195 protein-coding genes, 9 tRNA genes and 1 pseudogene (1 of these 205 running past the window's edge) are annotated in these 228,397 nt (G+C 66.9%); 90 read left to right on the plus strand and 115 right to left on the minus strand.

Annotated elements, in window-relative coordinates:
- The 4 genes in view from RYM47_RS03120 to RYM47_RS03135 are tightly spaced (at most 8 nt apart) and all read right to left on the minus strand, a layout consistent with a single transcriptional unit that may run on beyond the window.
- A protein-coding gene (locus RYM47_RS03120; RefSeq protein WP_315386016.1) for a glycoside hydrolase family 3 C-terminal domain-containing protein crosses the window boundary here: on the minus strand, positions 1 to 2,106 show its 5' portion. Its footprint begins 555 nt before the window's first position; only the first 2,106 of its 2,661 coding nucleotides appear in the window; the start codon lies at positions 2,104 to 2,106; its stop codon lies beyond the left edge, outside the window.
- An 8-nt stretch (positions 2,107 to 2,114) separates the two neighbouring features.
- The gene (locus RYM47_RS03125) at positions 2,115 to 3,809 is read right to left on the minus strand and encodes a glycoside hydrolase family 43 protein (protein ID WP_315386017.1); all 1,695 of its coding nucleotides are present in this window, start codon (positions 3,807 to 3,809) and stop codon (positions 2,115 to 2,117) included.
- Entirely contained in the window at positions 3,806 to 5,791 is a 1,986-nt protein-coding gene (locus RYM47_RS03130) for a sialate O-acetylesterase (protein WP_315386018.1), read from the minus strand. The genes RYM47_RS03125 and RYM47_RS03130 overlap by 4 nt, the downstream gene beginning before the upstream one ends.
- The gene (locus tag RYM47_RS03135) at positions 5,788 to 7,998 is read right to left on the minus strand and encodes an alpha-glucuronidase family glycosyl hydrolase (RefSeq protein WP_315386019.1); all 2,211 of its coding nucleotides are present in this window, start codon (positions 7,996 to 7,998) and stop codon (positions 5,788 to 5,790) included. Before RYM47_RS03135 ends, RYM47_RS03130 begins: the two co-directional genes overlap by 4 nt.
- Before the next feature lie 137 nt (positions 7,999 to 8,135).
- Here RYM47_RS03135 and RYM47_RS03140 point away from each other — a divergent pair, with 137 nt between their 5' ends.
- Entirely contained in the window at positions 8,136 to 9,194 is a 1,059-nt protein-coding gene (locus RYM47_RS03140) for a LacI family DNA-binding transcriptional regulator (RefSeq protein ID WP_315386020.1), read from the plus strand.
- A 14-nt stretch (positions 9,195 to 9,208) separates the two neighbouring features.
- Here the strand turns inward: RYM47_RS03140 and RYM47_RS03145 are convergent, their stop codons facing one another.
- The 7 genes from RYM47_RS03145 to RYM47_RS03175 form a co-directional block, all read right to left on the minus strand.
- Positions 9,209 to 11,773 carry an exo 1,3/1,4-beta-D-glucan glucohydrolase gene (locus RYM47_RS03145; RefSeq protein WP_315386021.1) on the minus strand — a complete coding sequence of 855 codons (2,565 nt, stop codon included), beginning with the start codon at positions 11,771 to 11,773 and terminating at the stop codon, positions 9,209 to 9,211.
- A 22-nt stretch (positions 11,774 to 11,795) separates the two neighbouring features.
- The gene (xylA, locus tag RYM47_RS03150) at positions 11,796 to 13,130 is read right to left on the minus strand and encodes a xylose isomerase (protein ID WP_315386022.1); all 1,335 of its coding nucleotides are present in this window, start codon (positions 13,128 to 13,130) and stop codon (positions 11,796 to 11,798) included.
- 46 nt (positions 13,131 to 13,176) lie between these two features.
- Positions 13,177 to 14,670, minus strand: a complete 1,494-nt coding sequence (gene xylB, locus RYM47_RS03155) for a xylulokinase (protein WP_315386024.1) — start codon at positions 14,668 to 14,670, stop codon at positions 13,177 to 13,179.
- A 64-nt stretch (positions 14,671 to 14,734) separates the two neighbouring features.
- Positions 14,735 to 16,267 (minus strand): tryptophan halogenase family protein, encoded by a 1,533-nt coding sequence (locus RYM47_RS03160; RefSeq protein WP_315386026.1) that lies wholly within the window; start codon positions 16,265 to 16,267, stop codon positions 14,735 to 14,737.
- Between the two features lie 12 nt (positions 16,268 to 16,279).
- Positions 16,280 to 17,299: a cupin-like domain-containing protein gene (locus RYM47_RS03165; RefSeq protein WP_315386028.1), complete on the minus strand. Its 1,020-nt coding sequence runs from the start codon at positions 17,297 to 17,299 to the stop codon at positions 16,280 to 16,282.
- A gap of 3 nt (positions 17,300 to 17,302) precedes the next feature.
- A complete protein-coding gene (locus RYM47_RS03170; RefSeq protein ID WP_315386029.1) occupies positions 17,303 to 18,043 on the minus strand; it encodes a SapC family protein in 741 nt (246 codons plus the stop codon).
- Positions 18,044 to 18,110: 67 nt separating this feature from the next.
- Positions 18,111 to 21,245: a TonB-dependent receptor gene (locus tag RYM47_RS03175; protein ID WP_315386030.1), complete on the minus strand. Its 3,135-nt coding sequence runs from the start codon at positions 21,243 to 21,245 to the stop codon at positions 18,111 to 18,113.
- A 273-nt stretch (positions 21,246 to 21,518) separates the two neighbouring features.
- Between RYM47_RS03175 and RYM47_RS03180 the strand changes: the two genes are divergently transcribed.
- The 3 genes from RYM47_RS03180 to RYM47_RS03190 all read left to right on the plus strand — a co-directional run bounded on the left by RYM47_RS03180 (position 21,519) and on the right by RYM47_RS03190 (position 24,669).
- Positions 21,519 to 22,574, plus strand: coding sequence for a LacI family DNA-binding transcriptional regulator (locus RYM47_RS03180; protein ID WP_315386031.1), 1,056 nt, complete (start codon positions 21,519 to 21,521; stop codon positions 22,572 to 22,574).
- A 171-nt stretch (positions 22,575 to 22,745) separates the two neighbouring features.
- Positions 22,746 to 23,783, plus strand: a complete 1,038-nt coding sequence (locus tag RYM47_RS03185) for a putative sulfate exporter family transporter (protein ID WP_315386278.1) — start codon at positions 22,746 to 22,748, stop codon at positions 23,781 to 23,783.
- A 13-nt stretch (positions 23,784 to 23,796) separates the two neighbouring features.
- Positions 23,797 to 24,669, plus strand: coding sequence for a LysR family transcriptional regulator (locus RYM47_RS03190; protein WP_315386032.1), 873 nt, complete (start codon positions 23,797 to 23,799; stop codon positions 24,667 to 24,669).
- Positions 24,670 to 24,702: 33 nt separating this feature from the next.
- Here RYM47_RS03190 and RYM47_RS03195 read toward each other — a convergent pair whose 3' ends face one another.
- The 5 genes from RYM47_RS03195 to RYM47_RS03215 form a co-directional block, all read right to left on the minus strand.
- Positions 24,703 to 25,419, minus strand: a complete 717-nt coding sequence (locus tag RYM47_RS03195) for a L,D-transpeptidase (RefSeq protein ID WP_315386279.1) — start codon at positions 25,417 to 25,419, stop codon at positions 24,703 to 24,705.
- A 157-nt stretch (positions 25,420 to 25,576) separates the two neighbouring features.
- Positions 25,577 to 25,855, minus strand: a complete 279-nt coding sequence (locus tag RYM47_RS03200; protein ID WP_070206200.1) for a hypothetical protein — start codon at positions 25,853 to 25,855, stop codon at positions 25,577 to 25,579.
- Positions 25,856 to 26,083: 228 nt separating this feature from the next.
- A complete protein-coding gene (locus RYM47_RS03205; RefSeq protein ID WP_315386035.1) occupies positions 26,084 to 26,392 on the minus strand; it encodes a hypothetical protein in 309 nt (102 codons plus the stop codon).
- Between the two features lie 407 nt (positions 26,393 to 26,799).
- Positions 26,800 to 27,408, minus strand: coding sequence for a hypothetical protein (locus tag RYM47_RS03210; protein WP_315386036.1), 609 nt, complete (start codon positions 27,406 to 27,408; stop codon positions 26,800 to 26,802).
- Positions 27,409 to 27,549: 141 nt separating this feature from the next.
- Positions 27,550 to 27,840: a putative quinol monooxygenase gene (locus tag RYM47_RS03215; RefSeq protein ID WP_315386037.1), complete on the minus strand. Its 291-nt coding sequence runs from the start codon at positions 27,838 to 27,840 to the stop codon at positions 27,550 to 27,552.
- Between the two features lie 123 nt (positions 27,841 to 27,963).
- Between RYM47_RS03215 and RYM47_RS03220 the strand changes: the two genes are divergently transcribed.
- On the plus strand, positions 27,964 to 28,485 hold the full coding sequence (locus RYM47_RS03220) for a hypothetical protein (protein WP_315386039.1): 522 nt from the start codon (positions 27,964 to 27,966) through the stop codon (positions 28,483 to 28,485).
- Between the two features lie 62 nt (positions 28,486 to 28,547).
- Here RYM47_RS03220 and RYM47_RS03225 read toward each other — a convergent pair whose 3' ends face one another.
- The 6 genes from RYM47_RS03225 to RYM47_RS03250 form a co-directional block, all read right to left on the minus strand.
- Complete coding sequence (locus tag RYM47_RS03225; RefSeq protein WP_315386041.1) at positions 28,548 to 28,991, minus strand: autotransporter domain-containing protein; 444 nt, start codon at positions 28,989 to 28,991, stop codon at positions 28,548 to 28,550.
- 15 nt (positions 28,992 to 29,006) lie between these two features.
- On the minus strand, positions 29,007 to 37,043 hold the full coding sequence (locus tag RYM47_RS03230; RefSeq protein WP_315386043.1) for an autotransporter-associated beta strand repeat-containing protein: 8,037 nt from the start codon (positions 37,041 to 37,043) through the stop codon (positions 29,007 to 29,009).
- A 512-nt stretch (positions 37,044 to 37,555) separates the two neighbouring features.
- Positions 37,556 to 37,846 carry a hypothetical protein gene (locus RYM47_RS03235; RefSeq protein ID WP_315386045.1) on the minus strand — a complete coding sequence of 97 codons (291 nt, stop codon included), beginning with the start codon at positions 37,844 to 37,846 and terminating at the stop codon, positions 37,556 to 37,558.
- 223 nt (positions 37,847 to 38,069) lie between these two features.
- Positions 38,070 to 39,146 (minus strand): hypothetical protein, encoded by a 1,077-nt coding sequence (locus RYM47_RS03240; RefSeq protein WP_315386047.1) that lies wholly within the window; start codon positions 39,144 to 39,146, stop codon positions 38,070 to 38,072.
- 102 nt (positions 39,147 to 39,248) lie between these two features.
- Positions 39,249 to 40,562 carry an ATP-binding protein gene (locus RYM47_RS03245; RefSeq protein ID WP_315386048.1) on the minus strand — a complete coding sequence of 438 codons (1,314 nt, stop codon included), beginning with the start codon at positions 40,560 to 40,562 and terminating at the stop codon, positions 39,249 to 39,251.
- A 107-nt stretch (positions 40,563 to 40,669) separates the two neighbouring features.
- Positions 40,670 to 41,599 carry an alpha/beta hydrolase-fold protein gene (locus RYM47_RS03250; protein WP_315386280.1) on the minus strand — a complete coding sequence of 310 codons (930 nt, stop codon included), beginning with the start codon at positions 41,597 to 41,599 and terminating at the stop codon, positions 40,670 to 40,672.
- Positions 41,600 to 41,710: 111 nt separating this feature from the next.
- On the opposite strand from RYM47_RS03250, the gene RYM47_RS03255 reads away from it, so the two are divergent.
- Both RYM47_RS03255 and RYM47_RS03260 read left to right on the plus strand, forming a co-directional pair.
- Positions 41,711 to 43,114: an FAD-containing oxidoreductase gene (locus RYM47_RS03255; RefSeq protein ID WP_315386050.1), complete on the plus strand. Its 1,404-nt coding sequence runs from the start codon at positions 41,711 to 41,713 to the stop codon at positions 43,112 to 43,114.
- Positions 43,115 to 43,125: 11 nt separating this feature from the next.
- A complete protein-coding gene (locus RYM47_RS03260; protein ID WP_315386051.1) occupies positions 43,126 to 44,262 on the plus strand; it encodes a hypothetical protein in 1,137 nt (378 codons plus the stop codon).
- On the opposite strand, the gene RYM47_RS03265 is transcribed toward RYM47_RS03260, so the two are convergent.
- The 4 genes from RYM47_RS03265 to RYM47_RS03280 form a co-directional block, all read right to left on the minus strand.
- Positions 44,168 to 44,464: a hypothetical protein gene (locus tag RYM47_RS03265; RefSeq protein ID WP_315386281.1), complete on the minus strand. Its 297-nt coding sequence runs from the start codon at positions 44,462 to 44,464 to the stop codon at positions 44,168 to 44,170. The genes RYM47_RS03260 and RYM47_RS03265 overlap by 95 nt on opposite strands.
- A 185-nt stretch (positions 44,465 to 44,649) precedes the next feature.
- Entirely contained in the window at positions 44,650 to 45,072 is a 423-nt protein-coding gene (locus tag RYM47_RS03270; RefSeq protein ID WP_315386052.1) for a DUF1622 domain-containing protein, read from the minus strand.
- Positions 45,069 to 45,896, minus strand: coding sequence for a hypothetical protein (locus RYM47_RS03275; RefSeq protein ID WP_315386053.1), 828 nt, complete (start codon positions 45,894 to 45,896; stop codon positions 45,069 to 45,071). The genes RYM47_RS03270 and RYM47_RS03275 overlap by 4 nt, the downstream gene beginning before the upstream one ends.
- Positions 45,897 to 45,906: 10 nt before the next feature.
- Complete coding sequence (locus tag RYM47_RS03280; protein ID WP_315386054.1) at positions 45,907 to 46,569, minus strand: MarC family protein; 663 nt, start codon at positions 46,567 to 46,569, stop codon at positions 45,907 to 45,909.
- Positions 46,570 to 46,780: 211 nt separating this feature from the next.
- On the opposite strand from RYM47_RS03280, the gene RYM47_RS03285 reads away from it, so the two are divergent.
- Together RYM47_RS03285 and RYM47_RS03290 are read left to right on the plus strand one after the other, a co-directional pair.
- On the plus strand, positions 46,781 to 47,110 hold the full coding sequence (locus RYM47_RS03285; RefSeq protein WP_315386055.1) for a YegP family protein: 330 nt from the start codon (positions 46,781 to 46,783) through the stop codon (positions 47,108 to 47,110).
- An 84-nt stretch (positions 47,111 to 47,194) separates the two neighbouring features.
- Entirely contained in the window at positions 47,195 to 48,319 is a 1,125-nt protein-coding gene (locus RYM47_RS03290; RefSeq protein WP_315386056.1) for a DUF3667 domain-containing protein, read from the plus strand.
- 22 nt (positions 48,320 to 48,341) lie between these two features.
- Here the strand turns inward: RYM47_RS03290 and RYM47_RS03295 are convergent, their stop codons facing one another.
- A complete protein-coding gene (locus tag RYM47_RS03295; RefSeq protein WP_315386058.1) occupies positions 48,342 to 48,515 on the minus strand; it encodes a hypothetical protein in 174 nt (57 codons plus the stop codon).
- A gap of 171 nt (positions 48,516 to 48,686) precedes the next feature.
- On the opposite strand from RYM47_RS03295, the gene RYM47_RS03300 reads away from it, so the two are divergent.
- The 5 genes from RYM47_RS03300 (at position 48,687) to RYM47_RS03320 (ending at position 56,525) form a co-directional block, all read left to right on the plus strand.
- Positions 48,687 to 49,415 (plus strand): gluconate 2-dehydrogenase subunit 3 family protein, encoded by a 729-nt coding sequence (locus tag RYM47_RS03300; RefSeq protein WP_315386060.1) that lies wholly within the window; start codon positions 48,687 to 48,689, stop codon positions 49,413 to 49,415.
- A gap of 3 nt (positions 49,416 to 49,418) precedes the next feature.
- Entirely contained in the window at positions 49,419 to 51,194 is a 1,776-nt protein-coding gene (locus RYM47_RS03305) for a GMC family oxidoreductase (RefSeq protein ID WP_315386061.1), read from the plus strand.
- A gap of 10 nt (positions 51,195 to 51,204) precedes the next feature.
- Entirely contained in the window at positions 51,205 to 52,590 is a 1,386-nt protein-coding gene (locus RYM47_RS03310; RefSeq protein WP_315386063.1) for a c-type cytochrome, read from the plus strand.
- 103 nt (positions 52,591 to 52,693) lie between these two features.
- Positions 52,694 to 54,286 carry an SDR family oxidoreductase gene (locus RYM47_RS03315; RefSeq protein WP_315386283.1) on the plus strand — a complete coding sequence of 531 codons (1,593 nt, stop codon included), beginning with the start codon at positions 52,694 to 52,696 and terminating at the stop codon, positions 54,284 to 54,286.
- A gap of 190 nt (positions 54,287 to 54,476) precedes the next feature.
- Positions 54,477 to 56,525, plus strand: a complete 2,049-nt coding sequence (locus tag RYM47_RS03320; protein ID WP_315386065.1) for a TonB-dependent receptor — start codon at positions 54,477 to 54,479, stop codon at positions 56,523 to 56,525.
- Positions 56,526 to 56,569: 44 nt separating this feature from the next.
- Here RYM47_RS03320 and RYM47_RS03325 read toward each other — a convergent pair whose 3' ends face one another.
- The 3 genes from RYM47_RS03325 to RYM47_RS03335 form a co-directional block, all read right to left on the minus strand.
- Positions 56,570 to 58,615 (minus strand): TonB-dependent receptor, encoded by a 2,046-nt coding sequence (locus RYM47_RS03325; protein WP_315386066.1) that lies wholly within the window; start codon positions 58,613 to 58,615, stop codon positions 56,570 to 56,572.
- A gap of 91 nt (positions 58,616 to 58,706) precedes the next feature.
- Positions 58,707 to 59,042: a hypothetical protein gene (locus RYM47_RS03330; RefSeq protein ID WP_315386068.1), complete on the minus strand. Its 336-nt coding sequence runs from the start codon at positions 59,040 to 59,042 to the stop codon at positions 58,707 to 58,709.
- Positions 59,043 to 59,432: 390 nt separating this feature from the next.
- Entirely contained in the window at positions 59,433 to 59,840 is a 408-nt protein-coding gene (locus RYM47_RS03335; RefSeq protein ID WP_315386069.1) for a hypothetical protein, read from the minus strand.
- Positions 59,841 to 60,035: 195 nt separating this feature from the next.
- Between RYM47_RS03335 and RYM47_RS03340 the strand changes: the two genes are divergently transcribed.
- Entirely contained in the window at positions 60,036 to 61,361 is a 1,326-nt protein-coding gene (locus RYM47_RS03340; RefSeq protein ID WP_315386070.1) for a diguanylate cyclase, read from the plus strand.
- A 58-nt stretch (positions 61,362 to 61,419) separates the two neighbouring features.
- Here RYM47_RS03340 and RYM47_RS03345 read toward each other — a convergent pair whose 3' ends face one another.
- From RYM47_RS03345 to RYM47_RS03365, 5 genes are all read right to left on the minus strand, one after another.
- Entirely contained in the window at positions 61,420 to 61,950 is a 531-nt protein-coding gene (locus tag RYM47_RS03345; protein ID WP_315386072.1) for a hypothetical protein, read from the minus strand.
- Entirely contained in the window at positions 61,940 to 62,296 is a 357-nt protein-coding gene (locus tag RYM47_RS03350) for a hypothetical protein (protein WP_315386073.1), read from the minus strand. Before RYM47_RS03350 ends, RYM47_RS03345 begins: the two co-directional genes overlap by 11 nt.
- 494 nt (positions 62,297 to 62,790) lie before the next feature.
- Positions 62,791 to 63,282: a hypothetical protein gene (locus RYM47_RS03355; protein ID WP_315386074.1), complete on the minus strand. Its 492-nt coding sequence runs from the start codon at positions 63,280 to 63,282 to the stop codon at positions 62,791 to 62,793.
- Positions 63,283 to 63,675: 393 nt separating this feature from the next.
- Entirely contained in the window at positions 63,676 to 63,954 is a 279-nt protein-coding gene (locus RYM47_RS03360; protein ID WP_315386075.1) for a hypothetical protein, read from the minus strand.
- A gap of 117 nt (positions 63,955 to 64,071) precedes the next feature.
- Entirely contained in the window at positions 64,072 to 64,395 is a 324-nt protein-coding gene (locus tag RYM47_RS03365; RefSeq protein ID WP_315386076.1) for a hypothetical protein, read from the minus strand.
- A gap of 150 nt (positions 64,396 to 64,545) precedes the next feature.
- On the opposite strand from RYM47_RS03365, the gene RYM47_RS03370 reads away from it, so the two are divergent.
- From RYM47_RS03370 to RYM47_RS03440, 15 genes are all read left to right on the plus strand, one after another.
- Positions 64,546 to 64,821, plus strand: a complete 276-nt coding sequence (locus RYM47_RS03370; RefSeq protein WP_315386078.1) for a hypothetical protein — start codon at positions 64,546 to 64,548, stop codon at positions 64,819 to 64,821.
- 105 nt (positions 64,822 to 64,926) lie between these two features.
- Positions 64,927 to 66,078, plus strand: coding sequence for an SPFH domain-containing protein (locus tag RYM47_RS03375; protein WP_315386079.1), 1,152 nt, complete (start codon positions 64,927 to 64,929; stop codon positions 66,076 to 66,078).
- A gap of 18 nt (positions 66,079 to 66,096) precedes the next feature.
- Entirely contained in the window at positions 66,097 to 67,431 is a 1,335-nt protein-coding gene (locus tag RYM47_RS03380; RefSeq protein ID WP_315386081.1) for a TFIIB-type zinc ribbon-containing protein, read from the plus strand.
- Entirely contained in the window at positions 67,428 to 67,679 is a 252-nt protein-coding gene (locus RYM47_RS03385) for a hypothetical protein (protein WP_315386082.1), read from the plus strand. The genes RYM47_RS03380 and RYM47_RS03385 overlap by 4 nt, the downstream gene beginning before the upstream one ends.
- A gap of 56 nt (positions 67,680 to 67,735) precedes the next feature.
- Complete coding sequence (locus RYM47_RS03390) at positions 67,736 to 68,848, plus strand: type 1 glutamine amidotransferase domain-containing protein (RefSeq protein ID WP_315386083.1); 1,113 nt, start codon at positions 67,736 to 67,738, stop codon at positions 68,846 to 68,848.
- 19 nt (positions 68,849 to 68,867) lie between these two features.
- Positions 68,868 to 69,542, plus strand: coding sequence for a response regulator transcription factor (locus tag RYM47_RS03395; protein WP_315386285.1), 675 nt, complete (start codon positions 68,868 to 68,870; stop codon positions 69,540 to 69,542).
- Positions 69,539 to 70,846 carry a HAMP domain-containing sensor histidine kinase gene (locus tag RYM47_RS03400; RefSeq protein WP_315386085.1) on the plus strand — a complete coding sequence of 436 codons (1,308 nt, stop codon included), beginning with the start codon at positions 69,539 to 69,541 and terminating at the stop codon, positions 70,844 to 70,846. The genes RYM47_RS03395 and RYM47_RS03400 overlap by 4 nt, the downstream gene beginning before the upstream one ends.
- A gap of 51 nt (positions 70,847 to 70,897) precedes the next feature.
- A complete protein-coding gene (locus RYM47_RS03405; RefSeq protein WP_315386086.1) occupies positions 70,898 to 71,479 on the plus strand; it encodes a 2Fe-2S iron-sulfur cluster-binding protein in 582 nt (193 codons plus the stop codon).
- Positions 71,452 to 72,516 carry a xanthine dehydrogenase family protein subunit M gene (locus RYM47_RS03410; RefSeq protein ID WP_315386087.1) on the plus strand — a complete coding sequence of 355 codons (1,065 nt, stop codon included), beginning with the start codon at positions 71,452 to 71,454 and terminating at the stop codon, positions 72,514 to 72,516. Before RYM47_RS03405 ends, RYM47_RS03410 begins: the two co-directional genes overlap by 28 nt.
- Positions 72,513 to 74,783: a xanthine dehydrogenase family protein molybdopterin-binding subunit gene (locus RYM47_RS03415; RefSeq protein ID WP_315386088.1), complete on the plus strand. Its 2,271-nt coding sequence runs from the start codon at positions 72,513 to 72,515 to the stop codon at positions 74,781 to 74,783. The genes RYM47_RS03410 and RYM47_RS03415 overlap by 4 nt, the downstream gene beginning before the upstream one ends.
- 118 nt (positions 74,784 to 74,901) lie before the next feature.
- Positions 74,902 to 75,546, plus strand: coding sequence for an aldehyde dehydrogenase iron-sulfur subunit PaoA (gene paoA / locus RYM47_RS03420; protein ID WP_315386089.1), 645 nt, complete (start codon positions 74,902 to 74,904; stop codon positions 75,544 to 75,546).
- A complete protein-coding gene (locus RYM47_RS03425; protein ID WP_315386090.1) occupies positions 75,543 to 76,493 on the plus strand; it encodes a xanthine dehydrogenase family protein subunit M in 951 nt (316 codons plus the stop codon). Before paoA ends, RYM47_RS03425 begins: the two co-directional genes overlap by 4 nt.
- A gap of 3 nt (positions 76,494 to 76,496) precedes the next feature.
- A complete protein-coding gene (paoC, locus tag RYM47_RS03430) occupies positions 76,497 to 78,695 on the plus strand; it encodes an aldehyde oxidoreductase molybdenum-binding subunit PaoC (RefSeq protein ID WP_315386091.1) in 2,199 nt (732 codons plus the stop codon).
- On the plus strand, positions 78,692 to 79,699 hold the full coding sequence (locus RYM47_RS03435) for an XdhC family protein (protein ID WP_315386093.1): 1,008 nt from the start codon (positions 78,692 to 78,694) through the stop codon (positions 79,697 to 79,699). Before paoC ends, RYM47_RS03435 begins: the two co-directional genes overlap by 4 nt.
- Positions 79,696 to 80,322 carry a nucleotidyltransferase family protein gene (locus RYM47_RS03440; protein WP_315386094.1) on the plus strand — a complete coding sequence of 209 codons (627 nt, stop codon included), beginning with the start codon at positions 79,696 to 79,698 and terminating at the stop codon, positions 80,320 to 80,322. The genes RYM47_RS03435 and RYM47_RS03440 overlap by 4 nt, the downstream gene beginning before the upstream one ends.
- A gap of 40 nt (positions 80,323 to 80,362) precedes the next feature.
- Here the strand turns inward: RYM47_RS03440 and RYM47_RS03445 are convergent, their stop codons facing one another.
- Positions 80,363 to 85,081, minus strand: a complete 4,719-nt coding sequence (locus RYM47_RS03445; RefSeq protein ID WP_315386096.1) for an ATP-dependent helicase — start codon at positions 85,079 to 85,081, stop codon at positions 80,363 to 80,365.
- Positions 85,082 to 85,251: 170 nt separating this feature from the next.
- Here RYM47_RS03445 and RYM47_RS03450 point away from each other — a divergent pair, with 170 nt between their 5' ends.
- Both RYM47_RS03450 and pip read left to right on the plus strand, forming a co-directional pair.
- Positions 85,252 to 85,593, plus strand: a complete 342-nt coding sequence (locus tag RYM47_RS03450) for a hypothetical protein (protein WP_315386098.1) — start codon at positions 85,252 to 85,254, stop codon at positions 85,591 to 85,593.
- Between the two features lie 152 nt (positions 85,594 to 85,745).
- Positions 85,746 to 86,699: a prolyl aminopeptidase gene (gene pip, locus RYM47_RS03455; protein WP_315386100.1), complete on the plus strand. Its 954-nt coding sequence runs from the start codon at positions 85,746 to 85,748 to the stop codon at positions 86,697 to 86,699.
- On the opposite strand, the gene RYM47_RS03460 is transcribed toward pip, so the two are convergent.
- The gene (locus RYM47_RS03460) at positions 86,684 to 87,754 is read right to left on the minus strand and encodes an alkene reductase (RefSeq protein ID WP_315386101.1); all 1,071 of its coding nucleotides are present in this window, start codon (positions 87,752 to 87,754) and stop codon (positions 86,684 to 86,686) included. The genes pip and RYM47_RS03460 overlap by 16 nt on opposite strands.
- Before the next feature lie 188 nt (positions 87,755 to 87,942).
- Between RYM47_RS03460 and RYM47_RS03465 the strand changes: the two genes are divergently transcribed.
- The gene (locus tag RYM47_RS03465; RefSeq protein WP_315386103.1) at positions 87,943 to 88,875 is read left to right on the plus strand and encodes a LysR family transcriptional regulator; all 933 of its coding nucleotides are present in this window, start codon (positions 87,943 to 87,945) and stop codon (positions 88,873 to 88,875) included.
- 237 nt (positions 88,876 to 89,112) lie between these two features.
- Positions 89,113 to 90,336, plus strand: a complete 1,224-nt coding sequence (locus RYM47_RS03470) for a patatin-like phospholipase family protein (RefSeq protein ID WP_315386104.1) — start codon at positions 89,113 to 89,115, stop codon at positions 90,334 to 90,336.
- A 24-nt stretch (positions 90,337 to 90,360) separates the two neighbouring features.
- Here RYM47_RS03470 and glgX read toward each other — a convergent pair whose 3' ends face one another.
- From glgX to xth, 8 genes are all read right to left on the minus strand, one after another.
- Positions 90,361 to 92,481 carry a glycogen debranching protein GlgX gene (gene glgX / locus RYM47_RS03475; RefSeq protein ID WP_315386106.1) on the minus strand — a complete coding sequence of 707 codons (2,121 nt, stop codon included), beginning with the start codon at positions 92,479 to 92,481 and terminating at the stop codon, positions 90,361 to 90,363.
- Complete coding sequence (locus RYM47_RS03480; RefSeq protein WP_070206250.1) at positions 92,478 to 92,642, minus strand: DUF2934 domain-containing protein; 165 nt, start codon at positions 92,640 to 92,642, stop codon at positions 92,478 to 92,480. Before RYM47_RS03480 ends, glgX begins: the two co-directional genes overlap by 4 nt.
- Before the next feature lie 10 nt (positions 92,643 to 92,652).
- Positions 92,653 to 95,154, minus strand: coding sequence for a malto-oligosyltrehalose synthase (gene treY / locus RYM47_RS03485; protein WP_315386108.1), 2,502 nt, complete (start codon positions 95,152 to 95,154; stop codon positions 92,653 to 92,655).
- On the minus strand, positions 95,151 to 97,067 hold the full coding sequence (locus tag RYM47_RS03490) for a 4-alpha-glucanotransferase (RefSeq protein ID WP_315386110.1): 1,917 nt from the start codon (positions 97,065 to 97,067) through the stop codon (positions 95,151 to 95,153). The genes treY and RYM47_RS03490 overlap by 4 nt, the downstream gene beginning before the upstream one ends.
- Complete coding sequence (gene treZ, locus RYM47_RS03495) at positions 97,064 to 98,803, minus strand: malto-oligosyltrehalose trehalohydrolase (protein ID WP_315386112.1); 1,740 nt, start codon at positions 98,801 to 98,803, stop codon at positions 97,064 to 97,066. Before treZ ends, RYM47_RS03490 begins: the two co-directional genes overlap by 4 nt.
- Positions 98,800 to 101,037, minus strand: coding sequence for a 1,4-alpha-glucan branching protein GlgB (glgB, locus tag RYM47_RS03500; RefSeq protein WP_315386113.1), 2,238 nt, complete (start codon positions 101,035 to 101,037; stop codon positions 98,800 to 98,802). Before glgB ends, treZ begins: the two co-directional genes overlap by 4 nt.
- Complete coding sequence (glgA, locus tag RYM47_RS03505) at positions 101,034 to 102,599, minus strand: glycogen synthase GlgA (RefSeq protein WP_315386114.1); 1,566 nt, start codon at positions 102,597 to 102,599, stop codon at positions 101,034 to 101,036. The genes glgB and glgA overlap by 4 nt, the downstream gene beginning before the upstream one ends.
- A 311-nt stretch (positions 102,600 to 102,910) precedes the next feature.
- On the minus strand, positions 102,911 to 103,711 hold the full coding sequence (xth, locus tag RYM47_RS03510; RefSeq protein WP_315386116.1) for an exodeoxyribonuclease III: 801 nt from the start codon (positions 103,709 to 103,711) through the stop codon (positions 102,911 to 102,913).
- Between the two features lie 153 nt (positions 103,712 to 103,864).
- Here xth and RYM47_RS03515 point away from each other — a divergent pair, with 153 nt between their 5' ends.
- Entirely contained in the window at positions 103,865 to 104,536 is a 672-nt protein-coding gene (locus tag RYM47_RS03515; protein ID WP_315386118.1) for a hypothetical protein, read from the plus strand.
- 115 nt (positions 104,537 to 104,651) lie between these two features.
- On the opposite strand, the gene RYM47_RS03520 is transcribed toward RYM47_RS03515, so the two are convergent.
- Positions 104,652 to 106,013, minus strand: coding sequence for a sorbosone dehydrogenase family protein (locus RYM47_RS03520; protein WP_315386120.1), 1,362 nt, complete (start codon positions 106,011 to 106,013; stop codon positions 104,652 to 104,654).
- The gene (locus tag RYM47_RS03525) at positions 106,010 to 106,432 is read right to left on the minus strand and encodes a DUF2231 domain-containing protein (RefSeq protein WP_315386122.1); all 423 of its coding nucleotides are present in this window, start codon (positions 106,430 to 106,432) and stop codon (positions 106,010 to 106,012) included. The genes RYM47_RS03520 and RYM47_RS03525 overlap by 4 nt, the downstream gene beginning before the upstream one ends.
- A 237-nt stretch (positions 106,433 to 106,669) precedes the next feature.
- Here RYM47_RS03525 and RYM47_RS03530 point away from each other — a divergent pair, with 237 nt between their 5' ends.
- Positions 106,670 to 107,902 (plus strand): MFS transporter, encoded by a 1,233-nt coding sequence (locus RYM47_RS03530; RefSeq protein WP_315386124.1) that lies wholly within the window; start codon positions 106,670 to 106,672, stop codon positions 107,900 to 107,902.
- A gap of 10 nt (positions 107,903 to 107,912) precedes the next feature.
- Here RYM47_RS03530 and RYM47_RS03535 read toward each other — a convergent pair whose 3' ends face one another.
- Positions 107,913 to 108,710, minus strand: coding sequence for a helix-turn-helix transcriptional regulator (locus RYM47_RS03535; RefSeq protein WP_315386126.1), 798 nt, complete (start codon positions 108,708 to 108,710; stop codon positions 107,913 to 107,915).
- 94 nt (positions 108,711 to 108,804) lie between these two features.
- Between RYM47_RS03535 and RYM47_RS03540 the strand changes: the two genes are divergently transcribed.
- Complete coding sequence (locus RYM47_RS03540) at positions 108,805 to 109,533, plus strand: SOS response-associated peptidase family protein (protein WP_315386128.1); 729 nt, start codon at positions 108,805 to 108,807, stop codon at positions 109,531 to 109,533.
- A gap of 6 nt (positions 109,534 to 109,539) precedes the next feature.
- Here the strand turns inward: RYM47_RS03540 and RYM47_RS03545 are convergent, their stop codons facing one another.
- The 6 genes from RYM47_RS03545 to RYM47_RS03570 all read right to left on the minus strand — a co-directional run bounded on the left by RYM47_RS03545 (position 109,540) and on the right by RYM47_RS03570 (position 115,509).
- Positions 109,540 to 111,843, minus strand: a complete 2,304-nt coding sequence (locus tag RYM47_RS03545) for a GH92 family glycosyl hydrolase (RefSeq protein ID WP_315386130.1) — start codon at positions 111,841 to 111,843, stop codon at positions 109,540 to 109,542.
- 119 nt (positions 111,844 to 111,962) lie between these two features.
- Positions 111,963 to 113,450, minus strand: coding sequence for a glycine betaine/L-proline transporter ProP (proP, locus tag RYM47_RS03550; protein ID WP_315386131.1), 1,488 nt, complete (start codon positions 113,448 to 113,450; stop codon positions 111,963 to 111,965).
- Between the two features lie 285 nt (positions 113,451 to 113,735).
- Positions 113,736 to 114,362 (minus strand): hypothetical protein, encoded by a 627-nt coding sequence (locus RYM47_RS03555; RefSeq protein ID WP_315386132.1) that lies wholly within the window; start codon positions 114,360 to 114,362, stop codon positions 113,736 to 113,738.
- Between the two features lie 3 nt (positions 114,363 to 114,365).
- On the minus strand, positions 114,366 to 114,707 hold the full coding sequence (locus tag RYM47_RS03560; RefSeq protein ID WP_315386133.1) for a type II toxin-antitoxin system prevent-host-death family antitoxin: 342 nt from the start codon (positions 114,705 to 114,707) through the stop codon (positions 114,366 to 114,368).
- Positions 114,708 to 114,772: 65 nt separating this feature from the next.
- Positions 114,773 to 115,096 (minus strand): thioredoxin family protein, encoded by a 324-nt coding sequence (locus RYM47_RS03565; RefSeq protein ID WP_315386134.1) that lies wholly within the window; start codon positions 115,094 to 115,096, stop codon positions 114,773 to 114,775.
- A gap of 2 nt (positions 115,097 to 115,098) precedes the next feature.
- Positions 115,099 to 115,509 (minus strand): host attachment family protein, encoded by a 411-nt coding sequence (locus RYM47_RS03570; RefSeq protein ID WP_315386136.1) that lies wholly within the window; start codon positions 115,507 to 115,509, stop codon positions 115,099 to 115,101.
- A 172-nt stretch (positions 115,510 to 115,681) separates the two neighbouring features.
- Here RYM47_RS03570 and RYM47_RS03575 point away from each other — a divergent pair, with 172 nt between their 5' ends.
- From RYM47_RS03575 to RYM47_RS03590, 4 genes are read left to right on the plus strand one after another with little or no spacing between them, the layout of a single operon-like run.
- Positions 115,682 to 116,359: a DUF3348 domain-containing protein gene (locus tag RYM47_RS03575; protein WP_315386138.1), complete on the plus strand. Its 678-nt coding sequence runs from the start codon at positions 115,682 to 115,684 to the stop codon at positions 116,357 to 116,359.
- A 10-nt stretch (positions 116,360 to 116,369) separates the two neighbouring features.
- On the plus strand, positions 116,370 to 118,652 hold the full coding sequence (locus RYM47_RS03580) for a DUF802 domain-containing protein (protein WP_315386140.1): 2,283 nt from the start codon (positions 116,370 to 116,372) through the stop codon (positions 118,650 to 118,652).
- Positions 118,649 to 119,296, plus strand: coding sequence for an OmpA family protein (locus tag RYM47_RS03585; RefSeq protein ID WP_315386142.1), 648 nt, complete (start codon positions 118,649 to 118,651; stop codon positions 119,294 to 119,296). The genes RYM47_RS03580 and RYM47_RS03585 overlap by 4 nt, the downstream gene beginning before the upstream one ends.
- On the plus strand, positions 119,286 to 119,879 hold the full coding sequence (locus tag RYM47_RS03590) for a DUF2894 domain-containing protein (protein WP_315386143.1): 594 nt from the start codon (positions 119,286 to 119,288) through the stop codon (positions 119,877 to 119,879). Before RYM47_RS03585 ends, RYM47_RS03590 begins: the two co-directional genes overlap by 11 nt.
- Here the strand turns inward: RYM47_RS03590 and RYM47_RS03595 are convergent.
- Genes RYM47_RS03595 through RYM47_RS03625 form a run of 7 tightly spaced genes read right to left on the minus strand, consistent with a single transcriptional unit; the run spans position 119,876 to position 129,520 of the window.
- Entirely contained in the window at positions 119,876 to 120,637 is a 762-nt protein-coding gene (locus RYM47_RS03595) for a 2,3-dihydro-2,3-dihydroxybenzoate dehydrogenase (protein ID WP_315386144.1), read from the minus strand. The genes RYM47_RS03590 and RYM47_RS03595 overlap by 4 nt on opposite strands.
- A complete protein-coding gene (locus RYM47_RS03600) occupies positions 120,634 to 124,587 on the minus strand; it encodes an amino acid adenylation domain-containing protein (RefSeq protein ID WP_315386145.1) in 3,954 nt (1,317 codons plus the stop codon). The genes RYM47_RS03595 and RYM47_RS03600 overlap by 4 nt, the downstream gene beginning before the upstream one ends.
- Positions 124,584 to 124,853, minus strand: coding sequence for a phosphopantetheine-binding protein (locus RYM47_RS03605; protein WP_315386146.1), 270 nt, complete (start codon positions 124,851 to 124,853; stop codon positions 124,584 to 124,586). Before RYM47_RS03605 ends, RYM47_RS03600 begins: the two co-directional genes overlap by 4 nt.
- Positions 124,850 to 125,485, minus strand: a complete 636-nt coding sequence (locus RYM47_RS03610; RefSeq protein ID WP_315386147.1) for an isochorismatase family protein — start codon at positions 125,483 to 125,485, stop codon at positions 124,850 to 124,852. Before RYM47_RS03610 ends, RYM47_RS03605 begins: the two co-directional genes overlap by 4 nt.
- On the minus strand, positions 125,485 to 127,137 hold the full coding sequence (locus tag RYM47_RS03615; protein WP_315386148.1) for an AMP-binding protein: 1,653 nt from the start codon (positions 127,135 to 127,137) through the stop codon (positions 125,485 to 125,487). The genes RYM47_RS03610 and RYM47_RS03615 overlap by 1 nt, the downstream gene beginning before the upstream one ends.
- Entirely contained in the window at positions 127,137 to 128,327 is a 1,191-nt protein-coding gene (locus RYM47_RS03620; protein WP_315386149.1) for an isochorismate synthase, read from the minus strand. The genes RYM47_RS03615 and RYM47_RS03620 overlap by 1 nt, the downstream gene beginning before the upstream one ends.
- Positions 128,324 to 129,520: an MFS transporter gene (locus tag RYM47_RS03625; RefSeq protein ID WP_315386150.1), complete on the minus strand. Its 1,197-nt coding sequence runs from the start codon at positions 129,518 to 129,520 to the stop codon at positions 128,324 to 128,326. Before RYM47_RS03625 ends, RYM47_RS03620 begins: the two co-directional genes overlap by 4 nt.
- 194 nt (positions 129,521 to 129,714) lie before the next feature.
- Between RYM47_RS03625 and atpC the strand changes: the two genes are divergently transcribed.
- The 5 genes from atpC (at position 129,715) to RYM47_RS03650 (ending at position 134,597) form a co-directional block, all read left to right on the plus strand.
- Positions 129,715 to 130,161 (plus strand): ATP synthase F1 subunit epsilon, encoded by a 447-nt coding sequence (gene atpC / locus RYM47_RS03630; RefSeq protein ID WP_315386151.1) that lies wholly within the window; start codon positions 129,715 to 129,717, stop codon positions 130,159 to 130,161.
- 218 nt (positions 130,162 to 130,379) lie between these two features.
- The gene (locus RYM47_RS03635) at positions 130,380 to 132,701 is read left to right on the plus strand and encodes a ribonucleoside-diphosphate reductase subunit alpha (RefSeq protein WP_315386287.1); all 2,322 of its coding nucleotides are present in this window, start codon (positions 130,380 to 130,382) and stop codon (positions 132,699 to 132,701) included.
- 63 nt (positions 132,702 to 132,764) lie between these two features.
- Complete coding sequence (locus RYM47_RS03640; protein ID WP_315386153.1) at positions 132,765 to 133,805, plus strand: ribonucleotide-diphosphate reductase subunit beta; 1,041 nt, start codon at positions 132,765 to 132,767, stop codon at positions 133,803 to 133,805.
- A gap of 10 nt (positions 133,806 to 133,815) precedes the next feature.
- Positions 133,816 to 134,271: a flavodoxin gene (locus RYM47_RS03645; protein ID WP_315386288.1), complete on the plus strand. Its 456-nt coding sequence runs from the start codon at positions 133,816 to 133,818 to the stop codon at positions 134,269 to 134,271.
- A complete protein-coding gene (locus RYM47_RS03650; protein ID WP_315386154.1) occupies positions 134,271 to 134,597 on the plus strand; it encodes a thioredoxin family protein in 327 nt (108 codons plus the stop codon). The genes RYM47_RS03645 and RYM47_RS03650 overlap by 1 nt, the downstream gene beginning before the upstream one ends.
- A 12-nt stretch (positions 134,598 to 134,609) precedes the next feature.
- On the opposite strand, the gene RYM47_RS03655 is transcribed toward RYM47_RS03650, so the two are convergent.
- Together RYM47_RS03655 and RYM47_RS03660 are read right to left on the minus strand one after the other, a co-directional pair.
- A complete protein-coding gene (locus tag RYM47_RS03655; RefSeq protein ID WP_070206593.1) occupies positions 134,610 to 134,924 on the minus strand; it encodes a DUF3817 domain-containing protein in 315 nt (104 codons plus the stop codon).
- Between the two features lie 86 nt (positions 134,925 to 135,010).
- Positions 135,011 to 135,775: an SDR family oxidoreductase gene (locus RYM47_RS03660; RefSeq protein ID WP_315386156.1), complete on the minus strand. Its 765-nt coding sequence runs from the start codon at positions 135,773 to 135,775 to the stop codon at positions 135,011 to 135,013.
- A gap of 100 nt (positions 135,776 to 135,875) precedes the next feature.
- Here RYM47_RS03660 and RYM47_RS03665 point away from each other — a divergent pair, with 100 nt between their 5' ends.
- Both RYM47_RS03665 and RYM47_RS03670 read left to right on the plus strand, forming a co-directional pair.
- Positions 135,876 to 136,784 carry a LysR family transcriptional regulator gene (locus tag RYM47_RS03665; RefSeq protein WP_315386157.1) on the plus strand — a complete coding sequence of 303 codons (909 nt, stop codon included), beginning with the start codon at positions 135,876 to 135,878 and terminating at the stop codon, positions 136,782 to 136,784.
- A 57-nt stretch (positions 136,785 to 136,841) separates the two neighbouring features.
- Positions 136,842 to 137,998 (plus strand): annotated as a pseudogene (locus tag RYM47_RS03670) (MFS transporter).
- Here RYM47_RS03670 and RYM47_RS03675 read toward each other — a convergent pair.
- From RYM47_RS03675 to RYM47_RS03710, 8 genes are all read right to left on the minus strand, one after another.
- Positions 137,999 to 138,916 (minus strand): M14 family metallocarboxypeptidase, encoded by a 918-nt coding sequence (locus RYM47_RS03675; RefSeq protein ID WP_315386158.1) that lies wholly within the window; start codon positions 138,914 to 138,916, stop codon positions 137,999 to 138,001.
- A 70-nt stretch (positions 138,917 to 138,986) separates the two neighbouring features.
- Positions 138,987 to 139,964, minus strand: a complete 978-nt coding sequence (locus RYM47_RS03680; protein ID WP_315386159.1) for a zinc-binding dehydrogenase — start codon at positions 139,962 to 139,964, stop codon at positions 138,987 to 138,989.
- 14 nt (positions 139,965 to 139,978) lie between these two features.
- On the minus strand, positions 139,979 to 140,755 hold the full coding sequence (locus RYM47_RS03685; protein ID WP_315386161.1) for a hypothetical protein: 777 nt from the start codon (positions 140,753 to 140,755) through the stop codon (positions 139,979 to 139,981).
- An 80-nt stretch (positions 140,756 to 140,835) separates the two neighbouring features.
- Entirely contained in the window at positions 140,836 to 142,476 is a 1,641-nt protein-coding gene (locus RYM47_RS03690) for an MFS transporter (protein ID WP_315386162.1), read from the minus strand.
- Entirely contained in the window at positions 142,470 to 143,768 is a 1,299-nt protein-coding gene (locus tag RYM47_RS03695) for an alginate export family protein (RefSeq protein ID WP_315386164.1), read from the minus strand. Before RYM47_RS03695 ends, RYM47_RS03690 begins: the two co-directional genes overlap by 7 nt.
- Positions 143,747 to 145,588, minus strand: coding sequence for an amidohydrolase (locus tag RYM47_RS03700; protein WP_315386290.1), 1,842 nt, complete (start codon positions 145,586 to 145,588; stop codon positions 143,747 to 143,749). The genes RYM47_RS03695 and RYM47_RS03700 overlap by 22 nt, the downstream gene beginning before the upstream one ends.
- Before the next feature lie 127 nt (positions 145,589 to 145,715).
- Positions 145,716 to 146,123 (minus strand): DoxX family membrane protein, encoded by a 408-nt coding sequence (locus RYM47_RS03705; protein ID WP_315386165.1) that lies wholly within the window; start codon positions 146,121 to 146,123, stop codon positions 145,716 to 145,718.
- Between the two features lie 2 nt (positions 146,124 to 146,125).
- Positions 146,126 to 146,782: a hydrolase gene (locus RYM47_RS03710; protein ID WP_315386166.1), complete on the minus strand. Its 657-nt coding sequence runs from the start codon at positions 146,780 to 146,782 to the stop codon at positions 146,126 to 146,128.
- Between the two features lie 185 nt (positions 146,783 to 146,967).
- Here RYM47_RS03710 and RYM47_RS03715 point away from each other — a divergent pair, with 185 nt between their 5' ends.
- Entirely contained in the window at positions 146,968 to 149,994 is a 3,027-nt protein-coding gene (locus RYM47_RS03715) for a triple tyrosine motif-containing protein (RefSeq protein WP_315386167.1), read from the plus strand.
- Positions 149,991 to 150,650, plus strand: coding sequence for a response regulator transcription factor (locus RYM47_RS03720; RefSeq protein ID WP_315386168.1), 660 nt, complete (start codon positions 149,991 to 149,993; stop codon positions 150,648 to 150,650). The genes RYM47_RS03715 and RYM47_RS03720 overlap by 4 nt, the downstream gene beginning before the upstream one ends.
- On the opposite strand, the gene RYM47_RS03725 is transcribed toward RYM47_RS03720, so the two are convergent.
- Positions 150,647 to 151,843, minus strand: coding sequence for an MFS transporter (locus RYM47_RS03725; RefSeq protein ID WP_315386170.1), 1,197 nt, complete (start codon positions 151,841 to 151,843; stop codon positions 150,647 to 150,649). The genes RYM47_RS03720 and RYM47_RS03725 overlap by 4 nt on opposite strands.
- A gap of 96 nt (positions 151,844 to 151,939) precedes the next feature.
- Between RYM47_RS03725 and RYM47_RS03730 the strand changes: the two genes are divergently transcribed.
- The 5 genes from RYM47_RS03730 (at position 151,940) to RYM47_RS03750 (ending at position 158,042) form a co-directional block, all read left to right on the plus strand.
- Complete coding sequence (locus RYM47_RS03730) at positions 151,940 to 152,899, plus strand: LysR family transcriptional regulator (RefSeq protein WP_315386171.1); 960 nt, start codon at positions 151,940 to 151,942, stop codon at positions 152,897 to 152,899.
- Between the two features lie 43 nt (positions 152,900 to 152,942).
- Positions 152,943 to 154,265, plus strand: a complete 1,323-nt coding sequence (locus RYM47_RS03735; protein WP_315386172.1) for an Nramp family divalent metal transporter — start codon at positions 152,943 to 152,945, stop codon at positions 154,263 to 154,265.
- Positions 154,266 to 154,320: 55 nt separating this feature from the next.
- The gene (locus tag RYM47_RS03740; protein ID WP_315386173.1) at positions 154,321 to 155,154 is read left to right on the plus strand and encodes a class I SAM-dependent methyltransferase; all 834 of its coding nucleotides are present in this window, start codon (positions 154,321 to 154,323) and stop codon (positions 155,152 to 155,154) included.
- Positions 155,155 to 155,231: 77 nt separating this feature from the next.
- The gene (locus tag RYM47_RS03745) at positions 155,232 to 157,130 is read left to right on the plus strand and encodes a DUF885 domain-containing protein (protein ID WP_315386175.1); all 1,899 of its coding nucleotides are present in this window, start codon (positions 155,232 to 155,234) and stop codon (positions 157,128 to 157,130) included.
- 111 nt (positions 157,131 to 157,241) lie between these two features.
- A complete protein-coding gene (locus tag RYM47_RS03750; RefSeq protein WP_315386177.1) occupies positions 157,242 to 158,042 on the plus strand; it encodes a DUF2092 domain-containing protein in 801 nt (266 codons plus the stop codon).
- A 203-nt stretch (positions 158,043 to 158,245) separates the two neighbouring features.
- On the opposite strand, the gene RYM47_RS03755 is transcribed toward RYM47_RS03750, so the two are convergent.
- The gene (locus RYM47_RS03755; RefSeq protein ID WP_315386178.1) at positions 158,246 to 158,386 is read right to left on the minus strand and encodes a hypothetical protein; all 141 of its coding nucleotides are present in this window, start codon (positions 158,384 to 158,386) and stop codon (positions 158,246 to 158,248) included.
- Positions 158,387 to 158,481: 95 nt separating this feature from the next.
- On the opposite strand from RYM47_RS03755, the gene RYM47_RS03760 reads away from it, so the two are divergent.
- Together RYM47_RS03760 and RYM47_RS03765 are read left to right on the plus strand one after the other, a co-directional pair.
- On the plus strand, positions 158,482 to 158,649 hold the full coding sequence (locus RYM47_RS03760; RefSeq protein WP_315386179.1) for a hypothetical protein: 168 nt from the start codon (positions 158,482 to 158,484) through the stop codon (positions 158,647 to 158,649).
- Positions 158,646 to 158,831, plus strand: coding sequence for a hypothetical protein (locus RYM47_RS03765; RefSeq protein ID WP_315386180.1), 186 nt, complete (start codon positions 158,646 to 158,648; stop codon positions 158,829 to 158,831). Before RYM47_RS03760 ends, RYM47_RS03765 begins: the two co-directional genes overlap by 4 nt.
- Before the next feature lies 1 nt (position 158,832).
- Here RYM47_RS03765 and RYM47_RS03770 read toward each other — a convergent pair whose 3' ends face one another.
- From RYM47_RS03770 to RYM47_RS03805, 8 genes are all read right to left on the minus strand, one after another.
- Entirely contained in the window at positions 158,833 to 161,109 is a 2,277-nt protein-coding gene (locus tag RYM47_RS03770; RefSeq protein WP_315386181.1) for a patatin-like phospholipase family protein, read from the minus strand.
- 94 nt (positions 161,110 to 161,203) lie between these two features.
- Complete coding sequence (locus RYM47_RS03775) at positions 161,204 to 161,752, minus strand: DUF4136 domain-containing protein (RefSeq protein ID WP_315386182.1); 549 nt, start codon at positions 161,750 to 161,752, stop codon at positions 161,204 to 161,206.
- Positions 161,753 to 161,859: 107 nt separating this feature from the next.
- Positions 161,860 to 162,396: a hypothetical protein gene (locus RYM47_RS03780; RefSeq protein WP_315386183.1), complete on the minus strand. Its 537-nt coding sequence runs from the start codon at positions 162,394 to 162,396 to the stop codon at positions 161,860 to 161,862.
- 1 nt (position 162,397) lies between these two features.
- The gene (locus RYM47_RS03785; protein ID WP_315386184.1) at positions 162,398 to 163,210 is read right to left on the minus strand and encodes a DUF2092 domain-containing protein; all 813 of its coding nucleotides are present in this window, start codon (positions 163,208 to 163,210) and stop codon (positions 162,398 to 162,400) included.
- Positions 163,211 to 163,260: 50 nt separating this feature from the next.
- Entirely contained in the window at positions 163,261 to 164,244 is a 984-nt protein-coding gene (locus tag RYM47_RS03790; protein ID WP_315386186.1) for a transporter, read from the minus strand.
- A gap of 5 nt (positions 164,245 to 164,249) precedes the next feature.
- A complete protein-coding gene (locus RYM47_RS03795; RefSeq protein ID WP_315386188.1) occupies positions 164,250 to 165,173 on the minus strand; it encodes a formylglycine-generating enzyme family protein in 924 nt (307 codons plus the stop codon).
- 12 nt (positions 165,174 to 165,185) lie between these two features.
- Positions 165,186 to 165,698: a DUF202 domain-containing protein gene (locus RYM47_RS03800; RefSeq protein WP_315386189.1), complete on the minus strand. Its 513-nt coding sequence runs from the start codon at positions 165,696 to 165,698 to the stop codon at positions 165,186 to 165,188.
- A complete protein-coding gene (locus RYM47_RS03805) occupies positions 165,695 to 166,126 on the minus strand; it encodes a hypothetical protein (RefSeq protein ID WP_315386190.1) in 432 nt (143 codons plus the stop codon). The genes RYM47_RS03800 and RYM47_RS03805 overlap by 4 nt, the downstream gene beginning before the upstream one ends.
- Positions 166,127 to 166,257: 131 nt before the next feature.
- On the opposite strand from RYM47_RS03805, the gene RYM47_RS03810 reads away from it, so the two are divergent.
- Entirely contained in the window at positions 166,258 to 167,424 is a 1,167-nt protein-coding gene (locus tag RYM47_RS03810) for a hypothetical protein (RefSeq protein WP_315386191.1), read from the plus strand.
- A 12-nt stretch (positions 167,425 to 167,436) separates the two neighbouring features.
- Here the strand turns inward: RYM47_RS03810 and RYM47_RS03815 are convergent, their stop codons facing one another.
- The 3 genes from RYM47_RS03815 to RYM47_RS03825 form a co-directional block, all read right to left on the minus strand.
- Positions 167,437 to 167,826, minus strand: coding sequence for a response regulator transcription factor (locus RYM47_RS03815; protein WP_315386192.1), 390 nt, complete (start codon positions 167,824 to 167,826; stop codon positions 167,437 to 167,439).
- 120 nt (positions 167,827 to 167,946) lie between these two features.
- Positions 167,947 to 168,615, minus strand: coding sequence for a response regulator transcription factor (locus RYM47_RS03820; protein WP_315386193.1), 669 nt, complete (start codon positions 168,613 to 168,615; stop codon positions 167,947 to 167,949).
- 131 nt (positions 168,616 to 168,746) lie between these two features.
- The gene (locus RYM47_RS03825; protein WP_315386194.1) at positions 168,747 to 169,706 is read right to left on the minus strand and encodes a helix-turn-helix domain-containing protein; all 960 of its coding nucleotides are present in this window, start codon (positions 169,704 to 169,706) and stop codon (positions 168,747 to 168,749) included.
- 303 nt (positions 169,707 to 170,009) lie between these two features.
- On the opposite strand from RYM47_RS03825, the gene RYM47_RS03830 reads away from it, so the two are divergent.
- Together RYM47_RS03830 and RYM47_RS03835 are read left to right on the plus strand one after the other, a co-directional pair.
- Positions 170,010 to 171,554, plus strand: coding sequence for an ATP-binding protein (locus RYM47_RS03830; protein ID WP_315386196.1), 1,545 nt, complete (start codon positions 170,010 to 170,012; stop codon positions 171,552 to 171,554).
- 36 nt (positions 171,555 to 171,590) lie between these two features.
- Complete coding sequence (locus RYM47_RS03835; protein WP_315386198.1) at positions 171,591 to 172,454, plus strand: phosphatase PAP2 family protein; 864 nt, start codon at positions 171,591 to 171,593, stop codon at positions 172,452 to 172,454.
- A 218-nt stretch (positions 172,455 to 172,672) separates the two neighbouring features.
- Here RYM47_RS03835 and RYM47_RS03840 read toward each other — a convergent pair whose 3' ends face one another.
- Both RYM47_RS03840 and RYM47_RS03845 read right to left on the minus strand, forming a co-directional pair.
- A complete protein-coding gene (locus RYM47_RS03840; RefSeq protein WP_315386199.1) occupies positions 172,673 to 172,882 on the minus strand; it encodes a hypothetical protein in 210 nt (69 codons plus the stop codon).
- Between the two features lie 221 nt (positions 172,883 to 173,103).
- A complete protein-coding gene (locus RYM47_RS03845) occupies positions 173,104 to 174,093 on the minus strand; it encodes a helix-turn-helix domain-containing protein (RefSeq protein ID WP_315386201.1) in 990 nt (329 codons plus the stop codon).
- A gap of 435 nt (positions 174,094 to 174,528) precedes the next feature.
- Between RYM47_RS03845 and RYM47_RS03850 the strand changes: the two genes are divergently transcribed.
- Positions 174,529 to 175,881, plus strand: a complete 1,353-nt coding sequence (locus RYM47_RS03850) for a CpaF family protein (protein ID WP_315386203.1) — start codon at positions 174,529 to 174,531, stop codon at positions 175,879 to 175,881.
- A gap of 97 nt (positions 175,882 to 175,978) precedes the next feature.
- Positions 175,979 to 176,314 carry a putative quinol monooxygenase gene (locus RYM47_RS03855; protein ID WP_315386204.1) on the plus strand — a complete coding sequence of 112 codons (336 nt, stop codon included), beginning with the start codon at positions 175,979 to 175,981 and terminating at the stop codon, positions 176,312 to 176,314.
- A gap of 108 nt (positions 176,315 to 176,422) precedes the next feature.
- Here RYM47_RS03855 and RYM47_RS03860 read toward each other — a convergent pair whose 3' ends face one another.
- Positions 176,423 to 177,187 (minus strand): SapC family protein, encoded by a 765-nt coding sequence (locus RYM47_RS03860; RefSeq protein ID WP_315386205.1) that lies wholly within the window; start codon positions 177,185 to 177,187, stop codon positions 176,423 to 176,425.
- A 234-nt stretch (positions 177,188 to 177,421) separates the two neighbouring features.
- Between RYM47_RS03860 and RYM47_RS03865 the strand changes: the two genes are divergently transcribed.
- Positions 177,422 to 178,129, plus strand: coding sequence for a hypothetical protein (locus RYM47_RS03865; protein ID WP_315386206.1), 708 nt, complete (start codon positions 177,422 to 177,424; stop codon positions 178,127 to 178,129).
- A gap of 54 nt (positions 178,130 to 178,183) precedes the next feature.
- Positions 178,184 to 178,501 (plus strand): hypothetical protein, encoded by a 318-nt coding sequence (locus RYM47_RS03870; protein ID WP_315386207.1) that lies wholly within the window; start codon positions 178,184 to 178,186, stop codon positions 178,499 to 178,501.
- Here the strand turns inward: RYM47_RS03870 and lldD are convergent.
- The 4 genes from lldD to RYM47_RS03890 form a co-directional block, all read right to left on the minus strand.
- Positions 178,488 to 179,636 (minus strand): FMN-dependent L-lactate dehydrogenase LldD, encoded by a 1,149-nt coding sequence (gene lldD, locus RYM47_RS03875; RefSeq protein WP_315386208.1) that lies wholly within the window; start codon positions 179,634 to 179,636, stop codon positions 178,488 to 178,490. The two genes, RYM47_RS03870 and lldD, sit on opposite strands and share 14 nt — an antisense overlap.
- Before the next feature lie 47 nt (positions 179,637 to 179,683).
- Entirely contained in the window at positions 179,684 to 180,118 is a 435-nt protein-coding gene (locus tag RYM47_RS03880) for a VOC family protein (protein ID WP_315386209.1), read from the minus strand.
- Between the two features lie 2 nt (positions 180,119 to 180,120).
- Positions 180,121 to 180,573: an MgtC/SapB family protein gene (locus RYM47_RS03885; RefSeq protein WP_315386210.1), complete on the minus strand. Its 453-nt coding sequence runs from the start codon at positions 180,571 to 180,573 to the stop codon at positions 180,121 to 180,123.
- A 111-nt stretch (positions 180,574 to 180,684) separates the two neighbouring features.
- The gene (locus tag RYM47_RS03890; protein WP_315386211.1) at positions 180,685 to 181,443 is read right to left on the minus strand and encodes an SDR family NAD(P)-dependent oxidoreductase; all 759 of its coding nucleotides are present in this window, start codon (positions 181,441 to 181,443) and stop codon (positions 180,685 to 180,687) included.
- A 162-nt stretch (positions 181,444 to 181,605) separates the two neighbouring features.
- On the opposite strand from RYM47_RS03890, the gene RYM47_RS03895 reads away from it, so the two are divergent.
- Complete coding sequence (locus RYM47_RS03895; protein ID WP_315386213.1) at positions 181,606 to 182,706, plus strand: alkene reductase; 1,101 nt, start codon at positions 181,606 to 181,608, stop codon at positions 182,704 to 182,706.
- 50 nt (positions 182,707 to 182,756) lie between these two features.
- On the opposite strand, the gene RYM47_RS03900 is transcribed toward RYM47_RS03895, so the two are convergent.
- Positions 182,757 to 184,649, minus strand: coding sequence for a CocE/NonD family hydrolase (locus RYM47_RS03900; protein WP_315386214.1), 1,893 nt, complete (start codon positions 184,647 to 184,649; stop codon positions 182,757 to 182,759).
- A gap of 143 nt (positions 184,650 to 184,792) precedes the next feature.
- Positions 184,793 to 187,612, minus strand: a complete 2,820-nt coding sequence (locus RYM47_RS03905; protein WP_315386216.1) for a glycoside hydrolase family 3 C-terminal domain-containing protein — start codon at positions 187,610 to 187,612, stop codon at positions 184,793 to 184,795.
- A gap of 405 nt (positions 187,613 to 188,017) precedes the next feature.
- Here RYM47_RS03905 and imuA point away from each other — a divergent pair, with 405 nt between their 5' ends.
- From imuA to RYM47_RS03930, 5 genes are all read left to right on the plus strand, one after another.
- Positions 188,018 to 188,638 carry a translesion DNA synthesis-associated protein ImuA gene (gene imuA / locus RYM47_RS03910; protein ID WP_315386218.1) on the plus strand — a complete coding sequence of 207 codons (621 nt, stop codon included), beginning with the start codon at positions 188,018 to 188,020 and terminating at the stop codon, positions 188,636 to 188,638.
- Positions 188,639 to 188,647: 9 nt separating this feature from the next.
- A complete protein-coding gene (locus RYM47_RS03915; RefSeq protein WP_315386219.1) occupies positions 188,648 to 190,063 on the plus strand; it encodes a DNA polymerase Y family protein in 1,416 nt (471 codons plus the stop codon).
- A complete protein-coding gene (locus tag RYM47_RS03920) occupies positions 190,060 to 193,161 on the plus strand; it encodes an error-prone DNA polymerase (protein WP_315386221.1) in 3,102 nt (1,033 codons plus the stop codon). Before RYM47_RS03915 ends, RYM47_RS03920 begins: the two co-directional genes overlap by 4 nt.
- 167 nt (positions 193,162 to 193,328) lie before the next feature.
- Complete coding sequence (locus RYM47_RS03925) at positions 193,329 to 193,835, plus strand: hypothetical protein (RefSeq protein ID WP_315386222.1); 507 nt, start codon at positions 193,329 to 193,331, stop codon at positions 193,833 to 193,835.
- 49 nt (positions 193,836 to 193,884) lie between these two features.
- Positions 193,885 to 194,652: a YggS family pyridoxal phosphate-dependent enzyme gene (locus RYM47_RS03930; RefSeq protein WP_315386223.1), complete on the plus strand. Its 768-nt coding sequence runs from the start codon at positions 193,885 to 193,887 to the stop codon at positions 194,650 to 194,652.
- A 30-nt stretch (positions 194,653 to 194,682) separates the two neighbouring features.
- Here RYM47_RS03930 and RYM47_RS03935 read toward each other — a convergent pair whose 3' ends face one another.
- From RYM47_RS03935 to RYM47_RS03955, 5 genes are all read right to left on the minus strand, one after another.
- On the minus strand, positions 194,683 to 195,579 hold the full coding sequence (locus RYM47_RS03935; protein ID WP_315386225.1) for a LysR substrate-binding domain-containing protein: 897 nt from the start codon (positions 195,577 to 195,579) through the stop codon (positions 194,683 to 194,685).
- Positions 195,580 to 195,772: 193 nt separating this feature from the next.
- Positions 195,773 to 197,953 carry a hypothetical protein gene (locus RYM47_RS03940; protein ID WP_315386226.1) on the minus strand — a complete coding sequence of 727 codons (2,181 nt, stop codon included), beginning with the start codon at positions 197,951 to 197,953 and terminating at the stop codon, positions 195,773 to 195,775.
- Positions 197,954 to 198,027: 74 nt separating this feature from the next.
- Positions 198,028 to 198,432: a VOC family protein gene (locus RYM47_RS03945; protein ID WP_315386227.1), complete on the minus strand. Its 405-nt coding sequence runs from the start codon at positions 198,430 to 198,432 to the stop codon at positions 198,028 to 198,030.
- 107 nt (positions 198,433 to 198,539) lie between these two features.
- A complete protein-coding gene (locus tag RYM47_RS03950; protein ID WP_315386228.1) occupies positions 198,540 to 199,088 on the minus strand; it encodes an outer membrane beta-barrel protein in 549 nt (182 codons plus the stop codon).
- Positions 199,089 to 199,175: 87 nt separating this feature from the next.
- Entirely contained in the window at positions 199,176 to 199,577 is a 402-nt protein-coding gene (locus RYM47_RS03955) for a RidA family protein (RefSeq protein WP_315386230.1), read from the minus strand.
- A gap of 131 nt (positions 199,578 to 199,708) precedes the next feature.
- On the opposite strand from RYM47_RS03955, the gene RYM47_RS03960 reads away from it, so the two are divergent.
- The 3 genes from RYM47_RS03960 to RYM47_RS03970 all read left to right on the plus strand — a co-directional run bounded on the left by RYM47_RS03960 (position 199,709) and on the right by RYM47_RS03970 (position 201,633).
- Complete coding sequence (locus tag RYM47_RS03960) at positions 199,709 to 200,671, plus strand: LysR substrate-binding domain-containing protein (protein ID WP_315386232.1); 963 nt, start codon at positions 199,709 to 199,711, stop codon at positions 200,669 to 200,671.
- 111 nt (positions 200,672 to 200,782) lie between these two features.
- Positions 200,783 to 201,217, plus strand: a complete 435-nt coding sequence (locus RYM47_RS03965) for a hypothetical protein (RefSeq protein WP_315386234.1) — start codon at positions 200,783 to 200,785, stop codon at positions 201,215 to 201,217.
- On the plus strand, positions 201,217 to 201,633 hold the full coding sequence (locus tag RYM47_RS03970; protein ID WP_315386235.1) for a hypothetical protein: 417 nt from the start codon (positions 201,217 to 201,219) through the stop codon (positions 201,631 to 201,633). The genes RYM47_RS03965 and RYM47_RS03970 overlap by 1 nt, the downstream gene beginning before the upstream one ends.
- Here RYM47_RS03970 and RYM47_RS03975 read toward each other — a convergent pair.
- Complete coding sequence (locus RYM47_RS03975; protein WP_315386237.1) at positions 201,615 to 201,941, minus strand: hypothetical protein; 327 nt, start codon at positions 201,939 to 201,941, stop codon at positions 201,615 to 201,617. The two genes, RYM47_RS03970 and RYM47_RS03975, sit on opposite strands and share 19 nt — an antisense overlap.
- Positions 201,942 to 202,127: 186 nt before the next feature.
- On the opposite strand from RYM47_RS03975, the gene RYM47_RS03980 reads away from it, so the two are divergent.
- Positions 202,128 to 203,252, plus strand: coding sequence for a histidine kinase (locus RYM47_RS03980; protein WP_315386238.1), 1,125 nt, complete (start codon positions 202,128 to 202,130; stop codon positions 203,250 to 203,252).
- The gene (locus RYM47_RS03985) at positions 203,249 to 204,031 is read left to right on the plus strand and encodes a response regulator (protein ID WP_315386240.1); all 783 of its coding nucleotides are present in this window, start codon (positions 203,249 to 203,251) and stop codon (positions 204,029 to 204,031) included. Before RYM47_RS03980 ends, RYM47_RS03985 begins: the two co-directional genes overlap by 4 nt.
- Before the next feature lie 93 nt (positions 204,032 to 204,124).
- Here the strand turns inward: RYM47_RS03985 and RYM47_RS03990 are convergent, their stop codons facing one another.
- Positions 204,125 to 205,237, minus strand: a complete 1,113-nt coding sequence (locus RYM47_RS03990; RefSeq protein ID WP_315386242.1) for a hypothetical protein — start codon at positions 205,235 to 205,237, stop codon at positions 204,125 to 204,127.
- A 141-nt stretch (positions 205,238 to 205,378) separates the two neighbouring features.
- Between RYM47_RS03990 and RYM47_RS03995 the strand changes: the two genes are divergently transcribed.
- Positions 205,379 to 205,606, plus strand: a complete 228-nt coding sequence (locus RYM47_RS03995) for a LytTR family DNA-binding domain-containing protein (RefSeq protein ID WP_315386244.1) — start codon at positions 205,379 to 205,381, stop codon at positions 205,604 to 205,606.
- On the opposite strand, the gene RYM47_RS04000 is transcribed toward RYM47_RS03995, so the two are convergent.
- The 9 genes from RYM47_RS04000 to RYM47_RS04040 form a co-directional block, all read right to left on the minus strand.
- Positions 205,542 to 206,642 (minus strand): hypothetical protein, encoded by a 1,101-nt coding sequence (locus RYM47_RS04000; protein WP_315386245.1) that lies wholly within the window; start codon positions 206,640 to 206,642, stop codon positions 205,542 to 205,544. The two genes, RYM47_RS03995 and RYM47_RS04000, sit on opposite strands and share 65 nt — an antisense overlap.
- Before the next feature lie 265 nt (positions 206,643 to 206,907).
- Entirely contained in the window at positions 206,908 to 207,672 is a 765-nt protein-coding gene (map, locus tag RYM47_RS04005; protein WP_315386246.1) for a type I methionyl aminopeptidase, read from the minus strand.
- Entirely contained in the window at positions 207,669 to 207,881 is a 213-nt protein-coding gene (locus tag RYM47_RS04010) for a ParD-like family protein (protein WP_068852612.1), read from the minus strand. Before RYM47_RS04010 ends, map begins: the two co-directional genes overlap by 4 nt.
- Positions 207,882 to 207,950: 69 nt before the next feature.
- Positions 207,951 to 208,853, minus strand: a complete 903-nt coding sequence (locus RYM47_RS04015; protein ID WP_315386247.1) for a cation transporter — start codon at positions 208,851 to 208,853, stop codon at positions 207,951 to 207,953.
- A 25-nt stretch (positions 208,854 to 208,878) separates the two neighbouring features.
- Complete coding sequence (locus tag RYM47_RS04020) at positions 208,879 to 211,167, minus strand: Orn/Lys/Arg decarboxylase N-terminal domain-containing protein (protein WP_315386249.1); 2,289 nt, start codon at positions 211,165 to 211,167, stop codon at positions 208,879 to 208,881.
- A 21-nt stretch (positions 211,168 to 211,188) separates the two neighbouring features.
- Positions 211,189 to 212,535: an arginine/agmatine antiporter gene (gene adiC, locus RYM47_RS04025; protein ID WP_315386251.1), complete on the minus strand. Its 1,347-nt coding sequence runs from the start codon at positions 212,533 to 212,535 to the stop codon at positions 211,189 to 211,191.
- A 15-nt stretch (positions 212,536 to 212,550) separates the two neighbouring features.
- Positions 212,551 to 213,978, minus strand: a complete 1,428-nt coding sequence (locus RYM47_RS04030; protein WP_315386252.1) for a DcaP family trimeric outer membrane transporter — start codon at positions 213,976 to 213,978, stop codon at positions 212,551 to 212,553.
- A 265-nt stretch (positions 213,979 to 214,243) separates the two neighbouring features.
- Positions 214,244 to 215,083 carry a thiol:disulfide interchange protein DsbG gene (gene dsbG, locus RYM47_RS04035; RefSeq protein WP_315386255.1) on the minus strand — a complete coding sequence of 280 codons (840 nt, stop codon included), beginning with the start codon at positions 215,081 to 215,083 and terminating at the stop codon, positions 214,244 to 214,246.
- A 94-nt stretch (positions 215,084 to 215,177) separates the two neighbouring features.
- Complete coding sequence (locus tag RYM47_RS04040; protein WP_315386256.1) at positions 215,178 to 216,248, minus strand: helix-turn-helix domain-containing protein; 1,071 nt, start codon at positions 216,246 to 216,248, stop codon at positions 215,178 to 215,180.
- 218 nt (positions 216,249 to 216,466) lie between these two features.
- On the opposite strand from RYM47_RS04040, the gene RYM47_RS04045 reads away from it, so the two are divergent.
- The 11 genes from RYM47_RS04045 to RYM47_RS04095 all read left to right on the plus strand — a co-directional run bounded on the left by RYM47_RS04045 (position 216,467) and on the right by RYM47_RS04095 (position 221,282).
- Complete coding sequence (locus RYM47_RS04045) at positions 216,467 to 216,865, plus strand: heavy metal-responsive transcriptional regulator (protein ID WP_315386258.1); 399 nt, start codon at positions 216,467 to 216,469, stop codon at positions 216,863 to 216,865.
- A 113-nt stretch (positions 216,866 to 216,978) separates the two neighbouring features.
- Positions 216,979 to 219,069, plus strand: coding sequence for a copper-translocating P-type ATPase (locus tag RYM47_RS04050; RefSeq protein WP_343229859.1), 2,091 nt, complete (start codon positions 216,979 to 216,981; stop codon positions 219,067 to 219,069).
- 56 nt (positions 219,070 to 219,125) lie between these two features.
- A tRNA-Ala gene (locus tag RYM47_RS04055) sits at positions 219,126 to 219,201 on the plus strand.
- Between the two features lie 57 nt (positions 219,202 to 219,258).
- Positions 219,259 to 219,334, plus strand: a tRNA-Glu gene (locus RYM47_RS04060).
- Positions 219,335 to 219,458: 124 nt separating this feature from the next.
- A tRNA-Ala gene (locus tag RYM47_RS04065) sits at positions 219,459 to 219,534 on the plus strand.
- 57 nt (positions 219,535 to 219,591) lie between these two features.
- Positions 219,592 to 219,667 (plus strand) — tRNA-Glu (locus RYM47_RS04070).
- A 75-nt stretch (positions 219,668 to 219,742) separates the two neighbouring features.
- Positions 219,743 to 219,818 (plus strand) — tRNA-Ala (locus RYM47_RS04075).
- A gap of 57 nt (positions 219,819 to 219,875) precedes the next feature.
- Positions 219,876 to 219,951: transfer RNA gene (locus RYM47_RS04080), tRNA-Glu, on the plus strand.
- Between the two features lie 106 nt (positions 219,952 to 220,057).
- Positions 220,058 to 220,133 (plus strand) — tRNA-Ala (locus RYM47_RS04085).
- 57 nt (positions 220,134 to 220,190) lie between these two features.
- Positions 220,191 to 220,266: transfer RNA gene (locus RYM47_RS04090), tRNA-Glu, on the plus strand.
- A 59-nt stretch (positions 220,267 to 220,325) separates the two neighbouring features.
- The gene (locus RYM47_RS04095; RefSeq protein WP_315386262.1) at positions 220,326 to 221,282 is read left to right on the plus strand and encodes an SOS response-associated peptidase family protein; all 957 of its coding nucleotides are present in this window, start codon (positions 220,326 to 220,328) and stop codon (positions 221,280 to 221,282) included.
- 7 nt (positions 221,283 to 221,289) lie between these two features.
- On the opposite strand, the gene RYM47_RS04100 is transcribed toward RYM47_RS04095, so the two are convergent.
- A complete protein-coding gene (locus tag RYM47_RS04100) occupies positions 221,290 to 221,670 on the minus strand; it encodes a response regulator (protein ID WP_315386264.1) in 381 nt (126 codons plus the stop codon).
- Between the two features lie 126 nt (positions 221,671 to 221,796).
- Here RYM47_RS04100 and RYM47_RS04105 point away from each other — a divergent pair.
- A tRNA-Leu gene (locus RYM47_RS04105) sits at positions 221,797 to 221,883 on the plus strand.
- 241 nt (positions 221,884 to 222,124) lie between these two features.
- On the opposite strand, the gene RYM47_RS04110 is transcribed toward RYM47_RS04105, so the two are convergent.
- A complete protein-coding gene (locus RYM47_RS04110; RefSeq protein ID WP_315386265.1) occupies positions 222,125 to 222,874 on the minus strand; it encodes a hypothetical protein in 750 nt (249 codons plus the stop codon).
- Between the two features lie 591 nt (positions 222,875 to 223,465).
- On the opposite strand from RYM47_RS04110, the gene RYM47_RS04115 reads away from it, so the two are divergent.
- Together RYM47_RS04115 and RYM47_RS04120 are read left to right on the plus strand one after the other, a co-directional pair.
- Positions 223,466 to 223,618 (plus strand): hypothetical protein, encoded by a 153-nt coding sequence (locus RYM47_RS04115; protein WP_315386267.1) that lies wholly within the window; start codon positions 223,466 to 223,468, stop codon positions 223,616 to 223,618.
- A 24-nt stretch (positions 223,619 to 223,642) separates the two neighbouring features.
- Positions 223,643 to 224,134 (plus strand): hypothetical protein, encoded by a 492-nt coding sequence (locus RYM47_RS04120; protein ID WP_315386268.1) that lies wholly within the window; start codon positions 223,643 to 223,645, stop codon positions 224,132 to 224,134.
- A gap of 63 nt (positions 224,135 to 224,197) precedes the next feature.
- Here the strand turns inward: RYM47_RS04120 and RYM47_RS04125 are convergent, their stop codons facing one another.
- From RYM47_RS04125 to RYM47_RS04140, 4 genes are all read right to left on the minus strand, one after another.
- Positions 224,198 to 224,449, minus strand: coding sequence for a hypothetical protein (locus RYM47_RS04125; protein WP_315386269.1), 252 nt, complete (start codon positions 224,447 to 224,449; stop codon positions 224,198 to 224,200).
- 10 nt (positions 224,450 to 224,459) lie between these two features.
- Complete coding sequence (locus RYM47_RS04130) at positions 224,460 to 224,906, minus strand: hypothetical protein (protein ID WP_315386270.1); 447 nt, start codon at positions 224,904 to 224,906, stop codon at positions 224,460 to 224,462.
- 130 nt (positions 224,907 to 225,036) lie between these two features.
- Positions 225,037 to 226,899 (minus strand): methyl-accepting chemotaxis protein, encoded by a 1,863-nt coding sequence (locus tag RYM47_RS04135; protein ID WP_315386271.1) that lies wholly within the window; start codon positions 226,897 to 226,899, stop codon positions 225,037 to 225,039.
- A 189-nt stretch (positions 226,900 to 227,088) separates the two neighbouring features.
- Positions 227,089 to 228,075 carry a helix-turn-helix domain-containing protein gene (locus RYM47_RS04140; RefSeq protein ID WP_315386272.1) on the minus strand — a complete coding sequence of 329 codons (987 nt, stop codon included), beginning with the start codon at positions 228,073 to 228,075 and terminating at the stop codon, positions 227,089 to 227,091.
- Between the last annotated feature and the right edge of the window lie 322 nt (positions 228,076 to 228,397).

Genomic DNA, 228,397 nt, shown 5'->3' on the forward strand with positions numbered 1-228,397 from the left:
GCGCTGGCCGGGGTACCAGCCCATCAGGATCGCGGACAGGTTGGCCTGGGCCCACTCCACCGCCATCGCCGAGCCACCCGTCAGCACCATCACCACCGGCTTGCCCGTCTGCTTGAGCGCTTCCAGCAGCTTGCGCTGGGTGGCGGGCAGGCGCAGGTCGGTGCGGTCGCCGCCGGCGAAGCCCGGGTAGTTGACCTTCATTTCCTCGCCTTCAACGTCGCCGGTCAGGCCGCCAACGAACACCACCACGTCGGCGCTGCGAGCTGCGTCCAACGCCTCCTCGAACGGCGGTTTGGCGCCGGGCATGCGCCAGCCCAGGCGCACGCCGGCGTCGCGCTCGGCGTCGAAGTATTCGAGCTTCAGGTCGTAGGCGCGGCCGGCCTGCAGGTCCAGGTCCACGCCATCGCTGCGCATGCGGTCGCTGGGGGTCCAGTGGTCCAGCACGCGCTTGCCGTCCACGTACAGGCGGAAGCCGTCGTCGGCGGCGGCCTCGATCCGGTAGCGACCCGAGGCCGGCGGCAGCAGCTGGCCGCTCCAGCGGATGCTGAAGTTGTCGTTCGGCACGCCCTGCCCCGGACCCGCTTCGCCGCGCGCCATCAGGTTGTCGGTGGGCGAGCCGCGGTCCCAACCGAACCCGATCTGGGCGTCGGTGCGGACCAGTGCCGGGGTGCCTGCCAGATCGGCGGTGCGGAAGTACTCGCCGCGCAGGCCGCGCTCGGGGGAGTCGGCCGAGGGCCGCAGGTACGCGGCCTCGATCAAGGGGGTTGCGTTGGGATCGTCGCGACCTTCCACCAGGTCCACGCCACGCGCGTAACGCACGTCCACGCCCTTGGCCGCGTCACGGATGCCCTGCAGGATCGTGACCGGTGCGGCGGGCGTGCCGAAGTAGTTGCCGAGCAGGGCCATGGTGTCGTCGGCGGTCGGGCCGACCACGGCAATGCGCTTGAGGTCACGCGAGAGCGGCAGCACGCCGTCGTTCTTCAGCAGCACCAGCGATTCCTGGGCCGCTTTCAACGCCAAAGCGTCATGCGCGGGCGCCTGGTTCACCGAGGCCGGAATCCGCGCGTAGGCGACGCGCTCCGGCGGGTCGAACATGCCCAGCCGCATGCGCGCGGTGAACAGGCGGGTCACGGCGTCGTCGATCTCGGCTTCGCTGATCAGCCCCTGCTTAACCGCGGCGGGCAGTGTGGCGTACTCCTGGCCACACTCCAGCTCGGTGCCGTTCTTTACCGCCAGCGCGGCGGCCGCTTCGCGGGTCGGCACGATTTTGTGATGCTTCCAGATGTCGACGATGGCCCAGCAGTCGGACACCACGTAGCCCTTGAAGCCCCATTCGTCGCGCAGGGTGTCGCGCAGAAGGAACTTGCTGGCGCTGGCGGACTCGCCGTAGACGCGGTTGTAGGCGCCCATGACCGCGTCCACCTGCCCCTCCTTCACCAGCGCTTCGAACGCCGGCAGGTAGGTGTCGTACAGATCGCGTTTGCTGGGCTTGGCGTCGAAGTGGTGGCGGTCGGCTTCCGGGCCGCTGTGCACGGCGAAGTGCTTGGCGGTGGCGTCGAGCTTGCGATATACCGGGTCATCGCCCTGCAGGCCATGCACGAACGCCACGCCCATGCGCGCGGTGAGGTACGGGTCTTCGCCGTAGGTTTCCTGGCCACGGCCCCAGCGCGGGTCGCGGAAGATGTTGATGTTGGGCGACCAGAAGGTCAGGCCCTGGTAGCGGCCATGCTGGCCGTCGCGCACGAATTGGTGGTGCTTGGCGCGCGCTTCGTCGCTGATGGTGGTGGCCACCTGCCCCACCAGCGGCACGTCGAAGGTGGCGGCCAGGCCAATGGCCTGCGGGAACACGGTGGCCTGCCCCGCCCGCGCGACGCCGTGCAGGCCCTCGCTCCACCAGTCGTAGGCGGGCACGCCCAGGCGCTCGATGGCCGGCGCCCCGTTCTGCATCTGGGCGGCCTTTTCCTCCAGCGTCATCTGCGCAACCAGCGCGGCCGCACGGGTTTCGAAGCTGGCGGAGGAGTCCAGCCACGGCTTCGTGTCTGCGGCATGGGTGGCGGTGGCGGCCGCGATGGCGGCGCACAAGGCAAGCGTGCGGAGGTAAGGCATGCGCATCATCATTTGCTCCTCGTAGCGCGCTCGTCGCGCGCGAATGGTCCCAGCAGCGCGCCTACGAAGCCGCCTGCACGATCGGTACTCAATACGGTGCCGTCTACGTTCTCGGCCAGCGTCTGCCAGCCCTGCCCATCGCCGGTGTCGAAGGCAAAGGCGTAAGCGCCTTCGTTGCCACTGATTTCCAGTCGCAGCGCATCGGTTGCGTCCAGCTCACGGTGGGCCAGTGTCTTCGTCGCGCCACTGCCGTCGCGCGCTTCGAGGAAGATCGAAACGCGGTCGCCGCCCAGGCTGCGTACGCCGAGGAAGTACCAGTACGCCTCGCTCTGGAATGCGGCCATGCCGGCTGCAACACCTGCCGCCGGGCGGCGCATGCCGGTGCTGGCCTCAAAGCGCAGGTGCTGCTGGCGGCGGCCGAGGAAAGCGGGATTGCGCAGCGTGTCCAGGCCTACCGGCAGCGGATGCACGGTCAGGCTTCCCGGGCGCGACGTCAGGTCTGCCCAAGGCTGTTTGGGAACGCGCACACGCAGCCATGCCTTGCTCAATGACGGGCCGTCGAATTCTTCGCGATCGGTGAAATTGCCGGTGTTGGGCGCCTGTATCGCATCGCCCTGCATCCACGCAGGCGCTTTCACCACATAGCGGATGGGCTGGTGCGCCGGCAGGATCACTGGCCAGCCATCACGCCATTCCACCGGCAGCAGATAGGTCTCACGACCGGTGTTGTAGTGGCGCTGCTGGTAGTTGCGGCTGGCCAGGAACACCGCCCACCACGAGCCGTCCGGACCTTCCACCAGGTCCGCGTGGCCGGCGTTGGTGACAGGCAGCGGGCGGTCGGCAGGCAGGTCGCGCTGGGTGAGGATTGGGTTGCGGGCGTAGGGAACGTAGGGGCCCCAGACATCGCGGCTGCGCAGCACCACCTGCGAATGCTGTGGACCGGTGCCGCCTTCGGCGTCTGAGAGGTAGTACCAGCCATCGCGCTTGTAGAGGTGCGGGCCTTCGATCCAGATCGGGTTCTTTGCCGGCTCTACCCCGCCGTCGATAAGGACCTTGCGCGGGCCCACCGGCTTGAAGCCGGCCAGGTCGAGCTGCTGCATCCAGATGGCACGGTGGCCTTCGTAGCGCGGCGGGCCGGGCGGTGCGTCGTTGTTGAGCAGGTAGACGCCGCCGTCATCGTCGAAGAACAGCGAGGGGTCGATACCGTCGACGGTTGGCAGCCAGTGCGGGTCAGACCACGGGCCTGCCGGGTCGCGCGCCGTGGAAATGAAATTGCCGCCACTGTCCACGGCCGTGGTGACCACGTAGAACACGCCGTCGTGGTACGAAATGGCCGGCGCGAAGATGCCGCGCGAGACGCTGAGGCCATCGAAATCGAGCTGGCCAGGACGGTCGATGACATTGCCGATCTGGGTCCAGTGCACGAGGTCGGTGCTCTCGAACACCGGGATGCCCGGGAAGTAGGTAAAGCTGGAATTGACCAGGTAGAACCTGCCGTTGGCGGCGACGATGCTGGGGTCTGCGTGGAAGCCGGCCAGGATCGGGTTGCGGTAATGCCCCGCGGGCAGTGGGGATTCGAAGGCCGCGTCCCAGCCGATGTAGTCGAACCAGTCGAAGTACACCGGCGGCGCGGGTTCGGCTTCGACCGCCCGCGAGGCGGCGGAGAACACCAGCAGCAGCGTGGCAAGCAGCAGACGCATCATCGGACCTCTGGATCGGTCAAGGAGAGTTCGAAGGGGCCTGCCGGGGCGCCGCTGCTGTCGCGCAGGGTGCAGACCGGGCCGTCCGCCCAGCAGTAGCGGACCCGTACGGCGGTGCCTGCCGACGCACCGCGCAGCACGACGTCGTGCCCGTCCAAGGCGGCGTCGGCGTACGCGCAGTGGTTTGAACCCGGGCCGCAGAGTTCGAAACCGATCGGTCCTGCGGCGCCGGTCGTGATCAGGCTGCCCGAAACACCGTCGAAGGCGACTCGCACCCCGTCTTGCGTGCGGGACGCGCTGCGCGGTACCGGCCCCGTAGGCAAAACGGTCTGATCGCCGTAGACCGCTTGCCGTGCCAGTCGCGCAAGGCGTCGGCCCAGCTCCTGCTTATTGGGCGGATGGATGTCGTAGGTATCGCCGATGTCGATGGCCAGTGCGAGCCCACTGTGCGGATCCTCCGCCGCTACGCGCCGTTGAGCCTCACGCACCTGCGCCCAGCCACTTTCTACGGGCAGTTCAGGCGGCTTGCCATAGCCGGCGAGCTGCACGATCAGGAACGGCAGCTCCGTGCCGAAATGGCTGCGCCAGTCATCGCGCAGGACGCGCAACCGGTCCGCGTAGGCGGCGCCGTCGCCGGTGTTGGACTCGCCCTGGTACCAGAGCGCGCCGCGCAGGCCGACGTTTCCGAGCGGCGCGATCATGCCGTTGTAGAGCGTGGACAGGCCCGTCGCGGCGTGCCATGGCGCGAGTGGGGGCGATTCGGCACTGGGCGCTATGCGGTACTGCCAACGGGGACCGAGCACGACCTGCGTGCCGTCTTCGAAACGCAGGGCCTGGGCCGTTGTCGGGCCCGCCAGTCCACCGTCGCCCCAGGTGTCGAGCGCGTTGATCACCACGGTGTTGGTGCCGGCCTTCAGCACCCCTGGCGCCAGCGGATACGCACGCGCGTCGCCTGGGCGGTTCTCGCTGCCTACGCCGACGCCGTTGACCCAGGTCATGTCGGTTTCGTCGACGGCGCCCAGTTCAAGAGTTGCGCGCTGCGCGGCCTGGGCGGCGGTCAGTGTGACCTGGGTGCGGTACCAGACCATCCCGTTGTAGGCGGCAAGTGCCGGGACGCCCCAGCGTTCCCAGGCGCCGAGGCTGGCTGGGGCGTCGTGCCATTCGCCCGCCTTGTTACCCGGCTGCCAGGGTGTATCACCGGGCGCGGCGTCTTCGCGGGTGGTCCACCACTGCTGCCAGTGCTCACCCCAGCGGCGGCTGGCGCCCGCTGGATCGTGGGCATGCTGCGCGAGGACGTCGAGTGATGTCTCCATGCCGCCCTGGGCTCGCAGTGCAGCGGCGCTCGTCCACGGTTCGATACGGGAGCCGCCCCATGCGGCCTGGATGAGGCCCATGGGCACGTTGATTGTCTTCTGCAGTTCGCGCGCGAAGTAGTAACAGGCCGCGGAGAACTCGCGCACGGTGTCGGGGGTTGCAACGGTCCATGCTACAGGCGCCTTGAACGTTTCCTGCGGGGACACGGCAGCGGCTTTGGGGACGCTGAACAGACGGATGTCGGGATGCGCGGCGGCGGCCAGTTCACTGCTGGCGTCGAGGCTGCGCCATACCGGCAGTTCCATGTTCGATTGGCCGGAGCACAGCCATACGTCGCCCATCTTGAGGTCGCGTGCGATCTGGGTGACCTGCCCTGCCCTGACGGTGAGTTGGTAGGGACCGCCTGCGGCGGTGGGTGGCAGCGTGGTGTGCCAGTCGCCATTGGCGTCCGCGCGGAGGGTGCGGGTGTGGCCTGAGAAGGCTACGGATACGCTCGCGCCCGGCTCCGCCTCACCCCACACCGGAATCGGCTGGTCGCGCTGCAGGACGGCGTGGTCCCGGAAGAGCGGGTGCAGAAGGGATGGCTTGGATGGCTGCGCCATCGTTAGCGTGCTGGTCGTTGCCAGCGCTGCCGCCAGTAGTACGCGCGCCGAGAGGCTGGACCTGCTCATCGGCCGTCTCCCGGCGCTGAAGGGAACTGCAGGGATTGGTAGTACGAAAGCGGGTGCGGCGGCGGGGCTTCGCCTGCAGGAAGTGGCAGGCCGTTGATCGATTGGAAGTAGGCGATGCTGGCGTCGCGCCACCATTGGGCTTCGCGGTGCTGGATGCGGAGAAACGCGGTGATCTCGGCGTGTCGTTGTGGGTCGATCGGTGACGCAAGCGGGGCAGAGCCCCGCTCTACCTCGGGGGAAGTACTCGTGCTGGCAGATGCGGCGCCGGTGGGTTGCAGGTGTGCCCATTCCTCCTGCATGGCCTGTACCTGCTGGACGCCGAGCGAGTAGCGGGTGACCAGTTCGTTCCACAGCGTCCGACCAGAGGCCATGCGGTGATCCCACGGGACGTGGTGGAACCACAGCAGCAGCGACTCGGGCACCTTGGTGACATCGCCATACTGCGCGGCGAGTTCGGGTACGTACTGCGCCACGGCATTGCTGCCGCGAGCGGTGCGGTCGAAGCCGATCCCGTTGCGGTCGGCGCGGTGGTAGTAGACCGAGGTCCAGTCCGGGCGTGGGCCGCCGTCTACCCAAGGGCCGGGGCCGTAGTGGTGGCCGCGCGCCATCAGGTGGTGCAGCCCGAGCGGGGTCATGTAGTTCACGGCCGCCTCCCGCGAGGTCATCATCATCGTGACGATGGGCTGCACCACGGCGGGATCCGGCGAGAAGGTCATCGCCGCCCAGTCGGCTGCAATGTCACGTGCCGACTGACCTGGGTTCCAGGCCAGCCGGCCGAAGGCATACCAGTTGGCCTGGTCGAAGTGGGAGCCGGTCCAGGTGCGGTCGTTGCCGATGTTGGCGACGCCGGCCATGCCGGTCAGTGCATGCCCCTCGAGGGAGCCGTCCACTACGCTGGCCACGGTCGAGCCGTGGCCACGTGCGTAGGTGTCCGAACGCAGTACTTCCTCGAACAGCGGTCCCAGATAGACCAGATGCGTGGCGAAACCCAGGTATTCCTTGGTGAGCTGGAACTCCATCATCAGCGGCGTGTGCGGCATGGCGCCGAACAGCGGATGGAACGGCTCGCGCGGCTGGAAATCAATGGGGCCGTTCTTGACCTGCACGATCACGTTCGGGTGGAACGTACCGTCGAGGCCGACAAACTCGGTATGGGCCTGGGTGGCGCGGTCTGCAGGTACGTCGTGTGCGTAGACGAACGCGCGCCACATCACCACTCCGCCATGCGGGGCCAACGCGTCTGCCAGCAGGTTGGCGCCGTCGGCATGCGAACGGCCGCAGTCCTGCGGGCCGGGTTGCCCTTCGGAATTGGCCTTGACCAGGAACCCACCGAAGTCGGGAATGCGTGCGTAGATTTCATTGACCTTGTCGCGCCACCAGCGCCGCACCCCGGGATCCAGCGGGTCAGCGGTCTTGAGTCCACCCAGTTCCATCGGTGCGCTGAACCGAGCGCTCAGGTACACGCGGATGCCATAGGGCCGGAATACCTCCGCAAGCGCGGCCGCCTTGTCGAGGTAGTCCGGCGCAAGGCTCCAGGCGCTGGCATTGACGTTGTTCAGTACGGTGCCATTGATGCCCAGCGAGGCATTGGCACGTGCGTAGTCGGTATAACGCGGGTCCTTCCATTCCGGCAGGCTCTGCCAGTCCCAGAGCGAGCGGCCTGCATAGCCGCGCTCGACATGGCCGTCAAGGTTGTCCCAGTGATCGAGCACGCGCAACTGCACGCGCGGCGATTCCCGCACATCCAGCGCGTCCAGCGGAGCGCCGGTCTGTAGCAGGCGCAGCAGGTGGAACACGCCGTAGAGAACGCCGATGTCGCGCTGCGCTGCCACCACCAGTACGCTGCGTCCGTCGAGCTGCGTGCGCTTCAGGAGATACCCGTCCTTGCCGAGCGATGCAACCTCTCTGCGGAGTGGCGCAAGCAACGCGGACGCGTGCGGCGTGCCCAGGACCACCGCGTACTGTTCCGCTCCCTCGTCATGCATCCGGGGAGCCTTGCCCAGTAGTCCCGCAAGCCCTCGCTCCAGCTCTGCACGCGCTGCCCGCTGGGTCGGCGTCGTATCGGGTGCGACGATGTCGCTCAACTGCGCGCGATAGGTTGCTGCGAGTGCGGGCTCAACCGGCACGTAGCGCATCCACAGTGCATGACCGTCTTCCGCATGCGCAGTGCCGACAAACATCAACAACGCGATGACAACGCTCGACATCCAATGACACCGTGCGACAGCGGCAAAATGCGGCGTTTTCGGCAGTAAACCGGGTAAGCTGGTGACGTGCCTGGGCCGCTGCATCATCTCCCCTGATCGCCGCACGGTAGCGTTGCAGAAACGAAAGGAACCGCGTATTGGACAAGCCGAAGAAGACGGTCCGCCGCAAAACCAGCGGCGTGACGATCGACGAGGTGGCGGCGCTGGCAGGCGTTTCGCCGATGACCGTGTCGCGGGCAGTGAACCAGGGCAACGTCCGAGAAGAGACCCGCGAACGCGTAATGCGTGCGGTACGCAAGCTGGGCTATACGCCGAACGTGGCGGCCAGTTCGCTGGCGGCGGCGCAGCACACGCGCATTGCGCTGATCTACGCCAACCCCAGCGGTGCTTACCTGAGTGAGCTGCTGGTCGGCCTGCTGCGCGTGGCCTCCAACGCGCCGGTGCAGCTGACCATCGACTACTGGGAAAACATGGATGCCGAGGCCGAGCGCAAGGCCGCGCGCAGCCTGGCCAGCCGGGTCGATGGCGTGATCCTGCCTCCGCCGCTGTGCGAGTCCGCGGCCGCCGTGGGCGAGCTGGTGAAGGCGCGCATTCCCGTTGTGGCGATCGCGTCCGGACGCCAGGGCGACGGCATCTCCTGCGTCCGCATCGACGACTTCCACGCCGGCAAGGACATGGCCGAGTACCTGATCCAACAGGGACACAGCCGCATCGGCTTCATCCGTGGACGCGAGGACCTCAGCGCCAGCGCCCGTCGCTACGACGGGTTTGTCACCGCGCTGCACGAGGCTGGGCTGGAGGTCGACCCCGAGCTGGTCCAGCACGGCAATTACACCTACCGCTCCGGGCTGGGCGCCGCAGAGCTCCTGCTGGGGCACGCGCAGCCGCCGACCGCCATCTTCGCCAGCAACGACGACATGGGCGCCGCTGCCATTTCGGTCGCGCACCGGCGCGGGCTGGACGTGCCCCGCGACCTTACGGTCGTGGGCTTCGATGACACCTCGGCCGCGACCACGGTGTGGCCGGAACTCACCACCATCCACCAGCCGATCGCGGCGATGGCCGATGCGGCCATCGACATCCTGCTGCGCACCATCCGCCACCGCAACGACGAGGCGCGCCCGCTGACCGACCATGTGCTGCCGCACCGGTTGGTGGAGCGCGATTCGGTGGCGCGCCCGCCGAGAGCCCGGTAAGGCGCGCCGCATCATCAGGCTCCCGGGCAGGCGACGGTGACGTCGGCTTCGTTCAGGGCGCCGAGCGCCACGCGCGAGATCGAGACGGTCATGGCTGATGCGCTCACCAGCGACCACGGACGGTCCAGTTTGCCCACCTGCGCACCGGCACCGGCCAGGCACTTCAGCGGCACGCCCACCCGCGTCCACTGCCCCACCGGCAGCTTGGCCAGCGTCGGCCCCACCGGCACACGCGCGGTGCAACCGGTACCGCAACCGACCGCCAGCCACGCTTCTCCCTTGGGTGCCGCGTCCACGCGGAGCGTGGTGACCAGCATCAGGTCGCCGTTGCTCTCACGCTGCAGGTCCAGTGCGGTGTGCGACTGCAGTGCGGCGGTGGCCTCACCCTTGCCCGTCCAGGCCAGGCGACGGCTGTCTTCCTGCTTGAGGTGGTCCACACCGGTCACATTGAGCAGGTCGCCGTCCAGCCCCTCCGGCACCTTGGTGACGGTCACGCCCTGCCCCGTTGCGGTTTCCAGTCGCAGCGCCATGCCGGCGCCGGCGTCGCCCGCCGCGAAGAACACGCCGGCCGCGCCTTCATTGCCGGTCACGCCCGACACTTCCGGCAGCGCCGCCAGATCACCCTTGTCGGCATAGGTCAGGCCGTAGTCGAAGGCGAACTGCGGGTCGTAGTCCTTCTGGCCCACGTTGTTGGCGTACTGCACCGCGGTGCGCGGCCAGCTGAAGCTGAGCTTGCCCTTGAAGTCGTTCTGCACGGCGCCGTCCGGCGTGCGCAGCAGCACGTCGGCAATGCCCGCGCCTTCCGAACCCGGCAGCCATGCCGCTACGAACGCATCCGCTGCGTTGATCTCGCGATTCACCCACAACGGACGGCCGCTCAGGAACACTGCGACCACGGGGATGCCGTCGGCCTTGAGTTTCTTGAGCAGCTGCAGGTCAGCGTCGTCGCCAGGCTTGTAGGCCAGCGTGGCGAGGTCACCCTGGAACTCGGCATACGGGTTCTCACCGAACACCACCACGGCCACGTCCGGCTTGGTCTTGTACTTGCCGTCAACGGCAAGCTCAGCCTGACCGCCCGCGGCCTTCACCTGCTGCGCAATGCCTTCGAAGATGGTGTCCGCATTCGGGAAGTCCTTGCGCGTGGTACCGGTGCCCTGCCAGTTGAGGGTCCAGCCACCCGCCTGCTTGCCGACGTCGTTGGCGCCGTCACCGGCGACCAGGATGCGCTGCTTCGGCGCCAGCGGCAGTACGCCGCCCTGGTTCTTGAGCAGCACCAGCGACTCGCGCACCGCCTGGCGTGCGACCTCGCGATGGTCCGGCGCGCCGATGAGGTCGAACTGGCCACCGACCGCGCGCGCGGACGGCTTGCCGGCCTCGAACAGGCCCAGCCGCATCTTCACCCGCAGGATCCGGCGCACCGCGTCGTCCAGCCGCTCCTGGCTGATGGTGCCGGCCTTCACCGCGGCCAGCGTTGTTTCGTACATGCCCTTCCAGCTGTCCGAGGCCATCGGCATGTCCAGCCCGGCGTTGATCGTGGCCGGGCAGTCGGTGGTGGTGCAGCCCTTGACCTGGCCGTGCCCGTTCCAGTCGCCGACGACGAAACCGCCGAAGCTCATGCGGCCCTTCAGTGCGTCGGTCAGGTACGGCTTGTTGCCATGCATCTTCTCGCCGTTGACGCTGTTGAACGACGCCATCACCGTCTGCGCGCCAGCCGCGATTGCTGGCGGGTATCCCGCCGCATGGATGCGGACCAGCTCGGCTTCGCTGACTTTCGTGTCGCCCTGGTCCTTGCCGTCGGTGGTGCCGCCGTCGCCCAGGAAGTGCTTGACCGAGGCGATTACATGGCGGCCGTCGAGGAACTCCGGCGAACCGACCTTGCCCTGCAACCCCTCCACCACCTTGCCCGCATAGCTGGCCACCACCTCGGGCGATTCGGAATAGCCCTCGTAGGTGCGGCCCCAGCGGTCGTCCTGCGGCACCGCCACGGTGGGCGCGAACGCCCATTCCATGCCGGTGGCGCGCGTTTCCAGCGCGGTGATCTCGCCGATCCGGCGCACCAGCTCGGGATTACGCGCCGCGCCCAGCCCGATGTTGTGCGGGAACAGGGTGGCGCCGACGATGTTGCTCTGCCCATGCACGGCGTCGATGCCGAACAGGACCGGGATCGCCTTGCCGCCCTGCGAGGTGTCCATCGAGGCGGCGTAGAACGCGTCGGCCAGGGCCAGCCACTCGGCCGGCGAGGCGTCGTAGCGGCCACCGGGATCCGAATTGCCGCCGGCGAGGATGGACCCCAGCCGGTACTTGCGTACGTCGTCAGGCGTGATGCTGGCGATGTCGCCCTGGATCAGCTGACCCACCTTCTCTTCCACCGTCATGGTCGCGATCAGGTCGTTGATGCGCTTTTCCAGGGCGGGGTCTTCCGCCAGCGGCCAGGCCACCGACGGCCAAGGATTGGCATCGGCAGTGGCGGCGGGCGCGGCGGTGTCGGCGACCTTGTCATCGCCCTTGCAGGCAGCCAGTGCCAGCAGCATGGCGACCATCAGGACAGGGGTACGACGCGGAAGGTGAAGGTGGGTCATGGGCTCATCCTTGGTGCTGCGCTCAGCGCAGCAGGTACGTGTTGATCAGGTTTTCGTAGCGTTCCTGCTTGCCGCTGATCTGCTTGGGCTCACCGCCCTTTGCCCCCAGTGCAGCCAGGTCCGCCAGGCTGAGCTTGCCATGTTCGAAGTCCTTTCCGGCGCCGCTGTCGAAGCTGGCGTAGCGCTCGGTGCGCCACTGTTCCCACGGCGAGTCGTTGAGCAGCCCGTGCGCAACCTCCAGCCCGCGCGCGAACGCGTCCATGCCGCCGATATGGGCCACGAACAGGTCCTCCAGGTCGGTGGACTCACGCCTTACCTTGGCGTCGAAGTTCAGGCCGCCTTCCAGCCCGCCCTGGCGCAGCACCACCAGCATCGCGCCGACGGTGTCGTACAGGTCGGTCGGGAACTGGTCGGTGTCCCAGCCGTTCTGCGCGTTGCCGCGGTTGGCGTCGATGCTGCCGAGCAGCCCGTGGTCGGAGGCTACCTGCAGGTCATGCTCGAAGGTGTGGCCGGAGAGCGTGGCGTGGTTGGCTTCGATGTTGAGCTTGAAGTCCTTGTGCAGGTTGTGTTCCTTCAGGAAGCCGGCCACCGTGGCGCTGTCGAAGTCGTACTGGTGCTTCATCGGCTCCATCGGCTTGGGCTCGATCAGGAAGTTGCCCTTCAGGCCGATGCTGCGGCCGTAGTCGCGGGCCATGGTCAGGAAGCGTGCAAAGTGGTCGGTTTCGCGCTTCATCTGGGTGTTGACCAGCGACGCGTAGCCTTCGCGGCCGCCCCAGAACACGTAATGTTCGCCACCCAGCTCAACGGTGGCTTCCAGCGCGGCCTTGACCTGCACGGCCGCGCGCGCGACCACGGCGAAGTCCGGGTTGGTCGACGCACCGTTCATGTAACGCGGGTGCGAGAACAGGTTGGCAGTGCCCCACAGCAGCTTCATGCCGGTGGCATCCTGGCGCTCCTTGGCCAGCTTCACCATGTGCTTGAGGTTCTTTTCGTACTGGCCGACGTCGTCGGCATCCGGGGCCAGGTCGATGTCATGGAAGCACCAGTACGGCACGCCGAGCTTGGTGAAGAACTCGAATGCGGCGTCCACCTTGGCTTCCGCGCTGGCCAGCGGCGTGCTGGATTCCCACGGGAAACGGCGGGTGCCCGGGCCGAACGGATCGTGGCCGGCGTTGCAGAAGGTGTGCCAGTAGCAGACCGCGAAGCGCAGGTGCTCCTGCATCGTCTTGCCGCCGATCACTTTGTTTGCGTCATACACCTTGAACGCGAGCGGGTTGTCCGAACCGCGCCCTTCGAAGGGAATGCGGCCGATGCCGGGGAAGTATTCGGTGGCGCCGATGAAGGGCTGGGTGCTCATGGTGCGGTTCCTTTCGTTGTGCGAGGTGTCGCGAAAAAAGTGGAGATCAGCCGCGCTGCAGCGGCGTGACGGCGTCGAGGTAGCGCAGGAAGCGTGCGTAGGCGGCGGCATAGGCGTCGCCACGGGTCGGGTCGGGGCGCGCGGAAAGCTGCGGGTCGAGCGCTACGTGCCGTTCGGTGATGTCGGCGATCGAGGCGTCTTCGCCCCGTGCCTGGCCCAGCGCCCACAGCGCCTGCAGGGCTGCGCCGAACGCCGCGCCTTCGGATTGGGTCGGTACGTCCACCGGCAGGCCGAACACATCGGCTACCAGCTGCCGCCACTGCGCGCTGTTGCTGCCACCGCCAGTCAGCACGATGCGGTCGAACTGCATGCCGGCGCGCACGAAGGCGTCGTAGCCATACTTCAAACTGTAGGTGGCCCCTTCCATCGCGGCACGGTAGACGTGCGCCGGGGTCATGTTGGTGGTGTCCAGGCCGGCCAGCACGCCCTTGCCCAACGGCAGGTCCGGGGTGCGTTCGCCGTTGAGGAACGGCAGCATCACCAGGCCGTCGGCGCCGGGCGGCGTGTTGCGCAGGTGGCCGTCGGCGTGGCGGGTGTTGAAGTCGAACGCGTCCGCCACCTGCTCGGTGACCACGGTGCAGTTCATGGTGCAGATCAACGGCAGCCAGCCGCCGGTGGAAGAACAGAACGCAGCCCAGGCGCCCTCCGGGTCCACCACCGGGGTATCGGAATAGGCGAACAGCGTGCCCGACGTGCCCAGGCTCATCGCCAGGCGACCCGGTGCGACGCAGCCGGTGCCGATGGCCGCCATCATGTTGTCGCCGCCACCTACGGCGACCTTCACCGTTGCCGGCAGGCCCAGGCTCTTTGCGGCAGCGGGGGCGATATCGAACAAGGCTTCGGGTGCCGCGATGGGCGGCAGGCAGGCCGTCAGATCGCGGTCCGGATCGGTGGCGCGCAACAGCTCGGGCGACCAGGCGCGGGTGCGCACGTCCAGCCACCCGGTGCCGGACGCGTCGCCGTATTCGCAGAAGCGCTCACCGGTCAGCGCGAAGTTGAGGTAGTCGTGCGGCAGCAGGATGCTGGCCAGGTTCGCGTAGGCCTCGGGCCGATGCGTCTTCGTCCACGGCAGCTTCGAGGCGGTGTAGCCGGTGAGGATCGGATTGCCGGCCGCAGCAATCGTCTGGGCCATGCCACCCAGCGCGTCCATGATCTGCGTGCATTCTGCAGTGGTGCTGGTGTCACACCAGAGCTTGGCCGGCGCCAGCACCTGGCCTGCCGCGTCGAGCGGCACGAAGCCGTGCTGCTGGCCGGAGACGGCCAGCGCGACGATGCGCGAACGCACCGCCGGTGCGATCGCCGCGAAGCAGCTGTTGAGCGCCGCCACCCAATCCGCCGGGACCTGTTCGCGGCTGCCATCCGCACCGCTTGTCAGCTCCAGCGCCGCACTGGTGCTGGCCACCACCTTGCGCGCGGCAGGGTCGTACACCAGCACTTTCAAGCTCTGCGTGCCCGCATCGATTCCGGCAACCAGTTCCATCCCTTACACCCCGTACGTTTCAAAAGGTAGCGCTACCAATTCCAGGCAACAACGCGCAGCTTCGCTACGCGGTCGCCATCCTCCGCGGCCACACATCGGCCGACGCCTTGCAGTAGCGTTCGATGAAGTCCGCCTGCGACGGCATCGTCGCCACGGCCTGCTGGATCGGGTGGCGGATGCGCTGCAGCAGGGTGCGCAGGTCGTCGTCGCTGATGGCGCTGGCCAGCGGGTGCGCGGGGCCGGGCTGGATGCCCTGCCCCATCAGCACGCTGGTCCAGGAGTCCACCCGGAACAGTTCACCCGGGTCCTGCCAGGCATGCGCACGCTCGCGCCACGCGCGCAGGCGCACCGCCAGCGACTCCGGCAGCTCCATCTCGCGGGCTGCCTTCCACATCGGTTCGTCGCGCTGGGTGGCGTGGTAGTGCAGGATGATGAAGTCGCGCACATGTTCCATTTCCTGGCGGCCGACGTCGTTGTAAAGGGCCTGCAGGGTCGGGGTGATGCCATCGATCGGGAACAGCTGGATCAGGCGCACCACCGAACTGATGGTGAGGTGGATGCTGGTGGATTCCAGCGGTTCGATGAAACCACTGGCCAAGCCGAGTGCCACAACGTTCTTGTTCCAGGCCTTCAACCGGCGCCCGCTGCGGAACGGCACCAGCCACGGGTCGCGCAGCGGTTCGCCTTCGATGTCGCGCAGCAGCTTGGCCTGCGCTTCGTCGTCGGACATGTGGCGGCTGGAGAACACCAGCCCACAGCCCACGCGATGCTGGAGCGCGATGTGCCAGCGCCAGCCGGCCTCGTGCGCGATGGCGCGGGTGTACGGAACCGGCGGTTTCGTCGATTCTGTCTGGACCGCCACCGCACGGTCGCTGGGCAGCCACTGGTTCCAGTCTTCGTAGCCGGTGTGCAGGGTCTGCTCGGTCAGCAGGCCGCGGAAGCCGGTGCAGTCGATGAACAGGTCGCCCTCCAGCACCTGGCCGTCTTCCAGCACCAGTGCCTGCACCGAACCGTCATGCGCATGCTGGCGCACTTCGTGGATCTTGCCTTCCACCCGGCGCAGGCCGTTCGCTTCGGCCTTGCGGCGCAGGAATTTCGCATACAGCCCGGCGTCGAAGTGATAGGCGTAGTTCACCTGCGGCTGGGTCTGCAGCGAGAACTGGTCGCCGCGCGAGGCCACGCTTTCCAGGCAGAAGTCGCCCAGGTCCGAATGCATGCCACGGCGCTGGCTGTCCAGCCAGAAATGGTGGAACGGCGTGGCCCAGGTGTTCTGGCCGATGGTGCCGAACGGGTGGATGAAGCGGTCGCCGGGGCGGCGCCAGTTTTCGAACGAGATCGAGAGTTTGAAGGTGCCGGCCACTTCGCGCAGGAACTCCTGCTCGTCGATCTGCAGGAAGCGGTGGAAGGTCCGGATCGGCGGTACGGTCGACTCCCCCACGCCGACGGTGCCGATCTGCTCGGACTCCACCAGGGTGATCTCGAGCTGGTCACGGAACTGGTGCGCCAGTGCGCAGCCGGCCAGCCAGCCTGCGGTGCCACCGCCGGCGATCACGACCTTGCGGATCCGGCCTTGCGTGGTGTTGTTCGCAGCGTTCAAAGCGATCCCCTGTCAGCGGTTGAGTCGAGCGAGCAGCTGGGCGCGCGTGCGGCGGGCCTGCAGTTCGTCGAACGGTGCCAGTTCGCCCCGGGCGGCGTCGGGAAGGTGCTCCCCTGCGCGCTCAGCGGGTCCGAATACGTAGTACTTGAAGATCGTTGCCCACGCCTGTTTTTCCCGCTCCGGCAGGTCGCGCAGCGCCCACATCGCGTGCTGCAGTGCCGGCAGCGGCGAGGACAGGAAGCCGGGCACGCTGCGCCACCAGTAGTTCACCAGCACGTTGAACGGCGCCAGGCTGCGTACGTGGTGCCACCACATGCTGGGAATGAAGATCGCGTCACCGGGCTCGAGCTCGGCGGTGACCGCGCTTGCCAGCGCGTCACGGAATCGCGGGTGGCGCGCGAAGTCGGGATTGTCGAAATCCACCACGCTGACCACCTGCCCGCCCGGCGTGGGCTCGAGCGGACCGGGATAAAGGTTGTCGATCTGTTCCGGTGGGAACAGCGTGAACCGGCGCCGGCCAACCGCACAGCAGGCCAGGTTGTCGGGCGTGTCGAAATGACAGGACGCGGTGACCCGGTTGCCGATCCAGATGCTGGCCGAGGCGTCGATGCCCTGCCCGGCCAGACCGGCATCGTTCTGCGCCGAGAACCCGGGCAGCGCACGATCGATCAGCAGCGAAGCGATGTAGTACGTGGGCGGCAATGGATCATCCAGGTGCTGCGCGATTTCATCCAGGACCTCGCCCAGCACGCCGCGACGGACCTCGAAGTTCAACTGGGTGAAGTCGGCGTTGTAGAACGGGCGTCCCTGGATGGCGGGCTCGCCATGCGAATACGGAACCGGCGTGCCGGCGTCGAAGCCGCGCAGATAGTCCATGGCGTCCCGGGTCGAGCGCAGTCCAGCCTGGACCAGGCCCCAGTCGCGCACGACACCGCGCAACACCACCGGTTCGCCTGCGGCAACCAGCGCGTCCAGCGGGAGCTCGGCAGGCGCCAGCCCTTCCAGTGTCCGCATCGCCGCCCCGTCGGCCATCGCTCAGTTCCTGCCCTGCAGGCGCAGGCGGCGCTGTTTCTCGGCGATCAGCCGTCGCATGTTGTGCAGCGAGGCCAGCATCAGGTACGCGCCTTCCAGATAACCGGCGCGGTTGAGTTCGGCCAACGCGTCGCCCTCCAGCGTGGCAAGGCGGTCGCGGTCGACCGCATGCAGGCCGTTGACCCCGACCCGATGTTCGGCGTCGACCTGAACGTCGAGCGTGACGGGCTGGATGAGCCCTTTTGCATCCAGCATCGCAAACATGTCCGCGCCGAAGGCATGGCCGTCGTTGATGCCGCGCAGGACGTTGGCGATGTGGTCGAGATAGGGGGTATTGCCGCCCTGCGGCAGGAACACCGGCTCGCCGGCGTTGGTGTTCACGCGCGGGTGGTCCAGGTCCACGTGCAGGACCGCTTCCTGCTTGAGCTCCCCGTCGATGCGGTTCTCCTGGAACCCGATCAGGAACGGACCCTTGGCCGCGGCTCCCGGCAGGTAGGACGCATTCCAGCGGCCCTCCTCCAGGTACAGGTTTTCGTGCTGTTCAAAGCCGAGCAGGACCACCGACTGCCACGCACCGGTGGCGGCGTCCCTGCGCAGGAAAATGGGGTATTCACGTTGCAGTTCGGCAAATTCGCTCGGGTACGCCGGCACCATGCCGACCGCGTCGCCGAATTCAGGCCCGAAGCCGGTCGCCACGCGCAGGTCGCGGTGGGCGATGTTGTTGAGCATTTCGTAACGCGGCATGTGTAGTCCAATCCCAGCAGGAGCCTGCACGGGTGCCGCTGCCCAAGCAACGGCACCCGTGACCTGTTCAGAACCTGTAACGAACGCCAAGCATGTAACGCGGATCCTGGTCAGCCAGCTTCACCATCATCTGCGAGGTACGCGAACGCCAACGCACGTCTTCGCCGGTGAGGTTGATGGCTTCCAGGCTGAACGACCAGTTGTCATTCAGCGTGTAGCCCACGCTGAGATCCCACTGGTCGTACTCTTCCACATAGTACGGGTTTCGGCTCGCCCCCTGGTTGGCCAGGATCAGGTACTGGTCGCGCCAGTTCCAGGCCAGGCGCACCGACCAGCCATACTTTTCGTACATCAGCATGGCGTTGGCGGTGTCGCTCAGACCGGTGAGCGAGAACTGGTCGACGTTCGGGTCGCCCGCATCGTTGTAGCCCACGTCACCATTGACGATGGTGTAGTTGGCCAGCACGCCGAAGCCGGTGTCGCCGAAGAAGTACTGCCCGCTCAGTTCCCAGCCATGCAGCTTGGACTCGTTCTGGTTGATGGGGCGGTTGACGTTGAACTGGTACAGCGGATCGTCTGCCTCCCCAATCAGGTCGTACGCCGCCTCGGTGGCCAGCACCTGTGCGTCGGTGCCGTTGTAGGCGCCCAGCCCGGCCGGATTGTTGCGCAGCAGCGCCAGCGCGGTGAACAGCGAGGTGTCATTGGCCGAGCAGGCCGCCGCGTTCGCCGGGCCCACCTGCGCAAGGCAGGCGCCACTGGTCAGGAACCCCAGCGCCGCCTGGGCGTCCGGCCCCGAGGTCGGGTCGCGCAGGCCGTACAGGTTCTCCTGCACGATGGTGTTGCCGATGAAGTTGCTGACCCGCTTGTTCCAGTACGTCACCGACACGTAGCTGGCATCGGCGAAGTACCACTCCAGCGCCAGGTCGAGGTTGTCCGACTCCAGCGGCTTCAGGGCCGGGTTCTGCGCCGTGCCGCTGGCCCGCGAGGACGGGTCGATCAGCACCGAGCCAAACGGCTGCTGTGCGGTGGGACCGGCATACAGATTGCCGATCGGCGCGCGGGCGATGCTCTTGCCGAACGACACGCGGCCTTTCAGGTCGTCCATCAGGTCGATGCTGAAGTCCAGGTTGGGCAGGATGTAGCTGTAGCTGGTCTTCTCGGTGAACGGCTGCTGGTCATTGGACAACAACACGCGGAAGTCGTTGTTGGCCTGCCACTGGATGCCTTCGGGAATGGCGATGATCGAGGTCGACACCACGTCGGTGGTTTCGTAGCGGACGCCCAGGCGCGTATTGGTGCGATGGCCGCCCAGGTCGCCATCCAGCTCGACCTGCATGTAGGCCGAATCGGTCTTCTCCTCCACCCGATTGTCCGCCGAATTCTGCGCACTGACGCCGAGGTTGGCGCCATAGTGCTCGCCCGCCCACTGCGCCAGTCGGCCGGCGTCGCCGCGCCACGCGCTGAAGCTGTTGACGTTAAAGTCGTTGAACAGCCCGACGATGTTGACCGGCCGCAGCAGGTCCATCAAACCGTTGGCGACATCGCCGTTGACGTTGGCCACGCCCCAGTCGCCCAGGGTGTTGTAGTTCTCCGCGGCCTGGATGCGGTGGGTGGTCTGCTTGCTGGAGTCCACGCCGAACTGGAAGCGGCCCGCGTCAAACGCCCACTCACCGTCCACGCGACCCTGCTTGATCTCGCTGATCTGGGTCTGCGAGTTGATGCGCAGCACCTGCGAGCCGATCTCACCCGGTACGAAGCCCGCGTTGGTCACGCCGTTGGTCTTGGCGATGGCGTCGGCCGCAGTCGGGTACCAGACCTGGGTGCCCACCGGCAGGCCGTTGTTCCAGACCATTTCCTGCACGTAGGTGCCGCCGCACTGCGGGCCGGTGGTGCAGTTGTTGGTGCCGGCGATACTGGAGAAGATGGAGCCGCCACCAGTGAGCGGATCGTTCGGCCGGCTCTCGTTCTTCGAGTCGTGGCCGTCGAAGCTCAGCTTGAAGCGGTCGGTGATGTTCCAGGTGGCATTGAAGCCGAGCGACCCCAGCTTGTACTTCTGCATGCTGCGCTGCTGCTCGAGCCCGAAGTCCTTGGTGCCGGCGATTTCGCGGATGTAGATCGGCGTGGCCACCGCGCCGCTGGTGTCGAACACCACATCGGTGTAGTTGCTGTTCTGCAGCCACATGCCCTGCTCGCCACGATTCTCTTCGATCTCGTTGGTCGAGTAGGTGTAGTCCAGGGTCAGCGTCACCGCGTCGGTCGGTGCGAACTGCAGCACTGCCTGGCCGTTGATGCGCTCGCGCTCGAAGTCGGCGAACGCATAGCGCAGGTCGTTCGGGCGTCCGTACAGCGCGCCGATCGCAGGTGCGTTGGTCACGGTCGGGTTGCCGGGCATGGTCCCGGTCCACGGCTGGATGTTCCAGTAGTTGTTGGTGGCCTGTACCGAGCCGCCCTTGCGCTTCTGGTAGCTCGCGCTGACGCCCACGCCCCAGGTCTTGTCCGGGTTGGTGTAGCTGAAGATGCCGGAAAGTTCAGGGGTGATGTCGTTGTCGAACGGCTGGCTCTGGTCGGAGACGATCTTCGCGCCGGCGCTGGCAACGGTGCCCTCATGGTCGAACGGACGCCCGGTGAGGATGTTGATGGTGGCGCCGATACCGCCACTGGGCACGTTGGCCTGGCTGGTCTTGAACACCTCGATGCCGTTGACCGCCTCGGCCGCCAGCTGGGCGAAGTTGAACGCTCGGGTACCGCCGTCCACGCCGCCGATGGCGACCTGTCCCGCCGCGCCGAACGCGTCGGCACCGGGCATCTGGCGACCATTGAGCGTGACCATGTTGAACTGCGGGCCGAAGCCACGCGCGGTCACCTGCGCGCCTTCACCGTCTCGACGTTCGATCGAGATACCGGTAATGCGCTGCAGCGATTCGGCCAGGTTGGTATCGGGGAACTTGCCGATGTCCTCGGCACTGATCGCGTCCACCACGCCTGCCGAGTCGCGCTTGATGTCCATCGCCTGGCTGAGGCTGTTGCGGATGCCCGTGACCTGCACCGTGTCGAGCTGGGTCGGCGTGGACTGGGTCTGCTGTGCGGTGGTGGACGGTGCCGTGGTCGACGCGTCCTGTGCAAATGCAGGGTTGATGACCAGGACGCCACCCACGAAGGTGAACATGGCCCGGGAAGTTAGTTTCGCCAGCTTGCGGCTCATGCGTGAGCCCTCAGGTCTGGGGTACGACGGAAAGCACCAGCGCTCATGACTCTCCCCTCTGACATACGATCGAATGGATGTACTTCGCACCACGCCATGGCGCGGTGGGACCTCGAAATCGCTTGCAGTTGCCAGAACATGCGCGTGGTAAATGGGGGAATCTCCGCTGGCCTTACCCCGGCTCAGTGGTAGCGCTACCATCGCGTCAGGGCGCAGACTAATCACTCCGTCACACCGTTGTCATCATGCAACGCAGCAAAGGAGACCGGGTCCTTGAGCACCACCCCGAAAGCGGTGCGCCGCAAAGGCAGTGCCGTCACGATCGACGAGGTTGCGGCGCACGCCGGCGTCTCCCCGATGACCGTCTCGCGGGTCATCAACGGCCACGCCGGCGTGCGGGAGGGAAATCGGGAACGGGTGCTGCGCAGCGTGCAGGAACTGGACTACCGGCCGAACCTGGCCGCCAGCGCACTGGCAGCCGCGCAGCAGACCTGCATCGCGCTGATCTACACCAATCCCAGTTCCAGCTACCTGCGCGAATTGCTGGTCGGTGCCCTGCGCGGTTCCACCCGGGCGGCGGCGCAGCTGGTGATCGCCAGCTGGGACGAGCTGGGGCCTGAAGCGCGCCGGGAAGCAGCCCAGCACCTGGCCAGCCGCGTGGCCGGCGTGATCCTGCCACCGCCGCTATGCGAATCGAAGGTCATCGTGACCGAATTCGTGAACGCCGGCGTTGCCGTGGTTGCCATTGCCTCCAGCCACTTCAGTGGCCGTATCTCATGCGTGCGCATCGATGACCGACACGCCAGCCGCGATATCGTGACCCACCTGGTTTCGCACGGTCATCGACGCATCGGCTACATAAGCGGCGACCCGAACCAGACCGCCAGTGCCCAACGTTCGCAGGGCTACCGCGATGCCCTGGCCGAAGCCGGCATCGGCTACGACGAGGCGCTCGTACAGCCCGGCTACTTCACGTATCGCTCGGGACTGGAGGCGGCGGAACAGCTGTTGTCCCTGCCCCACCGGCCCAGCGCGATCTTCGCCAGCAACGACGACATGGCCTCGGCCGTGGTCTCGGTCGCGCACCGTCACGGCCTGCAGGTACCGGACGATCTTTCGGTGGTGGGTTTCGATGACACCTCGGCGTCGACGATGGTGTGGCCGGAACTGACCACCATTCACCAGCCGGTGGCGGACATGGCCGACACCGCCATCGACATCCTGCTGCGGGAAATACGCCGCACGCCGTCTTCGAGGCAGGCCTCTGTGAACCATGTACTGCCCCACAAGCTGATCGCGCGGGCGTCGGTCTCGACGGTATCCCGGTAGAGCCGGCCGCCGGCCGGCTCCTCTTTCGGCCGGATGTGCATGGAGCCGGCCAGCGGCTGGCTCTATCGGGAACGCCATGCCTTTTTGGCATGGCTGGGCCAGATTAAATGTATTGGATGCATATCGAGTGGGCGATCAGACTTAGCCCATTCCGCCATTGCTGCTCGCGAAATGCATTCTTCCTCCCTCGTGCTCCCCTCCTCCTGGATCCGCTGCCACTCGGCTGGCCTGCTGCTGACTGCCGCTGTAGCAGCGGTCGCCCTGCTGCTCGGTCACTGGCTCCCCCTGGTCGGCGGCCCGGTGTTCGGCATCGTGCTGGGCATCCTGGTCAAGAACGTGGCTTCGCCCGGAAAACGCTTCGATCCTGGCATCCGCTTCGGCGGCAAGCAGGTCCTGCAGTGGTCGATCATCGCGTTGGGCTTTGGCCTCAGCCTGGGCGAAGTGCTCAAGACTGGCATGGAATCGCTGGCAGTGACGTTCGTCACCGTGACGGTCGCTTTCCTGAGCGCCTGGGCATTGGGCCATTGGCTGCGGGTGGAAGGCAAACTGACCGTACTGATCGGGGTTGGCACGGCAATCTGCGGCGGCTCCGCCATTGCCGCGGTCACGCCCATCCTAAAGCCGGACGATCACGATACGGCGTTCGCCATTTCCACCATCTTCCTGTTCAACCTGGTGGCAGTTTTGCTGTTTCCGCTGCTCGGCCACCTGATGCAGATGAGCGACCAGGGTTTCGGCCTGTGGGCCGGCACGGCCATCAACGACACCTCCTCAGTGGTCGCGGCCGGCTACGCCTACAGCGACCTGGCGGGCGGCTACGCCACCATCGTCAAGCTGACCCGTTCCACCCTCATCATTCCTATCTGCCTGGTACTGACCGTGGTCATGGCCACGCTGGCCAGGCGGCGCAGCACCGGGCAGGCCGGCGCCGGCGCGTTCAACCTGGCCGCCATCTTCCCGTGGTTCATCCTGTGGTTCCTGGTTGCATCAGGGCTGCGCTCCGCCGGCTGGGTGCCCTCCGCCGCCCTCCCGGTGCTGCACCTGCTGGCGGAAGTGCTGATCGTCTTCGCGCTGTCGGCCATTGGCCTCTCAGCCAACCTGCGACGCATGGCCGCCACCGGCGTGCGCCCCATCCTGTTGGGACTGGGCGTGTGGGTCGCGGTGGCGGTCAGCAGCCTGGTTGTGCAGTACCTTATCGGGCAGCTCTGACCCGATTGCGCGAATGAACCTCCATCACCTCGCCATCTTCCACGCCATTGCCGAAACCGGCAGCATTTCGGCGGCCGCCCTGCGCATGCATGTGTCCCAGCCGGCGCTTTCCCGCGAGCTCAAGGTCTTCGAGGCGCGGCTGGGCGTGGTGCTGTTTGAACGGCAGTCGCGTGGCATGCGCCTGACTGAACCGGGCAAGGTGCTGCACACCTACTCGACGCGCCTGTTCGCCGTTGCCGAGAGTGCACAGGCCGCCATGCGCGACTTCGCCGATGCCCGCGCCGGGCAATTGTCGATCGGGGCCAGCAACACCATCGGCACCTACCTGCTACCCCGCCACATCGCCCGGTTCCGTACGGCGTTTCCGCAGGTCGGCATCTCCCTGTTCGTCGGCAATACCGAACAGGTTGCCCAGGGCGTAGCGGATCTGCGCTTCACGGTCGGCTTCGTGGAAGGTCCGATCCGGGTGGAAGGCGTGGAGGTCAAACCGTTCAACCGCGATGAGCTGATCCCGGTAGTTGGGGCGGATCACCCGCTGGCTGGGCGGAAGCGCGCAACGCCGGCCGACATCAACGGGCTGCCGCTGTTGATGCGCGAATCCGGCTCAGGCACCCGCGAACTTGTCGAAGAACTTCTTCAACAGGTGGGCGTGCACACAGGGAGCATCGTGGAATTCGGCAATACCGAAGCTCTGAAACAGGCGGCGATCCATGGCGGTGGCATTGCGTGGCTTTCTACCCTCAGCGTGACGCGTGAGCTGGAAGAGCACACCTTGGTACGGCTGCCGGTAAAAGTGCTGTCGCTGCAACGTCCGCTCAGCATCATCCGCCGCACGGGTGCCTGGCAGGCACCTGCGATGGAAGCGTTCCTGGAAATGGTGCGGTAGCCGGCGCTTGTTCGACTACCTGCGCACGCTCGCTTATGGCGAAACGCCGTCCTGTGCTTCAGCGCGTTCGCGCCGGGGGCGTTTGCCTTCGGTGTGCAGCGCGGTGGACTGACTCTTCGCGAATTCCGGGAAAACCTTGGAAATCTCCGTTTCCTCCGGCAGCACGTAGAACAGCCCGCCCTTTTCGAACGTCGGCTTGATCACCTTGGCGTAGAACTCAGGATCGACATTGATGCAGCCATTGGTGACGCGGTTGTCGTCCGGCTCAGGAGACGCCAGCCGCTCCGGGCGACGTTCGGACTTGACCCCGGTTGCCGTGGGATGGATGGACACCGCCGTATCGAAGTCCATCCACAGTACCCGCCCGGTGTCCATCGAGGGACCGTAACCGCCGACGAAACTGCCCGCCGGGGTTGTGCGCTGGCCCTTTGGAATATCTTTCAATGCATACTTGACGACGCCGGGGTCCGAGCGGTCGCCCTTGTCCGAACCAAACAGCGCAGGAGCTGCGCCGCGCAGCTTTCCATCGCCGCCGAACACCAGAATCTGTGCATTGACCTTGTCAATGACGGCAAAGGGATAGCCGGCCGTGTCCTTGCTCGCCTTCACCCAACCCGCCAAGTCGATCACCGTCTGGGAGACTTCCTGCCCAGAGGGAAGCATGTCCACCGCGCCTGCGGAGTGATCAGCGTCGATCGAGGGCTCTTCCTGGGCGAACGCTGCGCCGGAACAAGCCACATAGACTGCCAGCGCCAAAGCGCCGCAGGTGGCACGGAGAGAAGGATGCAGGGACATGGTAATGGGGGATTCCTTGAAGCAACTGCGAGGTCAAGCAGAGAAGCCGGTGGCCAGAAACGGCCACCGGGTCCCGGGTTCTAAAATTGTATTACGTGTAGCCCAACAGGAATCAGCCGCGCGGCTGACGCTTGGTGGTGGTCGGCTGCGACTCGAGGCGCTGCAGGCGACCTTCGATCTGGTCCAGACGCTGGTTGGCCTGCTGTGCGGACTGGTTAGCCTGGTCTGCACTCTGGGCCGCGCTGTTCACCTTGGTATCCAGCGAATCGAGGCGGGAGTTGATCGTTGCGAACTCTTCTTTATAGCTGGCGCAACCGGCAAGGCTCAGGCCTGCAACGAGTGCGACGACGACTGTGCGAGCAGTTGCCAGGTGGTTCTTGTTGATGTTCATTCCACTTCTCCTTTCGTCTGGGACGTCGGAAATATTGCAGACTTGAGCGTAGTTTTGCCGGAGCCAAGACCCCGCATGTAGCTTGCGTTGGGTTACGTAGATGAACTGTGAAGGCCTGCGAACCCGCCTAAATCGGCAAAGTCTGCGCTCCCCGACTGCGCAGAAGGGTCCGCGGATCCAATCGCATCGCGGTAGAGCCGGGGCCTGCCCGGCTCCCCTTATTGCAGGTCATGCAACCGCTTTGGCCGATCCTCGTACTGGTTTCACCACCACCGCCGTCTGGCTGACGGCGGTCTGCTGGGCAGAAAGCACAATCACGCCGGGTTGTGCATCAACGTACAGACGAGTACCCGGCTTGATGCCCAGCGCATCGATCCAGAGCCCACGCAATTTCACGCAGGGAATCGGCGGGCAACCCGGGAAGGTCTCGAGGCTGTCGTGATGCAGCGCGTTGGTCATCACACTCTTCGGCTTGCGCCACCAGAGCTTCTGCTGCGCGTTGACTGCGGCTGATGTGTTGGGCGTATGGCTGTACATGGTGATCCTCCATCGGGAAGCATCCCTCGCCGGGATGGCGAGGGAGTCGGGAGGTTAAGAACCGTGACACGACCGGCGCGACGTATTTCCACGAGGGTGTTGTATTTCGTCACCCTCCCAACATTGGAGTTCATCGTGTTGCATCGTGCCAGGAGTTCTTACGCTCCGAGGTGCCACCATGTTGCGGGCATCACCATAGGGTAAAGAAGATTCTCTCTTCAGAACTACGAACTCTGATCGATGCCATCAATGCACTACTTAATTTGCGTCAGATTCGAGGAGTTTCGTGCGCTAGCGCTGATTTTCATTGGAATCCGGTCACAGAATGAAAGCGGGCCCGACCACACCTTTGTGGCCGGGCCCGTACATTCTAGTGACGCAAGCGGCTCTGCTTGCGCGCCCAGCCCTCAGGGACTGTCGCGACGAATCGCCAGCGCAACCGCTTCGGTGTAGGAAATCTTCACCAGATCGCCGCGCTTCACGCTGGGCAGTTTGGCGCGCAGGTCGGGCCGCTCAACCGCGATGAGCTGCGTGTTGCCGCTCGCGCCCCTGAGTGCGATGGTGTTCCTTTCCGGATTTACCGCCGTCACCTCGGTCACGATCTCGATGGTGTTCGACCGCGCGCCGCCCGGCTTCGCACCCCGGATCGGCACGGTCTTGGCTTGGGACTTGGTCATACCCACCGGCGCGCTGCCGGCCGGCTCCAGCGCCAGCGCAATGGCGGCCTTGTAGTCGAGCGTGACCTTGTCGCCCACCTTCAGCTGGTTGAAGTTGCGGACCTCAGGCCCGGCCACGAACTCCAGGGCGCTGCCGTCGGCGCCGGTGACCGTGACGGCACGGGTTTTGGTGTCCAGCGCGGTGACTCGCCCCTGGACGGTGACCCCGGCCGAAGCGGCATTGACGGGGGCCGGCATGGTGCGTTCAGCAGGGGCGGCCTGCGGCGCGGCATGAGCTGCGCCCGCTGCCAGTGCGGCGGTGATGATGAGGATGGAAGACGACAGGGTAGCGACGCGCATGGAGTGCTCCAGAACGACGGCCGGACGGCCGATGTACCCCCATTGCATCAGCTGCCCTACCCCGGCGCGCCCGTACAACTACTGCCCGGTGCTCAGAAAAGTTACCGGGGGCGCGGTGACCGTGGTGCCGGCCGGCCGGCACTACAGGCCTTGGCCGCCTGCTGGTTCGGTTTCGAAACGTTCGCCGAACCCGGTGATGTGGGGGCGCGCCTCGGCTATGGCCTGCTGTACCGAAGGCAGCGCGAGGGACGCGCGGTGCTGCTCCTGGCTGTCCCACGCTTCGGTGATCCAGATGGCGTTTTCGTCAGCCGGATCGCGCGCCACGATGTAGCTGCGGCAGCCTGGCATTGCCTCTGTTCCCTTGAGCAGGATGTCGATCACGAAATCGCGTTGGCCGGGTGCCGTGAGCATTTTGCCAATCAGTCCGTACATGTGAGCCTCCCGCGCAGTTGGAATGCGTCAATTGTGCTTGAAGACCGGGTGAGTCCGCACCACCGGCTCTGGTATCGTCACGCTCCATCAGCCAGAACTGGATGCGTCACCTTCATGGATAGAATGAACAGGTTGTTTCTCGGCCTCGTGCTGGCAACCTTCGCAACGCCCGCCGCTGCCTCCGACTTCAGGGGCGTCTTCTCGCTGTTCATTGGCGCGCCGTTTCTGGTTGGGGCCGCGCTCGTTGCGGGCTTCATCCTTGTCCGGCGGTTGACCGCCTGCTCCTCGGGGTTGTGGCGATTCGCGCCCTTTGCCCTGTTGGCGCCGGCTTGGATTCTATTGTCCTGGGTGTGCATGTTCTTCTCGATATTCGCGCTGATCGCGATTCCGCTGCTCTGGATTGCGCTGTTCCTGCTTTCCCGCAAGATCTGGCTGCATCCTCATGGCAAGGTGTCGACCTGGCTTCCGCGTGTGCTTGCGTCGTTGGCGGTCGCAACCGGCGGGATCATGGCCTGGGACATGCACGTTCTGCTCCGGGACGGCATGGAGCAGGGACAAGGCGGCGCGCTGGTGCTGCTCGGGACGTTGTTCATTGCCTGCCTGGGCGTGTGCCTGTTTGCAGCGCGGCGTGTTCCGACGCGTTGACGCGACAGGCAAGCAGAAGCCCCGCAACGCGGGGCTTCTGTCATTTGCCCGGAACGTGTGGCTTAGAAGCTCACCCCCCAGGTGAGCTGAGCGCCATACGCCTTTTCGCCATCGCCGCTGGCACCCTGCAGCATCATCGACAGGCGGCTGGCCTGCGAGGTCTGCAGGCTTATGCCGAACTCGCCGACGGCGGCGTTCTCGGCCAGTGCCACGCTGCGCACCTCGAACCCATCTGCGGAGCCGAAGCGCATGGTGCGTGCCAGGTCGGTGTCACCGAAGGCGTGCTGCCAGCCAAGGCCTGCTTCCAGCCGTGCGCGCTGGCCCAGATCCCATGCCGCACGCACGCCCAAGGTGGCGCTGGTGTAGTTGTCGCGCTGGCTGTCCGCTGAGAGCGCGGCAACGCCGCCCTGTTCGGTGAACCCGTCGGTCTTGAGGCGGGTGTAGCTCACGTTGAGGTACGGCGTATAGCTCGCCGAGCCCGACTCGAAGGTCCACGCCGCCTCCACATACCCACTGATGGCCTAGGCGTCGTAGTCGGCGGTGAGCCGCTCGTCCATGGTGCTGCCGATGGTCACCTGGCGGCGGCTCTCGATGTCGTAGTCCGCGTAGTCGACACCACCGGTCAGGCTGAAGCGGCCCCAATCGGCCTGGGCATACAGCCCAACGTGATTGGCGTCGATGTCGGCCGTGTCGTCATACTCGCGCGACCAGCTTTCCATGTCCTGGCGTCCCACGGTCACACCGGCCACCACGTTCTCGCCGAAGCGACGGTCGATACCGGCCATGACGCCTTCATCGCGGGTGCGCAGGCCCGGCATGCCACCGCTCGAGTCTATCCGACGCGGCAGGGCACGGGCACTGAACCATGCGGTGTTGGCGCCAACTTCGCTGGAGAAGGCCTGGCCACGCAGTCGCTGGCCCACGCCATCGGACAGGAAGCGGTTGTCCAGCAACGACACTGCCGTATTGGCGTGGCTTTCACCCGACAAAGCACTCAACGCCTGAGTCACGGCCGCCGGAGAATCGGGCAGCAGGATCACCGCATTGAACACCGGGCTGGTCACCGGTAGGGTTTCGATCGCGCCGCCGACCGAGACCTGGTTCGGGGTTTCGCCCTGCGACGGGATCGTGGTGCCATCGCGTTCCAGAGTCAGCTGCAGGCCGCCCGCACCGGTATCCACGGACGGTGCCAGGAACGCAAAGTCGTCGGTCACCTGGCTGAAGGTGCCGCTCACGCCGCCACCGGCAGTGGCAAAACTGATCGGCGAGCCCACCGGCAACCGGTCGCTGTGATCCAGCTGCAGCGTGGCGCCCGGGTCGATCTGCAGCGTGCCGCCGACAGTCACCGGAACCACCGTGCCGACACTGGTCGGCGTGATCTGCCAGGTCGATCCACCGCGCACTGCCGTGTTGCCGACGACGGTAAGGGAGCCTTGGTCGCCGCCACTGAGCAACGTGCCGGAGAGGTCCAGCGAACCGATGCTGCCGTTGCCGAACAGCGTGCCTGCGCTGCCCACCACGACCGGGCCACCCAGCGCTGCGCCGGGCGTGGCCGCGCTGCCCACACCCAGTGCTCCCGCGCTGACCGTGGTGGTGCCGGTGAAGCCTGTGCTGTTGCCGCCCAGCAGCAGCGTGCCGCCGCCGGTCTTGTCCAGGCTGCCCGCGCCCGACAGCGTGCCCGCGTAGGTGCCGTTGGCGGCCTGGTCGAACACCAGGGCCGCGTTGTTGGCAATGTCGCCCTGGAGGCTGTTGGTATTGCCCACCAGCGTGCCGGCCTCAACCGTGGTGCCACCACTGTAGCTGTTGCTGCCGGCAAGGGTCAGCACGCCGTCGCCCTGCTTGGTCACCTCACCCGTGCCCGAAATCACGCCGGCAAAGGTCCCCTGCCCGTCCTGGTCGAACACCAGGCTGGCATTGTCGACAATGTTGCCCTGCAGGCTGGTGGTGTCGCCGACCAGCGTGCCGGCGCTGATGGTGGTGCCGCCGCTGTAGCTGTTGGTGCCCGCCAGTCGCAGCGCGCCGGCGCCTTGCTTGGTCAGCGTGCCGCTGCCGCTGATGTTGCCGCTGAAGCTGTCGTCGCTGCCCTGTTCGAAGACGAGGTTGGCGTTGTCGACGATGTCGCCCTGCAGGCTGGTGGTGTCGCCCAGCAGCGTGCCGGCACTGATCGTGGTGCCACCGCTGTAGCTGTTGGCGCCGGTCAGGGCCAGGATGCCGGCGCCCTGCTTGGTCAGTGAGCCGGTGCCGCTGATGATGCCGTCGAAGGTGCCATCTGCACCTTGGTCGAACACCAGGGCGGCGTTGTCGGTGATGTCGCCCTGCAGGCTGGCGGTGTCGCCGATCAGCGTACCGGCTGCCACCGTGGTGCCGCCGCTGTAGCTGTTGGTACCGGCCAGCCGCAGCGCGCCGCCGCCCTGTTTGGTCACGGCGCCACTGCCACTGATGCTGCCGTTGAAGGTGCCGTCGCCGGCCTGGTCGAATACCACGGCGCTCTGGTTGGCGATGCCGCCCTGCAGGCTGGCGCTGGTGCCCACCAGCGTGCCCGCGTTGACCGTGGTGCCACCGCCGTAGCTGTTGGTGCCGGTGAGGGTCAGCGTGGTGTCGCCGTCCTTGACCAGTCCGCCGCTGCCGCTGATGTTGCCGGCCAGCGTGAGGTCGTTGCTGCCGACCAGGTTGAGGGTGCCGTCGAGTGCGATGGTGTTGCCGAGCTGCGCCGCCAGCGTCGTATCCAGCGCCGTGCCGTCGGCCGCACTGAGCGTGCCGGTGCCCAGCGCCTGCGCACTAGCGAGCACCAGCGTGCCGGCCTGCAATGCGGTGCCGCCGCTGTAGGTGTTGGCGGCGTCCAGGGTCAACGTGGTGTCGCCCTGTTTGACCAGCCCACCGTTGCCGCTGACGACACCCGAGAGGGTCAGATCGTTGCTGCCGGCCAGGGTAAGTGCACCGTTCAGCACGACCGCGTTGGCCAGGGCCATGGCCTCGTCGGTGTCGAGCGTGGTGCCATCGGCCGCGGTCAGCACAGCGCTGCCAATCGCCTGATCGTTGCCCAGCATCAGCGTGCCACCGGACAGCAGGGTGCCGCCGCTATAGCTGTTGATGCCATCGAGGATCAGCGTGCCGCTGTCACGTTTGTCCAGGCTGCCGCTGCCAACCAGCGGCAGGCTCAGCGTGGCGGTCACACCCGGGTCGACCCGCACGGCAGTGGGAAGCGCGTTGAGCTGCAACTGGCCATCGGCGCCGGCCACCAGGTTGTAGTCGTCACGGGTGAACTGCAGGCCAGTAACGGACTGGGTTCCGACCACGTCGACCACGCCGCCGGCTTCGCCGCCGAACACCGCGAAGCCCTGGTTCCAGGCCGAATTGTCGACGCCGGCCTGGTCGGTCCAATGGGTTCCGTCGTCCCAGGTCCCCGCGCCACCCTGGATGACGCCATCGCCGTCCACCTCGGTGCCGTCCCAGAACTGCACGGTGCTGCCGCTGGCCGACACCACCAGGTTGACCTGCTGGCCAACGGCGGTCTGCACCAGCAACTGGCCGGGCAGCACGGCGACCGGCAGCGAGCCCAGCGACAGCCCGTTGTTGGTCAGTGCGCCGGTGTAGTCGATCAGGCGGTACACGCCATCGCCGAAACCACCGAGGTCGGTGACGTTGAGCGTGCCATCGAGTGCGAGGTCGCCATTGACGGCGAGTACGCGGGTATCGCTGGGCACGCCCAGCGCGGCATCCAGATTGGATCCAGCGTCGAGCACGAGGCTGCCGGTACTGAGGGTCTGCCCGCTGCGCACGCCAAGGCGCCCACCAGCGCCGACCGTCACCGGCGCCGTGACGCTGCCGGCGCCGGACAGGGTGGCGCCGCTGCCGACGGTCACACCGGCCGATGCCAGCGTGCCGTCCACCTGCAGCGTGCCGCCACTGACTTGGGTGGTTCCGCCAATGGCGCTGTTGCCGCCAAGTGCCAGCGTGCCGGTGCCGATCTTCTCGACACTGCCGGCCCCGCCCAGCGCGCCATCGAAGCTGCCGGTGCCATCGTTGCGACCCAACTGCAGCGTGCTGCCCGCCGCCAGGTCGACCGCGCCGCTGCCCGTGATGGCATCGAGCGCACCGCCGTTGAGGCCCAACGTAGCGCCGCTGGCCACGTTGGCCTGGGCCACGTTGCCCAGTGCGGCTGCGCTCGCCAGCTGCAGGCGGCCTGCCTGCACGTCGAAGGCGCCACCCAGGGTGTTGCTGCCTGCCAAGGTCAGCGTGCCGGTCCCCAACTTGCCCAGCCCGCCGTTGCCACTGAGCGTGCCGGCCAGCTGCAGGTCGTCTGCGGTGTTGACCGAGAGGGCCGCGCCGAGGTCGATGGCGTTGGTGATGTTGACGGCACCGACATCGGCCAGGGTGGAGACGCCGGCCACGGTGAGCGAACCGTCGCCGAGCGCAGTATCGCTGCCCAGTGCCAGGGTGCCGGCGTTGAGCGTGGTGCCGCCGCCATGACTGTTGGCCCCGCTGAGCGTGAGCGTGGCGGCGCCGTTCTTCACCAGCGCACCGGCGCCGTCGATCGGCCCGGCCAGGGTGAGGTCGTTGCTGCCGGCCACGGAGAGCGGACCGTTCAGGGTCACCGCATTGCCCAGCGTCGCGGCGGCACCGCTGTCGAGGGTGCCGCCGGCCACGATCAGCGCGCCGGAACCGAGCGCATCGGAGGCGTCCACCCGCAGCGTGCCGGCATTGAGCTGGGTGCCACCGGCAAAGCTGTTGGGCGAACCCAGGGTCAGTGTCGCGGCACCGTTCTTGACCAGGCTGCCGGCGCCGCCGACCTGCCCGGAAAGCAGAAGGTCATTGCTTCCGCCAATGGACAGCGCGCCGGTAAGGTCCACGGTATTGCCGAGCGCCAACGCCGTGCTGGCATCCAGCACGGTGCCGTCCGCCGCCGACAGCAGACCGCTGCCGATGGCTTGCCCGTTGCCCACGATCAGGGTGCCGCCATTGAGCTGGGTGCCACCTGCGTATGTGTTGACGCCATTGAGCACCAGCGTGCCGGATTCCAGCTTCTGCAGCGCGCCGGTGCCGACCAGCGGAACATCGAGCACCGCCGTGGCGGCGGCGCCGACGCGTACGGGCGTGACCGCGCCGTCGAGCTGCAGTTGGCCATTGGCGCCCGCAACCAGCTGGTAGCCGTCGAGGGCGAACTGCAGGCCGCGGGTGGCCTGCGTTCCTTCCACGGTGACCACGCCGGGCGCAGCGCCGCCGAACACAGCGAAGTCGTTGGCCCAGTTCGAATTGATCAGACCGTCCGCGCCGGTCCAGTTGGTGGCGCTGCCCCAGGTGCCGGAACCGCCTTCGACCAAGCCGTTGCCCACGGTCTGCGCGCCGTCCCAGAACTGCACGACTTCCCCTGGTGCGGAGACGACCAGATTGATCTGCTGTCCAATTGCGGTCTGCAGCGCGAGCTGCGGCAGCGTGACGCCCGCCGGCAGGGTGCCGTAAAGCAGCCCGTTGTTGGTCAGGGCACCGGTATAGTCGATCAGGCGGTACACGCCACTGCCGAAGCCGCCGACGTCGCTGATGTTGAGCGTGCCGTCGAGGGTGAGGTTGCCGTTCACGGCGAGCAGCCCTGCCCCGGGTACGCCCAGGCCGGCGTCGATGATCGAGCCGCTGGAAAGCGCAAGGTCGCCAGTGGTGAGCGTGCTCCCGCTGGTCAGCCCCAGGCGACCGCCGTCGGCGATGGTGACCGGCGCGGTGATGCTGCCGGCACCGCGCAGGGTCGCACCACTGGCCACGTTCAGCGCGGTGGTTGCCAGGCTGCCGGCGACGTCGAACACGCCGGCCGTCACCGTGGTGCTGCCGCCCAATGCCCCGTTGCCGGCCAGCTGGAAGACGCCGTTGCCGATCTTCTCCAGGTTGCCTGCGCCGGTGAGCTGGCCGCCAAACACGCTGCTGGCGTCGTTGCCGCCGACCTGCAGGTTGGCGCCGGCGCCGATGCCGAGCGTGCCGTTGCCGCTCACGGCGGCCAGGCTGCCGCCACCGGCGAGCGTGAGCCCTGCCCCGCCCGCGATGATGACGCTCTGCGGCTGTCCCAGCGCGCCGGCCGTGGTCGCCACAACCTGGCCGACCTGGATGTCGAGATTGCCGCTGAAGGTGTTGTCGGCCTGCAACTGCAGTTCGCCTGCACCGGTCTTGACCAGGTCGCCCGCCCCGCTGATCACCCCGCCCAGCGCCAGGCTGTTGGCGTTGTCGATGGTCAGACCGGCGCCCAACGCGATCGCGTTGCCGACGGTGAGTGCAGCGCCCGTCGCCAGCCGCGAAGCGCCCTGCACGTTCAGTACGCCGGTACCGAGCGCCGCGTTGTTGCCGAGCTGCAGCGTGCCGGCGTTGAGCACGGTGCCGCCCGCATAGGTGTTGGCTGCGTTGAGCGCGAGCGTGGCCGCGCCGTCCTTGACCAGCCCGCCAGCGCCATCGATCACGCCGCCCAGCGCAATATCCTGGCTGCCGAGCACGTTGAGGGAGGCATTGAGCTGAACCGCGTTGCCGACGGCAACCGCCTGGGTGGCGTCCAGCGCCGCGGCACCACTGACCAGCAGTGCGCCGCTTCCCAGTGCGCTGTCGCTGCCGAGCAGCAGGCTGCCTGCGCCGAGTGTGGTGCCGCCGCTGAAACCGTTGTTGCCGCCCAACGTGAGCGCGGCGGCACCGGTCTTGACCAGCGCGCCCGTGCCGTTGATCGGGCCACCCAGGACAACGTTCTGGCTGCCCGGAAGATCCAGCGTGGCATTGAGCTGTACTGCATTGCCCAGCGCAACCGCCTGCGTGGCGTCCAGCACCGAGGCGCCGGCAACGGTAAGCGCGCCGCTGCCCAATGCCGTGTTGCCGCCCACCTGCACGGTGCCCCCGTTGACCGTGGTGCCGCCGCTGTAGGTGTTGTTGCCGGTGAGGGCCAGGGCGCCGGTGCCCAGCTTGGTGAGGCTGCCGGTTCCGGCGATGGTGCCTCCCAGGGCCAAGAGGTTGCCGCTGGCAGCGACGCCGAGCGGACCCGTAAGGTTGATCGCGTTGCCAAGGGTGAGCGCAGCGGTGCCGTCGAGCGTGCCACCGCTGGCGTTCAATGCGCCGCTGCCCAGTGCGGCGTTGTTGCCCAGTAGCAGCCGTCCTGCACTGATCGTGGTGCCGCCGGTATAGGCATTGGCGCCGGTCAGCGCAAGGTCGGCTGCGCCGGTTTTGACCAGGCCACCGGCGCCGCTGAGCGGGCCGGCCAGGGTGAGCGCGCCGGTGCCCGGCAGCGTCAATGCTCCATTCAATGCGAAGGTATTGGCCAGGCTCAGGTCGACCGTGTTCGCCAGACTGCCGCCATTGACGGTCACGGCGCCCGCGCCCAGCGCGCCATTGTTGCCCAGCGCAATCGTGCCGGCGTTGAGCGTGGTGCCACCCGCGTAGGTGTTGGCGCCGGCCAGGGTGAGCGCACCGGTGCCGTTCTTGGTCAGTGCACCGGTACCGGTTACGTTCCCGGCAAAGGTCAGGTTGTTCGCGCCCTGCACGGCCAGGCCACCGGCATCGAGCCGGATGCCATTGGTGGGCGCGAAGCTCAGGCCCGGTGTGGCGGCTTCGAGCGCACCGCCGTTGCCGATGATCTGCGCGAACAGGCCGGCGTTGCCGGTAATCAGCGCGCCGCCATTGAGCTGTCCTACGCCGAAAGTACGCGTGCCGGTCAGTGTCCAGCTGCCGCTGCCCAGCTGCAGGGTGTTGAAGTTGATGTAACGGTCGCTTTCCAGCACGCCTGCGCCCGCAGGACCGGCGCTGCCGGGATTCTGCAGGGCCAGCGTGTTGTTGCCGCCGCGGCCGCCGTCGACCACGCCCGTGGGCGCGAAATACAGCAGCCCGCCGGGACCGAGCAGTTCCAGCGCGCCGCCGCTGCCGGTAAAGGTGGAACCGGTCACGGCGGTGAAGGTGTTGGTGCTGTTGGCACCCATCGACACGCTGCCGTTGATGTTGCCGCTGTTGACGAAGGTGTTGCCTGCTGCCGAGGCCTGGAATGCGATGCGGCCATCGATGTTGCCGCTGTTGACCATGTTCACGCGGCCGCCGCCACTGACCGCCACCACCGGAATGTCGGAGCCCAGCAGATTGACCCCGACCAGCGGCTGGCCGCCCATGATGCCGGCGTTGTTGATGCTGACCGTGCCGTTGCTGGCGGTCGTCGCGCGCAGCGCCAGGCCGGTGAAGTCGAGCAGGCTTACATTGGCGAGCGCACCGGTGCCGTACATGCGGCCGCCGGCCAGGTTGTTCACGGTGACCTGGGTGGCGGTGCTGCTGCCCACCACGGTACCGCTGCTCAGCAACGAGATCAGGCCGAGCAGCGAGGGATCGATGTTGCCGGCATTGTTGAGGGTGACGTTGTCGCCGGTGAGCTGCAGCGCGGTGCCGCCGATGCCGAGCAGTACGCCGATGCTGGCGCCGCTCTGCACGTTGACGGTCAGATTGTTTGCCGAGGATGCATACGACGGGGCCAGCGGATTCGCGGCGCCCGTGCAGGTGACGATCGACGCATTCGTCGTACACGCCGCCTGGGCGGTCGGTATGGCGGCGACAGCTGACATTGCGAGCAGCACAGTCAGTACGCTGACGCCCAGTGGATGGCGCCGAAGCCGCGGAGAACGGGAAAGAACTGTCTGGACGCCGCGCTTCACTCGTACCTGTTGCATCGCATTTCTCCAATGAACGACAGGCACAGTCGTGCCTGAGGGACTTCAATAGGGAATTAGCGGGCTGTGCCGCCGTCGCGAGGTATGAGCAGTATTGGAGGCTTGTCCGGTGCGCTCGCCGCATGCGTCCGCTGCTGCGGATGTGCGTGTCTCGTGTGATTCATCGTGGGTGCGATGCAGTGAACAGCGCGTTGCACGCTGCAGCGAAAAGTGTGGTGTGCGTCACCCTTTATCCGAAAACCGACAATCGGGTTTTTAAACGCGATCAGTGAGATGAAATCACGATACTCACGACACGATCATGCGATACGCGCGGATCAGCCATTGTGCTGATCGATGGAATGCATGTGCTCCTGACAACAAGCACAGTCTCAATGACTGACATGGGCGTCCGCACGCGCGGGATTTCAGGCCCTGGCCAATGAATACCAGCGGTAGACGGCATAGGCAATACTGGCGATGACCGGTGCCAGGCACAGCCATAGCGGCAGTTTCAGCACGAAGAACATGAGCGCGGCGACGGCCACGGCGGCGATCCCCATGCCGAGCGCCCAGGCATTCCACACCACCATGTCGGCCGCGTCGTCCTTCCACGCGTTCTCCTTCCGGCCCCGCACCTTGCGCTGGCGACGCAGCAGCCAGACGTCGGTCACGAAATCGACGATTCCCTCAATGACGTCCCCGATGATCCCTGTCATGTCCGTTCCGTGATGCTTGTCGTGGATGGAGCGATCTTCGGGGGCATTTTGGGGCCGGTCAAGTCCGGCGCCCAGAAACGCAACAGGCCACCCGAAAGTGGCCTGTTGCATTCACGATCGCAGGAAGATCAGGTAAAGATCGCCCACAGGATCAGTAGCGGAATCGGCACGCCCAGTGCCCACAGCAGGATCATTTTCATGTCGGTCTCCTAGTTCGGTTTCGTTACAGGTCGCGGCGACGGCCGCCCCAGGTGGCGGTGAGGCTGGCGACAAACGCGCCGATCAGCAGCGTGATGAACAGCCACAGCGCGGCGTACGCAGTCGCTTTGCGAGCGTCATCTGCGGCCTGCTTGGCGGTGTTCTTCGCCTCTTCCAGGGCTGCGCGCATGCGGGTCTGGATGTCGGTGACGCGCGCTTCGGCTTCGGCCTGGCTCATGCCGGTCTCGCGGGCAATCAGCTGGCCGAGGTACTGCTGGTCGGCCGGGTTCAGGCCCTGCGACTGCAGGCTGGTAAGGATGATGCGGTTCACTTCGGCACGCACTTCACGACGATCGCCCGGACCCGCACCCGGCATCGGGCGCGGCGGCGGTGCCATGCGCGGCGCGGGCGCACCGGCAACGGTCGGACCGGCAGCACCGGCCGGCGGCACGGGCGGCGCAGCCGGATCAACCGGACCCACCGGCGTGGCACCCGGCCCCGCATCCGGACCCGGCGCACGGCGGAACAGCGAGTCCACCCAGTAACCCAGATCGCCTTCCTGCGAATCCATTGCCGCGGCCGAACCTGCACCCGCAGCAGCAACACCGGCCGTGGAGACTGCAGCACCGGCCGTAGCACCGGCCACCTTGGCACCAACGCCAAGCACACCGCCAATCGCCGAGGTCAACAGGCCAGCGGTGAGCAGCGTGGCGACGGCCCAGGAAACGAAGCCATGCGCGGTGTCGCGGAAATAGGTCTCGTCGCCGTGCAGGCGGGTCCACTTGGTGCGCAGGCGACCGGCCAGATAACCGCCCAGCCCGGACGCGGCGAGCGCGGTAAAGGTCAACCAGGCGATGCTGCCCCAGCCAAAGGTTTCCTTGGTGACGCCTTCAAACGACCACGGCGACACGGACGAAAGGCCAAGGCCAACGCCCAGGATCAGCAGGATCAGCGAAAGCGCGGCCGCAGCCGCAGCGCCCGCAAAGATGGCTCCCCACGACACGGCACTCTCCGGTGCGCTGGGAACCACAGTGGTTTCATTGATAATCGCGACGTCGGGCGAAACCGCGCCGCGTTCGGGATAGTCCATTCGGGTGTTCATCGGGTCGTGCTTCTCCGGTCTTGAGCTGCGACTGCAGCTGTAAGCCGGAGGCTGCGCGATGCGATGTGAAAGAAGCGAGACCCGGAAATCTGCGGGACGTGATCAGTCGTCGCGCTCGCCGACCACGCGCGGCAATGCCAGTTCGAAGGTGGCACCTTCGCCCGGTGCCGACGTGATGGTCACGAAACCACCCGCCTGGCGCACCGCACTGTGCACCTGAGGCAAGCCGAGGCCTGAGCCTTCACCCGGTGGCTTGGTGGTGAAGTACACCTCGAAGACACGCGAGAGCACCTCTTCGCTCATGCCCGAGCCGGTGTCAGACACACACAGGGTCAGATAGCAGCCCGGTACGCGGCTGCTGTTGCCGGCGTCCTCGGGCACGGTCAGCGTTCCGGTGGTGACCCGGATGCAGTCACCCGCCACGCAGGCATCGCGCGCGTTGACCACCAGGTTCAACAATGCCCGTTCCAGCGTGTTGCGGTCGACCATGGCACAGCATTTCCTGTCGCCCGGGTCCACCACGAGCTCGATTCCCCCACCCACGGCCTGATGCAGCAGCGGCGCCATGCGCGTAACCATCGCCGCAAGCTCCACCGACTCCGGGCGATAGGGATGCTGTCTGGCGAAACCAATCAGCCGCTGCGACATCTCCGCGCCCTGCTCCAGCGCGGCTTCTGCAACGGTAAGCAAACCGGTGTTCTTCGCGCCCAGTTCGCCACTGCTCACTACCAGGTCGATGGCAGTGGTTGCCGACTGCAGGAAGTTGTTCAGATCGTGCACGACACCTGCCAGCAGCTGACCCACCGCTTCACCCTTCTGCGCGTGCTCGGCGATGAGCTCCGCCGCACGCTGCGCGGCAATGGCGAAATCGCGGCCCTGGGTCACCTGGAAGTGGCGTACTTCAAGTTCCTGGTAGGCCAGGTTGGTTGCCAGCAGCCGCGACTGACTCTCGCGCAGGGTGTCGATGAGGGTGGCTTCACGCGACGCCGCGTTGGCCAGCAGCGTGCCGGCCTCATCGGCTTTCGCATCGAACGCGGCGCCCAGTACATCGGCCGCCGCCAGCGCGGCATTGCGCGCGGTGACATCGGAACTGACCGCCAAGACCCCCACGATCTGGCCATCGTCACGCAAGGGACTGACCCGTACCCGCCAATCGCGCAGCATGCCCTGACCGTCCAGCGCGGAGGCCTCGAAACCCGCCTTCTCACCGCGGAGCGCGGCAGCGAGGGCGCGCTCGACCAGCGGCTGTGCCGCGGCGGGCCAGAGCGCTTTCCACGTCCTGCCCACCATGTCCGAGGGCTGGTTGGCGCGGAACAGTCTCAAACCGTTGTCGTTGATCGTTACAACTGTGCCTTCAAGGTCCAGCTCCTTGATGCAGTCCTCAGACAGTTCCACGATCTGGCGGTATCGATCCATCAATCCATCGGTGTAAACGGTTGTACGAAGATTATCACCGCGTGATTGCTGCGTGAGTGATGCTGTGCGGCCAATCTTCTTCCGCTGGACCTGAACGATTCATCCCGTCAGCCTTCCTCTGCCGAGCCCAACAGGTATTTCAGTCCGTGCGTCAGTCCGCGCGGGGCGACGCTGAGGCGGTCTTCGTCGTTGAGCACGTCCAGCTTCAGGCGCAGCGAGGGGTAGCGATGTGCAGTCAGCGCCGTCTGCATGCGCCGGGCGTCGGCGACCATGTCGGCGTCGTTGCCGAAGGCCGGGGTTTCGTACTCGCCCACGTACATGTAGACCGACGCAGGCAGGTCATCGTGCCTGCCGGCGTAGTCCTTTTCTAAACGGCTCATCACATTATGGTCGTACCAGTACGACGGGCTGCCGACGATGTAGCCGGAGAACAGGCCGGGGTCGGTAAACAGGATCTGGGTGCCAAGCAATGCGCCGTAGGAGTGGCCGAGCAGCAGGCGACGGGACTCGTCGGTGCGGTAGTGGTTGGCCACGTAGGGCAGCACCTGGCCTCGCAGGTAGGTGATGTAGGACGCGGCACCCCCGTGCACGGCATCGGCCGGGGCGCTGCTGGGGCCTCTGGGCGTCGGCGTGTAGTCGCGGCGACGGCTGGTCATGCCGTCATCGCCCATGGCGTAGGACAGGCCGACCAGAATGAACTCCTCCAGCTTCGGGCCTTCAACATTCAAACGCCGACCGATCTGGCGAGCCAGCGGGAAGGCGTAGTCGGCATCGGTGACATACAGGACCGGGTACCTCCGCTCGGGGTTGTCGGCATACGAAGGCGGCAGCGCGACGAATACCTGGTAATCGCGGCCGGACACCGGATCCTTCACGTCATGCACTTCGCTTCCCACCACCTCATACGGCAGGCCGTTCCCGCGCTGCCCACCGAGCGTACTGGCCTTTTCGGGTGCAGAAGCGGCTGGCGCCGCCGCGGCGGTTGCCGCTGGCACGATGGCGTCAGGTGACTTGGCGCACCCGACGAGAATCGACAGAACCACAACACCTGCTACCAGATAGTTCAACGCATCATCTCCATGGTGATTCCGATACCGCCTCCGGCGGCTGCGTCGGAAATCATACAAGACCCACACAAGGATCCTCCCATGCCGAGCAGCGCAGCATCGCCTACCCCCGCCACGCCGTCCCGCGCGTTCGACGCCATCATCATCGGCACTGGCCAGGCCGGCCCGGCACTGGCGGGTCGGTTGCACGCGGCCGGCATGCAAGTGGCCATCATTGAACGCCACTACGTCGGCGGCACCTGCGTTAACACCGGCTGCAAACCGACCAAGACGCTGGTCGCCAGCGCCTACGCCGCGCACACGGCCCGGCGGGGTGCGGAGTACGGCTTCGCAGGTGGCCCGGTAACCGTGGACATGGGCGTGGTCGCGGCGCGGGCGCGCAAGGTCATCCTGGATTCGCGCAGCAGCAACGAAGACTGGCTGGGCAGCATGCCTGGCGTTACGCTGATCCGCGGTCACGCCCGCTTCGACGGCCCGGATGCCGTGATCATTGATGGCGAGCGGCTGACGGCGCCGCGCATCTTCATCAACGTGGGCGGTCGTGCGTCAGTCCCCGACATGCCGGGGCTGGCGGACGTGCCCTATCTCACCAACAGCAGCATGGTCGAACTGGATACCCTGCCCCGGCACCTCGTGGTCGTCGGCGGCAGTTATATCGGGCTGGAGTTCGCGCAGATGTACCGGCGCTTCGGCGCCGACGTGACCATCATCGAGCGCTCCGACCGGCTGATCTCGCGTGAGGACCATGACGTCTCCGAGGCGGTGCGCGGCATCCTGGAAGATGAGGGCATCGCGGTTCACACCCGTGCAAGCGATATTTCGTTCGGTCAGCACGCCGAGGGTGTCGCGGTGACCAGCGGCGCGACGACCGTAGTGGGCAGCCACGTGCTGATTGCGATCGGGCGCCGCCCGAACACCGACGACCTCGGTCTGGAAACGGCAGGCATCGCAACCGACGAACGCGGCTACATCACGGTGGACGACCGGCTGAAGACCTCGGTGGCCGGCGTGTGGGCGCTCGGCGACTGCAACGGCCGGGGCGCGTTCACCCATACGGCCTACAACGATTTCGAGATCGTCGCGGCCAACCTGCTCGACGGCGAGGACCGGCGGGTGAGCCAGCGGGTGCCGGGCTATGCGCTCTATATCGATCCGCCACTCGGCCGGGCCGGCCTGTCGGAAACCGAAGCGGCCAAACGCGGCCGTCCCCTGCTGGTGTCCAAGCGCCCCATGACCCGCGTCGGCCGGGCCGTGGAGAAAGGCGAAACCAAGGGCTTCATGAAGGTGGTCGCCGACGCGGAAACCCGGCGTGTCCTCGGGGCGGCCATCCTGGGCACTGGCGGAGACGAAGCGATCCACGGCATCCTCGACACGATGAGCGCGGATCGCCCGCTGGATGAGCTGCGCTGGGCGGTCCCTATCCACCCGACGGTTTCCGAACTGATTCCCACCCTGCTGGTTGATCTTTCGCCGGCGGCTGACTGAGGACGTACTGGATGCGCAAGGCACGCTGGCTGTCGCTGTCCCTGGGGTTGTGCACCGTCCTGTTGCTTTCCCCGGCGTGGAGCAGGCCGCCCGCCGATTCGGCAACCCGCACCGAAACCGGCACCCTGCAGGGCGCTCCCTGGCGCATCGACGTGCCTGCCCACTGGAATGGGGAGCTGGTGATGTATGCGCATGGCTTCGAACCCGTGGGCACACCCCGGCCCGATCCATGGCCCGGCAACGCATGGACTGAAGCGCTGACCCAGGCTGGGTATGCCGTGGCCCAAAGCGGTTACAGCAGCCAGGGTTGGGCGGTCATGGATGCGATCGCCGACCTGGAGCGCCTGCGCGCACAGTTCGTCGCCCAGCACCCGGACACCCGGCACAGCTGGATCATCGGATTCTCGATGGGGGGCGCCGTGGCATTGGGCACGTTGGAGCAACTGCCGCAGCACTACAGCGGCGGCGTATCGATGTGTGGCGCCAACCTGCCCGGCGATGTGCTGGCTGCGGAGATGCTCACCTCGCTGGTTGCCTTCGAGTACTTCTTCCCGAACGCGAGGGGGCTGCCCGACGGTGGACTGCTGTCGCCGGCCGCCGCGACGATGCCGCAGGGCGAGACCTACGAGGCCATTGCAGCGGCGATTGAATCCCATCCTGCCGCCGCCGCGCAGCTGTCACGGCGGCTGGAGCTGGAACCGGACGAACTGGCCGGCACGATCAGCCTGCACACGCTGGTATTCCAGCAACTGGTCAAACGCAGCGGCGGGCTGCCGGTGTCGAACCGGGAGACGGTGTATTCCGGTTTCGGCGACGACAAGGCGTTCAATGCGGGGGTTCGACGGGTGGCGGCAGACCCCGCTGCAGCGGCGAAACTGACACGCGAGCTGGCGCTGACCGGTGCGATTCGCAGGCCGGTGGTGGTGCAGTACAACCTTGACGATCCGTCGGTCACGCCACGCTTCGAACCCATCTACCCGGCGCTGGCGCGGGAAGCGGGTGCGGCCTCACAGCTTACCCAGCTGCCCCCGGTGGGGAGCGGGCACTGCCAGTTCACGCCGCAACAGGTGCTGGCAGCGGTAGCGATGCAGAGTGCTGCGGCGCGGGCGAAGCCGGCGGCGTCCACTGGCGAAGCACGGCACCCCTGAGCGCCTGCTCGCCGCAGCCGGCCGGGCAGCGCAGCACCCGCGCCACCGAGGTGCTGACAAAGCCTTGCCCTTCCTGCGCCTTGAACACGGTTTCGCAGGAATGGCAGCGCGCCACCATGGAATACAGGTGAACGATGCGCCCGCTGCACGGGTCCTGCAGCGCACTCACATCGAGCAGCTCGAACTGGCAGGTATCGGGCATTGCGCGCCGGGGCAAGGGATGGGAAACGGTGGGCTGCAGGTTCACGGGGCGCGCCGGTGCTGGGAGTGCGCCAACTCTAGGGGGCCGGATGTGGAGTGGATGTGCAGCTGGAATGCACTCCAGGTGGACGTACTGCGGCACGGCCCTGATTAACCGGATGCGGTGACAGCTGGCGGCGTGCAGGTTCACTCGCGCCCATCGCCCGGGACATGCTCCTGTGGAGGCGATTGCTGGCGCTCCCGGATCTCTTCGATATCCCGTTCCAGGAAGTAGTTCAGGAACGTCCGCACCACCGCGATGGCCGCGAGCTGGCCGATCGAATCCCAGGTGGTGTAGATGGCGGACTCCACGATGTCCCCCGCCAGCTGCAGGGTCAGGCCTGCGACAAGCCAGCGCCCGTACTCCAGCCAGAGCGCCCTGCGCTGCACATTGGTGCCACCGCGCGCCATCATCAGCATCATCTTCACGAACGCGATGATCGTCGCCACGGTGATCACCACCAGCGCCAGCAGCGCGATGATGGTCACCACCGGCTCGGTGAGTGCGACCAGCCAGGTGTCCAGCGGCAACGGATCGAGCGGGCGCGATGCAGCGGCGGCCAGGTTCACGGGCCTGCTCCGGTAGCGGAACTGGTCGGCTGCATCGAACGCTGCAGGTCCAGCATCGGCTCCTGCGGCACGTTCACCATGCCGGTGCTGGGCAGGTCCAGATCCAGCACCAGCCCCACGGCCAGGGAAAACAGCAGCAGCAACAGTGTGGTAGTGCTGCGTTCCCGCGCGCGCTCATAGCCCAGCAACCCCGCCGCCAGCAGCGAGAACAGGAACAGCATGCGCAGGATCCGGTGCGGAATGTGGTCCTGCCGTGCGGCAAAGCGTTCGGCCGCCAGGTCGATGGACTCGTTGGTGGTGGTGACCAGCAGCGAGGCGCGTGGCGTGTCACGGAACGATGCCGTGCCCGCGATGACCGCGGCCCACAGTTCGTTCTGCAGCACCACGCTGCGCGCATTGGCCTGCACTTCGGCGGCAGCGCCGTTCGCATTGGCGAACGCCACCCGCGAGTCCACGTATCGCCGCAGCACGTCGCGCACGCGGGCGGTGTCCGTCGCCTCAAGCAGATCAGCACGCAGCCAGGTGGTTCCCAGCGCATTGGCTTCTTTCAGCACCAGGGTGCGGCGGTCGTCGTACCGTCCCAGCGCAAGCGAGAAGGTGAAGCCGATCAGCAACGCCAACAGGCCCAGCACCGTGGTGGTGGCGAAGGCCACGCTGTCCTTGTCGTCGCCTGCGTCTACGGCCTTGTCAGGGGCCGCTGCTGTCGACTTCCGGCGTCGCAGGCGCAGCCAGGTGCCCAGTTCGCGGGCCAGCACCAGCGCGACGAACAGCAGTACGGTGATCAGCCAGAGTGGCAGATACGGAAAGCTTCCCTGCAGTTCCATGCCGGTGCCCTCAGGTCGTAATGATGGTGCGCACAGCACCGGTGATCAGCTGCAGGGCCAGTGCCACCTGCAGCATGCCCAGCACGGCGGCCAGGATCTGCAGCGGCAGCTGCCCGACGGCCTTCACGATCTGGCGGATGTACAGCATGGTGAGCAGGTCCAGCACCAGCACCAGGATCGCCAGGCCCATGATCCAGAGGTAGCGTTCGGTGGAGCCACTCAACGCGACCAGTACGATCAGGGCCGCGATGCCGTACGCCGGCAGGGTCACCGGAAATGCCAGCCGTGCCGTGGGCGGTGGCCCGTCGGCCGGTGCTGCTGTCGGTGCTGCTGTCGGTGCAGGTGCTGCGTACTGGGCCAGTACCATCTGCAGCGCCACCAACAGGAACACCAGGCCGCCGGCCAGCTGCAGCACGGCCGGGGCGATATGCCATTTGTGCAGCACCGCCCCGCCCAGTCCGCCAGCCGCCACCGTGGTGACCACCGCAATGGCGAACACCTTCCATGCCACCGCCGTCCACTGCTTCGATTCCATCCCCTGCGCGGCCGCCGCGTAGGCCCCGATGGCCTTGATCGGGCCGATCATGATGAAGAACAGCAGGAATACGTCTGCCAGCGCCAGCAGGTACTGGGGCGACGGGGGAGTTGACAGGGCAGACAGTACCAGCAACATCGAGCTCCACCCCGCGGGCACGAAAAGTTCAGTGCCAGAATCACGGATCGACGCATGGCGGCGCGTCAGTACTTCTACTTGTTTGCGGCCAGTGAAGAATGCACCGCCTGTTCATCGATGATCGCCGGAACCCGGTCGGATTGGGGATAGACAGGCGACGCCCGGACGCCGGACATTCGTGCCGCCCCTCGGCACGACGACAGGAGTTCCCGTGGCCGCTCGATACGTTCTCAGCCAATCCGGCTCGCAGTTCCACTTCGTGCTGAAAGCCGGCAACAACGAAGTCATCCTGCAGGGCGAGCGCTATACCGCCAGGCAGAAGGCACTGGCCGGCATTGCCTCGGTACGTGCGAACGCGCTGTACGAAGATCGGTACCTGCGAAAGAATGCTGCAAATGGACAACCGATGTTCAACCTCATGGCCGCCAATGGGCAGGTCATTGGCACCAGCGAAACCTACACCTCGACCGGCGCCCGCGAGATCGGCATCCGCTCGGTGATGAGCAACGGGCCGGATGCGCCCATCGACGACCAGACCTGAGCTCGCGCACCGCCTGGCAGGCACTGGCACCGGGGTGGGCGCCCGGCTATGTTATGCGCCTTCCCTGCCCGGGCCCCGGCACCGATGAGTTCGACTGCGTCCCACCTTGATGCCTGTGAGAACTGCACCACCGCCCTGCAGGGCGACTTCTGCCACCAGTGCGGACAATCGGCGCACAGCCCGGTGCGCAGCTTCGGGCACGCGATCGAAGAGGTGTTCGAATCGTTCTGGCACCTGGACGGGCGGATCTTCCGCACCCTCCGCCAGTTGCTGCTGCCCGGGCGACTCGCAGCGGATTATCTGGCCGGCCACCGCACCCGCTACATTCCGCCGATCCGGCTGTTCGTGATCGTGGCGGTGCTGACTTTCTTCGTGGCGCGGCTGGCAGTGCATGTCGACGCCGGCACCTTCGTCGACCAGACGCCCGCCCCGCCCGAAGTGGCGACTGCATTCAAGGACGCCCGCACCACCGAAGAGGTGGAGAAGGCGCGCCTGACGCACGTCAAACCGCTCGAAACCGCGCGCGACACCCTGCCTGAGTCGCTGCGCTTCACCATGGACCGGGCCATTGCCAAGGTTGAGAAGCAGGCCGCCCAGCGCAACAGGGAACTGTCCGCGCTGCCCGCCGCAACCCCCTCCGCAACTCCAGCCCCGCCACCGGTCCCCGTACCTGCTCGCCCCAAGGCCTACACCCCGGTGGACATCGACTTCCTTCCGGGTTTCGCCAACCGCTGGCTCACCGGCCAGGCCGAGATCATCCGGCTCAACCTGCCCCGCATCAATGAGCGGCCGCAGCTGCTGGTGAATGCATTCTTCGCATCGGTACCGTCAGCCCTGTTCGTGCTCGTACCGCTGTTCGCGTTCCTGCTGAAAGTCTTCTATCTCGGTAGCGGGCGTCTGTACCTGGAACACCTGGTCGTGGCGCTGTACAGCCATGCGTTTCTGTGTGTGGCCCTGCTGGGCATCCTGCTGCTGACCATGGTGGCTGGGCAGATGGCGAATGTTCCAATCGCAGGCACGCTGATCGGCGTCGTCGTAGCGGTGCTGCTGGCGTGGATGCCGCTCTACCTGCTGCTCATGCAGCGCCGCGTGTACGGCCAGTCCTGGCTGGTGACCTTCCTGAAGTTCACGGCACTGGGCTGGCTGTACTTCACCGTAGTGACCACGGCCACCGTGTTCCTGGCGATCGCAAGCCTGGCCCGCATATAGGCCGCGTGCGCAGCCAACGGCGTCACGCCCCTTCCTCTTCGAGCCGACGGCGGCCCGCAGGTGTCAGGTCGATGTCCGCGTCCTCTGCCTGTACAGCCAAGCCTGCGGTAACGGCCCACGTAGCGTCTTCCGCCGATACCGGGTCCGTCGCCGCAATGGCTTGAAGGATCGAAATCTGCGCGCGGGTCAGCTGCATGGCGCACCTCCTCTGGTAAGAGATGTCACTACAGCACGTTCTGCGTGATGAGCATGCACGACGTTGCCGGAGCGGGTGACGGGATCGCCACGGCCAAGTGATGCACATTTTCATCGCGCAGTGAGGGCTAGACTCCAGTCCTGCACCCAGCCACCCCACAGGCAGCTACCGATGAAAGATGAGGCAGACCAGAGTCGGCCGACGTTGACGCGTCGCCGTTTTTTCCAGGGTCTCACCCTGCTTCCCGTAGCCGCCGCCCTCCCCGGCTGCGCGCCCGACACCTCCACCGACGCCACGCCTGCCGACAGCGCGGCGGCCAAGGACTACACCCCCGAATTCTTGAACGCCGCCGAATGGGCGTTCATCACCGCCGCCTGCGACCGTTTGATCCCCTCGGACGAAACCGGCCCCGGCGCCGTTGAATCCGGCGTGCCCGAATTCCTCGACCGCCACATGCAGACGCCGTATGCGGCCGGCGCGATCTGGTACATGCAGGGCCCATTTCTGGAGGCCCCCAGCGAGTTCGGCTACCAGGGCAAACTGGCGCTGCGCGATATCATCAAGGTCGGCATCGATGCATTCGATGCCCACTGCCGCAGCGCGTTCGACGGCAAGACCTTTGCCCAGCTCAGCGTGGAGGAGCAGGAAACCCTGCTCAAGGCCGCCGAGGGCGGCAAGCTTGAGCTGGACGCCATTTCCAGCAAGCTGTTCTTCTCCAACCTGCTGGGCGAAGTGAAGAACGGTTACTTCGCCGACCCCAAGTACGGCGCCAACAAGGGCATGGCCGCCTGGAAGATGATCGGCTACCCGGGCATGCGCGCGGACTATATCGACTGGATCGGCGTGCGTGAGAAACCCTATCCCCTGCCGCCGGTCGATCTGGCCGGACGGAGGGGCTGAGCGATGGCGATCACGAAACCGAAAGTGGATGCGGTCATTGTTGGCATGGGCTGGACCGGTGCGATCCTGGCCAAGGAGCTCACCGACGCCGGCCTGCACGTAGTGGCCCTGGAACGCGGCGGCGACCGCGATACGCAGCCTGATTTCGCCTACCCCAAGGTGGTGGACGAGCTGGAAGGCTCGGTGCACCGCCGCTACCTGCAGAGCCTCAACCAGGAAACCGTGACGGTAAGGCATTCCATCGCCGACACCGCCGTGCCCTACCGGCAGATGGGCTCGTTCAAACCTGGTACCGGGGTGGGTGGCGCGGGCAGCCACTGGAGCGGCGCCCATTTCCGGCCGCTGCCGGAAGACCTGGTGCTGCGCTCCAACGTGGAGCAGCGCTACGGCAAGGCGTTCATTCCCGATGACATGACCATCCAGGATTTCCCGGTGACCTACGCCGAGCTGGAACCGCACCTGGACATGTTCGAACGGGTCTGCGGCACCTCCGGCAAGGCCGGTGTCATCCAGGGCGCAGTGCAGCCCGGTGGCAATCCGTTCGAAGGATCGCGCTCGCGTGAGTACCCGCTGGGGCCCAACCCCAACTACCTGGGCGGCGAACAGTTCTACAAGGCCGCCAAGGAAATGGGCTGGCACCCCTACCCGATTCCGGCCTCGAATGCGTCCGGCCCCTATGTGAACCCCTACGGCTGCCAGCTGGGACCGTGCAATGCCTGCGGTTTCTGCAGCGACTACGGCTGCCTGAACTACTCCAAGGCCAGCCCGAATGCCTGCCTCCTGCCGGTACTGCGCCAGCGCCCGAAGTTCGAGCTGCGCACGCATTCGCAGGTGCTGCGGGTGAACCTGGACAGCAGCAAGTCCAAGGCCACCGGCGTGACCTACCTGGACGCGCAGGGCCGTGAAGTGGAACAGCCGGCCGACATGGTGCTGCTGTGCGCATTCCAGCTCTACAACGTGCACCTGATGCTGGTCTCCGGCATCGGCGAGGCCTACGACCCGGTCACCAACACCGGCACCATAGGCCGCAATTACTCGTACCAGAACCTCAACCGCGTGGTGCTGTTCTTCGACAAGGACGTGCAGGCCAACGGCTTCATCGGCATCGGTGGCGCCGGCACCACCATGGACGACCTCAACGGCAACCAGCTGGACAACGCCAAGGCCGGTTTCGTCGGCGGCGGCCTGGTCTGGGCACGCCAGCCCGGTGCCGGGCCGGTGCGCGGCATCAACGTGCCGTCGGGCACGCCGAACTGGGGCGCGGCATGGAAGAAGGCGGCCGCCGACAACTTCCGCCACAACTTCTATTACGAAGTCCAGGGCGCGTGCATGTCCTATCGGCAGCACTACCTGAGCCTGGACCCGAACTACAAGGATTCCTTCGGCCGTCCGCTGCTGCGCATCACGTTCGACTGGCACCCCAACGAGATCAAGGCCTCGCAGTTCTTCGTCGACCAGGCCATGCAGATGAGCCGCACGCTCAATCCGCTGTCGATGAGTGGCGATGCGAAGAAGAACGGCGAACGCTACAACATCACCAAGTACCAGAGCACGCACACCTGCGGCGGCGCGATCATGGGCGCAGACCCGAAGACCTCCGCGCTCAACCGCTACCTGCAGAGCTGGGACGTGCCGAATGTCTTCGTGATCGGCGCCAACGCCTTCCCGCAGAACAACGGCTACAACCCGACCGGTCTGGTTGGCGGGCTGGCGTACTGGGCGGCCACCGCCATCCGCGAGAAGTACCTGCCCGATCCGGGCCCGATGGTCCAGGCCTGAGGAGGCGCACATGAAGAAGCTCCTGCTCTGGATCGTGGTGATCGGCCTCGTACTGCTGCTCGCCGCGCTGGCCTATGCCTTCATCCCTACCAAGACCCGCGTACTGGCCGACGGGCCCGCGGCAGACGCCGCGCTGATCGAGCGCGGCCGCTACCTGGCCGATGCCGGTGACTGCACCGCCTGCCACACCCGGCCCGGCGGCAAGCCGTTCGCCGGCGGCCTGCCGGTCGCTTCGCCGTTGGGAAACATCTACAGCACCAACATCACCCCGGACAAGGAAACGGGCATCGGCGCGTACTCGCTGGACGACTTCGACCGCGCACTTCGCCACGGCATCGCGCCCGATGGCCGCACGCTGTATCCGGCCATGCCCTATCCGTCCTATGCCCGGGTCAGCGACGACGACGTGCGCGCCCTGCACGCCTACTTCCTGCACGGGGATATTGCGCCGGTGCATGAGGCCAACCGTGCCACGGAGATCACCTGGCCACTGTCGATGCGCTGGCCGCTGGCGATCTGGCGCAAGACCTTCGCTCCGGACGCCGACGCGGTGGCATTCGATCCCAGCCATTACAGCGACCCGCAACTGGCCCGCGGTGCCTACCTGGTGCAGGGCCTGGGCCACTGCGGCAGCTGCCATACCCCGCGCGGCTTCACGCTGCAGGAGAAGGCACTGGATGAAAGCGGCGCCGCCTACCTCGCCGGCGGCCAGGTGATCGACGGCTGGAACGCGGTGAACCTGCGCGGCAACGACGCCGACGGGCTGGGCCGCTGGTCCACCCAGGACATCGTCGACACCCTGCGCACCGCACGCAACGCGCACAGTGCCGTGGTGGGCACGCCCATGGCCGACGTGGTCACCCACAGCACCCAGAAGCTCACCGATGAAGACCTGCAGGCCATCGCCCTGTACCTGAAACAACTGCCTGCCAGCGGCCAGGATCCGTCCCGTTACACGGCGAGCGACGCCACCGCACGCAAGCTGCAGGCCGGCGTCAACGACAGTCGCGGCGCGGAACTGTTCGTGGACAACTGCGCGGCCTGCCACCGCACCGACGCCAAGGGCTATACCAACGTGTTCCCGGCGATTGCCGGCAACCCGACCGTGCTGGCCGACGACCCGACCTCGGTGATCCGCCTGCTGCTGGCCGGCAGCACCCTGCCCTCTACCGCCCAGCGCCCGTCCAACCTGGGCATGCCCGGTTTTGCCGAACGCCTGTCGGACAAGGAGATCGCCCAGCTGGCCACCTTCATCCGCCAGGACTTCGGCAACCAGGCGGGGGCGGTAACCCCGGACCAGGCGGCCAAGGTACGGAAACACCTGCAGAATGAGGCGCGGGCGGCCAAAGACGCGCACGATCCGACCACCGCCCGGGACGGCGAGGATGCCGGCTGACGGGGCGGTTCAGGCCGCGCCTGCATGAATGCCCCGGATCAGGGAGAATAGCGGCCCGCTGTATGCCCGCCTGCCGCTCTCTCCCGGATCCAACGTGAACGCAATCGCTTCTTCCCCCGCCGACGCCCTGCCCCAGGACGCGTCGCCCCTTGATGACCGCATCCGCGCCGCGATGGACCTGCTGGCGGCGATCGACCTCGACCGCACCCTGCTGGATGTGCTGCCGGTTGACGAGCGCAAGCGCTTCCACCAGGTGGTGGCCCAGGTCTACCACCCGGAACCGAAGGAGCGCCGGGCGAAGCTCAAGCAGCAGGCCAAGGTGCGCCTGCGTGAAGAGAGTATCCGCAAGGAAGAAGCGAAGCTCGACAACACCGGCATCCGCACCCTGCGCCGCAAGCCGGTGTTCACCACCCCGAACTACTTCCCGCCGCATGCCGCCGGCCTGCACGACCCGCACAACGGTGAGAACGCTGCGGATGCACCGGAAGAAGTGCACGCATCCGAAGCGCGCCACTGCTACGTGTGCAAGCAGAAGTACACCCAGCTGCACCACTTCTACGACCAGATGTGCGTGAGCTGTGGCGACGTGAACTTCATCAAGCGCACCGAAACCGCCGACCTGCGCGGCCGTGTTGCGCTGCTGACCGGCGGCCGGGTCAAGATCGGTTACCAGGCCGGCCTGAAGCTGCTGCGTGCCGGTGCCGAGCTGATCGTCACCACCCGTTTCCCGCGCGACTCGGCCGCCCGCTATGCGGAAGAGCCGGACTTCGCCGAATGGGGCCACCGCCTGCAGGTGTACGGCCTGGACCTGCGCCACACGCCGAGCGTGGAAGCGTTCTGCAGCGAACTGCTGGCCACCCGCACGCGCCTGGATTTCATCATCAACAATGCCTGCCAGACCGTGCGCCGTCCGCCGCAGTTCTACGCGCACATGATGGCCGGCGAGACCGTCGCCACCCAGGACCTGCCGGAAACCATCCGCAAGCTGGTAGGCCAGTACGAAGGCCTGCGCAGTTCGGAAATGCTGTCGCTGGGTAGCGACGCGTCCGCGCTGGCGGTCAAGGACGCTGCGCTGCTGGGTGCCGACGGCCTGACCCGCGCCGCCGAGCTGTCGCAGGTGCCGCTGCTGGCCGACGAACTGCTGGGCCAGACGCATCTGTTCCCCGAAGGCCAGCTGGACAAGGACCTGCAGCAGGTCGACCTGCGTGGCCGCAATTCGTGGCGCCTGCAGCTGGACGAAGTGCCGTCGGTGGAGCTGCTGGAAACCCAGCTGGTCAATGCGATCGCGCCGTTCATCATCAATGCGCGCCTGAAGCCGCTGATGCTGCGCTCGCCCGAGCACGACAAGCACATCGTCAACGTGTCGGCGATGGAGGGGCAGTTCTACCGCAACTTCAAGACCACCCGTCACCCGCACACCAACATGGCCAAGGCCGCGTTGAACATGATGACGCGCACCTCCGCGGCCGATTACCACGGCGACGGCATCCACATGAACAGCGTGGATACCGGCTGGGTGACCGACGAAGACGTGGCGGAAATCGCCAAGCGCAAGGTGGAGGAAGAGCGCTTCCACCCGCCGCTGGATATCGTGGATGGCGCAGCGCGCATCGTCGATCCGATCATCCATGGCTTCAACACCGGCGAGCACGTGTGGGGCCAGTTCCTTAAGGATTACGTGCCTACCGATTGGTAACGCCGGGCTCTGCGCGGCTGTTTGGATCATGTGGAGCCGGGCAGAGCCCGGCTCTACTTCCATGTGACAACCTTTCGCAATGTGTCAAATGCGAATGGTTCGTGATACTATTGTTAACGTTTTCATAAACACCGTACACGGACGTCCCAGCCATCGCCAGCGGACCCTCTCACTCAGGAGTTTGCTCTCGATGCACGTTTCATCCCCCACGCTTGCCCATTCCCTGGCCGCACTCACTGCCGCCATTGCCCTTGCCCTCTCCGCGCAGGCCCACGCCACAGGCGAAGCAGCTGCAGACGCAAAGGACCTCGACACCGTCGTCGTCACCGCCACCGGCGCCCAGCAGTGGATCCGCGACGCGCCCGCCAGCATCAGCGTCATCACCCGCCAGGAAATCGAGCGCAAGCCGGTCAGCAGCATCGGCCAGCTGCTCAGCACCGTGCCCGGCGTGACCGGTGGCTATGCACTCTCCGGCGCGCAGTCCAAGATCCGCCTGCGCGGCCTGCCCGAGCAGTACACCCTGATCCTGATCGACGGTCGCCGCCAGGGCAATTCGTCCGGCGTGAACTACCGCGATGACCTGGGCCCGCAGGATCTCAACTGGCTGTCGCCGGACATGATCGAGCGCATCGAAGTGGTGCGTGGCCCGATGTCTTCGCTGTATGGCTCCGACGCCATGGGCGGGGTGATCAACATCATCACCCGCAAGATCGGCACCGAATGGGGTGGCTCGGTCACCTACAACTACAGCAAGCCGGATTCGAAGACGCGCGGTAACACCACCCAGATGGGCGGGCTGTTCAGTGGCCCGCTGACCGAAAACCTGGGTTTGCGGGTGGGCGCCAACGTCACCGACCGCGAGTCCGACCGTGGCCGCAGCCAGACCCCGGGCAACAAGGCGGAGAACGCCAACGCCCTGCTCAACTGGGCTATCAACGGCGACCACACCGTAGGCTTCGAGGCCTCGCACGGCGTGCAGCGCAACAGCGGTGCCGGCAATGTCAACGCGTGGGGCCTGTCCAAGCTGGTCCACACCGGTTACGTGGTCACCCATGACGGCCGCTACGGCGACACCAGCACCTCCAAGACCACGCTGACCCAGAACGATTACGAAGACAAGGGCAGCGCAGTCGGCAACCACTCCAAGGAAACCGTGTTCGACACCGCGTTCGCCACCGGCTTCCATTGGGGCTTCGAGCACAGCTTGAACGTGGGCGGCCAGTGGAAGCGCGAAGAGCTGCAGAACACCGACACCATCGGCACCGTGCCGGTGACCTGGAGCGGCACCGGTCGGATCAGCCCGACCAATGAAGCCGATTCCTGGGCCCTGTTCGCCGAAGACCACATCACCCTGCATGAGCGCTTCACCCTGACCCTGGGCCTGCGCTGGGACAACACCGAAAACTACGACGACAACCTGAGTCCGCGCATCTACGGCGTCTGGCATCCGTCGGACGCATGGACGGTGCGGGGTGGCGTCTCGCAGGGCTTCCGCGCCCCCAACCTCAAGCAGGGCAGCGCCGGTGCGGCCACCCAGTCCGGCGGCAACGGCTGCCGCAGCCTGACCGTGGAAGGCTGGACCAACCGCTCGGTCAGCGCCGACGGCACCACCGGCTGCTACATGGCCGGCAACCCGAACCTGGAACCGGAAACCAGCACGAACTACGAGCTGGGCGTCGGCTTCGACCGCAACGGCTGGTCGGCCTCGGCCACATACTTCCTGACCGACTTCGACGACAAGATCGAACAGGTACCGCTGCGCGACATCGCCGGTTTTGATTCGAGCTTCGTCAATGGTTTCTGGTGGACCGTAGCGCAGAACATCCAGGAGGCCCGCACCCGCGGCGTGGAAGCCAGCGTCACGATTCCGCTGCACGAGCGCCTGAGCTGGACCACCAATGCCACCCGCATGCTGGAGTCGAAGAACCGCACCACCGGTGCCAATCTGCTGGTGGTGCCGAAGCTGACTGCCAATACCTCGCTGGATTGGCAGGTCACGGATGCATGGTCGTTGAACCTGAGCGCCCAGCACGTGGGCGAGCAGCTGGTTTCCAGCACCAGCCCCACTTTTGCCAAGGCGTACACCACGTGGGATCTGGTGACCGGGTTCGATGTCAATGAGAGCCTGACATTGCGCGCTGGCGTGCTGAATGCGGGCGACGTCTCTACCATCGACGACGGCAACAGCTACGACACGGGCTCGCGTACGTTCTTTGTCGGCGCGACCGCGCGGTTCTGATGGAATGCGCGGAGAGCCGGGCTCTGCCCGGCTCTACGCGATGTTCACAACTTCATGTTCAACCCGAAATACACGCCCCGCCCCGCAGCCCGTGAGAACATCGGCTGCGGCTGTTCCCAGAAGAAACTGTCGTACCACGCATACGCGTACTCACGATCCGTCACATTTTTCACCTGCACATCCACGCTCCAGCGCGGGCTGATGTCGTAGCGTGCGCTCAGGTCCAACACCGCAAAGCTGCCGTACTTGCCGGCCACATTCTGCTCTTCAAGGTAATAATCCCCCTGCGCCCTCCCCTGCAGCCCGAACTGCAGCGCCTCGGTCGCCTGGAAATCCACCCCGATGTTGCTGATGTAACGCGGCGTGGCGGCCACCTCGCGACCTTCCAGCGACACGCCGGCGTCGCGCCCATCACGCTCGATCTTCGCCTCTTGGTACGCATGCGACGCCCACACCGTCCATCGCTCGCCAACAGTCGCACTGATCTGCGCGTCCACGCCGCGCCTTCGGGTCTTGCCCAGCGTCACGGTGGTACCGGTGGCGGGCATGTTGGATACCTCATTGGCCGCGTCCTGCTGCCAGACCGCAACACGCGCCTGACTGCCTGTGAAAGGGCTGAACTTCATGCCCAGCTCCATGCCGGTGTTGGTGGACGCGCCCATCGGCGCCTGGCCGGGGGTCAGGTACGCCGGCGCGGTCGAACCGGTCAGCACCTGGAAGGTGCGTCCCCAGTTGGCGTACACGTTCGCCGTATCGGTGAAGGCATACACCACGCTTAACTTGGGCTGCCCGATGCTCCCATAGCGCTGCAACGGACCGGTCACACCGCCCGGCAGGCGGGTGTCGCCGTCGAAACGGTCCACCCGATACGCCGGCACGATCTTCAACGCGTTGATCGGTTGGTAGATCGCCTGCACATAGGCACCCCAGTTGTCGAAGGTATGGCGGTCGTCGTTCTGCACGCGCGCGGGCGGAGCCGAGAAGTCGGTCGGCTCGGCGTAGCTGAAACGCTCTCGGATATAGCCGTTGTCCTGATGCTCGTAGTTGAGCCCACCTTCCAACGTGAGGGTGTCTGCTGGCTGCCAGGTCAACGTGGTCAGCATGCCGGTCTGCGTTTCATCCCACACCCGCCGCTGGCGTGGCGCGTTGCCGGTTGGCAGGTCGCTGAAGGTGACCCTGCGATCATCTTCGTACCGGTTGTAATAGAGCTTGCTGCCCAGGAACAGGGTGTCCGACAGCTTCAGGTCCAGATGCACGCCGACCTGGCGCATGTCGCGGTCATCACCGTCGTTGGCGTTGCGCAGCTGCGAGCCTCGGCGGTCTGTACGCAGTTCCCCGGCGGTCATGAAACCCGGCTCATCGGCTTCGTGGTGGTAGGTGCGTGCAGTCAGCCCGATCCGCATGCCATCGTCCAGACTGCCGTAGAACCACTTGCCGCCCAGGGCATACTTGCGCGAGGTGTCATGGTCGCGATAGCCATCAGAGGCCTGGGTACCGAAGAAGTAGTTCTGCGCGAAGCCGTTGCCCTCGCGGCCGATCGCCAGCTGCGCATCACGGGTGTTGTAACTGCCGTAGCTGAGCCGGCCATCGGTGTAGGTACCGCCCTGGCGGGTACCGAAGTTCACGTTGCCGCCAATGTTGTGCAGGCCGTAGCGCGGGTCGTTTGTGCCGCGCACCACCTCGATGTAGCTGATCTCCAGCGGGAACAGCATGTCGATGAAACGCTGGTTGCCGCTGTTGACGTTGCTCGGCACACCGTCGATCAGGGTCTTGATGGCATTGAGGTAGCCCTCGCCGTTGAAGGCGCGGAAGCTGACCTTTCCGGATTCTGCGCCCTGGCGGGTCTCGGTCAGCTGGATACCCGGCATCTGGCCCAGCAGCTCCCAACTGTGCGAGACATTCTTGTCCTCGATCTGGTCGGCGCCGAGCACGTCCACGGAGGTCAGCACCTGGTGGGCAGTGAGCTGGCCCTCGGTATGCTGGTGCACATCTACCTTGCCCAGCGTCAGCGCAGAGTCGGAGGACTGCGCGCGGGTTTCGGGCGCGAACAGGATGGCGGCCGTGGCGGCCACCAGAGCGTGGATCTTCATCGAGGACTGTCGTTATGAATAGGCATCGGATGTAACACTATAACATCACAGTACCCTGCTACGGCGGATCTGCTAGTGCCGGGAACGCGCTTCAGTCAGTGGAGTCCAAGAAGACTTCCTGAGCGATGACCCGTAGGACCAATCCTTCAGCCCAAACCGATACGAACGAATACACCTTGAATCCCTGCGTAAAACTCTCACCGGCCATCTTGCACGCAACACCGATCAACGGATCTTCGAGATCCAAGGTGCCATGACTGAGCTCCCTCCGCTCAGGGCAGAAGGCTTGATAGCCGGCAACATTTCCAAACCTCAGGCGGCGAATTCGTTCCTGCCAGTCAACATACGTCACATGCAGCTCATCACCCACCATTGCGATAGCTGAGATTTCGGCGTCACTCAAACCAAGCTTCTCAAAATCCAACATCGCCAACCTCATTGAGACGAAAGCCCTTCGCAGGGCAAGAGTGCTTAGAAGACCGTACAGGCGCTCAATCAAGTCACCAGACGCAATCCGGGATGTGAGTCGTGAAAGAGCCTGTACTCCTCTTCAGTTCTCAGGACCAATGCAGCCTCCGGCACGATCACCCTGCAAAGTTGCACCCCACTAAGGCACGACGGGCACCAGGCGCACTTCCACCCGACCTTCCGACTCTCAATACTGAAGTATTGGAAACGCAGCCCGACGCTTATACATGCGGGGCAGCTACTTTCTCCATACTCGTCATCAGATCTCGGGAGAGCAAGTAGCCAACTGTCATACTTCACTTCTTTAGCAGTCATTGCACCTCCAACGCGTAAGGCCGAGCCAGCACGATCAATCTTCATGCCGATTCCAGTCTTCCGAGGCGCCTGGACGGGTATTCAGGCGATCTCCCTCGCAAAGGAGATCAAGCCCTTCGCCAGACAACCCCACGATTGCCGTAATGCCTTGACCAAGGAGCTGAATGCTCTGACGCATAACCTCAATGTGTGTAAGCGTCAGCGATACCCTTCTTCTATTTACTGGCGCTGCCAACGGCCGCATCATTCGGACGTCATCAATACTTCGAGGGATGACGTAAGCTTCGACGAAGACTTCACCGAGCGATACAGATCCACCTGAGTTTATGTATCCGATATAGCGAAGTGCACCATCCTTACCGCGATCGATAGTGTCAATGAAGAACTCCACGCCCATATTTGCTGAGCCTGGCGACGCCAGCAGGTCGGTTGATGAGGTCATCGGGCTTGCTCTGACTGTAGCTCTAGAATCACCGCCATCTTGCCACGCATCCGCGTCTCACACCCCCTGCGACCACTGCCCTTCCCGGCTGGCCTAGGCGGGGAGGGGTACTTCACTGTCCGGTGCAGGCGGGATCCTTACGATGTCCCCAGACGCAGCGGAGGGCTGCGCCGGAACAGGCTGTGGAGGCGTGGAATGACCGAACGCGAGCGTCAAGCTGCCCTGGAGTACCTGCGGATTCTGGATTCCGACCCGGAACCGTTCTTCGACGCCCTGACCCGTGCGGCCCACGCCATGACCGGCATGCCGATCGCGATGATTTCGCTGATCGACGGCAACCGCCAGTGGTTCAAGTCGCTGGTCGGTATCGATGCTGCCTCGGAGACCGCCCGCGACATCTCCTTCTGCACCTGGGCGATCCAGTCGGACATGGTGCTGGAGGTGCAGGACGCCAGCGAGGACCCGCGCTTTGCCGACAACCCCATTGTGCAGGGCCCGCCCTTTGTCCGTCATTACCTGGGCGCTCCCATCCGGGTGCAAGGCGGCAGCCGGATCGGCACCCTGTGCCTGCTCGACACCGCGCCGGGCCAGGCCAGCGGCGGCCAGCGTGAAGCCCTCGCGTGGCTCGCACAGGTCGCCGCCTTCGCGATGGAACAGCGCGCCAGCCTGCTCAACCGCATGGCCGAACAGCGCCAGGCAAGCGAGGCGTTGTCCCAGAGCGAAGCGCGCTACCGCCGATTGTTCCAGCACAGCCTGGGCCTGATCTGCACGCATACGCTGGACGGAATTATCACCTCGGTCAATCCGGCCGCCTCCGCCTCGCTGGACCGGCCGGAAGTGGAGCTGGTCGGTCATTCGCTCGCTGAGATCATTCCCGAAGAACGGCAACATCTGCTGCAGGAGTACCTGCAGCGCATCGAAGAAAACCAGAGCGATTCGGGCGTGATGGAGCTGCTGGCCGAAGACGGCTCGCGCCGCTACTGGGCATACCACAACATCCTCGACACCGAAGCCAGCCCGCAGTACGTACTCGGGCATGCGCAGGACATCACTACCCAGCACCTGCAGGAGCGCCAGCTGATGGAACTGTCCATCCGCGACCCGCTCACGCGCTCCTTCAACCGCCGCTACCTCGCCGAGCTTGCCGAAAACCAGCCCGAAGCCTGGGGCTGTCTGGTGTTCGACCTGGACCACTTCAAGGAAATCAACGACACCCAGGGCCATGCCCATGGCGATGCGGTGCTGGTGGACTTCGTGTCGTTCCTGTCCGAACCGCTGCAGGAAGGCGAAGTGGTGGTGCGACTCGGCGGTGACGAATTCCTGGTGTTCGTGCCGGGCGCCACGCTGGAGCGGCTGCAGGCGCTCGAAGCCGAGTACCAGGACCGCGCCTACCTTTCCCCCATTCGCTTCTCCGGCGGCTGCGCCATCAATCGCCCCTCGGAAACCGTGGCCGACACCATCAATCGGGCGGACATGAAGCTCTATGAGCGTCGGCGGCGCGAGCGTCCGCCTGCAGACTGAGCCGGGAATGCAGCTCCCTGCGGGTCGCCTACGTGTGCGGTGCACTAGCGTAGAGCGCCTACTCGGAACCATCCCGCCACGCCACTACACCCAGAAGTGCGCATACGGCCGCAATGAACGGGCAGAAGACCATGAAGACAAACCAGTGGCCCCCGCCGATCTGGGCCAGGATCACTCCACCAGCAGTGGACAAGCCTCCGATTGAGCTGCTCAACCATCTTCTCAACCCTGGCCTCACTGTCGCGGCAGCAGAGATAAGGCCCACCCCAACTACTGTAAGCAAGAACGCCAACCAACCACGAACAAAGCCCTTACCAACAGTCTCAAAGCCAAAGCTTGCCGCGAAAGTCACAGCAAGCACAGCATACGCCAGTGGCACTGATGCACGACACCATCGGCGTTGAATCTCGTAGTCCAAGACAAATCGCCATATGTACAGCGTAACAAAGTAACCACAACCACCGAGCAGCAGTAAGCCAAGGTTGAAATAACGCATGGCATGTGGCGACTGGACCAATACCACATACACACCAAAAAAAAGAAACAGTCCATTCAGGATTACGTGAAACGGCAACTTGTCAATGAGCATCTGGCTTGCCCTCTTCACGACCCCAGTGCTGAACATCTTTACAGCCGGATGCAGGAAACTGATCGTCCACGGGCGTGTAACCAAACACAACGAACACAAGCGATTTCTTCGAAAAAGGATGCTTTGGTTCCTTCATCAAGTGGATACGGACCGCCAGCGCGGCAAGGATCAGGACAGCGACCCCCAACCACACAAGAGGCCGCGCCAAGTTGAACCAGGTATTGGGAATGAACGCCGCGGACCGCCCGAGACAGATGAGCGGACTAAGGGACACCATCAACAAAAACGAAAGAGCGAGAACAACCTTATGGAATAGCGTCATCGGAGGTAGGGACTCACCCGTCATGTATCTTTCCGGAAGGGCAAAGTACTTCGCCCGTTAGTGGACACCACGTATCGTTAGAGAGACGCGGCCGAGGTCACTTGTATCGGCAGATGAACGAATGCGAACACATCAACTACTTGTATCTCATCAGCGCGAAGAGAAAGTACTCGGGCTCCTCGAGGCAACGTACGACAGATCATCCAAGTAGCTTTTGCCTCGCGCCGCGTACTCCCTCAGCTCAGCCTCGGAGAGCACGAAGGTCACTTCATACATTGCGATACCACCCGTCATAACGCCGAGGCAAATGGCGCCCTCAGAGCCTGCGAACAATCGGTACATCAGTGTTGAATCAACGAGCAGATCCTGCTCCATACCGATCGCCTCCCGATGCAAGGAAAATGTAGCCTGCGGAGCGCGCGTCCATGCCGCGACATGCACACGACGGCTTGGGATCTCGACGTCCCGGCACCTCTTAGAATCTTCAAGGCGACGAAGCCTTGCGCCTACCGGAGACTTCAAGGCGCAGCTCTGCAACTCTTGTTGGGGAAGTCATGATCGTCGTTGAATGAAGTCTCAAGCCTCCTTCCAGACATTGCCTGCATTCCATGCACAGCAATTTCTGCCAGGAAGTACCTCCAGTGATTCAATATGGTGGAGAGTTGCGCGTGGGAAAACTGCGGCGGCTCTCCTCCTACATCGAGCTCCGGGTAGATGTCATTGGTAAAGCATGCAAACCCTGGCTTGGCTACGGGCGGATCCAGCCAGATCGCGACCACGTTGTAACCCCAGTTCGCCCACCCAGTTCCCGATGGCTCGCGCCCCGGATCTTCCATCGTGTCGAGCAAGTAACCCACTTCGTCCAACAGCTCCTGATCAAGTTCTGTGATCAGCGACAGGACTGTTAGATTCACTGCACGGCAATAGGTGTCATCCGGCCCTACACAGTAGTAGGTACTCCGGAAATATCCCGGTGAGTGCTCATAGACTGAAGCGATGAACTTAATCATGGATTGCACTCGGGGCTTCCACGCCGTCTTAGATCAGCGATGCCATTCGGCAAGAACGAACGCAAGCCGTGCTGGGCTTGCTGGGCCGGCAAGAAATGTGTGACGCCAGCTTTCATCCCTCGCTCAGAGGCTCTCAGGTTGTGCAACATATCATCACGCCCACCCTAACTCCATGCAACAAAAGTCGGCCTCAGTCAGCAACCGCGGGCAGCATCCCGGCCACTTTGGTCCGGAGCGTACCGTTTGGAGGCGATGGCGCCTGTGACGCGGGCTGTCGCCGGCATTCACCTGATTGCGCACCCACGCTGCGTGAGCTCCGCACGCACAGCAGCTCACTGGCACTTCATGCCCACTAATCTAGGTGATCGATAGTTGACAACTGATTGCGGGCATCTACTTCTGATACCTGGAATCTGCCGCCATCGCGTCAAGTATTTCCACCCACAGCCCTTCATGGACCAGTTCGCCCCCGCTCTCCCTACCTGCAGCATGAGCTCGGTTGATCGCGCCACAAAGGATCAAGTATTTGTCGCCGTCCAGATCCGCTGCATCCAGGTAGTTCAAGGCCGCCCCGTCAAACGGATCAAACACCTCCTCGAGAACATCCCCCTCTCCAGGCCGGAAAGCGTCACGCAGAAGGCGTGCAAAACACCTGATTTGAATCGTGCTCATGCCTACGACGTTCTCAGCTGAAAAAACCATGGAGCCAGCCATCATTACCTCACAATTATGATCTTAGCCTGCTGTCCCGGCGACAAGTCGGCAATCTGCTTCAAACTATGGCAGGTGCTAAGAGCGCCTCTTGCGATCGTTCCCACGGGTGGGCCGCCGAAGCATTCCAACCGCCAGGACCACCATCCAGCCCACCGCCCAGGCCATGACGCCCCACTCGCTCAGCAGGGTGTCCCTCGGAATCACCGAGATAAAGAACCCGAGAACCGCGACCCCCACCACCAGCAGCGGCGCCACCACCAGCCCACGCCACGCCACGAACGCCGCCATCGGCAGCGAGATGATGGGGAAGAACACACCCCCACCGAACGGCGCAGCCCCAACCACGGCGAAGAACGCCGAGACCACCACCAGCGCCCACCCCAGCACCTTGAACTGCATCCTACCTCGCTCCTGTCCATGCAGCCTGGCGACAGCGCCTTAACCTGTGTTCCCTATCCTAGCAACGCGCCGAGGGCATGCCGCTCGGCGTTTCAATCGCTTTGCCCGATTCGATCGACGGGCGCTAACGAACACTGCAAAGGAGTAGCAATGAAGAAGCGTTACGCTGCCGTTCTCACCGCATGCCTGTTTGGCACCAGCTCCCTGGCCTTCGCTGAAGTCGCCAACCTGACCAACAGCGCAGAGGGTGCAAATCGCGACGCGGGGCTCTCCGCAGTCAAGAAGAAGCTCCAGGACGCCTGCACCGACCGCAAGGGAACGCCCGACGCGGACTCCTTCGAAGTGGTCTTCGAAAAGACCAGCGACAACCCCAACGTTCCCAAGCCCTACTACGTGGACGGCAAGATGAAGTGCGACCTGCCGTAAGCCCGCCTCCTGCCGGAAACGCCCATCTCCACCCCACCCCTCGCTGCTATAGTCGGTCCATCGTGACGGGCACCCCGCCCGTCCTTGGATCACAGGGAGCGGGTCATGGGCCTCATTCAAGCAGTCAAGGGTGCCGTCGGCGGCGTACTGGCCGACCAGTGGAAGGACTTCTACACCGTGCCGGCTGGGCTTCCAGCTACTGCGGCGCTGTTCGCGGCGGTGCCGCAGGGCACCAATGCCGGACGCGGGTCCAACACCAGCGGCTCGTCCAACATCATCACCAATGGCTCGAAGATCGTGGTGCCGGAAGGCTACGGCTTGCTGCTCTTCCAGGACGGCGCGATCACCGGATTCGTGGCTGAACCGGGTGGTTATGAATGGCGCTCGGATGACCCGAATTCGCAGTCGATCTTCGCCGGCGACGGCATCGTCACCCCGCTGATCAAGCAGAGCTGGGAGCGCTTCAAGTTCGGCGGCCAGCCGGGCGGCCAGCAGCAGGCGTTCTTCGTTTCGCTGAAGGAACTGCCGGACAACCGCTTCGGCACCCAGTCGGAAATCTACTGGGACGACGGCTTCCTCAATACCCAGGTCGGCGCCGTCACACGCGGCTCGTACACGTTGAAGATCGTCGACCCGATCCTGTTCGTGAAGAACTTCGTGCCGGCCAGCTACCTGCAGCCGGGCAAGGTGTTCGACTTCACCGACATGGACAATGCCGCCGCCACCCAGCTGTTCAATGAAGTGGTGGGCTCGCTGGCGCCGGCCTTCAGCCTGTATACGAACGACCCGGGCAAGGGCAACCGCATCACCAAGCTGCAGCAGGATTCGCTGGGCTTCGCGCAGAGCCTCTCCGCTGCGGTTGAACAGGGTTACCAGTGGAAGTCCGACCGTGGCCTGGCCATCGTCAAAACCGCCATCGTCTCGATTGAGTACGACGCAAACACCCGCGAGCTGCTCAAGACCGTGCAGCGTGCCGATGCGCTGTCCGGTGGGCGTGGCAATTCCAACCTGCAGGCCAGCGTTGCCCAGGGCATCCAGTCGGCCGGTGAGAACGGCGGCGCGGCGGGCATCATGGGCGTGGGCATGGCCTCGGGCATGATGGGAGGAATTGGTTCGCTGCAGCAGCCGGTTGCGCCCGCTGCGCCCGCTGCGGATGACCCGGTAGCCAAACTGACCAAGGCCAAGGAAATGCTCGACCTCGGGCTGATCACCCAAGCCGACTACGACGCACTCAAAGCCAAGGCGCTGGGTCTCTAAGGCGGACAGAACCGAACCATGTCCGACCCCAGAACCCCGCCCCCGCTACCCGGGGCTCCACCGCCGTTGCCGGAGGCCGTCACCGGCCCCGGCTCGCCGCGCGACGTGCCACCGCTGCCGGGCAGCTTCCCGCTGGACCGCGCCACCCTGCCCGACCCGATCCGTGCCGAGATCGAGGCGCCCGATCCTGTCGCCCTCGACACCCGTGCCGAGGAGCTGAAGGACGGCCTCAACCGCTGCCCGAAGTGCGGCTCTACCGACGTGCGCCTCAAGCTGGGCACCGACGTGCTGGTCTGCCAGTTCTGCCGTCACGAATGGCACGGGGCGTCGGTTGAGCAGGAGTTTGGGTTGGGCGAAGGCCTGGACCAGCTGCGTGGCACCATCATCGCCTCCGGCGCACGCGACATCGAGGCCGGCACCGCCAGCCTGATGAGCTTCAAGTGCACCGGCTGCGGTGCCGAGGTGACGATCAACACTGAAACCACCATGACCGCACGCTGCCACTGGTGCCGCCATGTGTTCGGGGTCAACGAGCAGGTGTCCAACGGCGCCGTGCCCGACGCGGTGCTGCCGTTCCGGATCACGAAGGACGACGCGGTGGCGCGCATCCGCCAGTTCGTGGACAAGCGCCGACTGTTCGCCCTGAAGGCGTTCAAGGACCAGTTCACCCCGGAAAACGTGGTCGGCGTGTACATGCCGTACATGATCGTGGACAGCAACGTCAGCGCCAGCGTGACCGGCAAGGGGGAGATCCAGACTCGCCAGTACACGCGCGGTGAGGGCGACAAGAAGAAGACCTACTACGACGCGGACGTGTACCAGGTGGAGCGCTCGGTGGATTTCACCGTGGACGACCTGCCCATGGAATCATCGGCCGAGCGTGGCAACCTGGACATCAAGGCCAACACCAACAACATCATCAATGCGATCCTGCCGTTCGATACCAAGAACGCGTTGAAGTGGAACGCGTCCTACCTGCTGGGCTTCAGCTCGGAGAAGCGCAACCTGGACGTGGAGAAGATGAAGCCACGGCTGGAAGACCAGCTGCTGTCCATCGCCCGTTCGCAGGTGGAAGGCTCGGTGCGCCGCTACGATCGCGGCGTGCGCTGGGAAACCGAACAGGTCGACGTGCACGGCTCGCGATGGGTGTCGATGTACCTGCCGGTGTGGCTGTATTCGTACCACCAGCCCGGCCGCAACGGCGGCATGCTGCATTACATCGCGGTCAATGGCCGTACCGGTGAAACCATGGGCAGCGTGCCGGTGCAGCAGTGGAAACTGCTGCTGGCCGCGCTCACCACCGGCACGATTGTTGAAGCCATCACCCTCTGGTTCCTGGTAGCGGCCTCATGAGCGACGATAGTGGTCTCTGGTTGCTGTTGGCTGGCCCCGCCAGCGCAACGGCGTTGTATTGGGGCTTGTACCGGTATTACCGCAATACCGACAAGTCGCATGCGTTCGAACGCGAAACCACGGTGGAGGCCAAGCCGGTGACCGGCTCGGACCGGCAGGTGGATACCAACAACGGTACGCAGGAGACGCGGATCCGCGGGGACAACGTGCGCGAGTATCGAAAGCGGGTGGTTCGCAACAGCGGTTGATGTTTGCTTGATTTCGGGCAGGCATGCTCCGGATCACCTTCCGATCCGGAGTTGCCATGACCCGTTTTATTGTTCACCTGCTGCTGGGCGCGTCGTTGTTCGCCCCACCCGTCGTACGCGCTGCCGAAAAAGTCCTGATCGTGGTCAGCGGCGAGGGTCGCGATGCCGGCAGGACCCGCCCCGGCTACGAATTCGATGAGCTTTCCCAGGCCTGGCTGATCTTCAAGGCAAACGGGCTGGAGGTCGACGTGGCCAGCCCCCAGGGCGGCGCGGTCGAGGCGGACAAGTACGACCCCAAAGAGCCGTTCAATGCGGCGCTGCTGGCCGACACCGCCGCCATGTCCCAGCTGGCCGACACCCGTGCCATTGCCCAGCTGCGCCCCGCCGATTACGCAGCCATCTACGTGGTAGGTGGCAAGGGCGCCATGTTCGACCTCCCCGCGTCCCGTCCCCTGCAGCGGCTTATCGCAACCGCCTGGCAGAACGGCGCCGTGGTCGCAGCGGTCTGCCACGGTCCGGCTGCACTGGCCGGGGTGACGCTTGCCGATGGCAGCTCGATCGTGGCCGGCCGACGGCTGACCGGCTTCACCAACGAGGAGGAGGCGCTGTTCGGAAAGAAATGGGCCGCACAGTACCCGTGGCTGCTTGAGGATGCCCTGCGCTCGCGAGACGCGCAGTGGAGCGAGGCACCCCTGATGATGCCGCACGTGGTGGTCGACGGTCGGCTGGTGACCGGCCAGAACCCCTACTCCACTGTTGGCGTTGCAGAAGCCATCGTGCGCGGACTGGGCCACACGCCGGTTCCCCGCACCCCGGGCCGTGACGAGCGCGCCATGCAGCTGGTCGAGCAGCTGCGTGGCGGCGACGTACGAGGGGCGACCACCACGCTTCAACGGAGTACCGATCAGTTCCACGTAGAACTGATCGGCATGCTCGGCTTCTACCAGGCCAAGGCTGCAGCGGACAATCTTGCCGAACTGCGCCCGGCACTGCAGACCATGGAGCTGGCCATGCCGTACATGGCCGAACCGCAGCTCAAGCTCGGCGTGGCCGAGGCGCACCTGAAGCTGGGAGACCGCGTCCGTGCACGCATACTGGTCCAGCAGGTACTGGACGCGGTGCCCGGCATGGAACAGGCTGATGCCCTGCTGAAACGGATCGACGGCTGAGATGACACCCCGCCCTGCCCTGCGCGTCCTGGTGATCGAAGATAATCCCGTGCTTCGCGCCAACCTTGAAGCACTCTTCGCCGCGCAGGGCATTGGCACCCGCTTCGCCGCCGACGGCCTGACCGGGCTGCAGGCCGCGTTGGACGAACCATTCGACGTGGTCGTGCTCGACCTGGGACTGCCCGGCATGGACGGCGTTCGTGTCTGTGAAGCGTTGCGCGCACGCAGCGAGCGCCACATACCGATCCTGATGCTCACTGCCCGGGACGCGCTGGAAGACAAACTGGCCGGCTTCCGCTGCGGCGCAGACGATTACCTGGTCAAGCCCTTCGCCGGTGCGGAACTGGTGGCGCGTTGCCTGGCACTTTCACAGCGGCATCGGGTTGGCAGCGCTCACCAGCTGGTCATCGGCAGCCTCACCATAGATCGACGCAACAATCGAGTGCAGCGCGACGGACAGGTTCTGCCGCTGCAGCACACCGCCCTGCAGCTGCTGCTGGTCCTGGCCGATGCCTGGCCGCGCACGCTGACCCGGAGCGAGCTGGTGGAACGCTTGTGGGGCGAGCAGGTGCCGGAGTCCGATCCTCTGCGCACCCACCTTTACACGCTTCGCCAGGTACTCGACAAACCCTTTGCCGTTCCGATGCTGAGGACCGTGCACGGGGTTGGTTTCCGGCTGGAGGCCGACATATGAGCGAGCCCTCCCGCCCGCGCCGACGGCTCCGGCATCGGCTGATGCTGGCGTTCTCCGGCTTCGCGCTCCTGGTCGCAGTGATCTACGGCTTCTACGTTGTCCTGTTCGTGTACCTGGTGGAAGACCAGCTGTTCAACGGACTGCTGGAGCAGGAAGCCACGGTGCAGCTGCAGCACCACGCGTCCCGCGGTGAGTGGCGCCAGCCCGCGCTGCCCGGCATGAATGTGTATTCCGACCCTTCCACCCTGCCCGATGGTATTGCGGCGAAACTGTCCGAGGAGCCATGGCGGCGCGAGTTTGCGGGCGACCAGGGCCGCCACTACCACCTGCATCTGCTTGAGCCGGGCGGCGGCGTGACCCCCGCGTGGCTGGCGGCCGAGGTAAGCCAACAACTGGTGGTGCGGCCCATGCGGAACGGCATCCTGCAGTGGCTGGCCTGGTCCAGCCTGGCCGTGCTCGTGGCGGCCGTACTGTTGGGCGCGTGGCTGGCGCGCCGCATGACCGGGCCACTCTCGCGCCTTTCCGCGATGGTCGAACAGGCCAGTCCCTCGCGGCTGCCGCAGGGCTTTGCCGAGAGCCTGCCGGATGACGAGGTAGGGGTACTGGCGCGGACGCTGCAACATCTGTTGGGGCGCGTCGACGAGTTCGTAGGCCGTGAGCGTGAGTTCACCCGCGACGCCAGCCATGAACTGCGCACGCCGCTGGCCGTGATCCGCAGTGCCTGCGAGCGGATCGGCGCCCGTACCGATCTGGATGAGCCACTGCAGCGGCAGGTGCAGTACATCGATTCCTCCGTGCAGCAGCTCGAACAGACCGTGAGTGCCCTGTTGATGCTTGCACGTGAGCAGCATCAACAGGAGGCCCCGACCGAGACCGCACTGCTGCCTCTGCTCGAGCGGGTCATTGTCGACCAGTCGTCCGTGCTGGCGAATCGCCCTGTCGAGGTTGCACTGGAGGTTGGCAGCAACGTACACGCGCACCTTCCGCCGGCCGCGCTCCGGATCATCCTGTCCAACCTGGTTGGCAATGCGTTCGCGCACACACTGAACGGAACGGTCGACCTTTCTGTTGCCGACGGCTGGCTTGTAATCAGTAACCCGGGCGCGGCGATAAGTCCCGATGACCTGCACGCGTTCATCAAGAGCGACGCCAGCCGCGGCTACGGCCTCGGCCTTGCGATCGTGCAGCGCCTCTGCGAGCGGCACGGCATTGGCCTGCGGATGCATTCCGAACACGGCACCACCACGGTGGCGCTTCTGCTGGACGGACGCCTTCGCGCGCCCTGCATCCCCCCTGCACCCTGACTAGACAACCCATGGCACACCGTAGGGCGAATCGCCCCAGCCGGAACTGCCATGAGCGAGCCTGTCGCATCACCTCTTGCTACCCCGCCGCCCCGCCCTGCTCCGGGCCCGCGTGTGCTCTACCCACTCACGCTCACGGTGAATGGCGAACAGCACACGCTCGAGGTGGAGTCCACGGTCAGCCTGCTCGACCTGCTGCGTGAACGGCTTCAGCTGACCGGCACCAAGAAGGGCTGCGACCACGGTCAGTGCGGTGCGTGCACGGTTCTCGTGGACGGAAGGCGCATCAACAGCTGCCTGACGCTGGCGGTGATGCAGGACGGCGCCGAGGTGCAGACCATCGAAGGCTTCGCCGATGGCGACACCCTGCACCCATTACAGCAGGCCTTCATCGCCTGCGATGCATTGCAGTGCGGCTACTGCACCCCGGGTCAGATCTGCTCGGCGCAGGGCCTGATCAACGAAGGCAAGGCGTGCAGCCGGGACCAGGTGCGCGAACTGATGAGCGGCAACATCTGCCGCTGCGGCGCGTATCCGCAGATTACTGAAGCGGTGATGTCGGTTGCCGGCATCGCGCCGACGCAGGATGCCGCCACGCCGGAGCAGTGGGTACCTGGGACGGTGCCGGCATGATTCCGGCCACCTACGAGCGCGCCGCGTCGATCCAGCAGGCCCTGCAGGCCATGGCAGCCACGGGCGACACTGCCCGATTCATCGCTGGCGGCACCAACCTGCTCGACCTGATGAAGCTGCAGCTGATGACCCCGGCCGCGGTGGTCGACGTGAACCGGCTGCCGCTGGACACCATCGAACGTCGCGACGACGGCGGCCTGCGTCTGGGCGCAACCGCACGCAACGCCGACACCGCCTGGCACCCGCTGGTCGAGCGCGACTACCCGCTGCTCTCGGCGGCCATGCTCGCGGCCGCCTCGCCGCAGATCCGCAACATGGCCAGCAACGGCGGCAACCTGCTGCAGCGGACCCGCTGCACGTATTTCTACGACCGTGCCACGCCCTGCAACAAACGCGAACCGGGCAGCGGCTGCTCGGCCATCGGCGGCCTCACCCGCCACCACGCCATCCTCGGCGCGAGCGAGCACTGCATCGCGACCCACCCGTCCGACATGTGCGTGGCCCTGGCCGCGCTCGATGCCACGGTGCACGTGGCCAGCGTGCGCGGCGAACGCAGCATCCCGTTCCTCGATTTCCACAGCTTGCCGGGCGATACCCCTCACATCGACAGCACGCTGGCGCCGGATGAGCTGATCCTGCGCATCGAGCTGCCGCCCGCCACGCACTACGCCACGCACAGCGCCTATCTGAAGATCCGCGAGCGTCTGTCGTATGCGTTCGCGCTGGTCTCCGTGGCGGCAGCCCTGGACCTTGCCGAAGACGGCACCATCCGCAGTGCGCGACTGGCGTTGGGCGGTGTGGCCCACAAGCCGTGGCGCAGCGTGGAAGCAGAATCGCTCCTGGTCGGCGGCAAGCCGTCGTTGGCCACGTTCGCGCTCGCGGCCGATCGCCTGTTGAAAGGTTCGGTCTCGCAAGGCCAGAACGCGTTCAAGATTCCACTGGCCCACCGCGCCATCGTGCGTGCACTCGACACCGCCGCCAAGGGCACGGTCACGAACCAGCGCGAACCGCTGCCATCTGCGGGAGACGCCGCATGAACCTGCCCCTGCTGCCCCCCGTTGCAGTACCGGGCACGGGCCACGTGCCCACCGGCACCGGCACGCCACGCATCGACGGCCGCGCCAAGGTCACCGGACAGGCGCGCTACGCGGCCGAATGGCCGGCGGCCGACCTGGTCTACGGCGTCGCGGTGAACAGCACCATTGCCAAGGGGCGCATCCTGGGCTTCAGCCTGCAGGAAGCCGAAGCCGTCCCGGGCGTACTCAAGATCATTACCCACCTCAACCGTCCGCATATGCGCGGCAACGGCCTGTTCTACAAGGACATGACCGCCCCAGCCGGCAAGCCATTCCGTGCGCTGTACGACGACGTGGTGCTGTACAGCGGACAGCCGGTGGCGATGGTGCTGGCCGAGACCTTCGAGGCCGCGCGCGAAGCCGCTGAGCGCGTTGCAGTCCACTACGAGGTGGAAGCGCATGACACGAACCTGGTCGCCGCGATGGGCCGGGCGCGCGAGCCTCGCAAGATGAAGGCCGGCTTCTCCGCGCCCCCGAAAGACAAGGGCGACCCGGCCGCGGCCTTTGTCAGCGCACCCCACCAGATCGTGGCCGATTTCTACCATGGGGTGGAACACCACAACCCGATGGAACTGTTCGCCAGTACGGTCATCCGCGACGAAAACGGCCATCTGACCATCTACGACAAGACCCAGGGCTCGCAGAACAGCCGCTGGTACGTCTCGCAGGTGTTCGGCCTGCCCAAGAAGAAGGTCACCGTGCGCAACCCTTACGTGGGCGGCGCGTTCGGTTCCGGGCTGCGGCCCCAGTACCAACTGCCGCTGGCGGTGATGGGCAGCCTGGCACTGGAGCGGTCGGTTCGCGTGGTGCTCACCCGGCAGCAGATGTTCACCTTCGGGCACCGTCCTGAAACCGTGCAGCGGGTGAAGCTGGCGGCCGACGCCGACGGCACCCTGCGCTCCATTTCGCACGACGCGGTTGCGGAGACGTCACGGATCGAAGACTACGTGGAAGTGGTGGTGAACTGGAGCGGCCAGATGTACGCCTGCGACAACGTCCACCTGGGCTACAAGCTGGTCGACCTGGACCAGTACACCCCCATCGACATGCGCGCGCCGGGCGCCGCCCATGGCATGCATGCCCTGGAAGTGGCGATGGACGAGCTGGCAGCGGACATCGGCATGGACCCGCTGGCGCTCCGGTTGAAGAACTACGCCGGGGTCAATCCCGCCGACGGCAAGCCCTTCTCCACCAAAGCGCTGCGCGAGTGCTACCGGCTGGGCGCCGAGCGCTTCGGCTGGAGTGGGCGCGCGCCGCAGCCGCGTGCGCGCAAGGAAGGCCATGAATGGGTCGGCTGGGGCATGGCGACCGGGCAGTGGGACGCGATGCAGATGTTCGCGCGCGCGCACGCGCAGCTGCATGCCGACGGCAGGCTGGTAGTGAGCAGCGCCGCCAGCGATATCGGCACCGGCACCTACACGGTGATGAGCATGATCGCCGCCGAGGCGCTTGGCCTGCCAATGGAGCAGGTGAGCTTCCAGATGGGCGATTCGACCCTGCCGGTCGCGCCGATCGAAGGCGGGTCGTCACACGTCACTACGGTGGGCTCCGCGGTCCAGGGCGCCTGCGAGAAGCTGCAGAAGCAGCTCCTGGCCCTCGCGCGCAAGCAGGGCCGTAGTGCCTTCGCCCGTGCCCGGCTGGATGACGTGGTATTCGCGGACGGCGGCATGGCGCTCCGCGCGGACCCCGCCAGCACGGTTCCGCTGACCGCATTGCTCGCTGACGGCAATCTGGACAGCGTGGAGGCCAGGTACCTCCTGCTGCCGAACATCCTGGAGCAGCGCAAGTTCGTGCGCGCTACCCACAGTGCGGTATTCGTGGAGGTCCGGGTCGATGAAGAGCTCGGCACGGTGCGGGTGATGCGGGTGGTCAGCGCGATCGCCGCCGGTCGCATCCTCAACCCGACCACCGCGCGCAGCCAGATCATCGGCGGGGTGATCTGGGGACTTGGCGCGGCCCTGCACGAACACACCGAGGCGGACCATCGCTTCGGGCGGTTCATGAACCACGACCTGGCCCAGTACCACGTCTCCGTGAATGCGGACATCCACGACATCGACGTGCTGTTCGCCGACGAAGACGACCGGGTGGTCAGCAGCCTGGGTGCAAAGGGAGTCGGCGAGATCGGCCTGGTCGGGGTGTCGGCGGCGGTCAGCAATGCGATCTACCATGCCACCGGCAAGCGCATCCGCAGCACGCCGATCACCCCGGACAAGGTCATGCGCTGACGGGCGCTTCACCGTATGCCTACCCCGCCTCCCCGATGATGGTGGCATCGGCGCGCCTGGGGCGTGGCCGTGCCTTACCCCGTGAGCCAGGCTGCAACAGCCAACGAGGAGCCAATCGATGAGCACCCCTCCGCACCTTTCCCTGTCCCGCCGCGACGTGCTGAAGCTCGGCGCCGGGTCCGCCACCACCATGGTGCTGCCAGCCGCCGTGGCCGAGGCGCAGGGGAATGCCCCGGGCGCCCGCGCCCCGGTGACCGCAGAGGTCGCCTTCGAGGTCAACGGTCGGCCCCGCACGATGCAACTGGACACGCGGGTAACCCTGCTTGATGCCCTGCGCGAGCACCTGCACCTGACCGGCACCAAGAAAGGCTGCGACCACGGCCAATGCGGCGCCTGCACGGTACTGGTCGACGGCCGCCGGATCAATTCATGCCTGACCCTGGCGGTAATGCACCAGGGCGCGAAGATCACCACCATCGAAGGGCTGGGCAGCCCGGGCAACCTGCACGCCATGCAGGCCGCCTTCGTGAAGCACGACGGTTACCAGTGCGGCTACTGCACCCCCGGCCAGATCTGCTCGGCAGTGGCGGTGCTGCAGGAAGTGCGCGACAACATCCCCAGCCACGTCACCGGCGATCTGGAGGCGCGCACCGCGCTTTCCACCGATGAGATCCGTGAGCGCATGAGCGGCAATATCTGCCGCTGCGGTGCCTATTCGAACATCGTCGAAGCCATCGAAGACGTTGGAGGCACCCGCGCATGAGAGTCTTCAGCTACGAACGCGCCACCTCGCCCGCCGACGCCGCTGCGGCGGCTGCTCGCACCCAGGGTGCCCGCTTCATCGCCGGCGGTACCAACCTGCTGGACCTGATGAAGCTGGAGATCGAAACCCCGGCGCATCTGATCGACGTCAACGGACTGCAGCTGGACACCATCGAGGCCACGGAAGACGGCGGCCTGCGGGTCGGCGCGCTGGTGCGCAACACGGACCTTGCCGCCGATGAACGCATCCGCCGCGACTACGCGCTGCTGACCCGCGCATTGGTGGCCGGTGCCTCTGGGCAACTGCGCAACAAGGCCACAACCGCCGGCAACCTGCTGCAGCGCACCCGCTGCCCCTACTTCTACGACACCGCCCAGCCCTGCAACAAGCGCCTGCCCGGCAGTGGCTGCGGGGCGATTGGCGGCATCAGCCGGCAGCTGGCCGTGGTCGGGACCAGCCCCGCCTGTATCGCCACCCATCCCAGCGACATGGCGGTGGCGATGATGGCGCTCGATGCGGTGGTGGAAACCATCCGTCCGGACGGCACCAGCCGCCGCATTCCGCTGAATGACCTGTATCGCGCGCCCGGTACCACGCCGCAACTGGAAACCGTGCTGGACAAGGGCGAGCTGATCGCGGCGGCGATACTGCCAGCACCTCTCGGCGGCACCCATATCTACCGCAAGGTGCGCGACCGGGCGTCGTACGCGTTTGCGCTGGTCTCGGTGGCGGCGGTGGTGCAGCGCGATGGCAGCGGCCGCGTGGCGCTGGGCGGCGTCGCCTACAAACCGTGGCGGAAGCCGGAGGCCGATGCACTGCTGCCGCAGGGCGCGTCGCCGGTGATGGCCAAGCTGCTGGAGGGCGCGACGCCATCGTCACAGAACGCCTTCAAGGTGCAGCTTGCCGAACGCACGCTTGCTTCTGTCCTGATGGAAGCCAAGGGGTAAGCCATGAAATTTGACACACCTGCCGGCAAGAACCCCATCGACCAGCTCAGGGTGGTCGGCCAGCCATTGAACCGGATCGACGGCCCGCTCAAGACCACCGGGCATGCGCCGTATGCCTATGAGCGGCACGATGCCATTGCCAATCCTGCCTATGGCTATGTGGTGACTGCCGGCATTGCCAAGGGACGCGTCACCGGGATGGAGCTGGACGCGGCCCGGCGCTCGCCGGGCGTGCTGGCCATCGTCACTGCAGAGACTGCCGGCCCGCTGCAGAAGTCCGAACGCAACGCCGCCGCGCTGCTGGGCGGGCCGGAGATTTCGCACTATCACCAGGCACTGGCACTGGTGGTGGCTGAGACGTTTGAGCAGGCGCGCGCCGCAGCCGGGCTGGTCAAGGTGCGCTACGCCACGGAGCGAGGCGCCTACGACCTTGCCGCTGCAAAGAAGGCGGGAACCAACTTCCAGAAGACCGATCCGGATGCACGCGTGGGCGATTTCGAACGTGCCTATGGCAACGCACCTGTCACCCTCGATGCGACCTACCACACGCCCGACCAGTCGCACGCGATGATGGAGCCGCACGCCACGCTGGCTGCCTGGGAAGGCGACAAACTCACCGTGTGGACCTCCAACCAGATGATCGACTGGGGCAAGGGCGACCTCGCCAAGACGCTGGGCGTGCCCAAGGACAAGGTGCGGTTGATTTCGCCGTACATCGGCGGCGGGTTCGGCGGCAAGCTGTTCGTGCGCTCGGACGTGCTGCTGGCGGCGTTGGGTGCGCGCGCGACGAAACGCCCGGTCAAGGTGGCGCTGTCCCGCCCGCAGATCGCCAACAACACCACGCACCGCCCCGCCACGCTGCAACGCATCCGCCTGGGTGCAACGGCCGAAGGTACCCTAACCGCCATCGGTCACGAATCATGGTCGGGCAACCTGCCGGGCGGCTCGCCCGAGGAAGCGGTACAGCAGACCAAACTGCTGTACGCCGGCACCAACCGCCTGGCCGGTCTGCGCCTGGCTACGCTGGACCTGCCGGAAGGCAATGCGATGCGCGCGCCCGGCGAGACACCGGGGCTGATGGCATTGGAGATCGCGATGGATGAAATGGCCGAAAAGCTCGGCCTGGATCCCATCGAGTTCCGGATCCGCAACGACACCCAGGTCGATCCGGCCAATCCGGAACGCCCCTTCTCGCAGAGGCAGCTGGTGCAGTGCCTGCGCGACGGTGCGCAGCGTTTCGGCTGGAACAAGCGAAATACCCGTCCCGGCCAGCAGCGCGATGGTCGTTGGCTGGTCGGCATGGGCGTGGCCGCTGGCTTCCGCAACAATCTGGTGATGAAGTCGGGTGCGCGCGTGCGGCTGGATGCGACTGGTCAGGTCACGGTTGAAACCGACATGACCGATATCGGCACCGGCAGCTACACCATCATCGGGCAGACAGCCGCCGAAATGCTCGGCGTGCCGCTGGAAAAGGTGACAGTGAAACTGGGCGATTCCAGCTTCCCGGCGTCGGCGGGTTCCGGTGGCCAGTGGGGCGCGAACAGTTCAACGGCGGGCGTGTTCGCTGCCTGTACCAAGCTGCGCGGGGCCGTTGCCACCAAGCTCGGCCTTGACCCGACCACGGCGCACTTTGCCGACGGCCAGGTCAGCGATGGCGGCAAGGCCTTCGCCCTCGGCAAGGCCGCCGCCGACGGCGAACTCGTGGTTGAAGACAGCATCGAGTTCGCCGAGCTCGAAGAGAAGTTCCAGCAGTCCACCTTCGCCGCGCACTTCGTTGAAGTAGGCGTGGACGTGGCCACCGGCGAAAGCCGCATCCGCCGCATGCTGGCGGTATGCGCCGCCGGCCGCATCCTCAACCCCAAGACCGCACGCAGCCAGGTGATCGGCGCGATGACCATGGGCGTCGGCGCGGCGCTCTCCGAAGAGCTGGCAGTGGACACGCGACTCGGGTTCTTCGTCAATCACGACCTGGCCGGCTACGAAGTGCCGGTGCATGCCGACATTCCGCACCAGGAAGTGGTATTCCTGGACGAGACCGACCCGGTGTCTTCGCCGATGAAGGCCAAGGGCGTGGGCGAGCTGGGCCTGTGCGGGGTCAGCGCGGCGGTGGCCAATGCCATCTACAACGCCACCGGCACGCGGGTGCGGGAGTACCCGATCACGCTGGACAAGCTGCTGCGCGGATTGCCAGCGCTCGGATGAGCGCCGGTCTGGTCACCGCAGCGCTGGAGGTGGAGGACGGCAACCCTGGCCATGTCCTGCAGGCGACGCTGGACGCGCTGCGCGCCGGTCGGCGCGCGGCATTGGCGGTGGTGCTGGAAACCGAGGGCTCCACCTATACCCGCGCCGGGACGTTGGTGCTGTTTACCGACGAAGGCCATTTGGGTTGGCTGAGCGGTGGCTGCCTCGAGCCGGAGATCGAACGCCGCGCGATGCAGGCGGTCGACCAGGGCGCACTGGACTGGATGGAAATCGACACGCGCGACGACGACGCGATGTTCTCGGCCAACGCGGTCGGGTGTCGTGGACTTCAGAGGATCGTGTTGATTCCCACGGCAGCGCTCGAAGACATGGGCGCGGTACTGGCAACCTGGCTGAGTGGAAACGGAACGCTGACGTTGAACCTGCAGGCCGAAGGCCAGCTTGTCTGGCGGTGCGAAGACCTTGAGGCAGCAGGTTTGCTGCGTAGTCTGCCGCTCGAATGGAACGATGCCCGGACTCGGTGGCAGCTCCACTGGCGTACTGCCCCGAGCGTGGTCGTCCTGGGTGCGGGGCCAGAGGCAACACCCTTGCTGCCGCTGCTGCGCGGATTGGGTTGGCGCGTGCAGGTGATCGAACCGCGTGCGCGTTGGCGCGACCGGTTGCCTGTCGGCGCCTCGTGCGAACAGCAGACGAGTGCGACAGCTGCAGCGTGGAGTACGCCATTACCCGACGCGGTGCTGGTGATGCATCACAACTTCGAACTCGACCGGGAAGCCCTGGAACAGCTGGCCGACGTATCCGTGCCCTTCATCGGGCTGCTTGGCCCAGGCCGACGCCGCGACGATCTGTTCAAGGTGCTGCCGCCAGACGCGTGTGCTTCGCTTTCACCCCGGTTACGCTCGCCCGTGGGGCTCGCATTGGGTGGACGGGGACCGGAAGCCATTGCATTGAGCATTGCCGCGCAACTTCAGGCATGGCGGCATGCGGCGCCGGGGTTGTCATGACCGGCAGCGAGCGCGTGGGGCATGCCGTGGTTGTACTGGCCGCCGGTGCAAGTGCGCGGCTGGGGCAACCCAAGCAGCTGTTGCGCATCGACGGCGAAACGCTGCTGCATCGCGTGGTCCGGTTGGCGCGCAGTACCCGCCCTGCCACGCTGGTGGTGGTGCTGGCTCCGGATGCCAACGCAGTGGCGGAAGCGTTGGGCGATCAGGCGCTTACGATGGTGATCAATCCGGAGCCGCAGCGAGGGATGCGCAGCAGTCTTGAAGTTGCTGCGCCGTTGGTGGCCGGGTTCTCGCATGTGCTGGTGGTTGCGTGCGATCAGCCGGCGCTGGAAGTGGCGCATCTGCATGCCTTGTTGCGGGGGGCTTACAACGCTTCTTCGGGGTGTGCTGGTACCGGGCTTGCGTCGGACGGGGCGGTGGTGCTGGGGGTGCCGGCGGTGGTGCCTGGCGCGTGGTTCGACGACCTTGCAGGCGGTGGCGACGACAGCGGCTTCCGGGCTCGCCTGCGCGCGCTGGCGCCGGAGTCGGTCCATGTGCTGGAGGCGCCCGCACTGGCGCTGGATATCGACACGCCCGACAACCTTCGCACGGCGCAGGAACTGGGCCTGATCGACCCGCCGTAGCGCCGGGCTCTGCCCGGCCCACGCACACCCACATCGTTCCTCAACGATCCCAGGCCAGCCCCTTCGGCGCGCTGGAAAATCCCACTGCCCGCAGCGCTTCAGACACCGCATCCCGACGCACCGGCTGGTCATCGATCAGCTCCAGCGTGAACGACACCCGCCGCCCCCGTCGCAGCGCGATCGCCAGCGCCTGCGCTGCAGCGGTCAGCACAGCATCGGTGTCGGCCGCGTCGGCGTCGAACCAGGTCAACAACTGTCGCCCACCCTGCGCCAGGTACATGCGCAGCCGACCGCCGCCAATCACCACCATCGCGCCCGGCCGCCGCACCGGACGCAACACCGCGCTGTGCGCTGGCCAGGGCAGCACGGGACCAAACGGATTGGCCGGATCCACCGCCGACAGACCAACGGTCACACCGAGCCCTTGCTGCGCCTGCGCGTCCGCCACCTCGCGCAGGCCATCCACCAACCCACGTTCTGCAAACTGCGCCCCACCCATGCCCTCCACGAAACGCCCGCGCAGCACGCGCCCCGCGTCCTCCATTCCGCGGTACACCTGGACAAGGGCGGGAAAACCGCCTGCAATGCCTTCGGCGATGGCGGCACCGCGCGTCACGATGCCGTGACGTTCCAGCAGGCCTTCCGCCAGTGCAACCGCGCGCACGGTATCGCTCGTGGCCGGACGTTGCACCAATGACCAGCGGCCCGCCAACGCAGCGCCCGAGGCCGCATCCCGTAGTCCGCTCTGAGCGTCCTCGCTGCCCGGCGGATGCATCATCGCCCTGCCCCGCGCGTAGCGCCCCTGCCGTGCCGAGCTGACCACCCGGGGCCGCACCACGCGTGCGCCCGGAACATGGCGCAGCGGCGTCCAGATATCGGTCGTGACCCGACCCGCCCAGACCAGTTCCCACAACGCATCACGCAGTGCATCCGGGTCGCTGCCTACCGTTTCCACGCGCGACGCCACCGCCGGCACCAGCTGCCGGGCGAAATAGGCGCCACCATCAGCGAGCACCTGCAGGATCGCCGCCTGCACCGGGGACGCCTCGAACGGCGCCAGCGGCGGCAGCGATTCCGCGGCCAGTTCCTGTGGATGCAGCGAGACCAACCCGTCGTCGTCGCCGAGCTTGCCATGTCCCGCCCACACGACCGTGCCGCTGGCGAGCAGTCCGTCGAGCATCGACGGCGCGTAGTCGGCCACCCGCGCCGGCAGGATCTGGTTTTCCCATGCAGACGCCGGCAGCGGCACGCCCGCCAGCAGCTCCACCACGCGCAGTACACCGTCCACGCCCTGCAGGGGGCCGTCCTCGGGTACTGCGCCCTGCCGCGTGGCGACCGCCGCATCCGCAATCAGGTCCTGGCGCTGCAGCAACAGCGCGACATAAGCCTCGCGCCCCGCCGGGCGGGTGGCCTCGCGCGCCGCCTGCAGCGATCGCAGCCGCAGGCGTTGGAACACCCCCTCGCATACCCACTCGCGGCGTGCCAGCGGTGACGGCTCGCCCACGGCCGCATCCACCCCGGCACGTTGCGCCACACCGAAATGGCCGCTGAGCACCTTGCCCTGCGCCGCCAGTGCATCCAGCCCCGCATCCGCCACCGCGACGCCCAGCCCCCAGTGTTGCGCGATTTCTGCGGTGGTGAACGGTGCGTGGGTGCGTGCGTAACGCCCCAGCAACTCGCTTACCGGATCTGCACTTTCCTGCAGGAACACGGTGGGCAGCCCCTCAGGCAGCGCCACGCCGAGCGCGTCGCGCAGGCGCGCGGCATCCTCCACCGCAGCCCAGCACCAACGCCCGCCGAGCAGGAGCGGGAAGGCGCGCTGTTCGCGTTGCAGCGCGAGCAGATGATCGCGGGCGTGCGCTGCATCGGTCAGTCGCTGGGCTACTGCATCCTCGCTCAATGGACCCAGTTCGCGCAGCAGGTCGGCCACGCCTTCCTTGCCGGCCGCCTTTCGCTCCGGGGCCAACCGCTGGAGTTCCAATCCGACCTGGTCCACAACCGCAGCATCCAACAGCTCGCCCAGGTCTACCTGCCCCAGCAGGTCGCCCAACAGGCCGGTATCGAGCGACAGTACCGAGGCGCGGCGCTCGGCCAGCGGCACGTCGGTGCCGTACATGAACTCGGCCACGTAGCCGAACAACAGGTTGGCCGCGAACGGCGACGGCACCTCGGTGGTGACCTCGGCAATCTCGACACTGCCTTCGGTCAACCGCTGCATCAACGCGTCCAGTGCATCCAGGTCATACACGTCCTGCAGGCACTCGCGCGCAGTCTCGATCAGGATCGGGAAATCCGGGTAACGCTGCGCGATCGCCAGCAGTTCGGCCGAACGCAACCGTTGTTGCCACAGCGGTGAGCGTCGACCGGGCTTGGTCCGTGGCAACAACAGGGCGCGCGCGGCGCACTCACGGAAGCGCGCCGCGAACAGCGCGGAACTGCCAACCGACTGATTGACCTCGCGTCGTAGTCGTTCCGGATCGAACAGGAACAGTTCCGCGCCGGGCAGGCGCCCGGTGGAATCGGGCAGGCGCAGAATGATGCCGTCGTCGCTGGCCACCACCGCCGGGTCGACGCCCCAACGGTCCTGGATGCGCCCCGCCAGCGTCAGCGCCCACGGGTCGTGCACGCGGCGGCCATAGGGGGAATGCAGCATCACCCGCCAATCGCCGGACTCGTCGCGGCAGCGCTCAACCACCAGGCGGCGGTCGGTGGGCAGCACACCGGTGGCTTCGCGCTGCTCGTCCAGCAGCCCCACGATGTTGGCGATCGCGTTGGGTTGCAGCCCGCAGCGGCGCAGTTCCTCCAGATGCGCAGGCGCGATGTCACCGGTCGCTGCATCGGCATCCATCGCCGCCAGGAACGCGCCCACCGCCTCACCCAGCTCGGCCGGGCGGCCTACGCCCTCACCGCGCCAGAACGGCAACCGCGCCGAACGGCCGGGCGCTGGGGTTACCACCACCTGGTCGTGGGTAATCTGTTCGATCCGCCACGACGTCGCACCCAACGTAATCACGTCGTTGACCCGCGACTCGTGCACCATTTCCTCATCGAGCTCGCCCACCCGGCGCGAGCCGGCGCGCTCCTCGCCTTCCGGCAGCATCACGCTGTACATGCCACGGTCGGGAATGGTGCCGGCACTGGTGACGGCCAGCAGCTTCGCGCCCGGCCGCGGACTGAGTTCGCCGGTCTGCCGGTTCCACACCAGCCGGGGGCGGAAGCCCGCAAAGTCGTCGGACGGATACCGCCCGGCGAGCATGTCCAGGGTTGCGTCGAACGCACTGCGCGGCAGGGCCAGGTATGGCGCGGCGCGGCGTACCGTGGCGTACCACTGCTCAACGTCCAGCGTGTCCATCGAGGCGGCAGCCACTGTCTGCTGGGCCAGCACGTCCAGGGGATTGCGTGGCGGGTCGACCGCCTCGATCTGTCCGGACAGCACGCGCTGGATCGCCACGGTAGCGTCGATCAGGTCGCGCCGGGTGCGCGGGTAGACCAGCCCGGTGGAGGTCCCGCCAACCTGGTGGCTGGCGCGGCCGATCCGCTGCAGCGCGCTTGCCACCGACGGCGGCGCGGCTACCTGGATCACCAGATCGACCAGGCCCATGTCGATGCCCAGCTCCAGGCTGGAGGTGGCCACCACGCAGCGCAGGCTGCCGTCCTTGAGCGACTGTTCGATCTCGCGGCGCTGCTCCTTCGAGACCGAGCCGTGGTGCGAACGTGCAATTACCTCAGGACTGTCCAGCACGCGCGACACGGTGCTGCCGGTGAACGAGCCGTATTGTTCCGGTACCGCCGTGGGCGGTGGAAGGCCCGCGTCGCGTGCGGTCCGCTCGGCATGCAGCTCGTTGAGCCGCGCGGTCAGCTTCTCGGCCACGCCGCGCGAATTGGCGAACACGATGGTGGAGCGGCGCTGCAGTACCTGCTCGAGGATGCTGGCCTCCACGTGCGGCCAGATCGAGCCGGCACGCGCCCCGTCGCGCTCCCCGCCCGGCCCTGCCTGCGCCGACAGATCGGCCATGTCTTCGACCGGCACCACGATGCGGACATCCAGCTCGCGCGGGCTGGCCGGGTCGACCACGGTCACCGGGCGGTCACCGCCGAGGAAGGCCGCCACCTGCTCCACCGGGCGCACCGTTGCAGACAGTCCGATGCGCTGCGCCGGCACCTGCAGCAGCGCGTCCAGCCGCTCCAGGCTGAGCGCCAGGTGGGTGCCGCGCTTGCTGCCGGCGACCGCGTGGATTTCGTCGACGATCACGGTGTCGACCTCGCGCAGCGTCTCGCGCGCCTGCGAGGTCAGCATCAGGAACAACGATTCAGGGGTGGTGATCAGGATGTCCGGCGGGCGCCGCACCATCCGTGCGCGTTCGGCGCTGGGGGTGTCGCCGGTGCGTACCGCCACGGTCAGCGTCACCGGCGGATCGCCGCGGCGTTCGCGCTCGGCATCCACGCCGAGCAACGGCACCTGCAGGTTGCGCTGCACGTCGGCGCCGAGCGCCTTGATCGGGGAAATGTAAAGAACGCGTGTGCGGCGTGGCGAAGGGTCGTCCAGGCGCTGCCGGTACAGCTGGTCGATGGCGTGCAGGAACGCAGCCAGGGTCTTGCCTGAACCGGTTGGCGCGATCACCAGGGTGTGTTGGCGCTGACCGATGGCCGCCCACGCGGCTGTCTGCACCGGCGTGGGCGCGGCAAACGCACTGGCGAACCAGTCGCGGGTGGCCGGTGCAAACGGAACGAGCGCGTGATGGGAAGGCGACAGTCTCATTGACGTCCAGATTACCCGCAGGGGCGTAGAAATACCGATCACAGCCCGATGTTTCCTTACCGGCCACCGCCATGAACCGCCCTCCGCACTCCGCCCTCAAAGTCGCCCTCTTGATCGGGCTGTGTGTCCTGTTTGCGGGCAGCTCCACGGCCATGGCCCAGTTCGCGCCCATGCTGACGCCGCGCGCCACCGACATGCCGCGTCCGAAGGCCGCCAACAGCTGGCGCCTGGCGATCCATGACGCTGCAGAGTCGAACGGTACGGTCAGCTTCCGCATCTGGCTGCAGGAAGAGTCGCCGATGCATATCGACGTTCCGATCAGCGAAGGCGACACCGAGCAACTGATCGCCAACGCCGCCCGCGCGGCCATCAGTGCGCGACTGGGCGACCGCTACCGGGTCATGGTGGAAAACGGCGACGTAGTCGTCATAGAAGCCCAGCGCGGCGCCCCCGACTTCACCGTAGAACTCCTGCGCGACACCGCCCGCGACGTGCGCGTGGCCATCGAGTAGCGACACGCCGCGCCATCTGACCCGTGGGCGCCTGTCCGACGAACGCGTCGCCACGCGCCCGGGCGTTGCCGCGCCACTATGGTGACGCTTGGTAGCGTGTCCAACGCACACCCTGGGTTACCCTTGAACGGCACCCCGCCCAAGGCCCCCGCATGCGCACGCTCTACCCACCCATCGCGCCCTACCGCGAACACACACTCGCCGTAGACAACCTGCACACTCTGCACGTAGAGGAATGTGGCGCACCCGACGGTATCCCCGTCGTGTTCCTCCATGGTGGCCCGGGCGCTGGCGTCTCCCCCACCCACCGCCGCTTCTTCGATCCCACCCGTTACCGCATCGTCCTGATCGACCAGCGCGGCAGCGGCCGTTCCACGCCATTCGGCGAACTGCGCGACAACACCACCGCGCATCTGGTCGCCGATATTGAACGCGTACGCGCGCAGCTCGGCATCGACAAGTGGCTGGTGTTCGGCGGCTCGTGGGGTTCCACCCTCGCCCTGGCCTACGCGCAGGCACATCCCGACCGCGCCACTGGCCTGATCGTGCGCGGGGTCTATCTGGGTCGTGTCGAAGAGAACCGCTGGTTCGCTGAAGCCGACGGCGGCGCCCGCTGGATCTTCCCCGAGCGCTGGGCGCGCTATGCCGCCTATCTGCCGGCCGACGAACACAGCGACATGATCGACGCCTACTGGAAGCGCCTCGACAGCGACGATCAAGCTACCCGGATCGCGGCGGCGCAAGCCTGGCTGGGCTGGGAAGACTTTGCCGCCACGCTGGTGCATGACGTCGACGCCGTCTCCGACGCCGACCCGCTCGACACCCTGGCCAAGGCCCGCATCGAAGCGCACTACTTCCGCCACAACGCGTTTCTCGAGCACGGCCAGCTGCTGCGCGACATCGACCGCATCCGCCATCTGCCGGGGGTGATCGTGCAGGGGCGCTACGACATCATCTGCCCGCCGCGCAGCGCGTGGGACCTGTCGCAGGCGTGGCCGGAGGCGCGGCTGGAGATGGTGCTGTCCGGCCACGGCGCGACCGAACCTAATACGGTGGACGCGCTGGTGCGCGCCACCGATGCGTTCGCCGATCAGGCGGCTGCGTAGCTCGGATAATCGATGTAGCCTTCCGCGCCGCCGCCGTAGAACGTGGTGCGGTCGGCAGTCGCAAGCGGCCAGCCGTTCTGCAGGCGGGCAACCAGGTCCGGGTTGCTGATGAAGGGCGCACCGAACGCGGCCAGGTCAATCAGGCCCGCATCAATAAGCTGTTCGGAACGCGCGCGGTCGAGCCCACCGGCCAGGATCAATGCGGTGTTCGGCAGGTTGCCGCGGATCGTGCGCAGCAGCGTCTGGAAGCCGGTCTCGGCGCCCGCAGCCATCACCTTTTCGCCCATCTGGTAGCCGGACTGATCCATCAGGTGCACGTAGGCCAGCCCGCGCTGGCCGATCGCCTGGGTCAGCGCGTCGTAGGTGCTGTCGATCCCGTCGTGCAGCGGCATGTCGAACAACTGGCCGTACGGCGAGAGGCGGATGCCGGTGCGGGCTGCACCGATACGGGCCACCACCGCGTCGATCACCTCGAGGGTGAAGCGAAGGCGATTCTCCATGGTGTCGGCGGCGTACTGGTCGGCGCGGTCGTTGACCAGCGGATTCATGAACTGCTCGAACAGGTAACCGTTCGCACCGTGGATCTCCACACCGTCGAAGCCGGCCTCGATGGCGTTGGCAGCCGCCTGCGCGAACTCCCCGACGATGCGCGCGATCTCGTCCGTACCCAGCTGGCGCGGCGCGGGCGGCGCCACCAGCGCCGGTGAACCGCTGTCGTCATAGCCAAAGGCCTGTGCGCCCATCGGCTGCTTCGAGCTGGCGCTCACGGGCAGGCGTCCATCGGCCTGGATGGTCGGATGCGAAACGCGGCCGACGTGCCACAGCTGCGCCACGATCTTCCCGCCCACCGCGTGCACGGAGTTGGTGGTCAGGCGCCAGCCTTCGATCTGCTCCGGGCGGAAGATGCCCGGGTTGAACAGGTAGCCCTGCCCTTCCTGCGAGATCGGGGTGCCTTCACTGACGATCAGGCCCGCCGTGGCGCGCTGGGCGTAGTACAGCGCGATGCGCTCGTCGGCGATGTCGTTGGGCGCGCGGGCGCGGGTCAGCGGCGCCATCACCACGCGGTTGCGCAGGGGGTGCCGGCAAGGTCGAACGGGGTGAACAGGGAAGCAGTCATGGCAGGGTTCCTGGGGAGGGGCCCGACGGGCGGGCAGGCGACCATGCTAGGTAGATGCTTATCCAGCTACAATCCGATCAATCATCAAATCACAATTGCGAAATTCGCAATCATGGAGCCCAGCCCATGCAGCTCAAGGCCCTGCGCTACTTCCTGATGGTGGCCAGCACCCGCAGCTTCCTGGCCACCGCCCGCCACTTCCGGGTGCCCGCCTCGTCCGTGTCGCGATTCATCGCCGGGCTGGAGAAGGACCTGGGCCGGCAGCTGTTCTACCGCAGCACCCGCGCGGTGCGGTTGACCGAGGAAGGCGAGCGCTTCCACCAACAGGCCCGCGAAGCCATCGACCTGCTGGATGCGGCAGTGGACGACCTGGGCCACGACGACGGCGCCCTGAGCGGACGGCTGCGGATCAACGCCCCCGAGGCGTTCGGACGCCTGCACGTGGCCCGCCTGATCGGCGAGCTGCAGGACCAGCACCCTGCCCTGGACGTCGAACTGCAGCTCACCGATGTGTTCATCGACCCGGTGCAGGAAGGCGTGGACATCACGGTGCGGATCGGGCCGCAGGTCGATTCCGGGTTGATCGGACGAACCGTCGCCGCGCAGCGGCAGATCCTCGCGGCCAGCCCGGCGTATCTGGCCGCGCACGGCACGCCGGAAGCGCCGGCCGATCTGCTGCAGCACCGCTGCCTGCTCTACAAAGGGCAGTTCGGCACCCAGCGCTGGTATTTCCGGCAGGATGCTGACGCTCCATTCGAAGGCATCAACGTCAGCGGGCCGTTGTGCAGCAACAACGCAGAGGTACTGCTGGACGCCGCGATGGAGGGCCGTGGGGTGGTGCTGTTCCCGAGCTGGTTGTACCGCCAAGGCAGCTTTGAACGGACGCAGCTGGTGCCGCTGCTGGCCGATTGGGAAGGTTCGGCAAGCACCGAAGCCTCCTACATCCAGCTGCTCTCTCCCGAGAACAAGCTGCGCTCACGAAAAGTGCGTGAGGTGACCGCATTCCTGCTGGAGGAGTTCGGCACCCCGGCGTACTGGGACAGGGCATCGCACAGGTAATCGGGGACGCGCGCATCGGTAGGGTCGGTTCCCAAACGACCGCCGACCGTGCCGATCGGTGCGACGAACGCATTGTTCCAACCGAAGGGCATGTTCCTGCCCGGCGTCATGCCCCAACAGAACGATGCACCGTTATCGGTGGTCGATTGGGATGCGACCCTACCAATGCTCGGCCGGTCGCTCGACTTGCGGGTTTTACTGTGGACCCGCCTCTGCCCTTGATGCCACGCTGACCGCGTGGACGCACCCATCGCCCGCTCCCGCGCTGCTGCCGGCTTGGCTCTTCTGCTGGGCTGCCTGCTGCTGGCCGGCTGTGCCACCCTGCCCCGCAACCCCGTGCCGGCCGATCAGGTGGCCTGGGCGGCCGTGCCCGGGATGCCCGATGTGCGGGGCTGGGCCGGGCGGCCGAATCGGGACATGGAGCTCGATTTTGAACGCTCGATCCGCGATGAGCGGCCGGACGACTTCCCGGTCGGCAGCGATGGACGCATCCATTACCCACACCTTGCCTTGTCTGGCGGTGGCGCCAACGGGGCCTTCGGGGCCGGGTTCCTCAATGGCTGGACCGCAACGGGCACCCGCCCGACGTTCAAGATCGTCACCGGGGTTTCGACCGGGGCGTTGATGGCGCCTTACGTTTTCCTCGGCCCGGACTACGACGAGGCGCTGCGGCGCTTCTACACCACCACCTCCGACGCGGATGTCTTCAGTGCCGGCAATCCGTTGATGGCACTCCTGCGCCGCGAGTCGCTGGCGAATACGGCGCCGCTGGAAGCATTGATCGCCCGTGCCATCGACGCGCCGCTGCTGGCAAAGATCGCCGCAGAGCACCGCGCCGGGCGGCGGCTCTACATGGGCACCGCCGACCTGGATTCCCGCCACTTCGTGGTCTGGAACATGGGCTTGATCGCGACCCGCGAGTCGCCCGAAGCACTCGCACTGTTCCGCCGGGTGATGCTGGCCTCCGCGTCGATCCCGATTGCGTTCCCGCCGGTGCTGATCGAGGTCGAGGCCCACGGCAAGCGCTACGACGAAATGCATGTGGACGGCTTCGTCGCCGCCAACATCTTCCTGCATGCCGGCATCATCGATCCGCAGCGGATCTACAACCGCGTGTCCCGTGCGCCCGCCACCTACGACACGTACATGATCCACAACGGACAGCTCGCCGCCGCGTCCGATCCGGCCGAACGCTCGCTGCGCGGGATCGCGTTCCGCACCATCGAAGTGGCCGGGCGCGCGGGCATGATCGGCGACCTGTTCCGCGAATACGCCTACGCCCGGCGCGACCGGGCGCAGTTTGCCTGGGTCACCATCGACTCCACGCTCGACCTGCCCGAGGCGACCAGCTTCGACCCGGTGCAGATGAAAGTACTGTACGACCTGGGCTACAAACGCGCGCAGGCCGGGCCGGTGTGGCTGTCGCGCCCGCCGGGAATGACGCCTGGCGATGATCCCTGATCGCCAGGCGACTCCACGACCCGGTTACTGTCCGTTGGCTGCGCGGCTGGCCAGCAAGGCGATCGCGCGGTCCGGCAGATGCCACTGACCGTGCTCGTCAGCCTGCACCGGAGCATCGTCCACCGAGGTGATCAGCAGGCGCCAGGGCGTGTGTTCGTCGTTCGGCGGTGTGAATGACTGGCCCTCGGCTGCGGCGTTGACCAGCAGCAACAGCTGCGTGGATTCCACCACGGACGACTCCCCCTCGTGCGGCAGGGCCGGCAGTTGCAGCATCAACGCACGTTGCTGCGGCGCATGCCAGTCCGCCTCCTGCATCGGCTGGCCGTCCGGACGCAGCCAGTGCGCCGTGTCCGCGCCCTGCCCGTCGCGGGCATCCAGGAAACGGCTGCGTCGCAGCTGCGGGTAGCGCCGGCGCAAGGCAAGCAGGCGGCGCACGAACTGCGACTGCTGCTGCCCGTCCTCGCTCGTCGCCCGCTCCCAGTCGATCCAGTTGATCGGGTTGTCCTGGCAGTAGGCATTGTTGTTGCCATTCTGGGTACGCCCGAACTCGTCACCGGCCAGCAGCATCGGCGTGCCCTGTGCCAGCAGAAGGCTGGCCAGCAGGTTTCGCATCTGCCGACGGCGCAGGGCCAGGATCCCGGGATCATCGGTGGGGCCTTCCGCGCCGTGGTTCCACGAGATGTTGTGGTCGCTGCCGTCGCGCCCCTCCTCGCCGTTCTCGAGATTGTGCTTGTCGTTGTAACTGACCAGATCGTGCAGGGTGAACCCGTCGTGGGCGGTCACGAAATTCACCGATGCAGCCGGGCGTCGACCGTTGTGGTCGAACAGGTCGGCCGACCCCATCAGGCGCGTGGCGAACTCCGAGAGCTGGCCTTCGCCGCCCTTCCAGAACGCACGCAGGTTGTCGCGGAAGCGGTCGTTCCACTCGGCCCAACCCGGCGCGAAGTTGCCCAGCTGGTAGCCGCCCGGGCCGATGTCCCACGGCTCGGCAATCAACTTCACCTGGCTCAGCACCGGGTCCTGCCGCACCGCGTCGAGGAAGCTGCCGGACGCATCGAACCCGGCGCGCTCGCGCCCCAGGATCGTAGCCAGGTCGAAACGGAACCCGTCGACATGCATGTCCTGCACCCAGTAGCGCAGCGAGTCCATCACCATGCGCAGCGCACCGGCATTGGTCAGGTCGAAGGTGTTGCCGGTGCCGGTGTCGTTGATGTAGTACCGCCGATCTTCCGCAAGGCGGTAGTAGCTGGCGTTGTCGATGCCCTTGAACGACAGCGTCGGGCCCAGCTCGTTGCCTTCGGCGGTGTGGTTGTAGACCACGTCGAGGATCAGCTCCAGCCCCGCGTTGTGCAGGCTCGCCACCATCTGCTTGAACTCGGCAATGGTGCTGGTCGACATGAACACCGGATCCGGCGCGAAGAATCCGAGGGTGTTGTAACCCCAGTAGTTCTTCAGCCCCTTCTCCACGAGGTACTGATCGTCGACGTGGGCATGCACCGGCAGCAGCTCCAGCGCGGTGACGCCCAGATGCTTGAGGTGGTCGGTGACCGCGTCCGAGCGCAGCGCCGAGAACGTGCCGCGCGAGGTTTCCGGCACCGCCGGATGCTGCATCGACAGCCCGCGCAGGTGGGCTTCGTAAATGACCGTGCGGTCCCACGGCACTGCCGGCCCCCGGTCCGCGCCCCAGGTGAATGCCGGGTCGACCACCACGCAGCGCGGCATGTAGGCGGCACTGTCGCGGCGATCGAAGCTCAGGTCCTTGTCCTTGTGGCCGATGGTGTAACCAAACAGGTGCGGCGACCATTTGATCTGGCCGACCAGCTGCTTCGCGTACGGGTCCAGTACCAGTTTGTTGGGGTTGAAACGATGCCCGGCGTCCGGCGCGTACGGGCCGTGCACGCGATAGCCGTAGCGCTGCCCGGGACGGGCGTCCGGCAGGTAGCCGTGCCAGATCTCATCGGTGTACTCGGGCAGCGCGATCCGCTCGATTTCGCGGCCGCGCTCGTTGAACAGACACAGTTCAACCCGCGTGGCGTGCCGGCTGTACAGCGAGAAGTTCACCCCCAGGCCGTCCCAGGTCGCCCCCAGCGGATACGGTCGGCCAGCCTTGACCCGCGAGTGCGCAGCGCCAGCAGCACGGCTCATCGGCTCGCCTCCTGGTCGTACTGCGCCGCTTCCACTTCTGCCGCCACCAACCGCTCGGCCATGTGCCAATGGCGGGCCGAATGCCCGTCGGGCCGGCCTTCGGCTTCCCAGATCTGGCGGGCCAGTTCCCGGGTGCGTTCCGCTTTCTGTTCGTCGTCCATCGTCGTGCTCTTACCAGGTCGAGTAGATCGCCACCGGGCTGCCGTTGAACAGCTGCCGCAGTCGCGTGGGGGAACCGTCGCTCGTGAACACCGCGCCGGTGAGGAGATTGCGATAACGTCCGGGGGGCACGGCCAGCGCCGCGCCGCGCCAGTGCGCGTCGCCCAGCGCCGCGCCCAGGCGTGCCGGCTGCGCCCCGGTGTGGTGGGCCACGGCCACCAGCAGGCGGGCATCCGCCCCGCTGCGAAGGAAGGCCAGCATCGGCACCTCGCGGTCGGCATGCAGCGGTTGGTAATCGCCGTCATGGAACAGCGCCGGCTGTTCGCGACGGGCGCCAAGCAAGCGCTGCAACACGCGCGCCTTCCCCGCGCCGTCCTGCCATTGCGACAGCAGCTGCGGCCAGCTGCGCGGGTCGTCCAGCCATCCGCGCCGGAGGGAGTAGTCCACGGGCCGGCGGTTGTCCGGGTCGACCAGCGAGAGATCCCAGCCTTCGGTGCCCTGGTACAGGTCGGGCACGCCCGGCAGGGTCAGGCGCAGCGCAAGCTGCGCGAGCCCGTTGCGCGCACCGGCGGCCGCGATGTGCCGGACCGACCGATCGAGCACGCGGCGCACCGGTGCCGCCGCCGGATGGGTGAGCAGGTCGCGGGTGAATGTCTCAAGGCGTGCCTCGAACGCCGTGTCTGGATCCGTCCACGAGGACCACAGGTCGCCCTCGCGCAGCGCCTTGACCTGCCACGCCACGATGCGAGTCGCAAACCCCTCCGCATCGTCCAGACCCGTTGCCGGCCATGCGCCTGCCAAGGTCTGCCACAGCATCTGCGACACCGGCGCCGGCGGCAGGCGCAGCCCGATCCGGTTGGCGCTCCGCTCAAGGGTCCGGGTCTGCCGCGCCCACCACGGTGCATGCTCGGACAGCACGGCCAACCGCGCACGCGTATCTTCCCCGCGCTTGTGGTCATGCGTGGCCGTGGCCAGCATCGCCTGCGGATGGCGGTGCGCGCGCATCAGCGCACGGGTGTGCAGGGCGCGGCTGGACAGCGCGAAATGGTCGGGCCGACTGCCTACCTCATTGCGCGATAGCAGCACCCCGTACCGGTAGAAGGCGCGATCTTCGACCGCCTTGGCGTTGAGCGGCGCGCTGAGCTGCTGGAAGCGCACGCGCAGCGTCTCGCGCGCAGTTTCGCCGGCGTCCGCCCAGAAGCGACCGGCGATCCACTCTGCCGCGAGTACCGTATCCGGTCGTTCCTCACGCCCCACGCTTTCCAGCACCTCCGACCACCACCCGTGATCGGCTTCGCTGCTGCCACGCGCAGTGGCATAGCTGCGATAGACCGGGAAGCGCACCAGCAGCGCGGTCAGGGCACGCGCCAGCACCGCCCGCCCGTATCGGGCGGCGGCGTCGACACTGTCGCGTTCCATCTTCAGAAGGAGACGCAGGACCGCATCGAACTCGCTGCGCAGTCCGCGTTCCAACACTTCGTGGCGGGCGCGTTGCTCTTCGACAGCGAAGCTGCCGGTGCGACCACTGACGGCACGCCAATGTGCAACAAGCGGCGCTTCGCCGGCCGGTGCATGCAGCCACGCCGACACCTGGTCCATGAAGTCGTAGCCGGTGCTGCCGTCGCAGTCCCACTCCGGCGGCAGCTCCTCGTCCGGTGCGAGAATCTTCTCCACCCACAGCAGCGGCCGTTGCGCGCGTGCCACCGAGGCGGCATCCATCGCCGCGCGCAGGCGCTGCAGATAGGCCTGCGGATCGGCCAGCCCGTCCACGTGGTCCACGCGCAGCCCGTCCACAACGCCTTCGGCCACCAGCGCGAGTGGAAGGCGATGCACGACCTCGAACACATCTTCGTGCTGCACTTGCAATCCGGCCAGCGAGGTGATGGTAAAGAAGCGGCGGTAGTTGATGCGGTCGTCGCCCAGCCGCCACCACAGCGGGCGGTAGGCCTGCGCGTCGAGCAGTGTGCGGATGTCGGCGGTGTCGGCGTCCTGCACCGCCGCCGTCGCCAGCGGCAGCCGGGTGTCATGGTGCAAAAGCGTCTGGGTGTCGCCGACGCACTCCACGCGCAACACGCCTTCGTCCAGCGCCGCCTGCAGCGGTCGGTCGAGCACCGGCAGCTGCACCCTGCCCTGCGCCAGCGGCGCGTTCCAGCGGATGTCGAACCAATGTGCGAACGCGCTGTTGCGACCGTGCAGAAGCACGTCCCACCACCAGCGGTTGTCGGCGTGCGCCGCCATGTGATTGGGCACGATGTCCAGGACCAGGCCCATGCCGTGCGCGCGCGCGGCCGCCGACAGCGCACGCAGCGCCGCGTCTCCGCCAAGCTCAGGGTTGACCATCGTCGGGTCGACCACGTCGTACCCGTGGGTGGAGCCCGGTACCGCCCGCCAGATCGGCGACAGATACAGATGGCTGATACCCAGTGCGGCGTAATAATCGACCTGTCGTGCCGCATCGGCCAGGGTGAAGCCGGCGTGCAACTGCAGTCGTGCGGTGGCGCGGATGGGCGTCATGCAACCACCCGCGAACGCGCGGCGGAAAACCGCGCCATGGCCTCGTCCACGGCCGCTTCATGCCCTTCACGCGGCAAGCGCTGACGCCAGTTCGGATGGGTTCCCACCGTGCCCGGCAGGTTGACCTGTTCGGCCACGCCCAGTGCATCCTCCACCGGGAGCAAGGCCAGCACGCTTGGCCCCGACGCCACGAATTCCAACGCAGCGCCCTGCGGATGCGTCACTTCCCTGCCGTCCGCATCCAGCGCCGCGTCCAGCGCTGCCACGTCGGCCGCCCGGGCGGTCAACTGCTGGCCAAGGCCGACCTGATCGAGTTCGCCAAGCCGATGCCGCCACGCCAGGTCCAGGCCGCGCCGCCAGCCCACCAGGGTCGGCAGGTCGTGGGTGCCGGTCATCGCTACCGCGTCGGCGCGCCACGCCGCCGGTGGCAGGAAGCGGCCGCTGTCGTCGCGGGTGAATGCCAGCACGTCCATCCCCATCACGCCTCGCGCGGCCAGCGCCTGGCGGATACCCGGCGGGACCACGCCCAGGTCTTCGCCGATCACGATGCAGCGGTGCCGCCACGATTCGAGTGCGGCGATGTTCAGCAGGTCCTGCAGCGGATAGCAGAGGTATGCGCCTTGGGACGCGTCGCCGCCCTCCGGCACCACCCAGAGACGCTGCCAGCCGAGGATGTGATCGACCCGGATGCCGCCCCGGTCGCGCATCACCGCGCGCAGCAGCGCGATGAAGGGTGCAAATCCCTGCGTTTGAAGCCCGAAAGGAGAGTAACTGCCAACGCCCCACACCTGTCCGCCAGCGCAGAACGCATCCGGCGGCGCGCCCAGCACCAGTCCACGCAGGCACGCCTCACCGCCGGCGACCGCCTCTGCCCCCGAAGGGTCGAATCCCACGGCGAGGTCGGCGATCAATCCCAGCCGCATCCCGCTCGCGGTCGCGTCGGCCTGGGCCTGCTGCCAGCCCAAGGTCACCAGCCACTGCCCGAACAGGTACAGCGACCGCGGCAGCGCCAGGCGACGGTGCATGAACGCGACGTGCGCCGCCAGGTCAGGTCCGCCATCGTGTTCGAACCGCTGGATCGCAGCACGCGTAGGTGCATGGTCGGCCACGGCGTGCTCTACTTCCGACAGCCATGACCACTTGGCCGAGGCCACCGCTGGCCAGTCGATCAGCTCGGCAGTGCGCAACAGGTCGAGCTCCGCGCGCAGCACCGGGTGCGCGTCGAGCGCACGCAGCGCGACCTCCCCGAACGCCTGCACGGGCGCCGCGTAGAGCGCTTCCAGATAGCGGCGATCACCGGGTGAATAAGGACTGTAGTCGCGACCCATCGCATTGGCCGCATGCACCGGTCCGAGCGCCAGCGCATCGGCGCCGGCAGCCGCCGCCCGCCGTGCCCAGCCCGCGCAGGCGGCGGTGTCGCCGACGCCGGCATCATGCGGACCGCGTGCGGCGTACGGCTGCAGCACCAGGCCCCACCCGCGCGCGTCGGGTCCGAGCGCGTCGGTTACTCCGAAACACCGTACGGGCGCCACCGCAACGTGCTGCACCACGCCGGCGCAGGCTACCGACCAGTACCCGGCGCGCGTGGGGGCATCCACGCGACCGCGCGCATCGGTCCGGGTGGACTCGCTGCTGCCATCCTCATGAACCCAGACGCAGGCCGCTTCCACCGGACCCACCGCGACGCTCTCGCGGACCATCGCCGTCCGCAGCGGCCGGGTCTGTTGCCAGTCGGCCAGTGCCTGCAGCGCGTCGCGGCGCTGCAGGGAGGTCGCAGCGCGCAGTGCCAGGCGTTCCAGCACGGCGGCCAGGGCGTGGTCTTCAACCCGCTGCGGGGTACCGGCAACGTCGGTCCAGTCGACCATGACACCGGCGGCCGTCGCTACATCGGCAAGCGAGGGAGTGCTGTTCATGGCGTCTCCACAACAACGGCGTACAGACCGTCTGGCTCAAGCTGCCCGTCGCGTGACGGTGTGCCGAGTCGAAACACTTCCCGGCCCGGCGGCAGGTCGATGGCAACCGGGACAGGCCCGCTGTTGAATCCGATCCACCACTGTGCACCCGGCAGCTGCCAGCCCGCCCGCAGCGCGCCGGGCGCAATGACCTCCGCGCCGAGCGCGTGCACCTCGCCTTGCGCCACCAGGTGCGCGCTGCGGACCGCGAGCAGGCTGCGGAAGCCGTCAAGCCAGGTCGCTGCGTCGCGATCTTCCGGCGACGGCCACAGGCTGCGGGAGTCGTCGAACGTGTCGATCGCATTGGGGTCGGGAACGAGCGCGCGGCGATCCTCGCCCTGGAAACTGCTGAAATGCGCGAACTCACTGCGACGTCCTTCCCGCACCTGCTCGTCCAGCGGCGGACGGTGGTCGGTGAAGTACAGGAACGGCGATGTCGCGCCCCAGGGCTCCCCCAGGAAAAACAGCGGAATCATCGGGGTCAACGCCGTCAGCGCGGTTGCCAGCGCGGCTCTGCGGGGTCCCACCAGCTGGATCAGGCGCTCGCCGCGTGCGCGGTTGCCGATCTGGTCATGGTTCTGCGCGAACACCACGAACTGGCGCGGCGACAGGCCGGCACTCGGCTCACCGCGTGCGTGCCCACTGCCGTTGACCTCCCCCTGCCAGGCAAAGCCTTCGGCCAGCACGCGTCGCAGCCGCTCTGAAGGATCATCGGCGAAATCACGGTAATACCCTTCGTGCTCGCCCGTCAGCAGCGCATGCAACGCGTTGTGGAAGTCGTCGTTCCACTGGGCGGTAAAGCCATTGGCCAGCAGTGACGCCTGGTTGCGCTCATTCTCCAGCACCAGCGCGATCTCACGATCCGGCAGCGCGCCGCGCACCCGCTCGCGCAGGATGTCGAGGAACTCCGGCGGGTGGATCGCGTGTACCGCATCCAGGCGCAGGCCGTCGAAACGGTACTCCTGCAGCCACATCAAGGCGTTGTCGATGAAGTACTGCTGCACCTCCGGCCGCCTGAAATCCACGGCCGCGCCCCACGGGGTACGTACTTCGTCGCGGAAGAACGCAGGCGCCAGTGCGGGCATCACGTTGCCGTCGGGCCCGAAATGGTTGTAGACCACATCCAGCAGCAGCATCAGGCCCAGGCCGTGGGCGGCATCCACCAGTGCCTTCAGCTCGTCCGGCGTGCCATAGGCCGCGGACGGCGCGTAATGCAGCACGCCGTCGTAGCCCCAGTTGCGGGTCCCGGGGAAGGTCGCCACCGGCATCAGTTCGATCGCCGTGATGCCCAACGCGGCCAGCTGCGGCAACTGTTCGCGCACCGCCGCATAGGAGCCACCGGCCGCGCCGATGTGGACTTCGTAGATCACCGCTTCGCGCCACGGACGCCCGCGCCATGCGGCATGCTGCCAGTCGAACGCGTCCGGCAGCAGCACGCTTGGACCAAACGCGCCTTCGGGCTGCGAACGCGACGCCGGATCCGCGAGTGTCTCCCCGCCGTCGATGCGGAAGCGATAGTGCATGCCCGCCGATGCCAGCGCCGACAACTGGAACCAGCCATCGGCACCCTGCTGCATCGGTAACGCTTCACCCTCCAGCAGCAGCTCCAGCGACTGCGCCTCCGGCGCCCACGTTGCAAACTGCCATTCCCCGTTCCTGCCCTCGCGGGCACCCCACCTCGGTACTGCTTCGTTCATTCGGCCGCCTGCAGGTAAATCACCGACAGCGGCGGCAGGGTGAGCGGCAGGGATTGCGCGTGGCCATGCATGGGACGCGCGATGGTATTTACCCTGCCGGCATTGCCCAGGTTGCCGCCGCCGTAGTGGGCGCTGTCCGTGTTGAGCATTTCGGACCACGCCCCCGCCGACGGCACGCCGAGCAGGTAGCCGTGGCGCGCCACCGGGGTGAAGTTGCACACCACCAGGGTCGAACGGCCCGTACCGTCCGGCGCGTGCCGCACGAAGGCCAGCACGCTGTTGCGGTGGTCGTCGCTGACGCTCCACTCGAAACCTGCGTCACTGTCGTTGGCCAGGCGCAGGCTGGGTTCCTGCTGCAGCAGGCGGTTGAGGTCGCCCACCAGGCGTGCCACGCCGGCATGGGCCGGGTCGGCGGCGGTATCCCAGTCCAGCGCTGCGTCGTGGTTCCATTCCGCCGGCTGTGCGAATTCGCCGCCCATGAACAGCAGTTTGCTGCCCGGGTGCGCCCACATGAAGCCGTAGCAGGCGCGCAGGTTGGCCAGCTGCTGGCTGCGGTCGCCCGGCATCTTGGCCAGCAGCGAGCCCTTGCCGTGCACCACCTCGTCATGCGACAGCGGCAGGATGAAGCGCTCGCTGAAGGCATAGATGGCACTGAACGTCATCTCGCCATGGTGGTGGCCGCGATGGATCGGGTCGCGCTGCAGATAGGCCAGGGTGTCGTGCATCCAGCCCATGTTCCATTTGTGGGTGAACCCCAGCCCGTTCGCGGCCGTCGGTGCGGTCACGCCTGGCCACGCAGTCGACTCTTCGGCCATGACCAGCACGTCCGGGAAGCGCGCGCGGATGGCATCGTTCAACTGGCGCAGGAACGCCACCGCCTCGAGGTTCTCGCGCCCGCCGTTGACGTTGGGCAGCCATTCCCCTTCTGCACGGCTGTAGTCGCGGTACAGCATGGAGGCCACCGCGTCCACGCGCAGGCCGTCCACATGGAAACGGTCGATCCATTCCAGCGCGCTGCCGATCAGGAACGCGGCCACTTCGGCGCGACCGTAGTTGTAGATCAGCGTGTTCCAGTCCGGGTGCAGGCCGAGCCGCGGATCTTCGTGCTCGTACAGCGCGGTGCCGTCGAAGCGGTTCATGCCGTGCGCGTCGGTCGGGAAATGCGCGCCCACCCAGTCCACGATCACGCCCAGCCCGGCGCCATGGCACCGGTCCACGAACGCGGCAAAGTCCTGTGGCCGCCCGTAACGTGCGGTCGGCGCGTAGAGGCCCAGCGGCTGGTAGCCCCAGGAGCCGCCAAAGGGATGCTCGCTGACCGGCAGCAGCTCGATATGGGTAAAGCCCAGCGCGGTCACGTACGGTATCAACCGGTCACCCAGCGCGGCCCAGTCCAGCGGCGCGCCGTCCGCATGCCGTTGCCATGAACCGGCATGCACTTCGTAGACCGAGATCGCCTGCCCCGCGGCGAGGGCACGATCCTGCATCCACCCCGCGTCCTTCCAGGCGTGGGCGCAGGGCGCAGAGACCCGCGACGCCGTGTCCGGCGGCATTTCGCACGCACGCGCCATCGGGTCGGCCTTGAGAACCACCGTATGGCCATCGCCTGCGGTCAGCGCGAACTTGTAGCGGGTGCCCGCCTTGACCCGGGGCAGGAACAGCTCCCACACCCCCGCGTCATGGCGCAGCCGCATCGGGTGGCGGCGCACGTCCCACCCATTGAAATCGCCCACCACGGCCACCCGGCTCGCGGTCGGGGCCCAGACCGTGAAGCGCACACCGGCGACGCCATCGCAGGTCGCGGTCACCGCGCCGAGCGAGCGGCGGGCAGCGTCGGGATCGCCGCCACGCAGCGCGTCCAGCTCGCTGTCCGCGAGCTGGATGCCGAAGGCGTACGCGTCCTCGATCTCCTGCACACCGTCGGACCAGTGAATCCGCAGCAGGCCGCTGCCGCGTTGCTCCGTCCACAACTGGAACAGGCCTTCATGCCCGCTCTGCTGCATGCTCCGCCATGCGCCTTTGTCCAAGTCCGCGTCGACACGGGTCGCGCCAGGCAGGTACACGGTGTGGCGCCAGCCCGCGCCATCACGGTGCGGACCCAATACGGCAAAGGCATCGCACGGGCGGCCTGCAACCAGGTCTGCCAGCGCAGGAGTCAGGGCCTCCGGCCCCACGGGTACGGTCAGGCTGTCGTCAACGGATACGCCATCCCCCCCGATCAACGCGTCCTCGGTCATGCGCGCTGCTCCATCGCGCGGTCGTAGAGGCTCAGGTAGTGCGTCCCCGCCTGCTCCCAACTGCTCGGACGCAGCATCGCGGCGCGGCGCATGGCCGACAGCAGGGTCGGCAGGCGGTAGGTGCGGAATGCGCGCTGCACGCAGCGGCGCAGGGAATCGGCATCCGCCGAGTCGAACAGCAGGCCGGTGACGCCGTCCTCGATGGTGTCGATCAGGCCGCCGGTGGCGTGTGCAATCGGCAGGCAGCCGAACCGCTGCGCGTACATCTGGCTGAGCCCGCAGGGCTCGAAGCGCGATGGCATCAGCAGGAAATCGGCACCCGCGAACATCTTGCGGGCCAGCGCTTCGTCGAATCCGGCGAAGACGCCGACCGAGGACGGGAATCGACGCGACAGCGCCGCCACTTCGGCCGCGATGCGCGGGTCGCCATCACCGATGATCGCCAGCTGGCCGCCAGCCGCGGCGATCTGGTGCGCGACCGCGCAGCTCAGGTCCAGGCCCTTCTGGTGCACCAGCCGCGACACCACCGCGAACAGCGGGCCATCGCCATGCGGCAGGCCGAGTGCGCGCTGCACACGGCGCTTGTTCGCCACCCGCCCTTCCCAACGGTGCAGGTCGAAGTGTTCGGTCAGGTGCAGGTCGGTGCGCGGGTCCCAGCTGTTGTCGATGCCATTGACGATGCCGCTCAGGCGACCACTCGCAGCATGACTGGACAGCAGCGCGTCCAGGCCGCAGCCCTGCTCCGGGCCGGTGATTTGACGCGCATAGCTGACGCTGACCGTGTTCACCTGGTCGGCGTGGACGATGCCCGCCTGCAGGAAGGACAGCCTGCCGTGGAAGAGGATGCTCTGCGCCTGCTCCGCGGAAACGCCCAGTGCGTCGGCCAGCTCGACCGGGAACAGGCCCTGGTACGCGAGGTTGTGGATGGTCAGCAGCGCCGGCACGTCCGAGCCATACCAGCGCAGGTAAGCGGCGGCCAGCGCGCACGGCCAGTCATTCAGGTGCAGCAGCTCCGGCTGCCAGTCCAGCCCGGCACTGCCGCAGGCGATCACCGCCGCGGCGCGCGACAGGGCGGCGAAGCGCACCGCGTTGTCGCTCCAGTCCTGCCCGGTACCGTCCACATAGGGACTGCCGCCACGCTGGTACAGCTCCGGGCAGACCAGCACCAGCACCGGCAGGCCATCGGCCAGCGTGGCCTCGCCGATGTCGCAGGCGGGAATGCCAGCGCGTGCCGGGACCCTGCCCACCAGGCGAAGATCCGGCGCCCGGGCGATCACATCGTCGTAGCCGGGAATCAGCACGCGCACGTCGGAACGGCCGCGCAGCGCACGCGGCAGCGAGGCCGCGACATCGCCCAGCCCACCGGCCTTGATGTAGTCGGCCATTTCCGAAGTGACGAACAGCACGCGTCGCGCACGTTCGATGCGGGCCTTGGCAGTCGGGGCACCGCCCTCGACCGCGCGCAGCTTCGGCGCGCGGCGAACGCGGATGCCACGTTCGACGCCGTCAACGGCGGGCACGAGCGGAATCGCAGGAACAGCGGACAGACGCGGAGGCGACATGGGGGCAATCTCAGAGGTGTAACGCGGTGGGGGAACCGCTCATCGGCATTGCGCCGCAAGCTGTCAGGGTGTGGGCCCTGACTGGAATCTACCTGTGTGCCGAATAAACAACGTGTGAACCCGTTGCGACAGCTTCGTGACTTGACCTGGTTGCAGGACCAGATTGCGCCAGAAAACGCAGGCGTGCGCGCATGTGGTGATTCAAATATCCCATCTGCACATCACCGCGCGGCATATGGGACCTCGCGCAGCGCCTGATTCGCGATGGAATCTGAAGGGTTCACACAGCGAGCGGAAGTGTCATCCCATTCTCACGACTGCGGCGCAAGCACCTCGATCCAGGTGGGTGCGTGGTCGCTCGCTTTCTCCAGTCCGCGCACCCAGCGATCGACGCCGGCGTCCTTCAGGCCGTCTGCAAGCACCGGGTTCACGAGCAGATGGTCGATGCGAAGTCCACGGTCGCGCTCGTAGTGCTGCCGGAAGTAATCCCAGAACGTGAAGATCTGCGCCTCCCCATGCACCTGGCGCAGACTGTCGGTCCAGCCCTGCGCGAGCAGATCGAAATAGGCCTCGCGCGCCTCAGGCTGCAGCAGGGCGTCGCGCCGCCAGGATTTCGGATCGTAGATGTCGGCGTCGGTCGGCACCACGTTGAAGTCGCCGATCAGCGCGACCGGGTGCGGCAACCCCACCAGCCCGGCCGCATGCTTGTGCAGCCGCTGCATCCACTTGAGTTTGTAATCGAATTTCGGCCCCGGCTGCGGGTTGCCGTTGGGCAGGTACAGGCCACCCACCAGCACCCCGTGCGCAGCCGCCTCCAGGTAGCGGCTCTGGTCGTCGCTGCGGTCACCCGGCAGGCCGCGACGGCTTTCGATGGGGTCCTGCCCCCGGGCGAGCAGCGCCACACCATTCCACGACCGCTGTCCGTGCCAGATGCAGCCATACCCCGCGTCACGGATCTCCTTCTCCGGGAAGCTGTCCTGGGCGGCCTTGAGCTCCTGCAGTGCCACGATGTGGGGCGTCTCGCGCTCCAGCCACGCCAACAGGTGCGGCAGCCGCGACTTGATCCCATTGACATTGAACGTGGCGATCTTCAGTCGCTTGCGGCGGCCCATGGCGTGCTCCTTGTGCGTGGAATAAGTATCCGTCGTTCATTGAAAGTGCGCGTCAATGCCCGGCTCACGCGGTCGTCCCGCCGACGTCGGTGTTCACCCGCTGCAACGTGGGCGGGCGCATGCTGGCCACGTCTGCCTTCCCTGGAGCTCCGCATGCACACCTCCCTGCGCGCCTCGATGTTGCTTGCCCTGCTGACCAGTCCGCTGGTCGGGTGCGGTCGAAGTCCGGATACTGCGCCTGTTGCGCCGCCCAGTGGCGCAGACCCGGGAGCCGCCAAGGCCGCCGCGGTAACGGAGCAGAAGGCTGCGACCGTGGCGCCTGTGTTTGCAGAAGATGCGCCCGGCATCGCGCTGGACGCGGTCCCGGGCATGCAGGTGCGCCGGGACTTCACCCGCAGCTACCTGGCGTTGGACAGCTGGAAGCTGTTCGCGGAACCCGACAGCAAAGGCATGCCGCTGGCGGCACTGGTGCTGGAGGGGTCCAACGAGGTCACCGCCGCCGAACTGCGGTTGGGGCGCAGTGATGATGCCGATGCGGTGAAGCAGTGCCTGGACCTGCCAGCCGAGGCAACCGGGAGGGCCGACACCGTGCAGATCGACGGCGTACCGTTCACCCACTTCAGCGTGGGCGATGCGGCGATGAGCCATTACGTCTCCGCGCAAAGCTATCGCGCTGTGCAGGACGGGCGGTGCTATGCGATCGATCTGGTGGTCGCAGGGACACAGCCGGAGGTGTATGACCCGCCGCGGGTGCCGCCTTTCAGCAATGAGGAGGCCAAGGACAAGTTGGCGGCTGCGTTGCAGGCTGTCCGGTGGATTCGTTGAGCCACGCAGGGCGTGGCTCTACCCGTTGCTCGCTGACATTCCCTGGTAGAGCCACGCGCTGCGTGGCTGCCCCAACGCGCCTGCGACACCTGCCGCAGGCGCATGGACCTCCCGCTTACTGCGCCGGAGGCGCAGGCGTAACCGGCGCAGCAGCAGGCGCCGGAGCTGGCGCCACCGTCCCCGCCGCCGGCGTGATCCGCCAGATCGTATTGGCCAGGTCATCGGCCACGATCACCGCACCGCGCGGATCCACCGTCACGCCTACCGGGCGCCCGCGGGTCTTGCCATCCTCGCCCCGGAACCCGGTGGCGAAATCGATCGCATCCCCCGCCGGCTTGCCGTCACGGAACGGCACGAACACCACCTTGTAGCCCACCGGCGGATTGCGGTTCCAGCTGCCGTGCTGGCCGACAAACACGCCGTCGGTGAACTTGCCGCCCACTGCCGGGTTGGAGAACGAAACACCCAATGCCGCTACGTGCGAGCCCAGTGCGTAGTCCGGCGCAATCGCCGAAGCGACCTTTTCCGGGTTCTGCGGCATCACGCGGGTGTCCACATGGTTGCCCCAATAGCTGTACGGCCAGCCATAGAAACCGCCCTCGCGCACCGAGGTCAGGTAATCGGGCACCAGGTTCGGGCCGATCTCATCGCGCTCGTTCACCACCGCGTACAGCGTGCCGGTGCCAGGCTGCACCGCCAACGCGGTGGGATTGCGGATACCGGTAGCGAAGGGACGGTGCGCGCCGGTCTGTGCATCGATCTCCCAGACCTGGGCGCGGTCGAGCTCCACTGCCATGCCGCGCTCGGTGATGTTGCTGTTCGAGCCGATACCCACGTAGAGCTTGGTGCCGTCTTCGCTGGCGGCAAGCGACTTGGTCCAGTGGTGGTTGATCGCCGACGGCAGGTCGGTCACTTTCACCGGCGCGCCACTGGCCTTGGTCTGGCCCTCGGTGTAGTCGAAGCGCACCAATGCGTCCTGGTTGGCCACGTAGATCGCATTCCCGATCATCGCCAGGCCATACGGCGCGTTGAGCTTGTCGGCGAACACCGTCTTCAGCTCATACACGCCGTCACCGTCGGCATCGCGCAGCAGCGTCAGGCGGTTGCCGCTCTTCACCTGGGTGTTGCCCTTGGCCTTGATCTTGCCGGCAATCACGTCCTTCGGCTTCAGGTTCGGCGCACTGCCGCCGCGCCCTTCGGCTACCAGGATGTCACCGTTCGGCAGCACCAGGGTCTGCCGCGGAATGGCCAGGTCGGTGGCGATCGCCGAGACCTTGAAGCCCGCCGGCACAGTCGGCACGTTGTCGCCCCACGGGGTCGGCTTGGCGATGGTCATGTCCGGCATTACCGAGCGGTGCGGCTTGGCCAACTCGGGAGTGCCACCGAGCTGCTGCAGCTCTGGCGCTTTGCCGCTGCAGGCGGCCAGTGCCAACGCGAGTGCGGAGACGGCGAGGATCTTCGAGGAGGCGCGGTTCACAGGGCACCTCCCACGCGCACGCGGACGCTGGCAAAGCCCAGCCAGGTCGCGATCAACGCGAGCACGGTGACGATCACCGACCACACCAGCGCGCCGGGCATGATCGCCCAGGCATCGCGCGCATGGTGCAGCGAATTGAGAAAACCGACGATCCAGGTCGCCGCCAGCACGATCACGTAGCAGCCATTGCGGCTGCCGCGCAGACGCCCGAACACCCCGAACAACAGCGCCAGGGTGGTCATCACCATGGCCCCCACCAGCAGCCAGGACGCGAAGTTGCTCCACTGGATCTCGTAGGTGCTCCAGTACGCGTAGTCGGCCAGCAGTGCGCCGAGGAACAGCGGCAGTACGCCGCCGAGCACGGCGGCATGGAACGGATGGATGACCCAGTGACGGGTCACGACGGCGGTTGAGGCCACGGTTGTCTCCTGTAAGGCGGGGGTAAGCGTTGCCATCGTGCCAGCCGCAGCGTGACGGGCCCTTTGATCTACGACGCCAGATCCGGCACAGGCAGGCAATGTCCAGAATGCGACGATGGCCGTCCGTATCGCGCGAGACGGCCATCGACGCTCGTCTTACGCTATGACGCTACCCCTCCCCCACGGGTCCGGGTCGGTGCCGCCGACCGGGATCGCTGCTGCCGTCGAAGTGGTTCCATGTCCCCAGAAAACCCGCCGTCCGTTTCTCCTGTTGTCCCGGCAGTCCCCACTGCGGTCGAACCCGCCCAGCAGGGCTTTGCGATCCGCATCGTGGGTGCCGCCGCGTTCGCGCACCTGCTCAACGACATGATCCAGGCGGTGCTGCCGGCCGTGTACCCGATGTTCAAGAGCCAGTTCCAGTTGAGCTTCGGCCAGATCGGCACCATCGCGCTGGTCTACCAGTTCACCGCCTCGCTGCTGCAGCCGTGGGTGGGTATGTACACCGACAAGCGACCGCTGCCCTACCTGCTGCCTTCGGGCATGGTCGCCACCTTCGTCGGCATCGGCATGATGGCGATGGCCAACAGTTACGAGATGCTGCTGCTCGCCGCCGCCGTGGTCGGCGTAGGCTCGGCGACGTTCCACCCGGAAGCCTCCCGCGTCGCGCGCATGGCCTCGGGTGGCCGCTTCGGTACCGCGCAGTCCACCTTCCAGGTCGGCGGCAATACCGGCTCGGCGATCGGCCCGCTGCTCGCCGCTGCGGTGGTGATCCCGCATGGCCAGCGCGCCATCGGCTGGTTCCTGCTGATCGCCGCCGTCGCCATCTTCGTGCTGTTCCGCCTGACCGGTTGGACCGTGCGTCACGGCCAGGCCAAGATGAACAGCCTTGCGCGCTCGCACGGCATCGGCCTGAGCCGCGGCAAGGTCGTGCAGGCCATCGCGGTGGTCGCAGTGCTGATGTTCGCCAAGTTCGTCTACATCGCCTCGATCACCAACTACTTCACCTTCTACCTGATCGAACGCTTCCACCTGAGCGTGCAGCAGAGCCAGATGTATCTCTTCATCTTCCTCGCCTCGATCGCGCTGGGCACCTTCATGGGTGGCCCGGTCGGCGACAGGATCGGCCGCAAGGCAGTGATCTGGATCTCGTTCCTGGGCGTGGCGCCGTTCGCGCTCGCCCTGCCCTATGCCAACCTGATGGGCACCGCCATTCTCGCCGTGGCGGTTGGCCTGGTGATGTCCTCGGCCTTCGCTGCGTTGGTGGTGTACGCGCAGGAAGCCGTCCCCGGCCGCGTCGGCATGGTCTCGGGCCTGATGTTCGGGTTGATGTTCGGTATCGGCGGCATCGGCGCCGCCGGCCTCGGCAAGCTCGCCGACATCCATGGCATCGTGTGGGTGTACCACCTGACTTCGTTCCTGCCGCTGCTCGGGTTGGCGACCGCATTCCTGCCGAAGACGTCGATGAAGTGACCCGTTGGGGTTACTGGAAAAACTGGCTCGGCAACTGGCCGAACCGTTTCTTGAACATCGCAGTGAACGCACTCGGACTGGCGTAGCCCTGCGACAGGGCTACGTCGATCACCTTCTCCCCGTGGGCGAGCCGCTCCAGGGCACGCACCAGGCGGATCTGCTGGCGCCACTGCCCGAAGGTCATGTCCAGTTCGCGTGCGCACAGGCGCTGGATGGTCTTGGCGTCCACGCCCAGGCGCTGCGCCCAGTCCTGCAGCGTTGAAGCATCATCGGGCGTGCTGTCCCAATAGTGTGCGATCTGCTGCAGGCGCGGGTCGGCCGGTTCCGGCACGTGCAGCGGCAGCACCGGCAGCGTTTGCAGTTCATCCACGATCAGCTGCATCAGGTGGCCGTCGCGCGAGTCCGTTGCGTAGGGCTGCTGCACGTTTGCGGCGGCTGCGATCAGCTCAGCAAGCAGTGGGGTAATTGATACAGTGGCCGCAGTAGTCGGCGCGTTCGGCATGGCCTGCGGCTGGATGTAAAGGCTGCGCATGCGCACCGCACCGATGCAACTGACCTTGTGGCCGGTGCCGGCCGGCATCCAGATCGCACGCGTGCTCGGCACCACCCAGCGGCCGCTGCCCGCCTGCACCACCAGCACGCCGGAGGCGGCATACACCAGCTGGTGGCGGTCCGGATGGTGGTGCAAGGCAATCACCGTGCCTGCCGCGTAGTCCCGCGCCCGGCACACCACCGCCGACTCGGGCCCTACAGGCAAACGCTGGCCTGCGCTGTCGGCGGGCACGATGTCTTTTTTTCGATGCGGCATGGGCAGGTATCGCGAAAAGACCACGCCCCGACTCTAACGCCGGGCACGCCGCGGCTCAACCGCGCGCTCACAGTGCGCCGCCTAGTCTGGGCCCATGCGTCGCTTCGCCCAGGCCATTGCCGAACCCGAGTCCGTCCCCGAAGGCCTACCGCGCGAGCTGGCTGAAGCGCTGGCGGCCGCGCCGGACCGCTACAACATCGGCAAGGGCTCGCCTGCGTCGGTGCTCGCACGCGATCCCGACGGGGTGCTGGGGGTGTCCGACATGACCTGGGGCCTGGTCCCGCGCTGGTCGAAAACACCGAGCACGACCTACACCACCGTTACCGCCCGTCTCGACCGCGCGCCCGCCAGCCGGATCTTCGCCAAGGCGTGGGCCGAACGCCCCTGCGTGGTGCCGCTGACCGGTTACTACAAGCTCGACCGCAGCCGCCGCCCGCCGTGGCCGTTGTTCGTGCAGCGCCGCGACGGGTTCGCCCTGCTTGCGGCAGGTTTGTGGGAGCACTGGGAGGACGGCGACGGCCAGAAGCTGGACAGCTTCACCGTGCTGACCACGCCCAACCGGGCCATTCCCAAGCCGCTGACCCCTGATGGACCCGTGTTCCTCTCCGCAGCGCAGGCGATGGAGTGGCTCTCTGGCGCGATCACCACGCCCGCCGGCCTGCACGTACCGTCGCCCGCGCTGGAGGCCTACCCGGTGGGGCGCGCCTTCCGCGACGTGAAACGCGACGACTACACGCTGCTGGAACCGGTCGATCCGGACCTGGAAACAACATCGCCGCCCCCGCAGGACGGGGACGGCGATGAGTGGGACGAAGACAACTGAGCGGAATCAGTGCGACATCGAGTACGGCTGCTCGGCGGCCTGCCCCGGCCACGCGGTGTTGGCGTCGGCCTGCAGGGTGAAGTGCAGTTCGCCACCGGCCATGATTTCCGCGTGGCGCAGGAAGGTGCGGTTGAGCGGCTTGCCGTTGAGCGTCACCGAACCCACGTACTCGTGGCCCTTGCCCATGCCTTCGGTGGTGATGCGGAAGGTCTTGCCGTTGGGCAGGTTCAGCACTGCCTTGGGCAGGAACGGGCGACCGATGATGTACTCGGCGCTGCCCGGGGCGACCGGATAGAAACCGAGCGCGGTGAACACGTACCAGGCCGACATCTGGCCCAGGTCGTCATTGCCGGCCAGGCCATCGGGACGGTCCGCATACTGCGTGTCCATGATCTGCTTGAGGCGGGCCTGGGTGCGCCACGGCTGTCCGGCATGGGCGTAGAGGTACGCCACGTGGTGGCTCGGCTCGTTGCCGTGCGCGTACCAGCCGATCAGGCCGGTGATGTCTTCCATGTGCTCGAAGATGGACGGGTCGACCTTGGCGTCGAACACCGCATCCAGCCGCGCCAGCAGCTTGTCGGCGCCACCGTGCGCGGCAGCAAGGCCGGCCACGTCCTGCGGCACGTACCAGGAGTACTGCCAGGCGTTGCCTTCGGTGTAGTCGGTGCCATAGCCGCTGGCGCTGGGATCGAACGGGGTGCGGAAGCTGCCGTCGCGCTTGCGGGCGCGCATGAAGCCGGTTTCCTCATCGAAGGCGTGGCGCCAGTTGGTCGCACGCTTGTCGAACTCGGTCGCGACGTCGGACTTGCCCATGGCGGTGGCCATGCGCGCGATGGTCCAGTCGTCGAAGGCGTACTCCAGGGTCTTGCTCGCAGCCTCGCCTTCTTCGTCGATCGGCACCCAGCCCAGTTCGCGGTACTGCGCGATGCCGTCGTAGGGGCCGTAGTTGGCGGTGGCGACCATCGCCTTGAGCGCCTTGTCGGCGTCGAAACCACGGATGCCCTTGACGTAGGCGTCGGCGATCACCGGCACCGCGTGGTAGCCGATCATGCACCAGGTTTCCTGGCCGTGGAACGCCCACACCGGCAGCATGCCGTACGGGCTGTTGTGCTGGTGGGCAAGCAGCGAATTGACCATGTCGCTGGTGCGCTTTTCCGGCTGCACCAGGGTCAGCAGCGGATGCAGCGCACGGTAGGTGTCCCACAGCGAGAAGGTGGAATAGTTGGTGTAACCCTCGGCGCGGTGCACGGCGTTGTCCGAACCGCGGTACTGGCCGTCCACGTCCATGAACAGGGTCGGGCCAAGCAGGCTGTGGTACAGCGCGGTGTAGGCGCTGCGGCGGTCATGCTGCGGCGCTTCGATGTCCAGCACCGACAGGGCCTGCTGCCACTGGGTGCGCGCATCGGCGCGGATGCGGTCGAAGTCCTGGTCCTTGGCCTCTGCTTCGAGGTTGGCGATGGCACCGGCCTCGCTGACCGGGGAAATCGCCACGCTCACCACCAGCGGTGCATCGAGCTTGCCGAAGTCGAACGTGCCGACCAGCTGGCGCCCTTCAATCTGAGCGCGCTGCGTCGGGTCGTTCTGGCCCGGCGGCGGGAAGCCCTTGTAGGCGATGTCCTTCTCGGTGTTGTGCAGTGCGTGGCCGGTGAGCGGGCGCGAGAAGCGCATCGCGAAATACAGCTGGCGGCCCGGCGCCCAGCCGCGGGTTTCGCGGAAACCGGTGAGGGTGCCGTCCTCGCGCACGCGCAGCCGCGACCACGAGATCTTGCCCGGGTAGTCGTACAGGCTGGTGCGCAGGTCGAGCAGCAGCCTGGCCGACTCACCCTTCGGGTAGGTGTAGCGGTGCACACCGGTGCGGGCGCTGGCGGTGAGCTCGGCGCGGACCTTGTAGTCCTGCAGGGTCACGGCGTAATAGCCCGGCTCGGCCTTCTCGTCCTTGTGGTCGAAACGCGAGGCATAGCCGCTGCGGGGCTTCTCCGGGTCGCCACGTTCCAGGCCGGGGTCGCCGGTGAACGGCATCACCAGCACGTCGCCGAGGTCGGAATGGCCGCTGCCGGAGAAGTGGGTGTGCGAGAAGCCGACGATGCTGCTGTCGTCGTAACGATAACCGGCGGCCCAGTCGTAGGCCTTTTCGCGCGGCTGGATGCGGGTGTCCGGGCTGAGCTGGACCATGCCGAACGGTACCGTGGCACCCGGGTAGGTATGCCCTTCGCCGCCGGTACCGATGAACGGGTCAACCGCGGCATAGGCGCGTTCGCCTGCGGTCTGCGGCGCCGCGGAGGCGCCTCCTGCTGCCAGCATGGCGCCCATGGCCAATGCTACCCACCCCGACGTTGCCGCTCTGGTCATTTGGATTTAGATCGATTCAAGGTGGGTCGATCCTAGCATTGGATCAGCCCGCGCCGCATGTTGCGGCGCGGGGAATGCCATTACGCCGGCGTGGCCGATTCTGGCAGCACCGTGTCCGGCAGGGTCGGCTGGGAGGCATCGACCGTAACGGGTTCGTCGCTGCGCAGCAGGGCGTGGGCTTCGGCTTCGCTGGCCACGGCCGGCGGGGAGCCGCGCAGCGGGAGGTTGGCGGTTTCCTTCACGAACAGCATGGTGACCAGGCCGATCACTGCCGCGCCCATCAGGTAGTAGGCCGGCACCAGCGGATCGCCGGTGCGCTCTACCAGCCAGGCGGTGACCAGCGGCGTGGTGCCACCGAACAGCGAGACCGAGACGTTGAAGGCGATCGACAGCGCGCTGTAGCGCACCGGCGTGTAGAACAGCGCCGGCAGCGTGGATGGCATGGAGCTGGTGAAACACACCAATGCCAGGCCCAGCAGCATCAACCCCAGGAAGATCAGCCAGTCATTGCCGCTGCCGACCAGCATCAGGCATGGCACGGCCAGCGCGAACAGCGCGATGCAGGCGCCGATGATCATCGGGCGACGGCCCAGCCGGTCGCTGAACAACCCGCCGACGATGTTGAGCGGCATCATCACCAGCATCACGATGATGATCAGCAGCAGGCCTTTGCTCTCGGCGTAGCCCATGGTCACGCTCAGGTAGCTGGGCATGTAGGTCAGCAGCATGTAGTCGGTGACATTGAAGACGAGCACCAGGCCCACGCACTTGAGCAGCTGCGGCCAATGCACGCGCAGCAGTGCGCCCAGCCCCGGACGATCGTGGTCGCGCTTGGCTGCTTCTTCCGCGTAGGCGCGGAAGGCCGGGGTTTCTTCCAGCTTCATGCGCATGTACAGGCCGAGCAGGCCCAGCGGGCCGGCGATCAGGAACGGCAGGCGCCAACCCCAGTCCAGCATCTGCGTACTGCTCAGTGCCATATGCAGCGCGGTGACCGTCGCCGCGCCGGCGATGTAACCGCCCAGCGTGCCGAACTCAAGCCAACTTCCCATCAGGCCGCGATTGCGGTCGGTGGAGTATTCGGCGATGAAGGTCGCCGCGCCGCCGTACTCACCGCCGGTGGAGAAGCCCTGCACCAGCCGCGCCAGCAACAGCAGCGCGGGCGCCCACATGCCAATGCTGTCGTAGGAGGGAATCAGGCCGATGCTGAAGGTGCCCAGCGCCATCAGGATCATGGTGTAGGCCAGCACTTTCTGCCGCCCGTAGCGGTCGCCGAGCGGACCGAACACCAGGCCACCGAGCGGACGCACAAGGAAGGCCACGGTGAAGGTGGCGAAGGTCGCGATCAACTGCGCAGTCGGGCTGCTGGTCGGGAAGAACACGTGGCCGAGGGTGACGGCGAGATACCCGTACACACCGAAGTCGAACCATTCCATCGCATTGCCGAGCGCGGCAGCGCCAACGGCTTTCTTCAACATCGGTCGGTCGACGACGGTGACCTCGTCAACCTTCATCTGGCGGCGGCGTTTGAACCAACCGAAATGCGCGTGTGCGGCATGCACTTCCTGCATCTGCTTTCTCCTGGAAGCAGGGTCATCCCGACGCCTGACGTCCCGCGCAAGGCACAGGAAAAGACCGCCTCTGGAAGAACGCGGCACGATGCGCGAAGAGGGGTGGCAACAGACGTTCCCGGACGGCCGCGAGGATTCCACGGCGCTGCAGGAAGGATGACCGAGAGACGGGCAACGGCCCGAGACAATGATCAAGCGATGCATGTTACCACAGTGTGGAAATGCGGCCTTTATTGAATCTTCACGTGCGCTGGAAACGCCTGTTTTACCGGGGTTTTCTACAGGTCATGCGCTTGCGTGCAGTTCCATCGCACGCATCACGATGGGCTTGGCCCAGTCGGGTGTCTTCAACAGATCGATCACGGTCACCGGATGATGCAGTCCATCGCGATCCAGCTGCAGCAGCGGCAGTGGCGTTGCCCTGCCCTGCGCATCCAGCGGTGCGCTGTTGTCGTACACGTGCAGTTCGGCAAGATACGGCAGCAGCGCGATCAGGTTCTCGCGCGCCGAGTCGTAACGCGCATGGATCTTGTCCTGCGGAATATCGTGGCCGCCCTGGCTGACCCGGTCGGCCACGCGCTGTACGTGCAGCGCCACGCTCTGCAGGCCGCAGAACCAGATCGCCACCTCGTGGCTTTCGCACGCCTCGCGCAGCAGGCGCGGAATGGTGTTGCCACCCAGCGTGGTTTCGAAGGCGAAGTCGGTGCCGTCAGCCATCGCCTGGCGCAACCGGCGCGTGCCCTCGCTCCACGCAGCCGCATTGGCTTCGTCCAACGGCCAGCCCTGCTCCACCAGCCGGCGGGTAAACGCATCGGGGTTGAACCAGGTCAGGCCTGCTTCGCGCAACCAGGTGCCCAGCAGTGAACTTTTACCGGCGCCGTTGACGCCGGCCAACACCAGGATCTTCGCCACCGGTCAGAGCGACGGGCCAAGCGGGGTCGCCTTGCCGCGACGGATCGGCTGGCCCAGCACCTTGCCCAGGCCACCGTCGCGCTGCAGGCTGGACAGGGCGGTGTCGAACTCGGCGCGCAGGCGCTCGAGTTCGCCCTGGCGGCCGTCGTCGTGGCTGCCGGCCGCACGGGCCAGCAGCTCCTGGTAGGCCTTGATGTCCACGATCACCGCTTCGGGGTGGTTGTGGTTGGTGATCACAAGCGCCTGCTTCTCGCGCACGGTACGCATCAGGCTCGGCCAGCCGCGGGTCTTCACCGACGACGCGGTGGCCTTTTCAAGACCGGGCACATCCAGGGGCAGGCTCATGGCAGAACTCCAACGGCGGACGGGGCCAGTATACCCTTTTTGGACAAATTGGGAATTTTGGTATATCAGGCCAGCGCCTGCGCCAGTGGAGCCAGGTCGTCCGGCGCGGTCGGCCGCACCACCCTCGCCTGCTCCTGCCCGTCCTTCAACAGCACCAGGGTCGGCCACAGCTTCACCGTGAAGGCGCGCCCTAGCGGACGCCCCTTGCCGTCTTCGACCTTGCGGTGCACCAGGTCGTGGCCGTCCACGAACCCCCGCACCGCCTGCTGTGCGGCCTGGCAGTGACCGCACCAGTCGGTGCCGAACTCCAGCAGCTGCCAGCCCGTGCCGGCCTCCACGTCGGCACGGGTCGGCTCCAACTGGTCCGCATAGCGGGTCGCGAAGGCCATGGTCAGGCCACCAGGGCGCGCTGGATATCGTCCAGGGTCGAGTTGGTGAGGTCCTTGGCGATCTCCTTGAGCATGCGCGACTCGACCTCTTTATGCAGCTGCGGGCGGATATGCCCCAGCGTCTTCGGGTCGGCGACCAGGATCAGGTGGCTGTAACGGTTCTTCAGCGCGTGGTCGTTCAGCTGCTGGGCCAGCTGCTTGGCGAAGGTCGCTTCGTTGAGCTGGGAAATGCTCATGTCCTTGGGCACCGCACCGGACGGACCCTGGCCGGAGACGCCCTCCGGGCTGATGTCCCGGATCTGCAGTTCCTCGTCCTGCTTCAGTTGCAGCGTGCGGCCGTCACCGACGTTGGTGAACACACGGGCCGAGCCGCCGTCGGCGACCACTACAAGGGTTTTTTCGGGGATCTGCATGGTGGACTCCTGGAAAGATTGCGGGCGATGGGTTGGCCCACCCCCACCGTAGGCAACCGCGTGTAAGCGCGGCGCATACGCGCGTGTTCACGGCGTGTGCAAGCGTCGCCGCGCCGGGCCGCCCGGGCATTCAGCGAGCCCGGCCGTCATTCCAGTGTAAAATTCGCGGTTTTTGACCGGCATCATGGCGAAAAAGCAGCACCGCACGCCTGTCCCCGGCCCGCCCTTCATCCGGTTGCTGGCGGCGCTGGCCGACCGCAACGCCCCGCGTACCGGGCCGGACCTGTCCGACCGGCTCAGCCAGTGGATCGACTGGACCCGTGCGGTCGCGCTGTCGCGCGCGCTGGACGGGCGCCTGCCGGCCCCGGCCGGAAGCGTGCCGACCGAGGTGGAGGCGTTGGCCGAGGAATGCGCGAAGGTGCGTGCCAACCTGGTCCAGTCCATCCAGCACGCCCCGGACCCCGGCGCACCGGTCAAGATCGACCCGATCGCGTTCCGCCAGCGCTGTCTCACCGTGCAGCGCGCCATGCTGACGGCCACCGGACGCCTGCGCGGCCAGCTGCGCGACCGGCTCAGCCAGGCACCCGGCGAACTGCCGCGCCTCGCCGAGGTGGACGCGGCGATGGAGCAGGCCCTGAGCCCGCGCGAGCAGCAGCTGCTGGCGAGCGTGCCAACCCTGCTGGGCGCCCATTTCGAGCGCCTGCGCGATGACGCCGGTGGCGACGGGGCCGATCCCGACGCTGGCTGGCTGCAGATACTCAGGAACGACATGCAGGCCGTGCTGATGGCCGAACTGGACGTTCGTTTCCACCCCATCGAAGGCCTGCTTGCAGCGCTTCGCCCCCACTAACCGGGCTGTCATGTTCAGAACTCCTCCTTACGTTGTTGTTTTCCTCGCCGGCCTGCTGGCGGTGGGCTGGATCGGCGCCGGGTACGTCGGCAGCAACCTGGTCGGCGTCGCCGTCGCCCTGGTGATCGCGGCCTGCTACTGCGCCGGTGCGCTGGAACTGCACCGCTACCGGCAGGGCACTGCCGGGCTGGTGCAGGCCGTGGCCGACGCCGCCGAAGCGCCGTCCAACCTGGGCGACTGGCTGGCCAAGGTGCCCGATGCGCTGCGCAATGCGGTGCGGCTGCGCGTGGAAGGTGAGCGCGTGGCGCTGCCGGCGCCGGTGCTGACCCCGTACCTGGTCGGCCTGCTGGTGCTGCTGGGCATGCTCGGCACCCTGCTCGGCATGATGGCGACCCTGCGCGGCACCGGCCTGGCGCTGGGCAGCGCGACCGATCTGCAGGCCATCCGCGGCTCGCTCGGTGCGCCGGTGGAAGGCCTGGCGGTGGCGTTCGGCACGTCGATTGCCGGTGTGGCGACCTCGGCCATGCTCGGCCTGCTCGCGGCGCTGTGCCGCCGTGAGCGCCTGCAGGTCGTGCAGCAGCTGGACGCCCGCATCGCCACCACCCTGCACGTGCATTCGCAGGCCTGGCAGCGTGCCGAAGCGTTCCGCCTGCTGCAGGCCCAGGCCGGGCTGATGCCGGCGCTGGTGGACCGCCTTGAAGCCATGAGCGCGGCGATCGAACAGCAGAGCGGCGCGACCGGCGAACGCCTGGCCAGCAGCCAGGACAGTTTCCACACGCGCGCCGAGGCCGCGCACGAGCGGCTCGCCGCGTCGGTGCAGCAGGCGCTGGAGGCGAGCGTCGCGCAGAGTGCGCGCGCGGTCGGCGACGCCCTGCAGCCGATCATGGCCGAGACCATGGCTGGCATCGCGCAGCAGACCACCGCATTGCAGGGCACCGTGGGCGACGCCGTGCGCGCGCAGCTGGATGGCTTGGCCACGGGCTTCGAAGCCAGTCGCGCCGCCACGGCCGACACCTGGAATGTCGCGCTGGACGCTCAGCGACAGGCGCATCAGACGCTTTCGTCGGACCTGCGTTCGACGCTCGCTACGCTCCGCGAACAGCACGACCAGCGCGCCGTACAGCTGCTGGAAGCCCTGGCCGCCCGTCTGGATGCCAGCGCCGACGCCGTTGCCGCACGCCTCGATGCCACCGCCACGCAGTGGAACGACGCGCAGGCCGTGCAGCAGCAGACCCACGCCACGCTGATTGCGCAGCTCGACGTTGCGCTGGGCCGATTCAGCGATACGCACACCGAGCGTGCCACCGCGCTGGTCGACACCCTCGCCGCGCGCCTGGACAGCACGGCCACCCGCAGCGCGGAGGCATGGCGCGACACCCTGCAGGCACAGCAGTCGGTCAACGCTGAGCTCGCCGAACGCAACCAGCAGGCACTGGTCGCTGCCAGCGCAAGTTTCGATGGGCATGCGCGTGCATTGGTGGACGGCCTGCAGTCCTCTCACAGCGGCCTGCAGGAGCGGCTGGAAGCGCGCGATACGCAGCGTCTGGACACCTGGCGCGACGCGTTTGCGCAGCTGTCCTCGCAGCTCGGCCAGCAGTGGGCCGACAACGGCGCGCAGGTCGCGGCCAGCCAGCAGGCAGTCTGCGAGACCCTGTCGCGCACCGCGCATGAGATCGGCACCCAGGCGCAGGCGCATGCCGCCGAGACCATCAGCGAAATTTCGCGGCTGGTCACGCTGGCCTCCGAAGCGCCGAAGGCGGCTGCCGAAGTGGTGGCCGAACTGCGACAGAAGCTTTCCGACAGCATGGTCCGCGACACCGCGATGCTGGAAGAGCGCACCCGCCTGCTCGGCACGCTGGAAACACTGCTGGACGCAGTCAACCATGCCTCCACCGAACAGCGCACCGCCGTGGACGCGCTGGTCAGCACCTCGGCCGAGCTGCTGGAGCGCGTCGGCACCCAGTTCACCACGCATATCGCCGCCGAGACCGGCAAGCTGGAAGACGTCGCCGCGCAGGTCAGCGGCAGCGCGGTGGAAGTGGCCAGCCTGGCCGATGCCTTCGGCACCGCCATGCAGAGTTTCGGCAGCGCCAGCACCGGGCTGGGCGAACAGCTGCAGCAGGTCGCCGGTGCGCTCGACGCATCGATGACCCGCAGCGATGAGCAGCTGGCCTACTACGTGAGCCAGGCGCGCGAAGTGATCGACCTGAGCGTGCTGTCCCAGCAGCAGATCATCGAAGAACTGCAGCAGCTCGCCGGCCGTCGCCGCAGTGCCGGAGCCGCCACCGCATGAGCGACGAGATCGAGCTGGAGAACGAAACCGGCGCACCGATCTGGGCCGCCTTCGGCGACCTGATGTCGGTGCTGCTGGGTGCGTTCGTGCTGATCCTGGTCGGCGTGGTGGCATTACAGCTGGAGCTCTCGCACCGGCTGGACGAGGAAGTGGCGCAGCGCGAAGCCGAGGCCAAACGCCGCCAGACCCTGGAGCAGGCCCTGGCCGCACCGCTCGCCGCCGGCCGGGTAACCCTGGTGGATGGCCGCATCGGCATCCGCGGCAGCGTGCTGTTCGCACTCAACTCCGACCAGTTGCAGCCGGAAGGCCGCGAACTGCTGCGCAGCCTGGCTGCACCGCTCAGCGGCTACCTGGCCTCGCGCGACGAAATCCTGATGGTCAGCGGCTTCACCGATGACCAACCGGTGCGCAACAGCAACCGGCAGTTCGCCGACAACTGGGAGCTGTCCGCCGAGCGCGCGCTGACCGTGACCCGCACCCTGATCGCCGAAGGCGTGCCGGCCGGGTCGGTGTTCGCTGCGGCGTTCGGCGCCGAGCAGCCGGTAGGTTCGAATGCCGACGAGGAAGGCCGCGCGCGCAACCGCCGTGTCGAAATGGCGCCGATGCCGCGCCTGAAGCCGAGCGTTGCAGGCGATGGACGGTAACCGCACCGCCGCCACTGATCGTCTCGCCGTGTGGCGGGCACAGCAGCTGGACCGCGTGGATCCGGTGCACTTTGCGTTCCTGGAAGCGCTGCAGCGTCGAAGCCAGGCCACGCAGGGCGCGCTGCGCAGCACCCTGGATACGCGCCTTGAAACCCTGCTGGACGCATACGCCAGCCGGCTCGCGGCACGCCCCGCTGCCACCGCGACCGCAGACACCGCCACGCCACGGAAAGCGCTGGCGACGCTCGGCATCCCCCGCGCAAGCCACAACCCGGACTATCCGGCGCTGCCCGCCTTGGCCGGTTTCCGGATCCAATGGGCACAGCTGCGAACCGCGGGCCAGGTCCGGCAGACACTCGCGCAGACCCCCAGCGACGGCGGTCCGTTGAATTCCAGCGTGCTGGTGCACCGTGCCATCGGCTGGATGGGCGAGGTTTCGCCCGCCTATCTGGAGCACTTCCTGGCCTACGTCGACAACCTGGCCTGGCTGGAACAGATGCAGCAGCGCGGCACCCTGCCCAGCCGCGACAGCGCGCCCGGCCGCGCACCGGCCAAGCCGCGCCGCGCCCGCAGCGCACGCTAGGCGCGCAGGGTCGCGCCGCCGTCCACGTACAGGTCGCTCATCGCGATGTGGCCGGACTGGTCGGACAGCAGGAACATCACCGCCTGTGCGATGTCGTCCGGCGTTGCCAGCTTGCGCAGCGGAATGCCGGCCTTGTAGGTCTCCGGACTGCCGTCGATGACGCGCTGCGCGCCGTTGTCGTCGGCCCACATGCCGGTCTGCATCGGGGTCAGCGTCGAACCCGGTGCCACGATGTTGCAGCGGATCCCATGCGGGGCCAGCTCCAGTCCCAGGCAGCGGGTAAACATGGTCGCGGCCGCCTTGGACGCCGCATACGCGGCCATGCCATGGCGCGGCACCCCAGCCGCATTGGAACTGACCGTGACGATGGCGCCCTTCCCACGCGGCGTCATCACGCGTGCGAGGGCTCGCCCGAGATGGAACACGCCGTCGGCGTTGACCGCGAACACGCGGCGCCACTGGGCGTCGTCGATGCCGGCCACCTCCCCGACCTGGAGCACGCCCGCCACGCTGATGCCGAAGCCGATCGGCCCGAGCGTGGCTTCCACCTCCGCGACCAGCGCGTCCATCGCTGCCGCGTCGCTGACATCCAGCACCCGCGCATGCAGGCGGGGATGCACAGGCAAGGGTGGCGCAGCCAGGTCGCTGGCGACCACCACGCAGCCGCTGTCCAGCAGCTGCTGCACCAGCGCCATGCCAATCCCGCCGCCTGCGCCGGTGACCAGCGCCAGGGTGCCCTCGAATCCGCTCAGCTTCATGTCATGTGGTCCTGTTGAAGAACGTCCCAGTGCTGCAGTCGCGCCGACAACCACGGCGCCAGCTGCGCCACTGCCTCACGCCCGGTGAGTTCGGCATGCAGGAACGGCAGCGGCAGCGCTTCGACGCGGGCAGCATGGGCCTGCCACAGCGCGGACTGCAGGTGCGGCCGCTGCACATGGTCGTTGCCGGCGCGCACGTGCACCAGGGTGCCGTCGTAACGGCGGTGGTGATGCTCGCGGATCAGCCGGTTGGTGCCGGTCACCGCGCGCACCACGCCATCGAGCACGGGCTCGGGCAGGTTGCCCAGTGCGCTGTCGCCGCGACGCAGGAACGCCACGATGCGTTCGCGGCTGTCCAGCTCGGGATGCTGCTCCGGGTCATGCCCGGCAATGGCCAGCAACGCCCGCAGCGCGGCCACCGCGTCCGGCTCGGGTTCTGCCCGCCAGCATTCGCTGGGATACGCGTCCAGCAGCACCAGCGCGCCCACCTCGCGGTCATGCGCCTGCAGGTGCACGGCGATGGCCTGGGCGATGATGCCGCCGACCGACCAGCCGAGCAGGTGTACCGGGCCGTGCGGATGCAGCGCGACGATCCGCGCGGCATAGTCGGCCGCCAGCGCCTCGATGCTGGCCGGCGACGGCGCGGCCAGGTCGAGCGCGGGCGACTGCAGTCCGTACACGTCGCGCGCAGGGCCCAGCGCCCGCGCCAGCGTGCGGTAGTTCCACGCGATGCCACCGGCGGGATGGATCACGAACAAGGGGGCCCTGCCCGGCTCGCCCTGCGCAAGCGCAAGCGTCGGCGCCAGTGCATGGTCGGTGTCCTGCACGTCAGCGTCCAGGTGCGCGGCCAGTCCGGCCACGGTCGGGGTGGCAAAGATCGCCCCCAGTCCGGGATCGCGCTGCCAGCGCTTCTGGATCGCCAGCAGCAGGTGCACCGCGCTGAGCGAATCGCCGCCCAGCGCGAAGAAGTCCGCGTCGGCGGCGACCGGCACAGGCAGGCCCAACGCCTGCTGGAACAGCACGGCCAACGCCTGCTCGGTAGGCGAGCGTGCGGCACAACCCGCGACCTGGGCCACCTCCGGCAGCGGCAATGCGCCACGGTCCAGCTTGCCGTTCGACGTCACGGGCCAGGCGGCAATGCGCATGATCGCCGAAGGCACCATGTAATCCGGCAATTGTGCGCGCGCGGAAGCGTGCACCGCAGCGGGATCCACGTCGTCTCCGGACACGTACGCCAGCAGTCGTGATGGCATCCCGTCCGGCGCATGCAACAGCACTTCGGCGCGCGCCACACCGGGCGCGCTGCGCAGTACCGCTTCGATCTCGCCCAGTTCAATGCGTAGTCCGCGCAGCTTGACCTGGTGGTCGCTGCGCCCGAGATACTCCAGCGCGCCATCCTCGCGCCAGCGCGCACGGTCGCCGCTGCGGTACAGGCGGCCTCCGGGCAGATGCGGATTGGGCAGGAAGCGTTCAGCGGTCAGATCGTCACGCCCCAGGTAACCCCGCGCCAGCTGCACCCCGCCCAGGTACAGATCACCGGCCACGCCGGCCGGCAGCGGCCGCAGCCGCGCGTCCAGCACGTACAGCTGGGTGTTCCAGACCGGGTGGCCGATCGGCACCGGCTCGGAGCGGTCATCGCGGGTGGCCGGCCAGAAACTGACGTCCACGGCGGCCTCGGTCGGTCCGTATAGATTGTGCAGCTGCGCATCGACGCGGGCGTGGAAGCGGTCGCGCAGTCCCGCGTCCAGTGCTTCGCCACTTGTGAACACCTGCCGCAGCGGCAGCGCGTCGAGGTCGGGCACGCCCAGCCACGCATCCAGCATCGACGGCACGAAATGCAGGATCGAAATGCGTTCGTCGCGGATCAGCCGGGTCAGCGCCTGCGGGTCGCGATGCACGCCGGGCGGTGCGATCACCAAGGTCGCACTGCTGATCAACGGCAGGAAGAATTCCCAGACCGACACATCGAAGGTGGCCGGCGTCTTCTGCAGCACGCGTGCCTCCGCACCCACGGCGTAGTGGCAGCGCATCCATTCCAGCCGGTTGACGATGGCCCGGTGCTCGACCAGCACCCCCTTGGGCTCGCCGGTCGACCCGGAGGTGTAGATCACGTACGCGGCGTCGTCAGGCCGCACGGCGTCGGCCAACGCATCCTCGCTGTTGGAGTCCCATTGCGCGGGCGAAAGCACTCGGTACCGCTGGAAGCGCGCGGCATCGCCGGGCTCCACCAGTACGCACTGCGGCGCCGCCGAGTCCAGGATCCGCCGCAGCCGCGCGTCCGGGTGGTCCAGATCCACCGGCAGGTACGCGCCCCCTGCGCGCAGCACCGCCACCAGCGCGACCAGCAGCGACAGCGAGCGCGGCAGCGCCACCACCACGCGCGACTCGCGACCTACGCCGAGAGAGTGCAGTTGCAGCGCCAGGGCGCGGCTGCGCCGCTCGAGCCCAGCGTAGCTGAGCGACTCGCCCTCGAACACCAGCGCGGTTGCGTCCGGCGTGGCCGCCATGCGCGCCAGCAGCAACGCCACCAGCGAAACGTCCGGCACCGCGTGCCCGGTGGCATTCACCTCATGCACCCAGCGGCGGTCCTCCGCAGGGGTGCACAACGCGACCTCACCCAGCGTTCCCCCACGCGCCTGCACCTCCAGCGCGTCCGACACGAAATGCAGCAGGCGTTCGGCATGCAGCGGCAGCGCCGATGCCGCATGCCGCACCGGATTGGCCTCGATCTCCATCTCCAGCGCACTGACCGCATCGCCACGGAAGCCCAGCGTGATGTCGTCCACCGGGCCGGTGCACAGCACCTCCAGCCGCGCCGTGACCCCCTGCCACGGCAGCGGCCGGTAGAACGGTTGCACGTTCACCAGCGGCCCATGCAGGCGGTGCTGCAGGCCGACCCAGCCCAGGTCGCGCCGCAGCTGTTCGCCGCGGTAGCGCCCGTGCCGGCGCCCCCGCACCAGCGACCGCGCGGTATCGCGCACGCTGGCGTCGATCCGGTCGTCGTCGTGTGCGACGACCCGCAGCGGCAGCACGTTCATCACCATCGCCGGCACCCGCGCCGACGCGCTGCCCAGCCGGCCCATGAACGGGACGCCGACGATCACCTCGTCGGCGGCGCCGTACCGGCGGCAATATTCCGCCGTCAACGCGGTGAGCAGGTCGGGCCACGGCTGCCCGATCGCCTGCGCCGCGTTGAGCAGCCGCTCGCGGAGCGCGGCGTCCACCGGCCGCGTGAAGCGGTGCGCGTCGGCAGTTGCAGCCGCAGTGCCGCCGCCGAGCCCTTCGGCTGGCGTCGCCCGCTGCAGGTAGGCGTGCCAGTGCGCGGCATCGCGCGTGCGCCGCTCGTCGCTACGGTACTGCGCATCTTCGTCCAGCACCGGTCGCAGCGGCTGCAGCGGTTCGCTGTCGCCGCCGTTGTAGAGCGCGCATACCCGTGCACTGAACAACGCCATGCCGTAGCCGTCCGTCGCCAGGTGGTGCACGCGCACGTACCAGGCCGCGCGTTGCGGCCCCAGCACGTACAGCCGTTGCCGGGCGAGCCGGTCGCGCGTCGGATCGACCGGTCGCAGGCGCTCGGCATGCATTGCATCGCGTACCGCCTGCTCGGGATCGGCGGCGGTGGACACGTCCACCACCTGCAACAGCGGGACGTGTGCGGGATCCACCCATTGCCGGGGCACGCCATCTGCGTCGGCCGCAATGCGCAGCCGCAGCGCCTCCGCCTCGCCCGCCGCCGCATCCGCCGCAGCCGTGAAACGGCCCACGTCCAGATCACCCTCAAACCAGATCGCGTGCGCGGTATTGAAACCAGCAGCCGCGACCCCGTAACGCCGGGCGCTGCCCGGCGCTTCTTCCAATACGCGCTGCGCGAACCACAACCCGCGCTGCGCCTCGCTCAACGGCCATCGCACGACGTCCGCCGCAACGCCGTTGGCGTCACCCACGCTCATGCGTCAACGCGGGCCCGGGCCTGCAGCTGCTGCACCACCTGCCACCAGCCGGCCAGCGTGGTGTGCTCGGCCAGGTGGCCGAACTCGAGGGGGATGCCGGTGTTGCCCCAGGCCAGCACCAGCCCGAGCACGCGCATCGAGTCCAGCCCCAGGTCCATCAGGTGTTCCTCGTCGCCCACCGCCTCGGGCGCCTCGCCGAGCAGCTCGGCGACATCGGCGCGCATGCGCTCCAGGGTCAGCGGCACGTTGGCCACGGCGTCGGTCATGCGAGTGTCTCCAGCAACTGGTCGGTGGTCATCGGGACGCCGCAGGTGCGGGCGATCCAGCGCAGCGCCTGGTCATGGTCGTCGCGCGAGAAGTCGGCCACCGCGTCGGCGGCGATGAAGGTTTCGATGTCGCGCTGGAACGCCTCGGCTGCGGTGGCGGTACAGCCGATGTGCGCGTACACGCCGGTCACCAGCAGCTGGTCGCGGCCGCGTACGCGCATGAGGGTTTCAAGGTTGCTGCGCTGGAACGCGCTGTAACGGTGCTTGACCAGCACATGGTCGCCTTCCACCGGCGCCAGTGCGTCGATGATGGCCTCGTGCTCGGCGGTGGCGTGCATGCCCGGGCCCCACAGGTCGGCCTGCAGCCCACGGTCGCGGCGGTCCTGGTGACCGCGCTGGGCGGTGTAGAACACCGGGATGTCGCGTGCGCGGCAGTGCGTGATCAGCCGCGCAATGTTGGCCACCGCCGGCGCCAGCGGCGCGCTGTCGGCCGCGAACGGCGCCAGGAAGTAGCGCTGCATGTCATGCACCAGCAGCGCCAGGCGCGCCGCGTCGGGCTGCCACGGCCCGCGCGGCGGCGGCAGCTCGGCCGCGGTGGGCAAGGCGTAATCGGTAATGCGGGGCAGCGCCATCAGCGCGTCTCTCCTGTCTGTGCAATGTGGGTGGCGCGCAGCTGGGCGCGCAGTTCGCGACGGCTGACCTTGCCCACCGCCGTGGTGCCGAAGGCGTCGACGAACACCACCTGGTCGGGCACTTTGAACGCGGCCAGGCCGCGCCCGCGCACCCACGCCTTGAGGCTGGCCGCGCTGGGCCGCTCGCCACGGGCGATCACGAACGCGCAGCTGCGCTCGCCCAGGTAGGGGTCGGGCATCGAGACCACGGCGGCGTCGAACACACTGGCGTGGGCCAGCAGGTGGTCCTCGATCTCCTCGGCGGAGATCTTCTCGCCGGCACGGTTGATGTGGTCACCTGCCCGTCCCTGCACGACCAGGTAACCGCCTGCCAGCTGCTGCACCATGTCACCCGTGCGGTAGTAACCGTCTTCGGTGAAGGACCGCGCATTGGCGCCTGGATCGTTGTGATAGCTGCGGATCGTGTACGGACCGCGCGTGAGCAGGTGGCCGACCTCGCCCGGTGCGACCGGATGACCGTGATCGTCCACCACCAGCACCTCGTCGTCCGACGAGATCGGGCGCCCCTGGGTGCCGAGCACGCAGTCCAGCGGGTCATGCAGGCGCGTGTAGTTGACCAGGCCTTCGGCCATGCCGAACACCTGCTGCAGCTGGCAGCCCAGTCCGTCGATCACCCGGCGCGCCGCTTCCGGCACCAGCTTGGCGCCGCCGACCTGCATCACCTTCAGGCTGGACAGGTCATGCGCGGTGGTGGCCGCCGCCTGCGCCCACAACAGCGCCAGTGGTGGGACCAGCCCAACACAGGTCACCCCTTCGCGCGCGATCAGCGGGAATGCGGTGTCCGGACCGGCACCGGCGCTGAGCACCACGCGCCCACCGGCATACAGCGCGCCGAAAAAGCCCGGCGAGCTCATCGGGAAGTTGTGCGCGGCCGGCAACGCCACCAGGTACACGCTGTCGCGGGTGATGCCGCAGATCGCGTTGCTGGCCCGGAACGAGTAGATGTAATCGTCGTGGGTGCGCGGAATCAGCTTGGACAGGCCGGTGCTGCCACCGGACAGCTGCAGGAACGCCACCGACTGCGGGTCTGGGTCGGGCGGCAGGCGTGCGGCGTCGCCATCCAGCGCGTCGACGGCGGTGAATTCAGCGGCATCCCCCACCATGAGCACGTGGCGCAGCGCGGGAATCGCGGCCTGCAGCTCGCGCGCGAGCGTGCGGTAGTCGAAGCCCTCGTAGTGGGAGGTGGTGATGTAGGCATTGGCTTCGGCGTTGCGCAGCACATGCGCCACTTCGGTGAAACGGTGGGCGGGCAGCGCATACACCGGCACCAGCCCGGCGCGGAACAGGCCGCAGACCACTGTCACGAAATCCACGGTGTTGCCCAGCTGCACCACCACCCGGTCACCGGGCTGCAGGCCGTTTGCCAGCAGTCCGGCACCGATGCGCCCGGCCTCCGCCCACAGCTGCGCATAACTCAGCCGACGCTCGCCGCCGACCACCGCAATGTCATCCGCATACTGTCCGGCGCGCTCGCGCAGGAAGCCGGGAAAGGTTTCCCCGCGCCAGTAACCGGCGGCGCGATAGCGGGCCACCAGCGCGGGCGGCCAGGTCTGGCGCAGCGGAACTCGGGGCGGAACAACGGGGACAGCCATCAGCAACTCCAGGAATCCATTGAAGGGGCCGGCGCCGCGCCCAGCGCGGCCAGCAGTGCCCCGAACTTGGCAGCGGTTTCGGCCACTTCCAGTGCCGGTTCGGAACCGGCCACGATGCCGGCGCCCGCGTGGATGCGCGCCTGCATGCCCTGCACCCGCGCGCAGCGGATCGCCACATACCAGTCGCCATCGCCGTGGGCGTCGATCCAGCCGACCGCACCGGCGTAAAACCCGCGCGGGACCGGCTCCAGTGCGTGGATCGCATCGCGTGCCAGGGCCGGCGGCGTGCCACAGACCGCCGGGGTGGGATGCAGCGCGGCCAGCAGCGTCGCGACCGGGGTATGCGGATCGCGCAGGCGCGCTTCGATGCGCGTACCCAAGTGCCACAAGGTGGTGGTCGCATGCAGGGTCGGCTGCGGGGCCGCATCGATCACGTCGCAGTACGGCCGCAGCGCGGCCACGATCGCCTCCACTACGTAGCGGTGTTCGTCGTGGTCCTTGACCGACGCAAGCAGGTCGCGCGCAGCCTGTGCGTCTTCGGCCGGGTCCGCCCGCCGCGCCGCGGAACCGGCCAGCGGGTGCGACAGCACTTGGCGGCCACGACGCGACACCAGTCGTTCCGGACTGGCTCCGACCAGCCAGGCCGAGGGCTGGTCTGCGGCGACCGGCAGCGGTGCCAGATAGGTAACGGCGTCTGGATCGCGACCGAGCCGCGCCACCAGCGCGTACGGATCGATCGGCGTGTGCGACTGCACCCGGAGGGTGCGCGCCAGCACCACCTTCTGCATCTGGGCGTCGGGTTGGCGCAGCTGGGTGACTGCCGTTTCCACGGCAGCCGCATAGTCCGCGGCCAGCGGTTCTGCGTGGATCTCGCCATGGAACGGCTGCGGCAACGGCGCTGGCGCGGTGTCGGCCTGCCCCAGCCACTCAGGCTGGAACAGCGCATCGCCTGCGTGCGGGTCGAAGGGCAACAGCCCCACCAGCATGGCCGGGCCGCGCTGTCGGGCGGCGAAGAAGGTGCGCACGCGCGCATCCAGCGTAGCGGTGCCGCCGGTGGGCAGCGTGGCCAGGCAGCCGCGCGCGTCCAGGTGTCGCCCATCGACGCGCAGCTGGAAGCGGGGTGCTGCTTCGATCGCCGCAGTGGCATCGCAACGTTCGACGACGTCGCCTGCGCGAACGGCCTCGTTCATGGCGCGCGCCTGCCGTGCAGCAGCGCTGCGATCGCCAGCCCGGACAGCAGCGTCCCGACCAGCAGGTACGGCGCGCTGGGCGCAGCGCGATACAGCAGCGTGCCGACCATCGGGCCGATCACCAAGCCCAGGCCCTGCACGGCGGCCACCGCACCGGCGGCGGCACCCTGCTCGTGCGCCTGTACGGAATCGGCGGCCAACGCCTGGAACGACGGAAACACGAAGCCCATGCCGAACGCCGCCACGGCATAGGTTGCCAGCAGCTGCCAGGGCAGCGTCACCCACGCCACCGAACCAAATCCCACCGCCGCGATCAGCGCCCCCAGCGCGATCCAATGGCGGGGCGGCATGCGCTTGAACGTCATCACCAGCATTTGCGCCACGATCAGGCCGACCCCGACCGCGGTGAGCGCCAGCCCGGCCATGCGGGCGCCGGCGGCCGGCGCAAGCTGCAGGCGGTCGATGGCGAAGAAACCGACCGTGACCTGCGCGATGGTCACCGAGATCATCGCGGCGAACACCGCCATCACCGGCAGGCGCAGGCGCGGATCGAACGCGTTGAGCCGTGCACGCGGACCATTGCCCGGTGCGGCAGGCGGCGGGGTGCGCGGCAGACGCCAGGCGATCACCAGCCACGCGAGCACCGGCAGCAAGGCGGCCACGTACAGCGTCAGCGCGAGGTTGTGGAAGGCGACCCAACCGGCCACCGCAGGGCCGATCACCATGCCCAGTGCATTGGCGCTGCCGAGCTTGGCCATGGCCCCGGCGCGTTGCCCCGGCGCGGCCTCATCGGCCACGAGCGCGGCGGCGGTGGGCGGCACCGCGGCGTAGAACAGCCCGACCAACGCGCGCGTACCCACCAGGACCAGCACGGACACCCACACCGCGGGCGCCGAGCGCAACGCAGAATCGACGAACACCGCCATCAGCACATAGATCACCGCATACGCGGCCAGCGCGATCAGCAACACGCGGCGACGGCCGATCCGGTCGCTCAATGCGCCCCAACGGCGCGCCGACAGCATCCACAGCACACCCGCAGCGGTGACCGACAACCCCGCGTGCCATTCCGACAGGCCGAGCAGGCGTACCACCGGACCGATCACGGCCACGAACGCCATCATCGCCATGGTCCCGACCCAGGCGGCGAAGACCAGGGCCGGCAGGCCGGAAACGACGGGAGTTGAGCGCATGCACCACCAGAAGCAGACAGGACTGGACACGCACCGCGCGGGGCGGGCGTTCGATTGAGTCGGCTTCGTCAGTGCGGGCACCGGCGTGGCTATCAACCTAAATGATAACAGCTCGCATTTGGATTGTGGCAGTCAATCACCCACGGTTTGCACCGGGCTGTCTAAGCTGCAGACAGTTCCGCCGGATGGTTGCCATGGCATCACCTCCCCTGCCCGCGCTGCTGGACGAGGCACAGGGCATCGCACTGCAGGTCATCAGCCTGGCCGGTGAGCTGTGGAGCGGTGACGTGCGTGAAGTGAGCGTGCCCGGCAGCAACGGACGCTTCGGGGTGATGGCACGGCATGCACCGCTGCTGGGCACGCTGCGCGAAGGCATGGTGTCGGTATATCCGCTGAAGACCGAGCCACCGCTGCATGTCTACGTGTCCGGCGGCTACGTGGAAGTGCAGCCCGGCAAGGTGATCGTGATGGCCGACCTGGCGCTGCGCAGCGAGGACATCGACCAGGCCCGCGCCCGCATCGCGCAGGAGGCCGCGCGTTCGCCGATGGCGCAGGCCTTCACCGACGAAGACTACGTGCGGCTGCATGCCGAACTGATGCACCAGCGCGCCCTGCAGCTGCGCGGGCTGCCCTGGAAGTAGCCACCCGAACTGCGGCAATCGGTCATCTCTGTCCGCTCGTCAACACTACATATGATGTTGACGATGAGACAGTCCCACACTATGTTGTGTTCATCGGCTCCCCGCTTCCGCCAGGCCCGGTTTCTGTCTCACGACACTCCGAACGGCACAGGGAAGAAGGATTGACGATGCACGATGACCACACTGCGACCGACGCGCTGCTGTCGGACGCGCCGGCGATGGACGCTGGCCACGCCCCCCTCTGGATCACCAAGGAAGCCGGCAACCGGCGCATGCCCTTCGACCCGGCGCGGCTGGAACGTGCGCTGCGCAGCGTGCATCTGCACTTCCCCGCGCTGGACCTGGGCGAGTACCTGCGCGCCGTGCTGGCGCTGATCAACCGGCGCAGCCAGCTCAGTGCCGACGACCTGGTCGACCTGCTGATCCGCGAGGCCGAGTCGCGCATCGACCTGGTCGCCCCGGACTGGGAACACTTCGCCGCGCGCCTGTACCTGCGCCGACTGTACAAGCGCGCCAGCCGCAACCGCTTCTACGACGCAGCGCTGCGCTATGGCTCGTACGTGGGCCTGCAGGAGAGCCTGGCCGACCGCAACGTGTACTCGATCGACATCCTCAAGGCCTATTCCAAGGAAGAACTGGAGGAAGCCGGGCAGATGATCGAGCCCGACCGCGACCACCTGTTCGCGTACAACGGCCTGTACCTGCTGGCGACACGCTACCTGGCCACCGACCACTCGCGCGGCGTGTTCGAACTGCCACAGGAGCGTTGGCTGACCATCGCGCTGTACCTGATGCAGCACGAACACCTGCATGGCGACCGCTCGCGCAAGCGGCGCATGGGCCTGGTGCGCGAGGCGTATTGGGCACTGTCGAACCTGTACATGACCGTGGCGACCCCGACCCTGGCCAATGCCGGCAAGGTGGGCGGGCAGCTGTCGTCGTGCTTCATCGACACCGTCGACGACAGCCTGCAGGGCATCTACGACTCCAACACCGACGTGGCGCGGGTATCCAAGCACGGCGGCGGCGTGGGCGCCTACCTGGGCTACGTGCGCTCGGCAGGCGCGCCGATCCGTGGCGTGGCCAACTCTTCCGGTGGCGTGGTGCCGTGGATCAAGCAGCTCAACAACACCGCGGTGAGCGTGGACCAGCTAGGCCAGCGCAAGGGCGCCATCGCGGTGTACCTGGATGTCTGGCACCGCGACATCGAGGCCTTCCTCGACCTGCGCCTGAACAATGGCGACCAGCGCCTGCGTGCGCATGATGTGTTCACGTCGGTGTGCCTGCCCGACCTGTTCATGGAAGCAGTGGAGCGGCGCGGCGACTGGTACCTCTTCGACCCGCACGAAGTGCACCGGATCAAGGGCTGGTACCTGCAGGATTTCCATGACGAAGTGCGGGGTGCAGGCAGCTTCCGCGAACGCTACGCCGAGGTGGTGGCCGACGAGCGGATCAGCCGGCGCACGCTCAAGGCCATCGACCTGTTCAAGCGGATCATGGTCAGCCAGCTGGAAACCGGCAATCCCTTCATGTTCTACCGCGACGAGGTCAACCGGAAGAACCCGAACAAGCATGCCGGCACGGTGTACTCCAGCAACCTGTGCACCGAGATCCTTCAGAACATGAGCCCCACCCGCATGATCCAGGAAATGATCAGCGGCGACCAGATCGTGACCACCCGCCAGGCCGGTGATTTCGTGGTCTGCAACCTGTCATCGATCAACCTGGGCCGCGCGGTCACTGCCGCACCGGACCTGCTCTCCACCGACGTGCTGGAGCGGCTGGTGCCGATCCAGGTACGCATGCTCGACAACGTGATCGACCTCAACCAGCTGCCGGTGCCGCAGGCCACCATCACCAACCGCAAGTACCGCGCGATCGGCCTGGGGACGTTCGGCTGGCATCACCTGCTGGCCCAGCAGCAGATCCAGTGGGACAGCGTGCAGGCCGAGGACTACGCCGACACGCTGTACGAGCGGATCAACTACCTCTCGATCCAGGCCAGCCTGCAGCTGGCGCAGGAGAAGGGCCGCTACAGCGCCTTCGCCGGCAGCGACTGGCAGACCGGCGCGTACTTCCGCGCGCGTGGCTATGACAGCCCGGCCTGGCAGGCGCTGGCCGCGCAGGTGGCCACGCATGGGCTGCGCAATGGTTGGCTGCTGGCCGTGGCGCCGAACATGAGTACCGCGCAGATCGCCGGCTCCAGCGCATCGATCGATCCGGTGTACGGGGCGTTCTACTACGAAGAGAAGAAAGATTTCCGCCGCCCGGTCGCGGCGCCGGGACTGTCGCTGGAGACCTACCCGTATTACGAAAAGGGGGCATACCGGCTCGACCAGTTCGCCAGCATCCGCCAGAACGCACGCCGCCAGCGCCATGTCGACCAGTCGATCAGCTTCAACCTGTATGTGCCCAGCACGATCCGCGCGAGCACGTTGCTGGCGGTGCATATGAGCGCCTGGAAGGAAGGGTTGAAGACCACGTATTACGTGCGTTCAAACGACATCGACATAGAAGAGTGCGACTGGTGTTCTTCTTGATCATGGTTGTGCAGCCACGCAGGACGTGGCTCTACCCGCTTTTCTTCGAACGATGGAACTCCCATGGCCACCCCGCTTGAACGCATCAAGATCCTCGAACCGCGCCACCCCAACCGCTCCACCGGCATCATCAACGGCCGCACCAGCGGCATCCTGAACTGGAACGACATTCCCTACCCGTCCTTCTACCGGGCCTACAAGGAACTCTCGACCAACTTCTGGATTCCCGACGAAGTGGACATGAAGGGCGACGCGCGCCAGTACGGCGAGCTCTCCGCCCGCGAAAAAAACGCCTACGACTCGATCATCGGGCTGCTGGCCACGCTGGACTCGCCGCAGACCCGTTTCATCTACAACGTGGCCGAGTACATCACCGACCCCGCCGCGCATGCCAACGCCGCGATCATCGGCCAGCAGGAAGTGATCCACAACGAAAGCTACAGCTACGTGCTGGCGTCCATCGCGGGACTGGCCGACCAGAACCGGGTGTTCGAGCTGGCCCGCACCCACCCTACCATCCTGGCCCGCAATGCGCCGATCATGCAGTCCTACGATGACTTCATGCGTGAGAAGACCGCCGAGACCCTGATCCGCTCGCTGATCCAGTCGTCGATCCTGGAAGGCATCAACTTCTATTCCGGGTTCGCCTTCTTCTACAACCTGGTGCGGCAGAACCGCATGACCGGTACCGGCAAGATCATCAGCTTCATCAACCGCGACGAACTGGCCCATACCAAGTTCATCAGCGAGCTGATCCGCGCCATCATCGGCGAAAACCCGCAGCTGCAGGGCGAGCAGCTCACGGCCTATGTGCACGACGCGTTCGAGCATGCCATCGCACTGGAAACGCGCTGGACCGGCGAAGTGCTGGACGGCATCGACGGCATCGACGTGGACGAGATGATCCGCTACGTGAAGTACCGCGCCAACAAGATGGCCGGCATGCTCGGCATCGAACAGCTCTACAGCGACGCCAATGCCAACGTGATGCCGTGGATCAAGGCTTACGCCGACAATTTCACCGAAACCAAGACCGACTTCTTCGAGATGCGCAACGCCAGCTACAAGAAGACCAATTCGGACAATGGCTTCGACGACCTGTGAGGGCCTGCCCATGGACATCCTGGTCTGCTATGCGTCGTTGAGCGGCAATACCCGCGAAGTCGCACGCCAGGTCTCGGCGCACTGCAGCGCGCGCGGCCACCGCGTGCGGCTGCTGGATGTGGAGGACACGCAGGCGGTGGCCGCCGCCGCGCAACCGCACGACCGCCTGCTGCTGGGCAGCTGGACCGACAACGCCGGGCGCAATCCGGCCGAGATGAAACGGTTCGTGGCCGCCCTGCACGAGCGCGCCGGCCGTCCCCCAGCGGAGACCGTGGCGATATTCGGTACCGGCGAAACCCAGTGGGGCCTGGAGTACTACTGCGGCGCCGCGCACCGGCTGGCCCGCCACTTCGGCTCGCCCCACCCCGTATTGGAGATCGAGCAGATGCCGCACGGCATGGCCGATACCCACGCCATCCATCGCTGGACCGACAGCGTCCTGCAACCCCTTGGAGTTCCTGCCTGATGTTGACCCTGCATGCCGACACCCCCGAGCAGTATCACGCTGCGGTAGCCGACCATCCGGCACTGCTGGTCGACTTCCACAAGGACAACTGCCCCGGCTGCCGGATGCTGGCGATGTCGCTGGCCGCCGTCGCCAGCATGCCGGAGGCGCATGAACTGGTGCTGCTCAAGGTGCGGCTGGAGGCGATTGGCGAAGTGTTCTTCCGCAGCCTGGGCCTACGCCAGACGCCCACCTTGAGTGTGGTCCGCGACGGCCAGGAAGTGCTGCGCCTGCCCGGCTTCCAGTCGCCCGACGCGATCCGCGCCGCCCTCGCGCGCTCGGCCTGAGCAGGACCACCGCTACGCCGCCGGACGTGCGCCCAGCAGACCGCGCCGCTTGAACCACCACTCCAGCGGCAGCGTCACCAGCGGCGGCACCGCCGCCAGCAGGGCCAGCACGGCCGCCCACCACGGCCAGCGCAGCTTGACCGCGGCCAGCACGGTGACCACGACGTAGACCATGAAGGCCACCCCGTGCACCGGCCCGAACAACGCCACGCCGGCGGTGGTCGGCTCGGCGGCGTGGTACTTCAGGTACATGCCGACCAGCAGGCCGGCCCAGGTGAAGGCCTCGAACAGGGCCACGACAGCGAACACGCGACCCATCGGGTGCATCGGTACAGGAGAGCGCAAGAGAATCCCGACAACAGCGGCAAGGCCGGCCATCATACCGGCTTGCCGCGAATGCGACGCTTTCGCACTCAGACGAACATGCCGCCCGATGCCTCCACGCGCTGTGCGTTGATCCAGCCGGTGGCCGGCGACAGCAGCGCCACCGCCACAGGGCCGATGTCGTCCGGCTTGCCGGCACGGCCCAATGCGGTGTTCCCGGCGACCATGGCGTTGATCGTCTCGTCGTCGCGCACACGACCGCCGCCGAAGTCGGTTTCAATCGCGCCCGGCGCCAGCGTGTTGGCAGTGATCCCGCGCGCGCCCAGTTCCTTGGCCAGGTAACGGCTGAACACCTCGATACCGCCCTTCATCATCGCGTAGGCCGAACTGCCTGGCAGCGCGAAGCGGGCCAGCCCGCTGGACACATTGAGGATGCGGCCGCCATCGCCGATCAGCGGCAGCAGCGCCTGGGTCAGGAAGTACGGCCCTTTCAGGTGTACCGCCACCAGCTGGTCGAACTGGGCTGCGGTGGTGTCGGCGATCATCGCGTGCAGGCCTTCGCCGGCGTTGTTGAGCAGGCCCTGCAGGCGGGTTTCGCCCCAGGCCTGCAGCTGCGCCCGCACTGCATCGGCGAACGCGGGGAAGGCGTCGCTGTCGGCTACGTCCAGCGGCAGCGCGGCCGCACGACGGCCGAGCGCCTGGATCTGCGCGACCACCTCGTTGGCGGCGTCCGCCTGGCTGCGATAGGTGAGCACGATGTCGGCACCGTCGGCCGCCAGCGCGAGGGCGGCATTGCGGCCAAGGCCACGGCTGCCGCCGGTGACCAGTACGACGCGGGAAGTGGAAGAACTCATGGGGGCGCTCCTGGGTTGGGGTGCAGCCAGACTATTGGTATTGCCAGCACGCATAAATCACGCGATCCTGATTTGACTGTCCAATCTGAGCGAACAATCCATGGATCGCCTCGACCAGCTGCGCAGTTTCCTGCGGGTTGCCGGACTGGGCTCGTTCACCGCCGCGGCCGAGCAGCTGGGCCTGCCCAAAGCCAGTGTGTCGCTAGCGGTGCAACGACTGGAGGCCGAGCTCGGCGTGCAACTGCTGCACCGGACCACCCGGCGGGTGCGGCTGAGCGCCGACGGCGCGCAGTTCCAGCAACGCGCGCGCGACCTGCTGGAGGACATGGAGGACCTGCAGGGCATGTTCCGCCGCGACACCGGCCAGCTCAAGGGCCGGCTGCGCGTGGACATGTCCAGCGGTCTCGCCCGGCACTGGGTGATTCCGCACCTGCCGGATTTCCTGGCCCGTCATCCGGGGCTGGAGATCGAGCTCAGCGGCACCGACCGCCGCGTCGACCTGGTCCGCGAAGGCTTCGACTGCGTGCTGCGGGTGGGACCGCTGGACGACAACACGCTGGTGGCGCGCCCGCTCGGGGCGATGCACATCGTCAACTGCGCCAGCCCCGGCTACCTCGCCGCGCACGGCGTGCCGCGCACGCTGGACGATCTGGCATCGCACGCGCTGGTGCATTACGTAGGCACGCTGGGCCAGCGGTCGCCGGGCTTCGAGTACTACGACGGCCAGGCGTATCGCAGCGTGGCGATGCGCGGCGCGGTCACGGTCAACAGTGGCGAGGCGTACAGCGCCGCCGCACTGGCCGGGCTCGGCATCATCCAGGTGCCCCGACTGGGTGCCCGCCAGGCACTGGCCGCCGGCCAGCTGGTGGAAGTGCTGCCCGGGTGCGTGGCCGAGCCGATGCCGGTCACCCTGCTCTACGCCCAGCGCCGCCACCTGCCGCGGCGCGTGGCGGCGTTCATGGACTGGGTGGCTGAACTGCTGGCCCCCGAACTGGCGCGCCGGGATTGACCACCCTCCCCGGCGCGCGGGTAAGCTGTGCGCCACCTGTGTAATCGTTTTCATCCCATGTCCGAATCGCTCGACGCACTCGCCAGCGCCGCCCGTACCCCGCGCGCCGAACAACACGCCACCCGTGCCGCGTTCTTCCTGCCCGGCTTCGCCACTGCCGCATGGGCACCGCTGGTGCCGTTCGCCAAGACCCGCACCGGACTGGATGAAGGCACCCTCGGACTGGTGCTGCTGTGCCTGGGCGCGGGCTCGCTGCTGGCGATGCCGCTGGCCGGCATCCTGGCCGCCCGGCATGGCTGCCGCGCGGTGATGGTTGCCACCCTGCTGATGGTGGTGGCCAGCCTGCCGCTGCTGGCGATTGCCCCCTCGCCCTGGACCCTGGGCCTGGCGCTGTTCGTGTTCGGCGCAGGCGTGGGCGCCTGCGACTGCACGATGAACATCCAGGCGTAATGGTCGAGCGCGACAGCGGCAAGCCGATGATGTCCGGCTTCCACGCGTTCTACAGCATCGGCGGCGCGGTCGGTGCCGCGGCGATGACCGCATTGCTCTCCCTGCAACTGGCACCGTTGTGGGTGTGCGTGCTGGGGTCGTTGTCGATGCTGGTCGTGCTGGCGCTGTCGGTGCGTTACTGGCGCCGTGACCGCGCGCCCAGCGACGCGCCGGTGTTCGCGGTGCCGCATGGGGTGGTGCTGGCGATCGGCGTGCTGTGCTTCGTCGCCTTCCTGGCCGAAGGCGCAATGCTGGACTGGAGCGCGGTGTTCCTGCACGAGGTCCAGCAGGTACCACCGGACCGCGCCGGGCTGGGCTTCATGACCTTCGCCATCGCCATGACCGTGACCCGGCTGGTCGGCGATGGGGTGGTGGCGAAACTGGGTAGGCTGCGCGCGATCCTGCTAGGCAGCATCGTCGGTGCGGTGGGCTTTGCCGTGGCCACGTTCGCCGGCGCGCTGCCGTTGGCGCTGCTGGGCTATGCGCTGATCGGCCTGGGCTGCGCCAACATCGTGCCGGCGCTGTTCTCGATGGCCGGCAACCAGAAGACCATGCCGGAAAGCCTGGCCATTCCGGCGATCACCACGCTGGGCTACGCCGGCGTGCTGGCGGGGCCGGCCCTGATCGGCTTCGTGGCCCAGGCCAGCAGCCTGGTCTTTGCGTTCTGCCTGGTTGCCGCAGCGCTGCTGCTGGTCGGCATCAGCGCACGCTGGGTCCGGGCATGATCAGTTCGCCAGCGCGTAATCGATCGCCGCGCACACCGCCGCCACCTGCGCATCGTTGCACTGCTGCGGCGTAGCGCGCGGGCTGTCCGGGTAGACCTCGGTGGTGGTGGTGAAGCGCGCGCCGGTGATGCTGGCGCACAGCCCGAGCTTCTTCAGCGGGTACTGGATAACGCCCGGGGCGACCACGGCGGAGCCGATGATTTCGTTGCGTTCGTCGGCCGGGGCGATGTGGGTCACCTGCTCCACCGCTGCATTGACCGCCTGCTGGAAGGCCGGCTGCGGGTTCTCGGTATCGTCGACCAGGTAGAAGCCATCGGGAATCAGGCCGGGCTCGAACGGCTTGCCGTCGCGCGCGGCCAGTGCCGGGCGGAATTCGGACTCGTCGCTGTCGGTGGTTTCGTGCAGGTCGATGTGCATGACCATGCCGTCGCGCAGCGGCGCGAGCAGCGCCATCAACGCGGCCGATTCCTGGGCCGGGCTGTCGGCCACGAACGAGCGGTTCGGGTCGATGGCATCGGCGTTCCAGCGCTGGATGCGCTCATAACCCCACGGGCTCACGCACGGCACCACCAGCACGTTGGCGCGGCCGGCGTAGTCGGCCGCGCGGGTGGCCAGGAACTGCAGCGCGCCTTCCACGCCGCTGGTCTCGTAACCGTGGACGCCGCCGGTGACCAGGACCGAGGGCAGCGCTGGGTTCCAGTCGCGGCTGCGTACGGCGAACAGCGGGTAGCTGTGCGGGGCGTAGTCGAGCGCGCCGTATTCCGTAATGTCGAATCGGTCGCGCAATGCGTCCAGTTTCGGCAGCACGTCATTGGCGTACGACCGCACCGGGATCTGCTTTGCCCGCCATTCCGCTTTTTCGGCGGCGCCCCAGGGTTGGTTGGGTGTGCCGATTGGGTAAAAGCGGGTGTCATTCATGGCGGTGCTCAGGTATGGATCGGGAAACCGATTTTACCCGGCCCTGCCACGAGCCGGGCAGAGCCCGGCTCTACGGCTTCAACAATACCTTGCCGTTGCGGCCGGGTTGCAGGCTGGCTTTGGCGGCCTCGGCCACCTGGTCCAATCCGAACACGCCATCCACCGGCAGGCTCAAGCCACCCTTGGCGGCGAGGGTCAACAATTCGCCTACCAGCCGCCGCTTGTCTTCCGGCGCCATCGCCTGGCTGACCTTGCTGCCCCAGAAACCCTTTACCGTGGCCTGCTTGAAGATCACATCGCCCGAACCGATCTGCATCGGTTCGCCGGTCATGGAGCCGAACGATACCAGCGTGCCGTTTTCGCTGAGCAGCTTCATCAGCTCGCCGCTGGCGGTACCTCCGACCGAATCAACAGCAGCAGAGAGCACGCCCTCCCCCACCCTTGCCTTGACCTCCCTGGCCCAGTCGTCCGACGCAGTGGAAATCGTGTTCTCGATGCCCAGCGCGTCCATCTCGGCCACGCCGTCATCGCGCCGCACCAGATTGAGGCAATGCACGCCGCGCGCCTTGGCCAGCATCGCCAGCGCCTTGCCCACCGCGCCATTGGCGGCGTTCTGCACGATCCACTGGCCCTGCTTGACCTGCAGGAACTCCAGCAGCATCAGCGCGCTCAACGGCATCGCGATCAACTGCGCGGCGGTGTTGTCGTCGATGCTGTCCGGCATCGGGATCACCATCTTCGCTGGCGCGATGAAGTATTCGGCCCAGGTGCCATGCACCGAGGCGGCACTCACCCGCTGGCCCACCTGCAGGCCGGTCACACCCTCTCCCAGCGCATCGATCACGCCGGTGCCTTCGCTGCCGCCAATCGCCGGCAAGCTGGGTTTGTAACCGTACTGGCCGCGCACGGTCCACAGGTCGTGGTTGTGGATCGGGGCCAGGACGGTGCGGACCCGCACCTCGCCGGGACCGGGCTGCGGGGTCGGCGCTTCTCCGCCATGCAGGACTTCGGTCGGGTCACCAAACTGCTCATGCAGTGCAACGCGCATGCTTGTCTCCTTCTTCAACGACGGTGGCGGTGCGCGGCGACCACGCCCGCGCGCGGGGTGCGCCAGGCGCGCGTGCGCAGCAGCAGGGTCTGCAGCACCAGCAGCGCGGCAATGGCCAGTGCCAGCACTGCAATGGTGTCGGCGCCCGGCAGCCGCCAGTTGGACTGCTTCACATACACGCCAACCAACGCCCACAGCACCGCCGCCGGATAGGCGAAGTGCCCGCGCAGGCGGTAATTCATCACCCAGGCCAGGACCGTGGCGAGGGCCAGCAGCACCAAGCTCCAGCCGAGCATGTCGCCGGTCGGCAGCCACTGGTACGCCACGATCACCTGCGCGGTGTTGAGGAAGGCGGCCATGGTCAACCAGCCGGCATGCAGTGCCAGCGGATACGCGGCAAACGCGCGTTGCCCGGCGCTCGCGGTCGGCGGCGCGGCGCGCACGGCGGCCACCAGCAGGCACACCAGCGCGGTCCAGATGATGGCCAGCGCCGGCAGGAACAGTTCATTGGAGAACACCGGCATCCACGCGGCAGTCAGCGCGAAACCCGCCGCCGCCCAGCCGCGCACGCCGGTGTTGTCGTCCGGTTTGCGCTGGCGCAGCTGCCACAGGCCGAAGATCACGTCCCACAGGAAGATCAGGCCCCAGATCGAGAACGCATACCCGGCCGCCACCAGCAGCGTGGGATAGCGGTCCGAGATCGCGCCATTGGTCGGACCGAATTCCCCGGTCTGGGACAGCCACGCCACCAACGGCATGGCCAAAGCGGCCAACAACACGATCCAGCGCATGCACCTGCTCCTCTCAAAGAGCGCCGACCATACGCCGGATCCAGTTAAAACGGTGGCACGACCGGTCTCGCCGGGGCGCTTCAACCCAATGCGTGGTGTTCGTGATCGCCGTGCAGGGCTTTCAGCGCACCGCTGCCACCGACGAAATGCCGCACGATAGGTGCGTGCTCGTTGCGGTGCAGCGCGCGTACCCGGTCCTGCAGCGCGCTGTCCTCGGCGGTCACCCGCTCGTGCTGGCGCAGATGCTCGATCCACGAGCTGGTCACGAAATACTCCATGTGCACGCCGGGCGTGGCCACGTCTTCAGCCACGCCCCAGATCACAGCGCCGTCGCGGCGGCGGGTGCGGCCGAGCTCGCCAAGCAGCCGGTGGAACGCAGCGCGGTCGGCGTCATCGATGTGGTATTCCACGGTCACCAGGACCGGGCCACGGTCATGCGTGACCGGCACCGCAAGCTCCGGCGCCGGCCAATGCCCGGCCGGACGCAGGTCCAGTTCCTCGCTGCCGGCAATGCGCACGCGCCAGACCAGCAGCCCGGCCACCACCGCGCCGATGGCGGCGGCCGTCAGCGCGAACGGGATCGAGGTGCGCTGGGCGATGCTGCCCCAGCTCAGGCCACCGGCGGCCATGCCGAGCGAGAACACCATGATGTACAGCGACAGTGCGCGTGCCCGCACCCAAGCCGGCACCGCTGTCTGCGCGGCGATCTGCAGTGAGGACAGCACCGTGATCCAGGCAAAGCCATTGACCAGCATCGCCAGCGGCAACAACGCCATGTGCCGCACCCAGGCCAACCCCAGCAGGCTCAACGCACACGCCAGCGTGGCCAGCAGCACCAGCAGGTCGCGGTCCATGCGCGCGCGCAGGCGCGGCAACAACAGGGCGCCGGTGACCGCGCCGATGCCGATGCAACCCAGCAGCAGGCCGTAGGTGCCAGCACCACCGTGCATTTCGCCGCGCACCACCAGCGGCAGCAACGCGGTAACCGCGCTGGCGAAGAAAAAGAACCCGGCCGACTTGATCAAGACCGCCTGCAGCCGCCCGGCCCGCAATGCGTAGCGCAGCCCGGCACGCAACCCGGCGCCGAAACCTTCCGGCGGCAGGCTCGAGGCCTGTGCATCCTGCTTCCAGTTGAACAGCACCCACAGCATGGCAGCAAAGCTGATTGCGTTCAGGCCGAATGCCCAGCCCGCGCCGAGCTGCGCCACGATCAGGCCCCCAATCGCCGGACCCAGCGAACGCGCGATGTTGATGCCAATGGAGTTCAACGCCACCGCAGAGGCCAGCATCGGCCGCGGCACCAGTTCGGAGACGATCGCGGCCTGGGCCGGCATCGCCATCGCCGCGCCGCAGCCCATCGCGAACGTCAGCGCCACCAACAGCGGCGGGGTCAGCATCTGCAGGCCGGTCAGCGTCGCCAGCGAGGCCGCCACCAGCAGCATCCACCCCTGGGTGAACAACAGGTAGCGGCGACGGTCGACGATGTCGGCCAGGGTGCCGGCCACCAGCGCCAGCAGCACCACCGGCACGGTCGTGGCCGACTGCACCAGCGCCACCATCAGCGGCGAGCCGGTGCGCTCGGCCATCACCCACGCGGCGGCGACATCGTTGACCCAGGTGCCGACATTGCTGCCCAGGATCGCCAGCCACATCGCCCGGAACAGCTTGATCTTCAGCGGCGACCAGGCGCCGGGGGCCGCGTTGTGTTGTGTGTCTACCATTGCCATGCTCCAACTACCGATGCAAAAAGGGTGTCGCGGCCACCTGCCGCACGCAGGCCGGGGCCGGCGTCGAACCAGGCCAGCTGACCTTTCCAGGTCCATTGCGGGCTGGCGTCCCAGCTCGTTTCCCACTTGTACTGCTGGCCGATCCGGCGCGGCGTACCGGCCGTCCCGGGTACCGCCACCAGCGGCGCCGGCGTCGTGTAGACCGCGTCGCTGCGCTGGTGCTTCCAGGCCAGCTGCCAGCCGAATTCGGTGCTCAGGCCGGGTCGCGGCGTGAGCGTCAGGGTGGGCTGAACGTCCATCAGGTTGGCCGGTGCCAGCAGGCTGGCTTCACTGAAGTACGCCGACTTGGGGTACATCGCGTTGAAGGTCCCCAGCCGGCCGTCCTGCGGGCTGCGGTCGCCACTGGCGATATCCAGCTTGATGCCGAGGCGTGGCTGCCAGCGCGCGCTCGGCCAGCGCAGCCCGCTGTCGGTGGCCAGGGTCCAGGCACGGATATCGAGGTTGCCCTGGCTGCGCGACAGCGTGCCGCGCTGCGCGACCAGTTCGATGTTGGCGTCCCAGCGCGGTTGCAGCGCAAACCAGCGCGTGCCCAGCGAGCGCCGCCGCTCGTTGCCCACGGCGCTGGCAAAGCGTGCGCCGTCGCGGCCGTAGTCGAGCAGGTACAGATCGGTGCCGTTGCCCGCACCGCCGCGTTGCCAGGTCGCATAGCCCCCGGCCAGGTGCTGGCCGCGGTCGCTGCGATCGTCGAACGCACCGCTGCGGTTCTCGACCGGGCGCAACGCCATCAGGTCGAGCTTGAACCCGCCCTGCTGCCAGCGCCCGCGCACGCCATCGAAGGCGAGCCGGACATTAGGACCGTCACGCACCGAGAGCAGCCGTGAGCTGCCGTACGCGGCTTCCTGGCGGCCGAGCTGCCAGCCCAGGTGCTCGCCGTGCCAGCGCACATAGCCCTGCTGCAGGTCGAGCGCGCCGCGATCCGTGCCGCCGGGCCCACCATCGCGGCCCTGCTCGGCGTGCACGCCGAGCTGCGCGAACCCTTCCCAACCGTCGCGCCGCACCGCCGCCGAGGTCAGCGCGCGCAGCAGGCCATAGCCATCCTCGCGACCGTTGATGCCGAACCGGGTCGGGTCGTAGTACATGCCGCGCAGGCGCAGCGAGGCGTCCAGTTGCAGCTCACCGCCCCCGTCCAGCGCCATGCAACGTCCACCGGCATCATTGGCGCAGGCACTCGCCAGCGACGGCACTGCCGTCGCCAGCGCCAGGCTCAGAACGCGAAGCACGAACATCCCAGTGCGCCCCAGAATGCATTCGGCGCGTCGGTCGGCACCGGATGCGCGGCGGCGTGACCGTGCACGTGCGTGCGGCAACCGCCGACGCCATGTGCGTGCGCATGCGCCACCAGGCCGGTGGCTGCACCGCCCACGTGGTAGCCACCGAAGCGGTTCACTGGCGACCAGTCCGGCATCGCCGGTGGCAGGGTCGGCGCCAGCGGGCCGAACTCGCCGTCGCCGTGTACCACCCGGCCGCCGACCACGGTCAGCACGCTGGTGATGTCGGCAATCGCGGCGTCGTCAACCGCGAAGAAGTCCGAAGACAGCACGCAGAAGTCGGCCAGCTGGCCCACCGCCAGCGTACCCTTGCGGCCGTCGTCGCCGGAGAACCACGCGCTGCCCTGGGTCCACAGGCGCAGCGCCTCTTCGCGCTCGAGCAGGTTTTCTTCGCCATACAGCGCCAGCCCGCCGACGGTACGCCCGGTGACCAGCCACGACAGCGCCACCCACGGGTTGTAGCTGGCCACGCGGGTGGCGTCGGTCCCGGCACCGACCGGCAGCCCGGCCTGCAGCATGCGCCGCACCGGCGGGGTATGCCGTGCCGCCTCCGCGCCGTAGCGTTGCACGAAGGCCTCGCCCTGGTAGGCCATGCGGTGCTGGATCGCCAGCCCGCCACCGAGCGCGCGGATGCGGTCGATGTTGCGCGGAGTGATGGTTTCGGCGTGATCGATGAACCAGTGCAGGCCATCGAAGGGAATCTCGCGGTTGACCTGCTCGTACACGTCCAGGATGCGGTCGATGCTTTCGTCGTAGGTCGCGTGGATGCGGAACGGCCAGCGCTTCTCGACCAGCAGCTTCACCACCTCGGCCAGCTCCGGCTCCATGCCGGGCGGCAGCTCCGGGCGCGGTTCGTTGAACAGCTCGAAGTCGGCGGCGGAGAACACCAGCATCTCGCCGGCACCGTTGTGGCGCAGCAGGTCATCGCCCTGGCGCGGCTGCAGGATCTCGCTCCAGCCACGGAAGTCATCCACTTCCTTGCCCTTGTTCTGGGTAAACAGGTTGTAGGCGATACGCACTGTCAGCTGGTCATCGCGGTGCAGCTGCTCGATGACCTGGTAGTCCTCGGGATAGTTCTGGAAGCCGCCGCCGGCGTCGATCACCGAAGTGATGCCGAGCCGGTTCAGCTCGCGCATGAAGTGCCGGGTGGAGTTGGCCTGGTATTCGATCGGCAGGCGCGGACCCTTGGCCAGGGTGGCGTACAGGATCAGCGCGTTCGGCTTGGCCAACAGCAGCCCGGTGGGATTGCCCAGGCTGTCGCGCGCGATCTGCCCACCCGGCGGGTCCGGGGTGTTTTTGTCGTAGCCGCAGGCACGCAGCGCGGCGCGGTTGAGCAGCGCGCGGTCGTACAGGTGCAACAGGAATACCGGCGTGTCGGGGGCGATGGCGTTGAGTTCGGCCAGGGTCGGCAGGCGCTTCTCGACGAACTGCTCCGCAGTGAAACCGCCGACCACGCGTACCCATTGCGGCGCCGGGGTGTTGTCGACCTGGGCCTTCAGCATGGCCATCGCGTCGGACAGCGAGCGCAGCCCGTCCCAGCGCAGCTCCAGGTTGTAGTTCAGCCCGCCGCGGATGAGGTGGGTGTGGCTGTCGTTGAGGCCCGGTACCAAGCGGCGCCCACCCGCGTCGATCACGGTGGCATCGACAAGACCTGCGCGTACCTGCGCTTCGGCGCCAATGGCGGCAATGCGCCCGTCCACCACCGCCAGCGCATCGGCCTGCGGCACGCGGGGGTCGAGCGTGGTGATGCGGGCATTGCGGATCAGCAGCGTGGTCATGAGTTTCTCCGAAGAAGTAGCGAAGGCGCGGCCGGCCAGGCCCAGCGCCACGGCGGCGCCAGCACCCAGCAGCAGGTCGCGGCGGCCAGGCAGGGAGGGATCAGAGGTCATCGTGGGGGCGCTCCGCTCACAGGGACTGCAGCGCGAGTGCGCCCGGTCCGGCCAGTGCGATGGCCAGCAGCGCCAACGTCCAGAACAGGGGGTACTCGATGCCGCCGTGCATCCAGAACCAGCCCTTGGGCAGGGCCAGCACGGCGGTGGTGGCCAGGAACAGCGCGGCAATGCCTGCCGCCGCGCAGGTCTGCCAGCCCAGCAGCACCGCCAGCCCGCACAGCACCTGAACCACCGCCAGCAGCAGCGGTGCGGGTGCGGGTGCAGGCAGGCCGAAACCGCGCAGCTCCTCGGCGAACCCGCTCAGGCCGGGGCCGCCGAACCAGCCAAACAATTTGCCCAGCGCGTGCGGCAGCAGGAAACCACCCGCCGCCAGCCGCAGCACCAGCAGCCCCAGGTCCAGGCCGGTGGTGCTGCCGGCCATGTTCAGTGGCCGCCTTCCTGCGCGCCGAACATCGCCTTGGCGTACTGGATGCCCAGGCCGTAGCCGCCGGCATGTTCGCGGGCGATGCCGGTGGTGAGGTCGTAGGTGGCGCCGCGGCCCCAGTCGCGCTGCAGTTCCAGCAGGTACTGCAGGGCGGTGACCGGCACCGCGCCGGCCTGGACCATGCGGGTCACCGCACGCTCATGCGCTTCGTCGCTGACGTCGCCACAGGCGTCGGTGATCACGTAGACCTCGAAGCCCTGCTCGATCGCCGACAGCGCCGGGCCGACGATGCAGACGCTGGTCCACAGACCGGCGAGGACCACGCGCTTCTGCCCGATCCGGTTGATCTCATCCACCACCGGCTGGTCTTCCCAGCTGTTCATGGTGGTGCGGTCCAGCACCTTCTGGCCCGGGAAGATGGCCGGCAGTTCCGGGAACATCGGGCCGGAGAACGACTTTTCGGCCACGGTGGTCAGCACCACCGGCACCTTGAAGCCGGCCGCACCCTTGGCCAGCATCTCCACGTTGTTGCGCAGCGCTGCGATATCGATGTTGCGCGTGGCGAACGCCATCTGCGACTGGAAGTCGATCAGCACCAGGGCGTGATTGGTCGGCGAGAGCAGCGAGCTGCCCGGAACGGCGGTGGCGGTGGTCATCGGAAGTCCTTGCGGGAGGGATAACGAAATGGTGACGCTCGCCGCGCCAATGCCCTACCCCCCTTGGGTGGTGGGCGCAGCTACTCTTTTGGGGGAGACGCCGGTGCTGCTACCCCATTGCGGCCCCCTTGCGCCTGCCCCGAATGGGGAGTCATGCGCTGCACCCGGCCTGAGACAATCCGCGCATGCAGCGTGTGCCCTTCGTACCCCGATCGACCGCCCCGGCGACCGTGCGACGGGCGCGCGGCTGGCTGCTGGCGGGCGCGCTGTTCCTGCTGTCCGCCCTTCCCGCCGCAGCGGCCGCACTGTCCGACTACGAACACAGCGCATGGCGGGTCGGCCAGGGCGCACCTGGCGACATCTGGGACATCGCCCAGCTGGCCGACAACCGCCTGCTGCTGGCCAGCGGCGCCGGCCTGTACCGCTTCGACGGGCGCCAGTTCGAACGCGTTACTCCGCCGAACGGCGGCTCCTTCCCTTCGGCGAACATGACCTCGCTCGCGGTCGATGCGGACGGCACGGTGTGGATCGCCTATTACAACGGCGGCATCACCCGGCTCGACGCGCATGGCGCGCGCGACTTCGGCAGCCGCGACGGACTGCGCCCGGGGTTGATTCCGCGCCTGCAGCGCGATGCCAGTGGCCGCCTGTGGGCGGCTTCCGACGCGGGCCTGCGCTGGTTCGATGGCAGACGCTGGCAGGCACCCACGGCTGCCATGGGCATCGGCGACATTGCCGCGCACTGGGCGCTGCGCGACCACCGGGGCACGCTGTGGCTGCTCGCCGGCGGCCAACTGTGGCGGCTGCGCGCGCATGCCACGCGCTTCGAACGTCCTGGCCTGGCCGTGTCCGCGTTCTCTTCGCTTGCGCTGCGCGGCGACGGCCAGCTGTGGTTGGCAGATCGCCAACGCGGGGTCATGCCTATTGCCGATGCGCGCGGCGTGCTCACCGCCACACAGCGGGAGGCACGGCGCCTGCCGGGGCTGCTCGCTGGGCGAATCCAGTTCGCCGCCGACGGCAGCCTGTGGGGCAGCTTCGTCGCCAACGGCGGCATCTTCCATGTCACACAGGGCGACAGCGGGCAACGTATCGAACGCTTCGATGCCGCACAGGGCCTGGCCTCCACCACCGCCGGTCCGCTGCTGCAGGACCGCGAAGGCAACGTCTGGGTGGGCACCAATCTCGGACTCAACCGCTTTCGCGAACACCAGGTGCATGCGCTGGCCCTGCGCGGCACGGGGGACCCGCTGCAGGCGCTGTACCGTGCCCCCGACGGCGAGGTGTTCGGCCATGGCGCCGACCTGCAGCCGCTGGCGCTGCGCCGCGCGTTGCGCGATGCCGCGCCTGCAGTGCAACGGGACGCCGCCAGGACCACCGCGCAACCCCTCTGGCTGGGTGACTGGAATGCGCTCGTGCGGATCGTCGACGGCCAGCGGGAGGCCCTGTCGCCGCCCGGCTTTCCGGTGCCGCACGAACTACGTGCGCTGCTGCCGCTCGGTCGCGCCGAGGCCTGGTTCTGCCTGGGCAGCGACACGCTGCTGCAGTACCGCGCGGGTCGCTGGTCGCGCGACCCAGCGTTGCCGCGCCAGGGCTGTACGGCATTGGCCGCCGGCAGCCACGGCCAGCGTCTGATCGGCTACCCGGACGGCACCCTGCGCATCGGCAGCAACGGCCACTACCGCCACTACACCCGTGCCGACGGGCTGGACGTTGGTCCGGTCACTGCGGCTGCACAGGCTGGCAACCGGATCTGGGTGGCCGGCGAGAACGGGCTGGCGCTGCTCGGCCACGACGGTCGCTTCCGCACCGCGCGCGCCGCAGGCGATGGCCTGTTCGAAGGCATCACCGGGATCGTCCGCGACGCGCACGGCCATTACTGGTTCAACGGCAGCCGTGGCCTGGTCCGCGCCGGGGCCGTTGCGTTCGAGCGCGCGGTCGATGCCGGTCGGGAAACCGCGCCGCGCCTGTTCGACACGCCCGATGGCATGCCCGGCATCGCCACCCAGGCCAGCCCGGTGCCAAGCGCGGTACTGGCCGCCGACGGCCTGCTCTGGCTTGCTACCAACCAGGGGCTGGCCTGGCTCGACACGCAGAAGGTGCGCACCGACGCGCTGCCGCTGGTGCCGAGGATCGGTACGCTGTCCTCCGCCGGTACCCAGCAACCGCTGCGCGACGGGCTGCGGCTGCCAGCGGGCACCGCGCAGCTGCAGATCGACTACCAGGCCGTGTCGTTGTCGCGCCCTGAGCGCGTCCGCTACCAGCACCGCCTGGTCGGGCTCGACGACCAGTGGCAGGACGCCGGCAACCTGACCCGCGCGTTCTATACCAACCTGCGGCCCGGCGCGTATCGCTTCGAAGTACGGGCCGCGAACGAAGACCAGGTCTGGAGTGCCGCGCAGGCCCAGCGCAGCTTCCGCATCGCACCGCAGTGGTACCAGACCGTCTGGTTCGGTGCCGCCTGCGTGCTGGCCATGCTGGCGCTGATCGGCCTGGCGATGCGCCTGCGCAGCCACAGCCTGACCCTGCTGGTGCGCGCGCGGCTGAAGGAACGCCACGCCGAGCGTGAGCGGATCGCACGCGAGCTGCACGACACCCTGCTGCAGGGCACCCAGGGACTGATCCTGCGCCTGCATGCGGTCAGCCACTCGCCGCAGGCCACACCCGCCGTCCGCGCCGCGCTGGAGGCGGCCATGCAGCAGGCCGAGCAGGCACTGGGCGAGGCGCGCGAGCGGGTGCGGCTGCTGCGCGACGGCAGCACCGACTACCAGGACCTAGGCGCGGCGCTGGTCCAGGTGTATGGCGAACGCGTCGACGATGTCGACAGCCCGGCGCTGCGCCTCAACATCGAAGGCACGCCTCGGCCGCTGCGCCACGATGCCGCCGAAGAGGTCTTCCTGATCGGTCGCGAGGCCCTGCTCAACGCGCTGCAGCACGCCTCGGCCGCCGCCGTCGATATCGAACTGGCCTACGCGCGGCGCGGACTTCGCCTGCACATCCGCGATAATGGCAGCGGCCTGCCACCGCAGCTGCCCGACGACCGCTGGGGTCTGGTCGGCATGCGCGAGCGCGCCGAGCGCCTGGGCGCGCGGCTGCGGCTGTGGTCGCGCCCGCAGGTCGGTACCGAAATCGCCTTGTTCCTGCCCGGCGAGCGCATCTATCGCCATCACCACCGGCGCTGGCGCTGGCGGCGCACCACCGGAGAGACCGCATGACCGCTGCATCCCCGCCCATCGGCATCCTGGTGGTCGACGACCACCCCCTGCTGCGCGACGGCCTGGCCGCGCTGCTGGGCCTGCAGCCGGACATGCACCTGCTCGGCGAAGCGGCCGACGGCGAAGAGGCCGTGGCCCAGTTCCTGGCCCTGCAGCCGGACGTGGTGCTGATGGACCTGCAGCTGCCCGGCGTGGACGGGGTCGAAGCCATCACCCGGATCCGCCAGCACGACCCGCGCGCGCGGATCATCGTACTCACCACCTACCGCGGCGACGTACGCGCGGTGCGTGCCCTGCAGGCCGGGGCCAGCGGCTACCTGCTCAAGGACATGCTGCGCCACGAGCTGGTCGACACCATCCGCACCGTGTACAGCGGCCGGCGCGCCGGCATTCCCGCGCCGCTGGCGGCCAGCATCGCCGCGCACGTGGTCGAAGACAGCCTGTCCCCGCGCGAAACCGAAGTGTTGGGGCACGTGGCCGGCGGCCGCTCCAACAAGGGGATTGGCGAGCGCATGCACATCTCCGAACAGACCGTCAAAGCGCACATGAAGAACATCATGGAGAAGCTCGGCGCCCGCGACCGCACCCACGCGGTCACCCTGGCGCTCAAGCGCGGCATCATCAGCCTCGATGATGCCGGCGAACCCACGCCCTAACGCCGGCGCACCACGAAACTCATCCCGGCTGTGGTCACCGCCAGCATCGCCACCCCGCTCCACCCGAAGTGCGCGAGCATCACCGCACCCAGCGCACCGCCCGCAGACATGCCCAGGAACACGCCGGTGAACAGCAGCGCATTGAGCCGGCTGCGCGCTTCCGGCGCCAATCCGTAGACCAGGGTCTGGTGCGAGACCAGTGCGGCCTGGAAGCCGAAGTCGAACACCACCGCGCTGATCGCCAGCAACGGCAGGATCGCCGCCTGCGACAGCCACGGGTCCAGCAGCAGCAACGCGAATCCGGCCAGCGCGATCACGATCGCGATGCGCGCCACCGCATGGCTGCCGAGCCGGTCGGCCCAGCGCCCGGCCAGCGGCGCGGCCAAGGCACCGGCCGCACCGGCAATACCGAATGCCCCGGCCACGGCGCTGCCCAGCTGGAAGCGCGTGTGCAGCATCACTGCCAGGGTCGACCAGAACGCACTGAAGCCCACCGCCAGCAGCCCCTGCGCGTACACCGCACGCCGCAGCGGCGGCTGCCCGCGCCACAGCCCGAACAACGAGCGCAGCAGCGCCGGATAGCCCAGCTTCGTGGTCGGCGCCATGTGCGGCAGCTCGCGCGCCAGGGCCAGCGCCATCAGCACCACCGAGCCGGCCGCGAAGCCGAACATCGCCCGCCAGCCCAGCCACTGCGCGACCAGCCCGCTGGCCACCCGTGACAACAGGATGCCCAGCAGCAGGCCGGTCATCACCTTGCCGACCACCGCGCCGCGGTGTGCCTCCGGTGCCAGCGTGGCGGCGGCAGGCACCACGTCCTGCGCCACCGTGGCCATCAACCCGATCAGCAGGCTCGCCAGCAGCAGCGTCGGCAGGTTGCCGGCGATGGCGGCGAAGGTCAGCGCCGCCGCGAGGACCAGCGACTTCACCAGGATCAGGCGACGGCGGTCGAAGCGGTCGCCCAGCGGTGCCAGCAGCAGGATGCCCAGCGCGTACCCGAGCTGGGTGAGCGTGGGCACCATGCCCGTGGCCTGCTCACCGCTGCCGAGGCCGCCGCTGATGACGCCCAGCATGGGCTGGCTGTAGTAGATGGACGCGACGGAGAACCCGGCGCCGGCCGCGAGCGAGACGATCAATCGTGCAGGGACGCCATGTGCGGCGTGGGACGGCACTGCGGGGATATGCGTGGTGGACATGAGGCGCTCCAGCCAGAAAGAGGATGCCGCAAGGTTCCTCTCTGTCCGCCCATGCGTGTAGTAGGCTTGGGTACATATCCATCATACGAAGGTTGTATGACCACACCGTCCCCCGCCGCCGGCGCGGACCGGATCGACCTGCTGCATACCTTCGTACGCATCGTCGAGAGCGGCAGCCTGTCGGCCGCTGCCGTGCAGCTGGGCACCACCCAGCCCACTGTCAGCCGACGGTTGCAGACCCTGGAACGTCTGTTCGGCCTGCACCTGATCCAGCGCTCCACGCACCAGATGACCCTCACCGAGGATGGGGAGCGCTGCTACGCCCACGCCCGCGCGCTGGTGGACGACTGGGACGCGATCCAGGCCGACCTGCGCGGCGAGGTCGACATGCCGCGCGGGCGGCTGCGCGTGGTGGTGCCGCATGCCTTCGGCCAGGCCCAGCTGCTGGAGCCCATGCTGCAGTTCATGGCGCGCCACCCGCAGGTGACCCTGGAATGGATGCTGGAAGACAGCCCGGTGGACTTCATCGCCGATGGCATCGACTGCGCGATCCGGGTCGGCGGCGTGGATGCGCCGCAGCTGGTCGCGGTGCCGCTGGCCGAAGTGCCGCGGATCGTCATCGCCGCGCCGACGCTGCTGGGTGCGGCCGACCCGCACGACCCCGGCCTGCTGCCCGGGCTGCCGTGGATCGCGCTTACCACCTTTTACCGCGAACGCTTCAGCCTGATGCCCGCCGATGACGGCCCGGCCCTGCGGGTGGACATCCAGCCGCGCCTGCTCACCGACAATCTGTTCGTAGTGCGCCGCGCAGCGCTGTCCGGGCTGGGGGCGGCCGTGGTGTCGGCGTGGCTGGTGGCCGACGACCTGCGCGAGGGTCGACTGGTGCAGCTGGTGCCCGGCTGGGAGGCGCCGCCGCTGCCGGTTCACCTGGTGTACCCCGCCGCGCGGCAGATTCCCCCGCGCCTGCGCGCCTTCATCGACAGCATGAAGGCCAGCCTGCCGTATACCCATGGCATGCGTTCATTGCCTGCGCCGCCTCGCCGAAACCCGGGTTGATTTTGCACGGACTGCATAACATAGCCTCTGCTATATTCGAGGCATGAGCGCACACCCCACCACCCCCACCCCCAGTCTCGGCGAAATGCACGCCAGCGTCGCCGTGCCCAGCGGTGGCCACTGGTGGTTCCGGCTGCTGGCCTTCCTCGGCCCGGGCTACATGGTGTCGGTGGGCTACATGGACCCGGGCAACTGGGCCACCGACATCGCCGGCGGCGCGCAGTTCGGCTACCTGCTGCTGTCGGTGATCCTGCTTTCCAACCTGATGGCGATCGTGCTGCAGGGACTGTCGGCGCGGCTGGGCATCGCCACCGGGCGCGACCTGGCCCAAGCCTGCCGCGATCACTTCTCCAAGCCGGTGAACCTGTGCCTGTGGCTGCTGTGCGAGGTCGCGATCATTGCCTGCGACCTGGCCGAGGTGATCGGCACCGCGATCGCGCTGAAGCTGCTGTTCGGCCTGCCGTTGTTGATGGGCGCGATCATCACCGCCGTGGACGTGGTACTGGTGCTGTGGCTGATGAATCGTGGCTTCCGCGCGCTGGAGGCGTTCGTGATCGCGCTGCTGCTGGTGATTTTCGCCTGCTTCGCGATCCAGATCGCGCTGGCCGCGCCGCCGTTGCACGCGGTACTGGGCGGGTTCATTCCACGCGCCGAGGTGGTGACCAATCCACACGCGCTGTACCTGGCGATCGGCATCATCGGCGCCACGGTAATGCCGCACAACCTGTACCTGCATTCGTCCATCGTGCAGACCCGCGCCTATCCGCGCACCGACCCGGGCCGACGCAGCGCGTTGCGCTGGGCGGTGACCGACAGCACCATCGCGCTGATGCTGGCGCTGTTCATCAACGCCGCGATCCTGATCCTGGCGGCGGCGGTGTTCCATGCCAACGGTCGTACCGACGTGCAGGAGATCGAACAGGCCTACGAACTGCTGGCGCCGATGCTCGGCGTGGGCGTGGCCTCCACGCTGTTTGCGGTGGCGTTGCTGGCCTCGGGGATCAACTCCACAGTGACAGCCACGCTGGCCGGTCAGATCGTGATGGAAGGATTCCTGCGCCTGCGGATCGCACCGTGGGCGAGGCGGTTGATTACCCGGGGCATCGCCATCGTGCCGGTGGTGATCGTGACCGCGATCTATGGCGAACAAGGCACGGCCAGGCTGCTGGTGCTGAGCCAGGTGGTGCTGTCGATGCAGCTCCCGTTCGCGGTGATCCCGCTGGTGATGTTCGTGGGCGACAAGTCGCGCATGGGCGCGCTGGTGGCGCCGCGCTGGTTGCTGGGGCTGGCGTGGGTGATCGGCGCGGTGATCGTGGTGTTGAATGTGAAATTGCTGGTTGGGTTTTTCTTCGCGCACGGCTCTTGACCTCAATCACGGTTGAGGTGGCACCCTGTCGCATCTGCAGACAACGCATCCGCCCATGACCTCCACGCCTCCCACCCAACACGATCTCTGGAACGGCCCGGCCGGCGATGCCTGGGTGCAGGCGCAATCCCTGCTTGATGGCATGTTCGCGGGCTTCGTTCCCGTTCTTGCCGACCCCATCGCAACCGCCCCGGACGCGCACGTGCTGGATGTGGGCTGCGGCACCGGGGCGGTGTGCCTGGCCATTGCCGACCAGCTCGGGGCGGAGGGGCGCTGCAGTGGGGTCGACATCTCCGCGCCGATGATCGAGGTCGCGCGCAAGCGTGCACACGCCGCCGGGAAGTCCATCGATTTCACCGTGGCCGATGCAGAGCAGTACACCTTCGCTCCGCACAGCCTGGATCGCATCGTGTCGCGCTTCGGGGTGATGTTCTTCAACGATCCCGTGAGGGCCTTCGCCAATCTGCACCGCGCCCTGCGCAGCGGTGGCAGCCTGCATGCCATCGCGTGGCGCAGCCCGGCCGACAACCCGTTCATGACCACCGCCGAACGCACCGCTGCCCCGCTGCTGACCCTGCCGGCGCGGGCGGAAGGTGGTCCGGGGCAGTTCGCATTCGCTGATGCGGAGAAGGTGCGGAGCCTGCTGCACGATAGCGGCTGGAATGACATCGAGATCGCGCCGTTGGATGTTTCGTGCAGTATCGCGGCGGACCAGTTGCCGACCTACGTGTCGTTGCTGGGCCCGGTCGGACAGGCGCTGCGTGCTGCCGACCTCGCACCCGCCGACCGCGCCCGGATCCTGCAGACCGTGGTCGATGCCTTCGCGCCGTTCGTCCGCGGCGACAGGGTGGTGTTCAATGCCGCATGCTGGGATATCCAGGCGATGTGACATCCGTAGCGCCGGGCTCTGCCCGGCGGCTCTTTCCTGTAGCCTCCGATCCAGCCGCCCGCTACTGGAGTTGCCCCGTGCTTTCGTCCAAGCCTGTCGTCGCTGTCACCGCCCTGCTCTGCTTGGCCATCGCCTCAGCCCTGCATCCCTCGCCGGTTGCCGCGCAGACCGCGCGCCCCGCCGCAACCACGCCCGCCACGCCCGCCACACAGAGCTTCAACGCCCTGCTCGACGCGCAGACCATGGCGGCAATCAACTCCGATCCCGAGCTGCGTACGGTGCTGGGCATCGGCGGCGATGGCGCGGACGACAGCTCCGCCCGGCTCACCGATGTGTCGCTGGCCCAGCGCGAAGTCAACCACCGCCTGCTGGCCGACAACCTGGCCGCGATCAAGGGCTGGAACGGCGCGCCGCTGGATGCCCAGCAGCAGCTCAGCGATGGGCTGGCACGCTGGTTCTACCAGGCGCAGATCGACCTGATGGCGGTGCCGTGGTCGGCCGCCTGGCTGCCGGTAGGCGGCAGCACCTACGCGGTGGACCAGTTGTTCAGCCTGCCGGTGAACCTGCCGCAGTTCTTCGACAACCAGCACCAGGTGACCGACGCGAAAAGTGCACGGCACTACATCGCACGCCTGAACGCGATGGGCACCAAGCTCGACCAGGTGCGCGCCAACCTGGACCTGCAGGCCGCGCAGGGCGTGGTGCCACCGGAAGTTGCGCTGGACGGCGCCGCCACCCAGTTCCGCACGCTGCTCACACCGGCACCTGCGGACAGCCTTTGGGTGAAATCGCTGCAACGGCGACTGGACAAGGTGAGCGCACTCTCAGCCGCCGAACGCGCCGCGTTGATCGAGCAGGCCACGCTCGCGGTCCGCGATTCCGTCAATCCCGGTTACCAGCGACTGCTCGACCGCGTGCAGGCGCTGCGTGCCAGCCACCCGGGCAACAAGGGCATGTGGGCGTTGCCGCACGGCGATGAGTACTACGACGCCGCGCTGCGTTGGTACACCAGCACCGATCTGGGCGCCGATGCGATTCATCAGATCGGTCTGGACGAGGTGGCGCGACTGGAGAAAAGCATGGATGCGCGGCTGCGCGAACTGGGCCTGCGCGACGGCACCGTGGCCGCACGCATCCAGGCCCTGCGCGAAGATCCGCGTTACCGCTACGCCGACAGCGACGCTGGACGCGAGCAGCTGATCAGCGACATCGAAAAACGCCTGCGCGATCTGGATCCGCTGCTGCCCACCTACTTCGGCCACCTGCCGCCTCAAAAGCTGGTGGTACAACCGGTGCCTGCGCACATGCAGGCGACCTCGCCTGGCGGCTACTACTACCCGCCGGCGATGGACGGGTCGCGTCCGGGTACCTTCTACATCAACCTCGGCGACATGGACTCCAACACGCGCTGGAGCATTCCCACGCTGACTTACCACGAAGGCTCGCCGGGCCATCACTTCCAGATCTCGATCGGACAGACCCTTACCGACCTGCCGCTGCTGCGCCGCAGCCTCAACCCGAGCGCGTTCTCCGAAGGTTGGGCGCTGTACGCCGAACAGCTGATGGCCGAAGCCGGCGTGTACAAGGACGATCCGGCCGGCGACATCGGCAGGCTGCAGGCGGAAATGTTCCGCTCGGTGCGACTGGTGCTCGACACCGGCCTGCACCGCAAGCGCTGGACCCCGGAGCAGGCCGTTGCCTACATGCAGGAAAAGACCGGCATGAAGGAATCGGACGTGCGCATCGAGGTCAACCGCTACCTGGTGCAGCCCGGCCAGGCTTCCTCCTACAAGATGGGCCAGCTGCGCCTGCTCGCGCTGCGCGAGAAGGCCCGCAAGGCGCTTGGCCCGCGCTTCGACATCCGCGCCTTCCACGACCTGGTCCTGGGCAACGGAGCCATGCCGATGACCGTGGTCGAACAGGCGGTGGACGGCTGGATCGCGAGCGGCGGCGGCGACCCGCGCCGCGCGCCATGACCGGTAGAAATACCTAGGGCGGGTCGGTGTAACTCCGGTTGTCGGCCCGCCAGCGGGTGCGCACAGTGGGGCATGGCCCGTGGTCTGGGCCGTCACCCACAGGAGAGCCCCATGCGCCGGTCCCGTTCCGTCCTGTTGTTGGCCCTGCTGCTGGCTGCGCCCCTGGCGTGGTCGACTGTAGGCGCCGCACCGCCCACCGCCAGCGAAACCGTGGGCGCAGCCACGCGCGACCCGGATGCGATCGCCGCGCTGGAGCGGATGGGCAAGGCGCTGCGTGCGCTGCCACAGTTCACCCTGGCGGCCACCACGCGCACCGAGTATGTGCTCGATGATGGCCAGAAGCTGGCGCTGGCCGGTACGGTGGACTACAAGGTGCTGGGCCCGGACCGCTTTTTCGTCGAGATCCGCAGCGACCACCAGCACCGCCAGCTGTTCTACGACGGCCATACGCTGACGATTGCCTCGCCGGCGCAGAAGTTCTACGCGCAGGTCGAGAACCTGGACCGCAGCAGCCAGGCCCTGCTGAGCGACTCGGCCACCCAGCTGGGCATCGAATTCCCGCTGGCGGACCTGTTCCTGTGGGGCACGCCGGGGTTCCCGACCGAACGCATCGACTCGGCGCTGTTCGTCGGCACCGAACGCATCGACGACCAGCCCACCCGCCACTATGCGTTCCGCCAGCCCGGCGTGGACTGGCAGGTGTGGATCTCCGACACCACCCGGCTGCCGCTGCAGCTGCTGATCACCAGCCATTCCGATCCGGCGCTGCCCAGCTACCTGGCGACGTTGAACTGGGACACGAAACGCAGCGTGGCCGCCAATGACCTGGTGTTCCGACCGGACGGTGCCACCCGCATCGTGTTCGTGCCGGTCGCCGTCGCGGCCGACGACACCGCCACGGGAGGCCGTTGAAATGACCATCATCACACCCCTGCGCACCGCACTGCTCACCGCCCTGTTGTGCGCCAGCGGCGTAGCGCTGCTGCTGCCGGCAACGGCCGACGCGCGCCCCGGCATGCGCGGCTTCGCCCATCCTTCGATTGCCGGCCACGGCGGTTTTGGCGGTGGCGGTGGATTCGCCGGTGGCGGCGGAGGCTTCCACGGCGGTGGCGGATTCACACCGCATCCTGGCCCGGGTCCGGGGCCTGGGCCAGGTCCACATCCCGGTCCTGGTCCTGGACCGCACCCGGGTCCGGGCCCGGGTCCACATCCCGGCCCAGGTCCTGGTCCTGGTCCTGGTCCTGGCCCCGGTCCACATCCCGGGCCGGGGCCAGGACCGCACCCCTATCCGCCGCCCCCGCCGCCGTACTGGGATCACCCGTTCTGGGGCGCCGCCGCGGTCACCGCCGGCGTGGCGCTTACCGCCGCCGCGATCGGCTCGGTGGTGTACACCCTGCCGGTGGACTGCAGCACCATCGTGGTCGATGGCATCGGCTACCAGCAGTGCAGCGATGGCTGGTACCAGCCGCGTTATGTCGGCACCACCGTGCAGTACGTGGTGGTGGACGCACCGCGATGAACCACACCTTCCAGCATCCGTGGCTGTGGTTCCTGGCCCTGTTCCTGGTGCCGTTGATCGCGGCACTCGTGGTGAGCCTGCTGGTGCGCAAGCGCGGCATCACCGCCAATGCAGTGCTGGCATGGTTCGTACTGGTGTGCTGGATCGGCGCGCTGGGCGTGATCCTGTCGCAGGTGTTGTGACCTACAACGTCTGCCCCAACTCGATGAACACCACGCGGTGCCCGCCTTCGCGCATGCCAATGCCGAAGATCAATGGCCCGATCCACGAGTCGAAGCCCAGGAACAGGCTGCCGTTCCAGATGCCGTCGCTGAGCGACATGTCCGAACGACGCTGCCAGGCGTTGCCGTATTCGACCGTGCCCCCGACCTGCGCCGAACGCCCCAGCACCTTGCCCAGCTCGTAGGTGTACCCGGCAAAGGCCAACGCATAGTCCTGCCCGGTCAGCTGGTTCTGCTGGAAGCCGGCCAGCCGCCACCGCCCGCCCAACCGGTACAGGCTCTGCACCGGAGCCGTACCGGAACTGGTCACGTGGTAGCGCAGGCCCAGCTGCACCGCATTGCTGCCGATCGGGAACGCGCCCACGGCGTCCAGGTCGATCTGGCCGAAGCGCGCATCCGCGCCCAGTCCCTTCTGCGACTGGTAGGTGCCCAGGTTGACCAGGAACCCGTTGCGCGGAAAGTACAGGCTGTCGATGTTGTCATAGGTCGCGCTGGCGGTGACGGCGCCTTCGTCGAACGTAGTGCGCGGCACCTGCGGCGAACCGATGTCCATCCGCGCATTGCCGGCAAAGCGCTCCAGCCCCACGCGCAGCGACAGTACGTTGGAGACGTTGCGTACCAGGTCCACGCTGGCGCCGGTCCGCTGTACCCGGTAACGCGAGGTCTTGTTGCCGTGGTCGTCGAACACGTTGAAGCTGCGGGGCTCGTAGCCGCCGTCCGCCTCGAACGCGTAGCGGTTGCCGACGTCGAAGGGGTGGTAGTAGCTGCCGGTGATGGCCGGCTCGCTGCCGATCTGCAGCGTGACCCGCGCCTCGGCGCCGTACGGCGAGAGCGGCGCGAACAGCAGGCCGGCGCGCAGGTTGCTTTCGTGGTTGCCGTCCAGGTCGTTGCTCAGCCGCAACCCGGCTTCGAGGTAGGCCGGACCGTTCGGCTTTTCATAGGCGGTGATCACCACCCCGACCTGGCCATCACGACGGGTCTCTTCATAGCCGATGCTGGCCAGCGTATCCATGCCATAGGCGCGCAGCACGCCTTCCTGCATGCCCTTGCTGTCCAGCGGCTTGCCGATTTCCACCGGCAGGTAGGACAACAGCAGTTCATCGGCATAGGCGGTGTGGTTGCGCACGTCGATGAAGGCGATCGGCGCGGGTGCGGCGCTGGCGGCCCGCTGCTCGCGGACCGCGTACCAGCGCTGCCAGACGGGCTCGGGCTCGGAGAAGGCGCGCAACGCCGGCGTGGCACTGTCGGCCGCCTGCTGGCCGATTTCCAGCGCCAGCGGTGCCTTGTCGAAGTCGCCGGTGGCGACCTTGCCGGTCAGCGGCGGGGAGATCAGCAGGTCCTGCGGCCCCAGTGTGTCCAGTTGCCGCTGCGCATTGCGGGTGGTGAGGAAACCGCTGAGCTGGCCGATCACATCCACCAGGCTGGCATCGCGGTCCAGCTCGGTCAGCGGCGTGCCCACGTCGACTGCGATCACCCGGTCTGCACCCATCGCGCGCACCACGTCGATCGGGACCTGGTTGGAGACCCCGCCATCCAGCAGCACCCGGTCGCCAATCGTGATCGGCCGGAAGATGCCGGGCAGCGACATGCTGGCGCGCATCGCCAGCGGCAGGCTGCCGTGGTCCAGGACCACCGCCTCGCCGGTATTGAGGTCTGTGGCGATGGCGCGGAACGGAATGGACAGATCGTCGAAGTCGCCACTGACCCGGCTGCCGCCGGTAGCGGTCTCGAACAGCGCGATCAACCGTTCGCCCTGCGCCATGCCCCCGGCCAGCTGGATGCGCTTGCCCTGCCCGCCCAGGCCGATGCCGATCGGCGCCAGCTGCTGGTAGTCGTCGCCCTTGCGCCGCAGCGAGCGCTCGCGGCGCGGCAGGGTATCGCTGAACATCGCCATCCAGTTGGTGTCCAGTACCACCTTTTCGATCTCTTCGGGGGTCTTGCCCGAGGCGTACAGCGCGCCAACCAGCGCACCGGCGCTGGTGCCGGCGATGCAATCCACCGGGATGTGCAGCGCCTCGAGCTGGCGCAGGATGCGCACATGCGCGATGCCGCGCGCGCCGCCGCCACCCAGCGCCACGCCGATCCGGGGGCGGCTGTCGCCCGGATCGCGACGGCCGCACTGCGTGCCGTCGAGCACTTCGGATTCCTCTGCCGCCCACGCCACGCCCGGCAACCCGGACAGCGCCAGCAGCAACCCGCCAAGGCAGCGTTGAACGGCCGCGTTCGCACGTGTCGCCACGCTGCACCTCGTCAAAAAGTGCGCGGCATCGTGCCGGTGGGAGGGATGGGCCTCGGCACGACGCCGCGCGGTGAAACTCAGAAACGGTGCACGATCACTTGGCCGGGGCGCTGCCCGGCGGGAACCCGGCGAACAGCCTGTCCAGGCCGGCCTCTATGGAGGCGTTGACGCGTTCCGGCGAAGACGGCACGGTCGCGCTGGCAGTGCCGCGCCAGACCGCCTGCTTGCTCTTGGCGTCGAACATGTCCACCACCAGCGTGCCGACATCGTAGGTGCGTACCGTGGTGGTGGACGAGCCCATGCCCATGCCGCCGCCCCAGCCGCCGCCGCGCCAGCCCCAGCCGCCCATGTTGCTGCCGGTGTAGAAGGTATCCAGGGTCTGTCGCTGGCTGGTCACGATATGCGCGGCCAGTGCGACGTCGCCGTTGGGCGACTGGGTCCAGCCGCGCGCGGCCAGGCGCGCGTCGATCCCGTCCACGATGCGCTGGGTCACCAGCGGCGAGCCGCCCTGCGGCTTCATGGCCCAGGTGTAGGTCCTGAACGAGGCGAAGTTCGCGCCCGGGTCGAAGTCGGTGTGGACGGTGGGCGTGGTCGTACAGGCAACCAGCGCCGTAGCGAGGACCGCAATAGCAAAGGCTTTCATCACACACGACTCCCATTTCGTGGATTGGCCTCCAGCCTAGCCCCGGCCGCACCGCGTGGTCATCCGAATAACTACGCAGTGCGGCCAGCAAAACTACCGGTCCGCGCTCAGCGCGGTGATTCGATCACCACGTACTGCACTGTCGTGCCGCTGTAGCGTGGCTCGTACCAGGTGTTTCCGCACTGCTGGTAGGCCATGCCGTTGATCACCGTGGTCACGCAGCTGGGCGGCACCGAATTGACGATGGAACCGATCACCGCCGAGGTCACCGCCACGCCGGCGGTTACCGCGGCCGCCGTGGCGAAGGGATGGTCGTCGTAGCGGTCCCAGTGGTCGTCGTAGCGGCCGTGGTTGTCGACATGCACGTCGACGTTGCGGTTAACGTTGATGTTTCGGTTGGTGTTCCGGTTGACATTCCGGTTCACGTCGCGGTGGTCGCCGCCATGCGGCCGCTCCACCGGCCGGTTGACGTTGCTGTGGGCGCTGGCCCGCGCGTGACCGCCGCCGTGGGCGCCGGCCCGTGCGTGGCCGCCGCCGCGCGCCCCATGCTGGGCATGAACCGGCGTGATGCCAATGGCGACCAGCACCAGCAGGCTGGCAGCGGCAGTGAGCAGCGTGGTACGGGACGTGGTCAAGCTGCGCATGTCAGTTCTCCTGGCCAGCATCCGGGGCCGCAACTGCGGCCGACACCAGTTTGATCCGCGCCGCATCGGCCGGCGCGGTGAACTGGAAGGCGGTGGCGGGCACCGGGGTGCGTGTGTCCCAATGCAGCCGCGCCCGGTACTGCGGCTGGGTCGGGTCGTCCAGCGCGTTGATCACCAGCTTCTTCGGCAACGAGGTTTCCCTGGAAATCCATACCTGCCAGTCCACTGCATCCTGCTTGAAGGCGTACTGCTCCACCGCCTCGCCGTCGATGGTGCCGCCACCGATATGCAGCGCATTGCGGATGTTGCTCGTGGGCGCCTTGTCGGTGCCCCACAGGAACATGTCGGCGAGCGGCAGTTCGATGCCATACCGGGTCGACGCGCGGTCGACCAGCTCGCCCAGCGTCGCGCCCACCCCGTCCACCTGCGCGTAGTACTTCAGGCGCGGGGAATACACGGTCAGCGCGTTGCCGTCGTAGAACAGCTGGCGCAGCTGGCGGTCGCTGTTGAGTTCCAGGAACAGCTTGTCCGGCGCCTGCACCTTGTAGGTGACCATCCCGTCCAGTTCGATCTTCTGGTCGTTGTCGAGCACCAGCTCGGTGCTGCCTTCCGAGGTCAGCGTGAAGTACTTCAGCGACCGCAGCGCCGCCCCCATCCGGTCCAATGCCGCGAGCGCTTCCGGATCGAGGTCGCTGGCGGCGGTGCCGGCCGGCGACGGGCTCGGCGGTGCGGCCAGTACCGGGTACGCGCCCCCGACCAACCCGCCAATCAGCAGGCAGGCAGTTCGGGCAATGCAGGTGGCGGCGGTGGGCATGGAAGGTCTCCAGATGCGATGGGGAACATACGACGTGGAAGCTCGCGCGCTCAGAAGCCCGCGCTGATCGACACGCTCCAGGGGTCGCCCTCGAAGCGGTTGCGCACGCTGAACTCACTCAGATAGCGGAACGACACATCCACGTGCTCACCGCCCGACCACTTCTTCCCATAGGTCAGCACCGGCCCCAGCCCGAACGAACGGCCCTTGAACCCGTTGAGCTGGTCGGCCAGGGCGCTGTCGTCGTCCTGCACCTGCTGCAACCACCCAGCGGCCGCACCAAAACCCCACCCGTTGGCGGTGCGCTTGACCAGCAACGCATCGGTGCGCAGTACCAACCCGTTCCTGTAGTCGGTGTCATCGTTGCGGCTGTACCAGTCCATTCCGGCGAGCACGCTGAACTCCAGGGTGCCCTTCTGGAACAGGTGGGTGTAACCGGCCGCCGGCGATACCGTCCACACGTTCAAGCCCGGATTGGCCAGCTTGCCGGGGGTGTACTGGGCGGTGGGGGCGTACACGTACAGCCCGAACGACAGATGCTGCACTTCGTTGATGTGGAAGCCGGCGATCACCGGCGCGAAATACAGGTCGAACCAGTTCGAAGCGCTGTCCTCGGTACGTACCTGGTTGCCCAGCGGCCCGCGCAGGCTCGCGGTGACGTCCGCGTCGATATACGGCGCGGTCACCATCGAGGCGAAATTCCAGCGGCCCGCGTGGGTCGGCCAGACGTAGATGCCGGTTGCCGCGGTCAGGCTGACGTCGGCCTCCAGCCCTGCCGACACCTGGCCGGCGATGGGCGCCGGTCGGCTGCCGCCGATCTTGCCGTTGTAGTTGACGTAGCTCAGCGACCATTGCATGCCCGGATCGGGCGGGATCACGCCCACATAGGACGTGATCTGCATCCCGGTGATCGAACGGCCAAGCCCCCCTTCCACGGCGTGCGCCGGCAGCGCGGCCACCAGCGCAAGCGCACCGGCAAGCACGGCGCTGGCGATACAGTTTCGGCGGTAAAGGCGTGCGGTCGTGGTGGTCATGGCGCTCACCGTTCCACGCAGCGGAAGCCGACGTGGCAGGTCGAGGTATCGATCGGCTGGGCCATGCGCGCGGCAGGGCGGTAACGACGGCAGTAATTGGGCGCACACAGGTGCGAGCCGCCTTTCATCACGCGCCGCGGCATGCCGCTGCGATCGTTGGGGTCATGGCTGCGCTGGCGCTCGCCGCCGCGCGGGTTGTCGATCGCGCAGCACGGCTTGCCCGGGATCTGGTCGTGTTGCTGGTACCAGTCGGTGGTCCATTCCCACACATTGCCGATCATGTCGTACAGGCCGTAACCATTGGGGGGATAACTGCCGACCGGCGAGGTCCAGCGATAGCCATCCTCGTCAAGGCTCTGCCACGGAAACTCGCCCTGCCAGGTGTTGGCCTGGTGGCGCCCGCGCGGGGTCAACTCCTCGCCCCAGGCGAACTCGCTGGGTTCGCGGCCGCCGCGCGCGGCGAACTCCCACTCCGCCTCGGTCGGCAGCGACTTGCCGATCCACTCGGCATACGCCTGTGCGTCGGCGAAGGTCAGATGGACCACCGGGTGGTCGTCCAGCCCATCCAGCCGGGTGAACGGGCCGCGCGGGTGGCGCCAGTTGGCGCCGGCCACGTACTGCCACCAGTTGTGCGTGTTGGACATGTCCACCGGGCCGGACGGCTGCACGAACACCACCGAGGACGGCACCAGGAGCGCCGGATCGGCCCCCGGGTAGTCGCGCGGGTCGGCCGGCCGCTCGGCGAAGGTCACATAGCCGGTGTCGCGGACGAAGCGCGAGAACTCGCGGTTGGTCACCGGATACCGGTCGATCCGGAACGGCGCCACCCGCACCTTGTGCGCCGGCCGTTCTTCCGGGTAATGGTCGTTGGACCCCATCAGGAACAGCCCGCCTTCGATATCGATCATGGTGTCGGCCACTACGCTCATCCCTGTCTCTCCTCAGCCGAACGGTGCGATGTTGAAGGTCATCCCGGCGATTGCCAGCAGGCCGAGCATCCACAGCAGGCCTGCGGTGATCAGGGTCAGGGAGACCGGGTAATGGCTTTCGCCGTGGATCAACCCTTCCTTCTTCATCATGCTGCGCTCGGCGCGCAGGCCCTGCATGTAACGCAGGTGGTAGATGATGCCGAGGGTCAGCATGATGATGCCCAACGCCACCAGTGCAACGCCGAAGTTGCGCGGCGCATGCGGCTGCAATGTCACCCCGGGCGTCTGCAGCATGCGACCAAAGAACTGGTAGATGGTGAAGCCGAAGCCGATCAGCGACAGCGCCGTGCGCATGATTGACATCAGCGTGCGGTCGGCGCTCATCCGGGTGCGCTGGAACGACATGCCGGTACGCCGCGAGGACAGCTCCAGCGACACCGCGTCGGCGTCGCCCAACGTCTGGCGCGCTTCAGCCAACGTGACTGCCGTTTCGGACAAGGCCTTGCGCGGGTCTTTCTCGGTCATTGCGGTGAGTCCTTGCCTGCGTGGGGATGGCGGTGGATCCAGCGGGTGGCCAGCCGGGTAAAGGGGCCGCGCAGGATCAGGTAGGGAATGAAACCCAGCAGCAGGGCCAGCACGAACGCTTCCAGTGGATACCGGAAACCGCCGAACACACGCACCTGGTAGATGACATCCATCACGACCCCCAGCAGCAGGATCCTCGCAGTGGCACTGACGCCCTCCCGCCACTTCTGCAGGCGCTCCGGACCGCTGCTATGCGCCATCAGCCATGCGTACGGTTGCCGGCCCGCGCGTGCATCGCGGACGCCATCGATCACTGCGGTGATCAGCGCCATGGTCGGCTGCAGGAAGAAACGAAACGTCATCGGGCCATCGGTCCGACCGATCAGGTCTGTCCAGAAACGCGTCAGGAAGTCGATGACCAGGAGCATGGCCGGTTTCCGTTGTACAGGCGTCCAGCTTGGCGGCGGCGCCTGCACCGCACATCGGGATAGGTACTGCACGCGTATCAGTATTTTTACTGCCTCTGCCCCGGGCGGCCGCAGGGGTATGCTCAGTGCGCATGAGCCGGGACAGCTACTCATTGATGCGGGGTGGTCTGGTGCACCGGGTGCTGCATGCCAGCGGTGCCCTGCACCGCAGCCGCCGGCTTTCAGTATGGCTGGCTGCGCTGTTGACCGCGCTGGCGCTGCTGCCGATGATGCTGCTGGCCCACGCAGAGGCCACGCTGTGGCCCCGACACGGCGCCATGGCGTTGTTCGGGGACTACGCTACCCTCGCCCGCCTGCTGCTGGGCCTGCCCCTGCTGATCCTGGCCGCACCGCGCGCCGACGACCTGCTGCGCACGTCGATCCGCCAGCTGACCCACGCCAGCCTGGTTCGTCCGCAACGCCAGCACCGCCTGCACGCGCTGCTGGCGCGGGTCCGGCGCAGCCGCGACAGCTGGGTGCCGGAACTGGTCTGCATCGGGTTGGCGATCGCGCCGGTGCTCTACCAGAGCGGCGTGGTCAGCCTGTTGCAGGGCGTACCCGACTGGCGCACGACCAACGGTGTGCTCACCGCCGCCGGCCACTGGGATGCTTGGGTCGCCACGCCGCTGTTCCGGCTGGTCGTGCTGCTGTGGCTTTGGCGCTTCGTATTGTGGACGCTGCTGCTGTGGCGACTGCCGTGGGTCGGCCTGGACCTGCACGCCGAACATCCGGACCAGTCCGCCGGTCTTGCCTTCCTCGGCCTGGCCCAGGAGCGGTTCAGCGGACTGGCCGCTGCGGGCGGGCTGCTGGTGTCCGGCGCCTGCGTCAACCAGATGCTCTACATGGGCACGACCCTCTACGATCTGCGCCACCTGCTGGCCGGCTACGTGGTCGGTGCAACCGTGCTGCTGATGGCCCCGCTGCTGCTGCTCACGCCGTTGCTGGTACGGGTGCGGCGCCATGCCCTGTACCGCTTCGGCGCCTTGGGCAACCGAGCTGCGGCCACCTTCGAGGAGCGCTGGCAGGCAGCCAGTGACGCGACGGCGGGTCCGGACTCGCTGGTCGATACCGGCGATGCGTCCGCCATTGCCGACTTCGGCGGCGTTTACCAGAGCATCGTGGCGATGTCGGTGGTGCCGATCACGCGCTGGAATCTGCTCTCCGTGGCGATGGCCGCTGTTGTGCCATTGATGCCGCTTGCGCTTCTGGCGTTCCCGTTCGACGAACTGGTCGCCAAGCTGATGGGCATCCTGGTCTGAGCAGCGCCCGCCCTAAAGTGATCGCGACACGAAGCGCTCGCCGCGCAGCGCGGCCTGCACCGCCAGCGCCAGGTCGTCGCCAGCATCGGACTTGAGCACATAGCTGCACGGCCCCAGCGCCATGGCCTGGTCGACCATCTGCGGTTCGGCATGCACGGTGATGAACACCACGCCCAGCACCGGGCGCTGCAGACGCAGCCGCCGCGCCGCTTCCAGTCCATCGATCTCGGGCATCGCGATATCGGTGACGACTACGTCCGGCAGCATGCTTTCCGCGGCCTTCACCAGGGACGCACCGTCCTGGACCAGCCCGATCACCTCGAACTGCTCGGCCAGCAGCCCGCGCAGCTGCCGTCCCATGGCGGAACCGTCTTCAGCCAGCAGCACTCGGGCAGCATTCATGAGGTTCCGGCGGGTGATGGAACATCCTGATGGTGTGCCGCACCCTGCGCCGGAACAAGGGAAAAACAACCGGGAGTGGGCAAGTAAATCTACTTGCCCAAGCCGGGGTCCTGCGCCGGGTCAGTGCCGGATCAACCCTTCGTGTTCGGCCTTGCGCACCAGTTCCAGGGTGCCGTGCACGCCCAGTTCCTGCATGATCGCGTACTTGTGCGATTCGATGGTGCGTACCGACACGCCCAGCTCGTAGGCGATCTGCTTGGAGCGCAGGCCGCGCGCCACGTACTCCAGGATGCGCAGCTGCTTGTCGGTCAGCACGTACTGCTGGCGCCCGGCGCTGGCGATGGCGTCCACGGCGAGGGTCGGGGTCACGTAGGTGTGCCCCCCCATCACGCCGGCCAGGGCCCGCACCAGCTCTTCGCCGGCCGCGCTCTTGAGAACGTAGCCCCGTGCACCGGCGCGGATCGCTTCGGCGGCAACGCTGGACTCGTCATGCATGGTGAGGAAGACCACGGGCATCTCGAAGCCTTCCTCGCGCATCCGGCGCAGGGCCTGGATGCCGGTCAGGCCGGGCATGCTGATATCGGCCACCACCACGTCCGGTGGATCGCGCCGCACCGCCTCCACCAGCTCTTCGCCGGAACAGACCAGCTCGATGGAATCGAAGCGGTCTTCCAGCAGGTGCTCGATGCCCTGTGCCACCACCCGGTGGTCGTCTGCCAGGACTACCCTGCGATACCGGCACTCCGCCGTCGAATACGAAACCTGCATGTGCTCGTCTCCCATGGTCATCAATCGTCCCCTGATTGAAGTACTGCGTGGAGCAGCTCTGCGGCTGCCGCCACGCAACGACCTGAAAATTACAGTCGCAGTGTGATGGGTCCGTGACGGCAGCGTGTTCTGTGACTGACGTTTACAACGATTCAGCCACGCAGCGTGTCGCGGGGACTTTCTCCAAATACATCACGGTACATCACGGAAAACCGGCCAAGGTGGGCGAAGCCATAGCGGGTAGCGACCTCGGTGACCCCGACCCGGCCCTGCGCGCGGCGCAGCGCACTGCGTGCCAGATTCAAGCGTGCCAGCTGGTGCCAGTGGCAGGGACCATGGCCGTAAGCATCCCGGAACAGGCGCTCGAGCTGCCGCTCGCCGACCCCCAGGTAGCGGGACAGCGCACGGCTGTCGTAGGCATTTTCCAGCTGCGACTTCAGGTAGGCCTCGGCCTGGCGCACGATCGCGTCACGCCGACGTTCGGTGCCGCTACCCAGCCCCCGTCGCTCCGGACCGCCATCGGACGCCCCGACCGCATCGATGAATACACCCAGCAGGGTGCCTGCCTGCACCTCCAGCTGCTCGGGCAGTACCACCCCCTGCCATTCGGCCGCTTCCTGCAGCACCGAAAACACCCCTTCGCACAGATTTCGCGCATCGCGCGGGGCCGCCGTGCGACTGTGCCAGCCGGTGCGCGGCAACCGCAGTTCGCGCCCGAGCCGCCGCACCGACTCGCGCTGCAGCACCTCGCGTGGAATCAGCATCACCGCCCACTGCCAGCCGCCAGGGCTGGGCCGGACATTCAGTTCGCTGTCTTCGGCAAATACCATGACCTGGCCTGCCGCGATCCAGCGTCCGTTGGCCCACATCGGTTGCGCGCAGGTGACCGCCAGGGCCAGCGCGATCATGCCCTGGCTGAAGCTGCCGCTGGCGAAGATCGGCAGCGTATAAGCGCCGCTGTCGAGGCTGAACTCCGGAAACACCAGCCGCTGCACACAGGCGCGGAAATGGCCGGAGGCCAGCAGGCGCTGTTCGAAGCGCGTATCGCGGACGACCCCGAGCAGGGCGTCGGCATCGAAACCGTCAACCACGAAACGGCTGTACGGTGACATCGGTTCATCCATCGCCAGCTCCCCCGTCACGTCGGAATGTGGATAGCGTGCGTCGCGTCAACCTGTTTACATCGGTCCGATTGTGGGGGGTGAAGCAGCACGGCGGCAAGCGGTCAAGCAGAGGGTCGTACCACGTATGGCGCATGGATCGCCTTCCGCGATCCCGCCCATCTCCCGAGGTGCAGAGTGCAGGCCAGCAGCCAGGTGAATCGCGCCGGCGTCGACGCGCCGGATACGCCGCGCCGTCGCGGCCGGGCACGCCGGGCGGGGCGCTTCACATATTCTGCACTCGATGTTCGCACGTTGTTAACACTCGCAGCGCCGCTGCTGGTCGGCTGCATGCTCGGTCAGTGGCTTCCCACCGTGCTGCCGGACCAGCTCCATCTACATGTGATCTGGATTCCCGGCCCGCTGCTTCTTGCGTTCCTGCTGGTCACCCCGCGCGACCACTGGCGCACCTGTGTACTGGCCGCGTGTATCGGCACCGTGCTGTCGCTGCCGCTGGTCCCCATGGCCTCGTTGCCGCGACTGCTGGCCAGCCTGGGCGAGTTCGCCATGGTCGCCGCAGTGGCGTGGCTGTTGCTGCGCTGGCGAGGCGAGCGCGCCGCACTGGAAGACTATCGCGACCTCAGCCTGTTCCTGCTGCTGGCGTGCGTGCTGCTGCCGCTGTGCGGGGCCTGGTGGTACTCCCTGGCGCAGGGCGGTCGAAGCGGTGCGAGCGGCCCGGCCGCGGTCCGCGAGCTCGCGCTGACCAGCGCCGTGAGCTACCTGGTGCTGGTGCCGGCGCTGGTCAACGTGGCGCGCATCATCGACGCCCCCGAACGCCGCCACGGCTGGAACTGGCACTCGCTGGCCATGGCGATGGTGCTGCTTGGGCTGCTGGTGGTGCTGTGGACGGTGGACTGGCAGGACGGGGTCATGACGCCGCTGCTGACCCTCGCCCCCATTCCGCTGCTGGTCTGGGCGTTGATCGTATTCGGCGTCGCCGGCGCTTCGGTCACCATGCTGGCCGTGGCGGTGCTTGGCATGCAGCTGGGCGTGGAAGGCCTGGGACCCTTTGGATTCTGGTCAATCGACCGCAACCTGCTCACCGGCCAGGCGTGGACCCTGTGCACCGGCTTCGCATTGCTGTTCCTGGGCGCGCTCGCGGAACAGAAGTTGTCGAGCAGGATCAAGCTGCAACGGGCGTATGCCCGCCTGGGTGAAGTGACCGGGCGCATGCTGGTGGTGCAGGAGGAAGAGCGCACCCGCATCGCGCGCGACCTGCACGACGACGTCAACCAGTCGCTGGCGGCCATCTCGATCCGGCTCAGCACGCTGCGCAACCACATTCCCCTGGAGGAACGCCCCAGCGTGGTGGAACTGCAGGACCAGCTGCTTTCGGTCTCCAATGACATTCGTGCCATTTCGCACGAACTGCACCCCAGCATCCTGCGCTTCACAGGCCTCGCCAGCGCGCTGGACGCCTTCTGCATCAAGCGCAATGCACGCGGTCGACTGCGCCTGCGCTGCAGCATCGAAGACGCGCCCCGGCTCAACGACGAACAGGAGCTCAGCCTGTTCCGCATCGTGCAGGAAGCGGTGAACAATGTGGACAAGCACGCGCGCGCCCGGGTCGCCGACGTGCTGGTCTGCGTACGCGGCGCGGAGCTGCTCCTGCGCGTGGACGACGACGGCATCGGTATTCCCCCCGGCCACCTGCGGCGTGCGCCGGGGCTTGGCCTGATCAGCATGGAGGAACGTGCACGGCTGCTGGGCGGCGTGCTGCACGTGGACACCAGCCCGCTTGGCGGAGCGCGCATCGAGGTTCGTTTCCCACTTCGCGACAACGCGCAGCGCGGACGCTGACCGCCCTCACGCCGCCCCACCCTCAAGGAGCTTCACATGCGCGCTTCCCGCACGGCCACCGCCGTGGCCCTGGCCGCCCTGCTCGGCGCCTGCGCCACCGGCCCGCTCAACCCGCCCTCGCCTGCGGTGCTGCCCACCGCGCTGCCGAGCGCACCGCCGCCGGTGCCGGAGCTGCGTCCCGGCGTGCCCGCCGGCTATCTGGGCAGGTCACTGCCCGACAGCCTGGCCCTGCTGCCGCCGCCCCCGGCCAAGGGCAGCCCAGGCTTCGCCCGCGACCAGGCAGTCAGCCGCGCCTCGCAGAAGCTGAAGACCAGCCCCCGCTACGCCCTGGCCAGCCGCGATGCCGACCTGCGCTTCCCGCAGGTGGCCAGCACCTTCTCCTGCGCGCTTGGCGTACCCGTCAGCCAGCAGGACACCCCACGCCTGTACCTCCTGCTGCAGCGGAGCCTGGTCGACGCAGGCCTGGCCACCTATGCGGCCAAGGACCACTACCAGCGCACCCGCCCGTTCGTGTTCTACAAGGAAAAGACCTGCGCGCCCGCCGATGAGGAGGCACTGCGCAAGGACGGCTCCTATCCCTCCGGCCATACCGCAATCGGCTGGGCCTGGGCGCTGCTGCTCAGCGAGCTCAGCCCAGCCCAGGCCGACGCGGTGCTCGCCCGCGGCCGCGCGTTCGGCGAGAACCGCCTGATCTGCAACGCGCACTGGCAGAGCGACGTGCTGCAGGGACGCGCGGTGGGCGCCGGTGCGGTGGCGGTGCTGCACGCCAACCCGCAGTTCAACGCCGACATGGCCGCCGCCCGCGCCGAGATCAACGCGCTGCGGGGCAATGGCGTGGAGTCGCAGGACTGTGCCGCGGAAGCGGCAGCGCTGAAAGTGAAGATCCCCGGCGTGGAATGAGCCCGCCGTCGAACAGGCAAAACAATGACCCGACTCGTCGTCCTACCCGATGACGGGGGAGACATCGCGCATGGCGACGAGGCGGGTCAAGCCGTTGTCCCGATCAGCACGGGAGAGAGTCGTGCCAGCGGGCACAACGCAGTTGTAGTGGGATGGCCTGGCTCGCTGCCCCCTGAGCGATGACGGGGGAGACATCCCGCGGTTGACAGCGAGCCAGGTCAAACGGTGCAGATTCCGCGAGGGATCGCAGCAGAATCGGAAGCGTGTGTCGTAACGCGCAGTGCCACGTCGGGCCCGAAGCCGGCCAGCCCACCGGTCGGGTCCGACGGCAGCGCCGGCCGCGTCGGTGTCGCCAGGCCGGCGACAACGGCATTGGCGCGGTCCACCGGCGCTGCGGCATGGATCCGCGTCCCCTTGTCCAGGCGCATGGCGGTATCAACGGCATGCACTGGCATGGTGATTCAACGCCAATCTGAAAAATGCGGCCCATCTGCTGGCCCCCGACGCTGATGTTGCGTTGGGATTATTAGAACTGCGCGTGCGCCGCGCAGACACCGCATTCCGGCAGGACGAACGTGCGTTCCGGCAAGATGCAGCAGAAAACCGGCAGGCAAATGGACATTTCCGGCAGCGTGCTGGAAAGGTGCAATCAGGCAGGACTGCCCAACGAAGCCGGCGCGCGCGTCAGGGTGTCGCGTGGAAGTTCTCCGAACACCCGTCGATAATTATCCGCAAAGCGCGACAGGTCCCACAGCCCGCAGCTCAACGCAACCGCTTTCACCGACTTGCGGGTTGCATCGGCCATGGAAAGTCCGCGGCATGCCGCGCACAGGCGCAGCATCGACAGATACCGGTTGGGCGAGGTTCCAAACAGATCCTCGAATGCATAACGCAGCGCGCGCTCGCTGACACCTGCCGAATCGCAGATCTCGTGCATGTAGATGTAGCGGCGCAGGTTCTGCCGCATGAAATTTTCGGCGCGCTGGGCGATCAGGTAATGCGCCCGCCGGGCGCGTGTGCCTGCTGCCCGTTCGCCCACGCCGGCACCCAGCACCGCTTGTACATGCGCATGCAGCAGCTGCTCGACCGCGTCCGTGGGGAATCCGCCGCCGGCCTGGCCCAGCCAGGCCGGCAGCTGCCCGTAGCGTTGCGCCAGCACCGACGGGCCGTGATCCGCCTCCGCGCTGAACAACGACAGCGCCTGCCCGGCAGGCAAGGTGCTGCACAGGCTGAGCTCGGTAAGCTTGCGCTCGATCCGGCGCAGCGGGGCCAGCAGCAGGCTGAGCCGGGTGCCGGCACTGAAGGCGAATTCGCTGATGCCTTCGGGCAGGATGGTCAACGCCATGCCTGGCGACACAGGCACCCCGTGGCACCAGCTCAGGGTGGGATCGGTCTCGTGGACATAACCGAGCAGGCACCAGTCCTGGGGCAGCATGAATCGACCGCGGAACTGGAATCCGCAGGTTGCGGTGCAGAACAGGGATTCGTCATGCACCTGTGACTGGATCGACGCGCGTGGACCATTACCGTCCAGCAGCACAAGTTCCAGCTCGCATACGCGTAGCATTCCCCCCAGCGTCGCCAGGTCGAACGAACGCAGGGCTGCTTCTCCAATTCTATCGACTACACCATCGGCCATGACGGCGGCTCCCCAGGCTGACTCGCACCGGCTGCGCAGGATCTGCGCAACCGCTACACGTTGCTTCTTTATCGAAGCACTGCTGCGATATCCCCCAGATTCTCGCCACAGTATCCATCGACGCGGGCGGTGGCACGCCGTGAATATGCAGGACTTAATCCACGGCGCACTGTCCAAGTTTCGTCACGACCGTGTGTAGACAGCGTCAAATTCCGACTTCACTTTATTTTCATCCATTCTGTAAACCCGCCCTCCGAGCGGGCAATTTACAGGCGGCAGCGAATGCACAAAATCGGCATGCCGCTGAGATTCATAAACTATCCGTCACCCATGCCGATTTTGTGCATTACCCCCAGGCGCGACCACGCAGGATAATCTCCAACAGCGCGGGAGGGGATCCCTGGCGGATACCGCGCTGGACCACAGGGGACCGCGATGGAATACAAGGTGACTTCGTTCGCTACGTCCGCCGCGCGGGTTGCACCCGGCGTGCGCGTGCCCGACCCGCATGCCCCTTTCGCACAGTCCGATGCGTACCAGAACGTATTGGTCGCCGCGCACGAGCACCTGCGCAACACCCTCGAGGACGAATGCATCGACATCCATGCCTGGGCACCGGACACGGTGGGCCGCTACGTACGAACGCAGACAGCGCTGTTCGTGCAGGGATGGGGCATTCCGGTCAACGACGCACAGATGGAAATCGTGGCCACAGCGCTGGTCAAGGAGCTGACCGGCTACGGCCCGCTCGATGATCTGCTGCATGACCCGGCAATCGACGAGATCCTGATCAACGGCTGCAAGGACATCCACGTCTCCCAGGGTGGCCATCTGGTGCGCGCGCGCCAGCGCTTCAGCGACGACAACCACCTGCTGCTGATCCTGCATCGCATCCTGGCCCCACTAGGCTGCCACTTGGATGCATCGAACCCGATAGTGGACGCGCGACTGCCCAATGGCGGACGGCTCAATGCCATCATCGCGCCGTTGGCCGTGGACGGCCCGATGGTATCGATCCGCAAGTTCCGCAAGAACCCATTCAGCCCCGCCGAACTCGTGCGCATCGGCACCTTCGATGCCGCCATGCAGGTACTGCTGCGCGCGATGGTACTGAGCCGCTGCAACATTCTGGTGTCCGGCGGCACCAGCTCGGGCAAGACCTCAGTGCTCAACGCGCTGGCCAGCTACGTTCCGGCCATCGAGCGAGTCATCACTGTGGAAGACACCGCCGAACTCTCGTTCAACCATCCACATGTGGTGCGCCTGGAAAGCCGCATCGGTGGCTTTGGCGGCCAAGACACGATCAGCGTCCGCGACTTGCTGCGCCACGGCCTGCGCATGCGCCCGGACCGGATCGTGGTTGGCGAAGTGCGTGGCGCCGAGGTGCTTGAAATGCTGCAGGCCATGAGCACCGTGCATGATGGCTTGATGGCCACCATCCACGCCGACTCGCCAGGCGACTGTCTGTACCGGATCGAGATGCTGGCCTGCTTCGCCGGTTTCCAGGGCAGCGAGGATGGCCTTCGCCGGCAGATCGCCAGCGCCATCGACTTCATCGTGCAGATCAAACGGCTGGGCAACGGTCGCCGCGTGCTGGTCTCGATCACGGAAATCATCGGGGTCAACGACAACCTGATCAGTACCCGGGAGATGTTCTGCCACGAAGTGCAGTACGACACCGACGGCAGAGAGCACGATCGCTGGGTCAATTTCGGCATTCAGCCGCATTCGCACAAACTCGAGCCATTCCGGAGGGAGCTGCGCGAAGCATTGAATGGAAGCTGCTGAGCATTCGGAGACCGGGCGACTGTCTGCAATCCCGCCCAGCCGGCGTATCGGCCGGACTGGCTACAATGGGCGCATCCCTCCTGCTGGACGCGCCCCAATGACTGCCACCGATGTGCCACTGACCTTCTACGTCCGCCTCCAGGTCAAACCCGAGCGCGTGCAGGACTGGCTGGACGCGGTCCACGCGCTGATTGATCGCATGGCCGACGAACCGGCGTTCATCTCCTGCGACCTGCATCGCGATGCCAACGACCCCACGCTGTTCACCCTGTATGAGCGCTGGGACGAAGACTCCGTGCAGGATTTCCTGGCCCACCAGTCCACCGACTACCGCGCCGCCTACGACGCGCAGATTGCGGACATGCTGCAGAAACCACGCGAACCGCAGGTGCTGGAGCTGATCCAGAGCTGGGGCGCGCCAGAACAACCATGACGCACCCTTGCGATGAACGCGTCGCCACGCGACATTGCAACGAATGACCGACCAAATAAAAACGGCGACCCAAGGGGTCGCCGTTTTCATTCTGCACCGCCGTTCGGATCAGGCCGCCTGGGCCTGCTCGCTCTGGCGCTGCACCAGCGCGTTGAAGCGCGCCAGCGAGCTCAGGTGGTGGTGGATCGAGGCCAGCCAGCCGTTGCGGTGCCAGGCGACGATGATGTCGTCGGGCAGCTTGGCGAACTTTTCAACGTCGACCACGTGGAACCCGTTGACCGACATCTTCTCGCCGCTGTTCAGGGTCACGTCGATGCTGCGGTCGACCAGCAGGTCCTGGGCCAGCAGCGCGGCACTGAACTGACGGGTCTGCTCGTGCTCGCGGGTGAAGTCGGCGCAGAACTTCATGGCATTGTCGACCAGCTCGGTCGCCTTGCCGTCGACGAACAGCGGCTCGCCTTCTTCACTCTCGCCCTGGTTGACCTGCTCCGAATCGGCGTCCAGCGCCAGCAGGAAGTTGCCGTCCTCATCGGACTGCATGAACACGAACGGGTAGCGGCGCAGGTAGGCCGGGGCGTAGGTGTTGTCGGCCCAGCGGCCTTCACTCACGAACAGGTTGTTGCGGGCCAGGCCCACCGCCACGATCGGCGCTGCGTCCTTGCCAGTGAACAGGATGGGGAAGTGCTGGGCGGCCATGCCGAACTCGCCGATCACCGCCGGAATGGCGTTGGTCTCGGCAGCGAAGGCCAGCGAACCCGGACGCAGACGCCAGTTGGCGTGCTTGTCCGATTGCAGCGGCAACGGCTGGCGGTAGAACAGCGGGCCGGAGGCCTGGGTCGGTTCGGTCGGCGGGGTAGTCGTTTCAGCAGTCATGAATGTGATCGGATACGACGCGCCAGACAGCCCGGGCGCGAAAGCGGGCACCGCATTGATCGTCCACTATAGCGTGGCTGTTTGACGATTGCCCGCTGCCACCCCGGTTCAGCCGCGTCCTACGTTTTCCGCTGCGTTGCAGCAAAGCCAGCCAACAAGGCCGATCACGACGCCGTGCATGGTCATCACCGGGATCACAGGGGATGATCGCCTCCGTTCTGCGGCAGATCTCCCATGCACACCCGCCTTCCCGCTACCGGCCTGATCGGCCTGCTCCGCCCCGCCCTGCTGGGCAGCGCCTGCGCCGCGCTGTCTGCCTGTGACGACGCCGCGCCGGCGGCGCAACTGCCAGGCCTGACCATGCTGTCCGCGCAGGAGGTAGTTGCCGACCCCATGCCGGGCAGCAACGACGCGCTGCGCCGCATCCACTACCGCGACCTGCACGGTGAAGGTGTGTTGGTGCTGGAACGCAGCGACGAGGTCATCGAAGACCCCGCCGGCACCAGCACGCTCGACGTGGCGATCCTGACCGCGCGGCTGTACATCCGGCCAGCGCCCCGCATGGGGTGGACCAAGCAGTGGCAACGCCAGATCCGCCAGCCCTGTGCCGGCCCCATCCTGGAAGCGGGCTGGCTGCTGCAGCATGTCGGTGCCACCGATCTGGACGGCGACGGCCAGGCGGAGATCACCCTGGCCAGCCACACCTTCTGCGGGGGGCGGAGCGACCCGCACCAGCTGCACGTGAGCCTCATCGACGGCAGCACCAGCTATGGGATCGAAGGCGAAACCCGTCTGGATGCTGCCGGCCAGGCACGGTTCGACGGAGAACGCCATGAAAGCCCGAGCCTGGCGATGGCGCCGCCGGTGTTCGTGCAACACCTCGGCACGCTCTGGTCCGCGCTGGGCGCCACATCGTCCACGCACGCCCGCCAGGCCCACTGAGCGCACGCGCTGCCGCAGTGGTATGGTCAGGCCTGGCCCCCGCAGGAGCGACCCATGACATCCCGTTCGCGCAGTCTGTTTTCACGCGGCCTGGTCCCGCTGCTGGCGTTGACGACCTTGTCCCTATCGGCCTGCGCCACCGCGCCGGGCCCGCACATCACCGGCAGTGGCCAGTGCCATGCCGAACCGCTGGCCTGGGCCATCGGCAAGCCGGCCGATGAAGCCAACATGCGCGCCCTGCTCAAGCAGAGCGGCGCCGGCCTGATCGACCCGATCGGCCCGGCCACCATCACCGCCAGTGCCACCCGCGACGACCGCCTGCGCGTGTTCATCGACAGGAACAACGTGATTACCTCGGTCAAGTGCGAATAAGGGACGGCGCCAGCGCATCCTCGCTGATATCGGCAAGCGTCCGCGCGCCTGTCAACGTCATCGCCACCCGCATTTCCTTCGCGATCAGGTCCAGCAGGTTGGCCACGCCGGCCTCGCCGTGCGTGGCAAGCGCGTAAACGAACGCGCGTCCCAGCAGCACGCCGTCGGCACCGAGCGCCAGCATCCGCACCACGTCCAGCCCGGTGCGGATGCCCGAGTCTGCCAGGATCTCCACCTCGCCCTTGACCGCTGCGGCAATCGCCGGCAATGCCCGTGCGGTGGACAACACCCCGTCCAGCTGACGCCCGCCGTGGTTGGAAACCACGATGCCATCGGCGCCGAACCGCACCGCGTCGCGTGCATCGTCCGGATCCAGGATGCCCTTGATCACCATCGGCCCGCTCCAGAACTCGCGGATCCACTCCAGGTCCTTCCACGAGATCGAGGGATCGAAATTGCTGCCCAGCCAGCCGATGTAGTCGGCCAATCCGGTCGGACTGCCGCGATACGCTGAGATATTGCCCAGGTCATGCGGTCGCCCGCGCAGGCCAACGTCCCACGCCCAGCGCGGGTGGGTCACCGCCTGCAGCATGCGTCGCATCGCTGCATTCGGCCCGCTCATGCCCGAATGCGCATCGCGGTAGCGCGCGCCGGGCACTGGCATGTCCACCGTAAACACCAGCGTGGTCACCCCGGCCGCCTTGGCCCGCTCCAGCGCGTTGCGCATGAAGCCCCGGTCCTTCAGCACGTACAGCTGGAACCACATCGGCCGGCCGATAACAGGCGCCACTTCCTCGATCGGGCATACCGACACCGTCGACAGCGTGAACGGAATACCCCGGCTGGCGGCCGCGCGTGCCGCCTGTACTTCGCCACGCCGCGCGAACATGCCGGTCAGCCCCACCGGCCCCAGCGCTACCGGCATTGCCATGCGCTCACCCAGCAGCTCAGCCTCAAGGCTCAGCGCGCCCATGTCGCGCAGCACGCGCTGGCGCAGCGCGATATCGGCCAGGTCGTCCACGTTTCGCCGCAGCGTGTGCTCCGCATAGGCGCCACCATCGGCGTAGTGGAACAGGAACGGCGGCAGCCGGCGCTGCGCGGCAGCGCGGTAATCGGTGGAAGCGGAGATGATCATGGCCCAACCATGGCGGATGCGAATGCAGTCCGCCCATTAGACCAAAGTCAGCCGCAGCAGGGGCTGGTCGGTCCCTTCAGTTCAATCGCGTTGCCATCGGGGTCGCGCAGATACAGCGACAGGCCATCGCCCTCCGCGCCCAGATTGCTGCGTACCTGACCGTCCACCGCGACGCCCTGCCCCTTCAGATGCTCGCGCAGGCTCGCTTCGTCGAACGGCTCGATCCGCAGGCACAGGTGCTCCAGGTTGCGTCCCTGCGTCCCTGCCGCCGGGCCGCCCCGGCTGCCCAGCGGCCCGTCCACGCTGATCAGATCAATCATCGACGTGCCGGCATGCAGGTGGATCATCCCCAACGTCGGGCGCTCGCGCGCCACCGTACAGCCCAGGACATCGCAATAGAAGGTCAGCGCACGCTGCAGGTCCTGCACCCGCAGCACCACGTGGTCGATACGTTGGATCTCGAACGGTCGTTCGCTGCTCATGACTACTCCAGCTTCTTGGCCAGACGGCGGAACACCGTCAGCACGATCACACACAGCACGCTCACCCCGATGGCGATCACGTACTCCCCGATCCCCACCGCGATGCCGATGGCCGCGGCCATGATCAGCGAGCTGGCGGTGGTCAGGCCGCTGACTTCGTCCTCGCGGCTGCCACGCAGGATGGTGCCGGCGGCCACGAACCCCACGCAGGCCACCACCGCCTCGATCAGGCGCACCGGGTCGACCTGCAGGAGATCACGGTAGCGCTCCTGCTGGAAATGTTCGGCAATGCTGTCGCCGAGACCGACGATCAACGCGGCCGCGCCGGCAATGAGCATGTGCGTGCGCAGGCCCGCCGCGTGCTTGCCCATCTCGCGTTCGATACCCAGCACACCACCGAACAGCATCGCCGCAGCGATCCTCAGCAGGATCGAAAGATCTTGTTCCATTCCCATCCCGTTTTCAGTGGCAATGGGTAGAGCGTTGCCCGAGCGTCGTGGGAATGTCGTGAAATGCGATGTGAGCGCCGCGTGCAGGAGCGGCAAATCCGCCCCTGCGGTGCTGCCTTACTGCGCGAGGTAGCCGCCGTCGATGGCGTAATAGGTGCCGGTGGCAAACGAAGCGTCCTCGCTCGCCAGCCAGGCCACCAGCGCCGCGACTTCCGCGGCCTTGCCCAGGCGCTTCAACGCATGCTTCTCCTCCAGCGCCTTCTTCACTGCCGGGTCCATCTTGTCCAGCAGCGGCGTGGCGATGAAACCCGGACCTACTGCGTTGACCCGGATGCGGTCACTGGCGTGTTCCCACGCTGCAGTCTGGGTCAGCCCGACCACCCCATGCTTGGCCGCCACGTACGCCACCGAGTTGGCGAACCCGACCTGGCCCAGGATCGAGGCCATGTTGATGATGCTGCCGCCCTTGCCGGTCTTTCGCAGCGCCTGGATCTGCGCACGCTGGCACAGGAACACGCTGTTGAGGTTGACGTCGATCACCCGCTTCCATCCGTCCACCGGGTAGTCGCCGCTGAGCGCCGAAGGCCCACCAATGCCGGCGTTGTTGACCGCGATGTCCAGCCCTCCCAGTTCCTGCACGGTGCGCTGCACTGCGGCTTCGACGGCGGCGTCGTCGGTGACATCCAGCGCGATGCCGATGGCCCTCACGCCCTTGGCCCGGATCGCTTCGGCGGTCTTCTGTACTGCGTCGTCCTTCAGGTCCCACACCGCCACTGCTGCGCCGGAATCGGCCAACAGCTCGGCCACGGCCAAGCCAATGCCGGAGACGCCGCCGGTAACGATGGCAACCTTGCCCTTCAGCTGGTAATCGATCATTGCGTTTGCCTCTGCCTGGATTCCATCCCACCTTACGCCTGAAAAACGTTACACAACGTGCACAGAGCGCCCCGCAACAATCCTTCCCATCGCTGCAACGCACCCGCCCCTATGCTGGGTGTCGTACCTCCTGCACGACTTCCCATCCCCCAAGGCACTTTCATGACAGAGTCCACTGACGGAACGTTGTTCACCCCCACCCGACTTGGCGCGATCGAGGTTGCCAACCGCATTGCGATGGCACCGCTGACCCGCAACCGCGCGATCGAGGGCCGCGTGCCGAATCCCCTGGCCATCCAGTACTACCAGCAGCGCGCAAGCGCCGGCCTGGTCATTGCGGAAGCGACCCAGATCAGTCCGCTGGGCCAGGGCTACCTGGACACCCCCGGCATCTACAGCCAGGCGCAGATCGAGGCGTGGCGCAAGGTGACCGATGCGGTGCACGCCGAAGGCGGTCGCATCGTGCTGCAGCTCTGGCACGTCGGCCGCGTGTCGCACACCAGCCTGCTGCCGGAAGGTGAAGTGCCGGTGGCCCCGAGCGCGATCCGGGCCAACGCCAAGACCTTCACCGCGAAGGGCTTCGAAGACGTCTCCGCGCCGCGCGCGCTGCGCCTGGATGAAATTCCCGGGATAGTCCAGGACTACCGCCAGGCTGCGCGCAACGCCCTCACCGCCGGTTTCGACGGGGTCGAGGTGCACGCCGCCAACGGCTACCTGATCGACCAGTTCCTGCGCGATGGCAGCAACCATCGCACCGACGAATACGGCGGCAGCATCGAGAACCGCACCCGTCTGCTCGATGAAGTGGTGCGTGCGGTCGTCGCCGAAATCGGCGCGGAGCGTACCGGTGTGCGCCTGTCGCCGACCACCCCGGCCAGCGACGCGCACGACTCCAACCCGCAGCCGTTGTTCGAACGTGCGGTGGAGCGCCTCGATGCGATTGGCGACCTGGCCTTCATCCATGTCATCGAGGGCGCCACCGGTGGTCCGCGCGACAACATCCCATTCGACTACGCCGCGCTGCGCGCGAAGTTCCGTGGGCCGTGGATCGCCAACAACGGCTATGACAAGGACAGCGCCGAGGCAGCGATTGCCAGCGGTTACGCCGACATGATCGCCTTCGGTCGGGCCTTCATCGCCAACCCGGACCTGGTGGAGCGCCTGCGCAATGATGTTCCGCTGTCGGACTTCAATCCTGACACCCTGTATGGCGGTGGCGCGGAGGGGTATATCGATTACCCGAGCGTGTCGGGTCCAACGTAGCGGAATGATGCAAACGGTGCCGGGCACGCGGCCCGGCACCGTCGTTTCGATCAATACACCGGCAACGAAATGAAACTCGCCTGCTGCGGTGCATGCCACACCTGCTGGGTCGCCTTCTGGTAATCGCCTGGCTTGGCCAGGTAGATGTTCGGCACGAAGGTCTGGGGGTTGCGGTCGTACAGCGGGAACAGCGTCGACTGCACCTGCACCATCACCCGGTGGCCGGGCTGGAATACGTGGTTGGCGGTGGGCAGGCCGAATCTGTAATCCAGCACCTGGTTCGACGCGATCGCCTTCGGCTCGCTGAAGCTCTCGCGGTAACGCCCGCGGAAGATCGCCATCGACACTGCCAGTTCGTAACCGCCCATTTCCGGCGTGGACGGCACCTGGTCGGGATATACGTCGATCAGCTTCACCACCCAATCGCTGTCGCTGCCACTGGTGGCCGCCTGCAGGTTCACCTGCGGCGCGCCGCCGATACGCAGCGGTTCGGTCAGCGGCTCGCTGACGAAGGTCAGCACGTCCGGGCGACCATCGACGAAGCGCTGGTCCTTGACCAGCCAGCTGGTCCACATGTCGCGGTCGGCGAAATGCACCGGACGCGGCACGAACGGCACCGGCTTGGCCGGGTCGGACACGTACGCGTCATGGGTCGCCTCGCCTGCCTGCGGCGCCTCGAACGAGAGCTTGCCGCCCGCGCGCAGGTATAGCGGCTTGGTCTGCGCGGCCGTACGCGGCCACTGCTGCAGGCGGTCCCAGTGGTTTTCACCGGTGTTGTAGATCAGCACCGGCGGCGTGTCTGCCTTGGCCGCGCCGTCGACGAGGTACTGGTCGAAGAACGGCTTGAGCACGTCGCGGCGGAACTGCAGCGCGGTGTCGCCGTCGAACTTCAGTGCGCCCAGGTTGGCGCCGTCATAGTTCACCTGGCTGTGCCGCCACGGGCCCATCACCAGGTAGTTGAGGGTGTTGCCGGTGTCGCGCGGCTCCATCGCGGCATAGCTGTGCACCGCGCCCCACATGTCTTCCTGGTCCCACAGCCCCTGCAGCCACATGGTGGGCGCCTTCAACGGCGTGCTGGCCATGCGCTTGTCCAGCGCCTGTTCCTGCCAGAACGCATCGTAGGACGGGTGTTCCACCAGTTTGTGCCACCACGGCAGCTGGTCGATGCCGTTGGCCTTGGCATAGTCGCCGGCCGAACCGGCGCGCAGGAAGGTGGTGTAGTCGTCGTAGCCGACGCTGGGAATGGAAGGGCCCTTGCCACGCTTGGCCAGCTGGCCGGTGAAGTAGCCGAAGTTGACCTGGCGGAAAGCACCGTAATTGAGCCAGTCGTCGCCCATCCAGCCGTCGATCATCGGGCTCTGCGGCGCGGCCACCTTCAGCGCGGGATGCGGGTCGGTGAGCGCCATGACCACGGTGAAGCCTTCATACGACGAGCCGAGCATGCCGACCTTGCCGTTGCTTTCCGGCACGTGCTTGACCAGCCAGTCGATGGTGTCCCACGCATCGGTGGCGTGGTCGACCTTGGTGCCATTGAGCGGACCGCGCAGCGGCCGGGTCATCACGTAGTCGCCTTCGGAGCCGTGCTTGCCGCGGATATCCTGGAACACGCGGATGTAGCCGGCGTCGACGAACACCTCGTCGCCCTGCGGCAGGATGTCGCGCATGTGCGGCGAATCCATGCGCTTGGCGCGATTGGCGGCGTCGTAGGGAGTGCGGGTGAGCAGCATCGGCGCGTTGCGGGCGCCCTTGGGCACCACGATCACCGTATACAGCTTGGTCCCATCGCGCATCGGCACCATGACCTCGCGCTTGTCGTAGTCGAAGCCCGCGGTCGGGGTCACGAACCCCTTGGCCGGAATATCCGGCGTCATCGGCGCGGTCTGCGCCGACACGCTGGCGGCAATCATCAGGCTCAACAGCACAGGCACGACACGAACACGCATGGCTCTCTCCGGGAAGGTGATGGCGACTACCTTCCCAGCCTAGCGCCGTTCCGCCCCACCGCCTATGTGCCGTAGGTTGGCCGTGAACGGGCAGATCCCGCAAAGGGCGTAGAGCCGAGCTCTGCCCGGCTCCACGCGATACATCAACGAACCACACCACCACTCAACACCACCGGCACGCTCTGCACCGGCTCGCTGGCCGAACGCGAAAGCTGCAGCTCATACCGCCCTTCGGCAATCTTCCACTGCTTGCCGACCGTATCGAAGCTGGCCATCGCCTTCGGCTCGGCCTCGATCCGGATCCGGCGCGACTCGCCAGGCTGCAGCATGACCTTCTGGAAACCGATCAGGCGGATCGGCGTCGCGCTGCCTTCCGGCAGCTTCAGGTACAGCTGGGCCACATCGGCACCGGCCACCTTGCCGGTGTTGCGGATGTCGACCGTGGCCACCAGCCGCTGCCCCATCGCCGAATAGGTCAGGTTGTCGTACTGGAACTGCGTGTACGACAGGCCGTGGCCGAACGGGAACTGCGGCACCAGGCCCTTGGCCGCGAACCACTTGTAGCCCACGTTGGCGCCTTCGATGTTGTAATCGATGGTGTCGTCCGGCTTGTTCTTCGGATTGAAGCCCAGCCCGTTCACGTGCGGACGCGGCAGCTGCGACGCGTCCACCGGCCAGGTCACCGGCAGGCGGCCGGACGGATTGACCTTGCCGGTCAGCAGCGCGGCAATCGCCTCGCCGCCGCGGATGCCCGGGTACCACGCCTGCATCACCGCCGGCACCTGCTGCAGCCACGGCAGCTCGACCGGGCCGTTGGTTTCCAGCACCACCACGGTCTTCGGGTTGGCCTTGGCCACGCCCGCGATCAGCGCGTCCTGGTTGTCCGGCAGCTGCATGTGCGGCAGGTCCACCGACTCGGCCGACCACTGCGTGGCGAACACGATGGCCACGTCCGCCGCTGCGGCAGCGCGCGCCGCCGCCGCCACGTCACGCCCATCCACGTACTCGATGGACGCGTCCGGGCGCTCGGCGCGCAGCGCTTCCAGCGGCGAGGACGGATGGAAAATCACCGGGCCTGGCCAGGTAGTCGGCAGCACGCCCGGCACCGCGTTGGTGCCACGGGCAGTGAAACCCACGTGCGACGAACCGCCGCCACCGATCACGCCCTTGTCCGCGTGTCCGCCGATGATCACGATGCGCTGCACGTCCTTGGACAGCGGCAGCAGGCCGCCTTCGTTGCGCAGCAGCACGCTGCCCTCTTCCACCGTGCGCTGCGCGGCGGCGAAACCAGCCGCGACGTCGATCGGCACGTGCTGCGGCGGCAGGTCGAAGTTGCCGTGCGCGAACATCGTGCGCAGGATCCGCGCCACCATGTCATCCAGGCGCGCCTGCGGCACCGTGCCACCCGCCACTGCCAGGCGCAGCGGCTGGTCGAAGTACACCGCTTTGTCGAACACCTCGCCCGCCGACTGCTGGTCCAGCCCGGCCAGTGCCGCCTTGGAGCCGCTGTGCACGCCGCCCCAGTCGGACATCACGAAACCGGGGAACTTCCATTCCTGCTTGAGCACCTGGTTCATCAGGTAGTCGTGCTCGCAGCCGTAGGTGCCGTTGATGCGGTTGTACGAACACATCACCGAACCGGGCTTGCCGGCGTCCAATGCGATCTCGAACGCCAGCAGGTCCGACTCGCGCATCGCCTGCTCGCCGATCTCGGCGCTGTGGAAATTGCGCGAGGTTTCCATGTCGTTGAGCGCGAAGTGCTTCATCGTCGAAATCACGTGCTGGCTCTGCACACCTCGGATCGACTCGCCGACCAGGCGCCCGGCCAGCACCGGGTCTTCGCCGGCGTATTCGAAGTTGCGGCCGTTGCGCGGGTCGCGCTGCAGGTTGACGCTGCCGGCCAGCAGGATGTTGAAGCGCTGCTGCCAGGCTTCACGGCCCATGGTGGCACCGCCGGCGAACGCGATCTGCGGATTCCAGGTAGAGGCCGTGGACGGGCCCGACGGCATCGCCGTGGCAATGTCGCCCTTGCGGATCCCCCCCGGGTTGGTCACGCCCACGCCGGCATCGGCCGACTGCTGCGCCGGAATGCCCAGGCGCGGCACGCCGGGCACGAAGCCGGCCGAGCCCACTGCGCCTTCGGGCAGCGGACCACCGTCCTTGCCCAGCCCGAAGTAGCTGTGCAGCATCTGGAACTTCTCGTCCACGGTCATCTTCGCCACCAGCGCCTTTGCGCGGGCGTCGGCATTCAGCGTGGTGTCCATCCATGGCGTGTCGCCACCGACCGGTGCGCTGTAACCCAGCGTCAGCAACTGGCCGGCAATGCGGGTATCTGCATCCAGGCGCAGGGTCACCTGCTGTGTTGTTGACGCCTCGAAGCCCTGGCTGTAGCCGTCACTCTTGGCGATTGCAGCAAACCCTGCGGCAGTCGCGGTCTCTGCATCGGTGCCCAGCAGGACTGCCGGCGCGCCCAGGCGCGAGCTGTCCACCAGTGCCTTGAGTGGCGCCGCGTCGGCAGCGCCCTTGCTGCGGGTATACAGCGCCACCACATGGCGGCCGTCATTCAGGCGCAGGTAGTTCAGGCCCGGTGCTTCCACGCCCGATTCGGCTTCCACCGGCAGCCGCGACAGCACCACGCTGCCGCGCTGTTCGGCGGCGGCCGGATCGGCGCTCACGAAGCGGTAGGTGTAGCCGAGCTGGTCGGCCAGTGCCGCCAGCGGGTCCGGCGCCAGCGCGGTGTCGGGGGTGTCGGCGGCGCGGATGACGTTGTCGATGGTCAGCGCGTCCACATCCAGCGCCTGCAACTGCGCGGCCACGGCCGTGGCGTCCAGGTACGTCGGCGCCTGCTCCAGGCGCAGCACGGTGAAGGCATCGGCCGGCGCGGCGGGGGCTGCCGAAGCGGCAGCGGAGAGCGACAAGGCGATGGCGGCCGTCAGGGCCAGGGGCTTTGTAATCGTTTTCATAAGCGGGCGAAACACCTTTGCTGACGCAGTAAATCCAGGGAGTCTTGCCGCAGAAGGGTGCAGCGCCGTAGTGGCGGGACACCGGCACGCGAGCGGCCGGTATCGGGAACTACACGGCTACGCCGACCACGATCAGGCCCCTCCGCCTGTCGCTACAGCCATCGCATCCGTTGGGTGCCGTGAAGAGCACCCATCCGGTCAAGAGTCGTTCACCGCGTTCATGTCTGTCAACACGACGAAGGTCCGACGCGTGGCATCCGGCACCCGGATAATTCATTAGTAATTCTGCTAAAACACGCTAGCATGTCGGTCTCACCCCTTGACACCGACACTGCCTACGCTCGCCTTCATGTTCAGGTTTCCCGCCCGTCTCCGCTTGCTCCTGCCCTTCCGGGAGGCACGTCCATGGCCGCTGTAAGAGCCCTGGACCAGCTGCTGGAAAGCCGCCAGGTCTGGCGGGGGCAGCCGCGTGCGGCGGTGCCGGAGGTGGCGGCCCATCCGACCGGGCATCCTGCGCTGGACAGCCGGCTGCCCGGTGGCGGCTGGCCCCCTTCAGCCCTGTCCGAGGTGCTGCTGGGCGCGTCCGGACAGGGCGAGCTGGCACTGGTCTGGCCAACCCTGGCCCGGCTCAGCCAGCTCCAGCAGACCGTGGTGCTGGTCGCCCCGCCGCACCTGCCGCACGCGCCCGGTTGGGCCGGGGCCGGGCTGGCCCTGGGCCAGTTGCAGGTGGTCCACGCCAACCCGCGCGACGCGCTGTGGGCGGCCGAACAATGCCTGCGCTCGGCCGCCTGCGCCGCCGTGCTGTGCTGGCCACAGCAACACACCGACGACCGGGCCCTGCGCCGGTTGCAGGTCGCCGCCGAAACCGGCCAGTGCCTGGGCTTTGCCTTCCGCGACAGCCGCCAGGCGCGCAACCCCTCCCCCGCACCGTTGCGCCTGCAGCTCGATGCCGGCCAGGTGCGGATCCTCAAATGCCGTGGCGGCATGGCACCGGCGCAGCCGTTGCCGCTGGCCCTGGCGCATTGAGGCGCCGCCATGCAGTGGGCCTGCCTGTTGCTGCCTCAACTGGCGCTGGACGCTGCCCTGCGCCAGCAGCCGGACCCGCGCGCGCCACTGGTGCTGGTCACCGGCCCGGCGCAGCGCCGGGTGCTGCATGCGGTCAGCCCGGCCGCGCGCCAGCTCGGCCTGCGTCGCGGCATGCTGCTTTCGGCCGCGCAGGTGCTCACCCGCGACATGCTCACCGTGGACTACGACCCGCGCGCCGAACAGGACACCCGCCAGCTGCTGGCCAGCTGGCTGTACGGGATCAGCTCGCAGGTCAGCCTGGCCTTCCCGCATGCGCTGGCGCTGGAGATCGGCGCCAGCCGCGCCCTGTTCGGCGACTGGCCGGCCATTGAACAACGCCTGCGCGAGGGCCTGAAAGAACTGGGCTTCCGCCACCGCCTGGTGGCCGCACCGAACCCGCATGCGGCCTGGGTACTGAGTGGCGTGCACGCGCGCCTGGGCGTGGACGCCGAGACCCTGGAACCGGCGCTGGCGCAGATCCCGATCGAACGCAGCGGCCTGCCTGCTGATGCGGTCACGGTATTGGCCCGCTCCGGGCTGCGCAGCCTGGGCGCGGCCTTCGCCCTGCCCCGCGACAGCCTGGCCCGGCGCTTCCCGGCGCAGGTGCTGGCCCACCTGGATGCGCTGCGCGGCATTGGCAGCCCGCCACTGCAGTACTTCCGCCCTCCGGACCGGTTCGATGCACGCATCGAGTTCGAGTACGAGATCGACTCCACCCAGGCCCTGCTGTTCCCGCTGCGCCGGCTCACCGCCGACCTGGCCGCCTTCCTGTGTTCGCGCGATGGCGGTGCGCAGCAGTTCGACCTGTGGTTCGAACACGAACAGCACCCGGACACGCGGCTGACCGTCGGCCTGCTCGCCCCCGAACGCGACGCGGCGATGCTGTTCGAACTGGCGCGCAACCGCGTCGACCACCTGCGGCTGCCGGCCGGCAGCCGCGGGCTGCGCCTGCAGGCCGAGCACCTGCCGCCGTTCGTGCCAGCCGCGCGCGACCTGTTCGACCCGCGCCCGCAGCAGGCCATGCCCTGGGAGCAGCTGCGCGAACGCCTGCGCGCGCGGCTCGGCGACGATGCCGTGCAGGGCGTGGCGCTGCGTGCCGAACACCGGCCCGAACGCGCCACCGGCACCCCAAGCCAGGCCGCCAAGCGCCCGTCGCCGGTATTGCCGTTGCGCCCGGGCTGGCTGCTGGCCACCCCGCAGCCGCTGTACGACCCCGACCTGCGCATCCTGTCCGGACCCGAACGCATCGAATCGGGCTGGTGGGACGAAGACGATGTACGCCGCGACTACTACGTGGTGGAAACCGCGCTCGGCCAGCGCGGCTGGGCCTTCACCGCCGCCGGCGCGCGGCATGGACCGTTCATGCTGCACGGCTGGTTCGCATGAGCACCGCCCTGCCCGACTATGCCGAACTGCATTGCCTGTCGGCCTTCAGTTTCCAGCGCGGCGCCTCGATCGCCGAGGAGCTGTTCGCGCGCGCGAAGGAACAGGGCTACCGCGCGCTGGCGATCACCGACGAATGCTCGCTGGCCGGCATCGTGCGCGCCTGGCAGGCGGCGAAAAAACACCAGCTGGCGCTGATCACCGGCGCCGAATTCCAGATCGAAGACGGCCCAAAGCTGGTGCTGCTGTGCACCGACCTGGCCGGCTATGCCGGGCTGTGCGAACTGATCACCCGCTGCCGCCGGCGTGCCGCCAAGGGCGAGTATCGCTGTTTGCGCAGCGACTTCGACGCCCTGCCCGAGGGCCTGCTGTGCCTGTGGCCCACGCAGGCGCCCACGGCCGACGATGCGGCCTGGCTGCACGCCCGTTTCCCGCACCGCACCTGGCTGGCGGTGGAACTGCACCGCGACGCCGACGACGTGGCGCGGCTGGAAGCGCTGCTGGAATTCGGCTACGCCCACGACCTGCCGCTGGTGGCCAGCGGCGACGTGCACATGCATGTGCGCCGCCGCCGCGCGCTGCAGGACACGCTCACCGCGATCCGCCAGCACTGCACCATCGCCGACGCCGGCTGGCACCTGTTCCCCAATGGCGAACGCCACCTGCGCAGCCGCCAGGCACTGGCGGCGGTGTACCCGGCCGAACTGCTGGAAGAAACCCTGCGCATCGCCGAGTGCTGTACCTTCGACCTGGCCCAGCTGCAGTACACCTACCCGCGCGAGCTGGTACCCGACGGCCACGACCCGGCCAGCTGGCTGCGCATGCTGGTCGAACAGGGCATGCAGTGGCGCTGGCCGCGCGGTGCCAGCGCTGCGCAGCGCAGGCAGATCGAACACGAACTTCGGCTGATCCACCTCAAGCAGTACGAGTCCTACTTCCTGACCGTGCACGACATCGTGCGTTTCGCGCGCAGCCAGCAGATCCTGTGCCAGGGTCGCGGCTCGGCCGCCAATTCCTCGGTGTGTTTCGTGCTGGGCGTGACCGAGATCGACCCCAGCCACATGGAACTGCTGTTCGAACGCTTCATTTCCGAGGAACGCGACGAACCGCCGGACATCGACATCGATTTCGAACACGAACGCCGCGAAGAAGTGCTGCAGTACGTGTTCAACCGCTACGGCCGCGAACGGGCCGCGCTCACCGCCGTGGCGATCAGCTACCGCGGCCGCAGCGCGGTGCGCGACGTCGCCCGCGTGCTCGGCCTGCCGCCGGACCAGGTCAACGAACTGGCCGCCTGCCTGGACCGCTGGAGCAGCCACGAACCGCTGCCCGACGCGCTGCGCGAACGCGGCTTCGACCCGGACACGCCGTTGATGCGGCGGCTGGTGGCGCTGACCGCTGAACTGGTCGACTTTCCGCGCCATCTTTCCCAGCACCCGGGTGGTTTCGTGATCTCCGAATACCCGCTGTCCAGCCTGGTGCCGGTGGAAAACGCAGCCATGGCCGATCGCACCGTGATCCAGTGGGACAAGGACGACCTGGACGCCACCGGGCTGATGAAGGTCGACTGCCTGGCACTGGGCATGCTCACCGCCGTGCGCAAATGCCTGGCCATGCTGCACGCGCATGGCGCCCCGGCGATGGGCATGGCCGACATTCCGGCCGACGACACCGCCACCTACGACATGATCTGCCGCGCCGACACGCTCGGCGTGTTCCAGATCGAATCGCGCGCGCAGATGGCCATGCTGCCCCGCATGCAGCCGCGCTGCTTCTACGACCTGGTGATCGAAGTGGCGATCGTGCGCCCCGGGCCGATCCAGGGCGACATGGTCCACCCCTATCTCAACCGCCGCAAACGCCTCAAGGAAGAAGGCATCGAGGAAATCGACTATCCGCCGGAACTGGAGAAGGTGTTCAAACGCACCCTGGGCGTACCCCTGTTCCAGGAACAGGTGATGCAGCTGGCGGTGGCTGCGGCCGGCTTCAGTCCCGGCGAAGCCGACGCTCTGCGCCGTTCGATGGCGGCCTGGAAGCGCCACGGCGGACTGGAACCGCACCGCGACAAGCTGCTGGCCGGCATGGCCACGCGTGGCTACAGCCGCGAATACGGAGAACGCCTGTTCGAGCAGATCAAGGGCTTCGGCAGCTATGGCTTCCCGGAAAGCCACGCCGCCAGCTTCGCACTGATCACCTATGTCAGCTGCTGGCTCAAGTGCCACCACCCGACCGCGTTCGCGGCCAGCCTGGTCAACAGCCAGCCACTGGGCTTCTACACCCCCGACCAGATCCTGCAGGACGCGCGTCGGCACGGGGTGCCGGTGCTGCCGGTGGACGTGCGCCACAGCGACTGGGACTGCACGCTCATACCGGCCACGCAGGCCGAAGCTTTGCCCGGCATCCGGCTCGGCCTGCGCATGGTCGATGGTTTCAGCGAAGACGTGGCCCTGGCGCTGATGCAGGCGCGCGCCCGCTACCCGTTCGACAGCGTGGCCGACCTCAGCCAGCGCGCCCGGCTGGACCGCCGCCACCAGGGCCTGCTGGCCGACGCCGGTGCGCTGAAGGGGCTGAGCGGTCACCGCCATCGCGCGCGTTGGGATGTTTCGGGCGTGGAAAAACCGCTGCCGTTGTTCGACACCGTGCGCGCCACCGCAGAAGCCGAGGTGCCGCTACCGGCACCGAGCGCCTTCGAAGACATGCAGGCCGACTACAACAGCACCGGCACCACCCTGGGCCAGCACATGGTCTCGTTCATCCGTGCCGACCTGCAGGCGCGGCGCTGCCAGCGTTCGGACCAGCTGGCCACGCTGCCGCACGGGCGCAGCGTGCGCTTTGCCGGCCTGGTGCGCATGCGCCAGCGGCCACAGACCGCCAGCGGGGTAACCTTCCTGACCCTGGAAGACGAATGCGGCATGGTCAACGCCGTGGTCTGGCGCAAGACCGCCGACCGCCAGCACCGGGTGCTGGTGGAAGCACGGCTGATGCAGATCGACGGCCGCCTGGAACGCGTCGACGGCGTGCAGCACCTCATCGTGCAGCGCATGCACAACCTGGACGAGCTGATCGACGGCGTACGCACCCACAGCCGCGATTTCCATTGAACCGGCCGTCCGGTGTCGACCAACCGTAGAGCGGGGCTCTGCCCCGCTGCTGTGCCCCGCTGCTCTGTGACCGGATTCACGCCAGGCACAGATACAGATTTTTCTGACTAGTGTCGCAATCATCCCATCCGCTATCGTCGCAGCCATCCAAGGATCCGGAACCGGCCATGTCGCGCGCACTCACCCTTACCACCCTGGCCGTATCCAGCCTCGCCCTGCTGGTCTCCGGCTACACCGCCGTGCAGCTGCACCGGAGCCAGTCCGAACAGCGCGTCATCACCGCGCGCGGGCTGGTCATCCAGGACGCCAGCGGCCAGGCCCGGGTGATCCTCGGCGCGCCGCTGCCCGATCCGCTCAGCAAGGGCGTACCGCAGGGGCCGCGCGCCTCGCCGCTGTCCGGTGTGGTCCTGCTCGGCGCCGACGGCTCCGAACGGGGCAGCTACGGCACCGCCGATGTGGGCGATGAAGCCTCGCTCACCCTGGACGACGCCAAGGGCACCACCGAGGTGTTCAAGATCACCGCCAACCCCGACCGTGGCGCCACCCTGGTGATCAAGCATCAGAACAGCACCGGCGCCATGCTCACCTCGTGGCAGGGCAAGCCGGAGCTGATCTTCCTCAACGACAACGGGCAGTCGCACTACATCCGACCTGGAACGAACGCGGCGCCGTAACGCACCCGACATGCGAAAATGGCACGTCGCTCGTTGAAGGTCCCCGACCATGCCCATCGCCGCACCGTCCTGGCCGCAGGCCACCACCGTGGCCGACTTCCGCCACAACCTGGATGTCGTGCACGCGCGCATCGCCGCTGCCTGCGCGCGCGCCGGGCGCGACCCGGGCAGTGTGCGGCTGCTGCCGGTCAGCAAGACCGTGGACGAAGCACGACTGCGCCTGGCCGTTGAAGCCGGCTGCGACACGCTCGGCGAGAACAAGGTGCAGGAAGCCAAGGGCAAGGCCGAAGCCATGGCCGACCTCGGCATCCGCTGGTCGGTGATCGGCCACCTGCAGACCAACAAGGCGCGCGACGTGGCGCGCTTCGCCAGCGAGTTCCAGGCGCTGGACAGCCTGCGCGTGGCCCAGGCGCTGGACCAGCGGCTGGCGCAGGAAAACCGCACGCTGGACGTGTTCGTGCAGGTCAACACCTCCGGCGAAGCGAGCAAGTACGGGCTGGACCCGATCGAAGTGGCCGACTTCGTGCAGCAATTGCCGGGCTTCACCCAGCTGCGCGTGCGCGGGTTGATGACGCTGGCGGTGTTTTCCGCCGATACGGAGCTGGTACGCCCGTGCTTCGTGCGCCTGCGTGAGCTGCGCGACCGGTTGCGCCCGACGCTGCCGGCCGGGGTCAGCCTGGATGAGTTGTCGATGGGGATGTCGGGGGATTTCGAGATCGCCATCGAGGAAGGGGCGACGGTAGTGCGGGTTGGACAGGCTATTTTTGGGGCGCGGGCTACGCCGGATAGTCAGTATTGGCCGGGAACAGCCGGTTGAGTTGAGACCGCCTGGCAGCCACGCAGGTCGTTATGCGAGGGTGGCCATGTGGTTCGCGTGTTCACGGGCCTGGGCGTGCAGCCAGTCGCGGAAGGCGAGGAAGCCCGGATGCGTGGATGAGCGTGGCGGGTAGACCAGCCAGTGCGACCAACGTGTTTTCAGCCGATGCGGCGACAAGGCGATCAACTGGCCGGAATCCAGCAGCAGGCGGGCGCGGGTCATTCGTCCCAGTGCCACGCCGAAACCATCCAGCGCGGCACGGTGATGCGCTTCTGAATCATTGAGCATCGCCACGAAACGCGACGGCGCCGCGTCGCCGATCAGTGCGAACCAGCGATGCCATTCGCCATCGGGGTCGCCCAACAGCGGCCACTGCGACAACGGCCGTGCGTCGACTCCACCCATGCGCTCGACCAGCGACGGACTGGCCATCGGCACCATCCATTCGTCGAACAGCGGCTCGGCATGCACCCCGCTCCAGTGCCCCGCGCCCACCCGCAGCGCGGCATCGCAGTGCAGCTGGCGCTCGAAATCGGTGAGCCGCTCGCTCGATTCCAGGTTGAACTCGATCTGCGGATGCGCGGTCACGAATGATCCCAACCGCGGCACCAGCCAGTTGGACGCCATTGACGGCAACGCACTCACCGTCAGCACCCGATCATGCCGCGCACCAAACGGCTGCAGCGCCTGCGCGATCGCATCGAGGTGCGGCCCCACCTGCTCCAGCAGGCGCTGGCCCTCCGCCGTCGGCTTCACCCCGCGTGGCTGCCGCTGCAGCAGCGCATAGCCCAGCCGCTCCTCCAGCTGCCGCATCTGATGGCTGAGCGCGCTGACCGTGAGGTTCAACGAATCCGCGGCGCGGGTCAGGTTGCCGAGGCGGGCGGCGGTAACGAAATTCTGCAGTGGCTGGAGCGGAACCCGGGACATGGCGACTTGAATCCAGTTCAAGAAAGGGTTGTGAAACGATCGCTTCTGCGCCGCCCATCCTGCCCGTCTCGTCAATTCCACTCAAGTGGAGGACGCCCATGAACATCTACGCCAGCCTGTTGTTCCTGCACGGCCATATCACCGATCCCGACCTCGCCCGCCAGCTCTCCGAGCCCACTGCGGACGCAGACGCTCAGGGCGCCGGCTTGGCTTCCGGGAGTACCCTCGGCCTGCCGTCATACCAGTCCCGCGCCCCGGCCAGGTGCCAGGTGCGCTTGTCGCCGTCCAGTTCGATGCCGGCGCCGAGCAGCCCCCAGCGCAGGTAAAGATCGCCGCGACGGCTGCCTTGGGGCATGTCCAGCCGTGCGCGCAGCGACAGGCGCTCGTTCTCGGCCTGCAGGTCGTCCACGGCGAGATGCTCGCGCTGCCAGCGCAGCTGGCCACTGGCCTTTACTTCGCCCGAATCGAGCAGGCCCAGCACCCAACGCGGATAGTCCTTGCGTGCTGCGAACACGCCGAGCACCGGGCCGGCATCACGCAGGCGCAGGTCCGCCTGCGCATCCACCCGGAACGGCGCGGCGGCCTGTATGTGTCCGCTGTGCAGGTCGACCTCACCCCACCAGTTGCCCTTGCTGGCGGTATCGCCGTCGACCTGCACGTTGCGCAGGCTCAGCGTGGTCCCGCCCAGATCGAACTGGCCGCTGTCGAAGTCCGCGCGCTTCACCTGCGCCTTGACCTGGGCGTCGCCGCGGATGTCCATGCCCATCACCCGGATGCGGGCTCCCGTGCCGCGCAGGTCGGCACGTCCCTGCCCAACCCGACCGGCGCCATCCAGCGAGACGTCGCCACTCAGCAGGCCGGTCCCGCCGAGAAGGCGCGCGTTGTTGCTGCCCACGTAGCGGTTGTAGGCCGTCAGGTCAGGCACCCGAGCGTCCTTGAACTGCAGGTGCGCGCGCATGCCGTCGCGCAGTTGCTGCAGGCGCGCGTCGCCGCGCATTGTCAGCGCCATCGCCCTGCCATCGAACAGCACGGTCTTCGGCGCATCCGTGGGCGCGGCGCGAAACTCGGGAATGGCGACCTTCAGTTCGGCCTGCGGCGGTTCACCCTCGACGATCCGCCCCACCGCGCTGGCCTGCCCCTGCATGCGGACCCCGGCCACCTCGGACACCGCCACCACCTTGGGCACGTCCAGGCGGCTGCCCGGCGCCAGCGCACCGTCGACGATCTTCAGATCCCCCTCGAGCAGGCCACCGCCGTCGAGCCGGAACCACGGCTTGCGCACGAACAGGTCGGCGATCCAGTTCAGCGAATCGAACTTCCACGCGCCGCGCACCTCGCCAGACAGGCGCGGCAGCAGCTCGGCCGGCGCTTCAAAGGGAATCTTTCGCCCACTGACCCGCAGGTCGGCATGCAGTTCGCTGCCCGTCTCCTCGTCGCGCGGCAGGCGCGCCTGCACGCGCATGTCCTGGGCCACGTCCAGCTGCAACGACAACAGGCCTCGATCCGGCGCATGCACGCCGGCATGCACCGGCACCCGCCACACCGCGCGGCTGCCCGGTTGCAGCAGGCCGCGGTCCATCACCAGGTCCGCGTTGAGTCGCGCCTCGGCCGGCATGCTGCCGACCTTGGCATGCGCGCCCGCGGTATCGATCGTGATCGCCTGGCTGCGCCCATCCATCTGCAGCTGTGCCCAGGTGATACCGAACTTGCGCAGGCCCGGCGCTTCATCCCGGTAGTGGCGCGGGTAGTGGAAGCGCGCAGCGAGGTGCGCCTCGTCGAGCAGTTTGACGCCGTCATAGCTCACCGTGGCCTGTTCGAAGCCGGCGGTGGAGTCGAACAGTTCGGAGGGCCCGCCCTTGGTCTGCTTCTGGAACCCCACCGTGCCGTGCCCCTGGCCGACAATCAGCAGCTTGCCGAAGCGGCCGCTGCGGATGCTGTCGCTGTGGATCGCATCCAGCCGGATGTTCCAGCCGCGATCGCCGCGCGGCGGCGGCGGAATCGCCTTCTCCACCCGTGAGATGTCCGATTCCACGCCGGTGGCATCGATACTCGGAATGCGCACCTCCCGCTTGAACAGGTGCACCAGCGATATCCATGCGCTGGCGCGGTCGGCGCGGAAGATATAGACGGTGTGATTGGCCTGGCCCCGGATATGGATGTTCCAGACAAAGGCGTGGCCCGGCATCAAGGTGAGCGCCGCCCCGGTCTTCAACGTGAACTTTTCAGGCTTGCGGTTGGTGACCGCATCGAACAGCGGGGTGTTGAGGAACACGTTCCCCGCCAGCAGGTACAGCGCATAGAAGACCAGCAGCGCATACAGCGCCACGCGCCACGGCCGGGGCCAGCGCCGGACGCGCTCGGGAATCAAAGCCATGGAAGTCTGCGACGTAACGGAATGACGCCGCCACTATCAACAACCGCGCTACGGCACCGCGTGAAGAGCTCGCTTCAACCCACCCGCCGCTCCGGATCCCACGCCATCGGCTGCCACAACTCCAGCTTGTTCCCATCCGGATCCAGGATCCACGCAAACGAACCGTTCTCATGCGTTTCCGGCCCACTCACGATGGTCACTTCGGCCTCACGCAGATTCGCCAGCAATCCCTCCAGATCATCCACACGATAATTGATCATGAAGGGCGACTCGCTCGGACTGAACCATTTACTCTCCGGCTCGGCCAGCGCCCAGACAGTAAGGCCGCCATCATTGGCCTTGTCATCCGGCCAACGCAATACAGCGCCGCCGAAATCCTCCAGCCGCATGCCGAGATGCTGCCGATACCACTCAGCCAGCGCAGCCCTATCGCCACGGCTCTTGAAAAACACCCCACCGATACCGGTCACCTTCGCCATGGCTGTCTCCTCCCGTAGTGGGCTGATCCTATGCCCTGAACGGCACAAAAGAAAACGGCAGGCCGTTGCACCGGCCTGCCGTCCTCGATCCGCGCCGAAGGTTTCGATCAGAAACGGAACTCGCCGCCCAGGCTGATCGTGTCCACGTCCACGTCAACGCCGCTGAAGTCGCCCTGGCGACGATCGTAGTTCAAGCTCAGGCCCCAGCGACGGTTGAAGTCGTACCCCAGGTTGACGCCGTAATAGGCCTTGGTCGAGCTTTCGTCATCGACCACGTCGAAGGTGTCTTCGCGCACCTGCGCGGTCAGGCGCGCGATGCCGGCACGGGCGCCGATGAAGAAGCCGGTGTTGTCGGCGCCGAAGTTCTTCTTGACCACAAGACCGGCGCCAATCGAGACCAGGTCCAGCTCCTGGTCGTAGCCCAGATCCTTGTTGTACAGCGAACCGACATGACCTTCCACGCCGATGTTCGGGGTGAACCAGTAGCCACCGCCGATGGCCGCGGAGGTGTCCGACTCACTGCCTCGGAAACCGGCGTAGCTGATTTCAGTGTCGCTGCTGCCGAGCTCGGCCCGGACAAACGCATGACCGGCCATTGCATCGGTCGAGAGGGTGGCCAGCGCGACCGCGGCGGCCAGGGTCAGGTACTTCTTCATTCAGGTCCTTCCAAAGGTGGTTGCCCTTCTGGGCGGCGCCACTCTGCCTCCTGTTCATGTTTGTGTCAATTCCGTTAAACGAGTGCGTCACACGGGCAGCTCAGGCAGCCTCGCAATCACCTTGAACTCGACGTCGAAGCCACTCAGCCAGGTCACGCCCACGGCGGTCAGGCTCGGGTGCGGGGCCTGGCCCCAGTACTCGGGCACGATCGCCCAGACCTGGTCGAGGATCTTGTCCGGATCGATCATGAAGACGGTCACGTCGACCACATCGTCGAACGTGCAGCCTGCTGCGGCCAACACTGCATTGAGGTTCTCGAAAAGGCGGTGCACCTGCGCTTCCAGTCCCGGCTCCGGCGAACCGTCTTCGCGGCTACCAACCTGTCCGGAGACGAACAGGAAGCCGTTCGATCTCACGGCGGGAGAATAGCGGTAGCGGGCATACAGATCCTGCCGGCCAGCTGGGAATACAACGTCTCGGGTTGCCATGGAAGTCTCCAGAGGGGCGCAGGGCCCGGTGAGGGAATGCCTCCACGGTACGAGCGCCGCCCGGGGCGATAAACGACCAACCTTGGCCATCACTGTTTGTAGAATCCAAACAATTGCCCACGGGAGTGCCGATGGACCGTTTCGATGCCATGCAGGCCTTCGCCCGGGTCGTGGAGACCGGCAGCTTCACCAAGGCCGCGCAGACCCTGCACATGAGCCGCACCACGGTGACCCAACTGGTGCAGCAGCTGGAAGCGCGCCTGCGCGTGCGCCTGCTCAACCGCACCACCCGCCAGGTCAACGTCACCGAAGACGGCGCCGCCTACTACGAGCATGTGGCCAGGCTGCTGGCGAACCTGGACGACGCCGAGACCAGTCTCTCCAGTTTCGCCGCCAGCCCGCGCGGCCGCCTGCGCGTGGACGTCCCCGCGCCCCTCGCGCGTTTTCTGCTCGTCCCGGCACTGCCCGACTTCCATGCACGTTACCCGGACATCCAGCTCGACCTGGGAGTCAGCGACCGCAACGTCGACCTGATCGACGAGAACGTGGATTGCGTAATCCGTGGCGGCGTGCTGACCGACCCGTCACTGGTCGCCCGCCGTATCGGCGACCTGCAGGCCGGCCTGTACGCAGCGCCGCAGTACCTTGAGAAAATCGGCATGCCCTCGCACCCGACCGCGCTGGAAACCGAGCCGCACCGTATCGTCGGCTACCGTGGTTCACGCCCCACCGGCGCCATGCCGTATGTGCTTCACCGCGGCGATGAGACGCTGACCGTGCACGGCCGTCACCTGCTGGCCGTGGATGATGGCAATGCCTACCTCGCCGCCGGCGTGGCCGGACTGGGCGTGCTATGGCTGCCGGACTACGTCGCTGCCGAGCACGAACGACGTGGTGAACTGGTGCGGGTACTGACCGACTGGCAGGTTGACCCGATGCCCCTGCACGTTGCATTCCGGCCCAACCGGCACGTCAGCGCCAAACTGCGCGTGTTTGTCGATTGGGTCGCGGCCTTGATGGCAGAGCACGTGCCGAAAGCAACGCAGGGCGTGGATCTACCGGGTGGACAGCACCAGCAGCAGGAACACCAGTAACGAGGCCGTGCCTGCGATGTTGGACCCGACAGCCAGCGGGTGGCAGTGGAGGCGGCCGTCACCTAGTATTGTCAGCAGAGCCTGCGCGCGTGCGTCGGGCGGGGGCAGGCATTGACGCAGTTCCTCGAATTGTTCGGCACGAAACTCTCCCTGATGTTCGCGGGCGTTGCCCTGCTTTACTTCGTCTGGTCGAGCGCTCCCATCTGGTGGGCGAGCCTTCGCGCATTTCGCGCAGGCAATCGCCTGGTCAACCCGGGGTCTTTCATCTTCTTCGCCAGTGCGCTGGTCTACGGCGGCACGACCATGGGCGCGATGGGCGGCGCGGCCCTGAGTGCCGGGTCGCAGGTGTTGGCGGAGGCGAGCCATCCGTGGATATACGCACTGCTGGCACCGGGCAGCTGGCTGGCCATCCGCATGGTGTCGAACCAGCTTCCGTTGCTGGCAGTGCTGCACATCCTGCTGACCTGGGCTGTTACACGGCAGTTGGAGTCGCACTGGACTTCGTGGTGCGCACGCGGACTTCTCTCCAGCAAAGGAGCACGCTGATGGAGATCCCGGCGGCTACATTCAACATGCTGCTCTGGCACTTTCTCGAAGAAGCCCTGATTCTGGTATGGGTGACCTCACCGGTCTGGTGGGCGGCGCTCAAGACCTTGATCCGCCGCACCGCACTTCCCCGCCCTCTGCTCTTCGTCGCCACCTCGGCCGCGCTCGCCTACGGCGTTACGGGCGCGGCCTACGCGCTTTTGCTGGTTCCGGCCACTGTAGCGGGCACGTTCCTGGCACCGCAGATGCAGGAGGCCGGCGTCCCGGGTGGCGGACTGCTGACCACTATCAAGAGCACCGTGACCGGGGCGTTCGTACTACTGGCTGCGTCACTGCCCATCTCTGCGTGGTGGGGTTCGCGGCGGTTGGCCCAGCGCTGGCAGCGGCTCTGCACCGGTCATGACGGCAGCGGCTGAACCACCAGTACGTCACCACGGCACACATCCACCTCCCGGTAAATCGCATCGCGCCCGTTGCGGAACGCCAGGCGCAGGTCGAAACTGCAGCCGGTATCGCCCAGCCGCACGGTCGTGCTGCCGCCACCGGCGTCAATGCGGTCGATCGGGCGGGCTTCGAACGCGCCGCTGCCCGCTGCGGCGACCTCCAGGCGCATGATGCTGTCGTGCGCCCGGTTGAGCACCGTCAGGTAGCGCGGCTGCTCAGCGGCGTGGGCGGCCGAGGTCACAGACAACAGGGCAAGCAGTACGAAGGAACGGGTATGCATGGCGGCAGGCTCCAGCGTGGGTGAGCCTGCATGACGCGCCGCTCGTGCCCCCGCCGACAACCGATCCGGGACCAATCGTCGTTGCGCCGGGACCAATCGTAATGGGCCCTCACGGCGCTTCTCCGGACCGGCACGGCCGCCTAAGATGGCCCTGCCCCGCCGTGCCGGGCGCCCCGGATACCCGCCGTGATCGTTCGCCTTGGCAGTACTTCCATCCCGCTGACCCGCTATCTGCTGCTGTGGACCGCCGTCGCGGTGGTGTTCGCCGTGCAGCATGTACTCAGCGACGGCATGCACGGCAACAGCGTGCCCCTGGTGGCGCATCTGCGCTGGTCGATGATCCAGTGGTACACATGGGCAGCGCTCGCACCCCTGGTGTTCCGCCTGGCCGAGCGCCATCCCTTCGACCCGACCCGGCGCCTGCGCGGCCTGGGCAGGCACGTACTGGCCAGCCTGGTGCTCACCTCTGCCGCCATGGTGATCGGCGCACTGGTCTCCACCCTGTTCGAACCGAGTGGATTCTTCGAACAACTCGGCTACTTCCTGGCCCAGCATTTCGCCATCGGGTTGCTGACCTACTGGGCGCTGTTCGCCCTGCAGCAGGCCCTGCACTTCCAGGCCGAGAAAGCACAGCGCGAAGTGGAGGCCAGCCGGCTCGCCACCGAACTGGCCCAGTCGCGCCTGCTGTCGCTCAAGTCCCAATTGCAACCCCACTTCCTGTTCAACACCCTGCACGCCATCATCACCCTGCTCGACGAAGACACTCTGTCGGCCGAAGACATGCTGCTGCGCCTGAGCGAACTGCTGCGTGCGTTCCTGGAAGACTACGACGGCCAGGAGATCCCGCTGCGCCAGGAGCTGGACCTGATCGAGCTGTACCTGGGCATCCAGCGCGTGCGCTTCAAGGACCGCCTGACCACGCGTACCTACATCGCGCCGGACACGCTCGACTGCGCGGTACCCAGCCTGCTGCTGCAGCCGCTGGTGGAAAACGCACTGCGCCACGGCATCGGCCAGCGCGTGGGCGAAGACGTGGTGGAGATCGAAACCCGCCGCGACGGCGACGCGCTCTGCATTGAAGTGCGCAACCGCAACAGCTCGCTGGAAAGCGCCGGCAGCGCCCCCTCCGGCCATGGCATCGGCATGTCCAATACCCGCCTGCGTCTCAGAGAGCTGTATGGCGAGGCCGCCGAGGTACGCCTCGACATGCTCTGGCCGGAAGGCGTGGCCTGCCGGGTCCGCCTGCCGTTCCGCACCCTGCTGCCCATCGACGACGCGCCGGAATTCGACGCGGGGACGGCGCGGGCATGAGCATCCGCGTGCTGGTGGTCGACGATGAGCCGCTGGCACGCCGGGCGATCGTGCGGCTGCTGGCCGACGACCCGGAGATCGAGCTGCTCGGCGAATGCGGCGACGGCGTCTCCGCCGTCAAGGCCATCCGCGAACACTCGCCCGACCTGGTGTTCCTGGACATCCAGATGCCGGCGATCACCGGGCTGGACGTGATCGCCACGATAGGCGCCGAGCGCATGCCGGCCACCGTATTCGTCACCGCCTACGAGCAGTACGCGGTGAAGGCATTCGAGGCCAATGCCGTGGATTACCTGGTCAAACCGTTCAGTCGTGAGCGCTTCGCCGCAACACTGCAGAGGGCGCGTCAGCGTGTGTCGGCTGCGGTCGGCACCAGCGCGCAGTCCACCGCGCAGATCCTGCAGGCGTTGGACGCCTTGCGCCAGCGGGAAGCCTACCTGCAGCGCATCCCCGTCCGGGTGGACGAACACGTGGTGCTGATCGACGTCGCCGACATCGTCTGGATCAAGGCCGCACGCAACACCGTGGAGATCCACCTCGCCACGAAAATGCACGAGCACCGTGGCACCCTGACCGCGTTGGCCGAGCGGCTGGACCCGAGGCACTTCGCGCGGGTACACCGCTCGGCCATCGTCAACATCGCCCGGGTCAAGACCATCCATCCGTGGTTCAACGGCCACCATGTGGTCACCCTGGACACCGGTCAGCAGCTACGGATGAGCCGGTACCAGAATGAGGCGTTCTTGAAGCTGGTTTCTACGCGAGCAGATACGACGTGACCCACCCGTAGCGCCGGGCTCTGCCCCGCTGCTCTTCGCGCACCACCCAGAAGCCCCCTGACCCTATACCTCTGCGGCCTACCCCGGATGACGTCACTCTGAAACCACATCGCCGGGTGGCAGGTCCTCGTCCACGGGCGGCGGCTCTTCACCTGCGCGACCTGGATCATCCAGATACAGCATGTTCCCGTCCGAGGTGCCCCTGACCCACACAAAGCTCTCATTGCCGTGCTGGTCCATATAACCCATCACGCACGACTCATATCTGACGTTCCCATAGTCGCGCGCGTCCTTGATGCGGGCCGCAGTCGCTTGTCCGGGACGCCTGTTGATGCTGATGGTCAAGTAGTTGCTGCCCGCCATCGAGTAATGACGCACATCCCTGGGATAATCTGCGCCGTAGCACACGTGCTGTACCTGATTGCCGCTCTTCATCCACGCGTAGTGCCACTTGTCGTGCCCACTCCAACCATAGTGCCGACTGGCAACGATCCTCAGATTGCTGTCTTTGAACCGTATGTAATACAGATCCACATCCCAGTAAGTCGGATTGTACGCATTCTCCCAGGTCATGGTGAAACAATCCCATTTGAATGACGTGGGCTCCCTCCCTCTGAGCTTGATCCAACTATCGAACTTTCCGACGGTCGGATTCGGCGTATTGGTCCGGAATTTCGTCCCGGATGGAGATGTAATCTCCGCGGCAATCCAGGTCGTCGTCTGGTTGGTCTTGCGCACGTATATCGTGATGGTCTGCGCAGCAGCTTCCGGGGTTTCACTGCCCCGCGCCTCTTCTTTGGCGATCACAGCGTCGTCCCGTACCAGGGGCCATTCGTAAACATAGCGATCATCCTTGTCGTGCGTGCAACCGACCACGGCACGGTTCGACTCATACTCGATCAGCCTGATGCTGCTCTCCAGCTGCGTTTGAGTGAGGCTGACCGCGACATTGTTCCGGTCGCGAGCCTGCAGATGCACCTCGATCGGCGCTTGCTGCCGCCCGTTTGCATAGATGTCCGCATTGACGTTGGACTGCTTGTGGAGCCTCACGGAGAATTCACTCAGCGTGGTCCATTGCGTGAACGGCTGGACCTCCCGTTGCGGGTCATCGCCCTCGGTGACCAGCTCGCGCTCAGTGCCGGGCACAGTGGATACCGTACTCATGACAGATTGCTCCCAAGTTGTTTTCCATTGGTTGACGGACATCCAGATTCAGGAGAATGCCGTGGACTACCTGGTCAAACCGCTCAGTCGTGAGCGCGTAGCCTCAACACTGCAAACGGCTCGGCAGCACGCAAGACTGTGGAGATCCACGCGGCCACGACGACGCACGAGCACCGCGGCACCATGACCGCGTTGGCCGAGCGGCTGGACCCGAGGCACGTTGCACGGGTACACCGCTCGACCATCGTCACCATCGCCAGGGTCAAGACCATCCACCCGTCGTTCAACGGCCATCGTGTAACCACCCTGGACACCAGCCAGGAGCTTCGCATGTGGCAGACACCTGTCATCCTGAAGCTTCCTCACCAGCTGAGAGGTCATCGTCCTCGGGCGGTAGCTCCGTACCCTTGAGACCAGGATCATCCAGATACAGCATGTTCCCGTCCGAGGTCCCCCTGACGAAAACTTTGCTCTCATTCCCGTGCTGGTCGATGTAGCCCATCACGCAGCCCTGATAGCTGACGCAACCGTAGTCACGCGCATCAAGAATACGGGAAGCGGTCGCTTGCCCCGGATGCTTGTTGATGTTCAAGGTTATGGAATTGGTACCCGCCAGGGAACGATGGGTCACCGGCCTTGCAGCACCTGCCCCGTAGCAGACGTGCAGCGTCTGGTTGCCGCCCTTGAGCCAATTGTAGTGATAGCCATCATGGTCGCCGTAACCATAGTGGCGACTGGCAACAATTCTCAACTTCGTGTCAATGAACCTGATGTAATAAAGATCTACATCCCAGTAGGTGGCATTGTATGCATTCTCGCTGGTCATGGTGGAGCAATTCCAAGGGTAAATCTTCGGCTCCCTGCCCTTGATCGTGACCCAACTATCGAACTTTCCATCCGTCGGATTCGGCGTATTCGTGCGGAATTTTGCACCCGACGGAGAAGTGATCTCTGCAGCGATCCAAGTCGATGACAGGTCCTTCTTTCTTACGTAGATTTTGACAATCTGACCAGTCGACGTCGGCGCCTCATCCGTTTGCGCATCTGGCTCAAGCTCTGTTCCATCGTCTCGCGTTGGATTCCATTCATAGACAAAGCGAGCATCGTGGGTATGCGTGCACAAAGGGACACCAACGTTATTCTCATAGTGGATCAGCCTGACGCCATTGACACCCATCAGCTGTTCTTGAGTCAGATTTACCACCACGTTGTTCCTGTCGCGCGCTTGGACCACGACTTCGATCGGCACCTGCTGCAGCCCGTTCGCGTAGACTTCGGCATTCACACCGGTGTTCTTGTGGATCTGCACCCTGAACACTGACAGCGAGTGCCAGTCTGCCAAGGGCTCCGGCTCGAACCCACCACCTTCGACGACGAGCGGCTCGCCATCGGTCAACAGTTCATTGGATCTCGTACTCATAGCGAATGCTCCCAGGTTGTCTTCCATTGGCCTGTAGTGCCACTTGGATCGCAAGCATGGGAAGCGCACCGCAATCGGCACGCCGACCCCAAGGGCTGCACCGAACAGAAGTCAACGCAACGGGCACGGTAAACACAAGCCCGTTGAGCGCAGCTCACTGCTCGCGATTCACCCCCGTGAGCGGCCAACATAGTCCCGGGGTTGTTATGGCGGCGTGTTGGGTAGAAGTAACCGCAGCGTGCGCATGACCGGCGTTCGAGCGGGACGTGCGACAGCCGGACAGAGCCCGGCGCTACGCGGTCTTTTCGCCTGCGCGCAGGGTCAGAACTTCCACGCCGTCTTCGGTTACCAGCACTGTGTGCTCGGCCTGTGCGGACAGCTTTCCGTCGCGCGTGGTCACCGTCCAACCGTCTTCGCTCATGTCGATGGCGGCGCGACCCTGATTGATCATCGGCTCAATGGTGAAGGTCATGCCGGCTTCCAGTTCCTCGCCGGTGCCGCGCTTGCCGTAGTGCAGTACCTGCGGCTCTTCGTGCATCTCCCGGCCGATGCCATGCCCGCAGAATTCGCGCACGACACTGTAGCCGTTCGCCTTGGCGTGCTGCTGGATGGCGAAGCCCACATCGCCCAGCGTTGCACCCGGACGCACCACCGCAATACCCTTCCACATCGCTTCGCGCGTCACGCGCACCAGACGCTTTGCCTGGAAATCCACGTCGCCGATCAGATAGGTCTTGCTGGAGTCGGCAATGAAGCCCTCCTTCTCCAGCGTAATGTCGAGATTGACGATGCTGCCGCTGCGCAGAATCTCGCTCGCCGACGGCACGCCATGGCACACCACGTTGTCGACCGAGCTGTTGAGCACGTACGCGAAGCCGTACTGCCCCTTGCTAGCGGGCCGGGCCTTCAACTCATCGACGATGAAGCGCTCGACCCAGTCGTTGACCTGCAGCGTGCTCATGCCTTCCAGCTGCAACCGGTCCAAGGCCTCGAACACCGAGGCCAACAACCGCCCGGACGCCCGCATCAGCGCCTGTTCTTCCAGCGTCTTGATCACGCGACCGCCACCCGCAGCGCGCCGGGGTCCACCCCGGCCGCCCGCAGCTCACGGTTGACGATCTCCTGATAACTCATGCCGGGGTTCATCTCGCACAGCATGCCGACCTTGATCCAGAAGCCCGCCTGCGCGTTGATGGAACGCCCTGAAACGCCGCTGGCGCGGCGAAGGTTGTCGTGCAGTTCGTCGTCGATGTTGACGATGCCCATGGCGGCCTCTGATCTCGGGGTATATACGCATCATATACGATACATATATCCCCGGCCACCGACGCCTGCTCACGTCCAGGCCGGGTCGGCGGTGAAGTCGATGGTCAGCCAGAACTCGCTGCCACGCGCATCCAGCCGCTCGGCAATGTCATCGCGCAGCGCATCCACGCTGCCGATCGTGCCGATCACGGTGTCGGGGTGGGTCAGGATATGGATCTCCACGAAGCGCATGCGCCCCATCTTGGCGACGTGGCTGGTGAAGTCCAGATAGCCGTGCTCGGCAATGAACTGCTGCATCACCGTCTGCACCCGTGCGTCCAGCGTGTCGGGCGCTACCTGCAGCACCTCACGCATGGCTCTCCACGCGCCGCGCAGCGGCACCGGCAGTACCGCCACGCTGATGATCGCCAGCACCAGCGGGTCCAGGTAGGGAATCCAGTGCGCGTGGTCGCCGTCCTTCAGCAGCAGCGCCAGCGCGAACGCCAGCACCACCGCCAGGCTCATCATGCCGCTGAGCAGCCATGCGCGCACGTCCAGCCACAACAATGCCGAACGCAGGCGCTTCGCGTGGACGCGGATGATCGCTGCCATGCCCAGATTGCTCACACAGAGCAGGCTGGCCCACATCAGTGCCGGGCCGGCGCGGACCACGTGGCCGCCGGTGGTCAGGCCGATGATGGAATTGGCCACCGCGTAGATGCAGGCCAGCGCCAGGATCGCCCCGCCCAGCGCTTCCACCATCGGCTCCAGGTGCCAATAGCCGTACTGGAAACGCGGGCTGCCCTCGCGACCGAGCAGGCGCAGCACCGCCAGCGCGACCAGGGTCAGGGCCACGTCGACCAAGCTGTACACGCCGTCGAACAGGATCGCCTGCGAGCCCACCAGCAGCCCGCCAATGAAGCCGGTGGCGCTGACCGCCACCGTCACCCCGATCGAAAATTTCAGGACCCGCTGCTCGCGTGCTGTATCCATCGCCTGCCGAAGGCCTGCCCGTTGCTCAGGTCTTCAGCACCTCCACCTTGTAGCTCGGCACGTCGCCGTCACGGTCGATGATAAGCCCGTGCACGTCCGACTCGAAGCCCGGGAAGCGCGCGTTCTGCTCGCGGGCGATGCGCAGCGACTGGATGATCGGCTCGTCGGACGCACCGAAACGTTCGCCCGGCATGATGGTCGGAATGCCGGGCGGGTATGGCACCAGCATGGTCCCGGCAATGCGGCCGCTGATCGCTTCGATGTCGACCCGCTCGATCTGCCCGCGCACCAGGTGGTCGTAGGCCTCGGCCGGCGTCATCACCGGCTCGGGCAGGTCCACGTACATCTCCCGCATCACCTGCGCCACCGCGAATTCGCGATTGAACGCGTGCAGCGCCAGGCACAGATCGCGCAACCCCCAGCCACCGTAAGCCTGCGGATAGTCCGCGGCCAGGTCCGGCAGCGCGCGGGTCAACGGCGCGTTGGCGTCGAACAGTTCCTTGAACGCCATCAGCTCGGTGACCAGGGTGCTCCACTTGCCCTTGGTGATGCCCATCGAGAACAGGAACAGCACCGAGTACAGGTTGGTCTTTTCCACGGTAATGCCGCGGCCCCACAGGAACTTGCTCAACACCGCCGCCGGAATGCCCAGCTTGCCCATGCTGCCGTCCATCGCCAGGCCCGGAGTCAGCAGGGTCACCTTGATCGGGTCGATCAGCACATAGTCGTCAACCAGGTTCTCGAAGCCATGCCAATGGGCGTCCGGCTGCAGGTACCACTCCTCGCGCTTGGCCACCAGCGGTGCCGGCGTATCGCCCTTGTCCAGGCTGCGCTCGACCTGGGTCGGCTGCCATACGCTGAACCACCAGTCGTCGCGACCGAGATCATCGCGGACGTGCAGCATTGCGCGGCGGAAGGCGATGGCTTCGTCATGCATTTCCTGCACCAGCGAGCGGCCAGCATCGCCTTCCATCATCTTCGAGGCCACGTCGCAGGCCGCGATCACCCCGTAGTGTGGGCTGGTCGAGGTGTGCATCATGAACGACTCGTTGAAGCGCTCGGCGTCCAGGTTGCGCTGTGCCGAGTTGCGCACGTGGATCATCGACGCCTGCGAGAACGCCGCCAGCAGCTTGTGGGTTGAATGCGTGGTGAAGATGATCGCATCCTGCTCACGCGGCTTGCCTTTGGCCATGCCGTAGTGGTTCTCGTAGAACGGATGGAACGCGGCGTAGGCGTACCAGGCCTCATCGAAGTGCAGGAAATCGACCGCGCTGCCGATCTCATCAGCGATCTTCTCGGCGTTGTAGCACAGGCCGTCATAGGTCGAGTTGGTTACCACTGCGATGCGCGGCTTGGAACCGGCCTGGTAGGCCTGGCTGGCCAGCGGGTTGGCAGCAATGCGCTGCTGCAGCGATTCCGGCGTGAACTGGTCCAGGCTGATCGGGCCGATGATGCCGTGCGCGTTGCGGCTGGGGGTGAAGTACACCGGCACCGCACCGGTCATGATCAGCGCGTGCAGCAGCGACTTGTGGCAATTGCGGTCGACAAACACCACGTCACCACGCGCCACCGTGCCATGCCAGACGATCTTGTTGGCGGTGGAGGTGCCGTTGGTGACGAAGAACGTATGGTCGGCGCCGAAGTTGCGCGCGGCTTCGTTCTCGGCGGCCTTGATCGGGCCGCTGTGGTCGAGCAGCGAGCCCAGTTCGGGTACCGAGATCGACAGGTCGCTGCGCAGCGTGTTCTCGCCATAGAACTGGTGGAAGGCACGTCCGACCGGCGACTTGGTGAACGCCACCCCGCCCGCATGCCCCGGCGTATGCCACGAATAGTTGGACTCGGCGGTGTGGTGGATAAGCGCCTTGAAGAACGGCGGCAGCAACTGCTGCATGTAGTCGTCGGCCGCGCGCATCACCTGCCGGGCGATGAAGCTCTTGGTGTCCTCGAACAGGAAGATGTAGCCGTGGATGTACTTGAGCAGCTTGCTGGGCACCTTCTCGATGGTGCGCCGTTCGCCGTACAGGAACACCGGCAGGCTGCCTCGACGGGCGCTCTGCTCGCGCAGGAAGCCGAGCAGGCGCTGGAATTCGCCCGGCTTGTCCTCGGTGCCGTCGATGGAGATCAACACCGCCGACGCGGCCACATAGGTCCGCGCACCGGACTGCGCATCGGCCAGGGTCAGGCCGCACAGCACGCGCTGGTCGCTGCCACGCAGCTCCTCGACCAACGCGCGGATCAGGATGCCGCCAATCCGCGGCGACTCGTAATCGTCATCGATGACAATGATCGGGTAATCCAGAGACTTGAAGTACACAGCGTTTCTCCTGGGGGAAGATCAAGAAAGCTTCGCGTTGCCGGTCGCGTCCAGCGGCGGCAGCTGGCCGCGCTGGCGGCGGCGCTCCTCGCTGAAGAACGGGTAGAACACGGTGATGAACAGCACGAACAGGAAGGCGTACTGCACGATACTGCCGGACGAACCGAAGATCGCCCACAGGCAATACACCACCGTGATGCTGGTCAGGAACCAGAACGCGCCGATATGCACCAGCGTGTGCGAGCGTTCCACCACGAAGTAGCAGGCCACGCAGGAGTAGATGTAGGGCAGCAGGGTCAGCACCACCGCGGCCGAGGTGATCACATCGAACTGCGCGGAGGCGGTCTTGGAGGTCGAGGTCACGAGCACCGCCAGGGTCATCAGCACCGCCACGATCAACACGCCCTTGACCGGCACGTCGTCCTTGTTGGTCTTGCTGAAGATGCTCGGGAACAGCCCGTCGTCGGACGCGGCCTTGGCGCTCTGCGCGGTCAGCAGGATCCAGCCGCCCAGCGAACCGGCCGCACCGATGAAGGCGCACAGGCTCACCACTGCTCCGCCCCAGCCGCCTACCGCATTGGCGGCAGCCAGCGCGAACGGCGCGTCGGACACCTGCAGCTCGCCATTGGGCACCATGCCCATGATCACCGACGAACTGGCGATGTAGGCCACCGCTGCCAGGAACACACCGGCCAGCGTAGCCCTCGCCACGTTCTTCTCCGGATTCTCGACCACCCCGGCCGTGACCGAGGCCGACTCCACCCCGATGAACGCCCACAGGGTCAGCGCCGCCGCGCTCGAAATCGCGCCGAAATTGCTCTCGCCCGAAACGTTGTAGGCGCCCTTGAAGATGGTCGGGTCGAAGAAGAACCAGCCGAAGATGGCGATGCCCAGGATCGGCACCAGCGCGAAGCTGGTGGTCACCGTCTGCACCCGGCTCACGAAGGCCGGGCCGATCACGTTGGCGAAGCTCAATGCCCACACCAGCGCCAGTACCGCGATGCAGCGCGGTATCGGCTGCGACAGGATCGGAAAGAAGTAGCTGAAGTAACCCACCGCCGCGATCGGAATGGCCACGTTGCCGATCCAGTTGGCGAACCAGTAGATGGTGTTGGTCTGGAAGCCCATGTAGGGCCCGAACCAGTCACGCGCGTACGCGTAAGGACCGCCGGCCTTGGGCGCCAGCTTGCCCAGCTTGGCGAACACGAACGCCAGCAGCAGCGCACCTGCGGTGGTCACCAACCAGCCCCAGATCGAGGCGGTACCGATCTTGGCCAGGCTGGACGGCAACAGGAACACGCCCGAGCCCATCATGTTGCCGGCCACCAGGAAGGTGGCACCCACTACCCCGATCTTCTTCTGCGCCATGACGGTATCGCTCCGTTACTTGATGAAGTTGTATTGCAGGCTGCCCTGCACGCGCACCGTGTCGGCGCGTTCTCCGTTCTGCTGCTCCAACTGCCCGTACAGCACTTCCATGCCCATCGTCCACGAGGGCGCCGGGCTCCAGATCAGGTTGAAGACGCCGTACTGGCTCTGCTTGAATGCATCGGCCGCCAGTGCATCGTTACGGTCCATGCTCAGCTGGCCGTACACCAGGTTCGACCGCCACATCGGCGACCAGTAATGGGTGTATCCGACGAAGCCGCCCTGCAGCGACAGCGCGTGCAGGCGCCCGTCCAGGCCGATCACCGCGTCCAGCCCCGAACCGGTCAGGTCGGCGGTATAGCGACTCATGCCCTTGCCACCGAGCAGGCCAAACAGCACCAGGTCCTGCTCGCCAACCGAGGCCGACCCACTGAGCTGCACACCGCCCCCGAACCGGCGCTCGTCGCGCTGGTCGCCGTCATACCCCAGGCTGCGCGCTACGCCACCCAGCTGCAGGTGGCCCCAGTCGCGCTCCATGCGCGCGGCCACGGTCACATCGGGCAGCCGATTCACCGCCACGGTGTCGTCGGTGGTGCCGGCCAGCTGGCTGTCGGGGTCTTCAGCGGCAAGGGTGAGGGTGTTGCCCTTGCCCATCTCGAAGCTGTGGTGCACCCCGGCCACCAGCAGGTAGCCCGCGCCTCCCGGCCCGGCGAAGTCCAGCGTGTCGGGCAGGCTGTCGGCGTCCATGAAGGTAGCGTAGCCATAGCCCGCGTAGGTGTTGCCCAGCTGACCGTAGGCATGGCGCAGCCGGAACTCATAGCCGTCACTGCTGCCGAAGAAGTCGTTTTCCAGATAGAAGCGCAGGTTGCCGCGCGAGGTCGGCCGGCGCGCCTCGAAGCTGAAGCGGGTCTGCTTGGCGTGCAGGTTGAAGTTGGACGTGTCGCGGTGGGCGCTGCCGACCGGAATGGTAGACGTGACGAACTGGTCTTCATCGCCGGCGGCGCGGGTATCGACGATCGCATCCAGTTTGGCGTAACCGCCAATGCGTATCAGCGTGTCGGTATTGGGAATGGCGAAAAAGCCTTTCAGCTCCGGGTCGGTCGGCCCGGCGGCGCTGTCAGGGCGCGAGGCGGCCGTGGAAGGATCGCCGACCGAATCGCGCGGCGGCAGGATGGCCTGGCCGGTGCCGGGTACTTTCGTGCTCGCGGCCTGGCTGAGCGTGGCCCCGGGCGCGATCGCCGTGGGTGCCACTGCGATGACCTCGGGCGTCGCCGCTGGCGCCCTGCCCTCGGCGCGTTCCAGCGCATCCAGCCGCTGCTCCATCGACTGCAGGGTCTGGCGCAGCGTGCGGATATCCTGGCGCAACGCCTCCGCTGAATCCTGCGCATGTACGGGCGTGGCCAACAACGCGACCACACAGAACAGCACGACAGAGCAACGCATCACGTCCTCCATGGACCGCAGACAATACGGCCGACTGAGGACGCAACGTTGCCGTGCACGCCCCCTGCCAGCGACCCGGTACTGCGGGACTCCCTCCCAATCCCGGGTTTCGCGCAGCAACTGCGCGTGCCTGCGCCTTGATTAACAACCAAGTAGTTAGCGTGTCGTGAAGCGTAGTGACACGCCATGCGTGTCAAAGCAAAAACAAAGCAAAAAACCATGCCCGCAGCATCCCACTGCGGGCCTATTCAGTCGTTGATCGAAATCAACGCACCGCGCCCATCACCTTCTCCATATCCTCCCCCTGCGGCATCCCCGACACACGCTGCACGATGCCGTCCGCATCACGGAACAGAATGCCCGGCGTGCCCTGGAAACCCAGCTCCACCATCAGCACCTGGTTCGCATCGAGCTTGTTGGCCAGCTCCGGCGTGATCTTCGCCGCCGGCTTGATCCCGCCCTTGCTGAAGTCGTGCTCGTTCTGCAGGAACACCGCACTGGGATTGGGCGCACCCAGGATCGCCGCCGCCTTGGCCGGGCTGTCCTCACGGATCACGCCCACCATCACGTGCCGCAGCTGCACCTTGCCGCTGTCCACCCACGGCCGTGCCGCTTCCCAGAACCGATGGCAATACGGGCAGTTGGCATCGCTGAAGGTATAGACCACGCGCGGGGCGTCGGCACGACCGTCGCGGACCCAGGCGCTGGCATCGAGCTTGTTCCAGATCTTGTCGGACACCGGCTTTTCCACCAGTTTCTGCAGCGGCGCGGCGCCGACATCCTCACCCTTCTCATTGAAGAGCGTGCCCACCATCACATTCTTGCCATCGGCGGTGACATACGCAGCGGCCGGCTGCTGACCGCCCACCAGACCCGCAAAGCCACGCAATCCACCCGGCGCATCGAATTCGCCCATCACCTCGAACCCGTGTTTCTCGATGCCCTGCAACACCGCAGGACGGTTCGCGCCGGATTTTGCAGTGGAAGCGGCAGCCGGCTGGGCGGCGGTCTTGGCAGGCTGCTGCGCCTGGCTGCACCCGGCCACCGCCAGCAGTACCGACACGGCCAGCACGGAGCCCAGCAGGGGCGAAGTTTTCAACGACATGGACACTCCCGGGGCACGCCCGTAACGATCAGCCCACAGGGTAGTCGCATCCGGCGGGCGGTGCAGCCGGATGCAGGCAACGCAGTGTTGAAGTTCAGGCGGCGGGCCGCAGCGGTTCGCCCTGCATATGCGGCAGCGCATTGCGGATGCGCTCGCGGCGTTGCGCGAAGATCTGCCGACGGTAACGGGCCGGGGTCACCCCGACGATACGCAGGAACAGGCGACGGAACGCGCTCTGGTCAGAATACCCGACCGCCCAGGACACCTCGTCCACCGCGCCGCCGCCCTGCAGCAGCAGCTGCGCTTTGGCGATGCGCAGGCGCTGGCAGTACGCGATCGGGCGCAGGCCGGTGGCCTTCAGGAAACGCCGCTGCAGCGTGCGCGGCTCCAGCCCGGCCGCATCGCAGATGTCCTGCAGGGTCACACCGCGCGCCGCGATGCTGTGCAGCCAACGTTGCGCCTTGAGGATGCCGCGATCGCCGTGGGCGAAATTCGGGCTGAACCGCTCCAGGTCTTCCTGCACGCCGCGCGGAATGACCAGCTGCAGCTGCTGGATCGCCGCACTCATCACGCTCTGGCCATAGATCCTGGCCAGCAGGCGCAGGCTGATGTACTTCCACGCGTCAGGCCCGGAGGAGGTCAGCAGGTCGCCATCGTCAACCAGGGAGCGCTCACTGGGCTGCCAGCTCGGCACCACCGCGGCCAGGGTTGGGCAGCGCGACAGGTCGGGCAGGCTCACCGAGCGGCCGGTCAGGATGCCGGCCGAGGCCGGCAGAAGCCCGCCCTCCTCGCAACCGGCCAGCAGGCTGCCGGCGTCATGGCAGTCGCGCAGCCAGGTCAGCATGCGGTCGTCGCACTGCATCAGCGGCCAGCTCGGCTCGTTGCCCGGTACCACGATCACCGAGGGCGGGGCGTCGCCGAACAGTTCGGCCCCGGCCACGCGCTGCATGCCGTGCCCGCGCGTGGACAGCGTCCAGCGCGTCACCAGCATCCGCGCGCCCGTACGTTTGCCTGCCGCCGCCGTACGGTTGCAGCGCTGGGCCAGCTCGGACAGCACCGGCGCGGCAGCGCGCAGGCTGCCGGGGTATTCGAGCACCGCGACTTCCATGAGGGTCGGCGAGGTCGGCTTGGGGGTCGACGATGAAGTGGGGAAAGATGCATCCATGACGGCGCTCCTGGAACGGCTACTGAGACCGGCAATCCCTGCTGGATCAAGGCTTGGCGGCGATTCAGAGGGAGCGTACGGAGCCACTTCCGATGCAGCTATGAAACAAGTTGTAAATCCGGCCCGGTAACGACATCCGGCCGAATGCGGCAAACCCTTGACTCTTGACCCGACTCCAGGGTCCACACTGTGCGCGTGCTCCCCCCTGCGAGACCGCCGTGAACATAGGACAGCTCGCACGCCAGGCCGGCGTGCCCATCGACACCGTGCGCTATTACGAGCGCCAGCACCTGTTGGCCACTGCCCAGCGCAGTGCCGGCGGCTACCGGGTTTTTTCCGACACCGACCTGATCCGGCTGCGCTTCATCCGCCGGGCCAAGGCACTGGGCTTCACCCTCGAGGAGATCGGCGAACTGCTCCGGCTCAGCGACCACCGTGGCCAGGACATGGCCCAGGTCCGCGAAACCGCCGTGCACAAGCTGCAGGACATCCAGCAGCGCATCGCAGAACTGCAGCGGATGCAGGCCGCGCTCGGGCAGCTGGTGGACGCATGCCCGGGCCACGGCGAGCTGGAACAGTGCCCGATCCTGGGCGCGTTGACGGAGCCGCGCGCATGAACGCTCCGCACGAGCACACCCCGGCACCGAAACACAGCTGCTGCTCGGCACATCCAGCGAAACCGGTCGTCCCCGCCTCGGCGGTACCAGCCGGCACCCGCTACACCTGCCCGATGGACCCGGAAATCGTGCAGGACGGCCCGGGCACCTGCCCGATCTGCGGCATGGCGCTGGAGCCGATGATGCCCAGCCTGGACGACGGCGAGAACCCGGAGCTCACCGATTTCCGTCGGCGCTTCTGGTGGAGCCTGCCGCTGAGCGTCGCCACCTTCGCGCTGGCAATGCTGGCGATGACGCCGTTGCTGCACGCACTGTCCCCGTCCGTCAGGGTCTGGATCGAGTTCGCGTTGTCCACCCCGGTGGTGCTGTGGGCCGGCTGGCCGTTCCTGCAGCGCTGGGCGCAGTCGATCCGCAACCGCAGCCCCAACATGTGGACGCTGATCGGCACCGGCGTGCTGGCGGCCTACGGCTACAGCGTCGTGGCGACCGTCGCGCCGGGTTTGTTCCCGCCCTCCTTCCAGCAGCATGGCCATGTCGGCGTGTACTTCGAAGCGGCGGCGGTGATCATCTCGCTCACCCTGCTCGGCCAGCTGATGGAGCTGCGTGCCCGCGCGCAGACCTCGGCGGCGATCAAGGCACTGCTCGGGCTGGCACCGAAGACTGCGCGCGTGCTGCGCGACGATGACCACGAGGAAGACGTGGAAATCGCCTCCCTGCAACCCGGTGACCGCCTGCGCGTGCGGCCCGGCGAGAAGGTGCCGGTCGATGGCAGCGTGCTGGAAGGTCGCTCGAGCGTGGACGAATCGATGTTGACCGGCGAGCCGGTACCGGTGGCCAAGACCATCGGCGATGCGGTCATCGGCGCCACCCTCAACGGCACCGGCAGCCTGGTCATCCGCGCCGAGCGACTGGGCGATGACAGCATGCTGGCGCAGATCGTGCAGCTGGTGGCGCAGGCACAGCGCTCGCGCGCGCCGATGCAGCGCATGGCCGACAAGGTGGCGTACTGGTTCGTGCTGGCGGTGCTCGGCGTGGCGGTGCTGACCTTCTTCGGCTGGGGCCTGTTCGGACCGGAGCCGTCCTGGACGCATGCCGTGCTCAGCGCAGTGGCGGTGCTCATCATCGCCTGCCCCTGCGCGCTCGGCCTGGCCACGCCGATGACAATCATGGTCGCCACCGGTCGCGCCGCGCAGCACGGCGTGCTGTTCCGCGACGCCGAAGCGATCGAGGCGCTGCGCACGGTCGACACGCTGGTGGTGGACAAGACCGGCACCCTTACCGAGGGCCGCCCGGTCTTCCGCGAAGCGATTGCCGTCGCTGGCTTCAACGCGGACCAGGTGGTGCACTTGTCCGCCAGCCTGGACCAAGGCAGCGAACATCCGCTTGCGGCGGCGATCACGGCCGAGGCACGCGCACGTGGCCAGGTATTGGCCGCAGTAGACGATTTCGATTCACTCACCGGGCTGGGCGTGCGCGGCAGCGTGGAAGGCAAGCCGCTGCTGCTTGGCAATGCCACCCTGATGCGCGAGCACGGCATCGCGCTGGAACCGGTACGGGAGGACGCGGACCGCCTGCGCCTTGCGGCGGCCAGCGTGATGTATCTCAGCGTCGAGGGCGCCCTCGCCGGCATCATCGCGGTCGCCGATCCGATCAAGGCCTCAACCGCCGAGGCGATCGCACAGCTGCACGCCGACGGCATCCGCATCGTGATGGCCACCGGTGATGGCACTGCCACCGCCGAAGCAGTCGCGCGCGATCTCGGCCTGGACGAGGTGCACGGCGAAATGCGCCCGGCCGACAAGGCCAACCTGATCCGCCATCTGCAGGCGCAGGGGCGCGTCGTGGCGATGGCCGGCGACGGCATCAACGATGCACCTGCGCTGGCAAGCGCCAATGTCGGCATCGCAATGGGCAACGGCACCGACGTGGCCATGTCGAGCGCGCAGGTGACGCTGGTCAAGGGCGACCTGCGTGGCATCCTGCGCGCGCGTCAGTTGTCGTCGGCCAGCGTGCGCAACATGCGCCAGAACCTGGGCTTCGCGTTCCTCTACAACGGGCTGGGCATTCCGGTCGCCGCGGGTGTGCTGTATCCGCTGGGCATCACGCTGTCGCCGATGTTCGCCGCGGTGGCAATGAGCCTGAGTTCGGTGTCGGTGATCAGCAACGCGCTGCGGCTGCGCCATCAGCGTGTGTCGAATGCATGACAGTTTTTTCTTGCCATTCGAAAACAGCGTCGCTATGATTCCGCTCCTCACGACGTGGGGCCATAGCTCAGCTGGGAGAGCGCCTGCATGGCATGCAGGAGGTCGGCGGTTCGATCCCGCCTGGCTCCACCAACATCCGGTCATTAGGCCGATCGGATGGATGCAGCATCAAAATTCAAGTTTTCGTGCGTCCCCATCGTCTAGAGGCCTAGGACATCACCCTTTCACGGTGGCGACCGGGGTTCGAATCCCCGTGGGGACGCCAGTTACAAAAACAAAAAGCCCTGACTTCGGTCGGGGCTTTTTGTTTGCGTCGCAGTTGCTTCGCGCATGCAGAAAACACTTGGCGAACTCTTCACATCCGCGTAGAATTCGGCCTCCAGCATCGTGGGGCCATAGCTCAGCTGGGAGAGCGCCTGCATGGCATGCAGGAGGTCGGCGGTTCGATCCCGCCTGGCTCCACCAACATCCGGTCATTAGGCCGATCGGATGGATGCAGCATCAAAATTCAAGTTTTCGTGCGTCCCCATCGTCTAGAGGCCTAGGACATCACCCTTTCACGGTGGCGACCGGGGTTCGAATCCCCGTGGGGACGCCACTCATCAGACTGCAAGGCCCCGGCTTCCCATTCAGGCAAATCAACGCTATGATGGTGGGCTCGCGGTACCAACGTGGGGCCATAGCTCAGCTGGGAGAGCGCCTGCATGGCATGCAGGAGGTCGGCGGTTCGATCCCGCCTGGCTCCACCAACATCCGGTCATTAGGCCGATCGGATGGATGCAGCATCAAAATTCAAGTTTTCGTGCGTCCCCATCGTCTAGAGGCCTAGGACATCACCCTTTCACGGTGGCGACCGGGGTTCGAATCCCCGTGGGGACGCCAGTAACGCAGAGAACCCTGGCAATGCCGGGGTTTTTTGTGTCCGCTCAAAAATCTGTTTGCATTCCCAACCAAAGCCGCTATGATAGGCGGCTCGCAGCATCACCGTGGGGCCATAGCTCAGCTGGGAGAGCGCCTGCATGGCATGCAGGAGGTCGGCGGTTCGATCCCGCCTGGCTCCACCAACATCCGGTCATTAGGCCGATCGGATGGATGCAGCATCAAAATTCAAGTTTTCGTGCGTCCCCATCGTCTAGAGGCCTAGGACATCACCCTTTCACGGTGGCGACCGGGGTTCGAATCCCCGTGGGGACGCCAATCAAGAAGCAAAAAGCCCTGACTTCGGTCGGGGCTTTTTGTTTTGGTAGCCTAGGCCCATGTGCTATTCCGCCCAGATCCGCGCCGACTACACCAAGCTGGTCCGAGAGTTCGGCGCCACCCTGTCGCTGGACGAATTCGCACAGCTCTACGCGCACGACGCCGGCAAGCAGCGCCCCAAAACCCCCAAGGCCATGGACGACGGCTTCGTCGGCGCACGCACGCCGCTGGGCCAGGACATCGTGGCGAAAATCCAGCAATGGCACACCGAAGAAATGCAGACGCTGGACCAGGAGCTGCGCGTCCAGGGCGCACGCCTGAAGCAGGCCGAAGAAAGCCTGGCGCACCGCCCCACCCAGAAGGCACGCAACGAGATCCGCATTGCCGGCAACCGGATCGATCGCGCGCAGGCGCGCCTGGCCGACCTGCACCGCAGCGGTCTGCTGCCGCGCGACAGCCGCATCTTCCCGGGCGTGTACGCGCCGGTGATCGTCTCCGAGCACGGCCAGCGCGTCATCAAGCCGATGCGCTATCAGTGCCGCCTGCCGGACAAACCCGCGCGCAACGACGCGCTCTACCCCGGCACTTACAACGCCCGCCGCGACAGCCTGGAGGCGTACTGGAAGAATGCCTTCGGTCACCACCACGGCGTGGTCGTGGTGCAGTCGTTCTACGAACACGTGCCGCGCCATGCCATGGAACAGCGCACGCTTGCGCCGGGCGAAAGCGCACAGAATGTGGTGCTGGAATTCCGCCCCCGGCCGCAGCGCGACCTGCTGATCGCATGCCTGTGGTCGGAATGGGAGCGACCCGAGGGCCGGTTGCTGTCGTTCGCGGCGATCACCGACGAACCACCGCGTGACGTGGCCGAAGCCGGACACGACCGCTGCATCGTGCCGATCCGGCGCGAAAACCTGGATGCCTGGTTGAATCCCGACCCGGACGACCTGGGCGCGCTGTACCGGATCCTCGACGATCGCGAGCCGGTTGAGCTGGGTTACGAAGAAGCTGCGTAAGGCATGCTCAGCTGGCGACGGGGTTGCCGTGCAGCGCCTTCAGCAGGGCCGCTTCCAGCTCCTTGCCCAGGTACGGCTTGACCAGCACCACGCCGGCGCGGAATGCGTCCGGCAGCTGATGCGGCGCCATCCCGGTAGCCACTACGAACGGAATGCCGCGCGCGGCCAGCAGTTCGGCGACCGGATCACTGGTTTCATTGTTGGCGAGGCGGTAATCGAGCAGCACCACCTGTGGCGCATGGTCCTTCACCCGCTGCACGGCCTCGGTGACCCCCGACGCCATGCCCACCACGACGGCACCGAGTTGCACCAGCTGCATGTCCAACAGCGACGCACTCATCTCGTCGTTTTCCACCACCAGTATCCGCAGGCCCTGCAGCGCGTTCATCCCGGCTCTCCCTGTATGGTTCAGCGCCATGAGTATAGCGTCGCGGCCAGATGAAGGCCGGGGCCAAGGTGAACGATTCAGGCCTCGCCAATTGGCCGCGGTTTGTATACACTGCGCGGCCAGCCAGCCGAAGTGGCGGAATCGGTAGACGCAGCGGACTCAAAATCCGCCGCCCTTAAAAGCGTGTGGGTTCGAGTCCCACCTTCGGCACCATGGAATCCAAAAGGCCAGATCCCGCGATCTGGCCTTTTGCTTTTTCGTCACCGCGCTATTCCGCTGCGGCGCTGGCGCGCTTCTTCCGCTGGGCTTCGACTTGCTCATCAGCCGTCCTGGGTCAAGCCCCAACCACTTGTGGCCGAACATTCCAGGGCGCTCTGCGCGCCCGTGGGGGACTGGGAGGGTGGCGTTGTCGTGGTCGGTGGTCTTAATGGAGGAAGACTACCGATGGGCGTCATCAGACGTTGAGACGACGGGCCGGCAGTTCGTGGCTACGCCAGAAGTCGTAGAAGAACGTGCGGTCAAAGGCGCTTTGCAGTTCAGTGGGATCGAAGCCCACAGCTTCATCCCACGCTTCGGCAATCTTCCCCGCCCGGGCGTAGATCAGCAGCCACAGTTCGTCGCACTCCATTCGGCGATAGTCGGCAATCAACCTGTTCTTCTTATCAATGATCGGCTGCAGACGCTCTACGCTAATTGGCTGCACAGACCACGCCGTGGCAGTCTCCCACTGTGTTGAGGTGGCACCTTCGCTGCTGAAAGCGCGCACCTCCTTGAAGACTCCCGCGACCTCCGGGTGCATGTCGTCGGGGTGGAGAATCGCCACCTCCTTCCCCACAGGCCAGCGATCAGCCACAAGGTCTCCCAACAGGGCACCTACACTGTTCCTCCGAGCCGTGCGCGGGTTGTAGCCAGACTGCAGGGTGACGATCACTCTGCCGTGTAGGTGCTGACGGTCTTTCTGACGAGCTGCATGCTGGTCCTTCGCCGCTTGCAAGACTCTTTCAGCGAAGCTGTCGTGTACCGCAGCGTCCGAATCGACCGCCATAGTCATTTCAATGCCGATGCGCTTCCCTTCGAACAAGGCGCATAAGTCAGGGCGACTGTTCGTCGGAAGGTCTTCGAACACCGGCACGGTGCCAAAGTGGCGCAGGAAGAACCTTGTTGCGTTCTCCAGCTCGTCCATGCGCTGCTCGCTCTCGGTCATATCAGTTGGATACGTCGGCAATGCCGAAACCGTATCAGATGGCTGGCGACCCGGTCACGCCGCGCACGTACTTACCCACCGACCGAAACGCTACCACGGTCACCGCAGGGCGGCACGGGCCTGCTGGTTTCGGAGCCATGGAATCCAAAACGCCAAATCTAAAGACCTGGCGTTTTCCTTTTCTGCTGCTTTGCACAACCTTTTCCACCGGTAGCTTCCAAAAGCACACCCATCTCCGCAACTTCGATGAACGCCTCCAAGGCCATTGTGGGGGGATTGTTCCCGTTGTCAGACATCCACGCCGAAAATTCAATGACACTCCAATCGCTTGAGGACTGGCCCCTGCCTTTGAAGCGCTTGCCGCCGCCGGCTGGCCGAACTGACGGACAAGGGCGCTTCCCTGCTCGACTCCTTCGGGGCAGCTTTGCCGATTTGGGCGGATTCACCCGCCGTAGAACTCCCCGCCGCACCAGCAGTCAAAGCGACCTCCCGCCAGCAGGCCCGCTCATGAGCGCCCCTCGTCTCGCCCGATCCATGACAGCTATGTCCATAGCCCTCGGCCCGCGCGCGTCAATGCGCACAGCGTTGATCGTGTCGATCCTCGCCACTGCCGGCGTGGTGGATCAGGCGACGTTGCTGCACCTTGCCAAGATGGTCGAATACGTACCCACGGACGATGACCGCCGTCGTCGTGACGTCCGCCTCGCAATCCGGGCTAAAGCTTACCTCGCTGCGATCCGCTAACTACTTTCCCAAGACAACAACCAAATGACCATGACCAAGCCCGGTGATGCGTTGCTCGCCCATATCGACCGCTACCCCGGCATCATCAATACCGTCCGTGCGGTGCCCGGCAGGTTCTCTTTCGGCGGCGCGCTGGTCGCCGTGGGTGGCATTGCGTGCCTCGCCGGATTCGTCACGCCCGGCGGTGTTACGGCGTTGGCCGGTGCGCTCGTGCTCGGCCGGGCCTTCGAAGTCGGCAGTGCGCGGTCCCGCCGTGCATTTCGCGGTGCGGTCGTTCGGCTCGTGGAGCGCTTGGTGCATGGTGGTGCGGACCCCAATGACCTTGTGATTCTGACTCAATACAAGCCGAGGCTTGCAATGGAGCGTCTTGCGACGGTGGAACTGCTTTTCAACAGCGTTCGTCAGACCAGCGGTGTAGACCCCACGCTGCCGCCAGCGTTCTACCGGGCAGCGTTCGCCGGGGACTTCATCACGGCCGGTCGGTTCATTGATGACATTCGAAACCTGCCGTTCTAGTAGCCACTGAATCGCTCCAGCAAAAAAATGCCTTCGCCAGTACATCGGCGGGGGCATTCTCATTTAGCCCTTCAACGTTTCCAGCAGTGCCATCCCAGCACCCCTTGCGGTGCTAGCGGGTGTACCTCGGGCGGTCTTCGCCTCCTCCTCCGTCACCAACGGCGGGAGCAGGTCGGCCGGCTGTTCGCGCTCCCACTGTGCAGCCAGCGCCTCGCCTTTGCTGCGCACGGATGCCTGACGCGGAAAACTGGCGAACGATGCCCCCGGGTTCTTCGGGATCACCTGCGATTCCGCCAGAGTCACAGCGGCGATCAACGGCTCCCCCTCAAATGCCGTCGGCCAACCCCACTCCAGCAGCCGAGCGCGCACTACCGCGCTCATAGCGCCCGTTCGCATGATCCTGGTCCACACGGATCACCACGCTCGAGCCGTCATGGAACACGACCTTGGCGAATACGCCCTCGCTGGACGAACCTCGATCCACCAACGGGCTGCGTTCTTCCGGCGTGGTGACTGCCATGATGAGATCCGACGATCCCACAGCAGATCCAACCATGCCCTGCAGGTTGCGGTCCCGAACGAACTGATGCGCCGTGCTCTCGCGCGCGTAGGGGTTCAATCCCAGCTTGTCCATGGGCACCTCAATCAGCGGCCCAACGCTGCGCCCTCCCTTGAAGTACTGTGCATCACCAGCGATAGGCCCCTCGCCGGCACTGGCGGTGCGCGCGACCAGCAGAAATGCCAGACAGCACCACTTGAACCCGTTGGACATGGCCATCCTTCGGCACGATATAAGTTGGTGCCCAGAGATTACCTCAGCAACCAAGCCAACTTCACGTTCCACACCCTGCGACAAGAAAGGGCCAGATCAATCAATCTGGCCGTTTTGCTCATCCAACGAATCAGACCAACCGCAACACCGGCGTCCCACCCGGGCTACCCGACTGCGCCGCATGCTGCAGCGCCTGGGCCACCGCACCGTCAACGCGGAATGCAGCCACGGTCTGCAGCAGCTGGGTCGCCTGCTCTTCCATGCTGCGCGCTGCCGCCGAAGCCTCTTCCACCAGCGCTGCGTTCTGCTGCGTGCTCTGGTCGATGTGCTCCACCGCCTGGTTGATCTGCACGATGCCGTCGCTCTGCTGCTGCGCGCCGACGCTGATCTGCGCGATCAGTTCATCCACGCGTTTGACGCTGGCCACGATCTCCTCCATGGTGCGCCCTGCACTTTCCACCTGCGCGGTGCCGGTGCCGACGCGGTCGACCGAGTCGTCGATCAGCTGCTTGATCTCCTTGGCCGCGCCCGCCGAACGCTGCGACAGCGAACGGATTTCGGCGGCGACCACGGCAAACCCGCGCCCGTGCTCGCCGGCCCGCGCCGCTTCGACCGCCGCGTTCAAGGCCAGGATGTTGGTCTGGAAGGCGATGCCGTCGATCACGCCGATGATGTCGACGATGCGCCTGGACGAGGCGTTGATCAGCGCCATGGTCGCGACCACGTCGTTGACCACCCGCCCACCCTGCGCGGCGACATCCACTGCACCGCCCGCCAGCTGGCTGGCCTGGCGCGCGTTGTCGGCGCTCTGGCGCACCGTGCTGGTCAGGCCCTGCAGCGATACTGCGGTTTCTTCCAGTGACGCGGCCTGCTGCTCGGTGCGCTGCGACAGGTCGCTGTTGCCCACCGCGATTTCACTGGCGCCCAGCGCCACGGCATCGGCAGCGACGCGGATCTGTCCGATCATGCTGCCCATGGTGTCGACCATGGCGTTGACGCCCTCGCACAGCGTTGCGATCTGACCGGTCTTGTCGGTGGTGTCGATGCGTCGACTGAGGTCGCCGGCCTGCGCGGCGCCGACCACCTCGCGGGTCTGCGCCACGGCGGCGGCCAGCGCCTGCGCGTCGCGCACCTGCGCGGTGATGTCGGTGGCGTACTTGACCACCTTGAACGGCTTTCCGTTCATGTCAAAGATCGGGTTGTACGAGGCCTGGATCCACACCTCGCGCGCCCCCTTGCCCAGGCGGCGGTACTGGCCCGCATCGAACTCGCCACGCCCCAGCTTCTGCCAGAACTGCTTGTACGCATCGCCACGCGCGTACTCGGGCTCGGCGAACATCGAGTGATGCTCGCCGCGCACTTCGTCCAGCGTGTAACCCAGCGCGGCCAGGAAGTTGTCATTGGCCGAGAGGATGCGACCGTCCAGGCTGAACTCGATCACCGCCTGCGAGGTATTGATCGCGGCCAGCTGGCCGGCGAAGTCGGCGGCCTGCATCTGCTGCGCGGTGATGTCGGTGGCGAACTTGACCACCTTCACCGGACGCCCGCTGCTGTCGAACACCGGGTTGTACGAGGCCTGTATCCAGATCTCGCGGCCGCCCTTGCCCAGCCGCCGGTACTGGCCGGCGTCGAACTCGCCGCGCCCGAGCCGCGCCCAAAACTCGCGGTAAGTGGTGCTGCGCACGTGTTCGGGGTCGACGAACATCGAATGATGCCTGCCGCGGATCTCCTCGAGGGTGTAGCCCAAGGTCTGCAGGAAGTTGGTATTGGCCTGCAGGATGGTGCCTTCGAGGTCGAACTCGATCACCGCCTGCACGCGGTGCAGCGCGGCGACCTGGGCTTCCAGCTCGGCATTGCGCAGCGTGAGCGCTGCACTGGCCTGGCGGGCCGTGCGCGGACTGAAGGCAAGCGCGCCCAGCGAGCGCAACAATGAGGTGGTTACTGGATCGCTGCTGCGAGCGGCCGCCGTTGGCTGAATGGCTGCGGTGGACATCGGTGATTCCTCGGTTCCAACAAGCTCAATGGGCTACGCCGGGCCCCATGCCCGATGTAGTGCGCAATACGCTTGGGGACTCACGAAGACCGTCGTGGGGTGACGTTCCTTCCGTGGGATGAAGCAAGATCGCTGACTGCCCCCATGTCAGCGGCTGTTACCGGAAAAACTTTAGGTTTACCTACGCCTTCAGCGCCGCCGCCCTGCCCCGGCCGTACCCGCGGCCGGCTTTGCACCCACCGCACGCGCCAGCTCCTGCGCCGGCTGCAGTTGGAACATGCGCGCGTACTGGGCTGCCATGCGGCCCAGGTCCCCCACGCCGAAACGCGAGCAGATCCCGGTCACCGTGTCACCGGGCTTTGCCGAACGCAGTGCGCTGCGGATCGCGTGTAGGCGCTCGATCAGATAGAAGTGGTGCGGCGCCATGCCGAACAGGTCGTCGAAGGCCCGGTTCAACGAGCGCTGCGACGCCCCGACCGCGAACGGAATGTCCGAGAACGCCACCTCGCCGCGCAGGCTGCGCTGGATATGCTCCACCCCGCGCCGGACGATCTCCCGGCGCGGCAGCGGCGGGCGTCCACGCTTGGCCACGCTGGGTTCGGCGGCTGCATGCTGGTGGCACTGCAGCACCGCAGAGGTGAGCTGGACCACGAATGCCTGGCGCGGAGCAGCTTCGACGAAGGCGTTGGGCCGCGACTCGCGCACGTCGAACGCACGCTGCACCAATGCGGCGATGTGCCCCACCATGACCGCGGTGGTCACGATGTTGCCGGTACGGTACAGCCGGGTCACGTCCAGTCCCTCGATGCGCGCCGCCTGCTCCAGCAGCAGCCGCTCGGTGAAATCGATCGCCAGGAAACGGGCCGGTACCCGGGTGAAGCCCTGCAGTTCTATCCGGGGGGCCAGCCAGGTGAAGCCGTCATCACCCACGCGCTGGCCATCGAGCTCGGTCTGGCTTCCCGGCAGCGACAGATAGGCCCCGAAGCGCCCGGCATGCGGCGCACCCCGGTACAGCACCGGGGCGCCATCGACGCCATGCAGCAGGGTCACTTCGCCAAGCTCCAGCACATTCAACAGCCAAGCCCCATCGCCGTGACCGGTAACCCGCATCTCGCCGTCGATTCCCTTGACAGAATTTGAATATGCCTCGAAGTCCGGGAATATCAGGGCAGGCATGTTTTCCATTGATACGTTGAGATAATCGGGAAGCGATGGCGGAAGGCTGTCGTCCCGAGTGCCGCGGTGCGGACGGGACCTACTTTACGACACGTGAAGGCGCGCATGCACACCTATAGGTCATGCCGAATTTGCGCGTATTTGGCAAACTTTACGTAGCGGCGGCGAATATTGAACAGTAAGAATTCACCTGCCTCGCGACGGGGCGTTGAGCGGTGGGGACTGTTCAACGCCTCGTTGCAGGGCGTTTTTCCGTGAATCTGGCAGAGAAAATCCCAGAGTGTTAACTGGTACACGCTTTAACATAATTTCGACAACGATT

The organism is uncultured Stenotrophomonas sp. (assembly GCF_963519125.1).
Classification (GTDB): Bacteria; Pseudomonadota; Gammaproteobacteria; order Xanthomonadales; family Xanthomonadaceae; genus Stenotrophomonas.

What these genes read in the sequence shown, in the direction of transcription:
- RYM47_RS03715 (WP_315386167.1), top strand. Translation starts at nt 146,968, where the DNA reads ATGCAGCGTGTGCCCTTCGTACCCCGATCGACCGCCCCGGCGACCGTG.
- RYM47_RS04095 (WP_315386262.1), top strand. Translation starts at nt 220,326, where the DNA reads ATGTGCTATTCCGCCCAGATCCGCGCCGACTACACCAAGCTGGTCCGA.
- RYM47_RS03785 (WP_315386184.1), bottom strand. Translation starts at nt 163,210, where the DNA reads ATGCCCACCGCCGCCACCTGCATTGCCCGAACTGCCTGCCTGCTGATT.
- RYM47_RS03310 (WP_315386063.1), top strand. Translation starts at nt 51,205, where the DNA reads ATGAAGAAGCTCCTGCTCTGGATCGTGGTGATCGGCCTCGTACTGCTG.
- RYM47_RS03130 (WP_315386018.1), bottom strand. Translation starts at nt 5,791, where the DNA reads ATGAGCAGGTCCAGCCTCTCGGCGCGCGTACTACTGGCGGCAGCGCTG.
- RYM47_RS03230 (WP_315386043.1), bottom strand. Translation starts at nt 37,043, where the DNA reads ATGTCAGCTGTCGCCGCCATACCGACCGCCCAGGCGGCGTGTACGACG.
- RYM47_RS03985 (WP_315386240.1), top strand. Translation starts at nt 203,249, where the DNA reads ATGAGCATCCGCGTGCTGGTGGTCGACGATGAGCCGCTGGCACGCCGG.
- RYM47_RS04030 (WP_315386252.1), bottom strand. Translation starts at nt 213,978, where the DNA reads ATGCGTTGCTCTGTCGTGCTGTTCTGTGTGGTCGCGTTGTTGGCCACG.
- RYM47_RS03775 (WP_315386182.1), bottom strand. Translation starts at nt 161,752, where the DNA reads ATGAAAGCCTTTGCTATTGCGGTCCTCGCTACGGCGCTGGTTGCCTGT.
- RYM47_RS03425 (WP_315386090.1), top strand. Translation starts at nt 75,543, where the DNA reads ATGAGAGTCTTCAGCTACGAACGCGCCACCTCGCCCGCCGACGCCGCT.
- RYM47_RS03165 (WP_315386028.1), bottom strand. Translation starts at nt 17,299, where the DNA reads ATGGCCGACGGGGCGGCGATGCGGACACTGGAAGGGCTGGCGCCTGCC.
- glgA (WP_315386114.1), bottom strand. Translation starts at nt 102,599, where the DNA reads ATGTCGCCTCCGCGTCTGTCCGCTGTTCCTGCGATTCCGCTCGTGCCC.
- RYM47_RS03125 (WP_315386017.1), bottom strand. Translation starts at nt 3,809, where the DNA reads ATGATGCGTCTGCTGCTTGCCACGCTGCTGCTGGTGTTCTCCGCCGCC.
- RYM47_RS03635 (WP_315386287.1), top strand. Translation starts at nt 130,380, where the DNA reads ATGGACGCTGGCCACGCCCCCCTCTGGATCACCAAGGAAGCCGGCAAC.
- RYM47_RS03655 (WP_070206593.1), bottom strand. Translation starts at nt 134,924, where the DNA reads ATGCACCCGATGGGTCGCGTGTTCGCTGTCGTGGCCCTGTTCGAGGCC.
- RYM47_RS03620 (WP_315386149.1), bottom strand. Translation starts at nt 128,327, where the DNA reads ATGAACGAGGCCGTTCGCGCAGGCGACGTCGTCGAACGTTGCGATGCC.
- RYM47_RS03700 (WP_315386290.1), bottom strand. Translation starts at nt 145,588, where the DNA reads ATGACCACGCTGCTGATCCGCAATGCCCGCATCACCACGCTCGACCCC.
- RYM47_RS03205 (WP_315386035.1), bottom strand. Translation starts at nt 26,392, where the DNA reads ATGTACAGCCATACGCCCAACACATCAGCCGCAGTCAACGCGCAGCAG.
- RYM47_RS03940 (WP_315386226.1), bottom strand. Translation starts at nt 197,953, where the DNA reads ATGGCTTTGATTCCCGAGCGCGTCCGGCGCTGGCCCCGGCCGTGGCGC.
- RYM47_RS03530 (WP_315386124.1), top strand. Translation starts at nt 106,670, where the DNA reads ATGTCCCCAGAAAACCCGCCGTCCGTTTCTCCTGTTGTCCCGGCAGTC.
- RYM47_RS03735 (WP_315386172.1), top strand. Translation starts at nt 152,943, where the DNA reads ATGAGCGCACACCCCACCACCCCCACCCCCAGTCTCGGCGAAATGCAC.
- RYM47_RS03570 (WP_315386136.1), bottom strand. Translation starts at nt 115,509, where the DNA reads ATGCAGATCCCCGAAAAAACCCTTGTAGTGGTCGCCGACGGCGGCTCG.
- RYM47_RS03705 (WP_315386165.1), bottom strand. Translation starts at nt 146,123, where the DNA reads ATGGCCGGCAGCACCACCGGCCTGGACCTGGGGCTGCTGGTGCTGCGG.
- RYM47_RS03650 (WP_315386154.1), top strand. Translation starts at nt 134,271, where the DNA reads ATGTTGACCCTGCATGCCGACACCCCCGAGCAGTATCACGCTGCGGTA.
- RYM47_RS03685 (WP_315386161.1), bottom strand. Translation starts at nt 140,755, where the DNA reads ATGCGCTGGATCGTGTTGTTGGCCGCTTTGGCCATGCCGTTGGTGGCG.
- RYM47_RS03960 (WP_315386232.1), top strand. Translation starts at nt 199,709, where the DNA reads ATGGACCGTTTCGATGCCATGCAGGCCTTCGCCCGGGTCGTGGAGACC.
- RYM47_RS04100 (WP_315386264.1), bottom strand. Translation starts at nt 221,670, where the DNA reads ATGAACGCGCTGCAGGGCCTGCGGATACTGGTGGTGGAAAACGACGAG.
- RYM47_RS03740 (WP_315386173.1), top strand. Translation starts at nt 154,321, where the DNA reads ATGACCTCCACGCCTCCCACCCAACACGATCTCTGGAACGGCCCGGCC.
- RYM47_RS03200 (WP_070206200.1), bottom strand. Translation starts at nt 25,855, where the DNA reads ATGAACATCAACAAGAACCACCTGGCAACTGCTCGCACAGTCGTCGTC.
- RYM47_RS03610 (WP_315386147.1), bottom strand. Translation starts at nt 125,485, where the DNA reads ATGGCGCTGCCCCGCATTACCGATTACGCCTTGCCCACCGCGGCCGAG.
- RYM47_RS03245 (WP_315386048.1), bottom strand. Translation starts at nt 40,562, where the DNA reads ATGGATCGATACCGCCAGATCGTGGAACTGTCTGAGGACTGCATCAAG.
- RYM47_RS03865 (WP_315386206.1), top strand. Translation starts at nt 177,422, where the DNA reads ATGCACACCCGCCTTCCCGCTACCGGCCTGATCGGCCTGCTCCGCCCC.
- RYM47_RS03390 (WP_315386083.1), top strand. Translation starts at nt 67,736, where the DNA reads ATGACCCGTTTTATTGTTCACCTGCTGCTGGGCGCGTCGTTGTTCGCC.
- RYM47_RS03640 (WP_315386153.1), top strand. Translation starts at nt 132,765, where the DNA reads ATGGCCACCCCGCTTGAACGCATCAAGATCCTCGAACCGCGCCACCCC.
- RYM47_RS03435 (WP_315386093.1), top strand. Translation starts at nt 78,692, where the DNA reads ATGAGCGCCGGTCTGGTCACCGCAGCGCTGGAGGTGGAGGACGGCAAC.
- RYM47_RS03840 (WP_315386199.1), bottom strand. Translation starts at nt 172,882, where the DNA reads ATGCGCCTGGACAAGGGGACGCGGATCCATGCCGCAGCGCCGGTGGAC.
- RYM47_RS03600 (WP_315386145.1), bottom strand. Translation starts at nt 124,587, where the DNA reads ATGAGCGTGGGTGACGCCAACGGCGTTGCGGCGGACGTCGTGCGATGG.
- RYM47_RS03730 (WP_315386171.1), top strand. Translation starts at nt 151,940, where the DNA reads ATGACCACACCGTCCCCCGCCGCCGGCGCGGACCGGATCGACCTGCTG.
- RYM47_RS03790 (WP_315386186.1), bottom strand. Translation starts at nt 164,244, where the DNA reads ATGACCACCACGACCGCACGCCTTTACCGCCGAAACTGTATCGCCAGC.
- RYM47_RS03930 (WP_315386223.1), top strand. Translation starts at nt 193,885, where the DNA reads ATGCCCATCGCCGCACCGTCCTGGCCGCAGGCCACCACCGTGGCCGAC.
- RYM47_RS03695 (WP_315386164.1), bottom strand. Translation starts at nt 143,768, where the DNA reads ATGTTCGTGCTTCGCGTTCTGAGCCTGGCGCTGGCGACGGCAGTGCCG.
- RYM47_RS03295 (WP_315386058.1), bottom strand. Translation starts at nt 48,515, where the DNA reads ATGCAGCTGACCCGCGCGCAGATTTCGATCCTTCAAGCCATTGCGGCG.
- RYM47_RS03465 (WP_315386103.1), top strand. Translation starts at nt 87,943, where the DNA reads ATGCAGCTCAAGGCCCTGCGCTACTTCCTGATGGTGGCCAGCACCCGC.
- RYM47_RS03615 (WP_315386148.1), bottom strand. Translation starts at nt 127,137, where the DNA reads ATGGCTGTCCCCGTTGTTCCGCCCCGAGTTCCGCTGCGCCAGACCTGG.
- RYM47_RS03545 (WP_315386130.1), bottom strand. Translation starts at nt 111,843, where the DNA reads ATGGGCGCCATGCTGGCAGCAGGAGGCGCCTCCGCGGCGCCGCAGACC.
- RYM47_RS03400 (WP_315386085.1), top strand. Translation starts at nt 69,539, where the DNA reads ATGAGCGAGCCCTCCCGCCCGCGCCGACGGCTCCGGCATCGGCTGATG.
- RYM47_RS03535 (WP_315386126.1), bottom strand. Translation starts at nt 108,710, where the DNA reads ATGCCGCATCGAAAAAAAGACATCGTGCCCGCCGACAGCGCAGGCCAG.
- RYM47_RS03170 (WP_315386029.1), bottom strand. Translation starts at nt 18,043, where the DNA reads ATGCCGCGTTACGAAATGCTCAACAACATCGCCCACCGCGACCTGCGC.
- RYM47_RS03210 (WP_315386036.1), bottom strand. Translation starts at nt 27,408, where the DNA reads ATGCGCGTCGCTACCCTGTCGTCTTCCATCCTCATCATCACCGCCGCA.
- xylA (WP_315386022.1), bottom strand. Translation starts at nt 13,130, where the DNA reads ATGAGCACCCAGCCCTTCATCGGCGCCACCGAATACTTCCCCGGCATC.
- RYM47_RS04130 (WP_315386270.1), bottom strand. Translation starts at nt 224,906, where the DNA reads ATGTCCAACGGGTTCAAGTGGTGCTGTCTGGCATTTCTGCTGGTCGCG.
- treZ (WP_315386112.1), bottom strand. Translation starts at nt 98,803, where the DNA reads ATGAACGAAGCAGTACCGAGGTGGGGTGCCCGCGAGGGCAGGAACGGG.
- RYM47_RS03750 (WP_315386177.1), top strand. Translation starts at nt 157,242, where the DNA reads ATGCGCCGGTCCCGTTCCGTCCTGTTGTTGGCCCTGCTGCTGGCTGCG.
- RYM47_RS03240 (WP_315386047.1), bottom strand. Translation starts at nt 39,146, where the DNA reads ATGAACACCCGAATGGACTATCCCGAACGCGGCGCGGTTTCGCCCGAC.
- RYM47_RS03810 (WP_315386191.1), top strand. Translation starts at nt 166,258, where the DNA reads ATGAGCCGGGACAGCTACTCATTGATGCGGGGTGGTCTGGTGCACCGG.
- RYM47_RS03255 (WP_315386050.1), top strand. Translation starts at nt 41,711, where the DNA reads ATGCCGAGCAGCGCAGCATCGCCTACCCCCGCCACGCCGTCCCGCGCG.
- RYM47_RS03480 (WP_070206250.1), bottom strand. Translation starts at nt 92,642, where the DNA reads ATGGACGACGAACAGAAAGCGGAACGCACCCGGGAACTGGCCCGCCAG.
- RYM47_RS04000 (WP_315386245.1), bottom strand. Translation starts at nt 206,642, where the DNA reads ATGGAAGACAACCTGGGAGCATTCGCTATGAGTACGAGATCCAATGAA.
- RYM47_RS03765 (WP_315386180.1), top strand. Translation starts at nt 158,646, where the DNA reads ATGAACCACACCTTCCAGCATCCGTGGCTGTGGTTCCTGGCCCTGTTC.
- RYM47_RS03665 (WP_315386157.1), top strand. Translation starts at nt 135,876, where the DNA reads ATGGATCGCCTCGACCAGCTGCGCAGTTTCCTGCGGGTTGCCGGACTG.
- glgX (WP_315386106.1), bottom strand. Translation starts at nt 92,481, where the DNA reads ATGAGCCGTGCTGCTGGCGCTGCGCACTCGCGGGTCAAGGCTGGCCGA.
- RYM47_RS03305 (WP_315386061.1), top strand. Translation starts at nt 49,419, where the DNA reads ATGGCGATCACGAAACCGAAAGTGGATGCGGTCATTGTTGGCATGGGC.
- RYM47_RS03355 (WP_315386074.1), bottom strand. Translation starts at nt 63,282, where the DNA reads ATGATTAAGTTCATCGCTTCAGTCTATGAGCACTCACCGGGATATTTC.
- RYM47_RS03870 (WP_315386207.1), top strand. Translation starts at nt 178,184, where the DNA reads ATGACATCCCGTTCGCGCAGTCTGTTTTCACGCGGCCTGGTCCCGCTG.
- RYM47_RS03320 (WP_315386065.1), top strand. Translation starts at nt 54,477, where the DNA reads ATGCACGTTTCATCCCCCACGCTTGCCCATTCCCTGGCCGCACTCACT.
- RYM47_RS03325 (WP_315386066.1), bottom strand. Translation starts at nt 58,615, where the DNA reads ATGAAGATCCACGCTCTGGTGGCCGCCACGGCCGCCATCCTGTTCGCG.
- RYM47_RS03580 (WP_315386140.1), top strand. Translation starts at nt 116,370, where the DNA reads ATGTTCAGAACTCCTCCTTACGTTGTTGTTTTCCTCGCCGGCCTGCTG.
- RYM47_RS03185 (WP_315386278.1), top strand. Translation starts at nt 22,746, where the DNA reads ATGCATTCTTCCTCCCTCGTGCTCCCCTCCTCCTGGATCCGCTGCCAC.
- RYM47_RS03935 (WP_315386225.1), bottom strand. Translation starts at nt 195,579, where the DNA reads ATGTCCCGGGTTCCGCTCCAGCCACTGCAGAATTTCGTTACCGCCGCC.
- RYM47_RS04015 (WP_315386247.1), bottom strand. Translation starts at nt 208,853, where the DNA reads ATGGATACAGCACGCGAGCAGCGGGTCCTGAAATTTTCGATCGGGGTG.
- RYM47_RS03820 (WP_315386193.1), bottom strand. Translation starts at nt 168,615, where the DNA reads ATGACCATGGGAGACGAGCACATGCAGGTTTCGTATTCGACGGCGGAG.
- RYM47_RS03945 (WP_315386227.1), bottom strand. Translation starts at nt 198,432, where the DNA reads ATGGCGAAGGTGACCGGTATCGGTGGGGTGTTTTTCAAGAGCCGTGGC.
- RYM47_RS03645 (WP_315386288.1), top strand. Translation starts at nt 133,816, where the DNA reads ATGGACATCCTGGTCTGCTATGCGTCGTTGAGCGGCAATACCCGCGAA.
- RYM47_RS03690 (WP_315386162.1), bottom strand. Translation starts at nt 142,476, where the DNA reads ATGGTAGACACACAACACAACGCGGCCCCCGGCGCCTGGTCGCCGCTG.
- RYM47_RS03845 (WP_315386201.1), bottom strand. Translation starts at nt 174,093, where the DNA reads ATGGCCGATGGTGTAGTCGATAGAATTGGAGAAGCAGCCCTGCGTTCG.
- RYM47_RS03175 (WP_315386030.1), bottom strand. Translation starts at nt 21,245, where the DNA reads ATGAGCCGCAAGCTGGCGAAACTAACTTCCCGGGCCATGTTCACCTTC.
- RYM47_RS03900 (WP_315386214.1), bottom strand. Translation starts at nt 184,649, where the DNA reads ATGCGTGTTCGTGTCGTGCCTGTGCTGTTGAGCCTGATGATTGCCGCC.
- RYM47_RS03860 (WP_315386205.1), bottom strand. Translation starts at nt 177,187, where the DNA reads ATGACTGCTGAAACGACTACCCCGCCGACCGAACCGACCCAGGCCTCC.
- RYM47_RS03135 (WP_315386019.1), bottom strand. Translation starts at nt 7,998, where the DNA reads ATGTCGAGCGTTGTCATCGCGTTGTTGATGTTTGTCGGCACTGCGCAT.
- lldD (WP_315386208.1), bottom strand. Translation starts at nt 179,636, where the DNA reads ATGATCATCTCCGCTTCCACCGATTACCGCGCTGCCGCGCAGCGCCGG.
- RYM47_RS03565 (WP_315386134.1), bottom strand. Translation starts at nt 115,096, where the DNA reads ATGGCCTTCGCGACCCGCTATGCGGACCAGTTGGAGCCGACCCGTGCC.
- RYM47_RS03710 (WP_315386166.1), bottom strand. Translation starts at nt 146,782, where the DNA reads ATGACCACCGCCACCGCCGTTCCGGGCAGCTCGCTGCTCTCGCCGACC.
- RYM47_RS03725 (WP_315386170.1), bottom strand. Translation starts at nt 151,843, where the DNA reads ATGTCCACCACGCATATCCCCGCAGTGCCGTCCCACGCCGCACATGGC.
- RYM47_RS03950 (WP_315386228.1), bottom strand. Translation starts at nt 199,088, where the DNA reads ATGAAGAAGTACCTGACCCTGGCCGCCGCGGTCGCGCTGGCCACCCTC.
- RYM47_RS03360 (WP_315386075.1), bottom strand. Translation starts at nt 63,954, where the DNA reads ATGAGCACGATTCAAATCAGGTGTTTTGCACGCCTTCTGCGTGACGCT.
- RYM47_RS03415 (WP_315386088.1), top strand. Translation starts at nt 72,513, where the DNA reads ATGAACCTGCCCCTGCTGCCCCCCGTTGCAGTACCGGGCACGGGCCAC.
- RYM47_RS04135 (WP_315386271.1), bottom strand. Translation starts at nt 226,899, where the DNA reads ATGTCCACCGCAGCCATTCAGCCAACGGCGGCCGCTCGCAGCAGCGAT.
- xylB (WP_315386024.1), bottom strand. Translation starts at nt 14,670, where the DNA reads ATGGAACTGGTTGCCGGAATCGATGCGGGCACGCAGAGCTTGAAAGTG.
- atpC (WP_315386151.1), top strand. Translation starts at nt 129,715, where the DNA reads ATGGCATCACCTCCCCTGCCCGCGCTGCTGGACGAGGCACAGGGCATC.
- RYM47_RS03905 (WP_315386216.1), bottom strand. Translation starts at nt 187,612, where the DNA reads ATGAAAACGATTACAAAGCCCCTGGCCCTGACGGCCGCCATCGCCTTG.
- RYM47_RS03660 (WP_315386156.1), bottom strand. Translation starts at nt 135,775, where the DNA reads ATGAGTTCTTCCACTTCCCGCGTCGTACTGGTCACCGGCGGCAGCCGT.
- treY (WP_315386108.1), bottom strand. Translation starts at nt 95,154, where the DNA reads ATGACGCCCATCCGCGCCACCGCACGACTGCAGTTGCACGCCGGCTTC.
- RYM47_RS03300 (WP_315386060.1), top strand. Translation starts at nt 48,687, where the DNA reads ATGAAAGATGAGGCAGACCAGAGTCGGCCGACGTTGACGCGTCGCCGT.
- RYM47_RS03375 (WP_315386079.1), top strand. Translation starts at nt 64,927, where the DNA reads ATGGGCCTCATTCAAGCAGTCAAGGGTGCCGTCGGCGGCGTACTGGCC.
- RYM47_RS03265 (WP_315386281.1), bottom strand. Translation starts at nt 44,464, where the DNA reads ATGCCCGATACCTGCCAGTTCGAGCTGCTCGATGTGAGTGCGCTGCAG.
- RYM47_RS03850 (WP_315386203.1), top strand. Translation starts at nt 174,529, where the DNA reads ATGGAATACAAGGTGACTTCGTTCGCTACGTCCGCCGCGCGGGTTGCA.
- RYM47_RS03220 (WP_315386039.1), top strand. Translation starts at nt 27,964, where the DNA reads ATGAACAGGTTGTTTCTCGGCCTCGTGCTGGCAACCTTCGCAACGCCC.
- RYM47_RS03515 (WP_315386118.1), top strand. Translation starts at nt 103,865, where the DNA reads ATGCACACCTCCCTGCGCGCCTCGATGTTGCTTGCCCTGCTGACCAGT.
- RYM47_RS04040 (WP_315386256.1), bottom strand. Translation starts at nt 216,248, where the DNA reads ATGGATGCATCTTTCCCCACTTCATCGTCGACCCCCAAGCCGACCTCG.
- RYM47_RS03590 (WP_315386143.1), top strand. Translation starts at nt 119,286, where the DNA reads ATGGACGGTAACCGCACCGCCGCCACTGATCGTCTCGCCGTGTGGCGG.
- RYM47_RS03405 (WP_315386086.1), top strand. Translation starts at nt 70,898, where the DNA reads ATGAGCGAGCCTGTCGCATCACCTCTTGCTACCCCGCCGCCCCGCCCT.
- RYM47_RS03825 (WP_315386194.1), bottom strand. Translation starts at nt 169,706, where the DNA reads ATGTCACCGTACAGCCGTTTCGTGGTTGACGGTTTCGATGCCGACGCC.
- RYM47_RS03380 (WP_315386081.1), top strand. Translation starts at nt 66,097, where the DNA reads ATGTCCGACCCCAGAACCCCGCCCCCGCTACCCGGGGCTCCACCGCCG.
- paoC (WP_315386091.1), top strand. Translation starts at nt 76,497, where the DNA reads ATGAAATTTGACACACCTGCCGGCAAGAACCCCATCGACCAGCTCAGG.
- imuA (WP_315386218.1), top strand. Translation starts at nt 188,018, where the DNA reads ATGGCCGCTGTAAGAGCCCTGGACCAGCTGCTGGAAAGCCGCCAGGTC.
- RYM47_RS03260 (WP_315386051.1), top strand. Translation starts at nt 43,126, where the DNA reads ATGCGCAAGGCACGCTGGCTGTCGCTGTCCCTGGGGTTGTGCACCGTC.
- RYM47_RS03885 (WP_315386210.1), bottom strand. Translation starts at nt 180,573, where the DNA reads ATGGGAATGGAACAAGATCTTTCGATCCTGCTGAGGATCGCTGCGGCG.
- pip (WP_315386100.1), top strand. Translation starts at nt 85,746, where the DNA reads ATGCGCACGCTCTACCCACCCATCGCGCCCTACCGCGAACACACACTC.
- RYM47_RS03915 (WP_315386219.1), top strand. Translation starts at nt 188,648, where the DNA reads ATGCAGTGGGCCTGCCTGTTGCTGCCTCAACTGGCGCTGGACGCTGCC.
- RYM47_RS03970 (WP_315386235.1), top strand. Translation starts at nt 201,217, where the DNA reads ATGGAGATCCCGGCGGCTACATTCAACATGCTGCTCTGGCACTTTCTC.
- RYM47_RS03235 (WP_315386045.1), bottom strand. Translation starts at nt 37,846, where the DNA reads ATGACAGGGATCATCGGGGACGTCATTGAGGGAATCGTCGATTTCGTG.
- RYM47_RS03995 (WP_315386244.1), top strand. Translation starts at nt 205,379, where the DNA reads ATGACCGCGTTGGCCGAGCGGCTGGACCCGAGGCACGTTGCACGGGTA.
- RYM47_RS03955 (WP_315386230.1), bottom strand. Translation starts at nt 199,577, where the DNA reads ATGGCAACCCGAGACGTTGTATTCCCAGCTGGCCGGCAGGATCTGTAT.
- RYM47_RS03880 (WP_315386209.1), bottom strand. Translation starts at nt 180,118, where the DNA reads ATGAGCAGCGAACGACCGTTCGAGATCCAACGTATCGACCACGTGGTG.
- RYM47_RS03720 (WP_315386168.1), top strand. Translation starts at nt 149,991, where the DNA reads ATGACCGCTGCATCCCCGCCCATCGGCATCCTGGTGGTCGACGACCAC.
- RYM47_RS03680 (WP_315386159.1), bottom strand. Translation starts at nt 139,964, where the DNA reads ATGCGCGTTGCACTGCATGAGCAGTTTGGTGACCCGACCGAAGTCCTG.
- RYM47_RS04010 (WP_068852612.1), bottom strand. Translation starts at nt 207,881, where the DNA reads ATGGGCATCGTCAACATCGACGACGAACTGCACGACAACCTTCGCCGC.
- RYM47_RS03340 (WP_315386070.1), top strand. Translation starts at nt 60,036, where the DNA reads ATGACCGAACGCGAGCGTCAAGCTGCCCTGGAGTACCTGCGGATTCTG.
- RYM47_RS03540 (WP_315386128.1), top strand. Translation starts at nt 108,805, where the DNA reads ATGCGTCGCTTCGCCCAGGCCATTGCCGAACCCGAGTCCGTCCCCGAA.
- RYM47_RS03855 (WP_315386204.1), top strand. Translation starts at nt 175,979, where the DNA reads ATGACTGCCACCGATGTGCCACTGACCTTCTACGTCCGCCTCCAGGTC.
- RYM47_RS03805 (WP_315386190.1), bottom strand. Translation starts at nt 166,126, where the DNA reads ATGCTCCTGGTCATCGACTTCCTGACGCGTTTCTGGACAGACCTGATC.
- RYM47_RS03350 (WP_315386073.1), bottom strand. Translation starts at nt 62,296, where the DNA reads ATGACGGGTGAGTCCCTACCTCCGATGACGCTATTCCATAAGGTTGTT.
- RYM47_RS04120 (WP_315386268.1), top strand. Translation starts at nt 223,643, where the DNA reads ATGACCATGACCAAGCCCGGTGATGCGTTGCTCGCCCATATCGACCGC.
- RYM47_RS03605 (WP_315386146.1), bottom strand. Translation starts at nt 124,853, where the DNA reads ATGACCGACGCCGTGGCCAACGTGCCGCTGACCCTGGAGCGCATGCGC.
- RYM47_RS03595 (WP_315386144.1), bottom strand. Translation starts at nt 120,637, where the DNA reads ATGAAGCTGAGCGGATTCGAGGGCACCCTGGCGCTGGTCACCGGCGCA.
- RYM47_RS03800 (WP_315386189.1), bottom strand. Translation starts at nt 165,698, where the DNA reads ATGACCGAGAAAGACCCGCGCAAGGCCTTGTCCGAAACGGCAGTCACG.
- RYM47_RS03835 (WP_315386198.1), top strand. Translation starts at nt 171,591, where the DNA reads ATGCGCGCTTCCCGCACGGCCACCGCCGTGGCCCTGGCCGCCCTGCTC.
- RYM47_RS03975 (WP_315386237.1), bottom strand. Translation starts at nt 201,941, where the DNA reads ATGCATACCCGTTCCTTCGTACTGCTTGCCCTGTTGTCTGTGACCTCG.
- RYM47_RS03585 (WP_315386142.1), top strand. Translation starts at nt 118,649, where the DNA reads ATGAGCGACGAGATCGAGCTGGAGAACGAAACCGGCGCACCGATCTGG.
- RYM47_RS03215 (WP_315386037.1), bottom strand. Translation starts at nt 27,840, where the DNA reads ATGTACGGACTGATTGGCAAAATGCTCACGGCACCCGGCCAACGCGAT.
- xth (WP_315386116.1), bottom strand. Translation starts at nt 103,711, where the DNA reads ATGGGCCGCCGCAAGCGACTGAAGATCGCCACGTTCAATGTCAATGGG.
- RYM47_RS03815 (WP_315386192.1), bottom strand. Translation starts at nt 167,826, where the DNA reads ATGAATGCTGCCCGAGTGCTGCTGGCTGAAGACGGTTCCGCCATGGGA.
- RYM47_RS03440 (WP_315386094.1), top strand. Translation starts at nt 79,696, where the DNA reads ATGACCGGCAGCGAGCGCGTGGGGCATGCCGTGGTTGTACTGGCCGCC.
- RYM47_RS03890 (WP_315386211.1), bottom strand. Translation starts at nt 181,443, where the DNA reads ATGATCGATTACCAGCTGAAGGGCAAGGTTGCCATCGTTACCGGCGGC.
- adiC (WP_315386251.1), bottom strand. Translation starts at nt 212,535, where the DNA reads ATGGCGCAGAAGAAGATCGGGGTAGTGGGTGCCACCTTCCTGGTGGCC.
- RYM47_RS03290 (WP_315386056.1), top strand. Translation starts at nt 47,195, where the DNA reads ATGAGTTCGACTGCGTCCCACCTTGATGCCTGTGAGAACTGCACCACC.
- paoA (WP_315386089.1), top strand. Translation starts at nt 74,902, where the DNA reads ATGAGCACCCCTCCGCACCTTTCCCTGTCCCGCCGCGACGTGCTGAAG.
- RYM47_RS04050 (WP_343229859.1), top strand. Translation starts at nt 216,979, where the DNA reads ATGGACCCGGAAATCGTGCAGGACGGCCCGGGCACCTGCCCGATCTGC.
- RYM47_RS03560 (WP_315386133.1), bottom strand. Translation starts at nt 114,707, where the DNA reads ATGAGCCTGCCCCTGGATGTGCCCGGTCTTGAAAAGGCCACCGCGTCG.
- RYM47_RS03675 (WP_315386158.1), bottom strand. Translation starts at nt 138,916, where the DNA reads ATGAATGACACCCGCTTTTACCCAATCGGCACACCCAACCAACCCTGG.
- RYM47_RS03895 (WP_315386213.1), top strand. Translation starts at nt 181,606, where the DNA reads ATGACAGAGTCCACTGACGGAACGTTGTTCACCCCCACCCGACTTGGC.
- RYM47_RS03385 (WP_315386082.1), top strand. Translation starts at nt 67,428, where the DNA reads ATGAGCGACGATAGTGGTCTCTGGTTGCTGTTGGCTGGCCCCGCCAGC.
- RYM47_RS04140 (WP_315386272.1), bottom strand. Translation starts at nt 228,075, where the DNA reads ATGCCTGCCCTGATATTCCCGGACTTCGAGGCATATTCAAATTCTGTC.
- RYM47_RS04110 (WP_315386265.1), bottom strand. Translation starts at nt 222,874, where the DNA reads ATGACCGAGAGCGAGCAGCGCATGGACGAGCTGGAGAACGCAACAAGG.
- RYM47_RS03920 (WP_315386221.1), top strand. Translation starts at nt 190,060, where the DNA reads ATGAGCACCGCCCTGCCCGACTATGCCGAACTGCATTGCCTGTCGGCC.
- proP (WP_315386131.1), bottom strand. Translation starts at nt 113,450, where the DNA reads ATGCAGGAAGTGCATGCCGCACACGCGCATTTCGGTTGGTTCAAACGC.
- dsbG (WP_315386255.1), bottom strand. Translation starts at nt 215,083, where the DNA reads ATGTCGTTGAAAACTTCGCCCCTGCTGGGCTCCGTGCTGGCCGTGTCG.
- RYM47_RS03460 (WP_315386101.1), bottom strand. Translation starts at nt 87,754, where the DNA reads ATGGCGCCGCTGACCCGCGCCCGCGCGCCCAACGACATCGCCGACGAG.
- RYM47_RS03345 (WP_315386072.1), bottom strand. Translation starts at nt 61,950, where the DNA reads ATGCTCATTGACAAGTTGCCGTTTCACGTAATCCTGAATGGACTGTTT.
- RYM47_RS03190 (WP_315386032.1), top strand. Translation starts at nt 23,797, where the DNA reads ATGAACCTCCATCACCTCGCCATCTTCCACGCCATTGCCGAAACCGGC.
- RYM47_RS03780 (WP_315386183.1), bottom strand. Translation starts at nt 162,396, where the DNA reads ATGCGCAGCTTGACCACGTCCCGTACCACGCTGCTCACTGCCGCTGCC.
- glgB (WP_315386113.1), bottom strand. Translation starts at nt 101,037, where the DNA reads ATGACCGAGGACGCGTTGATCGGGGGGGATGGCGTATCCGTTGACGAC.
- RYM47_RS03280 (WP_315386054.1), bottom strand. Translation starts at nt 46,569, where the DNA reads ATGTTGCTGGTACTGTCTGCCCTGTCAACTCCCCCGTCGCCCCAGTAC.
- RYM47_RS03450 (WP_315386098.1), top strand. Translation starts at nt 85,252, where the DNA reads ATGCTGACGCCGCGCGCCACCGACATGCCGCGTCCGAAGGCCGCCAAC.
- RYM47_RS03445 (WP_315386096.1), bottom strand. Translation starts at nt 85,081, where the DNA reads ATGAGACTGTCGCCTTCCCATCACGCGCTCGTTCCGTTTGCACCGGCC.
- RYM47_RS03990 (WP_315386242.1), bottom strand. Translation starts at nt 205,237, where the DNA reads ATGTCCGTCAACCAATGGAAAACAACTTGGGAGCAATCTGTCATGAGT.
- RYM47_RS03625 (WP_315386150.1), bottom strand. Translation starts at nt 129,520, where the DNA reads ATGCGCTCAACTCCCGTCGTTTCCGGCCTGCCGGCCCTGGTCTTCGCC.
- RYM47_RS03925 (WP_315386222.1), top strand. Translation starts at nt 193,329, where the DNA reads ATGTCGCGCGCACTCACCCTTACCACCCTGGCCGTATCCAGCCTCGCC.
- RYM47_RS03490 (WP_315386110.1), bottom strand. Translation starts at nt 97,067, where the DNA reads ATGAACAGCACTCCCTCGCTTGCCGATGTAGCGACGGCCGCCGGTGTC.
- RYM47_RS03145 (WP_315386021.1), bottom strand. Translation starts at nt 11,773, where the DNA reads ATGACCCACCTTCACCTTCCGCGTCGTACCCCTGTCCTGATGGTCGCC.
- RYM47_RS03370 (WP_315386078.1), top strand. Translation starts at nt 64,546, where the DNA reads ATGAAGAAGCGTTACGCTGCCGTTCTCACCGCATGCCTGTTTGGCACC.
- RYM47_RS03795 (WP_315386188.1), bottom strand. Translation starts at nt 165,173, where the DNA reads ATGAGCGTAGTGGCCGACACCATGATCGATATCGAAGGCGGGCTGTTC.
- RYM47_RS03365 (WP_315386076.1), bottom strand. Translation starts at nt 64,395, where the DNA reads ATGCAGTTCAAGGTGCTGGGGTGGGCGCTGGTGGTGGTCTCGGCGTTC.
- RYM47_RS03275 (WP_315386053.1), bottom strand. Translation starts at nt 45,896, where the DNA reads ATGGAACTGCAGGGAAGCTTTCCGTATCTGCCACTCTGGCTGATCACC.
- RYM47_RS03335 (WP_315386069.1), bottom strand. Translation starts at nt 59,840, where the DNA reads ATGACCTCATCAACCGACCTGCTGGCGTCGCCAGGCTCAGCAAATATG.
- RYM47_RS03330 (WP_315386068.1), bottom strand. Translation starts at nt 59,042, where the DNA reads ATGTTGGATTTTGAGAAGCTTGGTTTGAGTGACGCCGAAATCTCAGCT.